The organism is Ahrensia sp. R2A130, from assembly GCF_000179775.1.
Classification (GTDB): domain Bacteria; phylum Pseudomonadota; class Alphaproteobacteria; order Rhizobiales; family Rhizobiaceae; genus Pseudahrensia.
In genome coordinates, this window is sequence record NZ_AEEB01000005.1 from 1 (window position 1) to 230,686 (window position 230,686).

The window sequence follows — 230,686 nt, forward strand, 5'->3', positions numbered from 1 at the left end:
CCCAGCAAGATCAGCGTTACCCACCGTGCCATCAGCAATCTCGTCAGTGCCAACCGCGCCGCTAGCGATCTCATCTGAATTGACCGAGTCAGTGCCCAGATCAGCTGCGTCGACGGTACCGTCGACGATATCGTCACCACCGGCAATCGGCGTGCCGTTGCCGTCCACTGGGCCTGTATTCGCAACGTCACCAGCAAATGCAGGCATCGTGAAAGCGCCCATAGATGCTGTGCTGAGAGCAAAAGCGCTGGCCCCCGCGATCAATAGCTTTTTGATTTTAAGATCGTGCATGTCTTGTTCTCCAGTTATTCTGACTGTGATTTTTCTTCGGGAGCGCCCAGCAGGACGACAGCCACGCAGAAACAGATTGTTTGCTTTCCCAGAACTCAGTGGATCACTTCAGCAATAATTCGCAAGCAATAGATCAAAATAATATCAAAAAACCCAAAATCTCAAATATTAATGTTGCATTCCAGAAACATCGCCATTCACATTCAGAATTGTAAGAATAAACAGATATGCGTTTTTTATAAATGTATATAATAATATACGTAATTTAAAAATATATATGAATTTTTTTATTATATTATATTTTATATTCGAGGACATGTATTTTGCTATTGCGAACACAATATTTGGTGCGCCAGAAAGCCATCAGCGACATCGGGCCGATTGGTGGACACAAGACATGGCACAAAACAACAGTGAGACATTGACCAGCTTGGTGGAACGAGTGGTCCCCGAAGGTGCACAATTCACGCCCGAAAAATTTCAAGAACTGGAAGACGCACTACAAGGTGCAGTTGCACGCTCATGCGATGCCGCCGGTTTGGAGCCGGCCCTTCGCGATCAGCGCATCGCGTCCCTTAAGGCATTACTGGAAACAAAACGGCCAGTGACTGATATTGATGCAGAGTGTGAGACAACGGCCTCAAACACTACCGCGGACTTCCTGTTCGCACCGGAAATACATCGCGGCGGACAGCCGGTTCAGGCACCAACGCATGACGCTCCACCTCTGACCGTAGACACCACAGCATACCGTAATCCCTCTGAAATTTCTGGCGGCGGTAAGGGCAAGACAGGGATTTGGTTAACGCTTGGCGCACTGGCGATTGGCTTAGCAGGTGCCGGTGGCTATTTTTACTATGATGAGCTGTCAGCGAACATAACTCCAGCACCTGCCCAACAGCAGGTGGCGCAGGTCTCGACGGCACCACCCAACAAAACAGCGAATGCAGAAACGCCATCCACGCCCGTACTGACCACTAACGAACGTGCCGTTTTACAAAAACGCTTTGCAACAATAGCCACAATTCAAAACACGTTAAAAACCCATGCTGAGCGGGTGAAGCGGTATCCCGCAACCGGAGGAAATTTTGTAGCAGCACCTCGTTTGTTGAAAACGCTGCAAACCCAAGGCACTGCATTGCCAGAACTCGATCTGAAGGTAGCGCAGGACTTGCGGTACAAATCTGATGGCAAGTCCTTCAAGCTAACTTACTTGGCAACAGGTGACTGCCATCAGGTCATGAAGGTTGCACCCGACCGGGTGGACCCCAAACGACGTTTTGGAGGGGACTGCTACTCATACGGCCGTTGGACACCGGGCGGTAAAAATTTCTAAAGAGCCCGCTTGTAGCAGGCATTCAAACTCGCCGCAGCTTACCGTTTGCAACCAGCCTTCAGTTAACGAAAACAACGATACGGCCACTATTGGGTGACGGATCCAGTGCTAGCCGTACGTTGGAATCTATGGAGAAATTCCCCAATTCAGACGTCATAATATCGCGTAATGCCGCCGTCTCAAGGGTCAACAATTCTGTCCTGATCTCATCTAATGGACGTGTGAATTTCACCGCCACTGCTTCTGCAACAGTGGAGGCTTCCAAGACTCTTTTGCGCTGTTCCAACAACTGGACGTATCCGCTGTTAAAATCCTCGACGCTACCCTCTTCACCCAAAACAATGGCTGGAGTTGCACATGATGCGAGGAGAGAGCGAAGTCTACGACGGCTGTTTTCTTCGGCATTCGCCTCATACTGCTGAACGAACCAAGACAGACATGCGACCCGCAATTTCGATGTCAGATTACCATCTTCTCGACCATGTTTGAGAGCTTCGCGCACGAACCAGTTTTTGTCTTGTCCGTAGCGAGAACCGATTTCGCGGATGGCTTCCCAAAACCCTGTTTCCAAACGAACGCCATAGCGCTGGCCCTCAACCGTCACGCCACGGAATTCGGGCTTCTCGTCACCCAAAAGATCAACAAACGTGGTGTCTGCCTCTTGGTCTTGCACTATGCTCATTCCAGTTTTCCAAACTTACACAAAAGATCGAATGAACGCATGTAATTGCAGTTCACTCTCATGCCCGGAGATATTTTAACGTATAAGTTGTTTTATACAACCCATGAGAGTATCTTACGAAGTGCGTAGATCGTAATGCCCAATGGTATCATCCAGCCTCTAACGACACCGGCTTTGCACAAGGTAAGCTGTTCAATCTTTTGATTCCAAAACAGCGCAGGCCAAACTGACCAAGATCATGCAGCAAGCAAAAACAGCAATAAGCTTGGCCGCAGGGCTCTGGTCTGGCGCTTTAGCCCTGACTATCATGATGCAGCCATGGGTTACGGACAATAATTCGGAGTTGGAGACACATCAGGCGGTCGGCGGCAGCATCAACGCCGATTCCATCGTCGTACCCTATCCGAATGCACACGGAACTCGCCCAGGGCAATCTGATCGGCATTTGCTGGTAGACATGACTGTAAATCTCGAAGACAGCAAAGATTGGCCGCTAGCTATATCACTAGATACTGTGCTTCGTGATTTTCTGTTGCACGTTGTTCAAGATGCACAGATGCAAAAGCAAATTGCGCCCGATCAACCACAGCTTTCCGCGATGATGAATGCTAAAGCCAGGTCGGAAAAATGGTGGCCACAAAACGCACTTATCTCAATCAAAAGGATAGAGATCGTCATTCCGCGATAACCAAATAAGTCTCGCTCAACTAAGAGCCACCGCTGGCTAACGCACGGCTTCCAGCTTTCGGACATTCAACTGGTCGATAAGGATACGAGTGCCGTCACTCAGGTGTGGCTTCAACGCAGCCATTAGGGCTTGTCGCAATGGTTCAGCTTCGATGGTGTCGCCATCCGTTATCTCAATCTGCCTGCCCATCACGATATGATAGGCTGAGTCCGTCAGTAAATTTGTAACGATATTGTCAGGAAGAGAAGAGGAATTTTGCGGAAAGAACAGCGCAATACGCAGAAACAAAATGGCATCCAAACGACCTGAGCGCAGAATTGGTATCGGCAGCAGAGGCGTCAAAATTGAACGAGACGCGAGATCACCACTAGTACCTGTTTGAGATTTCGCTGAGACACCAGAGAGCAACGTGTCCCCAAAGGTCATCATGCCGGTGACTGCTGCAGCGCAGCAGCAGCCCAATAGCGACGCGCGGATCAACTGGAAATTTTCCCGCAGAGCATCAAGAAGGGTCCGCCGTCAAAATCATTATACCCCAAACGCGCGGCCATAGCCGGTCGTTTGAGAACTTGGCTTGGGTCTGTTGCTGTATGTCGTATCCGATTGCTGCTCGCGCAGCGCATTTGTGACCATATCGGATACGGTGCGCGCCGCAGATAACTGGGCGGCAAGCGCACGCTCATTACGCTCCAACGAACGCTTCAATCCAACAATCTCCGCACGCGTTGGAACTGCTTGATCGTTACCAGAATTACCGTGGTCGTTGTGTCCCGTCGACAACCGATTGATTTCCAATAGCATACGGCTTTTGGCCAAGGTGGTGTCGGCCAAACCACCGGTCTCCCCGGCTTCGATCAACGCGCTCTCGGCATCGAGCAGGGCAACCAATCTGTCCACAACTGATAGTGCCAATTTGGGGGCAACGGGATCAATCAATGTTTCCACTGCTGTATTACTCATGAAGACGCACTGCTTCGAGCCTGTGCATCACGCACGACCTGCTCACCCAGACCCAGTAAATTTGATTGTGCGAGTTGCATCGCAATACCGCTGGAAAGCTGCGACCGCCACATGTCACCTGCCATGCCACCACCATACATGCTGTCACTTTTCGGAAGCATAGCTTCTACAAATGTGCCGAGAAATACAGCCTCGAATTCAACAGCCGTTTTATTGGCTTCAATGTTGCTCGCCGTCGGGGAAATAGCGAGCATCTCGACTTCGCTCTTCAGCTTCATCGTAAGCTGCGAATTCACGCCATCCAATGCTGGTGTGGGCAAATGATAATCCTCCTGAAAACCGGGAATTTCCGACTGCTGGCCGTCATCTTGTTCTGCAAACCTTGTGGGAGACTTGTTCTGAACTCAGGGCAGAATCGGCAGTTGAAAAAACGCATCCACGAAACGGCGTAACAGCTCCGGCAACGCTAGATACGCCAGCATCAATCCGCCCATGATGAGCACAGGCAGTGACACGAAAAAGATGGGAATCTGCGGCGTAAGCTTGTTCAACACACCGATCGCAGTGTTGAAAATCAAACCATAAACGAGGAAAGGTCCAGCCAGCCCCAGCACGATAAAGAATGCAGATGACAAGATGCGAGTGATGTTCACCAGCAGCATCTGCGGTTCCGGCACTGCGCCTTGCGGGAATATTTCATAGGAGCGATGCAGGGAAGCGATGACAGCGTGATGGAAGTCCATCTGGAACAACAACACCAGCGCAGAAAATGTGATCAGCGTCGTCAACGCAGCTTGGCTCTCACTGTCTTCGACGCCCTGGCCAAATAGGTTGTTGAAACCGATCACCATGCCGATGGATGTACCTGCAAATGACAACGCCAACATCATCATTCGAGCGGCCAAACCGATAAAGAGTCCCACCAAAGATTCAGCGAAAATCAAACGCAACAAACCGGACCCGTAGATGACAGCTTGCCCTTCGCCACCCCGTGCAAAAGCAATAGAAAGCGCGACGGCCAACGTGAGATAAATGCGCGCCGGACCGGGGATACGTCCACTCGAAAGCCCGGGCAAAACGATAAAACACCCACCTACACGGCAAAAAGTAGCGATCAAAATCGCGAATTCTCCAGTCGCTATCATACCGCCGGTTCAGGCATCGCGTTAGTCGCAGCTTCAGGCGGTGGCGCAGGCGCAACTGGCACTGCGCCAGACAATTCTGCGATGACGGAAATATCGAAACCACGCGCGATTTCGAGATTGGAAAGCACGGCCACATTAGGCTGCAACCGTTCAAGGATCATACGGACATAGGACCGCACCGCTGGTGGCGTGACCACGGCAAAACGCGTACCGGCATCAACATGGGTTTGCAAAACTGCATCGGCTTCACGGCCAAAGGCTTCCAGATTAGCCGGCGCCATATCGAAATCCATCACCTCACCTGCAGCGTTCTGCTTGCAAGCTTTCAGGAACGCACTTTCATACGCTGGTCCCAAGCGCACAACGGACAGTCGACCATCCTCGGCCAAATCCCCGCAAAGCTGCTGTGCGATCCGCATTCGAACGTGTTCAACAATACGCTCAGGCCGCTGAATGTGGGGTGCGATTTCAGAAACAGCTTCAAGCACTAGAGTAAGATTTCTGATCGACACCCGCTCCGCCAACAACAATCGCAAAACGGCTTGAAGTCCGGGATAGCTGATGTGGGTGGAACACAATTCATCGGCCAGTTTCCGATATTCCGGAGCAAGAGAATCGAACAACGTTCTTGTGTCTTTGTAAGACAGCAATTGTGCGAGATTATTGCCCACAACTTCCGAAAGATGCGTGAGAATGACTGAGACATTGTCCGCAGCAGGAAGTCCTAAAGCTTCCACTTCGCCCTCAAACCCTTCCGGTACCGAAAGAGCGCGAATACCGAAAGCTGGCTCAACGGTTTCGACGCCGGGAAGACTCGGCATTGCACCGTCACCCACCAAAGCCAGAACCTCACCCAGCCGCAATTCATGGCCCGCAGCAACCGTACCGTGAATGCGAATACGGTAAGCCTTGGGCGGCAGCGAGAGGTCTTCTTCCAATGCAACGTCGGGCACGACGAAGCCGTAGTGTTGAGCGAATTTTCGACGCATCTTCGTCATGCGTTGGGCGATGTCATCGCGCTGGTTCAACAGATGTGATGAAAGCTGGTGACCAAAAACCAGTTCGATGTCAGCACGTGCCAACGATTGAGCAACGGAGTTTTTCTGCTCTAACAGAACGTTCTCTTCCGCCATCATCGTTTCCATTTTCACAGTCTGCTTCTCTTCTTCCTGATTGCGCTTCACCACCACAGAGAAGAAGAAGGATGCCGCCGCCAGTGAAAGGAATGGCAACATTGGAAGACCGGGAGCAAGCGCCAAACAAGTGAGCAAAACGCCAACCACTTGAAGCGCCCGAGGGTGCGCGCCCAACTGACCGAACACCGCCTGATCTGCTGATCCGCGCGTGCCGCCCTTAGACACCAGAAGACCGGCAGCGAGTGAGATAATGAGAGCAGGAATCTGGCTGACCAAACCATCACCAACAGAAAGTTGGGTGAACACATCAGCCGCTTCCGCCAGCTCCATATTGTGGCGGGTCGTGCCAATGATAATGCCGCCAACAATATTGATCGCGGTAATGATGAGGCCAGCAACAGCGTCACCACGCACAAATTTTGAAGCACCATCCATAGAACCAAAAAACGAAGATTCTTCCTCCAATTCAGCACGGCGTTTCTGTGCCTGACGATCATCTATGATACCCGCTGAAAGGTCAGCATCAATTGACATTTGCTTGCCGGGAATAGCGTCCAACGTGAACCGCGCACCCACTTCTGCGATACGGGTGGACCCCTTTGTGATGACCACGAAATTCACCACCACAAGGATGAGGAACACCGTTAGGCCAATGACGAAATCTCCACCCATAACGAAACGCGAAAAGCCACCGATCACATAGCCAGCTGCATTGATACCTTCATGACCGTCAGCCAGAATCGAGCGCGTCGTGGCGATGTTCATGGACAGCCGCAACATAGTTGCGACCAGCAAAATCGTCGGGAAAGACGAAAAATCGAGAGGCCGTTCGATCCAGAGCGCAACCATCAAAATGATGATGGAAAGCGCGATGGATAGTGCCAAGCCGATATCAATGAGAAAGGTAGGGATCGGCAGAAACAGGATTGCCAGAATGAAGACGATACCACCTGCAAAAACGAGATCCCGCTTGCTGGCCGGAACGTCTGATGCCCCGCTATTATTGGATGATTCGATGCTCATGCATCGCTGTTAACAATCGAGGCTTGCCCAAGCCTTGAACAAAACCGCTAGAAGCCGCGTTCGATGGAGTCGAAGATCGTCGTCGTCAACGATCCCAACTGTGCACCCATGAATGTCGCCCCCAGAAGAAGCGCCAACATGATCGCCATGATCTTGGGAACAAAGGTCAACGTCACCTCCTGAACTTGAGTCAGCGCCTGCAACAAAGCGATGGCAATACCGACAACCATCGCGGCGGTAACAGCAGGAGCTGAAGCCACTATAATGGCCCAGATCGCTTGCTGCACCAGTTGAAGAGCATCGGCCTCATTCATGGGTACGCTGGGTCACGAGACTCCGGAAACCGCCGATAACGCCACGCGGCGACCATCATCCAAGACCAGCGATGCGGAACCGCTTTCGATAGCAACACTGTCCACCAACCCGGTCACGTCACCGGCAGTAACTGTGCGGCCAATCATGGTGCCAGCTTGGCCCAAAACATTTCCAGCCAGCAATGCATCAAGTTTGGTATTGGTCTGGATCGATTGTTCGACACCTGAGAATGTCGCCAGTTGTGCCACAAATTCCGAACTTTCCATCGGCTTCGTGGGGTCCTGATTTTCCAGTTCGGCAACCAATAATTTCAAAAAGGAATCATAGTCTACCTGTGCCTTTTGTGCAGCCTGTGCCGTGCCGGTAGATGTCGTTGATGTTGCTGAGATAGCGTCGATTGTGCTCATTGGTCAGGCTCCGGTTCAAACATCTTTCGAAGAATTTTGAGTGCCTCGTGGCGACGTCCACGCGAAACGAGACCATCGACACGATCAACGCCCTCATGGGTATCTAGGTCAGCGCAACGCTTGCGAATATCAGCTAGCTGACTTTCGTAATTGTGCACCCAAGATGTATCATTATGCGGCTCCATCATACGACACTGAACGAGATAATAGAGTTTTCGCAGCGGCGTGGTCGCTTGCTCAAACTGTATAACGTGGGCTTCCATAAGGAACTGCACATCGTTCAGAAATTCGAGTGACGTCTTCCGGTCGAACCGCAGCACGGCACCGTTCACATAGATTCGCTCGTTGGGCTTAAGCGTCAGGTGCAGGCTCAACGCAGGCCGTCCAGAATGATGCCAGACACTTCTACGATTTCGTCGATGGCCGTTTCGTCACCTTCGCGAATGCGACCAGTAGAACGCAAAATGGAAATACCAATCGAGATCAAGTTCGCGCGCAAAGTAGGTTCCAACCGGTTCTCTTCGCCACCCAGATCTTCAATGAAGGCGGTCCACAAACGGTTGGTAAAATAGACAGCTTCCACAGCCGCCTTCGACTGCGTGCCTTGCTCTTTGGCGAGCTTCAGCAGGTCGATGGACTGACGCAACAGCGCGCGCTCTCCAGCTCGGGCTGCCTTGCCCGAATTCGCGTTAGTTTCGGCATAGCCGAACTGACCCATGATCATACTCGATACTCCATTTGTCATGTTGTCGTTTGTCGTCATTATCTCGCTCCCTAGAGGAACCGCAGTAGGCTGAGGCCCTGTAAACGGCCCGTTAGTGCATAGGCAGTTTCAAGCTGCGTAACCTGCGCGTTGAACCGCGATGCAGCCTCGAAAGGATCAACCCTCACCATGTCTTCGCTCACAGTCTCCAGCCCAGCGCGGCGGGCATTGTCAGCAGCCGTCGCATTATCGATCTGACCGGTGGTCAGACCTATGCGGGTTTGCAGGACATTCGTATCTGCCAGACCTTGTGCGAGGATATCCGTCGAGGTGCGGGCCAACGCTGCCACAGAATCCGCGTTAAGATAGGGCGCGAGTTCGGCGGTCATCAGAGCTGCTGCCATCACACCACGCATCGCGCTTTCGTTAGCCGAGATCGAAATATCCACCGTGTCACCTGTGCCGGTGCGTAGCTTCACAGCCTCATCGCTCGCGCCAGACACAAGGCTGGTCCACGCAGTACCCGTAAGGCGGGGCTGCAGATCGTTCTGAAGAAAATCGACAACAAGGTCCGGCGCAAGGTTTTGAGACGCAGGGTCGCCAGGTGGAAAACCGAAACGCGCGGTGAAAGTGGCGACAATATCGGAGCGGATGGCAGACAAGTCACCAATAGGCGCAGAGCCAGAATCGATACCGGCAAACAAGTGATCCCCGCCAGCACTCGTGTTCATAGCGGAGCGAAAGCCTTGCAAAGTAGCCTCTGCAGTAGCCGCTATGAAGTTTCCATCGGTAACACCGCCAACAGCGGTAATCAGGGATTGTGAGAACTGCTCGCCCTGCTGTTTTATAGCCGTAAGCGCCGATTGCGTAACGGACAGACGTACGGTTGCCAGATCGTAAGCCTGAACCCGGGATTCCAAGACCTGAACCTCACCTTCAAGTCTTAGCCGTAAGCCATTTTGCTGGCCAAGTTCCAGCGCAGGATTAGCCATGCGGTTGGTGGCCGCTTCAGTTTGCGACTTTTCAATCTCAGCTTGGAGGCGGCGTATATCGCTAGCTGGGCCACCGACCAAAATGCGGGTCGATACGTGGGGCGTGGAATATATCGCGGTCATCTCAACTCCTAACGGATCGACGCGAGCAGCGTATCAAAGAGGCGATCCACCGTGGACACGATACGGGCAGACGCTTCATAGGCACGTTCGAGTTGCAGCAGCCGTGTCATTTCCTCATCAATGTTGACGCCACCTTCGTTCGACAGGTTTTCCGAAAGCCGGGTTGCCAGTGCTGATTTTTCATCCGCTGCACGACTGGCAGTCGATCTCGCACCATCAAGCCAACCAATCGACTGACTGGCGAATTGCGAGATGGTCAATGTACCAGAAATTTGTGTCGCCGACCCGATGGCTGCTGGCGTTTCAAGCGCATCAATGCGTTGGTTAAGCAAGTCGGAAAATGATGCGCCTCCTGAAGTGTTAGCGACAGTGGATGCACCATTGGCGCCACCGTCGCGCAACAGATTGGGGTTGGCTTCAAACGCCGGATCGATAGCGATACTTCTGGCCGTTCCAATGGCGGTTGCGCCGGGAACAGCGGGCGCACCGCTCCACGTGAACAAACCAACAGCAGGCGGCGCACCCCCACCACTCAAGTCGGTTTCGGCAAATTGGGAAATCAATTGACCAGCTATTGCATCAAGCTGCCGCTCCTGATCAGCCAGCGCACCATCTCGCAATTGCAGATAGCCCGAAAGGCTACCCCGCGCATCCGTATCAGAGCCTTGGGCAGCCGGAAGCGGCACACCGTCAACCAAAACACGGGACTGTTGACTTCCAACAGGCAACGATAGCGACACGGTGCGAGCCGTATCATCGAAGATCGTTGCGCCATTGGATGTGACCAACATGGTAGAACGATCACTTCGGGCAATTGATGTAACAGGCACGATCTGCGCGATTTGGCGAATGAGGTTGTCGCGCTCGTCCATCGCGTCCATGGCTTTTTCTGCCGTTAGAGACGTATCGTCATTGCCCGCAATAGCACGTTCGGTTGCCTTAAAACGCTGCAGCAAACCATTGAGCGAAGCCACGTCATCTTGCGCCAGACGGTCAATGGACAAACGAGCCTCGCCTACCGCCTGTTGCGCCCTATTAAGGCCTCGCACCAAGGTTCGAGCGGAATCAACTGCGGCACCACCAAGCGTCTCGTCACTGGGACGCGCTGCCCAAACCTGTAGGGAGTTCTGAAGGCGGGTGAGACCGGCAAGTGGTGAACTTTCGCCATCAATACCGTTGATTGCGATAGCCATACGATCAAGCTGACCGGCAATAACCTCTTGGCCAGCTGAACGCGACAATGCGTCAATCTGGGTGCGCGTTAGTTGCGCATCCAACTGTGCTCGCGATGTGATTGTCTGCGGTGCACGGTTTGCGCCTGCAATATTCGACAGCTCCCGCCGGACATAATTTGCATCATCTGACCGCGAGATATTTCGCGCGACGGTGGAGGTGCCACGCGAAATATTAAGAAGCGAATTTTGGGCGCTGCCAAGAGCTTGGGTGAGAGACATTTGCTGACCGACCTTACACCGCTACTAGCGACGCAGATTTACGATGACGTCCATCAGATCAGCACCTGTTTGGAAGACTTTGGAGTTGGCCGTGTAGCCGCGTTGGGCCCGGATCATATCGGTCAACTCATCAGCCAGTTCGACATTAGATTGTTCCAGAGCACCGGAGATCAGAACGCCATTCGAGCCGGTTCCCGCAAAGTCCACGCGAATGTCACCAGATTCCGTGTTCGCCAGAAAGACCGTGCCCGTGTCTGAATCCATGCGGTCAGGGCTGACAACTGCAGCCAGCGGAATGCGGTAAAGATCGCGCAACGAACCATCGCTGTAACGGGCAGACAGAACGCCTTCGCCATCAACGACAATACCTTCCATTGAAGCAGGCGGTGCACCATCAAGATCAGCAGTGACGATGGAATAGTCAGCCGCAAGTTGCGTCGTTCCAGCCAATGCCAAATCAACTGGACGCCCGTTCGGAACTGTAAATGTAAGCGTATCAGGCGAACCAGCAGCAAGTTGTCCGTTAGCTGGGTCAAACGTCAAAGTTGATGTGCCAAGCGCAGCGCTCGCATAGGGAAATCCACCTGTTGGGGATGCGGTAGAGGCATCGAATGCCGTCATTTCCCAGGTCAGCGGGCCAGTGGGTGTGCTGTAAATATCGATTACTTTTGCATCGCCCAGATTGTCATATGCAGTCAGTGACGTCTTGTGCGCGAAAGTCGATGCAGCGCTGTTATCCACTGGTGTATCACCAGTTACAGCCACGCTGTTGGCGGGCAGATTGGGAACGAAACGGCCGTTTTGCGTGGGCACCGCAGCCAGCGCTTGTTTGTCTACGGAAACTGGTTCCAGAGCGCTTATCGAACCGATGGAGGCGGGGAAATTGCCTTGATCATCGGCAGCAACGCCTTTTAGCCGTTGACCGCCAGCATTGACCAGGAACCCGCTTGCATCGGCAACGAACGACCCGGCACGGGTCAGCGAGTTTGAACCACCAGAGTCTTCTACAACGAAAAAGCCGTTTCCGTTGATCGCAATATCAGTAGACGACTGGGTGTAGGAAACGTTGCCTTGCTGCGAGATATGCTGGCGCGCATCCGTTAGTACGCCTCCTGATCCCAGACTGCTGTCAACGCCACTCGACGCGCCAGGCCGCACAAGTTGAGCAAACTCGGTCGAGTATTTCTTGTAGCCCGTGGTGTCCACGTTGGCGACGTTGTCAGCCACAGTGGACAGCCGGTTAGACTGCGCCTGCATGCCGGAAACCGAAGTTCGCATCATTCCATACAGGCTCATGGCATCTCTCCAACCAAACTTGAGGCACCGCAACACAAACTGCTACGGGCTATGAGTTCAGTATGGAAAAGCCACCTTGCGTCGGCCTTACGAAATCTGCGCTGATAAAAATCAGACCACCGTTTCCAGGACTGGATCCTTGAAGGGACCTTTTTCAGGCGTATCGCCCGTTTCAATATTAGGCGCATCAAGCGTGAGCCGATAGCCAAGGAAACGCTTGGAATCGATAGGATCGTAGCCAAGTCGTCCACGGAGTTTTTTCCGCAGTTTCGAGATGTGGCTTTCGATCACACACTCCTCAATGTCCGAATTAAAAATACCGTAGATGGCATTGTAAATCTGCGCCTTGCTGGCGCGTCGCTCCTCAATGGACACGAGATATTCCAGTATCCTCTGCTCGCGACGGGGCAACGGAAATGCTTCACCATCAACTTCCGGATCGCGGCCATCAGCAAAGACCTGAACACGGGTCAAGCTTGCCTCAACCGGTTCTGGTTTAGACCGTCGTGAAATGCAGGCAAGTCTCGCCAGTATCTCACGGGCGTGGACCGGTTTGCGAACGACATCATCAACGCCGCCATGGAAGAGAGCGAGAGTTCGCTCCAAAGCGGGCTGTTCCAGCAGCGCCAGAATTGGTTTTCCGAAAGCCACCCCTGCGGCAAGGGTCGATGGTTTGGCGCAGGCATTATCCGCATCGCTGCCATCACCAGTTATGATCGCGGCCGCATCAATTACAAAAGCAGAGATCGCCGCCGTGTCACGCTTGTCTGCGGTAGAAAACCAGTCGTTGAATTCGTCGGGACAAAAGCCGGTGGCCGCGACGCCTTCATGAGCGAACTGCGCAACATATGCCGCTGTCACCAAGTCACGTCTGTCGACCACAACGATCACTAAAACAATCTCCACGAATCAGAGATGTGATTACAAGCAATACAACCATTGATTGCAATATCGCTAGAGACAATTAATTAGACTTGGTCGTCGAACCCAAGATGGATCACACAAGAGTTTGGGAGCCAGATTGCGGCTCTCGGTTCAACTCAGACCCTGAACTAGATTGAACGACAGCTTCATCATAGCTGTTCGAGATCAACCGGGAGCGATCTCGACCTTCGTTTCGCTCACCGGAAAATCCTGAATTGGATCGTGATTGTTCGCCGACTTGATCGTTGCGCGACAGGTTTGCACCGGAACCATCATCACGCAATGAAAGGTCGAGCCGTATTTGCTCCACCGGCAAAGTGCGCAACACCTGTTTCAATGCGTTTTCATCGCTTTGAAGAGCAGCAAGGCCAGACGTCGTTTCGGCTACAATTCGTACCTCCACTACATCACCCACCTGACGCATAGTCATCGCAACCTGACCCAAATGGTGGGGCGCTAGTTGGATCGTGATTGCCGAACGGGTGCCGACAGTCTGGTTGGTAGAGACATCAGATACCTGCAAGACCGACATTGCTTTTGCGATCTGCTCCACAGGTCTAGGGGAATCAATGCCGGACGCCTGTGATGGAGCTGACATCATCTGCGCGACGGCGCTGCCTTCGTTGCCCAATTGCACCGCACTGCGTGCAATCATCTCAACCGGCTTGGCATCCACACGCGGGGGAACCGTCAAAAGACCGGGTTCCATGTCTCGGGCATTTGGCGCGGGTTGAACGGAAAGCGATGTCTCTACACTTAGCGCAAGATCAACTTCTATAACTTCCACAGTCGGGTCTGCTGAGGTTGACCGCATCAATATATCAGTATCGGGCTGCCGCTCTTGAGAAATTTTCAGCGAGATAAATGGATCGATTGGCGAGCCGGGCAACGACAATGCTGGGTGAGCCACAACATTCGCAGATGAAGTTTGTTCGTTATTTTCTGGACCCATCCCGATTGCAACTGCCATTTTGGAAACAGGCTGAGAGACCTTCGGCATTCCCTGTACATGAGAATTAACAACTGGCCTTCCATGCTCCGGCTTTGCCATGAGCTTTCCAAATGGAACAATCAAAGTTGCGTCTTTGGCAGCGTCTTTCCCGCTAGAGTTCGTCTCTGCAGTTGTACCAGCCCGCAGCGACGGGCTTTCGCCACTCGGCAATTTTTGCATTGGCTCACGCGGAACTGTGGCCTGATTACCTGCTGGTAATTTCTGCATCATGGTTTGGCTCCATCGCTCTCACTTAGCAGTGCATCGACTGCAGCAAGGGTTTCGTTGGCTAGGCCGACAACCGGCAAGCGGTCTGTTGTAGATTGTTTTTGCGTACCTGCCGCCCGCGAAACCGGCGAGACAATTGTATCGGCAATCGCCACCGCCACATCGACAAGTTTCTTGTCTTCGGCATTTAGAAAGCGTCGGTCCAGACTGACCAGAATCTTGCGTTGCTCCTTCACATCTTTACCGGCAAGCCGCGAGACGGCCTCCACAAAAAGAGACTGGGTACGACGTGCAACTTCCCCGACCTGCCCCTCGATATCCACCCGTTGCACCATCTTACGGGCAAGGCCATCCTGCCCTGCCAGTAGTGCCATTCGGGCGATGCGCACCTGCATTGGCGAGCGCAGATTTTCGGGCATAAGAGCCAAGACCGCATCTAGGTCGTCGCCATGTTCAGGAAATTCGACCGCAGCCTTTTGCAGCGCCTGTGCGAAGGAAGCCCGGTAAGGTGAGCCAATGAAGCGATAGGTGTATTGGCGCGCTGCCGCGTAAAATCGGGCTGCCATTTTCCCACGCAGGGCCAGTTGAAGCTTACGGCGCAGGGCCGCTTCTTCTAACAAAGTCCCGGGGGCAAGCTGCCCCACAATTGATAGAAGCACGATCCCAGCATCGGGTTCGGACTGTGCCAACAATTGCCCCTTAGCCAAGGCAACATAGGGAACGAGCGATACTGGCAGCGACGTCATTTCGATCTTCAGAAAGCGCCGCAGAGCGCGGACACGTCGCCCTCCAATGTTATCAGCAACAGCATGGGCGAGTGCGCGCAACGGCTCGTCATGATCAATAACCGCCAAAGCGCCCCGCGCTGTATCTGCAGCACCACCTGATAAGGCATATAAAATAAACGCGGTGTTGCGCTCTTCCAGCAGCGCATCCGGCGTTTTGACTTTCGCGAGTCCGGCAATGCTGGGCGCGATGAGTTCCAACAGATGCTTTTGTAGAGGCAGAGAAGCCGCGTCTCCTGTAGCGATGCGGTCCTGCACCGCGTGAAGCGTTCGCAGCATAGTAGTTGCTGGAAGCGGATCGCTAATCTCGATCTTGGGAGTCTCGCCTTTTGCAGGCGCAATTAAAAAGACGAGAAGCGTGAACGTAAAAATTACCCGCATCATCACACCGGCTCCAGCAACAGCTCAATGCGCCTGTTCGAGGCCGCATCTGGTTCGTCGACAAGTTTCAGACGACGGTCTGCAAAGCCAGAGATTTCAACGATACGCTTTTCACCGAACCCACCACGCAGAAGCATGTAGCGTGCAGAGTGAGCTCGGGCTGAGGACAAGGTCCAGTTGTCGCGCTCACCACCACGAAAAGGACGTGCATCCGTATGACCATGAATATGAAGTTTACCCGGACGCTCTGACAGCACTTGCGCAACAGCATCCATGGCTAACACGAGTCTGCCGGAAGGCACGGACGAGCCGGTTTCAAACATGGCAAAATCAAAATCATCCGTGATCGAAATCAACAGGCCATCCGGTGTCGGCGTAACATCAAGGCGAGGGCCATCATCAACCGCTTTAGCAACAGCAGCTTTGAGTTCTTTTAAAACATCGCTTGCACCGGCATCATCCGTTTCTTCTCTAGCGGCTTCGTCGTCCGCGCTTACTTCAGAAGTGATTTCTGGTTGAGGCTTTTCCTCTTCCGCTCTTATTGGCGTGATTTCATCTGTTGGAGTTTCGGGTTCTGGCTTCCAATAAACCGGCGAAAACGGATCGCGAATTGCGTCGCTTTCCTCGTCTCCCGCCATCCCCACTGCTGCAGTTTTTGCAGCCATATTCTCGCGTTCCGCGCTGGCGATTTCTTCAAGCTCCGAAAAAGGGTCTGCAATAAATTCAGCTTCCCGCTTACTGCCATCTGCACCAGCTCCTGAAGATGCCGGACCGCTGGTGCTGTCCTTATCTTCCGGCTGGGTATCGGTACCAGCCTCAGTTTCTTCTCCGGTTTCGATAGATGGACCTGCAGACTTCCAGATGCCTTTTTTGGAACGGTTACGATCCACCAGTTTCACCGGATTGAAATAGCTGGCGACCGACTTCTTAGTTTCTTCATTGGCTGCATTGATGAGCCAGAGAACAAGAAAAAGCGCCATCATAGCCGTCATAAAATCGGCAAATGCGATTTTCCACGCGCCGCCGTGATGACCGTCTTCGGCTATACGGTTACGCCGTACAATGATGATGGGTTGTTCGTTATCTGCGGTGTTCATCAGGCGGCTTCCCGCTTGGCCAACCGCTCTTCACCGGCCCGAACCCAACTGCGCAAAACCTCGGCCGCACGTTCGCTATCCTGATCGACAAGGGCTGCCAAACGATCCGCCGCAGAAGGTGGCGGCCCCATCGGACCAGCGAGGCGCGTGTTGTTAGAAGGCCCAGCTATAGCCCCCTCGCCTTCAACTGATTGAGGTGGAGAAAGCGCCGAAGCGGCAGCAGCAACGAGCGGCTTGATTGCAAAGCGCAAGACAAGAACCAACGCGATGAGAAAAGCCAACGCTTTCACCACCGAACCCAACTGAGCGGTGGCTTGCAGCAGCAATGGCGATGAAGTCGTTGCAGCAAGATCAGCAGCGGTTACGAACTCAACAGCGCTAACGTCAATCACATCGCCGCGCCCGGCATCAACACCAGCTGCGGCCTGAGTCGACGCTCGTAAGGCTTCAAGTCGTACGGCAGGTTCTGCGCCCAATGCGGAAGCGTTCACCACAACTGATGCGGTGAGTTTGGAAACCGAATAACCATTGCGAACTGAAGAAATACGTTTGGACGACATTTCATAATTTGTGGTCTCTTCGCGACGCTCGCTTTCACGATTGGAGCTTGGTCCAGCATTGGCCTGCGCCGGTTGCTCTTCAGGAATATCCTGCTCGACGGTCGTTGTCTGGCCACCCTGACTAGAGGTGTCAGTATCCTGCGTCCGCACAACCTTAATCGACCGCTCAACTCGGGATTCCGGATCGTAGATCGTTTCGCTGGTGGTACGTTGATCAGTGTCGAGTACGGCATGCACGGCCACGCGAAAGTTTGAAGCGCCAAGCTGTGGTGTCAGCACACGAGCGATGTTTTCCGACAGCCGGTTTTCCACCAAACGCTGCATACCCAAGGCACCATCAGCGGTTGAAGATGCAGGTTCATCGCCAGAGGCCAGCACCTGGCCGGACGAGTCCAGCACCGTCACATTGCCAACCGCCAATTGCGGAACTGCAGCGGCGACGAGATGGCGAACAGCCTTCGCGACACGATCAATATCGCGTCCATTGGATTGGATGAGAACGGAAGCGGAAGCTTGCCGGTTACGTGCTGAAAACGACGAACGATCTGGCTGAACGATATGAACGCGGGCGCCCTGAATACCTTCGATAGACCGCACCGAACGAGCGATCTCGCCCTCCAGTGCTCGTACCCGCGTCACCTCTTGCATGAATGAGGTAAGGCCAAGCGAACCCAGATTATCGAACAGTTCGTATCCCGAGCCTGAAGAACGCGGCAGCCCCCTTTCTGCCAGAATGGAACGGGCGCGCGCAGCTTGTCCCGCCTGCACCAGAACAGATGTCCCATCCGACGACACGTCATAACCAATGCCCGCTTCCGACAAGGCCGGACCGATGCGGTTGATGTCGTCACGCGCCAACCCGACGTAAAGCGTTTCGAATGTCGGTTGCGCCAAAAACCAGGCTGACAGTCCCACGGTTCCCATGGTGGCCATCGCAGCAATCGCCATAATAGCAAGGCGACGACCGCCGAGTTGTAGCAAGTTGGCCCAGATCCTGTTGGCAGCTTGTGACACGGTTTTGGTTCCGGACGTGTGGCGTTGATTCACCACTGTTTTAGCCACCCAAACTTGCGCGGACTTGGTGCTGCGCTGCGATCAACAGCAGTTTAAAAAGAAAAGGGCCAGCGGTTTCCCGCCAGCCCTTCGCTAGAGATCTTGATTGGAGATCGCTGGCCCTATCGGAAGAGCGACAGGATGGACTGCGCACCCTGATTGGCAATCGACAATGACTGGATGCCTAGCTGTTGCTGGGTCTGCAAAGCGGACAGGCGGGTGGATTCTGCCGTCATGTCTGCATCCACCAACGCGGAAACACCGCGGTCGATAGCGTCCATGAGATTACCGACAAAATCGTTCTGCATCTCAATACGCGAAGAGGTTGCACCAAGGTTCGCAGCAGCCGATGTCATTGAAGACACCGCAGCATCGACGCCGGAAATCATCGCATCAATGTCAGCGTCGGTGATTGTGGCCAATGAAATGTCGAGGTTGGCAACGGACACCTGATCCTTCGTACCAGCCACGGTTTCCGTGTCGATGTCGAAGTCCACATCGAGAAGACCATCACTTGCAGCATTTGCATTGAAGAGTGCGACATTCGTGACGTTCACCTCCAAAGTGCCAACGCTAACGCTACCGGACGCATCGCGGTTGAATGAAGAAACGATCTCTTTGGTCAGATCTGTATCGGTGACTGTATCGCTGTCGTGGTCAATGGAGAGCCAGTTTTCGCCGGAGAAGCTGGAAGAGGTCGCAATGGAGGTCAGCTGACCCTGTAGTTCTTTGAGTTCTGCCTGAATCTTCGATTTGTCGACGCCAGGCTCACGGGCCGCGACCAGTTTAGTTTTGATCTGGTCGACCACGTCGATGGCTGCATTCAGGCCAGTATAAGCGATGTCGGATTTTGCAGCACCCAGACCAAGCGCGTCCTGCACGGTGGACAGGGCTTTATTGTCCGAACGCATAGTTGTGGCGATAGACCAATATGCAGCGTTGTCCGAAGCATCTTGAACTTTGAGGCCGGTGGAAATGCGCGACTGCGTTGTCTCAAGAGCATTGTTGGTGGCCTGAAGTGTTTTCAAGGCGGTCATGGAGGCGGTGTTGGTGAGGATGGAGGACATTGTGTCATCACTTTCAAAACTAGGAACTGGGGACATACCGGCCCGTCCGGTTCACAAGGATGGCTTCATGCCAACGCCAAAGTTGTGACGAGCCCTTACGAGGTTGCACAACCTTAGATTGCAATTTCCTACCGAATAGTTAACGCCACCCAACCATAATTGCGGATGCAAACATCCGGCGATTGTTAACTATAGAGGTCAGGCAAAACTGCGCAGCAATGAGCCAACAAGCAGGTTCCAACCATCAATCAAGACAAAGAAAAGTATCTTGAACGGGAGAGCCACCACAGTGGGCGGCAGCATCATCATACCCATCGCCATGACGATGGTTGCAACGATCAGGTCAATGACAAGGAACGGCAGCAGGATCAGAAAGCCTATCTCAAAACCGCGCCGAATTTCCGATATCATGAAGGCTGGAACGAGTGCGGTGATCGCCACTTCATCAGCTGCTGCAGTTTCTGGAACCGCAACTCCATCTGCTACCGCGCGCTCATTTTGAAGGTCGGTAAACAGGGCTATATCCTCGCCCCGCACATTCGCCAGCATGAAGGTTCGAAATGGCTCGATAATCTGCGTCACGGCCTGCGCTTCCGTAATCTCACCACGCGACAACGGCCCTGCTCCCTTGTCCCATGCCGTCTGAAACGTTGCCGACATCACATGGAATGTCATGAACAGCGACAGCGAAATGAGAATGAGGTTGGCCGGTGTGCTTTGTAGGCCCAGCCCCATACGCAGAATGGAGAATGCGATTATAAAGCGGGTGAAGCTGGTGACCACAATCAAAATACCCGGTGCCAACGACAGCACCGTGACCAGCCCGAACAGTTGTATAATCTGACCCGAAACGCTGGGCGATCCGGTTGCTTCAGTTCCGCTACCCAGTAAGCGAGAAAGATCACCGAGAACATCTGGCGAAGTTTGCGCATATGCTGGCCCGGTCAAAACAAGGGCCAGCAGCAGCCCTGCAATCAAGAAGCCACGACTCTCTACAGCACGCCTCATTCCAACACCAAAGTGCGGAACAAAACCCGCTCCACCATCTCGCCGCCGCGGAATTTTGCTCGCTGGTCGATGGCATGGCGCAACGCGAGAAAACCGCTTGGCCCTTCCATCTGGTCGAGTCTAATCGTCCGCATCAAGGCGAACAGATCCTGTCCAATTTCTTCCGCTAATTTTGCATCAATGGCATCCACAGTGAGCAGCGAAAGCTCCAATCGCACCCAAACGTCTTTGGGGGCGGCAATGTTGGTGAGGATTGGTTGGAGGTCATGAACATGCAGCGTGGCAGGCTCCGGCTTTTCGCCTTTGGCCACAATTTCAGGTTCCACGGCGACCTTCTTCTGTCCCTGAAACCACAAACCACCAAAGCCCATACCGGCACCGATAGCAGTCACCATCACGAACATGATGATGGTCCCCAGCACGCCACCCTTTTTCTTTTCCGCAGCCACTTCACTCAAAACGGCAGCACTTTGTCTAACAGTCGCGCGCCATAAGGCGGCTTCTGCACTTCAGCAATTGGACCGCGACCACCATATGAGATGCGCGCTTCGGCGATACGCTCGGATTGAATGGTGTTGTTGGGACCAATATCCGATGGACGAATGATACCCGTGACTGTCAGGCGGCGCAGTTCGCGATTGACCCGCACTTCCTGCGATCCTTCGACGAGAAGATTACCATTGGGGTAGCGCTGGCGAATGATCGCAGCGACCGAAACACGTATGGTCTCGGCACGTACGGTTGCCCCATCCCCATCAAACCGCGTCTGGCTTTCCAAGCCTGCACTTCCACTGCCTGTACCTACGAGTGAACCGGCAGCGATGGTACCCTGTCCAGAAAGGGTGCGCCCAACCGTGCGCTGTCGTTCGGATTTGTTTTGCAAACTCGCCCGGTCATCAATCGAGACCAACACGGTCACGATGTCACCAGGGTCCAAAGCGATCCGGTCTGTGAACAAGCCGCTGCGGGCAGGACGGTAGAGGGAAGATCGTGTGGCGGATCCCGGCTGGCGAGCATAGGCGTGCTGCGCAACCGGATGTTCCACAGCGCTCATCGGTTTAGGCTGGTCCAGCTTGTCGATCTGCGCACAACCCGAAGCCAGCAACACCAAAATGAGAGCAAGCCTCATGATCTCTTGCCTGTTTTACTCTGGCCGGAAGCTGCTATCACCGCTGTCACAGCCGCAGCCTTTTTCGACTTCATCTCATTGAGGATGGTGCTTGCACCCTTCACTGGCATCTTCATCAGGATTGAGGCAACAAGGCTGTCATTCAGCCGCTCAAGCCTCACCGCAGCAGCGTCGGGCCGCATGTTGGTATAAATGTCCACGAGCGTTTGACTGGCCTGTGCCATGAAATCATCACGCCGCTTTACCCAGCTTTCGTATTCAGCCTGTCGCGCTTTCAATGCCTCGACGCTGACGGCAATTTTCTCACCAAGCTGCTCGAGTTCCTGTTGCTTGATCGAATAACGGCGCTCACGCGCTTCATCGATAATTCCGGCGCAAAACCGCTCAGCCTCGCTGGTAGCCAGCTTAGCCGTTGGAGTTTGCGCTGCCGCTGGCACAACGACGAGAACAGCACTTATTAAAAGTGCGACCCTCACTGGATCACCAACTCGGCTTGCAGCGCACCGGCAGTCTTGATCGCTTGAATAATCGCGATGGTCTGTTGCGGATCGACACCCAATTCGTTCAGACCTTGGATGAGAACATCAAGGCTGGTGCCTTCGATCTTGGACAAAGTACCATCGCGACTGGCGACCTCGATATCGGTGGCCGGTTCCACGGCAGTCACACCATCCGAGAACGCCTCCGGCTGCACGACAACAGGGCGTTCCGTAATGCGCACTGTCAACGCGCCATGGCTGACGGCAACGCGTGAAATACGAACTTCCGCGCCGATCACAACAGTGCCAGTGCGTTCATCTAAAACAACGCGTGCCGCACTTTGAGCTGCCACCGGCAAGTTCTCGATGGACGCTATGAACCGCGCCGAGGACACCGACTTCGGGCGGCTCAATTGAATGGTGCGCGCATCGCGTTCTCGAGCAGTCTTGTACCCGTATAGTGATGCGGTGTGCGCGTTGATGGTATCGGCCATGGCAACGGCGGTAGAAAAATCCGGGTTGCGGAGTTGAAGAATGTAATTTGTTTCATTCGAGAAGCTGGCGGGCAAGGCCTTCTCGACAATCGCGCCATTGGGAACGCGTCCCGTTGTCGGCACGCCTTGCGTCACCTTTTGCGCATCGCCCTCGGCTTGAAAGCCAGACACGATGACATTGCCCTGTGCGGCGGCATAAACTTCGCCATCACCCGCCTGCATCATCGTCATCACCAGCGTACCACCGCGCAGTGAAGTAGCGTCGCCAATAGAGGAAACGGTTGTGTCCAGTCTCGTGCCAGTCTCGACGAAAGCGGGAAGATTGGTGGTGACTATGACAGCAGCCACGTTCTTCGCCGAGACGCGGTCATCACCCGATGCAATGCCAAGACGGGTCAACATGGCCTGAAGAGACTGGCGCGTGAACGGCGCAGAGCGAAGGCCATCACCAGTTCCCTGCAGCCCGACAACCAAGCCGTAGCCAACAAGTTGATTGTCGCGGGTCACCTGCAATTTGGCGATGTCTTTTATGCGGGAAGCGCCGCGTACGAAAGCCGCTTGCGCTGCATTGTCCACACGCAAAGACGTGCCTGACTCACCAGCAAATGCAGGCCCAAAAATGCCAATCAGAAACGCGGCCATTAGCGCCGTGCTGGAAACAACAGGTAGCAAGCGAGTCACGATCCCAACTCCACCATACCCGGTGCTGTAATGACGGCTTGGTAAACCTTCGCATTGCCACGACTGCGCACAGCAATAGCTTTACCGACGGCACCCGATTGTAAGGCCTGTCCCTTTGTCTCGATTGTAAGGCCAGCCCGACGAAACGTCACACGAACGACCTCACCCACCTTCACCGCATGCGGGACGACAAGTGTTCTCGTCACGATGTATCGTCGCGCCAGAAGTGTAGCGGTGGCCACACGACCAATACCATCTTCCCAATTGCGCAAGACACCCTGTCGGCGTTCACGGCCCGCAGCGACTTCGACCAAGCGCAGATCGGACGCGGTGATCGTTTCGCCGGGATAGATGGTCCGCACAGGAACAAGCACTTGATCCTGTGCCAAGGCTCCCGACACCATCAACAAGGCGCAGCAGAGGAGAACGGACCGCATCATCAGCGCAAGTTACGCGACACGATGGAAGCCATGTCGTCAGCTGCCTGAATGACCTTCGAATTCATCTCGTAGCCGCGTTGGGCTGCGATGAGCTGGGTGATTTCCTTCACCGACTCCACGTTGGAGGATTCCAGATAGCCTTGCCGAATCGTGGCGTAACCGGGATCGCCCGGCGTACCCACTTGCGGTTCGCCGGACGCATCACTTTGGGCAAACAAGTTATCTCCCAATGGCGTCAGGCCTACATCATTTGCAAAAGTCGCCAGCGAAAGCTGACCGATTTCCTGCTGCTCAGCGGCACCACCAACGCGGGCAAACACAGCACCCGATGCGTTGATGAAAATATCGGTCGTGTTATCGGGAACCGTGATGCCCGGTTGCACCCGCAGACCGTCTTGCGTCACCAACTCACCGGCACCGTTTGTGTTGAATGCACCTGATCGCTGATAGACGGTTTCACCCGCAGCATTCTCGATCTGGAACCAGCCATTACCTGTAAGCGCAAGATCGAAGCGGTTGCCCGTTTGCGCAACTTGTCCTTGCAAATGCACGTTGCGAACGGACGCAGTTCGCACCCCCAAGCCGAAATGCGCGCCCTCGGGGACGTTGGCTGAATTGGCGCGATTGGGGATGCCGTTAAGACGTTCAGTATCGTAGATCAGGTCTGTAAATTCCACCCGCCCGCGCTTGAAGCCGGTCGTATTGATATTGGCAATATTGTGCGCAATCACATCGAGATTCTTCTGCTGCGCCTGCATGCCAGTGGCGGCGATAGATAAAGCTCTCATAAGAAAATTCCTTTCGGGTCAGATGGCCATGCGGGAAATATCGAGCCAGGCAGCCACGATCTTGTCGCGCACGACGACAGCGGCCTGCATGGAACGCTCTGCTTCCATCACTGCATCTGCCACCTGCCGGATACCGGTTTCACCAGTCATGCCTTGAGCGGCAATTGCTTCGGCGCCGTGTAAGCCGTTTGAAAGATTTTGCGCTTGAGAGCCCAACATCTCGGCAAACGATATGCCTGTCGGCGCGTTCGTGACTGGCGGTTTAGCTAGGGCTGTCGCAGCAGTCTGTCCGGCGCTGGAAGCTGCTGTTGCCGAAATTGGATCGATCATCACATCAGCCTCCACGCATCAGATCGATGGTGGCGGTCACCATGTCTTGCACCTGTTTCATGACTTGCAAGTTGGATTCGTAAGCACGGTTGGCGTCCCGCATGTCAGCCATTTCCACCAACACGTTGACGTTGGGCATCTTCACCATGCCCTTCGCATCTGCACCGGGGCTGGACGGGTCGAACTTGGCAGAAAAGCTGGACGGGTCGCGACCGATCTTATCGACATCGACCATCTGCGCGGCATTCGCCTGATCCAATGCCGAAGTGAATGTGATCGTTTTGCGTTGATAGGGCTCACCACCTGCCACCCGTGACGTCGATTGCGCGTTGGCAATGTTTTGCGAGACGACTTCAAGTCGCTGAGACTGGGCAGCAAGACCGGAGCTGGCGACCTTCATTGCGGCAGAAAGAGCATCCATAATCTAACCCCTGATCGATGTGAGATAGAGACGGTGGAAGCTTTTCACGATTGCCGTGTTCAGCCCGTGCTCGCGGCGCACCGCGCTGATTTCAGCCATCTCGCTTTCCAGCGAAATACCTGTGCTATCGCGTGCCACAACACCAATTTTTGCGTCACTGCCATCGGCTACCATGTGGCCTGCATGCGTCGTCGCCATGCCAACAGGCTTGGCGTCTGCACTCATCAAAGAGGCAAATGGCGCAACATCAGAACCACGAAAACCGGGCGTATCAGCATGAGCGATATTTGCGGCAACAACCTTCTGGCGCGCCTCAACCCAATTGGAATGCTGCTGTGCCAAGGAGAACAAATCGTTCGTTCGTGGCGAAGCCGATGAGGCCGAAAGAGGTGAAATCGTTTCCATAGATCATGGTTAACCCGCGCCACTTGCGCGAGCCTTGCGCTTTACGTCAGCTTCCAGAAGCAGTCTTTTCAAACACACGTCCACCGCGAGTGGTTACCGTATTGATGCCGACATGTTGAATGATGTCGCCATCAGGCAATCGCGTGCCGGGCGCAGCGATAATCATTCGTCCACTCACAGAGAGCAGGGCGCGCCCTTTGGCGGAAAACAGCAAGAGGCTTTCACCTTTTGGCCCTGCACCAATGGTGGTGTCGTCATTATCCAACGCATCGGAAACGGCGATGCTGCCCGTAACCGTTCTATCAATGCCCACATTGTTGGTAGCGATAGTCCGCTCACCTGCTGGCAAACGAAGTTGCGCGAGCCCTGCCCGTTCGCGATCCATCTTGCCGAGAGATTCAGCCACTTGATCAAGGCGCTCGAACTTCATCACAGGCGGACCGTAGCGCTGCGGTTGCGTCGCGGTATCGAATGCGAAGGTCATGCTAAGGCCAGCCAACGCAACCCCCGATGCCTTGAAGGCGATGTCACCCAGGGTGAATTTGAAGCGGTGCACCATCAGCGATTGCCGCCAAGAATCTGCATCATTTTTTCAAGCGCCGCGTCGGACTTCCGCACCATCGCTGCGACATTATCAAAGGTGCGATGGATGGTTATAAGGTTCGTCATCTCGCGCACCGGATCGACATTAGCCTGCTCGACATAGCCCTGCAGCACAGAAGGTGCATCGCCATCAACAAGCGCTACAGGCGCGCCTTGAGCAAGAATGCCAGATGTGCCAATGCGCACCGGGTCGGTGCCGGGGTCAAAAGCGTACAAACCTATTGCGCCGACCTGCTGGCCGTTTTGAACAATGGATCCGTCTGACCCGATGGTAGGCGGGCCAGCAGCGACATTCAACGCCAATGGCGCACCACCGGGATCGAGCACCTCATCGCCATTGACCGAACGAAGCTGGCCTTCCGCATCCATTTGAAAGCGCCCGTCACGGGTCATGATTTTGCCCGCTGCGCCCTGTAGTGCGAACCAGCCCTCCCCCTTGATAGCAACATCCAACCGCGCACCGGTCTCCACCAAAGTACCCGCTGTCGGTGACAACACACTTCGGCCGCGTGATGCGAATGATGTGGTCTGCGACTCATCTCCACCAGTGACTCGCTGTTCGATTTCTGCAAAACGCACATGCGTCGCGCGGAACCCTACCGTGCCGGAATTGGCGACATTATCGGCCAGCGTTCCCAACCGTCGCTCCAGCGCAAGCTGTGAGGACAAAGAGACGGACAGGCCGGTTTCAATTCCGGTTGTGGGCATAACAAAATCCCGTGCGGTGGTGACGTTTCGTTCACCATACGGCGTGCGCCTTGCGCCTGCCTTGCCACCGCTACTGGCCGCGCAAACAGCACCGCGAAAGCCCCGCACAAGCCAACACGGTCAAACTGGGTTCATCATCCTTCAGCCAACCGGAATTTGCTGCCTATGGGCATTATCATCGGCCTTATCATTACGCTGGGTTGCGTGCTTGGAGGCTACATGGCGATGGGCGGTAAGCTCATGGTGCTCGCCCAGCCGTGGGAATTTGTCATCATCGGCGGTGCTGCCATCGGCACATTCCTTATCGCCAACCCGATGCCGGTGGTAAAGGATACCGGTAAGGGTTTGGTCGAAGCATTAAAGGCCAAGGTTCCCGGCCCCGATGACTACCTTCAAATCCTAGGGCTTCTTCATGCGCTGTTGCGCGAGATGCGCACCAAACCGTCCAGCGAAGTCGAGGGCCATATCGATGCGCCGGAAGACAGTGAGATCTTCAAAAATTACCCAGTGGTTCTTGGCAACAAGGATCTGACTTTTTTCATCTGTGATTATTGCCGGCTGATCCTCGTCGGCAATGCCCGTTCCCACGAAGTGGAAGCGTTGATGGAAGAGGAAATTCACACCATCCGGCACGAGCGTATGGAAAGCGTTCACGCGCTCACTGTCATAGGCGATGGTCTTCCAGCGTTGGGCATCGTTGCGGCCGTTCTGGGCGTGGTGAAAGCGATGGGTGCGATTGATTCATCGCCGGAGATTCTCGGCGGCCTCATCGGCGCTGCACTTGTTGGTACCTTCGTTGGCATCTTCCTCTCTTACGCCGTCGTCGCGCCAATCGCCGGAAAATTGAAAGCTGTTCGCGAGGCTCATCTGCGCGTCTATTTTGTAGCCAAACAAACACTCATCGCATCGATGAACGGTGCCGTACCGCAGATTGCTTTGGAGTTCGGCCGCAAGGCAATTTCCGGTCATGACCGGCCAAGCATTGACCAGATGGAAGAACAGCTGGCTGGCGGTCCTGTGGCGGCAGCAGCATGAACCTTGTGGAACAAACTTTGGAAGACAGACTCCCAGCACGTCTGCGAGACCAGATGCTTGCAACGCGAAATGCCAACTCATCTAACGTAGAGGCAACAGATGACGTTCAGGCGGACAACACGGTCTTCAAGAACGCAGTGCGGGACATGGTTTCGGGGCGCGACGATAACCTGCTCGAGCTAGAGGAATTGGGGTGCCGCCTCGCAGTGACGTTGGAAGGTAGTGCCGCTGAGGAACGCCAGTCCTCGCAGCAGCTCATTCTAGCGACAGAACCTGATTGTGGTCTGACATTCACTCTCGATGCGACAGCGCAGGCGATATGTCTGGCGACATTGACGGGCACTAAAACTGTAGGCTCATCACACAATATCGACGGTCCACTCACCCGCGAGTTGATCATCGCAATTGCGAAATCAGTCGTCGGGGCTTTTGCGTTAGCAAGTAAGATCACTCTGCCGCAGTCTCCTGTCTGGAAATCTCAAGACACTGATAGCGCAAAGTCCGGCAGTCAGAGCGTCGTGCTGGGCATAGCAATTCCACAGAAACGAAGCGCCGCATTGCTCAAACAAGAGTTCGAAACCGTCCTCGGTCGCATCACATTGAACATCGATGCAAGACTGATGAAGGTTGAAACGCCAAGCGCGTTCATAGCTAAAGCAACGACACAAGACGCGGTGCTAACATCCGAGATCGATCTGCGTGTCACTGCAACGGCCCGCCGGATGTCGCTGCTTTCAATCGGCGAGTTGCAAGTGGGTGATGTCATCGGGCTGCCTGACGACAAACTGTCAGTGCGTGCATCCACCAAAGATGGTCCGTTGCTTGAAGGCACCATGGTTCAGGTCAACGGCCAAGACGTTTTCTGCATCGGCGACATTCTCGCCAGACCCAATTCAGCGCCCACTTCCGACAAGGAGACGCACCAATGACCAGCGAGCTAGATGGGCCTGCAGAAGAAGTAACGCAGACAACATCACCAGAGATCGAAGGCGCACCGGCAACACCACGCTACGATTTCGACAAGGTCGCAGACGCATTGGCGGATGTGTCACCAGCCGCCTCCAGATCACCTGTCAGTCCTAAGCGTGACGCGACAAATTCCCTTTGGTCGATCCCACTGGATGTCGATGTGGTCTTGGGTCATGCCCGCCTTCCCGTATCCGACCTGATGAACCTGAGCATCGGCGACACCCTGTCGCTTGATCGCCGCATCGGCGACCCGGTGGAGATCGTCGCCAATGGCACAACCATCGCTTGGGGCCAGCTCTGTGCTGTGGACGAGAGCGGTGAACGGTTTGGCGTGCGCCTCACCAAACTTTCCGGCGCGGCAAAAGCAGCACCATCGGCAAGGAAAGCATCGGCGGCTGAAACTTCGACCAACAAAAACACAGCAGAAAACGAAGCACCCGCATCTGATGTGAGCGATCAACGTGTCGCCTGACAAAACAACATCCAAACCCGTTACACCTGTGGTGCCGGAAGAAGTGGCAGCTCTGCTTGTTGCAATGGGGCGTGAACGCGCCGCGAAACTGCTGTCTCATTTCTCACCTGAGGAAACCCGGAGTCTTCGTAATGCAGGTGGTTCGATCCAGGATCTCCCGCAAGACCGCTTTGATGCTCTGGTGGATGAGATGGAAAACACATGGTTGGCAGGCGCAGGCATCGTGGACGCCAACCGTCGCTTTGCCGATCTGCTGGAGCCTGCTCCTGAGCCCGAACCAGAGACGGGAGAGATCCCGCAGCTGGAAGAGACCGTTGCTCCTCTGGATACATGGCAGGCATTGAGCACCATGAAACGCGATGATCTGGTAGCGTTTCTAAAGACTGAAAACCCCGGTGTGACAGCGTTCATTTTGCTCCAAATAGATTCAGCAATCGCTGCTGAAATTCTCGCTTCTCTTGATGATGAAAACCGTGACTTGATCGCTTCGGCAATGGTTGAACAAGCCGGACCTCCCGAACCTTTCAGAGAAATAGCTGCTGACTGGTTATCGACCACATTCGAACTAACGGGGACAGTCGAGAAGCAAGCCGGTGAACCCGGTCGCGTCGCTGATATCGTTAACCGTATGTCGGCAGAAAAGGGCGATGCGCTGCTCGCTTCACTGCGTGGCTCGACAGCTGCAGACCGCTTCGCGGAAGTCGAAACGCGCGTCTTCCGCTTCGGCGATATTGTACGCCTGTCACAAACTGCACGCGCCACAATTTTCGATAAATGCCCTGCTGACCGCACAGTACTGGCGCTTACAGGCGTAGAACCAGAAGTTCGCGAAGCCGCACTTTCATCCCTGGGTCAACGCGCACGTCGGATGATCGAAAGCGAGTTGGAAGGTGGCGCACCCATCAAACAGGAAGCTATAGATGATGCGCGACGGATGATCGCCGGTATGGTATTGTCGCTGGTTGCAGAAGGCGCAATCGAGCTCCCCAAGCAGGATGAGACCGAGGCGCAAAGCTAGGCCATGTCCGATGAAGATGATGGCTCAAAAAGCGAAGAGCCATCTGAGAAAAAAATCAAAGACGCGCTCGACAAGGGGCAGACTGCGGTGTCCCGAGAGGTGGCCATCGTCGCATCACTCATCGTGCTCACAGTTTTCGTTTCAACTTTTGCACGCGACATGGCGGTTGGTCTGTCCGACAAACTGGGCGGCCTTTGGGAACATGCGGGCACGATCAGAATTCTTTCAGGCAGCGACGCAGCAACCTTGAGCGGAAGCATAGCAGCTGAAGCTTCACTAGCACTGGCAGCATTTCTCATCATGGTCATTATAGGTGCGCTGATATCGGCATTCATTCAAGCAGAACCGCGCATGGTCGCAGACCGTATCACCCCAAAATACGAGCGCATCTCACCGGCAAAAGGCGCCAAACGGTTGTTCGGCCAACAGGGCCTATTCGACTTTGCAAAGCAGTTGGCGAAACTATCTGTCGCCACCACAGCCGTGGTCAGCGTGTTAGCAGGCGCACCAGAAAAAATGATGCAGGCCATGCCGCTGGGGCCTTATTACATCGGCGATACCGTCCGTGATTTACTGGGCGGAATGTTGACCGCCATTTTGCTCGCCATGGTGTTCGTAGCGGTCGTCGATGTGGTGTGGACACGCTTTTCCTGGCGCAAAGGTCTTCGTATGTCGCTGAAGGAAGTGAAAGACGAGGTGAAGCAATCCGATGGCGATCCGATCGTAAAAGCACGCCAGCAATCGGTCGCCCGCGACCGTGCCAGAAATCGCATGATGGAAGCCGTACCCAACGCGACACTTGTTGTGGCCAATCCCATCCACGTTGCGGTCGCGCTGCGTTATGATCCCACAAAGGACGTGGCACCGGTGGTAGTGGCAAAGGGGCAAGAACGCCTGTGCTGGCGCATTCGGGAGATCGCCGAAGAAGCTGGTGTGCCGGTGGTAGAAAACATCCCTGTCGCCCGCGGCCTGCACAAATCTGTACCGCTAGGCGCGTTGATTCCGGAAAGTTTCTACGTGGTGGTGGCAGAACTCATCAAACAGTTAGAAACCGCGCACCGCTCCTGAACGAACTCCCATATTACGAGGGCATGGGCCGTGCGTGAAACGCTATCATGAAGGTTGACACTTGGACGCGCCATGTGCCGCGCTACAGAATACACCACAACGTCTCGCCAGCACTCATTCTTCGGGTTAGACAACAGTCGATGATCAAAACCAATCGCCCCTTCCTGCTCGATATGCTGCGCGAATTGCGGCAGCCGCTGGCGACGCTTGCCTGCCTTCTGGTGGTCGTCAATCTGGCAATGACCACGGCAGCTGCCGCGCCCGGCACAGCATGGTCGAGCCTGTGTATTGGCACGACTGCAATAGCGCCCGATGGCGACACGAAACCCACGGCAACAACCTGCAAGCACTGTTGTCTGAGCGTCTGGTCAGGATTGATACCGCAAACGGCAAATGGTTTGACGGTCGCCTTTGGCAGCGCTCATATCTTGAAAGCTGCGAAAGCATTCGCGCTTCACCTACGACCAGCAACAAATCTCCACGGCCCTAGGGCTCCGCCTGCACTGATCTGAATTTACGCGAGTTTTTCGCACCAATTTCAGTTCACTCAGGAGACAGATATGTCCAAAACAACCTCGCGCCTCATCATCGCAGCCGCCGTCGTAGTGGCCGTTGCAGGCACCGCATATGCAGCCATGACGATGATGCACCACGACATGAGCCACGGCGATCACGACCAACTGCAAAACGCATCCATGAAAATGGGGGAAACGGTCAAGGTCGGCGACCTTGAAATTGTTGGCGCATGGACCCGCCAGACGCCACCCAATGCGAAGGTCGGCGGCGGCTATTTAACCGTTACAAACAACGGCACGACAGCAGACAGGCTAATTGGCGGTTCAGCTAATTTCGCAGGCCGCGTGGAGGTGCACGAAATGTCCGTGACCGACGGCATCATGAAAATGGCAGAGTTGAAAGACGGTCTCACCATCGAGCCCGGTGCAACTGTTCAGCTCAAACCCGGTAGCTTCCATCTCATGTTTATGGAAATGAAAGCGTCGCCGAAAGAAGGTGATACAGTTCCCGTCACCCTAACCTTCGCTAATGCCGGAGAGGTAACAGTTCAGATGCCTGTTGCCGCAATCGGCGCGGGCGCACCCGCTAACCATTCAGGCCACTGAAAACGTTACCTCAGCGAAATGTCATAATGCAGATCGTCCGTCACGTATCGGCTCGAACGGACCTCCACCACACGGTCCATGATATCGATGGCGCGGCGGTCGACCTGCAACAGGGGTGATCCCTGCGGAACATCCAAAGCTGCGGCGTCCGCAACATTTGCGGCTGCCGCCTTCAACCGTTCCCTCGCACCCACAACAGCGATACCGTAGGAGCGCTGGAACAAGGCATAGAGCGCGTTGGGCAATTCGCCCCGCTCGTGCAGGCCTGGAAACAGCGAGACCGGAAACACGATGGTCTCCCGCACGACAGGTTTGCCAGCCACCGCGCGCACCCGCACTAACTCATAAACCTTGTCGCCTGATGAGGTAAGCACAGCTCGTTCTGCCGCACGAATGTTTCGCTTTTTTATTTTCTCGGTCAGCAAATGCGGTTGCACCTGTGCGCCGTCCTCGTCCCGCAAACGAAAGAAATGAAACAGCGCACTTTCCGGTGTCGTGGTAGCAACGAACGTTCCCAAACCCTGCCGCCGTTGCAAAATGCCTTTGCTTTCCAGCAGCGAAAGACCCTTCCGCGCAGTGCCTTGGCTGACACCCAGTTCAACACCCAAATCTTTCTCACTCGGCAATATCGCGCCCGGCCCCAGTTCACCGCTGACCACACGGTTGGTGATGGCCTCGACGACCGATTGATAAAGAGGAGTGGCCAAACGAGATTCCTGAAACTTTTTTTTAGCGCTCAATCGACGCGACAAAGGGTTGCAACTACTCTTATATAAGAGTTATAGAACCATCACAACACTCAATCCTACTTCGTAACCGCTGGAGAAACCCCTTGAGCAATATTCCACAACTTCTGGTCCATGACCACGAGGACAATGTCGGCGTCGTCGTCGTCGAAGGCCTGACCGCTGGCACCGAAATGCTGTGCGTCGTCACCCACGACAACTCTTCCTTCAAACTCACCGCAAACGACGATGTGCCGATCGGCCACAAGATCGCGCTCAAGGACATCGCCGAAGGCGACACCGCCACCAAATATGGCGAAGATATCGGCAAGTTCGTCGGCGCTGTGAAAAAAGGCTGCCACGTCCACACGCAGAATCTGAAAACCAAACGCTGGTAAGAGGCATTCGCCTCCCGCTCTTTTAAAATTACGCAGCCTGATTGGCTGACAAGGAGACAACAATGTCCGATAAAATCATGGCCTACCGCCGCGACAATGGCCGCGTGGGCGTTCGCAACCACGTTATCATTCTGCCCGTGGACGATATTTCAAACGCTGCTTGTGAAGCCGTTTGCAACAACATCAAAGGCACTATGGCGATCCCACACGCCTATGGTCGTCTGCAGTTCGGTGAAGATCTTGACGTACATTTCCGCACCATCATCGGCACCGGCGCCAACCCGAACGTTGCCGCTGTCGTGGTAATCGGCATCGAGCCAGGCTGGACCGACAAGATCGTCAAAGGCATCGAAGCCACCGGCAAGCCCGTCTTCGGCATCTCCATCGAGCAGAAGGGTGATCTCGAAACCATCCGTCAGGCATCGTGGAAAGCGAAAGAGTTCGTCCACTACGCATCCGAGCTTCAGCGCGAAGAGTGTGATATGTCGGAACTGTGGGTTTCCACCAAATGCGGCGAGTCCGACACAACCACCGGCCTCGGCTCCTGCCCGACCGTCGGCAACATGTACGACAAGCTTCTGCCAAAAGGCATCACGGGTTTCTTCGGTGAAACATCAGAGATCACCGGTGCAGAACATATCTGCGTCAAGAAAGCGGCTAACGAAGAAGTCGGCCAGCGCTGGTACAAGATGTGGGAAGCCTATCAGAACGACGTCATCTTCGCCCACCAGACCGATGATCTGTCCGACAGCCAGCCCACCAAGGGCAACATCGAAGGCGGCCTGACCACCATCGAAGAAAAAGCCCTCGGCAACCTTGAGAAAATCGGTCGCACCAGCACCTATATCGACATTCTCGAGCCCGCCGAGGCGCCTGCCAAAGGCAACGGCCTCTACTTCATGGATTCATCGTCTGCCGCTGCAGAATGTGTGACACTGATGGCCGCCGGTGGCGCTGTCATTCATACGTTCCCAACAGGACAGGGCAACGTTGTTGGTAACCCAATCGTGCCGGTCATCAAGATCACTGCCAACCCGCGCACCGTTCGCACCATGTCCGAGCACGTGGACGTCGACGTGACGGGCATCCTGACCCGCGAAAAAACCATCGACGAAGCCGGTGATGACCTGATCGAAATGATCCGCCGCACCGCCAATGGTCGCAACACTGCAGCCGAAGCGCTGGGCCATCGCGAGTTCTCCATGACGAAGCTTTACCGCTCCGCATAAGAACTACTCCGAACTTCCAGACGCCCGGTTCTGCCCCAGCAGAGCCGGGCGTTTGCATGTCCGGTGTTGGCAAATCAGCACCAGCATCGCTATGCCAATCTCCATGACCATTACCGGACAAATTTCCAAACCAGACAAACTGCTGACCGCTGTGGTGGTGGCTATGGCCGTCGCTACATGGTTGGGCGTCGCGTTCTGGGCTGCAGGACTAAGCCGCGCCGCCGCAACCGATGCACTGCGTGACAACACGCGTAATTCACTCGCGCTGCAGGTTCAAACGCTTCAAGGCGTGTTGGAAAAGTACCGTTACCTACCCACCCTTTTGGCTCACCGCGGTGATGTGAAAGCGCTGTTTCCGCAGCGAGGCGAAACGGTCGATCAAAAAGCCGCACAAGCCTTCATGGTCGATACAGCCGGTCTTTCCGGTGCTGTTGATATTGGACTACTCAAGACGGATGGCACGATCCTGGGCTCACTCGATACCGTGCTAACGGCGCAAGACGCGTCGACTTTACAAAGCCTAACAGTCACGCCGGTGCAGGGCAGTTTGGGACGAACTTTGCTGCGCTATCGCGGCCGTCCTTACTACGCATTTTCCTACGGCGTTCGCGAAAACAATGTAGGGGCCGTTCAGGGTGTGGTTGCTGTTGTCGTGGATCTCGAAGGTCTCGTCGAAGCCTGGCAATTGGCGCTTGACCCGATCTTTCTTACCGCACCGGATGGTACGCTCATGGTCGGCAATGATCTAGCCGATGCGTCTTTCGAGGGCAGGTTGGATGCACCGATAGAGGTGTCGCGTTACCTTCCTCAAACCGGTTGGACACTGCACGTTCGGCGCTCCGATAAAACCGCGCAGGCGGCGTGGTGGCGCACATTCGGAGCCATCTCACTTGCGTCACTTTTGCTAGCAGTCATCGCATCAACCTTTTGGTGGCGACGACGGACCCAACAAGCCTTGAAACGGCAAGACAAGGCGCAAGCGCTGCGGCTGGAACGTAGGGTGCGGGACCGCACACGCGATCTGGCAGATGCCAACCACGCACTTCGTGCCGCGCAAGACGATTTGGTGGAAACCGCAAAACTGGCAGCACTAGGCCGGATGTCTGCCTCGCTCGCCCATGAATACAATCAGCCTCTGGCAGCAATCCGCGCCTACGCCGACAACGCTCTAAAACTATTGGAACGCGACCAACCGGCAGACGCCACAGAGGCACTGGAACGCATCGGCACGGTCACAAACCGAATGAGTGGCCTGTCGAAAGCCCTACGTTCTTTCGCACGATCACCCGGCCAGACTATCCGGGCCGTTCGGCTGACCGAAGTTGTGGAGGAGGTACGTCTTCTCATCGACCCCATTTCGCAAAAGACGAACGTGACGGTTAGCTGGCCTGGAGTGTCAAGCGACGTGACCGTAGCTGGTGGCACGGTTCGCTTGTCGCAGATTTTGGTCAACCTTCTGTCGAATGCAGTATCGGCAGCCGAAGAGCGGGTTACATTTACAATCGAATGTCTGGACGAGACCGTATCACTCACCGTTAGCGATGATGGATCAGGCGTCAGCGAAGAAGATGCTCCCTATGTGTTCGAACCATTCTTCACCACGCGCCCCGTTGGTGAGGGCCTCGGGCTAGGTCTGTCGATCGCCTACAATATCGCTCACGATTTCGGCGGAACCCTACGGTTGCTGGACAACGATCCGGGAGCAACATTCCAACTGGTATTGAAACGCCACGAAGCCAACGCAGTTTCCAACTCAGACGACGGGGTACTGCTTGATGCTTGAACCCACAGTTTGGCTGGTTGACGATGATGAAGACTTGCGCCCAGCACTCATCCAGTCGCTTCAACTGGCAGGATTTGACGTTCATGGTTTTAGCGACGGCGCGCAGCTACTCGATGCCCTAGCCGGGACAATACCAAGCGTGGTCGTCAGCGATATCCGGATGCCCAGAATGGATGGACTGGAGTTGCTGGAAGCCATCAAAGGCATCGAACCGCGCTTACCAATCATCCTCATGACAGGCCATGGAGATGTGGCACTTGCGGTAAAAGCCATGCAATCCGGTGCGTCCGATTTCGTTGAAAAACCCTTTGAGATGTCACGTCTCTGTAAGGCTATAGAAGCCGTTCTCGACGGACCCGAAGGAAAAGAAAAACAGCTCGCGCCCCTTCCACTTCTAGGACCATCACCTATAGCGACGGATTTACGCAAGCGTTTCGACACTTTGCAATGCGCTTGCGCAGGAGCTTTACTGATTGGGCCCACCGGAAGCGGACACACACATCTGTTGACGCACCTTCTGGCACCATTTGAGACAGATGCGCGACCGGTGATAACGGTCAACTGCGCCAACCTTTCGCCAGACATGGCAGAACTCGAACTTCTGGCAACCAATGGAGCCTTGGTTCGTGCACGTGACGGTGCACTAGTTCTTGAAAGCCTTTCGCTCATTCCCGACGCTGTTCGTACCGCCATCTTCCAGCACGCAACCCGACCTAATGCGCCGGTGCTGTTTGCAACTATTGCAGCAAGCTTCCGTATCGACGCGAACATGAACGGGGCATTTGCTGAGCGACAGCTGGAACTCCCCCCGCTTTCGCGAAGACGGGAGGATATAACAACCTTGTTTCTAGCGTTGGCGCGGCAGGCCAGCGACCGCTTTCGCAGGCCGTTGCCCAACATCGTTGCAGGCATGGAGGATTGGCTGGTCGCACAATCCTGGCAGGGGAATCTTGGAGAACTTCAAGCACTAGCCGAACGGTTCGTTCTGGGGTCTTGGTCCCTGCAGGATAACGCGCCGAATTCCCGTCTGTCGGAACGTGTCGCAGCACACGAGCGTGTGCTCATCGAAGCGGAGTTGGAACGGCAGGACGGAAGCATAAAGGCGACCTACGAGGCTCTCGGCCTCTCACGCAAAGGCCTCTACGACAAGATGAAGCGTTATGGAATTTCGACGGAAGAACGTGGGTAGAATTCTACCCACTGTTCGCCAAAAAATACTCAAGCGTATGATTTATATGGATAATTAATTCTTAGCACAGATCTTTTCCTTCTGCGACAATCTGGCCTGACCTGCAAAGCAGGCAATCGTGCCCAATGGCACCGCGAGAAACGTTCCCGGGAGGACAATCATGAAAAATCTCATCACCGCAGCAGCAGCTGCCGTACTTTTCGCCACCGCAGCACCCGCCGCTTATGCCGCTTGCGACGATGGCGAAGTGGTCATCAAATTCGCCCACGTCACCAACACCGACAAGCACCCGAAGGGCATTGCCGCATCACTTCTGGAAAAGCGAGTGAACGAAGAAATGCAGGGTAAAGCCTGCATGGAAGTATTCCCCAATTCCACGCTCTATAACGATAATGACGTGCTGGAAGCCATGTTGAACGGCGACGTGCAGCTTGCTGCTCCTTCGCTGTCGAAATTCGAGAAGTTCACCAAGAAATTCCGCATTTTCGATCTGCCGTTCCGCTTCAACGACATCGACGCTGTCGACCGGTTCCAGAACTCCGAAGGCGGTCAGGCTTTGCTCGACTCCATGAAACGTCGTGGCCTTCAGGGTCTTGGTTTCTGGCACAATGGCATGAAGCAGTTCTCCGCCAAGGTGCCATTGGTGAACCCGGAAGATGCCAAGGGCCTGAAATTCCGCGTCCAGCCCTCCGACGTTCTCGTCGCGCAGATGGAAGCGCTCGGCGCCAATCCGCAAAAAATGGCCTTTTCCGAAGTCTATGGCGCGTTGCAGAACGGCACCGTCGACGGCCAGGAAAACACATGGTCCAACATCTACGGCAAGAAGTTCTTCGAAGTTCAGGACGGCGTGACCGAATCCAACCACGGCATCATCGACTATCTGGTCGTGACATCGGATGAATGGTGGGCAGGCTTGGACGCTGACATCCGCGATCCGCTGGCAAAGATCCTCAAAGAAGTGACCGAAACCCGCAACGCGGAGTCCACCAAGGTCAACGAAGAGAACAAGCAGCTCATCATCCAGGCAGGCGGCACCGTTCGTCAGCTGACTGATGAGCAGCGCCAGAAATGGGTTGATGCCATGAAGCCCGTTTGGAAAAAATTCGAAGGCGATATCGGTTCCGACCTGATGGACGCAGCATCCGCCGCCAACGGCGCGGGCTAACGGGCACACCGCCAAAATGACGACATAACAGGCGGGCGGGTCGGAAACGGCCCGCCCGTTTTCTTAGCGCACCGAAAATGCGCTGAAGAAGACACGGGGAGGAATGAACATGACCGGCAACGAACCCGCGCGCAGGCGCAACTGGACCGATAGCGTGGAGGAAGGCTTCATCGCGCTGGTGATGTTCGCGATGGTTGCCATAACCTTCGCAGCCGTCGTTGCACGGGAGTCCGACGCAACGATTCTTTGGGCCTACGAAGCAACCAAAATTCTCTTTGCATGGTTGGTGCTCATCGGCGCGTCCTACACCGTAAAGGTGAACGCAAATCTGGGTGTCGATGTGCTGCTGACCATGATGTCGAGCCGCACCAAGCGCACGCTGGCATGGCTAGCAGTCGCCGTTTGCATCGCTTGGTCGCTCATCTTTGTTTGGGCGTCTTTCGAATACTGGTGGCCCTTCGTCACCAAGCGCGCTTGGTACGAAGTCGATGACATTCCCATGCCCGCGATACTCGGATGGATGTCCTATGTCTTCAACGAAGGCGAAGCCTACGAGAAGATGCCCCGCTTTATTCCCTACGCCGTGATGCCCATCGCATCGGTGCTGCTGCTCATTCGTTTTGTGCAGGCAGCTCTGATGGTGGCTCGTGGTCAGCGTGACCAAATCATCGTTTCCCATGAGGTCGAAGAGGAACTGGACGACCTGCAAACCAATCGTGTTCTGGCAGAAAAAGCCAAACAATCCACAAACAATGACGGGGAGCGCTAAACCATGGCTACTCTCTTTCTCTTCTGCATGGTCATCGGTTTTCTCGCCATCGGTGTGCCGATTGCCATTTCACTGGGCATGGCATCGATCACCTTCTTGATGATCTATTCCGACGCCTCGATGGCCTCCATCGCGCAGACCTATTTCAACGCAATGGACGAGCATTACACGCTCACCGCTATTCCCTTTTTCATTCTCGCTTCCGCATTCATGTCCACCGGCGGCGTAGCGCAACGCATCATCCGTTTTGCTATTTCGCTTGTGGGTCACTTCAAGGGCGGCCTCGCCATCGCCTCGGTTTTCGCCTGCATGTTGTTTGCAGCGCTATCAGGTTCATCACCCGCGACCGTGATCGCCATCGGCACCATCGTCATCGCTGGCATGGTGCAGGTCGGTTACACGAAGGACTTTGCAGCAGGCGTGATCTGTAACGCAGGTACGTTGGGCATCCTCATTCCGCCTTCCATCGTCATGGTGGTCTATGCGTCGTCGGTTGATGTGTCCGTGGGTCGTATGTTCCTGGCCGGTGTCATTCCCGGACTGCTGGCAGGCTTCATGTTGATGGTCGGCATCTACGTGGTTGCCCGCGTGAAGGATCTACCCTCGCAGCCCTTCGCAGGGTTTGCAGAAATCTTCGCAGCAGCCCGCGATGCCATGTGGGGCCTATTCCTCATCTTCATCATTCTGGGCGGCATTTATGGCGGCGTGTTCACACCGACAGAAGCTGCGGCTGTGTCAGTTGTTTATGCCTTCTTCGTCGCACAATTCGTTTATCGCGATATGGGCCCGTTGAAAGAGGTGAAGCTGGTCGAAGGCGAAGATCGTTCGGGCCGCAATGGATATTTCGCAGTCATCTACGCCCTCACCTTGTTCGGCTTTATCAAAGTGTTGGACAAGTTCTACGAAGAGAGCATCACCAACTTCGATACTCTTTGGACAGCCGTAATCGCGGCGATCGCAGGCTTAATCTACCTCGTCATTCGAGAAGGTGCAGCAGCACCGCTGGCGCTGGTAAAAGGCGTACCGGTGATGGGTCGGGCTCTGTGGCAAACAGGATCACGCCTACCACTCTCCTTCTTCCATGAAGACACGCGCCGCGTGTTGTTCGAAGCGGGCAAGCTAACTGTGACGCTGCTCTTCATCATCGCCAATGCGTTGGTGTTGAAACATGTGCTGACCGAGGAGCAAATCCCGCAGGCCATCGCCAACTCGATCATCGGCATGGGCTTTGGCCCGATCCTTTTCCTCGTGATGGTCAACATAATCCTATTGATCGGTGGCCAATTCATGGAGCCATCCGGCCTGTTGGTGATTGTAGCACCGCTGGTGTTCCCGATTGCCATGGAGTTGGGCATCGACCCGATCCATCTCGGCATCATCATGGTCGTGAACATGGAGATCGGAATGATTACGCCGCCGGTGGGGTTGAACCTCTTCGTCACGGCAGGCGTAGCAGGCATGTCCATGATGCAGGTGGTGAAAGCCGCCTTGCCGTGGGTCAGCATCCTGTTCGTGTTCCTGATCATGGTGACCTACATCCCGATCATCTCGACCTTCCTGCCAACTCTGTTGATGGGTCCAGAAATCATCACCAGATAAGCGTAGCGGGCCGTCGGCAAATGCTGACGGTCCGTTAATGCAGCCTTCGCAATTCAATCCAATTTCGAAGCCGCATCTTTAAGTCCGTCTGCGATGGTATCCGTGGAAAGCTTCTTCGTCCGGGCGGGCAAAGGGGATGGCCATGCGCCGGTTCATCACGACACTTTTCGCTGTTGCCACATTGGCTTTCGTCCAAGGCTGCACCTCTTCCGCACTCGACACCGCAAGCGATGATCTCGTCACCGGTTCGATCACAGCTGCCGTTCCGGTGGGTGATGAGGATGATCACATCTGGCTGGAAGATTGCCCGGAATGTGATTTCAACGAAATTCTGGCTGATGATCTACCGGACGTTTGAATTTCTCTCTCGTTTAGTGGCACAGCTGCGACACGAGTGGGCTCGCTGCAACTTGCATCTGGACAACCCACGAACACGGTGAAATTAAACGATTTAGAAAACGCCCGTCAAAACGGCGCTTCTTTTCGATCCATCACCGCGATTGTGACTTCAGCCATGCCATCTCTCGACGCCGCGCAACTGCAAGACGAAGTGCTTCGTCATCTGCATCTTTCCCTTGCCACCGACGAGGCCAACGCCTCAGACCGCGACTGGCGGTTGGCGCTTTCGTTGGCCATCCGCGATCAAGCCGTAAAGCCATGGCTGGAAAGCGAAAGTCGAGCGAAGGAAAGTGGTGCAAAGCGCGTCTATTACCTGTCCATGGAGTTCCTCATGGGTCGGTTGATAGAAGACCTCATCACCAACTTGCGGATTGAAGACGCAGCGCGCAACGCAATGGCTGCGCTCGGGCAGGACTACGATAGTCTGGTCAAACGCGAACCAGACGCAGCGCTCGGCAATGGTGGCCTCGGTCGTCTGGCCGCCTGTTTTCTCGACAGTCTATCGACGCTCGGCATCCCCGCTTTCGGTTACGGCATCCGCTATGAACACGGCCTGTTCGAACAAAGCTTCGAAGACGGTCGCCAGATGGAAGAGGCTGAAACTTGGCTGAAAGCCGGTGATGTTTGGGAAATCGAACGCCCTGAACGGCAGATTTCCATAGGATTTGGCGGAAAAGTGAAGGAAATTTCCGGAAAAACCACGTGGATTCCGGCAGAATCCGTACTCGCCGTTACTCATGATACACCGGTCGTCGGCTGGGAGGGCAACTGGACCAACACGCTTCGCCTCTGGGCTGCGCGCCCAGTCACGCCCTTCGATCTCGATGCGTTCAACAAGGGCAAATACAAAAAAGCCGCCAAGGCAGAAATGGACGCACGCAACATTTCGCGCGTTCTGTATCCCGATGACACCACCGACATCGGCAAAGAACTCCGCCTTAAACAGGAGTTCTTCTTCACCGCAGCGTCCCTGCGCGATCTGCTGCAGCGCCACCTCGATGAAGGCAATGATCTAACGTCCCTGCCCAACCACGTCGCGATCCAGTTGAACGACACTCACCCTGCCGTTGCCGGCCCCGAACTTGTTCGCCTGCTGGCAGATGAGCACGGCATGGCAATGGATGAAGCGATCACAACCGCGCGCGCTTGCCTCGCTTACACCAACCACACCCTGTTGCCAGAAGCGCTGGAGCGGTGGTCGGTCAAACTCTTCGGCAAGCTGCTGCCGCGCCATTTGCAAATCGTGAAGATCGTCGAAAAGAGCCACGCCGATTCAACCGGCAGCAAGATTAAAATCATCGAAGACAAGCACGTGAAGATGGGCGAATTGGCTGTCATCATGGCCCATAAGGTCAATGGCGTTTCCGCGCTGCACAGCGAGTTGGTGAAGGAAAATCTGTTCACCGATCTCCACGCCACTTATCCTGACCGTCTCGTCAACCAGACCAATGGCATCACCCCGCGACGCTGGCTTTACGAGTGCAACCCTCAGCTTCGCACTCTGATAAATGACACGATAGGCACCGCTTGGCCCGCCGATCTGGAGCAGTTGAAAGGTCTAGAAGCCCACGCCGACGACGACGCTTTCATCGCCCGCTTTGCAGAAGCCAAAGCCGCCAACAAGCAGCGCATGGCCGAGTGGATTAAACACCGCGACGGCATCACCATCGACCCTGCGATGATGTTCGATATCCAGATCAAGCGCCTGCACGAATACAAACGCCAGTTGATGAACCTGCTGGAGACCGTCGCGCTTTGGAACGACATATCCGACAACCCCACCGCAAACTGGACACCGCGCCTGAAAGTCTTCGGTGGTAAGGCGGCACCCGGATATGTGGTCGCCAAGGAGATCATCCATCTTATCAACGACGTGGCGGTGAAGCTGAACGCGGACCCGAAAACCCGCGACATGCTGCAGGTGCTGTACCCGGCCAATTACAACGTCACCATGGCCGAGATGATGATACCGGCCACCGACCTGTCGGAGCAAATCTCCACCGCAGGCAAGGAAGCATCGGGCACTGGCAACATGAAGTTCGCGCTCAACGGTGCCATGACCATCGGCACGCTGGACGGCGCAAACGTGGAAATACGTGAGCACGTTGGCGCAGAGAATTTCTACCTCTTCGGCCTCACCGCAGCCGAGGTTGAAGAACGCCGCAAGGTGAAGGACTTCGCCCAGAAGGCTATCGACGCCAGCCCGCGCCTCACCCGCGTTGTCGAGCAGATCGAAGCCGGTGTTTTTTCGCCCGGCGACAAGGACCGCTACACATCATTGATGGAGCGCCTTCGCACAGACGACTACTTCCTCGTCACCTGCGATTTCGATGATTATTTCAACGTTCAGAGAACCGTCGATGCAGATTATCGTAACAGCCGCGACTGGACCCGCAAGACCATCCTCAACACCGCGCGCATGGGCTGGTTCTCATCCGACCGTACGATTGCAGGCTACGCGAAAGACATCTGGAACGCCCGTTCGCTGACCAAGGGATGAAAACCACAATCTGCCCCATTGAACCGAAGCCCAGCCTGTGAGTTGATAGGCAAAACAAGGCTTTGGGAGGAGCACACATGGACACGGAATCGCAGCGGCTCGCGCAGCAGACGATGGCATTCGTATTGGCAGGGGGGCGCGGTAGCCGGTTGATGGATCTGACCGATAGACGCGCCAAGCCCGCTGTCTATTTCGGCGGCAAAACCCGCATCATCGATTTTCCACTGTCCAACGCCGTCAATTCCGGCATCAAGCGCCTTGGCGTGGCGACCCAATATAAGGCCCACTCGCTCATTCGCCACCTGCAACGCGGCTGGAGCTTCTTTCGTGCCGAGCGCAATGAAAGCCTCGATATTCTGCCGGCGTCGCAACAAATGGGTGAGGATAACTGGTACAAAGGCACCGCCGATGCCGTGTATCAAAACATCGATATTATCGAAGGCAACGGCTGCAAATACATCATCATTCTGGCCGGCGATCACATCTACAAGCAGGATTATTCCCTGATGATCCAGCACCACGTTCAATCCGGTGCGGATGTAACAGTTGGGTGTGTGGAAGTTCCCCGCGAAGAGGCTTCCGCCTTCGGCGTGATGCATGTCGATGAGAACGACACCATTGTCGAGTTCATGGAAAAACCGGCCGACCCGCCAGCCATGCCCGGTTACCCCGATCTCGCGCTGGCGTCCATGGGTATCTACGTCTTCGAGACGGAATACATGTTCACGCTGTTGAAGAAGGACGCCGCGACCGAAGGGTCCAGCAACGATTTCGGCAAGGATATCATTCCCGATATCGTGAAAAACGGCAAAGCCATCGCCCACCCCCTGTCGCGGTCTTGCGTGATGAGCGGCGAGGAAAAAGAATCCTACTGGCGCGATGTCGGCACGGTGGACGCCTTCTGGCAGGCCAATATCGATCTCACTGATTTTCAGCCAGAGCTCGACCTCTTTCAAAAAGACTGGCCGATCTGGACCTATTCCGAACTCGTGCCACCGGCAAAATTCATCCACAATGAAGAAGGTCGTCGCGGCTTTGCCGTCTCGTCTCTCGTGTCCGGCGGTTGCATTATTTCCGGTTCGGAACTGGAGCGTTGCTTACTCTACACAGGAGTGAAAACGAACTCCTATGCCAAATTACGCGGCGTCATCGCCATGCCCTATGTTACGATAGGGCGCAGCGCGCGGTTGATCAATGTTGTCATCGACAAAGGCGTAACGATTCCCGAAGGACTGGTGGTCGGCGAAGACGCGGAAGCCGACGCTTCACGGTTCTACCGCTCCGAAGGTGGCGTATGTCTCATCACCAAAAAGATGATCGACGCACTGCCGTCGTAAGGAACGTTTGAAGATGGATGTCCTCTACGTTGCCTCCGAGTGCGCGCCTTTCGTCAAGACCGGCGGCTTGGCGGATGTTATCGGCGCGGTGCCAAAAGCGCTCGCGCCACTGGGCGCGGACGTCAAAATTCTACTTCCCGCCTATCCTGCGCTATTGGCAATTTTGAATACCGGCGCGCTTGTTGCCAGCTATGATGATCTGTTCGATGGCCCAGCCAAACTGGTCAGTGTTCAAGCCGAAGGTCTCGACCTACTGCTGCTCGACGCACCACATCTCTACGACCGCGCCGGAAGCATTTATCTCGATGAGACAGGCCAGGATTGGCACGACAACCACTTGCGTTTCGGTGCGCTGTGTCGGGTAGCAACGGATATTGCCCGCGAAGGCGTGGCGGATTGGACACCGCAAATCACCCACGTCCATGACTGGCAGGCGGGCCTCGTTCCACTGCTGATCGAACTGGACGGAATGGCAAAGCCACCGGCCACCATCGTCACCGTTCACAACGTGGCCTTCCAAGGCCTGTTTCAGTGGGAAACGAAGAACCTGTTCAACATCCCCGACGAACACTTCACATCCGAAGGGGCTGAGTATTGGGGGCAGCTTGGTTTCCTGAAAGCTGGACTTGCATACGCCGATGCCATCACCACCGTCAGCCCAACCTACGCGCGTGAACTGCTGACACCGGAATTCGGGATGGGGCTGGAGGGCGTGTTTCAGGCAAGACAGGACGATCTGTCCGGCATCATCAACGGCATCGATCTCGATGCCTGGAACCCAAAGACCGATCCGCATCTTGCAAAAAGCTACACCGCCCGCAGCCTCGGCAGAAAAGACGATAACCGCGCCGTGTTGGCAGGCCGCTTTAGCTTGACGAAAAGCGACGGCCCATTGTTTTGCGTTGTCAGCCGCCTGACCGAACAAAAGGGTCTCGACCTGCTTCTGGAAGTCCTGCCGACGCTGGTGGAGAACGGCGCTCAACTCGCACTCCTCGGCTCCGGTGATCCCGACATGGAAGCCGCGTTCCGCGAAGCGCAGAAACAGCATAAAGGGCAGGTCGGCGTCATCATAGGATATGACGAAAACCTGTCCCATCTCATGCAGGGCGGCAGTGACGCAATTCTGGTGCCTTCCCGCTTCGAGCCATGCGGCCTTACGCAGCTCTACGGCCTGCGCTACGGCACCCTACCCGTCGTCGCCACCACCGGCGGCTTGGCCGATACTGTTACGGACGTTTCGCCTGAAACCATCAAGGCCAAAACCGCAACCGGCTTCCATTGCGAACCAGGCAACGCTGCCTCGCTTCGCCACGCCATCACCCGCACATGCGAAGCCTATGCCGACCGCGATCTTTGGCGCGTACTCCAGCGCAATGCCATGCGCCAGCCTGTTGGTTGGGACGGGTCCGCGCCAACCTATCTCGCGCTCTACAAGAAATTGCTCGAAGCCTGAGACCGCATATAGCGGCAGCTTCCCGCACCTGTCATAAGATCACGAGAAGCCAACAGCGATACGATTACACCATGACCCAATTCGATTTCGACCAGCCCATCGAACGCCGCGGCACCAGTTCCATGAAGTGGGACGCGCTGTCGTCGCGCTATAAAATGGACCCTGAAAACTCCATCGCCATGTGGGTGGCCGACATGGAATTTCGCGCGCCATCATGCGTACGCGAGCGGCTGCAAGGCATGATCGATCATGGGGTCTTCGGATATTATGGCGATGACAGCGGTTACCGCGCGTCGATCGTGAATTGGATGGACCGGCGCCATGGCTGGGCAGTCGATCCTGCCAATATCTACACCACCCACGGCGTTGTTCACGGGCTTTCCATGTGCCTTCAAGCGTTCACCGACCCAGGCGACGGCATCATTGTCTTCTCACCGGCCTATCACATGTTCGCCGGCATCATCCGCTCCAACCAGCGCGACCTCATCGAAAGCCCGCTGGCCGAACGGCAAGACGGTCGCTACGAAATGGACCTCGATACGCTTGAAGGACAGCTGACCGGCAAGGAGAAAATGGTCTTCTTCTGCTCGCCTCACAATCCCGGTGGCAGGGTGTGGGAGCGCTCCGAAATCGAAGCGCTGGCCAAATTTTGCGAGAAGCACGATCTGATTTTGGTCTCCGACGAAATCCACCACGACCTCATCATGCCCGGTCACAAACACCACATCACAGCGACTGTTGCGCCCGACATCGCGCACAAATTGGTGACGCTGTCTTCCGCCAGCAAGACATTCAATCTGGCCGGCGGTCATGTGGGACAGGCCGTCATCACAGACGAAAACCTGCGTGCAAAATTCGACAAGGTCAAAACTGCCGATGCTGTCGGACCGAATTCATTCGGCGTGGTCGTGACCCAAGCAGCTTATGAACTTGGCGAAGAATGGTTGGAGGCGTTGCTCGTCTATCTCGATGAAAATCGAAAACTGTTCGATGCAACGATTGCTGGAATTTCCGGCGCAAAATCCATGCCGCTGGAAGCCACTTACCTATCGTGGGCCGACTTTAGAAATTGCGACCATGATCGCGACGAAGTCATCCGTCGCGTTGAGAAGGAAGCCGGCATCGCCACCAATTACGGTGCGACCTTTGGTGAAGGTGGCGAAGGCCGCTTGCGCTTCAACATCGCATGCCCGCGAGCACAGCTCGAAGAAGCAATGGACCGCGTAAAAGCGGCCTTCGCATAAAACTCTAAATCGACTTGATCGCGCCACCATCGATTCGGATGCGCGAACCGGTGACGTAGGATGCGCGTTCAGACGCAAGAAACGTCACCACGTCTGCAAACTCTTCCGGCTTGCCGTAGCGGCCTGCCGGGATCGTCGCCCGCGACTTGCTCGCGACTTCCGCAACTGGCGTTTCGGTGCGTTTGGATGCAGCAGCGTCCAACTCGTCCACCCGTTCGGTGTGAATACGACCGGGCATGACCACGTTGACGGTGATGCCATCGCCCGCGACTTCATTCGCCAGCGTTTTCGACCAACCAACGACCGCAGCACGGATGCCGTTGGACAACGCCAGATTCGGGATCGGCTGCTCGACACCGGAAGACGTGATGGAGATGACACGGCCCCAGTTGCGCTCTTTCATCTTCGGCAACAGACGGTTCGTCATGTGAAACAGATTGGCCGCCATGGCTTCGAAATGAGAAACCCAGTCACTGCGACCGGCGGACTGCGCCGTGCCGGGAGGCGGGCCGCCACCGTTGTTGATGATGATGTCGACGCCCTCACCTTCCAACAGCATGTCGATAGTTGCATCGACTTGAGCAAGATCACCAAGATCGAGCTGTACAGCATGGACATTGTCCATATCCGCCGACCATGCTTCGATCTTGTCCACGCTGCGGGCAGCAGCAAAAACGGTGACCCCTTCAGCGGCCAAGCCCTTTGCGATAGCCTGACCGAGACCACGACTTGCCCCAAGCACCACAGCGCGTTTGCCGGAAATTTGCAGATCCATCAGTTCAACTCCTCAAGTCGTTTTTCCTGCCGCGCGATCAGATGATCGACTTCGGCGCGTGTGGCAGCAATCAACGATACGCCGGGTTTTCGCAATGCGTCATGGGCGATGATGCCACGCTTGGCCATGGTGTATTTGCGGATCGCGAGACCAAGCCCCGGCTGCTGCTCGAAACGCGCCAGCGGCAAGTAGGCATCGAAAATATCCTGCGCCCGATCCATGTCGCCGGCAGCATGGTGCTTCACCACCTCCACCATCATTTCGGGATAGGCAAAACCGGTCATGGCACCATCGGCACCACGCAACATTTCCTCCGGCAAGAACAGGCCACCATTGCCGCATAAAATGGAAATGCGCCGGTCGAGAACACCCTCGGCACGCAATGCGGAAATTTTCTCGAGTCCGGGCCAATCTTCGTGCTTCAGGCATACACAGGTCGGGATGGTGTTGAAGATACGAGCGATGACCTTGGGGGCAATCTGCACGCCAGTAACCAGCGGAAAATCCTGCAACACGAACGGCACATCGCCGATCAGTTCTGCCACCTGCGTATAGTAGGTGACGATAGCATCATCGGTCTTCAGCGAACCGGGCGGCGCGACCATCACACCGGCAGCACCCAGTTCCATCACCATTTCGGTAAGCGTAGCGATCTGCGCGAAGCCGGGGGCGGAGACTCCGACGACGACGGGCACCGGTCCCTTTGCATGGGCATTTACCCGCTCCAGAATTCGCGCCACCACATCGCGGGATTCTTCCACCGTCAGCTTGGGCGCTTCGCCCATCATGCCCAAGACGGTCAGGCCGGTGGCGCCTGCATCGAGATAGAAATCCACCATCCGATCACAGCTATCGAAGTCGATCGCGCCATCGGGCAGGAAAGGCGTGACGGCGATGACATAAACGCCAGCCGCCTCTTCGTTCAGACGTGTCATATCTTCTCCTCTATAGCGCGCGCTGCAAAGCGACACGGCCAATCGCCATGGCTGTCGCTGCCTGACAGGGCTCGACCACCGGGATGCCGAGTTCCTGTTCCAACCGGCCGCGATAGGCGGTCATTCCAGCGCATCCCAATATCAGCACGTCGGCTACGGCTTCATCCCGCAATTGCGTTCCGACCCTAATCAAACGCTCCCACGTTTGTTCCTCATCGGCCAGCGCAGCAACACCCAGTTCCAACGGTCGGTCGGCGGCCAGCCGGTCCATCACGCCCATGGCACCGACATATCGCATGTGGCGGGGGATGGATGCCGACAGAATAGAGATGATACCGAAGCGCTGCCCCATGGTCATGGCGGTCAGGATCGACGCTTCCGCGATGCCGATAACAGGGCGTGCTGATTGCTCACGCAGCGCCATAAGCCCGGGGTCGGAATAACAAGCCACCACGAAGGCAGAAGCCTTGTCTTCCAGCTTGGCGCAATGGGTCAGCATGGGCGCAACAACACCATCGACATGGGCTTGCGTTTCGATGCCCGGCGGTCCTTCAGACAATGTACGGCATTCGATCGGCACGGGGCTGGCAGCCCGCATCGGTTCCACCGCACGGTCGATACCATCGGTGACGTGCTGGCTGCTGTTAGGGTTCACCACGTAAATCGTCATCAGCCGCCCGCACATATTGGAGTAAATCGAAACAGCATCTTTCCAGCGTCCCGCATCACGATACAATCCCCCACAACGTATCAAAATTGAAGCGGCTACCCCATGACCGATCAACAGCTCGACACCATTATTCGCGGCGGCACCGTCGTCACATCTACAGGCACTAGGGTGGCCGATGTTGGAATTGCCGGCGGCCGTATATCAGCAATCGGCACGAACCTGGCTGACGCTGCAAATATCATAGATGCAACGGGCCTGCTCGTACTTCCCGGCGGGGTCGATACGCACTGCCATATCGAACAGGTGTCCGGTGCGGGGTTGATGAACGCGGATACGTTCGAAACCGCCGCGCGTTCGGCAGCATTTGGCGGCACCACCTGTACCGTGTCGTTCGCCGCCCAGCACCCCGGCAACCGTATGCGCGATGTCGTCGCGGACTATGAAGCGCTGGCGCAAAAAGGTGCTGTGATCGATCACGCGTTCCACATGATCGTGGCGGACACTTCCGGCGAGAACCTCAGCCACGACATCCCAGCGCTCATCGCGCAGGGCCACCGATCCATCAAAATCTTCACCACCTATGATAAAGTGCGGCAGGACGATCACGCTATTCTCGACATTCTCGCAGTCGCCAAGCGCGAAGGTGCGCTGGTGTGTTTCCATGCAGAAAATGACGGGCTGATCCGCCACATGACGGCGAAGTTGCTGGCAGAAGGCAAGACTGCGCCGAAGTATCACGCAGCATCCCACCCGCGAGAGGCGGAAATCGAAGCCATCGACCGCATGTGCCGCTTTGCAGAATTCACCGGTGCGCGGATCATGATCTTCCATGTCTCAACTCGAGAAGGGGTGGAGATCGTGCGCCGTGCGCGGCAACGGGGCGTGCCGGTGGAGGCGGAAACATGTCCGCACTATTTGTTCCAGACGGCCGATATTCTGGAGAGCGACAATCCCGCCCGCTTCATGTGTTCACCGCCGCAGCGCACCGAGGACGATCAGGAGGCGCTTTGGGAAGCCTTCGACGATGGCACGCTGCAACTCGTCACATCAGACCATGCGCCGTACCGCATGGATGAAAGTGGAAAGTTCGCCAACGGCACCGACTCGCCCTTCAACCGCATCGCAAATGGTATGCCCGGGCTGGAAGTACGCCTGCCGCTGATGTTCGATGCCATGGTCAGCAAGGGACGAAGCAGTTTGGAAGAGTTCGTGCAGCTCACCGCCAGCAATCCAGCCCGCGCTTTCGGAATGAGCGACAAGGGCGAAATCGCAGAAGGATACGACGCCGATATTGCACTGTGGGACCCGAAGGCCTCGCACACTTATGGCGCTGACGACCTACACGACAATGTCGGCTACAATCCGTGGGAAGGCACGACGGTGACTGGCCTGCCCGTCACGGTTCTGTCTCGCGGGGAGATGATCATCCAAGATGAACACTTGCTGGCGGAGGCAGGCAGAGGCAGACGCATTCCAATGAAAGCCTTTAGCTAATGGCTCCACGCGATACAGCGTGTTCGCGGTAAACCACATAAAGGCCTGCGCAAATCGTAATGCCAATGCCGATGGCAGCAATGCCGTTGGGAAGATCGCTGAACACCAAATAACCGAGAACCGTAGCCACCGGAATTTCGAGATATTGCATCGGAGCCAGCGTCGCCGACGGCGCAAAACGCAGCGACCATGTCATCAACAAATGCGCGATCGTACCCAACGCACCGATGGCGAGCAGCAGCGCGGTTTGCGTCCCGTCCGGCATCACCAGCAGGCTGCGCCAATCGAAAAAAATCGAGAATACAGCAAGGCCAACAAGCAACATCGGTATTGCCATGAAACCGCTGATCGTTTGCATGGAGATGGGATCGATCTCTTTGGCGATCTTACGGGTCACCAAAATGAACAGCGCAAAATCGACCGCAACGACCAAGGGCAGTAACGCAGGCAAACCGACCTCAGCAAAGCTGGGCTGGATGACCAGAAGTGTTCCGATGAAGCCACCAGCGCAGGCCACAAGCCGATGGACGCCCACCTCTTCATTCAAAACGAAACGCCCAAGAAGCAGCAGGATAAACGGCATGACGAATGCTATGGCGATGGCATCCGCAAGGGGCAGGTACCGCAGCGACAGGAACATCGCGCCCACTCCGATAATGTGCAGCAAGGTCCGCAACGCAGTCAGCTTGTAGAGGCGAGGCGACATACCGAACGTCCGTTCGGTAACCAGAACGACCGGCAGCAGAAATGCAGCCTGCAGCGCGAAGCGAACCAACAGCAACTGCAGAAGCGGTATCGCTGATCCGAGAATCTTCGCGATAGAATCCCCCATCGGAGCCAGCACACAAAACCCCAGCATGAGCAGCATTCCCAAAACGGGGCGATCTTGTGTCATGGCTAGAGAACCAAAGCGAAATCTTCATGTCACATAGACAAGGGATCGCACAGATGTGCAATTCCTACGCGAACCATCTCATCATATCTGTCCTGCAGGATGAGCTTGAACCCTGCGCGTACTAACGCCAGACTTGGCGTTCCCGAAGAAACGCGCGAACGCCATCCATGAACATTGCCTTCTGGCTACACCGCGCCGCGACCCGCTTTGGTGACCGAACAGCTCTCATGGACGGAGCAGAATCCGCTGGTGACTATCGTGAATTTGCCCAACGTGCAGCCAGTTTTTCAGCATGGTTAGGGAAGCAAGACATAGAGCCGGGGGATCGCATAGCAATATTTGCAATCAACTCGCTCGACTATCTCATCGCGCTTTTAGGCATTTGGTGGGCCGGTGCAGCGGCAGTTCCAATCAATGGAAAACTGCACCCGCAGGAGGCCAATTGGATCATCAAAGACTCCGGCGCAAGCATCGTGTTGGTATCTGGCGGTATGGATCATGAGATCGATCACGAACGCATCTTCGATGTCTCCAAAATCGACAAAAATGCGCCCATAATACTAACGCCGGTGTCACGTGAGCAACAGGATTTGGCTTGGCTGTTCTACACATCCGGCACGACTGGTCGGCCCAAAGGGGTGCGCATAACGCACGGCATGTTGGCCGCAATGTCCTTGGGTTATCCCGTCGACGTCGACGAGGTGAAAGCAACAGACATCGCATGTTACGCCGCCCCCATGAGCCATGGCGCTGGTCTCTATATTCCGGTCCATGTGTTGTTCGGTGCAGCCCATATGGTGCCAAAATCGGGCGGCTTTGATGCAACTGAAATACTGTCTCTTGCAGCGCAAGCGAAAGCCCAAAACCGTGACCTTCACATGTTCATGGCGCCCACCATGGTGCAGCGCTTTACCAACGCGGCAAAGCAGGCAGACGACCGGGCCGAGGGACTGCGCACCATCGTCTATGGCGGCGCACCCATGTACGCTGCCGACCTTGAAGCTGCGCTAGATTGGTTCGGACCAGTGCTGGTTCAGATCTACGGACAAGGCGAGTGCCCAATGGCAATCTCTTCTTTGTCTCGCGAAGAAATTGCAGACCGCAACCATCCCGACTGGTCGCGTCGAATCGCATCTGCAGGTCAGGAACAGGCCGCCGTAGAGGTGCGCATCGGTGATGCTGAGGGCAATCCGCTGCCTACAGGCGAGATCGGGGAAATCATGGTGCTTGGATCAACCGTCATGCCCGGCTACTGGAACCGTGATCCATTGCCAGACAGCTGGCTCTGGACCGGCGACCGTGGCGAGTTGAGCGCCGACGGGTATCTGACGCTGAAAGACCGCTCCAAAGACGTCATCATAACCGGCGGCTCCAACGTTTATCCCCGCGAGGTGGAAGAAGCTCTTCTCACACACCCAGCTGTGATTGAGGTATCGGTCGTTGGCAAACAATCGCGCGAATGGGGGGAAGAGGTCACAGCTTTTGTGGTGGCAAGTATGGACATTGATGCCTCAGCACTAGCCGCCCATTGTGACGCCTGTATCGCGAAATTCAAACGTCCAAAAGCATTCTACTTTGTCGGTGCGCTGCCAAAGAACAACTACGGCAAAGTGATGAAAGGCGATCTGCGGGAGCGGCTGAAAAAGATGAGTGACCCGCAGCGCGACTAAGATCGCGTATCAGCCTCACGGGCAGCACGTCGAAGGTTCTCGGTATAGACCTCACGCTCACCGTCTTCAGCAGGAAACCACTCGGCAAAGAAATTGCCTGTGAAAGGGCCGGAGTTCGTTTCAAGAAACGCCACTTCACCTTCAAGCGGAATGATCGTGTGCCAGACCGGTGTCCGCAGTCGCATCATGATTGCTGCATTTTTGCCCGCCGCATCCAAAATCACAGGCGGCAACAGATCGCCCTCATCCGTAAAGCGCATCACAGCAAAACGCCCGGACAACGCCATGAATGACTTGCCGGAGCGAAAGTTGATGTGGGGGTGGTCGCAGGATGTAGGCGGTAGCGCGATGATCATCTCGTGAAGAATATCATCAGCCCCGTGATGCAGGATCAAACGCGCCCGCCCATTGGGAGCAAGCTTGGCCGCAGTGCACACAGCAGCAACTGCCTGAGCAGTCACTGTTACGCCATCACCTTCACCGGTGAACACCGATGGATTGACGGTGGTGAAGCCCTCGATCATTTCGAGCGACCGGTCACGCCGTCTTCTTCAGCTCGTTCACCATCGTGTTCATCTGCGGGTAGAAGTCCGAGCCGCCACCCAACTCATCACCGAAGATGGTCTTGTAAATGCCACGAGCGCGTTCCCACTGATCGTCCGGCACGGTGCGGTAACGACCTAGAAAACGGGCCGCTTTCAGACGAACAACTTGGTAGAGGCGCGTGGCCTGAACATCGTCGCTGTAACCGCCAGCCTCAGCAGTTTCACGCAGCAGATCGACCGCATAGTCCGGTGCGAAATTGTTGAAGCAGAAGGCTGCCAGTTTCAGGCGCGCGATGGTGTTTTCATCGCCGGAGAACAACGCGTCGAGCTGGCTTTCCTTGATAATCCAAACGGCATCCGCATGAACAAGAATGCCATAACGGTGGTTCTCACCCGTCATCGGATCAGGCTTGCGGAACAGGCCGAGGCGCGGAAAGCCGAAACCTTCGTAGTCGAGGTTCAACAGCACGAAACCCTTGGACTGCAGGTATTGGTCGCTATCGGAAAACAGGCGTTGACCGTGAAAGCATGGCTGGAAGTTGGTGGATGACCGAACACCCAAAATGCCTTTTTCCAGCATTGTATCGAAACCCTCGATCACATCCTGCTCGGTGCCTTCCGTGTCGACTTTCAGGAAATCGGGAAAAAGACCAAGGCCGCCAAAAACCGCATCGCCGGTTTCCATGTCGATCTCGAGCGTTTTGTCGATTTCGGCTTGGCCCGGCTTCAGATGGCGAAAACATTCCGAGGTCAAGTCGGGCTTCAGGCAAGACGACAACCCACGGTGGCGGGTGAGATAGAACTCACGTTTGCCAGCTTCCCTGTCGAGCGCCTTTTCCTCCACATCATATTTGAACGATGCCGTCTGCTCGTAAATCTGGCGCAAACGCTCGGCTTCTTCCGGGTCCGGTTCGAACGCGATGTGGTGCACCGGCGCGTCGTAATTGTTCCAGGTCGGATGGATGCCATAGCGTGCGCCGATATCTGCGGCCACCGTCATATCGTTCAGTTTGGCCATGCAAGGCTCCTTAAATACGGCTGTCAGGCCATCGGCTTTTCGTCTTCCGTGCCATCGCGATAAGCGAGGTCCGGCAACGCTCGGTAGAAACGGCCACCAGCGGCCACAAAATCCTGCTGCCCACTGGCAATAGCGGTGGTGTAACGCCAAGCCAGCACACCGACATCACACGGCATTTCATTCTTCAACTGCGCACCGGTGAGAACTGGAATATCGCCATGGGTGGAGCGGATGACGTTGGTAAGCGGCGTATCATCAAAGACGGCATCGATAAGATCACCAAGTTCGAAATAATGGATCAACGCAGCGCAGCCGACAGAAGCGCCGAAAACAAGACCACGAGCGGTTTGCTCGCGTGACGCTTCCAACCGTTTGCGAATTTCAGCACCGGTGTCTGCGATCCGTTTGTTGAACGTGTCGAACATGCGGCCATCATAGAAACCGGCTTTTTCTTCTTCAACAATCAATTCAACGACGCTGGCATCAACCGAACGGGGACCACCCTTTTTCTGCGCAATGAAGCGGATCGAACCGCCCTTCGGCGCGATGCGTTCGGCACGGATCAACTCAAGACCAACAGCTTCGAAAAAGGTCTGCATCGGGCGTGTTGCAAAGTAGGAAACGTGCTCGTGATAGATGACGTCGAGCAACATGCGCTCGATCATATCCAGCCCGTATTGGGTCTCCACCACCACGATACCATCATCTGCCAGAACCGTTCTCATACCACCGAACAAGCTGTGCAGATCATCAATATTGGCGACAGTGTTGTTGGAAATAACAACATCTGCGCGACCGTGTTCAGCGGCAATCGTATCGGCAAGATCGGGAGTGAAGAAATCGCCGATTGTAGGAACACCTCGAGCGGTCGCATCGCGCGCAATTCGCTCGGCCGGGTCAATGCCCAAAACCTTGGACCCGCCGTGGTCCTTAGCAAGCTGCAAGAGCGACCCGTCATTGGAGCCAATGTCGATAACAAAGCTATCGTCCTTCAGGTCTCCACGCTCGACCAACTCACCCATGAAGCGGCCAAAATGCTCACGCAGGCCTAGTGAAATACCGGTTTCGTACTGGAAGTTACGATACTGGAATGCGGGATCGACAATTGTTGCGAGTTGCAGATGACCGCAGTCCTCACACTGCCAGCAATCGGCGGGTGCCACATCTTCCACCAATGTGCTTTGGCCGACATTGGGAGACGCCACGGGTAACGCGGCAAGAGGCACAACCTTGTTCATCCTGCCGCTGTGACAAAGGCGGCATGTGTCACGAAGTGTGTAAAATGATTGGCTCATAAATTCACGCAACCACTGAACGCCACATAGCGTCGATCAGCTTCATATCCTGCAAACAACTCAAAGGCTTATTGCTGGAATCGCTGCCATTTTCCAGACCCGCAACAAAGTTTTGAGCTTGTCTGGCGAAAGCCCAGTGCGTGTCACCCGTCACAACCTCAACCTCTTGCACTCCGTTGTGGTCGCGACATTCGATGCGTGCATACGCATTCACATTCAAGGGCGAGGGAATAATCAACGACAAGCGGCCATTGGCAAATGTCACATCAATCTGCTGATCCCAGACACCGGTCCAGACGTGTGCAACAACCAGATCGATAGGAACATCACCCACCGCAAACGATGCCCGCTGGGTGTTGGCGGGATCAGCAGAAAAGCGTTCCAACGCCAGATCTTCACCGAACAGAAAGCGCAACAGATTCACATCGTGGCTCATCACGTTGAGGCAATAGCGATATCCATCGCCTAGTTCGTCCGGCAACCACTCAGGCGTATCAGCAGCCTCCGGATAACGCACGGCACGACTGCCTTCGCGGCGGAAATGATCGGGCGGATTTACCCCGTAGCGGGCACAAAAATCACGCATGGCGACATGACGAACTTGGCCAAGACGTTGTGCGGTTGCCGGGTCTTGTAGCATTTCGCGAAACTGCTGAACGCCGGGATCGTGACGCTTCATGAACCCGATTGTCCACGATGCTCTAGCCTTATCAGCTACACCCGCAAGTGACTGCGCGGCATCCAAAGTAAGCGCCATCGGCTTTTCGGAAAGCACAGGTTTGCCCTTAGCCAGAGCCTCTCGGACTACCAGTTCCTGCGCCTTCAACGGTAGGCAGACTATGAGCGCATCGAAATCATCCGTATCCAACAGATCGTGGTAGTCGCTGTAGGATTTCTTGAAGCCATGCGCCCGCCCAACTTTTTCCAGTAAGCCTGGGTCAGGTTCTGCCAACGCTGTGAGACGAACATTCGACAGAGCTGCCAGCGGGCCGATATGGGCAAGCTGGGCAATGAAACCGCCGCCGATGATCGCAATGTCAGGCATGGCACCCTCGCTTATGATCCCAACCGACATGCAAGTTCGGATGTTACCCGTTTATCAAGGTAGTAAGTTGGGCCGCTTCGTTGGTGAACATCAAGCCGGGAAACGACAAATAAACGCTTTGCCTCAACATTCCGCTAGCGCCTTAAAGCTCCGCCGACGCACTCCAGTTGCCACACATCAAATAGGCATCTCCTGAACTGGCAGAAGGGAACACAACGTTGAGAACGAAGGCGGTCTGCGTCAGTTCAGCAACGCCCATACTGTTGGCGTTGGCATAACCCGCTTGCGGTCCCAGCAACTGCCATTTGCCCGACTGTATCGGGTTTCCTGAATTTGGCGCGTAATAGCTAACGGTGGGGGGAACGCGCATACGGCGTGGGAACGAAATTCGCTGCGAGGCAATATTTCCACCCGCATAACAGATGCCCATATGGTAGCCTATGGAGCCGCTATAGTCCTGCAACACCTGTCCTTCGCCAAGACTGGTGCAGAAGTACCGTACGCACAACGCAAACTCGATATCTGGATGCCGATCACAAGCCATCCGTGATTGTCCGCCTGCTACAAGGCTGACACGATCAAACAAGACGGCCCCGGACGGTGCAGACAGTTCAACTGATCCAGACACGCCCGGCGTCACACTGAAGGTCGAGAAACCGAAAGGTTGGTCTGGCTGAATGTCGGTTGTCGTTCCCTCAACGGTAACGCGCAAAACACCACCCGTCAGACCGGCAACACCAAAGACCAAACTATCGAAACCAGCCGGGAAGGTTTCAACCGGCTGAACGACAGAGCCAGATGCCAACTCAACGCGACCGGCACCATTGCGCAGAATTGTGCCGCCCGATGCATCACCCTTCCATCGATCGTAGCCAAATGTACCGCCCGCAAGCGCACCTCCACCGAAGGACCGCTGGTTGATCCGCATGTCGCTGTTAATCAGCATGTTGTCCGTGTGAGGCGCCGCTACAATAGTAGCTAACCCTGTCTCTCGATCCACAGTCAGTGCATTGGCCCAATCACCACCTGAAGACCGAACCTTTAGCGCCATATCATCGAGGCCTGTAAGACCAAGTTCGGCATCTGCCTGAAAACCGGTTTGCCAGATCATGCTAGCGGTGCTTGCCGTATCTTCGCGGTTGATCGCCATGCGGTGCGAGCCGTCCACATCGTGTGTGAACAATGAATTGTCTGAACCAACAGCAAGGCGAGTGGTCGTGCTTGCCGCAGCATTGAGACCAAGCTGTCCAGTCACACCGCCGCCGCCATTCCCGCTGCCACTGCCGGATACAAGGTCTTGCCAGCCATTCAATCCAAGAACAATCTGCACGCCTTCGTCAGCGACGTACACGGACCAACCCAGCTTTGGGGTAAGGAACGTAAAAGCCCCATCTTGAAAAACTGCCAGTTCACCACCGTGGCCTGCAAATTCACCTGCCGCTCCCGTGTCGGGCACCAACCAGCATTCACCACCGGCAGGCGTGGTAGGTGGCGAAGCAACGATTCTGCTCGCCACAGCAATTTGCGTTAGTGCATCCAACATTCGCAACGCCTCGTTATGCGTCACGTGCTTCTGGGCCTGGGCGGCGATAATATAGGGGAGTGAGAGAGTGTGTGTCGTTTCCATGTCGGCGTCTCCGGGAACAATCATTGCACCCAGATTAACCCGGTCTCAAATGGCGGGGATTGATTGCAGCCCCTTAATTTGAGGGGGCTGCCCGCAGGTTGCTGCGCCAGTGAAGTTCATGTAAATCTCAATCAATACATGCGTCTAGTTTGGTTGTATAAATAATTATTGCAACTTTTTGTATAATAACGTGAATAGCGTTAGTATCCCGCCAACAGTTCCTGTGTGAATAGAGCCATGAAAATTTTCGTTACCGGTGCATGTGGCTACAAAGGCACGGTGCTTGTGCCAAAACTGTTGGAGCAAGGCTACGAGGTCACCGCCTTCGACATCCAGTGGTTCGGCAACCAGTTGCGCGACCATCCGGCGCTGACCGTGGTGCAGGGCGACATCCGCAACGTGGAAGATTACGATCTGACAGGCCACGACGCCGTCATCCATCTGTCCTCAATCGCCAACGACCCCGCAGGCGATCTTAACCCGAAACTGACGTGGGAAGTGTCCTGCCTTGCCACCGCTTTGCTGGCCGACAAGTGCAAGCGCCATGGCATCGAGCGTTTTATCTATGCCTCCTCCGGTTCCGTTTACGGCATCAAGGACGAAGAGCATGTGACCGAGAACCTGGAGCTGGTTCCCATCACGGAATACAACAAGACCAAGATGTGCGGCGAACGCATTTTGCTGTCCTACAGCGACGACATGGTGGTGCAGATCGTGCGCCCGGCAACCGTGTGCGGGTTTTCACCCACGATGCGAAACGACGTGTCCGTAAACATCCTCACCATGCTCGCGCTGGAAAACGGCAAGATCACCGTCTTCGGCGGCGATCAGGTTCGGCCCAATGTCCATATCGACGACATCACCGATCTCTACATCTTCCTTTTGGAAAATCCCGAACATGACGGCATCTTCAATGCTGGTTTCGAGAACATCTCGATCATGGATATTGCGCGCAAGGTGCAAGAGCACGTGGATGCAGAAATCGTGGTCACACCGTCAAACGACCCTCGCTCCTATCGCGTCAATTCAGATCGCCTGCTCGCCACAGGTTTCCGTCCAAAGAAAACCGTCGATGATGCGATCAAGGAACTCGTCGGCCTGTATCGCCAAGGCGCGTGGACAAACGACGACAGCTTCCATCGCATGAAATTCATGGCATCTGATATCCTCGATCAGGATGCCGCGACATGAGTGAGCAAAAAGGCATGGAGGATGCAGGCGGGGGCGGGCGACCATATCTGTCTAACTCGCTCCCCCTTGCCTCCAATGACCATTTTACCGACTACGCAACACGAATGAACGAAGCCATGATGGGCTTTGACTGGACCCCCGTGTCTCAACTGACCAACGATCTGATGGATCTCGCTCGTGATGGGCGGCAGCTGTTTCTGTGCGGTAATGGCGGCAGCGCTGGCAACGCCAACCACTTGGCCAATGATTTTCTCTATGCTTGGTCGAAGAAAGCCGGGCGCGGCATCCGCGTCCAATCGCTAGCGGCCAATCCTGCGGTGATGGCATGTTTGGCAAACGATGTCGGTTTTGAGGAAGTTTTCGCCAACCAACTGCAGATTCTTGCCCGCGAAGGCGACGTACTTTTATGTTTCTCCGGCTCCGGTAATTCTCCCAATATCTTGCGGGTGCTGGAAGAAGCCAAAGCCATGGGCGTAAAAACCTATTCCGTACTGGCGTTCGATGGTGGCAAGGCCAAAGCCTTGTCCGATGTACCGATCCACCTGGAAATCGACGACATGCAGATAGGCGAAGATTTTCAGACCGTCATCGGCCATGCCATCGTGCAGTACATGTTCAAGCATCGCGACCTGCTCGGCCCCGATCCTGCGCGGGGAGCCTAGCCGTGACCGCATCGAAATTTCTCGTCCTCGGCTCTAATTCATTCTCCGGCGCATCCTTCGTGGATTACCTTGCCGAGCAAGGCCACGATGTCATGGCGACGTCACGCTCCAACGAGCCCCACGACGCCATGCTGCCCTACAAATGGCAGAAACATTCAAGTGACATTCGCTTCCAACGCATCGACATCAACAACGATCTCGACGCGCTCGATGCATTGATGAAGGCCGAGAAATTCACCCATGTCGTGAACTTCGCAGCCCAATCCATGGTGGGCCAAAGCTGGGACCATCCCGACGACTGGATGCGGACCAACGTGGTGTCCACCGTGCGCCTGCACGTGCTGCTGCGGAACCTCGATTTTCTCGACCGCTACGTCCACGTCACCACACCGGAAGTCTATGGCTCCACCGATGGCTGGGTGAAGGAGGACACGCCGTTCAACCCGTCCACCCCCTACGCCGTGTCCCGCGCCGCCGGTGATATGTCGCTGAAGACCTTCGTGGACACGTACGATATGCCCGCCGTCTCCACCCGCGCAGCCAATGTCTATGGCCCCGGCCAGCAGCTCTACCGCATCATTCCCCGCACCGTTTACGCCGCTATGACAGGTGAAAAGCTACGCCTCGATGGCGGCGGAAAATCGGTCCGTGTGTTCATTCACATGCGCGACGTGTCCGACGCCACGCTGAAGATCGCAATGGCTGGCACCAACGGCGACACCTACCACATCTCCGGCTACGAGCTGGTATCGATCCGCCAACTTGTCGAGATGGTGTTGGAAAAACTCGGCAAGAATTTCGATGAGTGTGTCGAACTCGGCCCTGAGCGCCCCGGCAAGGACACGGCCTACACTTTGGACAGTTTCAAACTTCGCACCGAACTCGGCTGGCAGGACCGTATCTCGCTATCGGATGGTATCGACGATGTCATCGAATGGGCGCAGCGCTTCCAAAGCGAGTTGCCGAACCTGCCCTCCACCTACATCCACAAGCCGTGAGGGTGGCACCATGAGCAGAACCGACCTGCAGAAAATCGCCGCCGAAATCCGTGGCCGCATTATCACCATGTGCGCAGCGTCGAAATCCGCGCATCTGGCCTCCAGCCTATCGGTGACGGACATCCTCACCGCCGCCTACTTCTCCGCCGCGAATATCGACCCGAACAACCCGAAAGATCCGGCCCGCGACCGCATCATCTTGTCCAAAGGTCACGCGGCTATGGCGCTCTATGCCACGCTGGCAAAACGCGGCTACTTCGACGCCGCCCTGCTCGACACTTACAATCAGGACGGCGCATTGCTGGCCGAACATCCACCGGCAAATCTGCTGGCTGGTGTGGAAGCCGCTACGGGTTCGCTCGGCCACGGCCTGCCCATCGGCGCGGGCATCGCGCTTGCCAACAAGATCAAAAAATCAGACCCGCACCGCACCATCGTCATCATGTCGGACGGCGAATGTAACGAAGGCTCCGTGTGGGAAGCCGCCATGTTCGCAGGCGGCAACGGTCTCGATAATCTCATGGTCTTTGTCGACTACAACAAATGGCAGGCCACCGCCCGCTCCAACGAAACGCTGGCACTGTCACCACTGCGCGAGAAATGGGAAGCCTTCGGCTGGGACGCCCATCAAGTTGATGGCCACAACCCGGATGCGCTCGCAGACCTGATGACAAACATGCCCAACGGCTCCGGCAAGCCGGTAGCCATCATCTGCGACACGGTGAAGGGCAAGGGCGTCGACTTCATGGAAGATGACAACAACTGGCATTACCGCGTGCCGAAGCACGAGGAGGTCGAGGAAGCCCACAAGCAGCTCGGTCTCATTGAGGGGGTGGCACAATGAGAAACGCCTTCGCCGACGAACTCACCAATCTCGCCAATGAAGACGACCGCATCGTCATGCTGTCCGGCGATATCGGCAACCGACTGTTCGATAAATTCAAGGACGCGCATAGCGACCGCTTCTACAACTGCGGCGTGGCGGAAGCGAACATGACGGGCATGGCAACCGGTCTCGCCATGAACGGCCTGCGCCCCGTCACCTACACGATCACGCCCTTCGTCACGACGCGGTGTCTTGAGCAAATCCGCACGGACATCTGCTACCACGATGTGCCGGTCACTATCGTCGCCGTGGGCGCAGGTCTTTCCTATGCGGGCCTTGGCCCGACCCACCATGCCTGCGAAGACATCGCTTTTTTACGCGCGTTACCCAACATGAAAGTGGTCTGCCCCGGAGACGCCAACGAGGTGCGCGCAGCACTCCGTGCATCCATGAAACAGGACAAGCCCGTCTATATTCGCATGGGAAAAAAGGGCGAGCGCGTCATCCATGATGGTGTTCCGGTCGACTTCGAAATCGGCAAGGCACTTACCATCCGACAAGGCGATGACGTCTGCCTGCTCTCCACCGGCAACATGCTGCCGGAGGCGATGGATGCCGCAGACGCACTCGCTGAAAAGGGCATCTCTGCGGCTGTCGTTTCCTTCCACACGGTCAAGCCATTGGACGAGGCCTTCTTGGCAAACGCCTTCGGAAAATACCGTAAGGTGATAACACTGGAAGAACATTCTCTCATCGGTGGCTTCGGCTCTGCAGTCGCAGAATGGGCTGTAGATAATGGTGCTGACACATCGCGAATGATCCGCGTAGGCGCGCCCGACGCCTTCTTCAAAAAGGGCGGCCATCAGGAATACGCCCGCGAACAATTGGGCCTTAATGCAACCGCTATCTGCAAGCGCGTTGCCGACAGCCTCGCCTAAACCAAAACGAACGCCCTCCCACTCCGAAAGACCGCTCCATGAAAACCAAGGCCGCACTCCTCATCCAGACCGGCCAGCCGCTGGAAGTCCATGAGATCGAAACACCGGAATTAAATCCCGGTCAGGTGCTGGTCGAGGTGGCGTTCTCCGGTGCATGCGGCACGCAGTTGATGGAAGTGGCGGGCGACAAGGGCGAAGACAAATGGGTGCCCCATTGCCTCGGTCACGAAGGCACCGGCACCGTGCTTGAGACCGGCTCCGCCGTCACCAAAGTGAAGGTCGGCGATCAGGTCGTCATGTCCTGGATCAAGGGTGAAGGTCAGGAAGCTGGCGGTGCGAAATACGATTGGGACGGCAAGACCGTGAACTCCGGCGGCGTTACCACATTCCAGAAACACGCTGTCGTTTCCGAAAACCGCCTCACACTTCTGCCTGAAGGCATGGCGATGGACGTCGCCGTGCTGCTCGGTTGCGCCGCCCCTACGGGCATGGGCGCGGTGTTCAACGTGTTGGACGTGAGCGCGGGCGACTCGGTCGCCGTGTTCGGCACCGGCGGCATCGGCCTCAACGCCATAATGGCCGCCGCCATGGCAGGTGCAACACCCGTGATCGGCGTGGACTTGCGTGAAAGCCGCCGCGAGTTAGCGCTCGCCTTCGGCGCAACCCACACCGTGAACCCGGAAGACTGTGATGTGGCCGAGCAGATCAAAGCGATCTCAACGGGCGGCGTCGATCTCGCTGTGGAAGCCACCGGCGTTCCCGGCGTGATGGTGGATGCGGTGCAGATCACGAAACAACAAGGTGGACGCGCCGTCGTGATCGGCAATGCTAAACACGATGCAGAGGTGAAGTTCTCACCGTCGATCTTCAATTCCGGTCGCAGCCTGATGGGCACATGGGGTGGCGACTCCAAGCCCGACCGCGACTACGCGAAATACGCGAAGCTGATCGCAGCCAGCCCCTATCCCGTGCGCGATCTGCTCTCGAAGCCCTACTCGCTGGACCAGATCAACGAAGCGCTGGACGATCTTCGCACCGGCAAGATCGGTCGCCCGCTCATCGATATGAGCCTGTAGAATCTGATGCGGATCGGCATCGACTTCGACAACACGATTGCCAATTACGATGGCGTTTTCCACGCCGCCGCGCTGGAAGCGGGACTGATACCAAGCGGCGTAGCAACGTCGAAGGATGCGGTGCGAGACCACATGAACGCCAATGGCAGCAAAGACGAGTTCACCAAGCTGCAGGGCCACGTTTACGGCGCGCGTATGGATCTTGCCCGTGTTCATGATGGCTTTGCGGATTTCGTCGCGCGAACACTGAACAACGGTCATGAACTGTTCATCGTCAGCCATAAAACCCGCCACCCGATGCTCGGTCCTAACCACGACATGCACACGGCAGCGCGTGGGTTCCTCGAAACCAATAGTCTCGTTGGGAAAGATATGATCGCACCGGAAGACATCTATTTCGAAGAAACGAAAGACGCCAAGAGCGACCGCGCTAAAGCGTTGGGCGTCGCCATGTTCATCGACGACCTGCCTGCCGTTCTCGCCATGCCACAGTATAAAAGCATGGACCGTGTGCTGTTCGACCCTGCCGGAACCCATGAAGGAAAAACCGATCTACCAGGCCGTCGCGTTTCCCGTTGGAACGACATTCACCCGCTGTGAGCGAACAAACCGACCCCGAACCGGCTGACGACTTGGCTCACAGCCTTGCTGCTAGTGCGGGTCTTTCCGCACCTGTTTCGCAAGTTCGGCTGGCAGGTGGTCGCAACAACCGTGTTCACCTCGTCAACCACCAAGGCGGTACGAAAACCATCCTCAAACGCTACCACCACGACCCCGCCGATAAGCGGGACAGGTTGGCGGCGGAGTGGGACTATCTCACCACGCTGCAGCCTTTGAACTTAGGAAAAACGCTCGATCCGCTTGCCGATAATAAAGACGCCCACGCAGCGCTCTACACATTCATTGAAGGACGCAAGCCTGCACGGGATGAGATCGATGAAGCACTTGTCGATCAGGCGGCGCAGTTCATTGTGGACACCAATCGCACGCCGGTTCTTGCCGATACCCGCAGCGCATCTGAAGCCTGTTTCACGCTGAACGAGCATATTGCCTCGGTTGATCGCCGTGTGGCCCGCTTGGCGGCGATCGACCCGGAAGCACCTCTCGCCGATCAAGCAAAAGCCATAGCAAATGACGAGATCGTTCCGGCATGGACGCGCATCCGCAGAGCTATCACCGAAGGCTCGAAAGCCGGCGACAAAACGATCACATCGCAAATTCTATCGCCATCAGACTTCGGCTTCCACAACAGCCTCATCGACGAAACGGGCTGCGCCACCTTCATCGACTTCGAATATGCTGGACGTGACGACGCCTCAAAGCTGATCTGCGACTTCTTCTGCCAGCCGGAAATTCCTGTTTCGCTCGACCACTACCCCCGCTTTCGCGACATTATCTTAAACGCCATCAACGCAGCGGATGCAGACCGCGCGCGCTGCGATGTTCTGCTGCCCGCCTATCGCATCAAGTGGCTGTGCATTATGATGAACGAGTTCCTGACCACCGGCGCACGCCGCCGCGAATTTGCCGAGGATACCGCGCGTGAAACCCGTGCCGCCCGCCAACTTGCAACGATCAACAAAGCTCTTTCCGCCCTTCAAAACTGACAGCAGACCGAGGACCACTCAATGGCCATCCGCGAATTCGTCTCTATGAACCACAAGGCCACCGAGCGCGACTACGTCGCCCGCGTGACCGAACGCGATAAGGCCGAAGTCGCCGACCTCGCCCTGCAGTGGGATTACGACTACTGGGACGGCTCTCGCCAAACCGGCTTTGGCGGCTACAGCTACGATGGTCGCTGGCGCAAGGTCGCCGACAAGATGTCAGAAACCTACGGCCTGAAGGCAGGCATGCGCGTTCTCGATGTAGGTTCCGGCAAGGGGTTTTTGCTGCACGATCTGGCAGAAAGCGTACCGGGTCTGGAAGTTCACGGTTTAGAAATTTCCAAATACGGCATCGAGCACACGATGGAGAGCGTGAAGGATAAAGTCGTTTACGGCCACGCCAAGGAACTGCCGTTTCCGGACGATCATTTCGATCTCGTCATCTCCATCAACACGTTGCACAACCTCTACAATTACGAGCTGTTTGCAGCCTTCCGCGAGATCGAACGGGTCTCGAAAGGCCAAAGCTATATCTGCGTCGAGGCCTATCGCAACGAGCGCGAAAAAATGAATCTGCTATATTGGCAACTCACCTGCCGCGCCTTCCACACACCGGAAGAATGGGCATGGATTTACGAGCAGACAGGCTATTCCGGTGACCACGAATACATCTATTTCGAGTAACGGTGCTTGGTGGGTCTGTTGCAGACAGCCACAAACTGGTAGCAAAATCCATGAGCAGCACCACCGCAACCACCACCGAAAATGTTGCCTATGCGACCCTTCGAAACCCGCGTCCGACGCCCGATGATGATCTGAAACGATGCTGGCAGGACCGCCATATCTGGGGTCTGCTGGCGCTCAACGATATTCGCGCCCAATACCGTCATTCGACTCTGGGAACTCTGTGGATCACAGCATCAACGGCTGTGTTTGCGATCACCATCGGCGTCATTTACGGCCAGTTTTTCGGCACAGAAATTTCAAAGTACCTGCCCTACTTCGCCATCGGATTCATCATCTGGACCTACCTGTCCGGCGCGGTGAACGAGGCGACGCGCACACTGATCGGCCAATCGAGCCTGATCCAAACATCGCGCTTGCCGCTGATCTTTCATGTGCTTCGGATGCTCGCCAAAAACACAATTGTATTTGCTCACAACGCTGTGGTGTTGTTCGCTATATGGCTCTGGTTCCGGTGGGACATCGGGCTGGAAGCGCTCTGGGCAATCCCGGGATTTGTGATGCTTTTCCTCACCATGTTCGGCCTCAGCCTTACGCTCGCGATCGTGTGCGTGCGTTACCGCGATATTCCACCTCTGGTGCAAGCGGTCACCCAGTTCGTCTTCTTCGCCAGCCCCATAATCTGGTATGCGGAACAGGTGAAGGTCGCGCAGGCAATGGTGTGGCTAAACCCGGTCACGCATTTTCTGGCCGTTGTGCGCGACCCGCTTCTCGGCAAACCTGTAGACGTCGGATCATTGGCAGCTGCAACTGCAATCACAGTCGTCTCGCTCGTCATCGCCATATTTATCTACCGTCGTTACCGCGACCGCGTCTCGTTCTGGGTGTAGAACTATGGCACGCATCTTAGCCCAAAACGTATCCCTTGATATTCCCGTTCCTACCGGTCGCAACTGGTCGCTACGTTCGCAAGCCATGCAACATCTGCCTGTGGTCGGCGGCCATATCCGCAAGAAATCCGGCGGCATCGCCGTGGTACGTGCACTGGAAAACGTTTCTCTTGATCTCCAAGACGGTGATCGTCTGGCGGTGATCGGCCATAACGGGGCAGGCAAGACGACACTTCTGCGCGTGTTGGGTGGTCTCCTGTCACCCACAGCAGGCAAAGTCCGAATTGCAGGCAGCCTCATGCCCATGTTCGATTTAGCCTCCGGCTTCGATGAAGAATCCACCGGCTACGAAAACATCCACCTGCGCGGTCTGGTCGAAGGCCTAACCCGCAAGGAGATTGAACGTCGCACACCCGCCATCGTCGAGTTCAGCGAGTTGGGCGATTATCTCGACATGCCACTGCGCACATATTCATCGGGAATGCGGCTGCGCCTGATGTTCTCAATCGCGACCGCCGTTGCTGGCGACATCATCTTGATGGATGAATGGATTTCCGTCGGCGATCAGGCTTTCCAGATGAAGGCTCAAGAGCGGTTGGTCGAGATCACCAGAAACGCAGGCATCCTCGTCATAGCGTCGCATAGTCGACCGACACTTCGCAGCACTTGCAACAAAGCACTTTGGCTTGAAGTCGGGCAGGTAAAAGACTTTGGTGATTTTGATGATGTAGTGGCTCACGAAGAACGTGCGTCCGGCTCTCGCGAATGATCGTAAATGACCTCATCATCGTGGCGGCGATAGCTTGTTGATCTTTGCACACGCGCGTCTCACGACACGTTCACAACTGGCTCAAACCTTCCCAGTCTGACCATCATCAACAGCCATCCGCGCTAACCACCAGCCTTGTTGAAACTCTGGTTCCGGAACTTTTCCAGCGATGCGACACGTTTTGCAAAATCTGTCTTTTGCTGGACTATAGAGTTGCATCGTCGCATATCTCATCAACCTTGATTAGGCCTTCAAACTGAAGCTCTGCAAGGCCGGCAACTGCCAGATACTGGGGATAGACAATTGGATTTGATCACGGCCTATCCCGTCGCTGTCGGTTCGGCAATTGCCACATACACATTGTTGATCGCGATGTGCTGGCCAAGATGGATGGCGTTTGGAACTGGCCGAAAATGGCATGGCGCATCTGTTCGCGCCTTCATCGCACACCCTGTAAAACCTACTCAGCATTACCTGCCTGGGTTCGATTTCATGCGCGGGTTCGCAGCGATGCTCGTCGCAGCGGGGCATCTTTGGCACTTCAATTATTACGCTACCTATCCAGCACAATTGACAGTACCTCAATTGGGTTACGCGGCTAAAGGCGTGCCGATGTTTGTGATGCTCAGCGGGTTTTTGATTTACCGTTCAGTGCTGGGCATCAAAAATATTTCATCGTTAAAGACATATTTCTGGCGCCGATTATTCAGGATCTATCCTGCTTATCTCGTTTCAGTAGCCCTCACCGTTTTCATGGGTCAATTGGACGGCAGCCGTTTCGCCATGGACAGCGTATCATTTTTCTTCTCGGAGCTGTTTGCAATGCGTGCGCTTGGTGCGTCGGGCTTCGCCAATCCAGTGACATGGAGCCTCTATGTCGAAATGATTTTCTACATATTGCTTCCCGCTTTCGTTGCTTTGGTGGGTCGGCGTTGCATGGTACCTGCTGCCATCATTGGCGGTCTGGTTTTCATTCTTGGCGACGGCGGCGTTTCCCGGGAAGTATCTTTGTGGAAATTTTTCTTCTTCGGAATTCTGGTGTCCGAACTGGCACTTCGTGATCGTGAAAAAGTAGATGCAGGGGAAGCAGGCATATTCCACCAATATATATTAATTGGAATGTTACTTTTGGGAACGATCTGGCTCTGGTTCGATTTGCGTGGTCCCGTCTTCGATATCTTTGGCAATGTTCTGGAACCCCTTAAGGACGGCGCAAATTACACAATCGGGCTGGGAGTAGCTTATTCCCTGATCATGCTGAGCCTAGCCCGGCTTCCACAAGTCGGAAGAATTCTGGACATTTTCTTCCTGCGCTACCTTGGCGTCATTTCTTATTCTGTCTTCCTCATTCACCCATTTTATATGGTCGCAAATTTTCCCGGTCTGGACCTCATCAATTTTCAATCCCAAGTTGAAATGTGGAAGGAGTGGCCAACTATGCCGTCATGGTTCTTCTTTTTCGTCTATCTGACTGGCCTTCTCATCTGGTCGACCATGGTGTTTCTGCTTGTCGAAAAGCCTGCATTGAAGTGGGGGAACATATGGATCAAACGACGCGCTCCCATTTGGGCGAGAGAGAATATTGGTGGGATACAGATCAAAGAGCCCGCCAAAGCTAAAGTAGCGATAGAACCTTCAACAAACGGCCCTCCAGAAAGGCCCGCATTTTGATCGATGTCTGATGGCTCCTTCAAACAGTTGATCGACGGTATTGCAGCTTGGGAAGAGCGATCTTCCGATGCAGAATTTCCTCCCTGCTCGCCCGCTCTATTTCTAGACCGCGACGGAGTGTTGATGGAGGAAGCGCATTTCCCAAAATGCGCGGCAGATGTACGCCTGACACAGGGTGCAGGTGAGGCGGTGGCACTGGTGAATCAGGCCGACATTCCCGTGGTGCTGGTCACCAATCAATCAGGTATCGGGCGGGGCTATTTCGATTGGGATGCCTTTGTCGAGGTTCAGAACGAATTGCTACGGCAACTTGCCCTGCACGGTGCTCACCTCGATTTCATCATGGCCTGCGGATATTATGGCAAAGGGGTAGCGCCATTTGATGTGGACAATCACCCATGGCGCAAACCAGCGCCTGGAATGCTGCTGCGTGCCAGTGAAACCTTGTCGATCGATCTTGTCTCATCCCACATCATTGGTGATCGCATGTCCGATCTAAGTGCGGGCCGGGCTGCAGGTCTGAAATCAGGCACAATTGTTCGCACCGGCCACGGGGCGGCAATTACAAACGCACTAACGGCGGATGATATGAAGGATTGGCACGACAAAGGTTTCGATCTTGGTATCGAAGACACAATGGCCAAAGCCATCCATCAGTGGCTGGAAAACCGCTAGGCAATAATCAGCTTTGTAAGCCGAACCAACGTGCCACTTGCAAACGAGCCGAAGCCAGCCTCACACCACTGTTTCGTCTTGCGCGCAAAAGCGTGACGACCGGTAGCGGATAAAGGCGCAGAAATATCCACGCCAGTTGTGCTTTTGTCGAAATGGCCAAAAAACGCAGCACGGCTCTGTCTAGTCCGGTTAATGCACCCAACCGAACAAGATCATCCGCCGGTACGCCATTGCTTTGCAGTTTCAAATGATGCCGAACGAGACTGAAACGAAGCCTTCGATCATGCAGGGTTGCGTATCCCGGAAACGCTGTCTCAACATCGCTTTGTGAGAGCACGGTCTTCGCACGCTTGGAGATGCGAAGACCGTGCTCGATACTTTGAGATGTAGCTGCCGAATAAGTCTCTTCAGTGCTCGTCCACAGCCCAAACAAGTCGTTATGGAAGAAAAATCCATGTTTCACCGCAAGCTTGCGCACCAGATAAGCATCGCAAAACGAGCCAAGAGAAGGATCGAAACCACCGGCGTTGATGAGTACAGACAGACGATAAATGGCGGTGGTATTCAGCACCCAATTGTCCGAGCGGCGCAGTTCGCGCACCACATCATCAGGGCTGAGATAACCGGTTGGCGGCGGCGTATATGGCCGCAGTCCGATGACTGCTCCATCCTGATCTATCAGTGCAACACAGGCACTGGCAAAGGCTGCGTTCTCGTTTTGGGCCAGCAGCTGTAACAAAGTATTTGCCCAGCCAGGCAAAACGCAGTCATCCGCCCCTAAAAACGACACAAAACCTGTCCGAACCTCAGCAAGACCTGTGTTCAACGCAGCCACAACGCCGCGGTTCTCACCGTGTTCAATCAGGCGAACACGAGAATCGTTTGCAGCAATACCACGCACGATTTCCAGATCGTCATCTTCCGAACCATCATCAACGATCACGACTTCTATCGCGCAGCGATCTGAAGCCTGTGCCAATGCACTTGCAACCGCTCGTGCCAGAACGAGGGTGTGACCATAGTGAGGAACAACGACGGTCAGTGAAGCAGGGTTCATGAACTACAAACCATCACGTCTAATATCTGTAAAGTTTGATCCGTGATGTTCGTCACTGCTTCGCACCCGTCTGCAATAATTTTGGCTACATACAATTTCGGACATAAACGCGTCCGCATTGCGGTCTATCGAGGGATAGCTGCTTAGAGCGAATTTAAAGGGCCAACTATGCCAATTACCGCTGCAGAACAATATCTTATCGAGTTGATCAACCGGGCGCGCCTCGATCCACAGGCTGAGGCTGACCGAAATGTCGATCTGGCTGGGGACATCAACAGGTTCAACACCGGCACCGACCTTGGCAATCATAGCCGTGCACCACTCGCAATGAACAACGCACTCAGTAACGCAGCAGCTGATCACTCGCAGCACATGATTGCAGTTGACGCGTTCGCTCACAGCGGCATCGGCGACGGGAACCCTCAATCACGGGCAAACGATGCAGGTTACGATCCGACAGACAACACCCCGTATGTCGGCGAGAACATTTCACGACGTGGCAGCAGCGGAAATATCGATCTCGACAACGCGATCGACAGCCACCACAACGGTCTCGTCAAAAGTTTCGGGCATTGGAACAATATGCTCCGCGACAATTATCGCGAGATTGGTGTTGGTCAGGAAGCAGGCCAATACACGAGCGGCGGGCGCACGTGGAACGGTTCGCATCTGACGGAGAAATTCGGCTCAGACTTCTCCTCCACATTCCTCACCGGCGTTTTCTACAATGACGCGGACGAGAACAATTTCTACGGCATCGGCGAGGCCATTGGCGGTCAATTCATCTCGGTCGCCGGACGTGGTGATGTGGCTGCAGCTGCAGGTGGCTATGATATAACAATCACAGGTTTGTCCGATTGGCAGACGGTGTCTTATGCCAATATGAATGTAAGCGTTCAGCTCCAAGGCGTTAATGTAAAACTGGACATCGTCAACCTAAGCGAAGTCCACACATCAACAAATATTGTGGTGCAATCTGGCGTCGCAGAAGTGCACCTACTTGGTCGTGAAGATCTGTCGGTAACCGGCGGTAATGCCGCCGAATACATTTATGGGAATTCAGGTGCCAACACGATCAACGGTGCAGGAGGCACCGACGTCATGGCAGGCGGGAAAGGTAACGATGTCTATACCGTCGATCATTCCTCCGACAAAGTGATCGAAAAGGCAGGTGAGGGTTACGACAACGTCTATTCCTCTGTCGATTATATCCTAGACCCGGATCAGGAGGTCGAAAGCGTTATCCTTACCGAGAATGCGGTGACATTGCGTGGCGATAACAGCGACAACCAGCTTTTTGGAAATGGATTGACCAATGTTATCGATGGGCGCGGTGGCACAGACTACATGCTGGGTCTCGGCGGTGCCGACATATTTCAAATCGGGCCTGAAAACGGTGCCGTCGACATCATCGGTGATTTTTCAAAAGCCGAAGGTGACCGTATTGCCTTTGCGGGTTTTAACGCTGCCACCACCACTGTCCATCAAGTATCGGTGGTCAGTTTTGAAGTTCGCGATGCCTCTAATGGACTTGTGCAACAATTTCAGTTGTTCGACGCCTACGCTGCGCCGACCTATAGCGGCGGAGCGCTGATTGAAGGCACGGACTACTACTTCGGCTAGTTTATGAGGCCTGTTACTGCGCCTTTGGGTGTTGGAAATTCCCGGTGGGCAGCTGCCAAACTTTCGGGATTACCGATATCGCGGTGATAGCCGGTGGTTTCGACCATTTGAATACGGCCCATAAAGTGTGGAATTACATCGGTGGAGAAATCAACAAAAGATCGCCCCAACGAAGCGGCATAGTTCGCCACTTCAGGCTCAACGATATAAACCGCCGCATTGGCCAGATTGCCCGGCGGTTGAGCCACTTTTTCATGCATCGCCAGCACACGGCTTTCTGCGTCAGTCTCTAAAATTCCGCACGACGACGGATCATCCGTACGAAACGCCAGCATGGTCATGGCAATATCGGGCTCACGGTTTTCGTGACGTTTTTGCATTTGCGGTAGATCGAAGGTCGTCAGATTATCACCGTGGGCCAGCAAAAAAGCGCCATCTCCCAATAGGCGACGCGCAGCAATCATCGTACCAGCTGTGCCGAGCAATTCTTCTTCATAGAGCAGTTCAATCCGGTCGCGGTAGGGTGATGATGCTACGTGATCCACCACCGTGTCGGCGAAATAGTGGGTGTTCACAACAATGCGTTCAACATCAGCGTCTGCAAGCAGATCGAACCATATGTCGATCAAAGGCCGCCCATGGATCGGCACAAGACACTTGGGAATGGTGTCAGTGATCGGCCTTAGGCGGGTGCCAAGACCGGCGGCAAGAAGGAGCGCGCGCATTGGCTCACTTATCCGATGCGTAATTGGCGTGTTTAATTTCGCGCTGCATGTCTTTCCAGGTCAACGGCGTATTACCGATGCGCGAAGCCTGACAAGCGGCTGCCAACGACCCCAGATATGCCGCTTCCCAAATGCTCATGCCAACCCGTAGCGCCATGGCCGTAATGGTGAACAGGCAATCGCCCGCACCCGATACGTCGCGTGGATCGGTGGTGAAGGCGGGTAAACGGTCCGTGCCTTTGTCACCATGAGATTTGGAATAAATCAGCAGGCCTTCTGCGCCCAGTGTGATGATGACGTTACGCGCATCCGCTTTGTCCTGAAGCTTCTGCACGAGGCTAGCGAGCCCGGATTCTGAATCCCCAAGCGCGAGCCTTGCTTCGCGTTCGGTTGGGGTGATCAGGTCCATATGCTGGAAACGCGAAATATCCGACATCTGCGATGATGCCTGACTGTCAGCACCAACAAACACGCCACGTTTGCGCGCTTCAGCAATCACCGGATCGATAACTGACTGCGGCAAGCAACCATAATTGAAATCGGAAAACAGCAGGACATCAACATCGTCCAACCGCGAGATAATCGCGTCCACCATGCGTTGAGCCAGCTTCACATCCACGGCATGTTGGCGAAGATGGCTGACCCGAAGCAGCGTCTTACCGTGGGCGCGAAACCGTTGCTTCAGTGTGGTCGGGCGCGTGGTATCGGTAATGAACATCGCCCGGACATCAAATTCATCAAGCTTCGCTTTTGCCTTTGCTGAGGTCTCGTCCCCGCCGGTTACAGTTATGAATTCTACATCCGCTCCCAGCTTGCGCGCGTGACCAGCCACAATGCCTGCACCACCAAGAAACAAATGACTATCGATAGGTGTGACAACAATCGTCGGATCTTCCTGAGACATGCCCAACGGATCACAGTCGATATATTCGTCCATTATGACATCGCCAACGACCAGCATCCGAAGATCGCGAAACTCCTTCAACCGTTTGCCAAGGGTCACCGGATCCATGTCGTGACGTTCAGGATAATTCTTTGGCAATTCAATTGCCGAATGCATGCGCCCCGCGTACTCGCGCTTCAACAGTTGGACTGAGGAAAACCGCACCTCGCCGGACGCGAATAAAAGCTTGCCCCCGTAGCCATCAACAATGGCTTGTTCATCGTTTTCATCGTCGAGATGTTCACGCCCTTTAATAACGAAATCCGGCTTCAGGACAGATATGAAATCGGCAGCCTCACATGGCAGCTTCACAACCTCGTCCACCATTGCAATGGCATGCAGGCCCTCATAACGAAGATCCATAGGCACGGTTACGCCGGGTGTATCATCGTGCTGCAGACCGACCACCAGCCTGTCGGCGGTCTCTGATGCAAAACGCAGCAGCCGCAAATGGCCGGGGTGTATAATATTGAAATTGCCGGAAACGAAAGCAATCGTCTCGCCGCCATTTCCAGTTGCATCAAAGCTGGTGCGTATGGCCTTTACCAGATCATACAACTTCTCCTGCGCCTCGGGGTTATCACCCATAGGGTCGTCCTCATTCAACATGCGGAACCGTTACTCGTAACGATCCGCCGTCCAGCCCCTTGCTCACTCTTTTAGCGGTAAGTCACTCAATATCCCAACCTTTGGCCAGACTAAATTGAAATGCCAGTTAATGTGTTGTGACTTATCATCTTTGCGGCTGCAGAAAATTCCGCCAAAGCTGCATCTTGGACACCCGTGTTGAATTCTTGCAAAAGATATAACAAGCGTTGAGCGCGACAGCGTGAATAAGAATTTGCCACCGAAGGACCCGCTTCATGATCAAAGCGAAGCAAAGTCCCCGCAGACTACAAACCGGTGACACGCCACCTGCTGTCAGAACTCACAAGTTCCTAGAAGGCATCATAAAGCTACGCCGTGAAGTCGAGCGAACCCTGCCCGACAGAAAGTTACGTAGGGGGCGCTTAAAAGCGCTGCTGCACACGATCACAAGTCCGGTCGTACAACTGGGAAAAGCGCTGCGGCCTGTCGTCTCCACATTTTTTGCTATTCCAAGTTTGCGGAAATCTCTCATTGCTGGTCGCAATCTAGCGGCTGTCGCAGTTGTAAAACCACTGCGTGTTTGCAGTGCATTTGCAGTAAATACGCTCAAGCGCTTCAGTCGGCGTTACCGAAGCAGCATACGTGAATGGATCGGCAAGGCCATCGATCGCTTTGATGACGGCGAACCATCACAGTTCCAGATGACGATTTTCGATATTCTGGCTCACGTGGCGAAAGCGCGTGTTCCGCTTGTGTCACGAGCTGCACTGGGCACCATCCACGTCGCGGTTATGACTTTGACCGGGGCACGACTTGCAGCTGGCAATCTCGATGAAGCGCTGAGGTTGGCACGGGTGCTGAACCTAGCCTTTCGCCCCTATATCCGCCGCCGGCAATTGCCCACCGCCTATGTTTATTTTCAGGTGCTGTTTTACTGCCGTCAATATGCCCGCATGGCGCGGGAAGTTCCCGGCAAAGAAACCATCACGCACCACTATCTCAACCACTGCATAGGCGTGGCGCATCTTTATTGTTGGCATCCGGAACGAGCCGACTTCTATCTGCGGCAGGCGATAAGCATTAACAGTGGCTCATATCCCGACCACCGCATGCTTGGCCGTGCACGTTTGTTGACGGGTGAATTGTCCAAAGCAGCACGACACTTAAGTCGGTCGGTAGATTTCGCACCCAGCACCGTAATGGCTCATCAAAACTACGCCGGGCGCTACGACACCAACACCTATCAGCCACTCGACTGGGAATTGCGCCGGTCGGGCCCGATGCTGATCTACGACAATTACGGACAGTTGGCGGAAGATTTTTTCCTGCTTGGCAATTTCGAAGCATCCTTCCGCTGCTATCAGGCAATGCTGAACTTTCAAAAGCGCTGGAGACGCAAACACCGGTTGCCACAAACGCTGAAAGCTAAACTCGCAGCCAAATATAGTGATTTCGATCCCGACCAGCCCACACGCCTTCTGCCCTACGAGTGGGTCACCCAGTTTGGCCATATCGGCCTGCTGGATATTTACACCAAGATGATGCGCCTCGGACGTTACCCGCAAGGCAACCACGTTCTTCTCGCACCTGCCGATAAGGTGGCCAACGAAGAACTGCTGGCCCTGTGGGGCGAACACTTCACCATCGTGCGCGACGAGACGCTCGTGAACGAGTTGTTCCCGTGGCAACGCGTCATCGGCGATAACTTCATGGCCATTTTGGATGAAAATGGCGACGTCGAACCGTGGACGCTCGCAGGTGCCAAGGCGCAGGTGGAATGGGCAAAACACAAGCGCGCACCGATCCTGACACTCAGCAAGGAAGCACGCAGCGAAGGTGAGAGAACTCTCGCCGAAATGAAGTTGCCGAAAGGCGCGTGGTATGTTGGCTTGCACGTGCGAGAAGGCGGTTTCTACACAGAGTCCAAAGGTTCAATTTCCACCCACCGCAATTCGCGGGTGGAAGACTATTTCTCTTCCATCAAAGCCATCACCGATGCTGGCGGTATCGTCATCAGGCTCGGCGACAAATCAATGACGAAACTGCCAAAGATGGCAGGAGTGATCGACTACGCGCACTCACCGCATAAGTCACAATCGATGGATATTTTCCTCGCGGCCACCTGCCGCTTCGTCATCGGCACCACCTCTGGCCTCACCACAGTTTGCCTCGGTTTTGATACGCCTATGGTGCTGGTGAATTGCATTTCCAACGACTGGCAGCTGTGGTCCGGCAACACAGATTTCATCATCAAGAAAGTGCGCGACACCACCACAGGCAGAATGCTGCCCTTCGCCGAAACCTATCGGCAACCGATGCAGGGTTACCTCATCAACAACCTGGTTATGCAGCGAAAGGGCTACGAAATTCTGCCCAACACGGAAGGCGAGATCGAAGCTGCGGTGCGTGATAAGCTGGACATCATTTTGAGCGGCAAGCGCACATCAACCCGCAATCCACTTCTCAAAGAATGGCGCGCAGCGATGGAGGACAATTCGGCAATGTTCGGCGCCGCAACGCCATGCCTGTCATTTCTTGAGGCCAACCGCGAATTGTTGACGCCGGCAGCAGAGGTCCGGCCGGTTAAACAGGAAGAGAAGATCGGCCCTATTCGCTTCGACACAGCACCCCGCAAGGAAATCGTTCCCTATCGTTTGATGGCAGATCCGCAATGGTTGCCCATCCACGCAAAGGCCAAACCAGCACTGCGCGCCACCACTCCGAAACTGACAAGACAGCGGCCTTCAAGAAAACAAAGCAACTTGTCAGCACGTTGGCAAAAAAACTAGAGCACGACACGTTCTCCAGTATCGGCAGACCACTGAATGGCTTCGATCACCGCAAACGTAGCAAGGCCTTCTGCACCGGAAACGAGAGGCTTTTCATCACCGCGAATAACGGCTGCAAACTGTGCCATCTGCGCGACAAGCGGATCGGCGGACCCACGTGGATGCTGGGTGGCAGAGATTGGATTCCACCAACTGTTGCCGCCCTCATGCTTCCACAGTTTCAAGTCGGGAACCGATAGCGAGCCTTCCGTACCACCCAGCCGGTAACAGCTTTCCTGCGTCACAGGATAAATGGGGTACTCGCCGGAGGTATGTTCCCAACTCCACGGCGAAGCGATGCCATCAGCCACCGAAAGGGTGCCGACCGCACCGTTTGCAAACCGCAACAAAGCGCCTGCCAGTTCTTCATTCTCGCCGCCGCGACGTGACGGCAGAGCTTCGGCATGAACCGAGGTGATCTCGCCGACGAGGTAACGCAGTAGATCGACATCGTGGACCAGATTGACCGAAATCGGCCCTGCTCCTTTTTGCGTACGCCACGGCGCTTCTGCAAAATAATCATCGGGCTTGTGGAACCAGCACTGGGCGTGGACAGCGCGGATATCTCCCAGCACTCCGCTGTCCACCAGTTCCCGCGCTTTTGCGATGAGCGGGTTGTGGCGACGGTGATGGCCGACGACCAGCGGCACATCTTTTTTGGCAGCGTGTTCCACCAGTCGAGACGCCTCCTCGACAGACACGCCTATCGGTTTCTCGATCAATGTCGGCAGCCCGAAATTTACACACGCCGTAGCCTGCTCGACATGTTGCGGCGTTGGCGTCGCAAGGATGATACCGTCGAGACCACCTGCAGCCAGACAGTCTTCCAGATCACCGAAATGCGCCGCCCGCAAAGCATTGGCATCCTCGGCAGAGCCGGGTGCAACGTCGATGACAGCTGCAAGCTCCACGCCTTCCAACTGGGTGATGGCCTGCGCGTGGCGTTTCCCCACCAGACCGAGACCGGCAATGGCCAAACGAATGGACTTCATGTTTCGATTTTCCAGCTTCGATAGTTCAACCTGATTTCGCAGGAACATGAACCCCGTCGGCTTGCGCTATGCAAGGTGTCGCGGCACAAACCCGACTATCGAAACTTAGACACCGCTCAACAGGTCATCCGCCATGTCTTCTCGCATCGTCATTCTCAACGGCCCAAACCTCAACCTGCTGGGCCTGCGCCAGCCAGAAATTTACGGTCATGACACGCTGGACGATGTTGCACGCAACTGCTCGGACCTTGCATCAAAACACGGTCTGGAAACCGAACTGTTCCAAACCAACCACGAAGGCGAATTGGTGGAAATGATCCACGCTGCCCGTAATGATGCAGCGGGCATTATCATCAACCCGGGCGCGTTCAGCCACACATCCATCGCAGTGCTGGATGCGCTGATGGCATTCGATGGGCCGGTGCTGGAGGTTCACATTTCCAACATCCACAAACGCGAAACCTTCCGCCATCACTCCTACGTGTCCGGTCGCGCAGAAGGCGTGATCGCAGGCTTCGGGGTGCAAGGGTACGAGTTGGCCGTGCAACGCATGACGACTTTGTTGAAGACCTAGTCACAGATCGCCGAGCAATCATAAGGCGGCGAAGAGCCGCCCGGCCATAGCTGCGCCGCGCCCGCGCAGCGAAGGGCGAAGCCCGACAGCGTGAGCGGACAAATAGCGAGCGCAAACAAATTTACCTCGGCATCACGCTGATCATCGGCCCAAGCGACCGCCAGCTTTCCTGACGAACGCCCGGCGCGCGGACGCCAGAAACCGAACCATCGAGAAACAGCGCGTTCGGCGTTTTCAGGTTTTCACGGAACAACTGGCCGAACTGCCAGAACGTCACTGCTCCCCGCGAGATCGCGAAATGCACCACCGCGCCATCGGCTGAAACCCCAACGCCGTTCCTAATTTTACGGCTGTCAGAATTCTTCAGAAAGCGCGGGTGCAATTTGCCGTCGATCACCAACATCGGCCCGGACTGGGTAGCGAAGTCGACCTTTCGCTTCGCTTTCACGAAAGCCTTGGTTTCGCTCACCCCCACCGTATCGCCGTCCAGCCAGAACACACCGTTGGGCAGCAAATGGAAATTACCCCAACCGCCCTTGGTGGAAATGGCTTTGGTCTCGCGCCCCTGTTCCACATGCAGCCCGACTGCACCGAGGTCACTGTGATACATGCCGCCGTTCATCACCATCAACGGCGGTACTGGAAGGCTCTCCTCTAACCGCCGCAAGATGCCGTAGGGCTGGCCAGCACCGTCTTCCAGATGAACGGCGAGACGGGTTTTTGCGGTGTCGTAGCTGCACACGGTGAAGCGTTCCCCGCCGTGTTCGACCGCCCGACAGCCCTCGCCAGCGCCGCAAGTGCCCAATATCGCGCAGAACATCGAGATCAAAATTTGCCAAAGCACAGCCGCTTACCCTTCTCAATTCTTGACGGTTCGCCCGCGCGGTCGCATATCACCAACAACGCGCATCGTAATGCGTAAGATAGCGATTCAACGGGGGCCGAACCATGGCACGCACACTCTACGACAAGATCTGGGACGATCATCTGGTTCATGAAGCCGAGGACGGCACGGCGCTGCTCTATATCGACCGTCATCTGGTCCACGAAGTGACGTCGCCCCAGGCCTTCGAAGGCCTGCGAATGACCAACCGCAAGGTGCACGCACCGGGCAAGACGCTGGCCGTGGTGGACCACAACGTGCCCACGACCGACCGCTCGCAGGGCATCGCCAACGAAGAGTCCCGCATTCAGGTGGAAGCGCTGGCCAAGAACGCAGCGGAATTCGGTGTCGAATATTATTCCGAGACCGACAAGCGCCAGGGCATCGTCCACATCATCGGCCCTGAGCAGGGCTTTACCCTGCCCGGCATGACGATTGTTTGCGGCGACAGCCACACCTCGACCCACGGCGCATTCGGCGCGCTGGCCCACGGTATAGGCACGTCGGAGGTCGAGCACGTTCTCGCCACGCAAACGCTGATCCAGAAAAAAGCCAAGAATATGAAGGTCGAAGTCACCGGCGGCGAGGGCGGCAAGCTCCCCGACGGCGTGACAGCAAAAGACATCATCCTCGCCATCATCGGTGAAATCGGCACCGCTGGCGGCACCGGCTACGTCATAGAATTCTGCGGCACGGCCATCGAAGCCTTGTCGATGGAAGGCCGAATGACCGTCTGCAACATGACCATCGAAGGCGGCGCGCGCGCTGGCCTTATCGCGCCGGACCAGAAAACTTTCGACTACATCGAAGGCAAACCCAAGGCCCCCACCGGCAAGGCGTGGGACATGGCGCTGGATTATTGGAAAACGCTGTTCACCGAAGACGACGCCCATTTCGACAAAGTCGTCACGCTGGACGCCCGCGATCTGACACCCATCGTGTCTTGGGGTTCGTCGCCGGAAGACGTGGTGGCCGTGACCGGCGAAGTGCCTGACCCCGCCCTCATCGAAGACGAAAACAAGCGCGCCTCCAAACAGCGTGCGCTCGACTATATGGGCCTCACCCCCGGCACCAAGATCACCGACATCACGCTGGACCGCGTGTGGATCGGCTCCTGCACCAACGGTCGTATCGAAGATTTGCGCGAAGTCGCCAAAATCCTCGACGGCAAAAAGATCGCAGACACCGTCTCCGCCATGATCGTTCCCGGTTCCGGCCTCGTGAAGGAACAGGCGGAAGCGGAAGGGTTGCACACGATCTTCCTTGCAGCCGGTGCCGAGTGGCGCGAGCCGGGCTGCTCCATGTGTCTGGCCATGAACGACGACCGGTTGAAGCCGGAAGAGCGCTGCGCCTCCACATCCAACCGCAACTTCGAAGGCCGCCAAGGCTTCAAAGGCCGCACTCACCTCGTCTCGCCAGCCATGGCGGCAGCAGCCGGTGTTGCCGGTCACTTCGTGGACGTGCGCGACCTTTAAGATATCTCTGCGACATTAAGTTTGCGGGTGTGAGTAGGCGATAACTTGCCAGTGGAAATTTGAATGGCGGTGGAGTTGCTCCATCGCCATTTTGTTTCCGTTCAAAGCAATCCAGCAAATGGCAGGATCATTTTATCAATGTCACAAATCCCACGTTAACGCTTGCATCACTTGAAACCTGTATGTCTGCAGGGGTATCGCGCCCGCGATACAGAGCGAAACGAGGGCGAATATGTCGGAGCAAACGCTGCTGCAGCTTTTGCAGCCAATGACCTATGCCATCATGGCGGCAGGTTTCTGCAGCATCTATCTCTATTCCCGTGAGCTGCGCTCGGCCAAGTTCTGGGCCCTGTCCTACATGTTCGGCTCGATCGCTTTCCTGCTCGACTTCTCATTCATTGTGAACATGACTCACCTGTCCTCGTGGACGGCCAATATGTTTTACTTTCTTGCTTCCAGCATGTTTGTGATCGGTCATTTCGTACGTCTGAAACGTCCGGTTCCGATCAAGACAATAACTGCGCTGGGTGCAGGCATCGTCATCTCCATGATTATGTTCCGCCACGTAATGCCTGATACGGCAACGCGCACGATAGCAATGAACCTGTTCAACGCCCTCATCTTCATGTTACCAATTTCGGCACTACTGCGCCCTAACGAAAAGCGCCCGAAAATTCCGTTGGTGGATAAAGTCGCAGGCGTGGTGCTGGTTTTCTTCGTCGCAACCTTCTTCGTCCGTATCGGATTGCTGGCGTCCGGCACAATCGATCAAAACCTTACCGACAGCGGCTACGTAACCTCGTGGATGGCATCGTCGTTCCGCATTGTCACCACCTTCTGTGCCATCGGTTCAGCTGTTGCTCTTTACGTCATGTTGGGCATCGACATGACAGCGCGCCTACAGCGACGGACACAAATAGATTCGATGACCACACTGTTGAACAAACACACCTTCGAGATTCAGGCGAACCTGCTTATATCCCCAGGCAGATCGGCTGAGGGACGCGGCCACAGCCTCGTAGTTTGCGACATCGACAACTTCAAAGCCATCAACGACACACTCGGTCATGCAGCAGGAGATGTTGTTATCGCCTGGATTGGCCGAATTTTGGGCAACACAGTTCGCACATCGGATCTGGCAGGACGTGTGGGCGGCGAAGAATTTGCGCTGCTTCTACGCGATTGTAATGAGCAAGACGCAGCAGCGGTCGCAGAAGCCCTGCGGGATGTGGTTTCAAGCCACGCTATGGATATCGAAGGCCGGAAAATCGCGGTCACAGCAAGCTTCGGTGTAGCCCACGCACATTTCTCGGAGAGCTTTCCAGAACTGTTCGACCGGGCCGACAAGCAGCTTTACCGCGCCAAAGAAAATGGCCGCAACTGCGTCTGCGTCGCTCCGCAAGACTATTCTCGTGCACAACGACAAACGGAAAACATTGTCCGGCCATCAGAATTTCAGCGTCCGCCAGTAGCCCGCGCCGGATAAATCATCCAGCTACAAGGTATCTCTGTGCGAATTAGCGCACTACTGCTCGCCCAGCTTCATGTCCGGCGAATAGTCCTTACCCTTCACCTTTTTCACCACAGCCTGCGCACAAACGGTTTTGCCGGTGGTGGTGTCGAACGTCATGGTCGGTGAACCGTGCAGCGTCCAACCCTTGGCAATCGCCAGCGACACCTTGTGGCAAAAAGCGGAATCATCACCGCCGGTAAGCAATCTGTAGAGTTTCATGGCATCGTCCCGCGTTGACGTTTGGCTTGGCCGTTTGGATTGCCTGCTGTAACAAGGCGGCAACCGCGTGGCCATGGTTGCCGTGCACCAAATGTAAGAGGCGCATTTCATGGAAAAATTCGACACACTCACCGGCGTTGCAGCACCGTTGCCGATCATCAATATCGACACCGATATGATCATCCCCAAAGACTATCTGAAAACAATCAAACGCACCGGTTTGGCAGAAGGCCTGTTCGCCGAAATGCGGTTGAACGAAGATGGTTCGGAGAAGCCCGAATTTGTGCTGAACAAGCCCGCTTACCGCGAGGCGCAAATTCTGGTGGCCGGCGATAATTTCGGCTGCGGATCATCACGCGAACATGCGCCGTGGGCGCTGCTGGACCGTGGCATCCGCTGCATCATCTCGACGTCGTTTGCAGACATTTTCTACAACAACTGTTTCAAAAATGGCGTTTTGCCGGTGGTCGTCTCCGAAGACGATCTTGAAAAACTGATGGACGACGCCTCGCGTGGCGCAAACGCTGTGCTGACCGTGGATCTGGAAACCCAATCCATCACCGGCCCGGATGGCGGCACGATCACCTTCGACATCGACGCCCACAAGAAGCACTGCATGTTGAACGGTCTCGACGATATCGGCCTGACCCTGGAAAAGGCCGACAACATCGTGACCTACGAAAGCAAGCTCGAAGCCAACCGCCCTTGGGTGTAATTGGGTATAATTTAGACGTCTTTCCCTCTGGCAGCGTGGAAATCCATCCGCGCGGCCAAGGCAAAATCGCGCTGCGACAGGCCTTTGATATCGTGGCTGGTCAACGTCACATCAACGGTGCGGTAGTTGTTGGACCAATCGGGATGATGGTCCAGCTTCTCAGCCTCGATGGCGCAAGCGGCCATGAAGGCGAAGGCGCTGGCAAAACTGTCGAAGCGAAAGCTACGATGAATTGCACGGCCATCATCAGCAAGCGTCCAGCCGCTCAACGAGCTTAGAACTTCTGCCACGGCAGCTTCATCAAGACTGTCATCCGGTCGTGCCATGGTGTCCGTTCTCCGGTTACTTCAACCCAGCGGCCACACTTCTTCGGGCACATATGGTCCGCCGCCTGTGGAGTCGCCCGCGGAATAGAGCACGAAGCGCGCAGGCTCCCAAGGCTGGATCACGGTGCCGCCTGCACGTGACAGATATGCTACAACCTGTGGCGGCTGAACGTCACCGGAAAAACGGCCAAGCGTGATGTGCGGCACGAATTGCCGCCCCTCAGCCTTCAACCCCACCCGCTGCATCACCACCTCGTGGCTGCGCTGCAGGGCAACCAGCCCCACATCAGCTTTCACAGACACATGAACGGAGCGCGGTTTTTCCCCGCCGAAGGCGGAAAGCTCACCCGGCACGATGGTGGGTTTCGCCCAGCTTTTCAAACGGACACGATCATCCAACGCTTCGACGATCCGGTCGGCATCTGCATCGGACACATCACCGATGAACCGCAACGTGATGTGCAGATCGGACGGCTCGATCCAACGCGCACCCTTCAGGCCGGATTGCAGCAACGCGATATGCTGGCGAGCGAGTGGCGGAACCTCGATGCCGGTGAAAAGACGCGGCATTCAGCTCCCTTCCCCGATTTCATCCTCTTCACCATCATTTTCATCGGTGACCAACTCGGCCGGCATGATGACGGTCACACGTCCGGCAGCAAGGTCGACGTCCGGAACGTTGGCATGGGTGAAATCCACCATGACGGACCCGGCCCCGCCTGTAATTTCCAGCACGCTACCCGCGCCAAAGTCCGGAGCATCCTTTACCGTACCAATCTGCAAGCCCTCACCATCAACCACCACCATGCCGATCAGATCGGTGACATAAAATTCGTCTTCATCTTCCACAGGTGGCAGGCGGTGGCGTTCGATGAACAGTTCGGTACCGTTCTCTGCCTCCGCCTCTTCGCGCGTGTTCACGCCTTCGAACTTCACGATCAACACGCCCTTGCCCGGCCGCATCCGCTTCACCTTGAAGCGTCTCCCATCGGCGGTCCGCAGCGCGCCATAGTCGTCCAGCGCTTCGGGATTATCCGTAAACGCCTTCACGCGCAGTTCCCCCTTGATGCCCTGCGGCCGCCCGATCTGGGCAAGGAGAATAAGGGAAGACGGATCGGTCATATGCGGTGGGCCTTTTTGAAGTTACCGGTCATTCAAAAGCAAAACGGGGCAGCTTTCGCCACCCCGTTCGTTAGTCACGCAAAAAGCGAAACGCGCCTATTCAGCAGGCTTATCGTCGCTGGACACGGCATCGGCAACAGCTTCAACGGCGTCGCTGGCAGCATCAGCTACGGTTTCAGCAGCGTCGGTAACGGCCTCGGTTGCAGCAGCTGCAGCAGCGGCTGCGGCTTCTTTTGCTTCTTCAGCAGCGGCCTTGGCGGCCTCGATGGCATCCTCTTCCTTCTGCTTCTTCTCGGCCACGCGCTCTTCGGCTTTCTTGCCGGGCTTTGCTTTGTTGGGGTTGTTGCGGGCATCGCGCTTTTTGATACCGGCAGCATCAAGGAAACGGGCAACACGGTCGGTCGGTAATGCGCCGTGGTCGAGCCAATGCTGAATGCGCTCGGCATCCATGGTCACGCGCTCTGGCGAATCTTTGGCGAGCAGCGGGTTATAGGTGCCCAATTTTTCGATGAAACGGCCATCGCGTGGGGAGCGCGTGTCGGCAGCAACGATACGGTAGAACGGGCGCTTTTTGGAGCCGCCACGGGCGAGACGAATTTTGGTAGCCATAGTATTTTCTTTCGTTTGGGAAAATTATGTCCGCGTTATCCGCGGGCTTGTTCGTGGTGTTGAATGACTTCGCGAATGACGAATTCGAGAAATTTTTCGGCAAAGTCGGGATCGAGATCCGCGTCTTTTGCCAGTGATCGCAGCCGCTCTATCTGCCGCGCTTCGCGGTCAGGGTCGGACGGTGGAAAATCGTTTTCAGCCTTCAGATGGCCCACAGCCTTGGTCACACGAAAACGCTCCGCCAGCGTGTGAATGAGCACCGTGTCGAAATTATCGATCGACTTGCGATAGGCTTCGAGCTGTTCTTGTCCGGACATAGTGACGTTCATGCCGTGCGCTCCAGAAATTTTTCGGCAGGCTGATGACGCCAGATGTCAGCGGTAAAATCGGTCACCTGCACATCGCGTGCTTCCAAAATCGCATGCATTTTGCGGGCCACACTTTGGGACGCGGTGTTCTTGCTATCGATCAAGCTGATCGCGGTTTTCCAACCGACAGATTGGTATGCGAACCGCAGTGACGCCTGTACGGCTTCCGGTGCGTAACCTTGCCCCCAAACGCGGGGGGCGAGGCTGTAGCCGATCTCGTTGTCCGGCCAGCCATCAGGTCGCCACATGCCGCACCAGCCGATGCAGTCGCCCTCTTCCTTGCGCTCGACCGCGAAAAAGCCGAATCCGCGCAACTGCCAGTGGCCAATGAATGTGCACACCGCACGAAACGGTTGCCACGATGGCGCAACGCCACCGATGAAGCCTGCTGCCTGCCGGTTCGTCATGATTTCGGAAACGGCACCGACATCATCTTCCGTCCAATCGCGCAGGATGAGACGTTCGGTTTCGATGATAGGAACAAGAGCGCTCACTTCTTCTTACCCCCGAACGGGTTTCCGCCGCCGAGGCCGGGGAGTTTGGGCATTCCGCCCATTCCACCACCGAGACCGCCCATTCCGCGCGCCATATCTTCCAGCGCTTTCGGGTCCATCTGGGGTGCGCCGCCGCCCATACCACGCATGGTGTCGCTCATATCTGCTCCGGGTGCCCCCATTCCGGGCATACCCATGGCACCCGCCATCTTGCCCATCAGGCCAGCGCCGCCCTTGCCGGACATCTTCTTCATCATGTCGGCCATCTGGCGGTGCATTTTCAGCAGCTGGTTGACCTCCTGCACGGAAGAACCGGAACCGGCGGCGATGCGCTTTTTGCGGCTGGCGTTCAGCAGCTTGGGCAGTTTGCGTTCCTTGCGCGTCATGGACGAGATGATCGCCTGCTGACGCTTGAACACGCTGTCGTCGATCCCGGCCTGCTCGATCTGCTTGGCCATCTTGCCGATGCCGGGCATCATTTTCATGATCGAACCCATGCCGCCCATTTTCGACATCTGACCCAACTGCTGGGACAGGTCGTCCATGTCGAAGAGGCCTTTTTGCATCTTCTTCGCCATGGCGGCGGCTTGTTCGGCGTCGATGGTTTCGGACGCTTTTTCGACGAGCGAAACGATATCGCCCATGCCGAGAATACGGTCGGCGATACGCTTGGGATAGAAATCCTCCAGCGCGTCCATTTTCTCGCCGGTGCCCAACAGCTTGATGGGCTTGCCGGTGACGGCGCGCATTGAAAGGGCAGCACCGCCACGGCCATCGCCGTCGATACGGGTAAGCACGAGGCCGGTGATACCGACGCGGGTGTCGAAATTCTGTGCGAGATTGACCGCGTCCTGACCGGTGAGCGAATCCGCCACCAGCAAAATTTCATGCGGGTTAGCGGCAGAACGAATGTCCGCCATCTCGGCCATCAACGGCTCATCGATGGAGGTGCGACCGGCGGTGTCGAGAATGACGACATCGTAGCCGCCCAGCTTACCGGCCTGCATCGCGCGATTGGCGATGGCGACGGGTTCTTGCCCTTCGACGATGGGCAACGTGTCGACTTCGGTCTGTACACCAAGTTGGCGAAGTTGCTCTTGGGCAGCCGGACGGCGTGTGTCGAGCGAGGCCATCAAGACCTTCTTGCGGTCCCGCGTTTTCAACCGCAGCGCAATCTTGCCGGACGTCGTGGTCTTACCGGAACCCTGAAGACCCACCATCATGATGCCGACGGGCGACGGTGCATTCAGGTCGATACGCTCGTCTTCGGTGCCGAGCATGGCGACCAATTCATCATGGACGATCTTGACGACCATCTGGCCCGGCGTGACCGATTTGACGACGGAGGCACCGACGGCCTTCTCGCGCACCTTCTCGGTGAACTCGCGGACAACTTCCAGCGCCACATCGGCTTCGATCAGCGCGCGGCGGATTTCACGAAGCGCGGACGCCACATCCTTTTCAGACAGCGCACCGCGACGGGTGAGGCCATCGAAAATACCGGAAAGGCGGGTTTGTAGGGAATCGAACATGGTGTTTCCTGAGCGGCCTTTCGCGGTTGGTCTCTTAATCTAAGTGGCACCAAGGCGGAGCCGGTCAATGAACAAGCTCCCAAACGCAAATCGCACCCACGGGCGCATCGCGCTGGCGGGTGGTGACCTCCGGCAAGTCTCTATCGAGAGGGCCGGTCGGCGGATTGCGGGCAGAACCTGTCCGTGTGTGAGGCGCTTTCACCGCGAACAGAGCAAAATGTCAAGCTTGCGGTAACCCGCGTTTGGTACCGTCGAGGCAGGATTTCACGAACATCGACCACAGGAGAGTGAGGCTATGCTGAGATGGACGATATCGGTTATGATGCTGTCGAGCTTTCTGCTCGTGGCATCAAGTTTAGCTGGTTATACGAATGTCAGCGCTATCGCCATGTTTCTTATCAAAGCGATGAGCTATCTCATGCCGGTCGCGCTTGTTTTCTTTATATTAGGAAGCTTCTTTCGCCTCATACGCGGGCAGACCTGAAAGCAGGCAATTCCCAAGGCGAAGCGAACTGCAAATCAGCGTCGTGCAACCCCGTCCATATGAGCGCATTGTCAGACTGTCTGGAACGCAGTTTGCGGGAATTCTAAATGGTCAAATACATTCTCATTCTTCTCGTCGTGGCGGCCATCGCGGGCCTGCTGGGCTACAGCCGTGTCGCAGGCGTTGCGCTCACCGGCGCGAAATTGCTCGGTGGGCTGCTGGTTCTCGGCATCTTGCTGCTGATCTTGCTCATCACGCTCTTCGGCGGTTAGCCCGTGGCGTTGAACGAATAGGTTAGAGCGACCAATAAGTGATGTCAGCCCGCAGGGTCATTGGGTCAATCTGCGATTTTACATCGATGAACACACCACCAGTTACGATCATCGCGCTGATGGCGTCGCCATCGAGATCTTTGTAAGCGGCATGGGTGACGGCCCAAACGCAGCAATTCAGATCGCGCATGTCTGCCATATCGGCAGCGGAGAATTTCGCCTTTGGCGGGCGCGCCATCAGGCTTTCCATAAAGGGGTCGTGGGCAAGCGGCTCGATGGCAAAGTCATTCAGTTCGTCGATGATCGCTATGGCCTTGGAGTTTCGGAAATCCGGCACGTTTTCCTTGAACGACAGGCCTAGAATTCCAACTCTGGCTTTTCTTACCGGCTGGTCGGCCTTGGCTAACAGCTTCACGATTTTCTGCGTCAGATGGTAGGGAATGGAGTCGTTGATCGCACGACCGGCCAGAATAAGTTCCGGCTTGTAGCCCACCTCTTCCGCCTTCGACGTGAGATAATAGGGGTCCACCCCGATGCAATGACCGCCGACAAGGCCAGGGGTGTAGCGGTTGAAATTCCACTTGGTCGCCGCTGTTTCGATAACGTCGTGAGAACGGATTCCAAGCTTGTCGCAAAGCAGGGCCATCTCGTTCATCAGCGCGATGTTGACGTCACGCTGGGTGTTTTCAAGCACCTTCGCCGCTTCCGCGACCGCGATGGAGGCAGCGCGGTGGGTGCCAGCTTCGACAACGGTGTCATAGAGCGCCTGCACCGCATCCAGCGTTTCTTCGTCCTGCGCGGCTACCACTTTCACGACGTTCTGCAAGTTGCCCGTGGCATCGCCCGGGTTAATGCGTTCGGGTGAATAACCGATGCGGAAATCGCTATAGGCTTTGAGGCCTGAACCTTCTTCCAACAGCGGCACGCAATCGGCTTCCGTGGCGCTGGGGTAAACAGTGGATTCAAAGATCACCACCTGCCCCGCATGAAGCCGTGGCGCGATGGTGCGGCAGGCAGAAAACAACGGTTCCAGATCAGGGCGATTGGCGTGGCTGATCGGCGTTGGCACCGTGACGATGATGAAGTCGAGGCCGCGCAGCGCATCGGCATCGGTGGTCAGGCGCAGCGTGTCGTGGCGCGTTTCTTCCGCCGACAATTCACCCGTGTCATCGATACCGCCCTGCAAGCGTTCGATGCGCCGCGTGTCGATATCGTAACCGGTGACCGACAGGCCTTTACCCGCCAGCGCAGCGGCCAGCGGCATGCCGACATATCCAAGGCCAATAATGCCAATGGTAGAAGATGTGGAGAACATATGCGCTTCCTGCCGGTTGCGGCTTATACGCCGCGCTTAAACTTCACCTAAGCCTTCGTGAGCAACCTCACAACATCTGTTGCGAATGCCATGACGCAGCAGCTAGCCGAGTTGCAGTCCATCATCAAAAGACAGTGTGACACCCGGGGCCATCGCCACGAAATTCGGATTTTCGAATGGCCGGGGCGTTTCTCGCTGGCGGTCATTATAGATCAATGCGGTTCCATCCGGTCCCAACACCTGCCCTCCGGCAGCGCGCAGGATGGCGTCACCCGCTGCCGTGTCCCATTCCATCGTGGGCGAGAAGCGCGGATAAACATCGCAGCGCCCTTCCGCCAACCAGCAGAATTTCAACGACGAGCCAACAGCAGCTCTTTCCACTGCACCAAGCTGTGAAATCCAGTTTTCGGTGGTAGCATTACCATGAGCGCGGCTGACGGCGACCCGCAGCGTTTCGGTTTGCTTACTCGACCGCACGACCATCTGCTCTTCACCGGTTGTCGAATGCTCTTGGCGGCGATTGATCACCCTCGTCAAAAGACGCGAACCGGAACCGTACCAAAGCATTCCATGGGCAGGAGCTGCCACGCATCCAGCCATCGGAACGCCATCGAGGATAAGGGCAATGTTGACCGTGAAATCATCAAACCCATCGACGAATTCCCGCGTGCCATCAAGCGGATCAACCAGAAAGAAAATGCCGTCTGACGTATCGGGGCGTTGGCCCGCAGCCATAGCCTCTTCGGCAATCACCGGAATATCGGGAAAGGCCGTTGCCAGACCGTTGAGCACAATCGCTTCCGCTCGCGTATCGGCCAGCGTGACCGGAGAGTCATCGCCCTTGGCCTCCACCTGAAAACAGGTCTCGCGCACATCCATAATCACATGGCCAGCGTCCGCGCAGAGCTGAGGCAGAACATCGTAAAGGCGGGATTCGTCAATCATCGCACCGTTTTTCGTCTGGCTTCGAGCATGAAGCAAGCCACCAGTGCCATACCCAGCGAACTGAGCCACCACCCCTGAAACAGAGAGCTCGATACCGAACTGTAGGTAACAGAGGCAGCAAATATAAAGGTTAGCGCAACCCGCAATTCACCACGGTTGCGGTCTATCGCGGCGCCCAGACACCATAGGAAAACCGAAGTCAGCACAGCTCCTATCAGGCCAAGCTCGGTCCAGATTTCCAAAGCCGCACTGTGTGGGCTGGTGGCCACCCGCGGATAGCCCCGTTGGGATGCAACTTCTGTGGCACGGCCCGTCATCCCGACATAGCGCGCTGCACCGGCGCCCCAGCCAATAAATGGCCTCTCGCGGATGATGGATTCGTAACCGACCCAGAGAGCGATACGATGAACCGCATTGGCAGACGGCAAGCTGGAAAGCGCCTTACTTACACGAGCGTTATCGAGCCCTTTGACCGCAAACGGCATAGCGATGGTCATAACGATACAAACGACCGCGACCACTCGTCCGGTCATCGGCAACAGTAACGCCACCAGCGCGACCAGGACACCAACAAACAAGGCCAGTTGCGCAGCTTGGCCTTGGCTAAGCGAAATCGCAGCTAAAGAAAGCACGGCCACTAGCACCGCGACAAAGGCCCAAAACGTACCGTGACGCGCAGCCAGCGCAACAGCAGGCAACATGAGTGTCAGAAACAGTCCCGTGCGGTTCAAATCCCACAGTTCTGCCGACACATCAAAGTGGTCATGAAGTTGTGTGAACGACAACATTTCCAAGATCATGAATGCCGCGCAAATGGCGATGCCAAACAGAACCATAAACGAAGGTGAAGCGATTGTGGTGCGCGCTATTTGCAAAGGCAGAAAAACTATCGCCAGCAACATCAAGATGACCCCCGCACCGTCGCGAAGCGCAAAGCTGGGGTCCGGTGACCATAGCAGCGAGATGGTCCACCAAATCAGCACCATACCTAAAGAGATAATGACAGGTCTGGCATCCATCGCCTGCCATTCACCATGCCATGACGACCGGCCCTTCGTCACAATATGCATGAGAACAATACAAACAAATGCCGCCCCGACAGCAGCGGAAGCCCCGCGCGTTGCCATGATTTGAATGGCCGGAAAAATGACAAACAAAATTATCGCGGCCGTGTCACGACCAATCCGCAGAGGCCAGTAATCGCGAGACCAATCAACCATGGGAAGCGCTGTTGTTAAGCGTCGAAGTGGTGGCCTGCTCATAGACATCCGCCATGTCGCGCACGATGGACGGTGTGTCCACCGCCATTTCAGACACCATGGCCGCAGCGGAAGCGCCCATGGCACGGGTTGCTCGCGGATCGGTGATGGCATCTTCCAGCGCCTCGACCAGATGAACGCTATCAGCTTCGCTCAACAGCCATCCTGTTTTGCCGGGCCGCACGATTTGAGCAATGACCGGTTGATCGCTGGCAACCAACGCACAACCGCATGCGGCTGCTTCCAGCAATGAACGGGGGAAACCTTCTCTCAACCGTGTGGGAAGAACAACGACATCGTGTTGCCGCAACAGATCACCCATCCCGTTGATCGGCGTGGCGCCGCGCCAGTCAATGTCTCCTCTCCGGGCAGCGCTCTCAATCACGCTAATCTCCATGGCATCGCTATCGCCTTCATATCGCAGGCCGGTAAGGGTGAATGTGGCTTTGCTCTCCAACCGCTGCGCTGCCTCAATGTAAACATCGACGCCTTTCGTAGCGATCATCCGACTGGCCATCAAAACACGTAACTTTCCTTCGTAGGTTTCAGTTGGCGGATAGAACAGGTCGGGATCGATCCCAGCACCTTGCAAGGTGCGCGACCGTGTAACACAGGCAAATCCCAGCGTGATGGCATGCTGACGATCGCCTTCGTTTTCAAATGTAGTCCACGGTGAGCAGGCTTTTGCGATACGCCGCAACAGAGTCGAGACGATTGACCTGCGCGCCTTGGCCCATACAGCGCTGGACGGTTCGAAGATTTTGCCCATTCCGGCAAATGTCAGCACCAGTGCAGGCTTTCGCCGCATGATCATCGTGGCAAAACCCACCAACAGAACAGCTTTGACCGTGAAGGCGTGAACGATGTCAGGGCGTTCCGTTCGAACGGCATCAAGGATGATCCGTAGACAGGCTAAATCCCACATCGGGCTGGCGCGGTGGCGGGCAAACGGCAGCTCTCGTAACTTTATCCGCGGGTCGATCTCAGGCGCACCATGGGGTGCATCACCGGAAAGCAGCGTGACACGCCAACCACGGTCCAGCCATGCCACCGCCAACGCGTGGCGATGAATGGCAAAATAACTCAGATCGTTGACGACAAACATCACATGCATATCAGGCAGGTAGCACGAGGCTGTGCCGTGCCGAAAGCGAGGTCTTCGCTTCCGACCTTGCCTGCAGCCGACCTTTGCCGCAAATCCGTCTTTGAGAAAACGGCGCAGAGGACGGCCATGCACGACATCGAAACCATCGTCATCGGCGCCGGTGCCGTTGGCCTCGCCGTAGCGCGGTCGCTGGCCATGTCGGGCCGAGAGGTGATGCTGTTAGAACGGCACGCCCATTACGGACAGGAAACTTCAGCCCGTAATTCGGAAGTCATCCATGCGGGCATCTATTACCCGCAGGGTTCGCTAAAGGCGCAGCTCTGTGTGCGGGGTCGCGATATGCTCTACGATTTCGCCGCTGCCAATGGCGTCGAGACAAAGCAGCTCGGCAAGCTTGTGGTCGCAAATGGACCGCAAGAAGACGCTCGGTTGGATGAAATCGCAGCCCATGCCAACGCTTGCGGCGTCACCAATCTACGGCGGGTCGTGCCTGATGAGATTGCAGATATGGAGCCCGACCTTCAGGCCGACACCGCATTACTTTCACCCTCCACCGGCATCATGGATTCCCATGGCCTGATGACCGTATTGCTAGGCGAAGCGGAAGAACATGGCGCGATGCTGGTGACGCGCAGCGCGGTGGAGCGCATCGAACGGTTGAACGACGGTTTCGCCATTCACACCGGCCCCAACGATCCAGCGCGTATCACGGCAAAGGAAGTGGTTTGTTCCATGGGCTTGGATGGCGACACCGTCTTCAATCGCTCTTTCGAAGGGCGTGATGATTGGCGCAAGAAACTGCGCTATGCCAAGGGAAACTACTACCGTCTTTCGGGCCGCGCACCGTTTTCAAGGCTCATCTATCCCGTACCACAACCCGGCGGTCTCGGCGTTCATCTAACTCTAGACCTTGCAGGACAAGCACGTTTCGGACCGGATGTGGAATGGGTTGATGATCTCGCCTACGAGGTCGATCCTGCCCGCGCCGATGTTTTCTACGAAGCCATACGTCGCTACTGGCCTGCGCTTCCCGATGGTGCATTGGAACCTGACTACAGCGGCATCCGCCCAAAGCTGTCCGGCCCCGGCGAACCAAACGCAGATTTCGAAGTGTGGGGCGAAGAGCGCCACAGCATGGCAGGCTTCACTGTACTGGCAGGCATCGAGTCGCCGGGCCTGACGTCATGTCTGGCGATTGGGGAATATGTGGCTGAGCGGATGGCAAGCGCGAAATAGAACCTAACCCTCAACCCATGCCCCAACCGGAGCAAACAGCGACCGCCGCCCCTTCGGCACCCCGTGAAGCGAAGGCGCAGAGCGTCGACAGCGTGAACGCAAATCAAGTTCTTTCGATCCCCAGAATCAGAATTTTCACAGTGCGCATCAGTACAAGAAAATCGAGCCAGGGCGACATCATCTTGATGTAGTAGAAATCGAATTCCAGCTTCACGCCGGTCGCTTCCAGTTCCGTCACATGGCCGGAATTAATCTGAGCCCAACCGGTAACGCCCGGCCTAACAACGTGACGGTAGGCGTAGAAGGGAATGCGGCGCTGGTATTCGTCGGACAGGAATGCAGCCTCCGGTCGCGGCCCGACCCAGGACATATCGCCCTTCAAGATGTTCCAGATTTGCGGCAATTCATCGAGGCGATGGCGGCGCAGGAAACGTCCGAACGGTGTCACGCGTGGGTCGTTGAAACGGGTCAGCAACGCAGCGATTTGCTCCTGCGAGGTTTGCAATGCGTTCTGGTCTTCCGTCTTCATGGTACGTAATTTGTAAAACGTGAAACGTTTGCCACGCAGCCCGCGTCTTTTCTGGCGGTAGATGATCGGTCGCCCCTGAACGATGAGCATAATGAGTGCGAGCGGCACAAGAACCGTAGCAAAAAGTGGCACAAGCAACAGCGCCATCACCCAATCCAGCGCGGGCTTCATCCGCAGATAGAACTGTTCCGGTCGCAGCGAGCCAAATTCGTTTTCCGACAAATATTCAATCGACACCCGGCCGGTGAGCCTCTCAAAGGCCCGTTTCGTATGAAAGACCGACACCCCATCAAGAACCAGTCGGGCGACACACTCTAGCGTGTGGTCGTCATGAGGGTGACGAAGATCCATCACCAGCGGCCCCATATCGGGGCTATAATCATCTATCCGGTAAATTTCATTCCATTCAATCTGATGGATCGAAGCGAAGTCGGGAATTCGCCCGCCCTTCAAGATAACCATGGCAAGGCGGCTATGCGTGCGCCTCACCCGGTCCATAGCCACGAACCAAATCAAGCTGGTCAAATAACTCGTAACGAGAAAAACGGTTGAGTAGTCACTGCGCAACAACCCTGCCACGCCCAACACCAAGCCGAAGGAAATGGTGAAACCAGCAACCAAATGTGAGCCAGCCTTCACATCGGGGAAGCGAAAGAGCTTGCGTTGGAACTGATAGCCTAGAACAACGGCGATGGCCGCCAGGGTGGACGACGATGTGAAGGTCGCTTCGTCCCAGACCTGTGTTGATTGAAGCAGGAACACCAGCGCCGGAACCACAAGCGCCAGACCCAACCCGATAAAAAATTGCGTGTTTGTACGCTGGAACCATGGCCGTTTGGTTCGAGAAGCCATGGGGTTAGCGAAAGCTGGAAGGCATTCTTCGGAATGTTTTTCTGGTGCTTCTGGGTCCGGCAGGGGTCTTTTCATGCCTATCAATCGATCCGTTGCGACCAATTCTTGGCCAGTCGTTTCGTCTGCCCCGAATATTCATTGATCACGTGATCAGATTTTCAATTAAACCCGAAGCGCAACCCCTTACAACCATATCAGAAATTCACGGGAAACAGATACCCTCTATGACTTCACCAATTGCTAACCAACATTGCAGGCATTTGAAGCGAAAAGCATTCTATTCATTAACCAAACCGGATTGCCGTGATAGGTTTGCCACCAATGTGCCGGACGATTTCAGATCGCCGGTCATCATAACGTGAGGCAGCGATCTATATCGTACGCTAAGATAGACCCGATGAACGAGATCGTTCATACCAATCCGGCTGCGCGAATAGCTACGCGCCTGACGATTTTAAGCCGGTCAAAGGACCGGAAAATAGGCCGCCAGGCCACCGACGCGACAGGAACCTGAACGACTTTGCGCCGCACGATTACCTCATATCCAACATCGTGGCTCACCACAGGGTCACTTGCGCTTGCCCTATCGGCAGGCGCGGTTGCGCAGGCGCAGGCAGCATCCGTGTTTGGTATTTGTATTCCCGGCACGACCTGCGAGTCTGTCGAGGACGATCAGGCATCCGGTTTTATCGATCCAAAACGCTACGACGTGGAGTTCATTTTTGAACCGCTGGACGGTCGTGAGGTCGATAGTGATGTGAAGGCGGCACTCAAAAGCGCATCAGGTCTTTATTCGGGTCGAGAACAGCCGGTGGCGGGTTCAGCAGGCCTAATAAGCCGCGCCAAGGGTGATTACCGCAGCATTCTGGCGGGCATGTACAACAACGCACTTTATGGCGGCGAAATTTCAATTCTCGTCAACGGTATATCGGCTGCAGAAATCGAGGCTGGTCGCAGCCTGCCGGAACGCTCGCAGGTCACCATCCGCGTCACGCCCGGTCCGACCTATCGGTTCGGCAAGGCCGATGTGCAAAACGCGGCCCCGCCAACAAACGATGAGTCCGACGTCACGAAATCATTCGCGGATATCAATTTTACAGCCGGTGCCCGCGCCAAGGCAGGCACCGTGCGCAATGCCGGTAGACTGGCCGTGGAGCAATGGAAACAGCAGGGCCACGCATTGGCCCGCGTTGAAGGCCAAGAGGCGGTCGCCGTCCACCCCGACCAGCAGTTGAACGTTACCTTACGCATGGATCCGGGTCCGGTTGCCTATTACGACGCCGTAGACGTTTCCGGTACCAAAGACATGGACCCGGAATTCGTGGCCTATATGACCGGCCTCAAACCGGGTGAAGAATACGATCCCGATGATCTGGAGCGCGCGCGCAAGCGGCTTGACCGTCTCGGTGTGTTTTCAACCCGCAAATTCGAACTTGGCAAAAGCCTCGGCTCCAATGGTCTGTTGCCGGTATCGCTCACAGTGGCCGAACGCAAAAAACGCCGCATCGGTGTGGGTGCAACGCTGTCCTCCATCGACGGCATCGGCGTCGAAACCTACTGGCTGCACCGCAACCTGTTCGGCAAGGCGGAACGGCTGAGACTGGATGCAAGCATCGGCGGCGTGGGTGGCGGTATCGGTGAGACGGCAACAGTCGATCCCGAGGAGTTCGACTACAATCTAGCGGCAACCTTCACCAAACCCGGCGTCTTCACACCGGACACCGATCTGGTGACCAACGTCTTCGCCAAGCGCGATTTCAACGAGACCTTCACAGAAACCTCGACTGGCGGCTCGGTGAAGCTAACAAACTATGTCACGGATAGTCTCACGGTCGGCGTCGGCATGTTCGGCGAATACGGTAAGTTCGAAGACGCATTCGGCACGAGAAACTTTGCCACCACCGGCCTGTTGGGCGAATTACTGTTCGACAACCGCCGCGACAAGCTCGACCCCAAACAGGGTTTCTACGTCGAACTGGACGCAAAGCCCTTCTACGAGGCGGAATTCGGCAATGCCGGTGGCCGCTTCACAGCAGAAGGCCGCACCTATTTTGGCTTTGGCGAAGAAAAGAAAACCGTGTTGGCCGTTCGCGGCAAAGTCGGCACGCTGCTCGGCCCACCCATATCCGAAACCCCGCCGGACCTGCTGTTCCTTGCAGGCGGTGGCGCATCCGTTCGCGGCTATGGCTTTAAAACCATCGGCATAACCGCCGCCAATGGGCAAACCGCCGGTGGACGTTCTTTGCTTGAAGGCAGTGTCGAACTGCGCCAGCGCTTTGGTGGAAATTTTGGCGCGGTGGCCTTTGTCGATGTCGGCACCGTCGGCAGCGACTCCTTCTCCGGTTTTGATGAAGATCTGCAAGTTGGTGTGGGCCTCGGCGTGCGCTACTATACCGGCCTCGGCCCAATTCGCCTCGACGTTGCCATTCCGCTTGATCCGGGTAGCGACGACGCAGGCTTCGCGATCTATGCCGGTATAGGGCAGGCGTTCTAATGGCTAAGTCCCCCACCATAATTGTTCTTGCTTCACTCGGTTTCGGTGCCGTAGCAGGGCTAGCGTTTGCCGCCATGGGCCCCCAAGCGCGGGCTCCACAAATTCAAACGCAGCAGCTTCAGGCCACGCCAGTTCAAGCAGCACAACCTCTGCAAGCAGAAGCGCAGCAGACCAAAGAGATTCAAGTCGCACAGAACGTTGCGGCTGAAACCGCTGAAGTCACCGAAGATAAGGGCACTTTCGTTCGCTACGTCGAAGACACGCTGTCCTCAGACAATATGAAAATCTCGCTCAACGGGCTGGAAGGCACGCTGTCGAGCGATGTGCAACTCACCTCCATCACCATCGCTGATAAAGAAGGCGTTTGGCTCACCATTGAGCAGCCACGGCTGATCTGGAACCGCTCCGCGTTGCTGCGTGGTCGCGTGGAGATCGAAAGTCTGACAGCAGCCAAAATAAATCTGCCGCGCACCCCGGCGCCGGATGAAAGCCTGCCCGACGTTGAGGCCGCACCTTTCCAACTTCCGGAACTGCCGGTCTCCGTCACCATCGAAAAACTCGAAATCGCCGAGGTGGTATTCGGTGAACCCGTCTTCGGCCTTGCCGCCACCACAAGCGTAGCTGGCAACATTCGTCTCGCCGACGGTTCGCTTGAAGCTGATCTGGCCATTGCCCGCCTTGATGGTCCCGGCGGGCAGCTTGGCCTTAAAGCCAACTACGCCAACGAGGCGCAGCAACTTGCCCTCGATGTTACATTGTCAGAACCGCAGGACGGTATCGTCGCCAGCCTGATGAACCTGCCCGGCAAGCCGCCGGTGCAGTTCGTGGTCAAGGGCGAAGGTCCACTTTCCGATCTCGATGTCGATCTCGCCTTCGATGTCGACCAACGCCGCATTCTCACTGGCAAGCTGGCCATCGACACCGCAGATGGTGGCCGCATCATCCGGGCCGACCTCAACGGCCCTATCGCCTCCATCATGCCGGAGCGTAGCCGCTCTTTCTTTGGTCTTGAAACCAGCCTTGATGCCACGGCCATCCTGCGCGATGCCGGAGGGGTCGAACTGCGCGATCTGCGCATCACCGGTGGTGAGTTGGACGTATCCGGCAGCGCCCGCACCATCGCAAGCGGTGCGCTGGAAGCTTTGAACCTGGCTATCAAACTCGTTCCAAATGGCACCGATCGCGTCGCTATTCCCGGCGCCGAAGGCGTGTCGATCGGACTGGGTAATCTCGACGTTACTTACGACGCCGCCAACCGCGACGGTTTCGCTGCCCGCCTGACCGGCGAGCGGTTGAAGGCCAACGACATGGATGTGGCCGACATCATGCTGGAAACCGGCGGCACGGTGACCAACCTGGCCAATGCTGCACAACGTGCCATCCAGTTTCAGCTGAACAGCAAGCTGTCCGGCATCGCGACTCCTGATCCCGCGCTTCAGGAAGCAGTGGGCACGGCAATAATGCTGAACGGTCGCGGTTCCAAACAGGGCAACGCACCACTTCGCATTTCCAACATGACTGTTGATGGTGAAACCTTCGATGTGACCGCTGACGGCCAGCTGGATGGCGCAACATTCGACGGTACCATCGACCTGATGGCAAACCGTTTGGCAGCCTTTGCAGCAATTGCAGGCCGTGAACTTGCAGGCCAGGCAGATCTTACCGCTACCGGCAAAATCGAAGGCGCATCTGGCGGGTTCAACTTGAGGCTCGACGGCACCACCACCGACCTGTCGCTTGGCATCGAAGCGGCCGATAAGCTGTTGGCTGGCGAAACCACGCTCGCAGGCCGCGCCGCCCGCAACGAGACCGGCATTACATTCGACGGATTGCGCGTTGCCAACCGCAGGTTTGAAACAACATTGGACGGTCGCTTTTCCGGCGAGAGTGCCAATCTAAAAGCCCGCGCCTTGCTGCGCGATCTGGCCGATATTTCAACAGCCGGTCGCGGCGAAGTGGAACTCACGGCATCGGTCGATGGTGAGCAGGCTCCATTTGCGGTGCAGGCGCAACTCGCCATGCCGCGCGGCAATCTTCAGGGCCGCACAGTTGAAAATCTTGCTCTAGGCTTCGGCGGCACCGCCAGCCCGGAAGCCGTCAAAGGCGAGCTGGACGCATCGGGCACGCTGGCAAGCCAGCCCGTCACGCTTGACGGAATGATTGATGCAACCTTCGGTGATGATGGCGCAATTCGCGTCGATGGCCTCGATGCCAAGGTCGGTGAAACCCGTCTCACCGGCGATATTTTGCGCCGTGCCAATGGACTGATCGACGGCGCAGTCGCGGTGAACAGCACCGATATTGGCGACGTTGCAGCGCTGGCTCTGACCAAAGCGTCCGGCTCGGTGAACGGCAACGTAAAACTTGAAAGTGCTGCAGGAAAACAAAACGCCACCGCAGACATCAAGGCCAGCAACGTCATGGTCGATACCATTCGCGTAGGCTCTGCCGAGGTGGACGCCATCATCGAAGACCTGTTTGGCAAGCCCAATATCAACGCCAAGATTGATGGTCGCAACATCCGCGCCGGCGGCACCGACATCACCAGCGTTGCAGGCGACGTCTCCACGCAAGGCGACACCACAGACTTCGATCTGGAAGCGCGTCTGGCCCAAAACGATGCCGTCATCGCCACAACCGGTTCCGCTCTGCGCGAAGGCGCCAACACCACAGTGCGTCTCGAAAAGCTTACCGTCGATTCCAATATCACCGATGCCCGCCTTTCAGCCCCCACCACCATTCGCATTGCCGGAAGCAATGTGAAGCTGGATGGCGCTTTGTTGAATGTCGGTGGCGGCACGGTTCGCGTCACGGGTTCAGCAGGAGATAGCCTCGACCTGAACATCGGCCTCGATAACCTGCCCCTGAACATCGCCAATGCAGTTAGCCCGCAAACCCGCGCAGGCGGCACTCTATCCGGCACGGCTACGGTGAAGGGCAAACCGGCAGCACCCAATGTGAACTTCGATCTGCGCGGAAATGGCGTCACCGCAGGCGCGGTTGCCGATGCCGGTGTTGATCCAATCGACGTTTCCGCATCCGGCACCTTTGATGGCAAAGCCGTCAATCTTGCGTCGCTTCGCGCAACCAACCCGCAAGGTCTTTCCATAAACGGCAACGGCAACATTCCGCTTTCCGGTCCGGGCCTTGGCCTGCGCGTTGAAGGGACTGCCCCGCTATCAGTGGTGCAGGGTCAACTTGCTTCGCGCGGCGCATCCATCGACGGCACCATCCGCTTCGACGTGACGGCCAGAGGGTCGCTTCAGAACCCGCAGCCATCAGGCGTCATATCACTACAAAACGCAACGCTCACCGACCCTGTGTCGAACCTGAAACTGACGTCGATCAACCTCATCGCCGGTATCGACGGCCAGCAGGTTACGATCCGCACCGGCTCGGCCAACCTGTCTGCCGGTGGTTCGGTCAATATTTCAGGCTCCGTTGGCCTGAATGGTGATCTGCCCGCCAATCTTGCCATTCAGTTGAACAACGCCCGATACACCGATGGCGCGACCTTCGACACCAGCGCCGCTGGTCGCCTTACTGTGACCGGTGCGTTGCTGGCCGATCCGCTGCTGGCTGGCACCGTCAACCTTGGTAAAACCGAAATCACCGTGCCCGAAAATATCGGCGGCGGTGGCGAATTGCTGGAAGTCACCCACGTGTCTCCACCGGCTCGTGTTCAGCGCGCCTTGGCTAAAATCGAACGCGCCAAGCCGCCACGCACACCAAGTTCGCGACCCAGCGTTTTGCGCCTCGATGTAACGGTGAACGCGCCGAACCAGATTTTCGTGCGCGGGCGCGGTCTTGATGCAGAACTCGGCGGTCGCATTCGCGTCACGGGTCCAGTCACCAACGTGCAGCCTGTTGGTCGTTTCGAATTGCGCCGTGGTCGCCTTTCCATTCTTGGCCAACGCATCGATTTGAACGAAGGCGAAATTACGCTGACCGGCGATCTCGACCCGCGTCTGCGACTTGTCGCGCAGACCAGCACTGACGACGTGACCGCTTTCATCACCCTATCTGGTCGCGTGTCGGATCTTGATGTCACCTTCACCTCCGATCCCGAACTGCCGCAAGATGAAGTTCTGGCCCGCATCATTTTCGGGCGCGGCCTTGCTGACCTGTCGCCGGTACAAATTGTGCGCCTTGCTTCAATCGCGGCGGAACTCACCGGCGGCAACAGCCCCGGACTGGTGGACGGCATCCGTTCCGGCACCGGCCTTGACGATCTTGATGTGGTGCAGGACGAAGATGGCAATGCAGCCGTGAAGGCCGGTAAATATGTCTCCGACAATGTCTATCTTGGCGTTGAAGCGGGCCAGAATTCCAAGGCCACCATTAATCTCGACATCACCAAGGATGTAACGGCACGAGGCTCCGTCGCCGCCGATGGCGAAACCTCGCTGGGCATTTTCCTCGAACGCGACTACTAAATTTCAATCTAAGGTTGCATCACGAACCTTAGATTCATCTTTCGTTGCAATGATGGGGCATCCGGGCGGAAAAACCGGAGCCTATCACCATGAACCCCCTCGCCCGTTTTGCCGCTACCGGCCTCCTTGCCGTGACAGCTTCACTGTCAATTTCTACCGCGATGGCCGAGGAGCACTCCCCCTCATTTCCAGATCGCCCGATACTTCTATCCGTCTCTTATGGTCCGGGTGGCGCTACCGATTATCAGGCCCGAATCGTTACAATCATGGCAGCACAAGACGAGATGTTGGGGCAGCCCATCGCCATCATCAACAAACCCGGTGCCGGTGGACGCAAGGGCTGGAACTGGTTCGCCACACAGGCCAAGACCGACGGTTACACCTGGGCCGCTTATAACGTGCCACATTTTATCGCCCAGTCGATCCGCGGCGGCGTGCGCTATGCGCCAGGTAGTTTTGAACCTATTGCCAACTGGGGTGCGGACCCCGCTGTCTTCGTAGTGAAAACATCTTCGCAGTTTCAATCCATGGACGACGTCATCGCCTTTGCGCGCGCCAATCCGGGTCAGCTTTCCACTTCCGGTGCCGGGCTGCTGGTCGGCCATCACATCGCAGCTCTCCAAATCGAGAAATCCTGCCGGTGTCGTCTTGCGTACCGGCCCGCCAGCGGTGGGGGTGTCGCGGCACTGGATGCGGTGAGCGATGGTAAGGTTATGGCAGGCATCAACAATATGTCGGACGCAATTCGCGCTGAAAATGAAGGCGAGGTTCGTATTTTAGCCATCGCCGACATCGAGCGTCACTCCTTCCTTCCTAACGTACCAACACTGCGGGAGACCGGCCTCGACGTAGACAACACCTCCGTGAACTATCGCGGCATCATGGTGCCCAAAGGCACGCCCGATGAGGTAATTGAAGAATTGGCTGCAGCGGTACCGAACATGTTCGCCCATCCCAAAGTAGAAAAACTGATGAAAAATGGTGGTGCGCCCATGCAGATTCTGGGCCGCGAAGAGGTACAGGAGTTGTGGACCGCACGCGAAAAGGTGCTACGCAGACTCTTCGCCAAAGTGCTTTAACATCAGGAGTGGCAGCGGAGATCTACTTGACTCTCCCCCACGCTGCTTTATACGCACGCGCGGAACTGCACGCCCGAATTCGGGTTGTAGCTCCACTCCACCCAACCAGCAGACTGGCAAAAAGGTGCGAGGCGTTCAGCGCAGCCAATTGGCTCGTTTTTCGATCTACGCACGGCTTGAACATAAGGAAAAACAAATGTTCGCAGTCATCAAGACAGGCGGGAAGCAGTATTCTGTCTCCGCCGACGACCAAATCCGGGTCGAAACCATCGCAGGCGAAGCCGGCGACATGGTAGAAATCAACGAAGTTCTCATGGTCGGCAACACCGTCGGCACCCCATTCGTGGAAGGTGCTCTCGTCACTGCCGAGATCGTCGAACAGGGCCGCGCCCGCAAGGTCATCGCTTTCAAGAAGCGTCGTCGCCAGAATTCGCGCCGCACCATCGGTCATCGCCAGCATTTCACCACGCTGCAGATCTCCGAGATCCTGACCGACGGTAAAAAGCCATCGAAAAAATCCGACGGTTCCGCGCAGAAACGTGCCGCAGACGTTCGCGCATCCCGCGATGCCCGCAACGGCAATGGCGTGGTTGCAGCTGATGCAGCACCTGCCGCGAAGGCTGAAAAGCCCGCTGCCAAAAAGGCAGAGCCGAAAGCAGAAGCCAAACCGGCCAAAGCTGAGAAGAAGGCCGAGAAGCCCGCAGCCGATAACGGCACCGCAAAAGAACGTCCGGCTGATGCTGGTCCGCTCTTCACGGCACCTGCCGGTGGCGAAAAAGACAAGCTGACAGACATCAAGGGCATCGGCCCCGTGGCTGAAAAGCAGCTCAACGAGCAGGGCATCATGACGTTTGCTCAAATCGCTGCCTTGACCGCTGATGAAATCCAGACTGTCGATGACTACATGCCGTTCAGCACAGCGCAGATCACCGATTGGCAGGAACAGGCGAAAGCAAAAGCGTAAGCTTTTCGCCAACAACCAATTTACTGGCGGACCGGTGATCACCTTCACCACCGCAAGCAGGAGAGACAGATATGGCTCATAAAAAAGCAGGCGGTTCATCCCGCAACGGCCGCGACAGTGCCGGCCGTCGCCTTGGCATCAAAAAATTCGGCGGCGAAGCCGTTGTTCCAGGCAACATCATTGCCCGCCAGCGTGGCACCAAATGGCACCCAGGCGACAATGTCGGCATGGGCAAAGATCACACGATCTTCTCGCTCATCGAAGGTAAGGTGACGTTCGCCCATAAAGCCAACAACCGCACCTACGTTTCGGTCGCTCCCCTTCAGGAAGCTGCTGAATAAGCCACTCGGCTAAATTACGAATTCCAGCGGGGCGCAGGGTGGCAACATCCTGCGCCCCGTTTGCGTTACGATATGAGTTCTGCGCTTCGCCATCCTACCATCCGGCAGACATGCGGGGATGGTCTGCACTGTCCAACAGCACGCTCGGTTGAACCCAAACGCCTGTTGGTGCGTATATTGTTCAGGACCACACGCAGGACATCTCCCATGCCAGCATCCATGACCAAATTCGCCATCCGCCTGTTAGCCGCCTTTGCGCTGCTGTTTGCCACCGCAGCTTCCGCGAAAGAGACCTTCAAGTTCGAGGAATACTTCCTCGGCAAGACCGTCGCATACGGCAAGTTCTCCGCCATCAACGGCGTCAAACGCACCTTCAAGGTCGACCTGCGCGGCACGTGGAACGGCAAGACGCTGAAGCTGATCGAAGACTTCGCCTATGATGACGGCGTCAACGAGCGCAAAATCTGGTATTTCACCAAGATCGGCCCGGGCCGCTACATCGGCAAACGCGATGATGTCGAAGGCGTGGCCAATGTCCGCATTCGCGGCAACACCGCCCGCTATAGCTACAAACTTTATCTCGACGCCAAGAACCGCAGCAATCTCGTGCGCCTGCGCGACAAGATGGTGTTGCTGCCCGACGGCACGGTTCGCAACACGGCCACGGTGTTCAAAGGTATTCTGCCGGTCGGTCGCGTGGTGGTGAATTTCGCCCGCGCAAAAGACGCCCATAAGCTGAAGCGGCCTTAGCCACGACTCGATTGTCATCCACGAGCGGAACTTAGATTGCGGTCGAGCAAAAACATCGACCCGTCTTCCGACGTCCGAGCATGGGGCAAGGCGGCGAAAATCCGCCCGGCGCTAATTGCGCCGCGCCCGCGCAGCGAAGGCCACTCGTGGCCGACAGCGTGAGCGCAAAGATGAGCCAGCGGAGCAAAGGAATCTGCCGTTAGCCTGTAGTGTCAGGCGAAATATGGCTTACGCCTTCGCCCCGCTCGATCCTGCTGCGAGATGCTTTCCAGCACCATTCCCGCCCCCTCCCCGAACACGAAAACCCAAGGGTTTCCGAAGGCCTTGACTGCGGCCCGCCATTGCTGACTTTCGACGCCCGATCCCAAGCTGTTGTGGCAGCCTTCGCCGGATGCGGCATGGATGCTCCGCCCGCTTTCTAAATTCTGCCGAACGTTACTCGGTCAGCGACGGAAAGATCGCCACCCCACAGTCATCAGGTCGGTCCGGACGACCGGCTCACGCGGGGTGAAGCGGACAGGGTAACGCGGTAAAACACGGTGGGGAGAGATTTTCTTGGCGCGGGCCACCCCATCCGGTAAGGGACGTGCTGCATCAGCAACGCTATCCGACACCCGCAACCGAAAGCGCGGTCCCATGAAATTTCTCGACCAAGCCAAAATCTACATTCGCTCCGGTGCAGGCGGGGCAGGTTCGGTGTCGTTTCACCGTGAAAAACATGTCGAGTTCGGCGGCCCCGATGGCGGCAATGGCGGCCACGGCGGCGATGTGTGGGCGGAAGCCGTCACCAACCTCAACACGCTGATCGACTATCGCTACCAGCAGCATTTCCGCGCCAAGGTTGGTGTGCACGGCATGGGCCGCAACCGCCATGGTGCGCGCGGCGGAGACGTGACGCTGAAAGTGCCGGTGGGCACGCAGATTTATGAAGAAGACAACGAAACGCTGATCTGCGATCTGACCGTAGAGGGTGAACGCTTTTTGCTGGCCAAGGGCGGCAATGGCGGCTTCGGTAACGCACATTTCAAGACCTCCACCAATCAGGCTCCGCGCAACGCCAACCCCGGACAGGAAGCTGACGAACGCACCTTATGGTTGCGCCTGAAACTGATCGCCGATGCCGGTATCGTCGGCCTGCCCAATGCGGGCAAGTCCACCTTCCTCGCCACGGTGAGCGCGGCCAAACCAAAAATCGCAGACTATCCCTTCACCACGCTTCATCCGAATTTGGGTGTGGCACGCATCGACGCCCGCACATTGGTGATCGCAGATATTCCCGGCCTCATCGAAGGTGCGTCCGAAGGTGTCGGCATTGGTGACCGTTTCCTCGGTCATGTGGAACGCACCCGCGTGCTGCTGCATCTTGTTTCCGCGCAGGAAGACGATGTGGCCCTAGCCTACCGCACCGTGCGAACGGAGTTGGAAGCCTACGCAGAAGACCTCGCCACCAAACCCCAGGTGCTTGCCCTGTCGCAGACCGACAGCGTAGACGCTGAAACGCTGGCTGAAAAATCAGCCGCGTTGAAAGCCGAAGCCAAGCAGAAGCCGTTGCACCTATCCTCTGCCACCCATTCCGGCCTCGACGAAGTTCTGCGCGCCATGATGGAGCACATCGAAGAAGCCCGCGCTGCCGAAGACCCCGAAGAGGTGGACCAGCGCTGGCAGACCAGCCGCCTCGACACGGCGCGCGGCGACGACAATCTCACCAACGACTGACCGATGAAACATCCTCGTCGCCATCCAAGCAGAGTCGTCATCAAGGTCGGGTCCGCCCTGCTGGTGGATAGCGGCGGAAAATTGCGCGAAGGCTGGCTGGCAACGCTGGCCGCCGATATCGCGCAATTGCGAAAAGACGGCGCACAGGTTCTGCTCGTATCTTCAGGTGCCATCGCGCTGGGCCGCGCCATCCTCGGCCTGCCTGCAGCCGCTTTGAAATTGGACGAAAGCCAAGCCGCCGCCGCCGTGGGGCAGATCGAACTGGGCCGCGCATGGAGCCAGGCACTTGCCGCTCACAACCTCGTGGCGGGCCAAATTCTGCTCACCCTGCGCGATACGGAAGGCGCACAATCGCGCCGTTCCTACCTCAACGCCCGCGACACGCTCGAGCGATTGCTCACCTTCGGCGCGGTGCCGGTGGTGAACGAAAACGACACCATCGCCACCAGCGAAATCCGCTACGGCGACAACGATCGCCTCGCCGCCCGCGTCGCCACCATGGTGGAGGCGGATCGTCTTATTTTGTTGTCGGACATCGACGGCCTCTACACCGCCCCTCCGGCGGATAATCCTAGCGCGACCCTTATTCCGGTGGTCAACACCATCACGCCAGAGATCGAAGCCATAGCAGGCTCCGCAGGGTCGGCCCTGTCGCGCGGCGGCATGAAAACCAAGGTCGAAGCCGCCCGTATCGCGGTTCAGGCAGGCACCGAAATGGTCATCGCATCGGGCAAACGCGACCACCCGATTGCCGCGATTGCCAATGGCAAAGCCCACACGCTGTTTCAGGCGCAACGCAACGGCGGCCACACATCAGCGCGCAAAACCTGGATCGCGGGTCAGCTGGAAACCACAGGCTCGGTGACGCTCGACGCCGGTGCAGCGCGCGCATTACGCAAGGGCAACAGCCTGTTGCCAGCAGGCGTTACGGCAGTCGGCGGCGACTTCCAGCGCGGTGATGCCATCTCGATACACGGCAGCGATGGCGCAGTTCTAGGTCGCGGCCTCGCCGGCTACAGCGCCACAGAAACCCGCCTCATCGCAGGGGCGCGTTCCGAAGACATCGAAGAGCGCCTAGGCTACGCGGGACGCCCCGCGCTGGTGCATCGTGATGATATGGCTTTGGTCGCATCCGGCAGCTAACTTGACGCCCGCCCGACCATCCCGCACATCACGGCCATGTTGGAGAAAAACACACCCACCGCAGCTGAAATCGCAGCGCTGATGCAGGACATGGGCCGCAACGCCCAGACCGCCTCACGCGCGTTGGCCACGGCCACCGCAGAGCGCAAACACGCAGCGCTGGTTGGAGCGTCGGAAGCGATCCGCAACAACATCCAAACCATTCTCGATGCCAACGCCATCGACATGGAAAACGGCCGCGAGGCTGGCCTGTCCGGCCCTATGCTCGACCGGTTGAACCTGACCACCGACCGCATTCGCGCCATGGCCGATGGGGTGGATGCCATCGCCGCGCTGAAAGACCCGGTCGGCGAAGAGATCGCCCGTTGGCAGCGCCCGAACGGTCTCGATATTTCCCGCATCCGCACACCGCTGGGCGTGATCGGCGTGATTTATGAAAGCCGCCCGAATGTGACTGCCGACGCCGGTGCGCTGTGCCTGAAGGCGGGTAATGCGGTCATTTTGCGCGGCGGGTCCGACAGCGCGAATTCCTCCGCTGCCATCCACGCCTGCATGGCCAAGGGGCTGGCGCAGGCGGGCTTGCCGGAGGATTGTGTGCAGCTCGTGCCAACCACCGACCGCGCCGCCGTTGGCGAAATGCTGGCCGGCCTGAACGGCACCGTGGACGTGATCGTGCCGCGTGGTGGCCGCAGCCTCGTGGAGCGTGTGCAGCGCGACGCCCGTGTGCCCGTCTTCGCGCATCTTGAAGGCCTCGTGCATGTTTATGTCGATGCCACCGCCGACCTTGATATGGCGGTGAACATCCTCGTCGATGCCAAGCTGCGCCGCACCTCCATTTGCGGTGCGGCAGAAACGCTGCTGATCGACGCAAACGATGTGGACCGTTTGGCCAAACCGCTCATCAAGGCGCTGCAGGCGAAGGGCTGCGCCATCCGTGGAGACGAGAAAATCACGGGAATGTTCAAAGGTGTCGAACCGGCGAATGAAGACGACTGGTCAACGGAATATCTCGACGCCGTCATCACCGCTGGATTGGTGGATGGCATTGGTGGCGCGATCGACCACATCAACAAATGGTCGTCCAACCACACCGATTGCATCATCGCAGAAGACACGAACGCCGTAACGCGCTTCTTCAACGAAATCGACAGCGCCATTTTGCTGCACAACGCCTCCACCCAATTTGCCGATGGTGGCGAATTCGGCATGGGCGCAGAGATCGGCATTGCCACCGGCAAGATGCACGCGCGCGGCCCTGTGGGCGTAGAGCAGCTGACCTCGTTCAAATATGTGGTGCGCGGCAGCGGCCAAATTCGCGGCTGAACCTGCTTGGAAGACCTCGCCCATCGCTATCGCCGCATGCCCATGGTGGAATCCGGCATGCGCGTCGGCCTGTTCGGCGGCTCGTTCAATCCGCCCCACGCGGGCCACGTTCACGTATGCGAGCAGGCCATGCGCCGCTGCGAACTCGACGCCGTGTGGTGGTTGGTAACGCCCGGCAACCCGCTGAAGGACACCCGAGAACTCGCACCGCTGACAGAACGGGTGGCGGAGTGCGAAGCCATCACCCCCGACCCGCGCATGAAAATCACGGCGTGCGAAATCGACATGCCCACCCGCTATACGGCGGACACGTTGCGCCAGATCGTGGCGCGTAACAGAGACGTGGATTTCGTATGGATCATGGGCGCGGATAATCTCGGCCAATTTCACCAATGGGACCGCTGGCGCGACATCGCAGCGCTGATGCCATTTGTTGTGGTGGACCGCCCCGGCTCGACTCTGGCGCTGCACAGCGCCAAAGCCGCGCAAGTTCTGCGCCCCTACCGCTTCGACGAAGCCGACGCCTCCACCCTGCCCGGCACCCCCGCCCCCGCATGGACGTTTCTGCATGGCCCCAGAAATTCACTGTCATCAACACAATTGCGGCAAGCCGCTAAGCGCCATCGCTAATTCGGTGCTCTTCGGCAACAGTCGCTCACAGGGCGTGAATGCGTTTTCTTGCCAGCCTTGCGGTTTGGCGGTTAACCTCCCATGTGAAGATCACGGCGCTCGGCGGATAAGCTTGTGCGGGCCACTATCTAGAAACCAATGAATTAAGGAACGTCACCTGAACGCTTCGACCAACGTCGCCTCCAAAGTGAAAACACCCGCCTTGGACATCATCCTCACGAGCCTGGACGATTCCAAGGCCGAGGAAGTGACCACTATCGACATCACCGGAAAATCCGCTGTGGCCGACCATATGGTCGTCGCAAACGGCCGCGTGCACCGCCACGTCAACGCTATCACCGACCGGTTGCTGCGCGACCTGAAGGATGCCGGCCACGGCACACCGAAGGTCGAGGGCGTGCCCGCCAACGACTGGGTGCTGGTGGATACCGGCGATGTGATCGTTCACGTGTTCCGCCCCGAAGTGCGCGAGTTCTACAATCTCGAGAAACTGTGGAACGCCATCGCCAGAGGCGAAGGTGAAGCCGAGGGTTCAGGCATCGCAGATATAGATGTAAGCAAAGACGCCAATTAGGCGCAGCCTGTGAAACTAATTATTGCCTGCGTGGGTAAGCTGAAACGAGGCCCCGAACTCGATCTCGTACAACGCTACGAAAAGCGCCTGTCCGGCTCCGGTAAGGCGCAAGGCATAACCGGCATCCGCACAGCGGAACTGCCCGAAAGCCGCGCTGGCGACGGCCCCACCCGCAAGCGGCAAGAGGCAGACGCCATCCGCACAGCTTTAGGCGACGGCACGCCCTTCATCTCATTCGACGAGCGCGGCAAGCCACTGGACTCCAGAGCCTTTGCCAAACTGATCGGTGATGCGGCAGACAACGGCACCGCCCAACTCGGCCTCGTGATAGGTGGTCCGGACGGGCTGGACGAAAGCCTGCGCCAAGAAGCACACCGCGTCGTCTCCTTCGGTGCGCTGACCATCCCCCACCAGATCGTGCGGGCGCTGGTGATGGAGCAGGTATACCGGGCCAGCACGATATTAGCGGGGCATCCGTATCATCGGGATTGAGGGTTCAGCGCGATCACCAAGGTCTGCTATGCGGACACAATAGATTTTAAAGGATGTCGCAGAATGAATATTCACAAAGCAGCAGGGTTTTGTCTGATTGGGACTGGGCTGTTCGCTGTTGTTGGATTTTTGCTGCATCCTCATGAATCAACATCAAGCAATCAAATTGCGTGGTTGATAGGTCATAGTCTTATTTTCATCGGTCTGGTTTTGAACCTGTTGGGTTTAGCTTGGATAGTCGTTGCTGAAAGTGAGCGACTGGGGGTTGGCGGCTGGGTTGGTTTCGCCCTGTCGGCTCTCGGGTTGAGCATGTACATTGGGAAGCTCTATTGGTCGGGATTGCTCTATCCGCTCGTCCTCGAGGCTAATCCCGACTTAATTTCAAGCGTTGGATTAAGTCCTGGTTCCTCGCCAAATTCATTTACGATCAAGTCTGCCTTCTTTGCCGGAGCAATCTCATTCGCTGTAGGGCATCTGATATTGGGCATAACAATGCTGCGGTCGCAGAGATTTCAATCCAAACCAGTTTGGTGGTTGATGTCAGGCGCGTTCATGGTTGGGGTTTGGCCTTTGATGCCGGATATTGTGCAAATGTTGAGCGTAGGTGTCTCGGCGGTTTATGCCATCGGAGTGATTTGGCTGGGCTCAACATTGGTCCGAAGATGAAGTCGCAATCTTTGCACTAAATATTGCCGAGCTATGCCGTTGTGATCTTCAAGCAGCCCCTCGCATCCCACCCACATAGTTAATCGACCCTTAACGCCGAAATCGCTACACTTCCGCTCATGCGCGTCACTCTCACATCGCTGATTCTGGCAACGACCCTCACGGTCGTCCCTGCCCACGCCCAAACGCCGACGCAGAAGAAGCTCGAGACGAAACTCACCCGCGAGCAACAGCTTCAGCAGGTGCAGCAACAGCTCGAACAGGCAAAACTGCGCCGGGAAGCATTGGCGCAGGAGATCGAGGATCTCGGGCGCGATGAAGGTTCGATCAACCGCGCGCTGGTGGAGGCGGCCAATCGTAGTCAAGACCTTGAAGTGCAGGTCGACCGCGCCGAGCGGGAACTTTCCGCACTGGAACGCACCCGTGAACAGTTGAACAAGTCACTTGCCGGTCAACGACAGGTCTTGGCCAAGGTGCTCGGTGCGTTGCAGCGCATGGGCCGCAAGCCACCGCCTGCGCTTCTCGTCCACCCAGATGATGCGCTATCCTCCGTGCGCGGTGCGATCCTGATGGGTTCCGTCGTTCCGCCCCTGCGCGCCAAAGCCTCGGTCCTCTCCGCCCAGTTAGAAACGCTAGCACGCACCACCCGCCAGATCGCCGAGCAAAAACAGGCCGTCACCGCATCGCTCAACGCATTGGGCGAAGACGAACAACGCCTTAACGCGCTGCTGGATCGCAAGCAGGAGCTTTCCGGAAAAACAACGGTAGAGCTCATGTCAGAGCAGCGCCGCGCCACCGAGCTAGCCTCCAAAGCGAAGTCGCTCGCGGGTCTCATCGGGTCATTGGAAAGCCAGATTGATTCGGCAGCTGATGCTGCAGCCCAGGCCCGCGCCGCAGATGAAGCCCGCGCAAGAGCCGAAAATGAACGATTGGCCGCTGCTCGCGCGAAATTGAAGGATGGTCTCGATGTCGCAGCACTTCGCCCCCGCGCTATCGACCCTGACGCCAAGCTGCCCGTGCTCACCGCAGACCCAACCCGAAAATCCCCGGCCATTCCCTTCTCCAAAGCTGCCGGACAAGTGCTGAGACCGGTTGCAGGCCCAACATTGCTGCGTTTCGGCGACAGGCTCCCTTCCGGCACGTCAGCCCGTAATATTGCCATCACAACTCGTCCAAACGCCCGTGTTCGCGCCCCTGCGGACAGTTGGGTGGTCTATTCCGGCCCGTTCCGCAGCTACGGCCAGCTTCTTATTTTGAACGCAGGCGAGACCTATCATCTCATTATTGCCGGATTGGCCGAGACCAATGTGCGCACCGGACAGTTCGTTTTAGCAGGCGAACCGGTGGGCCGAATGGGCATGACTGCAAACCCTGGTCTCGCGCAATTAACCGGTCAGGTGAACGATAGCTCTGCCGCTTCCCAAGACCCCGTGGTCACGGTAGAGTTGAGACGAGACGGAACGCCGATCGATCCATCGCCATGGCTGGTGAAGGAAAGATTGCAACAGACCATCGGCACCATAGGTCAATCGGACCAACAGGTTGCCCCAGAGGATACGAGAAATGATTCGTAGAGTTTCTATGTTGATGGCCGGTGTTGCCATCGGTGCAACAAGCCTTCTTGCAGTCCAGACGGGCCTCGGCTTCCAGAGTTCGGCAGATGCTGCCGGTTCGGAAACCTATAAACAGCTCGATATTTTCGGCGATGTGTTTGAACGCATTCGTTCACAATATGTGACCGAACCCAAAGAAGAAGAGCTGATCAAAAGCGCCATCAACGGCATGTTGAAGGACCTCGACCCACATTCCGGTTATCTCGACCTGCGGGAAAGCCGCTCCATGCAGACCCAGACCAAGGGTGAGTTTGGCGGCCTCGGCATCGAAGTGACGATGGAAGACGAGCTGATCAAAGTGATCGCGCCCATCGATGATACCCCTGCTGCAAAAGCCGGCGTGTTGTCCGGCGACCTCGTGTCCCAGATTGACGGCGTGAACGTGCGCGGCCTGTCGCTGCAAGAGGGCGTCGATAAGATGCGCGGCCTCATCAACACGCCCATCGTGCTGACCATCCTGCGCAAGGGTGCCGACAAGCCGATGAAGATCACCATCGTGCGCGACAAGATTGTACTCAAATCGGTGAAATCCCGCGTCATCGACGGCGATGTTGGCTATCTCGACGTGAACGGCTTTACCGAACAGACGCTTAAGGGTCTGAAGGAAGCTATCGCGAAAATCCGCGAAGAGGTGAAGGATGAAGACCTTAAAGGTTACGTCGTAGACCTTCGTCTCAACCCGGGCGGTCTGCTTGGTCAGGCGATTGGCGTATCCGACAGTTTCCTGAACCGTGGCGAAATCGTTTCCACCCGTGGCCGCGCCAAGGGCGACGTTCAGCGCAACAATGCAACTCCGGGCGATCTTACACGCGGCAAGCCGGTGATAGTGCTCATCAACGGCGGCTCAGCCTCCGCTTCGGAAATCGTTGCAGGGGCACTGCAGGACCATCGCCGTGCCACCGTCATTGGTACCCGCTCCTTCGGTAAGGGTTCCGTTCAGACCATCATCCCGCTGGGCAACGACAAAGGCGCGCTGCGTATCACCACGGCGCTCTACTACACGCCATCTGGCTGCTCCATTCAGGGCAAGGGCATCGACCCCGATATCATTATCGATCAGCCCCTTCCGGTTGAACTTCAGGGGCGCGTCGAGGCCCGCGGCGAAAGCAACTTGCGCAATTCCATTGAGGGTGAAAGCCAGGACGATAGCGGCTCCGGCTCCTTCGCCTATGTCCCACCGGACCCGAAGGATGACCTTCAGCTCAACCACGCACTCGATCTGCTGCGTGGCATCAAGAAGGATGCGTCTTTCCCACCGGCCACCGATGAAGTGCTTAACAGCAAGGACTGCAAACGCGTCTAGTCTCAAGCTGTCTGTTCTGTCATTGATAGGCGTATGAGGCAGCAATGTTGAACGCCAAAACGGCAGATGAGAACCGTAGACCGGCATGAGTGACCTTCATAAACCGATCGGCGTTGACCCCAAATCCAAGTCGGGCGGCATAGGTGCCGTTCCGGTTTCGATTTGGCTTATGGTTGCCGCACTAATTTTGGTCGGCAGTTTCACATGGCTGTACCTTGAAGGTCGTGATGACGGATCGCAGGTTGTGGCTGTCAACGAAGCCGGACAAACTTCCCAGACAACTGCACCCGCACCAGCCACCGACCAATCTACACCATCCGATAATGGCGGGGATGATGTTCCTGTCGAACCAAAATTCGATGCTGACGGCAACATCATCATTGATCTGTCCAAAACGAAGCGGCTTTCTCCGTTGGAACCGCTTCCTGATGAGCCAGATGGCACTTCGACGCCAGCCAAACCGCAGATCGCCTTTCAGCCGCGTCAGAACCCTGCCATCCAGTCGGCCCGCCGCAATCCATGGATGCCGGTACCGGACAATCTGGAGCCGAGCGAATTCGGTCGTCTTCCGAAAGTTTCCGGCGACGGTACCCGACCGCTCGATATTCATTCCGCGTCCAGCGGTGCCGTTGGTGCCAACCGCATCGCATTAGTGCTAGGCGGCCTCGGTTTGAGCCAGACCGGCACGCAAGAGGCCATCAAACGCTTGCCTGAAGGCATCACGCTGGCATTCTCCCCGCAGGGCAACTCCTTGCAACGCTGGATGCAAGCTGCCCGCCGTGAAGGCCACGAAGTGGCGCTGCAACTGCCCATGGAGCCTCTCGGATACCCGACAGTGAACCCCGGTCCGCAGACGCTGAACAGCAAGGTGAGCAAGGGCGCGAACCTGAAAAGCCTGCGTTGGTCGCTGGGACGCATGACCAACTATCCCGTCGTCATCAATTATCTGGGCGCAGGAATGCTCTCCAACCGCCCTGCCCTTGAACCAATTCTACAGGAATTGAGAGCGCGGGGATTGGGCATCGTCGATGACGGGACTGTGCAGTCAAGCAATCTCGTCACCTATGCCAACGAAATGCGCCTCCCCAACGCCAAGGCATCCATCATTATAGACCGTGTGCGCGATGCAGACCGTATCCGCGCGCAATTGCAGACGCTCGAAGCCGTTGCACGCCAGCAGGGCAACGTAATCGCCACGGCCACAGCGTTTCCACAGACGGTGGAAATCGTCGAGGAGTGGGCCAAGACACTCAATCAACGCGGTATCCTGCTGGTGCCGCTGTCCAATCTCGTGCGCGACTATTCCCGTTGACGAAACCGATCACCGCACCTGATCTGCCGTATCGTCCCTGCGTCGGCGTCGTGGTGTTCAACAACGTAGGCAAAGTGTGGGCAGGTAGACGCTCGCCTACCAACAACACCGAATATTCAGGCTCTCCCAAGCTTTGGCAGTTCCCACAGGGCGGCATTGATGACGGCGAAGACCCTCGTGCAGCCGGATTGCGAGAGCTCTATGAAGAGACGGGCATGGAAACGGTGACGCTGCTGGAAGAGCTTCCAGACTGGTTGCATTACGATCTTCCCGCAGACCTGATTGGTATTGGCCTAAAGGGAAAGTTTCGTGGTCAGAAGCAGCGCTGGTTCGCCTATCGCTTTGAGGGTGATGACGAGGAAATCCAGATCGCTCCGCCGCCAGATGGACACGCACAGGAATTCGATGAATGGGCGTGGCGTGATCTAGCCGAAATGCCGGATCTGATCGTTGAGTTCAAACGCGAGATTTATCTGGAGCTGGCAAAACGGCTGTCATCATACGCTAAGGCCGCTGTCTAACAACCAACGTTACAGGCCAGCTGCCTCCTGCATCATTTCAATGACGCAGAGCATAGTGCTTGTGATCTTATTGGGGATAGATTGGCAGCAACATCTGATAATCGATCTGGCTACAAAAGTAGTGCCTACAGATGCGTTTCTTCGAAATGCGTCAGCTGGTCGAGATAGGACTGGTGATCCGCTTTGCGGTTCTCGTCTTTCTCAGCGTTCATCGCTTCTTCGGCAGCTTTACGCTGACCTGCCATCATTTCGCTGGTCAGCTCGCCGCGTGGGATAGCGAACTCGGCCAACACGGTTACGGCGTCAGGCGTGATGTCGGCGAAGCCGCCTTTGACGAAATATTCGGTCTCATCGCCATCAGCCATTTTCACCGACACGAGACCGGGGCGCAGGCTAGTCATCACTGGCGCATGGTTGCTCAAGACGCCCATGTCGCCTTCAACGGCGGGCACAGTAACGATTTCAGCTGCGCCCGACAGCATGAGCTTTTCGGGAGAAACGAGTTCGAATGTGAACGTATCGGCCATGTCGCGTCTTCCTGAGAGGCTTTAGTTATCGAGCGACGACCCGTTTGCCGTCGCTCCTTATTGTCGTTTGAACCAGAAGCCTAAGCGGCTTCGGCAGCCATTTTCTGAGCCTTCTCGATAGCTTCATCCATGTTGCCAACCATGTAGAAGGCACCTTCTGGCAGGTGATCGTACTCACCGGCGACCAGACCCTGGAAACCTTTGATGGTGTCTTCCAGATCGACCAGCTTACCCGGCGAACCGGTGAAGACTTCAGCCACGAAGAATGGCTGTGACAGGAAGCGCTCGATTTTACGGGCGCGGGCCACGGCAATTTTGTCTTCTTCGGAAAGCTCGTCCATGCCGAGAATAGCGATGATGTCCTGAAGCGCTTTGTAACGCTGCAGCACTTCCTGCACTTCACGGGCAACCGCATAGTGCTCGTCGCCGATGACCAGCGGGTCCAACATGCGTGATGTGGAATCCAACGGGTCAACCGCGGGGTAGATCCCCTTTTCAGCGATCGAGCGGTTCAAAACCGTGGTCGCGTCCAAGTGAGCAAACGATGTAGCCGGGGCAGGGTCGGTCAAGTCATCTGCGGGCACGTAAATAGCCTGCACCGATGTGATCGAGCCTTTGGTCGTGGTCGTGATGCGCTCCTGCATGGAACCCATGTCGGTGGCCAGCGTGGGCTGGTAGCCCACAGCAGACGGGATACGACCGAGAAGCGCGGACACTTCCGAACCGGCTTGCGTAAAGCGGAAGATGTTGTCCACGAAGAACAACACGTCTTGGCCTTTGTCGCGGAAGTCTTCCGCAATGGTCAGACCGGACAATGCAACGCGGGCACGGGCTCCGGGAGGCTCGTTCATCTGGCCGTACACGAGCGCAGCTTTGGAGCCTGTCGTTGAGCCATTATTTTCGTTTGGATCGACGTTCACGTTGGATTCGATCATTTCCCAGTAAAGGTCGTTACCTTCACGTGTACGCTCGCCGACACCAGCGAAGACGGAGTAGCCGCCGTGCGCTTTCGCGACGTTGTTGATCAATTCCATGATGAGAACGGTTTTGCCCACACCGGCGCCGCCGAACAGGCCGATCTTGCCGCCTTTTGCGTAAGGCGCGAGAAGGTCGACAACCTTGATGCCCGTAACGAGAATCTCAGAGTTTGTGGACTGCTCGATATAGGGTGGCGCTTCAGCGTGAATGGCGCGGGTTTCAGTTGCCGTGATCGGGCCAACTTCATCCACCGGCTCGCCGATGACGTTGATGATGCGACCAAGCATTTCTTCGCCAACAGGAACCATAATTGGGGAGCCGGTGTCGCTAACGGCTTGGCCGCGAACAAGACCTTCGGTCGCGTCCATCGCGATGGTGCGAACTGTGTTTTCACCAAGGTGCTGGGCGACTTCGAGAACCAGACGGTTGCCGTTATTGTCGGTTTCCAGCGCGTTCAGGATGGGCGGCAATTCACTATCGAAGTGAACGTCGACAACGGCGCCGATGACCTGTGAAATCTGGCCTTTGGCACCGGATGCCATGGCAGCTTTCTTCGGTGCGGCTTTTTTGGCCGGTGCCTTCTTGGCTGCAGGCTTCTTAGCCGCTGCCTTTGCAGGTGTTTTGGGTGTCGCTGCTTTAGCCATGGGTCGTACCCTTCTCTCTCATGCTTCCTTCGGGCGGGCTGTTGGCCGTTCCGGGAAATTCGTCTGCGGCTCACACCGCGTATCTGTTACCGCGCTTTCGCGCTTTGTCTTTTACAGCGCTTCAGCGCCGGCAATGATTTCGATCAGCTCGGTGGTGATCTTGGCCTGACGCTGGCGGTTGAAGGTCAATGTCAGCTTATCGATCATCTCACCGGCGTTTCGTGTGGCGTTGTCCATGGCCGACATGCGGGCACCCTGCTCGGAAGCTGAGTTTTCCAGCAATGCGCGGAAAATCTGGACGGCCACATTGCGCGGCAGAAGATCGTCAAGAATTTTGGTCTCGTCCGGCTCGTAATCGTAGATCGTGCCGCCGGCCTCTGCATCCGCATCCATTTCCGGAATCTGCGGCGGAATGATCTGCTGCGCGGTCGGGATTTGTGAAATCACCGATTTGAACTCGCTGTAGAACAATGTCGCGACGTCAAAACGATCATCAGCGAACATATCGAGCACGGTTTTGGCGATGTCAGCGGCGTTTTCGTAGCCGACATGCTTCACTTCGCGGAGGTCGACAGTCTTCATCATGATATCGGAAAATTCCGACTTCAGGACGTCAGCACCTTTTTTACCCACGGGCAGGATCTGAACCTGTTTGCCGCTAGCGATAAGCTCACGAGCTTTAAGGCGAGCCAAACGTGCGATAGACGAGTTGAAGCCACCGCACAGACCACGTTCAGCGGTGCAGACGATCAGCAAATGCTGTTTGTCGGAACCGGTACCGGCCAACAATTTTGGAGCGCCAGCGCTATCACCCACCGCGTTAGCGATGTTCGCCATGACGGCATCCATGCGCTGCGAATAGGGGCGCGCTGCTTCGGCCGCGCTTTGGGCACGACGAAGTTTGGCGGCCGCCACCATCTGCATGGCTTTGGTGATTTTCTGGGTCGCCTTGACCGAAGCAATTCGGTTTCGGAGGTCCTTAAGAGACGCCATCGAGGCCCCTGCGGTTTGATTGGTTCAGGATTGAGCGGGCGACTTTAGCGTCGCCCGATCCACTCTTATTCAAAGCCTTTAGCGAAAGCATCGATTGCTGACTTCAGACGCGCTGTCATGTCGTCGCTCAGCGCTTTCTTATCGGCAATTTCGCTCATCAGATCGGCATGGTCGGTGTGCATGGACTGCAACAGACCGGTCTCGAACGCGCCAACCCGGTTAACCGGCAGCTTGTCGAGGTAGCCGTTCACACCAGCAAAAAGAACAGCAACCTGCTCTTCCATCTGCAGCGGCGAGAACTGAGCTTGCTTCAGCAATTCCGTCAGACGCGCACCACGGTTCAGCAAGCGCTGGGTGGAAGCATCAAGGTCGGAACCGAACTGGGCAAATGCTGCCATCTCACGATACTGGGCAAGTTCACCCTTGATCGAACCAGCAACCTGTTTCATCGCCTTGAACTGTGCAGCAGAACCCACGCGGGAAACCGACAGACCGACGTTCACAGCAGGACGGATGCCCTGGAAGAAGAGATCGGTTTCAAGGAAGATCTGGCCGTCGGTGATCGAGATCACGTTGGTCGGAATAAACGCGGACACGTCGTTACCCTGCGTTTCGATCACCGGTAGAGCGGTGAGCGAGCCGTTGCCGGCCTTGTCGCCCAGCTTGGCGGAACGCTCAAGCAGACGGGAGTGCAGGTAGAAAACGTCGCCGGGATAAGCTTCACGTCCGGGCGGACGACGAAGCAGGAGCGACATCTGACGGTAGGACACAGCCTGCTTGGACAGATCGTCGTAGCCGATCAGAGCGTGCATGCCGTTGTCGCGGAAATACTCACCCATCGCACAACCGGTAAACGGTGCCAGATACTGCATGGGAGCAGGATCAGATGCGGTAGCCGCAACAACGATGGAATATTCCAGCGCGCCGCGCTCTTCGAGAATTTTCACGAACTGGGCAACGGTGGAACGCTTCTGACCAACCGCGACATAGACGCAGTACAGTTTCTCGCCTTCATCCTTGCCTTTGTGGGCAGGCGCCTGGTTCAGGAACGTGTCCAGAATGATAGCGGTCTTACCGGTCTGACGGTCACCAATGATGAGTTCGCGCTGGCCACGGCCAACGGGGATGAGCGCATCAACGGCTTTCAGGCCGGTCGCCATGGGCTCGTGTACGGATTTACGCGGGATAATACCCGGCGCTTTCACATCCACACGGGCACGTTGCTTGGACTTGATGGGGCCTTTGCCGTCAATCGGGTTACCGAGACCATCGACCACACGGCCGAGGAGCTCTTTACCAACCGGCACGTCCACAATGGAGCCGGTACGTTTAACGGTATCGCCTTCCTTGATGGAACGGTCATTGCCGAAGATCACGACGCCGACATTGTCGGTTTCCAGGTTCAGGGCCATGCCCTGAATACCGCCGGGAAATTCGACCATCTCACCGGCCTGGACCTGATCGAGGCCATAGACACGGGCGATGCCGTCACCGACGGACAACACCTGTCCGACTTCGGAGACTTCTGCCTCCTGTCCGAAATTTTTAATCTGGTCTTTCAGTATCGCGGTAATTTCCGCAGCACGAATGTCCATCTAGCCGACCTCTTTAAGTGCGAGCTTCAGGGAAGAGAGTTTGGTCTTCAGCGATGTGTCGATCTGGCGTGAGCCGATTTTCACGATCATACCACCGAGCAGTGATTGGTCTTCGGTGACGTCGAGCGCCACGTCCTTGCCGACGATGCCTTTCAGCACCGCAGCCAATTCTTTGTTCTGTACTGCCGTCAGCGCATGGGCGACGGTAACTTCAGCAGCGACTTCGCCGCGATGTTCAGCCAGCTTCATGCGGAATGAGCGGATCATGTCCGGCACGGCAAACAGGCGGCGGTTGTTCGCAACGACCTGTGTGAAATTCGCGACCAGTCCGGAAATCTTCGCTTTCGACAAAACCTTGCCCAAAGCCGCGTTCTGCTGGTCGGCGGAAAAGACCGGCGAACGAACGAGACGCATCAGGTCTTCGGAACCCTTCAACATCTCGTCGAGACGGTTCATGTCTTTTTCAACGGCTGGAAGTTTCTTCTCGGAAACGGCGAGATCCAGCAACGCAGAGGCGTAGCGTTCTGCCACTCCGGATACGGGGCCGGATGCTGTCGAGCCGTCTTGAGCCAAGGTGATTATTTCTCACTATTGGGCCGGTTGACCTTGGCATCATACGATACCGCAGTTCCGGTTGGTCCGGTTGAACACACAGCCACCATGAATGATGACAGCCGCATGCAGCGCACCCGTAGATGCGCGAAGCGCGCTCCACCTAACATGGAGAAATTCGAGTCGCAACCGCGTGATACGCCCCTTTGTTGCCCCTTTCGACTAAGGCACAACATTAGTCTTCGTTATGGGATGAGCTGAAGGGCATAAGCGATGGGAAATACCGCACTTGCGATCTCGAACAGCGTCGCAACGACGCAATGTATGTTGAATGTGCGGTCAGCGGCAAAAGAGATGATTCGCCCCAGCACGCAAAAGGCAAATGCTATGCCCAGCGCGAGATAAACCAATGGCTGCGCCAGCAAGATGGAAGCCAACCCCAAACCGGCCCACATGCCGCCGAACGGCCCGCGAATTTCCGACACGCCATTGTTGGTGTTTTCGCGCGGTGCCAGCCCCAACACATGCATGAACCGGCGTGGAATGAGCATTAAAGCCATCCCGATCAGGAATGTCGCAAGGCCGGTGAGGAAGGCGAGCCATTCGCCGGTGGACAGTGGCCAGGCAAATTCGATCATTTTCTTATCCCAAAAGTTGCAGCGCCGCACGGTTCAGGCGACAAATCCCTCTTTCGCATTGCCTGAACGCAAGGCCAAGACCCACACTATGAACGAGACGCCAACAGTGGAAATGCTCCGCACAGAAGAAATGCGGCTGACGCAGACGTTCGAGTCGGAGATTGCGCAACTTCTAAAAGAACCCTTCCACGGTGTCTTCGGCAGCCGCACGTTTTTCCAGAACCGCCATTACATCCGCTTCACGGCGCATATCGATGGCATTTTGATCGGTCATCTAGCGCTGGGCCTGCGCGCCGTAACACTTGGGGACAATTTGCTCGACGTGATCGGCATTGCGGAAGTCGGGATTGATATGGCGTTTCGCGGCCAGGGCATCGGGCGAAGACTGGTGATGGCCGCACTGGAAGAGGGGCGACAATCCCCCGCAAGTTTCGCGCTGCTGTTCGGGGATACGAACATCTACGGTGGCATGGGCTTTGCCAAAGCCAGCAATCCCGTCACCTCCACGAGCTTCGAAGCTGCCCGCACCGGCAAAACGATCACCGAGACCGAACACCCTCTGATGGTCTGTCAGCTGGGCGACAGCGTTTGGAACAATGACCTGCCGCTTGATCTCGCGGGTTTTCGGTTCTAGCCGAACAAAAGCCGGTCAACCCACCCCAGATTGCCGCTCACGTAAAGCGCGGGCAGCGTTGCCAGTATCGCATCGCCCGTAGCCGCCAGCACGTTTTCACGCGAACGCACACCGTCCAAAACGAAAGCCAGGACCCGCCCGAGACACGCGAAGCCGAAGGCCAGTGTCAAAATGATGTAAGGCCGCGGCGTCGATAGAATGATGTACAGCGCGACGCCGACATAAAAGCCGCCCAGTGGCCCTCGCAATTCCGAAAGCCCAAACGCTCGACCCGGCGTCAGGGACAGGCCAGTCCAAGCCATGATGCGGCGCGGGTCCAGCAGCGTGACCAGTCCACCGGCGAGTGCGATCAAGGCAACGCCCATGACGGCCCATTCGGCCAGTGACGCGGGCAATGCTGTGTTCAGGTCCATGGGTATGCCTTTCTATATTGTCATGGTGACATGCACCAAGGCATCGGCGGGGTCACCCGTTTGATAGCCCCTGCGGCATCATGGAGCCGCCTTCCAATCGTCACTCGCAATCCCTACAATCATGGCAACACATGTCATGGCGCAACGCTGCGCCGATAACGGGAGATACCCATGCAGGAACTAGCCAACATCATCGCCGCCAAAGTCGGCATCGACCCAGCACTTGCTGAAAAAGCCGTGGGCATGATGCTCGGCCTCATGCAGCGCACCGCCGACGACGGACCGGTTGCCGAAATGATTAAAGCCATTCCCGGCGGTCCGGAAATGGTCGCCCAGTTCGGCGGCGCAGAAGCTGCCGGTGATGCAGCAGCGTCCGGTGGTGGCGGCCTGATGGGCTCCATCATGGGCGCTGTATCTTCCATGACAGGCGGCGGCGATACAGGCGGCGTCATGGCGATGGGCCAGCAGCTCATGGCCGAAGGTCTCGAAATGGGCCAGATCAAAGACATCGCAACCGAAACATTGTCCTACGCCGAACAGCACGCCGGTGCTGAGACGGTGCAGAAGGTGAAAGACTCCATTCCGGGTCTTGGCGCGTTTCTCTAGGCCACGCCGCACCCAGCAAATTCAGAAGCCGCTTCGGGAAACCGGAGCGGCTTTTCTTTTACAGCCCTCAAAAGAGAAACCTATGCCCTTCCTCATCACAGCCACCGACCACCCGAACAAGAACGCTGAACGCGAAGAGGTCCGGCAGGCGCATCGCGATTATCTCGCATCCTTCGGCAAACGCCTTCTGGCTTCCGGCGCGTTGCTGGATGAGAACGGCGAGAACATCATCGGCGGATCATCGCTGTTCGATACGGACGACCGCGAGGAAGCGCTGCTGTTTGAATCCGAAGACCCCTACGCGCAGGCAGGAATACGAGCCGATGTGAAAATCACACAATGGCGTCTGCGCTGGTGGGTCGGCGAGTTCGATGCCGACGGGCACAGCCCTTCCAAAAAATAGAAAGTCGGGTTCCTAGAAATTCAGTCGTCGCAAAACATCGACCCGCCCTACGGCGTCCGAGTGATCAACAGGCGGCGCAGAGCCGCCCGGGGCTAATGCCCCGCACCCGCGCAGCGAAGGCCCCTTGGGGCCGACAGCGTGAGCGCAACAAGGTGTCGCCGCTTTGGCAAAGCCAAAGCGCAAGCGACCCCGTAAAAAATGAGCCAGCGGAGCAAAGGAATCTGCCGTTAGCCTGTAGTTTCAGGCGAAAAGGCATACGCCTTCGCCCCGCTCGATCCTGCTGCGGATGTGTCTCAACACCATTCCCGTCACCTCCCCGAAGACAGGATGTAAACACCCCGCCGACCTTGCCTTCGGCCCGCCATTGCTGACGTTCGACGTCCGGTCCCGAAGCTGTTGTGGCAGCCCTGCCGATGCGACATAGAGCTCCGCCCGCTTGCGTCCGTTAAGCGCGCGCGACGGAAGGATCGCTCTCACGCAGTCATCAGGTCGGTCCGGACGACCGGCTCATGCGCGAGAGAAAGAGCAGTATGCGGTGAGCACGGAGGGCGGGGAGAGAAAATTTGCCTGAACTCGATTTCGCGCGCGGCAACTACCAATCTGCATTGCTTCCGAAAAATTAGAGTTGCGCGGGAATCGGGTGGTTGTAGCAAGTTAAGTCCGCTTGGATGGGCGTCCCGAAAGGACTTCTACATGCTTCAGACATCAATCGCCCTCATCTTGTTTCTATTCCCGCTCGCCTACAGCCCAGGTCCGGGAAATCTCTTTTTTGCGGCAAACGGGGCACGGTTCGGATTTCGCTCAACATTGCCCATGAACGTCGGTTACCATGCAGCAACATGGGTGGTGACAGCCGCAATCGGCTTCGGCTTCATTGCCGCTGTCGAGCGCTTTCCTGAAGTCTTTGTTATTTTGAAAACGGCCGGCGCTTTCTACGTGCTTTGGCTCGCATGGAAGTTGTTCCGGGCAGGGACAATCGAAGATCACGGGGTAGCGAAACCTGCAACGTTCACTGATGGGGTGATACTGCTTTTGCTCAACCCCAAGGCCTACGTGATTATCACACTCATGTTTACGCAGTTCCTTGATCAGGCGGAAAGCGGATGGGTCTTCATGGTGCTTCTGATCACAACGGTATTTACCATCAACAACCTGATTGCCTTCTCCGTTTGGGCGCTGGTCGGTGAGAAAATCGCTGGGCTTTTTAGAACTCCCGATAGTGCCAACAAACTTAACATGGTTTTCGGTGCAATTTTGGCTGCGGTTGCGGTTTGGATGTTCCTATCCTGAGGTTCCGACTACGGACCTGAAGTATGACCGCCGAAAAACGCAATCCGTTTTGGAACCGCGTCGGGTCTTTTGCAAAACCTAAAAGCAACGGATGTCGAAATTTCTGGCGCGGATATTAGCACTCGCATGCCCACAGCATTAGGGCGAACAAGAGCAAAGCTTCACAAGAAGCTTTGTGGATCCACATCCACTTGCACTCTTATATTTCCGCGCTCCTTTGGCCCCTTCGCCAGCCAGTCGCGGATATAGGTTTGCACGTCTAACGCACGGGGCGCGTGGACGAGCAAGCGCCAACGCCAGCGGCCCCGCACCTGCGCGATGGGGGCTTCTGCGGGGCCGAGCAGAAAGACATCTTCCATGAAGGGCGCGGCGAGTTTCAGGTCCATGGCGTGACGCTCGGTCTCGCGTTTGTCGGTGCCTGAAATGATAAGCGACACGAGGCGGGCGAAAGGCGGCAGACCAGCAGATTTCCGCAGCGCGATCTCGCGCTCGTAAAACGCCTCGCGGTCGCCGGAGACGATGGCTTTGATCACGGGATGGTCGGGCGCATAAGTCTGCAACAGACCTTTCGATTCACCGCCAGCGCGACCCGCACGACCGGTCACCTGTGATAGCAGTTGGAACGTGCGTTCGGCAGCGCGCGGATCACCATTGGCGAGGCCGAGATCGGCGTCCACCACACCCACCACGGTCATCTTCGGGAAGTTGTGGCCCTTGGCGACCAGCTGCGTGCCGATGACGATATCGGCCTGCCCGTCGGCAATCGCCTCCAGCTCCAGCCGCAGGCGCGACACGCCACCCAGCATATCCGACGACAACACGATGATACGCGCTTCGGGGAAAATCGCGTCCACCTCCTCCGCCAGCCGCTCCACGCCAGGACCACAGGCGACGAGATGATCCAGCGTGCCGCAGTTCGTGCAGGCTTCGGGCGTCGGTTCACTGTGGCCGCAGTGGTGGCATTGAAGTTGTCCGCGAAAGCGGTGCTCCACCAACCACGCCGAACAGTTGCGACACTCGAAACGGAACCCGCAAACGCGGCACAACGTCAGCGGCGCGTAACCGCGACGGTTGAGGAACAGCAGCGACTGCTCGCCCCGCGCGGTGGACTGCCGCATTTCCTCTTCCAGAACCGGCGAGACGAACCGCCCGCGCGGCGGCGGGTTTTCGCGCATGTCGATGGTGGAGAGTTTCGGCAGCACCGCAGCGCCATGGCGACGGTCCAAACGCAGGCGGATGTAACGACCGGTATCGGCGTTCACCCGCGTTTCCACCGATGGCGTGGCAGAGGCCAAGACACAAGCGAAGCCACCGAGCCGCGCCCGCACCACCGCCATATCGCGGGCGGAATAGAAGACGCGGTCTTCCTGTTTATAAGCCTGATCGTGCTCCTCATCGACCACCACGAGGCCCAACTCGGCAAAAGGCAGGAACAATGCCGACCGCGCACCGACGACCACCCGTACCGTGCCCTCAGCAACTTGCCTCCAAATCTTCTCGCGCTGGCGCGGCGTGATGCCGGAATGCCATGGCGCAGGCGGTGCGCCGAAACGGGCTTCAAACCGGTCGAGAAAAGTTGCGGTAAGCGCGATTTCCGGAAGCAGCACCAACACCTGTTTGCCAGCGTTCAGCGCGGCGGCGATGGCTTCAAAATACACCTCGGTCTTGCCCGATCCGGTGATGCCGTCGATCAGATGGGTGGAGTATTCATCCGCCTTCACGGCTTCCACCAGCGCATCGGCAGCTTCTTGCTGATCTTCGTTCAGCGGTTTGCCGGCTTGCTTTGGCATAGGCGGTGGAACGATGGGCTGGGGCGGAATATCGCGCGGCGCAAACGTGCCAGCCTTTACCAATCCGTCCACCACGGAAGACGATGTACCCGCCGCATTGGCAAGGCCGGATTTCGTCCAGAGCTGTTTGGTATCCGCTTCGATCAACCCCCGCACCCGTCCGCGCGCATCACTCATGCGGTCCGGCCAATCGCCGGTAAAGGCAATGCCTGGCATCGGCTGTTCAGGATCTAGCGCAGCGGGTGTTCGCAGCAGGCTCTTCAACACCATACCCGGCGGCGCGATTGTGTAATGTGCAATCCAGTCCACAAAACGGCGCATGTCTTCCGGCACCGGCGGGCAATCGAATTTTGTTTCGATGGCGCGTAGCTTTTTTGGATCGACTCCGTTGTCGCCAACGGGTGCATCCCACACGACACTCGCCACTTTGCGCGGGCCAAGCGGCACCTGAACGTAATCTCCCGGCTGCACGTCCATACCCGCAGGCACCGCATAGCTGTAGGGCCGGTCCGCCGGGATCGGCAGCAGCACATAAGCCGTGCGAAGCGGCGCGGCTTCCAGCGGATCACCCAACAGGTCTTTGGCGGTGGCGTCGGTCAATCGGCAATCTCTGTTGGCGGTTACGGTTTCCACTGCGCTTGCGGCAGTCTATGGAAGAGAAAATTCCCCGCCCGATACGGGCGATCCTTCTTCTTGCCCCGATATGGGCGATCCTTGCCGGAGATACCAACATGAAGTTCTTCATCGACACCGCAGACGTGGACGACATCCGCTACTGGAACGAAACCGGCCTGCTGGACGGCGTGACAACGAACCCGTCGCTGATCCTCAAATCCGGTCGCGACATCAAAGAAGTGTTGGCCGAAATCTGCGAGATGGTCGAAGGCGACGTGTCCGGCGAAGTTGCCGCCACCGATTACGACACGATGCTGACAGAAGGCCGCAAACTGGCCGAGATCGCCGACAACATCGTCATCAAACTGCCCACAACCATGGACGGCGTGCGTGCCTGCAAGGTGCTAACGGATGATGGTTTCAAGACAAACATGACGCTGTGCTTCTCCGCCACACAGGCGCTGATGTGCGCCAAGGTCGGCGCGACCTATGTGTCCCCCTTCATCGGCCGCGTGGACGATATGGGCGTCGATGGCATGGAGTTGATCGAGGACATCCGCACGATTTTCGACAATTACGGCTACGAGACGGAAATTCTGGCCGCCTCAATTCGCACCATGAACCACGTCAAAGATTGCGCGATTGCCGGTGCCGATGTGGCGACCATCCCGCCAAGCACTATCGAAAAACTCATTCGGCATCCGCTGACCGACAAGGGTCTGGAAGCGTTTCTGGCTGACTGGGAAAAGACCGGCCAGACGATCTAAACTTCACTGGCTAAACCTCACCGCCTGCCCGCTTCGACCAACATTTATTCGAAGCGGGCATCGCGGGATTCTCGGATTTCCTGTTTTACCGCGATCAGATTTTCGGCAAGCAAGCGGAAGTCATCGCCCAAGGGTGAAGCGCGCCGCCAATGGAGATGAATTTCGTGTTCGGCTTCCGGGTGGTCGATCCGCCGGACAAGGAATTCAGGATCGCGCACAGCTTCTGCAAGTGCATAAAGTGATGGCAACACGGCAACGCCTGCCCCCATCACCGCCATTTGGCGCACGGCGTCCAGACTTGCGCCTTGATAGTCGCGGCTGACGAAAGCTCCTGCTTTTTGGGCCAGCCGCTCGACGATTTCAGCCAGACTGAATTCCGGACTAACCGCCAACAACGGCCTGCCCGAAAGATCGGAAAGTTGCACCGGCCCCCGTTGCGCCGATAGCGGGTCATCGCTTGCAGCGCATATCCACAAGGCTTCTGAAAATAACGGTATGCTGGCTACATCCGGTTCATTGGTGCGCGTGCCGATCACAGCATCGATCCGCCCGTCCTGAAGCTGGGTGAGCAGTTGCACGGTCGCTGCCTCTCGCACAACAAGGCGCAGATCGGGATAGAGCCGGTGAAGCCTGCGGTTTGCGATGGGCATGAAATAGGCCCCCACCGACGGCAGCACCCCAATAGACAGCCGGTCCCCGAACAGGCCGATAGAACCACGGGCAATAGCACGGAATTCCCGCCCGTCCTGCAAAATGGCGCGCCCTTTGGGCAGCAGCTTCCGACCCAGCGGCGTAAGCGTGACCCTACGGGACGTGCGCTCGAACAACCTCGCGCCTAGCTCATCTTCCATCGTTGCCAACTGTTTCGACAAGCTGGGCTGCGTGACGCCCAGATTGTCAGCAGCCACACCGAAAGCGCCATATTCGGCGACGGCAACAAAATACTCGATCTGGCGCAGGCTTGGGCGCATCAACAGGTCTTTTCAATCAATGCCTTAAGGCTATCAATAACTGGATTTCTTTTCATTGGTTATATCAATTCACCACAACCATCTTCTTGGCAAGGGCAGAGACACAGGTTGACGCCCCTCAGATAACCCAACCGCCTGAACCAGGAGAATTGATATGATCAAAACTGTTGCACTGTCCGCCGCTCTCGCAATCGCTGCCACCACTGGCCTCGCCCATGCAGATTCCGCTGCATTGACGAAAGAGAAAGTCACAGCACTGCAAATGGCATGGGGTGAGGGTATCGTGAAAATCGGCTCGGTCCACACCAAGGGCGGCGACTACAAGGCTGCCGCGAAAGAGCACATCGAGCAGTTCTACGCCTATGGCGAGAGCGAAGTTTTGTTCAAGCCGACACTGGCCAGCGAAGACCAGTTCCGCGGCACCTTCGATGAGGCGATGTCCTACTTCGTCGGCGGCAGCAATGCTGAAGACGGCGGCTTTGCCATCGCGCCCTACACTAATGTGCGCTGGGAAAATGAAGGCACGGTCATCAACGGCGAAACCGCGATGTCCATGGGCAACTACTTCTTCACCACGAAAGCCGGTGACGAAGTGAAGGTCGAATACACATTCGGCTTCGAGCAGATGGACGATGGCGACACAAAAATCGTGCTGCACCACTCCTCAATCCCGTTCTCGCCTGCCTCGTAAAACGCAAACAAGACTGAACAGCGAAGGGGTCGGGCTGAAAAGCCCGGCCCTTTTTTTGTGGGCTTGTTACATTTGTTTTGAAACGGCAAAGCTTTGAGCGCGTTGAGTAGTGATTACAGCGCTCTACCGGAACGATGAGATGCAAACTCGAATGGCCCAGACTCCGACCCTCACCGCGCCTGCAGTGTCGGTGCGGTCGCTCTCGCAATACATTTCCATCTTGTTCGTGCTGCTCGCAATTCTTTGTTTTTCTGTACCGGGGGCCTTTGCGCAAGACACTCAAGAGCCGGCAGATGCTGCACCGATCACGGCCGCTCCGCCTGCCGACCAGGACCGGCAAATTGAAACCCGGTTGACGGGCATATTCAGCGAGATCGACGGTCTGGCCGACGTTGCAATTACACTGAACGAAGGCGTCGTGCGGCTGGGCGGTACGGTTGCCAATGAAACAGCAGCAGAACGTGCGCTGGATCTCGCCAGACGTGTCGAAGGGGTGGTCGCGGTCGAAGACGAAATGGACCGCACCCGAAGTGTCGAAGACAATCTCAATCCGGTGCTCGAACGAACGGAAGGTGCGATCAGCGACGCCGTGAAGGCATGGCCGCTCTATGCAATTGCGCTCATCGCATTTCTTCTGGTGGCACTGCTGGGGCATCTGCTTGGGTCGGCCAAGCGGCTATGGGGTGCTATCGCCCCCAATCCGTTCGTTGCTCAACTGATCGGCCAATCCGTCCGCATTGCCGGTATCATTGCGGGTGTTCTGCTGGCGCTCAATTTGCTGGATGCGATGGCGCTTTTCGGCGCGGCTGCCGGTAGCGCTGGCCTCATAGGGCTCGCGGTCGGTTTCGCCTTGAAGGATACGATCGAGAACTACGTAGCGAGCGTGATGCTGAGCCTTCGTCAGCCCTTCAGGGCCGATGATCATGTGGTCATCAATTCACATGAAGGCATCGTTGTTCGGCTGACGTCACGAGCAACAATTCTAATGACGCTGGACGGCAATCATCTGCGCATCCCCAACGCGGAAGTCTTCAAGGGGACGATCCTGAACTACACATTGAACCCTCAAAGACGGCTCTCCTTCAAGCTCGGCGTCGATGCGGCGGATGACCCTATTGAGGCTTCAGCGGCAGGTTTGAAGGCCATGCGGTCATTGAAGTTCCTGCTGGATGAACCGAAACCATCTGCAGCGGTGGAGGAAGTCGGGGACTCCAACATTCTCATTCAGTTCTCCGGTTGGATCGACCAGAACGAGGCTGACTTTTTGAAGTCACGCAGCGCCGCCATCAATGTTGTAAAGACGGTTATCGAGAATGAAGGCTTCACCCTGCCCGAACCGATCTATCGCGTGAGGCTGGAAGGAATGCCCGTAAATCTCACCGATCAGAAAGTGGAAAGTGGGCTGGCGGCACCGAAGTCTCAGGCTACGAAAACGTCTAAGAAGGCTTTGAAGCCAGTGCCGGACAATGTCGATGTTTCGCCTGATGACGATGTTCGCCAGCAGGTGGCGAAAGAGCGGAAGGTTGCGGGCAATCAGGATTTGCTGAGTAACGAACGCCCGACCGAATGAGCAGTTGAAACGTTCGAAATGGCGACTGGCGCGGTTGCATGTAAACGCTGACGTCGTGCCTCTATCTTCATAACTCGCGCTGCATCAGCACCGTATCCAGCCAGCGATCATGCTTGCGCCCGATACTGCGCAATCTGCCTGCCGAGCGGAAACCCAGTTTAGCGTGGAGGCGGATGCTCGCCATTTTATCAGGGGCATCGCTGGCGGCTTCGCAGGCGATGACCGCGATTATTTGACGGTATTTTCGGTCCTTGCAGGCTTCTATCAGAGCGGTGAGGAGGGCGCGGCCTGTGCCGGTGCCTTGCTGGCTTGGGGAAACATAAACCGTGTCTTCTACCGTAGCGCCATAGGCGGGGCGGGGGCGATAGGCTGATGCATAGGCATAGCCGGTGATCTCGTTGCCTTCGCGCGCGATGAGGATGGGGTAACCTGCCTCCTGCAAGCCCGACAAGCGACGGTTCATTTCTTCTTCATCCGGCACATCCAGCTCGAAGCTGGCGATGCCGTTCTCGACCCAGTGGCCATAAATGGCCGTGATTGCTGCGACCTCGGAAGGGTCGCCGGTAAAAGCCGTTATCGTCATGCCTGCAGTCCCCATACAGTCCACGTTGCAAGTTTCGCGAAGCTGTTACGCCTACAGGATTCCAGCAGAATGCGTTCGAGGCAAACGAAAAAGGGCGCCACGATTGCTCGCGACGCCCTTCAATGTCTCGGCCATGTGGCCTGCGCGACTACTCGCGGTTGCCCATGAAGGACAGCAGGAACATGAACATATTGACGAAGTTCAGGTAGAGGCTGAGGGCACCCATGATGGAAGCCTTGGCCATCATCTCACCATTGTGAGCGACTGAATCGTACATGTGCTTCAGGCGCTGCGTGTCATAGGCGGTGAGACCAGCGAAGATCAGAACACCGATGGCGCTGATGGCAAAGCCGAGTGCCGAAGACTGCAGGAAGATGTTCACGACCATCGCGAGGATGAGACCGATCAGGCCCATCATCAGGAATGAACCCATGCCGGACAGCACGCGTTTGGTGGTGTAGCCGTAAAGCGACAAACCGGCGAAAGCTGCAGACGTCACGAAGAATGTCTGCGTGATGGAGCCGAGCGAATAGACCATGAAGATCCAGGAGATCGACGCGCCCATGACAGCGGCAAATGCGTAGAACACGCCCATTGCAGCCGTTTTTGACAGTTTGTTTATGCCGAAGGAAATAACCAGCACGAAGGCCAGCGGTGCCAGCATAAGAACCCATTTGAGCGGGCTGTTATAGACAGCGTTGGCAACAGCCGGATTGGACTGTGCCCAGGTTGCCAGACCGATGGCGGAAAGGCCAGTTACGGCAAGAGCGGTCGCCATGTAGTTGTAGATGCCCAGCATGTAGCTGCGCAGACCCTCGTCGTACTGGACGTCGGTGCCTGCTGCAGGGGCTGCGCCCGGCATAGTGCGGGTGCGATATTCTTCGCGGTAGTCAGCCATGTGATCCCTCATGAGATAAGGCGGCGCAGAAATCCTTGCCGCAGCTGATGAAACATTGAGACGGGTGCTGAACGCACTTCGCCTGTGGGTGTAATATGCGGTGGTCTGACGGCGACTTCAAGGCCAACAGGTGTGACGCGACCCCGCATAATGATAGTTTTTCTCTATCGATCGTTAACGCTTTTCCAGTCGTTGCCGTTTCCGACCTCTACAATTCCCGCAACACCGGCGCCGCTTTCTGTCCCAAGACACGCCATGTGCCCACCAAACCGAAGCCCACGGTGAACACGAGCGCGGCCACCACCGTGCCGATGGCAACAGATGGCAGCAGCGTGAACGTGAAGCCCATAATGCCGTCAATCACGAACCACGACGCCAAACCACCCGCCAATAGCGCGAAAATCGCGGTGGCGAGGCCAAGCAGGGAATATTCCGTCACGAACGCAGAGATCAGCACTTTGCGCGTTGCCCCCAGCGTTTTCAGCACCACCGCATCGTGAGTGCGCGCGCGGTTGCCCGCTGCCAACGCTCCGGCCAACACGAGGATAGATGCAGCCAACGCCAAAAGGGCAGCAGCACGGATGGCAGTGGCAAGCTGTTCGATCAGCCCGTTAACCGTCGACAACGCATCGCGCACACGCACCGTTGTCACGGTTGGAAATGCCGTAGTGACCTCGCGCAAAATGTCTCCGTCGCGGGCGGTCTGCACAGCGGTTGCTTCGCCTTCCAGCGTTTCGGACGGGTCCACCTGCAACGTCGCCAGATAGGCATGGGGTGCACCGGCAAATGTGTTGGGCGAGAAAACCATCACGAAGTTCATGGAGAACGAGCGCCACTCCACGTTGCGAAGGTTGGCGACAGTCGCGGTGATATCGCGGCCCAATACATTGATCGTCAGCTTGTCGCCAACGGACACGCCAACTTCATCGGCCTCTTCGGCAGCGAAGGACACGAGGTTTTCGCCACTATGGTCCGCAGCCCACCACTCGCCCTCCGAAACAGATGCGTTTTCCGGCTTCACAGGCGAGTAAGTGACGCCACGATCACCCCGCAGCACCCATTCACCACCTTCTTTCACCTGAATTTCGGCAGCCGGCACATCGTTGATCGACACGATCCGACCGCGCAGCATAGGCGTCTGCTGAACAACACCATTGGGCGCAACCTCCTCCAGTTTCGCCACAAACGGTTCCACCTCGTTGGACTGGACATCAACGAAGAAGAAGTCGGGTGCCTGTTTGGGGATATTGGCTGAAATTTGATTGCGAAGATTGCCGTCGATCAGCGCCAAGGCCACCAACAGGGCAAGACCAAGACCCAGTGACATGACGACAGAAGGTGTGAGCGCACCGGGCCGATGGATATTGCCGATGGCCAATCGCAGCGGCGTGGACCGCACCTGCGGCATGCGCTTTGCAATCCACTGAATGCCCATAGCAACCACGCGCAACAGCACGAAGGACACGGCAATGCCGCCGATAAACGTCCACGCGATACGGCGGTCGCCCGCCTGCCAGACAGCCAGCCCAACGAGAGCGGCCACAACGATGGCCGTGGCGACAACATAGACAGAACGCGGCCAAGGCGCGTTGTCCCGCGCAGCATTACGAAAAAGTGCAATGGCCGGAATGTCCCGTGCCTGACCCAGCGGCCAAAGCGCGAAGGCAAGCGCGGTGAGCAGGCCGTAGGCAATCGCAGACAGCAGTGCGCCGGGATAGAACACTTGCGCCGATGCCACGGGCAACACATCCGCCAGCGCCCATTTGGCCACCGGCGGCGCTAACGCACCCAATAATAAACCGATGGCGATACCCAGCAAGGCCAGCGCCAGAATCTGCATCAGATATACAGCGAAGACGAACCATGCCGGAGCGCCAAGGCTCTTGAATGTCGCGATGACGCCACCCTTGGTATCGAGATAAGCGCGGACAGCATTGGCCACGCCAACACCGCCAACGATAAGTGCGGTGAGGCCCACCAGCGTGAGAAACTGCGAAAAGCGCGTGACGTTTCTTGTCAGCGCAGGCGCGGCATTGTCGCGCCCGCGAACCCGCCAGCCGGCTTCGGGGAACTCGGCTTTCGCCGCTTCGGAAGTGGCCGCAACGTTCTCTTGAGTGGCGTCGGCAAGCGCCAGACGGGTGGTCCATGATACGAGGCTGCCGGGTTGCACCAGCTCGGTGCGGTCAAGGACTTCACGGCTGATGATAACGCGGGGGCCAAGCAGAAAATTATCCGACACGCGGTCGGGTTCGGTGACGATAGTACCAGTGATTTCCACAGTCTCAGCACCAATTGAAATGCTATCGCCCACTTCGATCTGCAGCCGCGACAGAAGCACAGGGTCAACAACCGCGCCGCGCGCGAGAGCGTCTGCAGGTTCAGCAACAAAGCTGCCGGTGAGCGGCCATGTGTTGTTAACGGCTTTCAACTCCACCAGCGATTGATCGGAGCCGTCCGGTTTACGGGCCATGGCGCGCATGGTGGCGGCCGTAGAGGTTTCACCCTGTGCCGTTACCCACGCCCGTTCAGCTTGGGTCAATTCCCGCTGCTGCGTTTTGAAGGATAGATCGCCACCCAGAAGCGTCCGACCTTCCTGCGCGATGCCTTGCGTGATGGACAGCGCCACAGCATTGACGCCGGAAATGGCCGCAACACCCAGTGCGATGCAGGCGAGAAAGACGTAAAATCCAGTTAGCCCACCGCGCAGTTCGCGCAGGGCAAACCGTAGGGCCAATGGGAGAGAGGCAGCGTTTTGCGCGCTTTCCGGGCGAACGCTGGTTGCTGTACTTGAGGTAACGTCAGCGACACTCTCCCCGATAGTCATTGCGCTGCCACCAAGGCAGCGCCTGCATCTTCGATCTCGCCTTGGCGTACGCGCACCATATCATCGCAGCGTTCGGCCAGTTTCGGATCATGCGTCACCAACACCAACGTGGTGCCGCGCTCACGTTGTTTGGTGAACAGAAGATCGGCGATCTGCGTTCCGGTTTCACCGTCGAGGTTGCCGGTGGGCTCGTCCGCCACCAGAATTTTCGGGTCCGGTGCAAGCGCACGGGCCATTGCAACGCGCTGCTGTTCACCGCCGGACATCTGCGAGGGATAATGCGTCAGCCGCTCGCCAAGGCCCACCGCTTTCATTTCCGCTTCAGCCTTGTCAAAGGCATCCGCGATGCCCGCCAGTTCCAGCGGCACAGCCACATTTTCCAGCGCTGTCATATTGGGAATAAGATGGAACGACTGGAACACGATGCCGATATTGCGCCCGCGAAACGCTGCCAAACCATCTTCATCGAGATCGGAAAAATCCTCGCCCGCCAGCTTCACACAGCCTTTATCGACCCGCTCCAAACCAGCCATCACCATCAGTAATGTCGATTTGCCGGAACCGGACGGTCCCACCACACCGACGGAGCGACCCGCAGGCACAGCCAACGAAATACCCCGCAAGACGTGGACCCGAGATGCGCCCTCGCCAAGCGTCAGGTGAACATCATCGAGCTCGATTGCCGGAGAAGAAGAGAGTGCAGTGTCGTGGTGGGGCGCAGACATAGATAATCCATCCTCGGTTCGGCCCGCAGTTCAGGGAGGGTTTGCGGAGCGACGTATCGGCACCATATGGAGCGGATGATGCCGATTTCAAACAGACGAATCGTCGCCGTTTGTCGCAAAGTGGCTGACGGAGCGGTCGAACACCCGTTCAAACCATGTTCAGGTGGCATCCGTATAAGAACATGATGGAGGACTTTCAGATGACCAGAACCATGTTGACCAGACGCACCATGCTTGCATTTGCAGGTGCGGTTTCGCTCACGCTGTCAGGCCTTGCCCACGCTCAGGAAGACGTGCCGACGATCGTCGGCTTCGGCGATAGCCTGATGGCTGGCTACCAACTGCCAGCAACCGATGGCTTTGTACCGAAGCTGCAGGCTGTGCTGGACGCGAAAGGCCTGCCTGCGAAAATCGTCTCTGCTGGCGTATCGGGTGACACCACAAGTGCGGGCCTGTCGCGGCTGGACTGGTCGGTTCCTGAAGGCACGGATGCTGTCATTTTGGAACTCGGTGCCAACGACGCCCTACGCGGCTTGCCGCTGGCCAAAACGCGCGCGAATCTCGACACAATGATTTCACGTCTTCGCGAACGCGGCATCGAAGTGCTGCTGGTGGGCATGCTCGCGCCGCCAAATATGGGCAAAGAATACGGCGACGAATTCAGCACGATCTTCACCGATCTGGCAGCGAAATACGAACTGCCGCTCTACCCGTTCTTCCTCGATGGCGTGATGGCAGTGCCCGGTACGCAGCTGGACGATGGCATGCACCCCAACGTGCGTGGCGTAGAAATCATGGTCGCCGGCATTCTGCCAAAGGTCGAAGAGCTGATCGAAAAATTACGGCCCACGCCGTAGGGCACGACGGCAACAAAAAACCCGCCCTCGTTTCCGAGAGCGGGTCATCAACTGCCCTGCCCGGGCGGTCGAACTATTGAGCCGTAGCCTAGTGGCGGTGGCGGCGTGTGTGGCGATGACGATGGCAGAAGTGACGGCCATGGCAATGACGGTGACGATACACGCGGCGGCGATTGTTGTGGCTGTGACGACGCGAATGGCGATGGCTGTGGCAATGGCGGCGACCGTGGCAGTGACGGCGCGAGCGGTTGTGGCGATGGCGGTAACCACGACGGTGAACGTCGATCACCAAACCCGATGCGCCGGAATTGATGGCGCCGGACGACACCTGCCCTGCAGGCATTGCCTGTGCGGGTAGCGAAACGAACCAGGCGGAAATGCCGAACACCGCTGCTGCAATAAATTTCGTGAGTTTCATGGGTATGGTCCTCCCCGTCCATGGCGCTCCGACTGGACGTCGATGAGCTTGGAGAACACCATAGCGGCAACCTGTCGCAATGTGTGTGCGAATGTTCACATAGCGGTGAACACCTTAGCAGATGCCTTCACGCAGGTATCGGCGCACCATCCCATGCAAACACCTTGCCGGTGTCGCTGGAAGACAATCCATCGAGAACATCCAGCATCGCACCCGCCGCAAAGTCCGGCGTGAACAATTTGCCGTCAGCCACATTGCGCTGGAACGGCTCCGACAGGCCGGTATCCACCGTGCCGGGATGCAGGCCGACCACGATACCCTCCGGCCAGCGGCGGGCGTGTTCGATGGAGGCTGTTTTCAACATCTGGTTCAGCGCGGCCTTGGCCGAGCGGTATGAATACCAACCGCCGATACCATTATCGGAGATCGACCCCACACGTGCCGACAGCGCGGCAAAGACCGATTTTTCATCGCGGCTCATGGCGGGCAGCAACGCCTTCATCATCAAGGCCGGTCCGAACGTGTTCACGTGAAACACGCGGTGCATGTCATCAGAGTTCAAAGCGCGCATGGCCTTTTCTGGGCCAAGATCATCGCCTGCATGGAGAAGACCCGTCGCGATGATGACGAGATCCAAGTCCTCGCTCTTCATCGCCGTGCCCAGCGCATCAATGGTTTCCGGCTTGTCGTAGTCCGCCACGTGGGATGTCACACGTGAATCATCCGTAGGCGAGGCGCCGGAACGCGAACAGCAATGCAGCCGCTCCAACCCGTCCCGCGCCAAAAGCCGTTCGACAAAAGCCGCGCCAATGCCGCCGGTCGCTCCCATGACAAGAGCCGTCTTCACGCTTGCATCACCCATTCCATCACCCACCTATCATTCATCGCGTCACGCTAACTAAACACGCGCGTGATGAAGTGGCTGCATGCCCTTTGCGCGGCGGTTGGACGCTACCCTTCCATCCGCACGAGCAAATCTTTCGCATCGATCTGGTCGCCGCGCTTCACCAGCACTTCGGCGACCACACCATCGGCTTCTGCATGGAGCGCGGTTTCCATCTTCATGGCTTCGATGGACAGCAGCACGTCCCCGGCCGCGACTTCGGCTCCCGCTTCCACCATGATGGTGGAGACGACACCCGGCATCGGCGCGCCGACTTGCGATGAGTTACCGGCTTCCGCTTTCGGGCGGGCAACGGCAGCAGAACCACCATGGATACGGTCCGGCACCCGGGCACGGCGGGGTTGGCCGTTCAGCTCGAAGAACACCGTGACCATGCCCTGATCGTCCATCTCGCCCATGGCGAGGCAGCGGATGAGCAACAGCTTGCCCTGTTCGATTTCAACACGGATTTCGTCACCCGCCTTCATGCCGTAAAAATAGTTCGGCGTCGGCAAGGCGCTGGTGGGTCCAAAGGCCTGCTGCGCCAGCGCATAGTCCACGAACACTTTGGGGTACATGAGATAAGACGCGAAATGCTGGTCGGAGACCTCGCGGCTGATCAGCTCTTCGACCTCTTTGCGGAGTGCATCGAAGTCGGCGTCCGGCAACACATCGCCCACACGACCGGCCAGCGGTTTCTCGCCTTTCAACACCTTGGCCTGCAATGCAGCCGGCCAACCGTCTGCGGGACGGGACAGTTCGCCCTTCATAAGCGACACAACGGATTCCGGGAACGAGATTTCCTTGTCCGGGTCCAACACTTCCGCGACGGTCAAATCCTGGCTGACCATCATCAGCGCCATATCGCCGACAACCTTGGATGACGGCGTCACCTTGACGATATCGCCGAACATTTCGTTCACCGCCGCATAGGTGTGGGCGACTTCGGTCCAGCGGCTCTCCAGCCCCATGGAGCGGGCCTGCTCCTTCAGGTTGGTGTATTGGCCGCCCGGCATTTCGTGCAGATAAACCTCGGAGGCAGGCGCCTTCACGTCGCTTTCGAACGCCGCATATTGCGCGCGCGCCTGTTCCCAGTAGAGCGAGATTTCGCGAATGGCATCGATGTCCACATCCGGTGCGCGCTCGTTGCCGGACAAAGCTTCCACGATGGAACCGAGGCAAGGCTGCGACGTACCGCCGGACAAGGCGTCCATTGCGGCATCTACGGCATCAACGCCTGCATCGACAGCAGCAAGTACGGTGGCCGCAGACAGGCCAGATGTGTCGTGGGTGTGGAAGTGAATCGGCAGTTTGGTTTCGTCACGCAGCGCTTCGAAAAGCACTTTGGCACCGGCGGGCTTCAACAGACCGGCCATGTCCTTCACGCAGATGATATGGCAACCGGCCTCTTCCAGCTCACGCGCCATAGTGAGGTAATAGTCGAGATCATATTTGCCCTTGCGCGGGGCCATCACGTCACCGGTGTAGCAGATCGCGCCTTCGCACAGCTTGCCGGATTCCAGCACCGCGTCGATGGAAACGCGCATGTTGTCGACCCAGTTCAGACAGTCGAACACGCGGAAAAGATCGACCCCACCGTTGGCCGCTTCCTTGATAAAACGGCGCACCGTGTTGTCGGGATAGCCCGTGTAGCCCACACCGTTGGAGCCACGCACCAGCGCCTGCAACAACAGGTTCGGCGCGCCTTCGCGGATTTTGTCGAGGCGCTCCCACGGGTCTTCGGTGAGGAAGCGCATCGCCACATCGAAGGTCGCACCGCCCCAACATTCCAGCGACAGCAGGTTGGGTAAAGCCTTGCCGTAAGCATCTGCTACCGGCGCGATGTCGGCGGTTCGCATGCGGGTGGCGAGAAGCGACTGGTGGCCATCGCGCATGGTCGTGTCGGTGAGCAGCACCTTGGGATGGTCGCGCATCCATTTGGAAAACGCTTCCGGTCCGTCCGCTTCCAACCGTTGTCGCGTGCCGTCCACGATGGGTTTGTCGTACCACGGCACAACAGGCTTTGCGGCTGCAGGGTTTGGCTTGGCACGGTCCCGCGCTTCGGGATGGCCGTTGACGGAAACGTCCGCCACATAGTTAAGCAAACGGGTCGCACGGTCGCGGCGTTTGACCTTCTCGAACAGCTCCGGCGTCGTGTCGATGAACTTCGTCGTGTAGGTGTTATCGGCAAATTTCGGGTGGGTGATGATGTTTTCAAGGAACGTCAGGTTGGTCGCCACGCCGCGAATACGGAACTCGCGCAGCGCGCGGTGCATGCGCGCAATCGTTTCCTGATAGGTCGGCGCCCAAGCCGTGACCTTCTCCAAAAGCGGATCGTAAAAGCGGGTGATGACCGCGCCGGAATAGGCTGTACCGCCATCGAGGCGGATGCCGAAACCGGTGGCACCGCGATAGGCAGTGATGCGGCCGTAATCGGGAATGAAATTCGTCTCAGGGTCTTCCGTGGTGATGCGGCACTGCAGGGCATGGCCGTTCAAATGAATATCACCCTGCTCAGGAACGCCGCTTTCGGGCGTGCCAATTTTGTGACCGTCCACCAGATGGATCTGCGCCTTGATGATGTCGATGCCGGTCACTTCTTCCGTGACCGTGTGCTCCACCTGCACGCGGGGGTTCACCTCGATGAAGAAGAATTCCTCGCTGTCGATATCCATCAGGAATTCGATGGTGCCTGCACCGAGATAATTCGTTTCGTTGGCGATCTGCAGAGCGTAACCGCAAAGCTCATCGCGCTTTTCCTGAGAAAGATATGGTGCAGGCGCGCGCTCGACAACTTTCTGGTTACGGCGCTGCACGGAGCAATCACGTTCGAACAGATGCACCGCCGTGCCCTGCCCGTCGCCCAGCACCTGAACTTCTACATGGCGGGCGCGCTCCACGAGGCGCTCCAGATAAACCTCGTCCTTACCGAAGGCTGCTGCCGCTTCACGCCGCGCTTCAAGCACTTCGTTTTCGAGTTCGTCTTCGGAACGGATGGTCCGCATGCCGCGACCGCCGCCGCCCCATGAGGCTTTCAGCATGATCGGGTAGCCAACCTCGTCGGCCATCTTGCGGATGGTTTTGGCATAGCCGTCGCTTCCTGCATCCGGCAGCGGTGGCGAGGCTGGCACGACAGGCACACCGGCTTCCACGGCCAAATTGCGCGCTGCAACCTTGTTGCCCAAACGGCGCATCGTGTCCGCCTTGGGGCCGATGAAGGTCAGACCAGCTTCGGCGCAGGCATCCACGAATTCAGGTGATTCCGACAGCAGCCCGTAGCCGGGGTGGATCGCATCCGCACCGGACAGTTTGGCCACGCGAATGATTTCCTCGATTGAGAGATAACTCTCGATTGGACCCATGGGCTTTTTCAAATGCGGCCCGGTGCCGATCTGATAGGCTTCATCTGCCTTGAACCGGTGCAGCGCCAGCTTGTCTTCTTCCGCCCATATAGCGACCGTTTTCAGCCCCAGTTCATTGGCTGCCCGAAACACGCGAATGGCGATTTCAGAACGGTTGGCGACAAGAATCTTTGTGATGGGCATGTGTGGCATCCGGCAAGGAAATGGGTCTGCCCCCTGTCCTAACCCGCAAGCCTATGGAGGGCTAGAGGAACCCGCGCATAGCTGCCCTGCTGGCTGCTGAAAAATGGGGGCGGCAAGCAAAGCGCTTGTTAACGCTGCCTGTTGGGGAGCTGGAAAGGAGTATCGGCGATACTGCTCTACAAAATACACACCAGAAGAACGACCCATGCGCACGCCACAATATGCATCCCGACTGATCTACATGTTCAGCGCAACCGCCATGGCGATTTTCGTGGTCTGCGGCTTTTTGTTGTTGGGCGCTGCCGGTTCGATTGCCGATGACGTGCATGACCGCGATGTGAAGCGGCTTGTGTCCAACGCGGTGCAGCAGCAAATTCGCATTGTCGCGCGCGACCAATCACAGGTGTCCAATTGGGCCGATACCAACGATGCCTTCGGCGAAACCATAAACATGGAATTCGTCACAGAAAATATGTCGGGCTGGCTGTATCCCGATTTTCAGATCAAACGCACGATCATTCTGGGGCCGGAAGGTGAGACCCGCCTGAACATCGATCAGACCCGCACCACCGAGCCGGATAAAGCCGCCACAACGATTGCTGCTGTGCAGGATCTCATCGGCAGCGCGCGGCAGCTATGGATGGAACGCCGCGAGCCTGAAGGTAACGGCTATACTGTGCCTGAAGATGCCACCCGCAGAGGGGCAGAACTTTACGCTGCAGATATTCGTATGGTTGACGGACAAGTTTCCGTTGTCGTGGCGCAAGGCCTCGTGCCCGATGACGGGCGGGTCATGTCTGCCGATAATCCACACATCATGGTAACGGTCAGACACCTGACGCCAGCAATTTTCGACGCCATGAGCGAGGCTATGGGCATCGAGCAATTTGCACTTGTGAGAAACACTTCCAAGGTTGGTGAAGGCCTCAAGCAGCTGCCCGTGGGGAGTTCCAATGTGATCGCCCGTTGGCAGGCTTCACCTCCTTCCACCACAATCTGGCGCAGCTCGTTGCCCTTGATTGGCGTCATTCTTCTTATCGTCAGTTCAGCGCTTGGCTTTCTGTCCTACCGCCACAGCAAAACAATTTCGGCTCTGCAACGCAGCGAAGATGAAAACCGCTTTCTTGCCTTGCACGACGCGCTGACCGGCTTGCCCAACAGGTTGCAGTTTGACCGTTCGCTGGAAGGGGTAATTTCCAGCGGCGGGATAGGCAGATGCGCCATTTTATGCATCGATCTCGACCGCTTCAAAGCCGTCAACGACACGTTTGGCCATCAGGCAGGCGACGCGGTTCTGGCCGAAGTCGCAAATCGCATTACGCAAGTGGTAGGCGATACCGGCATGGCCGCGCGATTGGGCGGCGATGAGTTCATGGTGTTGCTTCATGATGGGGCAGACGATGCATCGGTGGTGGAAACCAGCCAGACCATCATCGATAGCGTCAGCCGCGAGATCATGTTCCCCGGTGGTTCCGCCTTCATCGGCGCAAGCATTGGCGTGGCGCATTGGCCGGACGATACGTCAACAGCAAAGTCGATCATTCGCAGTGCCGACGAGGCGCTTTATCAGGCGAAAGAAAGCGGACGGGGCCGCGTCTGTCTTTCGACAAACGACGCGCCCCTCGCGCCTGTTCTGGTCAACGAGAAAGTCGAGCGCGCTGCCGCTTAGACACCATCGCAAGTGCGGCGCACGTAGCGGGCAAAAACCCAGCCGGACGTGTTGGACGCATCATCATAGATATAGAGCCAGTTGCCGCGACGGCGGTCGATGCCCACCGTGTTGCCGTTGAACGTCTGCCCGATCATCCGTGACGAGCTTGTCGGGCGTGCGCGAATGGCTAGGAAGCCCGTACCCTTGTTCAGATTATAAGTGCGCGACAGGCCGCCAACTGTACCGGAGCAATCCCCAGCATGAGCCGGACCAATGGACAAAGATGCCAGCACCAGAACCGAAACCACGCCCAGAAGGCGAATGGATGCAAATGAAATCATAACAAAAATTCCCCCGAGATATGAGCATGGCGACACGGCCATCTTCCCGAAGAAGATCGCAGCATTCAGCCACCACGACTGTGCAGTTTCGCACAGCCTGCGGACAACCCCTTGAGACAACAGACGGAACCGCTGCTGCGCCTGCTGCGTTTGCAGCTTTTAGAGAACTAAATTTTCAAGGTCCGTAACCGCCATGGAACCCATTAAAATTCTGCTGGAGCAGCTGCGCGAGATGGCCCGGGGGGCCATTGAGCTGCTGCCGCAGATTGTTGTCGCAATCGTTGTCATTATTTTGACTTGGGCTGCGGTAAAGTTGGCGAAGTACATTTTGGGCAAAACGCTGGAACGCACAAATTTGCGGCGCAGCCTGAAGGATCTTTTTGCGCTTCTTGCTTCGATCCTGATCTGGGTTTTAGGCTTGATGATCGCAGCCGTCGTCGTCTTTCCCGGCCTCACGCCTGCCAGCATTCTTGCCGGTCTTGGTATCGGTTCCGTGGCCATCGGTTTTGCCTTCAAGGATGTGTTCGAGAATTTTCTCGCCGGTATCATCATCCTGTTTCGCAAGGACATGCGGATTGGCGACTACATCGAATGCGAAGGATTGAAGGGCCGCGTTACTGATATTTCGATCCGTGAAAGCAAGATCATGCGCACGGATGGTGAGCTGGTGATCGTGCCGAATTCGATCCTGTTCAAGAACCCTGTGACGATCCTCACCTACAATGACATCCGCCGTGTCACCGTTATGTGCGGGGTGGGCTATGGTGAAGATGTTGACGCGTCCCGTACAGTCATCAAACAGGCTGTCGAAGGTTGCGACAGCGTTATCACCGACGATAAACCCATTCAGATCTTCGCACAGGAGTTTGGCGACTCCTCCATCAATTTCGAGGTGACGTGGTGGACCGAGTCCAAACCTGTCGATGTCCGTCAGTCACGCGATGAAGTCATCGCTGCAGTGAAACGCGCACTGGATGATGCCGGTATCGAAATACCGTTCCCCTACCGCACGCTTACCTTCAGCGAGCCGTTGCCGGTGAAGCAGATCGAAAGTGATGAAGCCTAGGCAGGCTTCATCACATCTTCTGGCAGATGGATGGTCATGCCCTTGCGAATCCACCTGTCGGTTTCGCGGTCGATGTAGTTCGGAAAGTGCGAGGACAGAACCTCGTTCTTCCGCGCGATGGCCATTTCCACGATGTCCGGCTTTCCTTTTTCAGCCCATTCCTTGGGTGAGAAGCGATTGGCGAGATCGGGATAGACGTAGTCCTTCTGCATCCGGTCAAGCGTTTGGCCGTGGCCGAGATAGTGGCCCGGGCCACCAACGCACACATCGCGCATGGCAGAAATGGACAGAGTGTCTTCATCCACCTCGATACCGCGCACGCAGCGCAGCGCTTGGCCCAGCGCATCGTTATCGAGAAAGAGTGACTCCAGACAAAAACCCATGAGCGAACCGTGCATACCGGCAGCTTCATAAATCATATTGGTACCCGCCATACCGGCCAGCGCGTAGGCGATACCCTTTTCCCAACCGGCCTGAATGTCCGGCATTTTCGAGTCGCACATGCCCGCTGCGGTTCCACCTGGAAGATCATAAAAAATCGCCATCTGCCCGCAGGCTGCCGACAGCAGTGCCTGCTCGCCGGAACCACCGGACATGGCACCCGTGCGAAGGTCGGAAACGAAAGGCCATGTGCCGAAGATGGCCGGATGGCCCGGCGCGAGGCCGTTGACATAGACCAGTCCCGCCAACACTTCCGCCACCGCCTGCACCACGGCTCCAGCGATTGCGGCGGGCGCGGTGGCCCCTGCCTGACCGGCGGACAGAAGCAGAACGGGCATCCCACCCTTTACGCATTCTTCCAGCACGTCGCAGGCATCGGCCGCAAAACGCAGGGGCGGCACGACGAAACAGTTGGAGTTCGACACGAAAGGCCGCGCACGGAATGCAGCTTCCCCACCGGCAATCTTGTACAGCATCTCCAGCGCCTTCGGCACCACGCCGGGGAGCGTGAACGACGTGCCGATATGTTTCGATGTGCCCGACACACAGGCATAAAGCGTGTTGAGGTCCAGCTCGTCTGGGTCCACCACATCACGCGCCACCATGGGCCGCTGGAAGAAGTGGATATTGTCCAACGTGTCGACGATGCGAGCCGCGTCGTAGATGTCCTTCAGATAGCTTTCGCGATATTCGTTGCGCTCCACATCCACGATGTGAACGGCAGCGCCCGCCGTACCGAAATGCACCTTGTTGCCGTTCGGATGCAGGTCGTGTTTCTCATCGCGCCCGTGCACTGCAAAGCTGCGATTGGCGTTGGCCACAGTGTCCATCACCACCTTTCGCGGGAAACGCAGGCGACCGTCTTCGCCCATGATAGCGCCGAGACTTTCGCAGGCTTCGATACAGGTGGGTGTGGCTTGGGACAGGCCGATATTTTCCAGCACATCGAGCACGGCCTCGTGGACCTGTTCCACCTGCGCCGGTGAAAACGGCTGGTAGGTGCCACCGTTCATGCCGGGGCGAATAGGCCTGATATCTTCAGTGAGTGGCGCGGCCCGCATGTCGCGGCGGGCCTGTCGTCCACCGGCACGCCCAGCACGACGGGGTTGCGGTGGTGTCGCCGCCATTTCATCAACAAGCGCCATAGAACTGTCCTCCCAAACAGGCCGGTACGAACGCTAACGATCCGGCGATTTCAGGAGCCTGCGCCGCAATTTCAAATTAGGCCAGTCCTAATTCGGACAGAAAGGGTCGTAACGGGAATACGTTTCCCGCAGTAACGCCTCACGCGCTGCCCATTTTTAACAGCGCGTTGATTTCTTCTTCGCTCACCGTTCTGGCGAGCCCCGTAAAATCGCCATCGGCAATCATCTGGCGGCCGATATCGAGCGCTGTGCGCTGCATGGCGCTGCCCAATCCGCCGCCGATGGAAATGCGGGCGGCCCCTGCTTTTGCGAAGTCATCGCGGGAGAATTTGACCAGCGGACCAGAGGCCAACGCGTTCACCGGCGCTTCGACGCTGGAACACAACAGCGCCAGATCTTCCATCGTTCCCGGCACCGGCACGTAAACGCAATGAGCGCCCACTTCGATAAAAGCCTGACAGCGACGGATAGCCTCTTCCAAATCATAAGCGCCGATCATAACTCCATCGGCGCGGGCGCATATGGTGAAATCCACATCCATCGCTTCGGCGACTTCCACTGCCGCCGCGATGCGGGCAACTGCGATATCGAAATCATAGGACGGTTTGCCGGGTTCGAAGGTCGTGTCTTCCAGCGCGCAGCCGGCCAGACCGATCTCACCGGCCAGTTCCACGGTTTCCGCCACACCATCGGGATCATCCGCATAACCGTTTTCGAGATCGGCACTGACGGGCAGATCGACAGCACGCACCATGTCTTCACAATGGTCCAGCATCTGATCCCGCGTCAGATTGATCCCATCAGCCAGCCCTTGCGTGAACGCATAGCCGGACGACGTGGTGGCGATGGCATCAGCACCGATAGCAGCGAGCATCCGCGCTTCGCCCACCGAAGATGCGTTGGGCAGAACGAAAGGCTCGCCAGGACGGTGCATTTCGCGAAAGAGTTTGGCCTTATCGTCGTGGTCCATGTGGTGCTCCTAAAGGCGATGTGGGTGGTCGACGGACGGCGTTGTCAGAAACGCGCTATGTCATTGGACGCACTCAACCTCACACCGCCACCATTGTCATCCCCGCGCGAGCGGAGATGACAATGGTATTTGTGGTTACACCTTCACCCGCTCGCTCTTCGGGTCATACATCGGCTTCAAACTCGCCTCTGCTGCAAACCGCTCGCCCGCGATCTCGATTTCGTAGCTGGACCCCAGCATCTCGTCCGGCTTCTCACTCTTGCAGGGCACATAGCCCATCCCGATAGCACCACCCACCGTGTGGCCGTAATTGGCAGACGTGACGTATGACACGATCTCGCCGTCACGGATTATCGGCTCGTTGTGGTAGAGAAGCGGCAGCGGGTCTTTCAACTTGAACTGCGTCATCCGCATTTCCAGCCCTTGCTCGCGCTTCTTCAGCACTGCATCACGACCGATGAAATTCTCTTTCGCGGTCTTCACAGCAAAGCCGAGACCGGCCTCTACAACATGATCTTCTTCGGTGATGTCATGGCCGAAATGGCGATAGCCTTTTTCGATGCGCAGCGAATCCATCATGTGCATGCCGCACAATTTCAGGTCCATATCGGCACCAGCATTCATAAGAGTTTCGAAGGCGTGAGCGCACATGTCGGTGGGCATGTAGAGTTCCCAGCCGAGTTCGCCCACATAGGTGACGCGGTGGGCGCGCGCCGTGCCCATGCCGAGTTCGATCTCGTGGGCTTGCCCGAACGGATGGTTGTCGTTGCTCCAATCGTGGTGGGACACTTTTTCCAGCAACGTCCGCGCGTTCGGCCCCATGACGGCCAGCACGCCTTCTGCCGCAGTCATGTCGACAATGGCGACCGCTTCATCTTCCAGATGACGGCGCATCCATGAAAGCTCGCGCGGCACGGTGGCTGCTGGTGTGACGACGATATATTCTTGTTCGCTCAATCGTGTGACGGTGACATCGGCTTCGATGCCGCCGCGTTCGTTCAGGAATTGGGTGTAAACAATCTTGCCCGTAGGAACGGCAACATCATTCCCGCAAACGCGGTTGAGAAACTTCTCCGCATCGCGCCCGATGACGCGAATTTTGCCGAAGGACGACATGTCGTACATGCCGACATTGTTTCGCACCGCTTCATGTTCGCGTTTGGAGTTTTCAAACCAGTTCTGGCGGCCCCAGCTGTATTCGTACTCGCGCTCCTGCCCTTCGTCGGCAAACCAGTTGGCGCGTTCCCAACCGGCAACCTCGCCGAACACTGCGCCCTGCGCTTTGAGGTGCTCATGGAACGGTGTGCGTCGCACGCCCCGTGCCGTCGCCATCTGCCGGAAAGGGAAATGGTCGGCGTAAAGCAGACCGAGGGACTCCTTCGCCCGCTCGAACAGATAGGTCTTGTTGTTCTGGAACGGCTGCATACGGCGGATGTCCACGTCGCCGATATCGAACGGCGGATGGCCGTGTTCCATCCAGTGCGCCAGCGCCATACCGGCACCGCCCGACGATTGAATGCCGATGGAGTTGAAGCCCGCGCAAACCCAGAAGCCGTGACACTCCGGCGCTTCGCCAAGATGATAGGCATCGTCCGGCGTGAAACTTTCCGGCCCGTTGAAGAACGTGTGAATGCCGGTTTCGCCCAGCATCGGCATCCGGTTGACCGCGTTTTCCAGAATGGGTTCGAAGTGGTCGAAATCTTCCGGCAGCTGGTCGAAGCAGAAGTCGTCAGGAATGCCTTTCTGCTGGCCGTAATAGTCGCCCTTCAACGTCGAGGCCCACGGCTTGGACACCGGTTCGAACGCGCCCAGCAACATCTTGCCCGCATCTTCTTTGTAGTAGGCGCATTCATCCGGCACACGCAGCACCGGCAGGCGGGTCAGGCCTTCGATGGCTTCGGTGACGATGTAGAAATGTTCACAAGCGTGAAGCGGAACGGAAACGCCCGCCATACGGCCCAGTTCATGCGCCCACATGCCGCCGCAATTCACCACGACATCGGCTTCGATATGGCCCGCTTCATCGGAGCCATCACGGGACCATGACACGCCGGTGACGCGCTGGCCGTTGCCGCTTGCATCCTTGTGAATTTCGGTGACCTTCACACCCTCGATCACCTGCGCCCCATTCATCTTGGCACCCTTGGCCAGCGCCAGCGCGATGTTGGCGGGATCGCCCTGCCCGTCGAGCGGCAAATAGACCGCACCCGTCACATCATCCGTGTTGAGATGCGGGTAACGCTCCTTCACATCGGCTGCGGAAATTTCCTCCACATCGACGCCAAAGGCACGGGCCATTGAGGCCTGCCGCAAGATTTCCTGCTTTCGCTCGTCGGTCAGCGCTACGGTAATGGAGCCGCAGCGACGGAAGCCGGTGGCAACACCCGTTTCTTCTTCCAGCGTGCCGTAAAGTTCCTGGCTGTATTTCGCCAGCCGCGTCATGTTCTTGGTCGCGCGAAGCTGCGCGATGAGACCCGCCGCGTGCCACGTCGTGCCGCTGGTCAGCTGTTTGCGCTCCAGCAGAACAACGTCTTTCCAGCCCAGTTTGGCGAGGTGATAGGCGACGGAACAACCGGCAACACCACCGCCGATAATGACGGCGCGGGCTTTCGTAGGAACGGGCTTCGACATCACAGGTCTCCGGAAATCGTGTGGCCCGCAGCACGCAACTGTTTGGCCAGTTCGGCGATATGCGCGGGGCCGACTTCGCAGCAGCCGCCGATAATCGTTGCGCCCTGCTCCACCCAACCCATGGCGTGGCTGGCATAGGAAACAGGATCGAGATCGGTGCGTTTGCCCATACCGTCGACGGTTCCGCCAAGCGCAAGGTCCGCGCCTGCATTGGTGAAGCCGTTGGCCCAGCCGCCGAAGGGCAGACCGGTTGCGACAAGAATTGGCATAGCCTGCGTCACCGCTTCCGGCCAGGAACAGTTGATGGCCACCGCAGCCGCACCCTCTTCCTTTGCAATATGCGCGGCTTCTTCAACGCTTTCACCAGACCGCAAAAGCGAGCCGTTGGCATCCATTGCCGTCATGCCGCACCACACGGGAACACCGGCTTCGGCACAGGCGCGCACAGCAGCGCGGGTTTCACGAATGCCACCCAGTGTTTCGCAGATGAAGACATCAACATGGTCCTTCTGCTGCGCCACGATCTGGCGATAGGTCGCCAAACACGTACCTTCATCAGGCGCATTTTCGGGATGGTAGGAGCCAAAAAGCGGAGGCAGGCAACCGCCGATCTTCACATCGTCATGGTCGCCTTTGGCAGCCATCGCCAACTCTATCGCCTTTGCCTGCAACGGCTCGAACAATGAGGCATCAGCATCCCGCGCCAAACGTTCCGGCGTAGCGCTATAGCTGTTCAACGTCAGCACCTTTGCACCGGCCTCGATATATTCGCGGTGAACCGCTTCCACGATTTCCGGCTCGTCCAGCATCACGCGGGCAGACCATAGGGGAGACGGCGGATTGGCAGAGCGGGCGATGAGTTCCTGCCCCATGCCGCCGTCAAGAAGGACAATATTGGTCATGGATAAATCTCCGAAAATTTCGCTTTGTAGAGTGCGATCATTTCATCTTCGGTCGCACCATCATCATAAGGTGGTGTGGTGGTCATGCGCAGACTGTCGATCTGGATCAGAACGACCGCATTGATACGTTCAACGAGGCTTGGAAAGGCTGCTTCCCATTTCGGAAGCAAGTCGCCAAACGCGTCATCGCCTCGCTTCACCACATCGACATGTCCATTGATCGCCACGCCTTTGCGTTTCCAGATATCAATGAAATTCACGGCTATTGAGTCATTGCGCTCCAAAGCCGCCATCGTTCTGGGTGAGCGGATTTCTGCGAAGGCAATGACCTCGTCACTCAGAATGAGGAACGTGCCTTTTGGTGACAGATTCGGCTTCTGGCCTGCCGTCACAGTTGCAACGAAACCGAGGGGAAATTGCTCAATGATTCCTCGTGCGACTCTAGGTATTTTCACGCGCGTATCCGTTCGTTGCTCGGGTCCCAAAGTGGTTCGTCGGCTTGTACGGTGGCGGCGTAGCGCTTGCCGTACATTTCAACTTCGAGCTCGGTTCCCGGCGTTGTGAGGTCGCTTTGGACGACGCCCAGAGCGATGGACTTGTTGATGCGATGGCCCCAGCCGCCGGATGTGGTTTCACCGACGACTTGGTCGCCGTTCCAGATGGTCGACATGTAAGGCGCATCGAAGTCACCAGCGTCCACGGTCATGGTGACGAATCCCTTTTTCACGCCCTGCTGCTTTTCGGTTTCCATCGCAGCCTTGCCGACGAAATCTTCCTTCTGCCAGCGCACGAAACGGTCCATGCCGCCTTCAAGAATTGTGTAATCGGTGGACAGATCGCCCTTCCAGGTGCGGTAACCTTTTTCCAAACGCAACGAGTCCAGCGCGAACATGCCGAACGGTTTGGCGCCGGCACCGAGAACCGCATCGTAGAGAGCCGGAATATCGCCAAAGGCTGCATGAATTTCCCAACCGAGTTCACCAGCAAAGGACACGCGGGCCAGCGCACAATCCACACCGGCGATTTTCGCTTTCTGATGGGTCAACCAACCGGCATCCAGATCAGCCTCATCGGCGATAGACGACAGCACATCGCGTGACGTCGGACCTGTGACGAGCAGCACGGCGAATTCGGTGCTGTGATTGGTCAGCGCGATGGAACCGTCTTCGGGCAACGCTTTCTTCAACCATTCGAAGTCGTGCCATTCGGCCACCGCGGCGGTCATCAGTGTGAAATCGTCTTCACCGTGGCGGATGACCGACATCTCGGTGACGATGCGGCCTTTGTAATCGGCGAAGTAGCCGAGGTTCAAACGACCGACCTTGGGAATGCCACCGGTGATCTGCTGGCGCAACCAATCGGCAGCGCCATCGCCCTTGAGATTGTAGCGGGAAAAACCAGGCATATCGAGCACGCCGCAGGCATCGCGCACCGCTTCGCATTCTTCTTTCACACGGGGCAGCCATGGGCCGGAACGTTCCCATGTGTGAGTGGATTCTTCCGACGTATCGTCACCGTCTTTGGCAAACCAGTTGGCGCGCTCCCAGCCGTTATAAGCGCCCATCTGGCCGCCCAGTTCGAGCAGCTTGTCGTGAACGGCGGACAGCTTCTTATCGCGTCCGGCAGGCCATTCGTGATGGGGAAAATGCATGGCGTATTCGTGGCCATAGGTCTCCATGGCTTTGGCCAGCGTGTAGTCGTGATCGGCATAACCGGTGTAGCGGCGCGGATCGACGGCCCACATGTCCCACTCCGGCGCGCCGTTGACAATCCATTCCGACAGCACCTTGCCCGCACCACCACCTTGCGCGATGCCGAAGGTAAACGAGTGCGCCTCGAACGCATTCTTCACACCGGGCATCGGGCCGATCAGCGGCAGGCCATCCGGTGCATAGGGAATGGGGCCGTTGATGTTCCGCTCGACGCCCTGGGTGCCGAGGATCGGCACACGCGCCATGGCGTCTTCGATGTAGAACTCCAGGCGCTCAAGGTCGTCCGGGTAAAGCTGGAAGGAAAAATCCTCAGGCATAGGGTCATCCGGCGTGACCCAATGGGCCTTACAATTGCGCTCATAGGGGCCGAGGTTGAGGCCCGCTTTATCTTGCCGCAGGTAATAGGAAATATCGACATCACGCAGCAGTGGCACTTTGCGGCCCTGTTCGTTGGTCCACGCTTCCAGTTCCGGAATTTGACCGGTGAGGAAATACTGGTGGCTCATCACCACCATGGGCACGGTGCGCCCGCCGAAGGGCTTGAACCATTCACCGACACGCTGGGCATAATAACCGGCAGCGTTGACGACATACTCGCAGGTGATATCGCCCTTTTCAGTGTGAACGGTCCATTCTGCGTTGGAGTTGGCGTCGCCGTTTTTTGAAACACCCGTCGCAGGGCAGAAGCGAACGATCTTCTGGCCCATATCACGGGCCCCCTTGGCCAGCGCCTGTGTCAGCTGCGCAGGGTCGATATCACCGTCGAGCGGATCATACATGCCGCCTTCGAGATCATGGACCTCCATAAACGGGTGGTGCTCCTGCAGTTCTTCCGGCGTGCAGATATCAACGTTCAAACCCTGATAGCGCGCCATGCCCGCCACCCGCTCAAACTCCTGCATCCGCTCTTTACTATGCGCCAACCGGATGGAGCCGGTGACGTGATAATTCATGGGGTAATCGACCTCTTCGCCAAGCCCGCGATAGAGCTCCAGCCCGTATCGCTGCATGTTCAGCACGGCCCATGAGTTGGAGAAGTTCGGGCAGTTGCCCGCAGCGTGCCAAGTGGAGCCTGCTGTCAGCTCGTTCTTTTCCAGCAGCACACAATCGGTCCAGCCAAGTTTGGCGAGATGGTAGAGTGCCGAGACGCCCACTGCGCCACCACCGATGATGACCACACGGGCATGGGCGGGCAGTTTGGAATTCGGCTCTTTGGTGGCTTCCTCAGACATAATCGGCTCTCTCTTCTTCTAATAAACAGGTGGGCTGACGACCCAGACGGCGACGGTTGTCGTCTCGCCCCGGTTGGCCCAGCGATAAGGTTTGTGATCGAAGCGGAACGAGTCCCCCGTTTCCAGATGAAAATGCGTCCCGTCGATCCACAGATCGAGCTCACCTTCGACGATGAAACCGGACTCCTCGGTTTCCCGCAGCACCGGTTTTTCCATTTCTGCCCCAGCTGCAAATTCGCAGCGCAGCATCTCGTATTGGCCACCAAGGTCCGGTGATAAAAGCTCTTCCACAAGCCCGCCCTCGCGGCTGCCCAATTGGCGGCGATAGTCGGCACGCATGACGGTACCACGTTCCGCCTCGTTCAGAGGTTCGGTTGCAAAAAACCAGCTGATGGGAACGTCGAAGGCCGCTGCCAGCGCACGCAGATCGTCGATGGAAGGAGAAGATAGGCCACGCTCGATCTGGCTGATAAAGCCCACGGACCGCCCGATACGAAGCGCCAGTTCTGCCAGTGTTAGTGAGCGGGATTTGCGAAGCTGACGAATTTCATTGCCGAGTGCCATGGCATCCGACGCATTCAGGTCAGCAAGATTTTCTGCAGCAGTGGCCACGCGTAGCCTCCCGCCACGATGTTAATCGTGCGAGATAAATTCAGCTGCGTGAAAAAATCAAGCAAAATTTCACGACAGGTTTAATCCGCGACATTCTCTTCCAACTTCGCCAACGCCTCGCGCGCCTGCTCACGGTGTTCATCGGTTAGATGCGAGCTGATGAGGCCGAAGGCTGTGGTCAGCACTGCGATGTCATCGGTCAGGCCAACGATGGCGAGAAAGTCCGGCAGAAAGTCGAACGGCATGATGAAATATGCCAGCGCTGCCAATAGCGTGCCGCGCACCCGCAACGGCACTTTCGGGTCCATGGCACAATAATATGCAGCCGCCAGATGTTCTGCGAAGGGAAGTCGCGCGGCAAAGCGTTGGAACTTGGGCCAGAAATCCCGACGCACTTTATCCTCGCGGCGATTTTGCTCCTGCTCTGGTACCGGTGCCAGCACGTCGCTCACCTGCGCGTCATCCAATGTTTTCTTCGCCATGTCCAAATCTCCCTGTTGTCCTTGATATGGGAAGCGCCAGCGGCTCTCGCAAGAAAGCCCACTTGCCGCTAAGGTTCCGCGAAGCACGACACCCGTCCGGAACCTCTCCATGAAACTCGACGACACCATCACCGCAATCGTCACCGGCGGGGCATCCGGGCTAGGTGAAACCACCGCCCGCCGCCTTGCATCCCACGGCGTGAAAGTGACGATCTTTGATCTGAACGAAGAAAGAGGCGCAGCGGTTGCCGCAGACATCGGCGGACGGTTCGAAAGCGTCGATGTGACCGATATCGAATCCGTCGAAACAGGGTTTACCGCTGCCCGCGCAGCCCACGGCCCGGCACGCATTCTGGTGAACTGCGCGGGCATAGCGCCGCCCATGAAAACCGTATCCCGCCACCGCGAGACGGGTGATGTGCGGATGCACGATCTGGCGCTCTTTGCTAAAATCATCGCCATCAACCTCACCGGCACGTTCAACTGCATCGCTTACGCCGCTGCCGAGATGGTGGATTGCGAACCGCTGAATGCGGACGGCGAAAAAGGTTTGATCATAAACACCGCATCGGTCGCTGCCGAAGACGGACAGATCGGACAGGTGGCTTATGCGGCTTCCAAGGGCGGCGTAAAATCACTCACCCTGCCGGTAGCGCGCGACCTTGCCCGCGAAGGCGTGCGGGTGAACACGATTTTGCCCGGCCTGTTCCACACACCATTATTCGACGCATTACCGCCCGCTGCGGTGGAAAGCCTGTCGGCTTCGGTGCCCTTCCCGTCGCGCCTCGGTTTGCCTGATGAATACGCTGCGCTCGCCATTCACATGGCAGAAAACGCAATGCTGAACGCAGCCACCATACGCCTCGATGGCGCAATCAGGCTGGCCCCCAAATAAGGAACTTTCAATGATCTGGATCGCACTCGTCTTCGCCATCATTGCGGGCTTTGCCCATTGGCGTGGCTACCCGAAACCCGCCTTGGTCGCTGCAGGCATGGCAGCACTCACAGCGCTTATCTCCACCATCACTCTTTTCGTGGCGTGACGCCTCGCGTGAACCACATTTCATGTCGAGACGTTACTGCAATAACCCGCCAATGACACAGATCGACAGACCGACATCATGAACAGACGTAAATTTCTCTATTGGCTGGGGGGTGTCCCACTTGTGGGCGCTGCTCTCGGCGCAGGAAGCATCGCCGTGGCTCGCAGCAAAAATCCGTATTATTCCGGACCCGTATCCGATCATTTCGACGGCACCGTTTTTTTTAACCCTGAAGGACAGGAGCCGAAAGGGTTCGTGGAACTGCTGAAGTGGCAGTTGAACGGCGAGAAGAAGAAATGGCCGTCATCCTACCCATCCCCATACAACGACACGCCACCTGCCAAGGTGGAAGGGTCAGATCTGCGTGTCTCGTTCGTCGGCCATGCCACGACATTGATCCAGACCGGCGGACTGAACATCCTCACCGACCCAGTCTGGTCGGAACGTTGTTCCCCCGTGTCATGGGCCGGACCGAAGCGTGTGAACGCACCGGGTATCGATTTCGACAAGCTGCCGAAGATCGACATCGTGCTGCTGTCCCACAACCATTACGACCATCTCGACCAGCGCACGCTGGACAAGCTCCAGGCAGCGCATGACCCATGGATCATCACACCGCTGGGCAATGACACGATCATTCGTGGCAACAACGAGAACATTCGCTGCACGGCACACGATTGGGGCGATGTGGTGGAACTGCCCAACGGCCACAAACTGACACTGGAGCCAGCACACCACTGGTCCGCCCGCGGCATGGCCGATAGGCGCAACGCGCTGTGGGCGGCTTTCGTGATCGAAGGTCCGGCGGGCAAAATCTACCATATCGGCGACACCGGCTTTCACAACGGCACGAACTACAAAACGGCGCGTGAAAAATACGGCGCGTTCCGTCTCGCCATCCTGCCCTTCGGCGCATACGAACCGCGCAACTTCATGAAAGGGCAGCACCAGAATCCCGATGAAGCCGTGCAAGGCCATAAGCTCTGCAACGCGGCCCACACTCTCGGCCATCACTGGGGCACATTCCAGCTGACCGACGAGAGTATCGAAGACCAGCTGACCCATCTCGATGAAGCACGCAAAAAGCATGGCGTCAGCGAAGACGCGTTCCGCGCCCTGCAACCCGGCGAGTTCTGGGATGTGCCGAAAACGATCGCCTGATGCCGTCACCTGAAGATGAGGCGCGATCACCGGACCACTTCCAAAACGCGCTGAGCTTCTCCATATAACGGCGCATGAACACGCCCGTCTCCTTTTCAAAAATGAACGGCATCGGTAACCGCATCGTGGTGGCCGATCTGCGGGGGCGTGCGGATGTGGTGACGGAGGAGGCCGCGCGGGCGCTGGGGCATGATCCCGATACCGGTTTCGACCAGCTGATGGCGATCCATGACGCCGGCGATGAAAACCGTGACGCGACCATCCGCATCTACAACACAGACGGCTCACGTGCAGGCGCTTGCGGCAACGGCACCCGCTGCGTGGTGGACTGGCTGCATCAACGCGGCGGCGGCAATGATTTTCGTTTCGCCGTGGACGGGCAACCATTGTCGGCCAAACGTCTGGAAGACGGACGCATATCGGTGAACATGGGCGTTCCGCGTTTCGACTGGACGCAAATCCCGCTGTCGGAAGAATTCGCCGACACATCCGGCATCGAGTTGGAAGTCGGCCCGCTGGGCGCACCGCTTTTGCACACCCCAGCGGTCGCCAATATCGGCAATCCGCACTGCGTGTTCTTTGCCGAAAACGACCCCGATACCTACGCGCTCGACAAGTTCGGCCCCATGCTGGAACATCACATGCTGTTCCCCGACCGCGCCAACATTTCCATCGCGCAGGTAACGTCACCCACCACCATGAAGTTGCGAACATGGGAACGCGGTGCAGGTCTCACGTTGGCCTGTGGTTCTGCCGCCTGCGCTGCCGTGGTGTGCGCCGTGCGCCGCGAATTGACGGAGCGTCACGTCACAGTCTCGCTCCCCGGCGGTGATCTCGATATCGAATGGCGCGACGACAATTTCATCATCATGACAGGCACCGCCACCCACGAATTCGACGGCACCTTCGACCCTGCAACCGGAGGGTGGGAGCGGGCATGATTGATAAGAAAGATGGACTGGACGTCGTCAATTTCGGCTGCCGCCTTAACACATACGAAGCTGCCGTCATGGAACGTGAAGCGCGTGCTGCAGGCCTTGCAGAACTCGACGGCGGAGCAGTTGTCATCAACACCTGCGCGGTGACGCAATCCGCCGTGGCAGACGCCCGCCACGCCATACGCAAAGCGCGGCGCGAACGGCCCGATGCCCGCATCATCGTATCCGGCTGCGCGGCGCAAACGGAAGCAGCGACTTTCGAGCAGATGGACGAAGTGGATCTCGTTCTCGGCAACGAGGAAAAGCTGCACGCCAACTCCTACCGCGCTCTACCGGATTTCGGCGTGAACCAGTTCGAAAAGGTGCGTGTCGCCGATATTTTCGATGTGCAGGAAGCCGCCTCCCACATGGTGGACGCCATCGACGGGCGCAGCCGCGCTTTCGTGCAGGTGCAGAACGGCTGCGACCACCGCTGCACATTTTGCATCATCCCCTACGGCCGCGGAAATTCACGCTCCGTCCCCGCCGGTGGCGTGGTCGAGCAAGTGAAGCGCCTCGTGGGCAACGGCTATAAAGAAGCCGTGCTCACCGGCGTCGATCTCACCTCATGGGGCTGTGATCTGCCGGGCGCGCCAAAGCTCGGACGATTGGTGCAGGCGATATTGAAACAAGTGCCGGACCTCACCCGTCTGCGGCTGTCTTCGATCGACTCCATCGAGGTGGATGAGCCGTTGATGGAGGCGCTCGGCTCCGAGCAACGGTTGATGCCGCACCTGCATCTTTCGCTGCAATCCGGCGACGACATGATTTTGAAGCGCATGAAACGCCGCCACCTGCGCGACGACACAATTCGTTTTTGTGAAGATGTGCGCGCGGTGCGCCCCGACGTGATGTTCGGGGCCGATATCATCGCGGGCTTCCCCACAGAGACGGATGCGATGTTCGACAACTCCATGCGTATTGTTGATGAGGCCGGCCTGACTCATCTCCACGTCTTCCCCTACAGCCCCCGCACCGGCACGCCTGCTGCTAAAATGCCACCGGTGGATGGTGCGACGATCAAACGCCGCGCAAAGGCGCTGCGCGAAAAAGGCAGCGAGCGCATGAACGCCTATCTCGCCAGCCGCGTCGGCACGACGGCGCAGGTCCTGATGGAAACCGGTAGCATTGGCCGCACGGAACAATTCACGCCGGTTTCGGTTGATGGTGGCGAGGCGCTGGACGCTGGCACCTTGCTTGATCTTCAACTGACAGGCCACGATGGTACTCGTCTTTCCGGCACACCGCTTCGCGCAGCCGCGTGAACCACTTCTCGACAGGATACCCCAGATGAACGAGGCAAAAGCCTGATGGCCGAGAAGAAAGAAGGCCTGTTCAAAAAACTGTTTCGCTTTGGCCGCAAGAAAGAAGAAACACCCGTCGCACCACCCGAACTGGAAGTGCGCGAAGATGATGTGACCGAAAACACCGCGCTCGCCGAACCCGGCGCGCCGGACCCTTCCGTCCATATGGAAGCCGCCGCCAACCCGATTGCCGATGCGGAAGCCGGTGCAGGCGCAAGCGATGATACGCCGGGCATCGTGCCACTGGACGACGTGCCTCCCCCACCGCCTGCTGAAGAAATCGATACCGTCGCCATCGCGGAAAAGGCCGCAAGCGAAGCTGAGGCACGTCGTGCAGAAGCAGATGAATTGGCAGCCAAAGCCGAAGCAGAACTCGCTGCGTTGCCAGAGCCAGAGCCAGAGCCAGAGCCAGAGCCAGAGCCAGAGCCAGAGCCAGAGCCAGAGCCAGAGCCAGAGCCAGAGCCAGAGCCAGAGCCAGAGCCAGAGCCAGAGCCAGAGCCAGAGCCAGAGCCAGAGCCAGAGCCAGAGCCAGAGCCAGAGCCAGAGCCAGAGCCAGAGAAACCTGTCGCGCCCGCGGCCGATGTCGAGGCGGGACCTGCAAAGTCCACCACTTTCGACGGCGTATTCGATGCGCCGGGCGAGACCAACGTGGACTTTCACGAAGACACGCCCGCGCCGCTTTCTGATATGTCGGAGCCGCCTCTGACGGAAACCGAGGCAGAGGAACACGAGTTCCATCTGCCCGATGAAGACCCCGAAGAACCACTGCCCATGCCGGTGGTTTACGAGCGCGAAGATGAGCAGCCCGAACCGGAGCCGGAGTCCGAACAAGACAGTACATGGTTCGCGCGTATGCGGTCGGGCCTGTCACGCTCGTCCAACCAACTCACCAGCAACGTCGCCGCCGTCTTCACCAAGAAGAAACTGGATGAGGAGACCCTCGAGCAACTCGAAGATGTGCTGTTGCAAGCTGACCTCGGTGTGGAAACCGCCGTCGCCATCACCGATGCGCTGGCCGATCAACGCATGGGCAAGGACATCACCGATCTTGAAGTGCGCGAGTTCATGGCAGCGGAAATCGAGAAAACCCTCGACCCTGTTGCCGCCGAATTGGAGCTCGATCTCGAACACACGCCCCACGTCATTCTTGTGGTCGGCGTCAATGGTTCGGGCAAGACCACGACCATCGGCAAGCTGTCGCAAAAACTCTACGACGCAGGTTTTTCGACCCTGCTTGTCGCTGGCGATACGTTCCGCGCAGCTGCTATTGAGCAGCTGAAAATATGGGGTGACCGTACGCAGTCCCCCGTTGCCTTCCGTGACCTTGGCGCAGACAGCGCGGGCCTTGCCTATGACGCCTACGCCAAAGCCTTGGACGAAGGCCAGGACGTGATGTTGATGGACACCGCCGGTCGGTTGCAAAACAAGACCGAGCTGATGGACGAGCTTCGCAAAATCATCCGCGTGTTGAAGAAGCAAGACCCAACCGCCCCCCACACAGTCTTGCTGACGCTAGACGCCACCACCGGTCAGAACGCGCTAAGCCAAGTCGAAATCTTCAAAGAAGTCGCGGGCGTGAACGGCCTTGTGATGACCAAGCTCGACGGCACCGCGCGCGGCGGTATCATGGTCTCACTCGCCGCCAAGCATAAGCTGCCCGTCTATTTCATCGGCGTTGGCGAACAGGTGGACGATCTGGAGCCCTTCGAGGCCCGAGATTTCGCCCGCTCAATCGCAGGGCTGGAGCCTGAACCGCGCGACTAATTTTGAAATTGCAAAATTGACGCGGGTAAAGGATACGTCATCCAGTGAGCATCTGCTCAAAAACGGGGGCTGACCATGAAATCACGCACGAAAGCTGTAGTCATCGGCGGCGGTATCGCCGGTTGTTCGACGCTCTATCATCTCACACAGGAAGGCTGGACAGATGTGGTTCTGGTGGAGCGTGACGAGCTGACCTCCGGCACCACCTGGCACTCCGCCGCGCAGGTGACGAATTTCGGCATGAACCAGACCATGGTCGGCCTGAAGAGCCACTCCATCGCGCTGTATAAAGAGTTGTCCGAAGACCCCGATTACCCCATCAACTACCACCACGCCGATGGCGGCATTCGCCTCGCCAACAAAGAAGAGCAGATGCAGGGCTATCGCCACTTCGCCTCAATGGCGCGTGGCATGGATGTCCATTTCGAGGTGTTGGATGCGGAAGAATGTGCCCGTCGCCATCCGTTAATTTCCACCGACAATCTTATCGGCGGATTGTGGGACCCTTCCGACGGCGACATCGATCCGGCACAGCTTTGTCAGGCGCTGGCCCGCCGCGCCCGCAAGGCCGGTGCCGAAGTCTATCGCCACACACCGGTGACGGGTCTGACCCAGCACAAGGACGACACCTGGACGGTCCACACCACCAAGGGCGATATCGATTGCGACGTGGTGGTGAATGCGGGCGGCTACCGCGTAAATGAAGTGGGCGCGATGATGGGTGTGCACCACCCCGTCGCCTCCATGGAACACCAGTATTTCCTCACAGAGGAGATCCCGGAAATCCGTGATGCCGACAAGCGCATGCCGCTGCTGCGTTGCCCGATCTCCGACTACTATTGCCGGCAGGAAAAGAACGGATTGCTGCTCGGTTTCTATGAACAAGACTGCCGCACCTGGGGCATGGACGGCATCGACCCTGCCTTCACCAACGCGCTCTGCCCGGACGATCTCGACCGCGTGACGGATGTGTTGGAGGGTGCCTTCGAACGCATGCCTGCGCTGATGGAAGCGGGCATCCACACGGTCATCAACGGCCCGATCACCTACACCATCGACGGCGCGCCGCTGGTCGGCCCCATCCCCGGCAAGCGCAACGCATTCTGCATCATCGGCCTGCGCGCAGGGTTGGGTGAAGGCGGCGGCCACGGCTGGTTGCTGGCTCAACAGATCGTCCATGGCGAAGCGCAGTACGACACGTGGTGCATCGACCCGCGTCGCTTCGGCGACCACACGAATGTCGAGATCACCGCACTAAAAGCCATTGAAGATTACCAGAACGAATTCCGCTTCCATTACCCCCACGAACACCGCCCCGCCGGTCGCCACGCCAAGACGACTGCGCTGACGCCTGTTTGGGAACAAATGGGCGCAGAGTTCACCGTGGTCGATGGTTGGGAGCGCGTGGATTACATCAAACCCTCACCCGACTTTCACCCCAGCCACAGCTTCCATTTCGATGAAGCTTTCGACGTGGTTGCCGCTGAAGTGAACAACGTCGCCACCAACGTCGGCATCGCAGAGGTGAACGGTTTCAACCGCATCGAGATTACCGGCGCAGACCGTCACACGTTCCTCGATCGCATGATGTGCGGAGCGGTGACCAAGCGTGATGGCCGCGTGGGGCTGGGCTATCTGCTGAACCATCACGGCATGGTGAAAGCGGAAGCCACCATCGCCAATCTAGCCGCAAGCGACCGTGGCCCTGAACGAGTCTGGTATGGCTCCGCTGCCGCCTCCACCCGCCACGACATGGACTGGCTACGCCTCAACCTGCGTGACGACAAAGACGTGCAGCTTCGTAGCCTCACGAACGACCATACCATTCTCGTCATCGCCGGCCCTAACGCCCGCAAGGTGCTCTCCGCCTGCGCCCGTGGTGATTGGTCGAAAGATGCGTTCCCTTGGCTGTCGGTGCGGGAGTGCTTCATCGGCTACGCGCCCGCCGTCGTCATGGGTGTAAGCTTCTCCGGCGAGTTGGCCTACGAAATTCATATTCCCAACGCATCGCTCTATGCGGCATGGAAAGCATTGCAGGCAGCGGGCGAGCCCTTCGGCATGAAACCATTCGGCGCCCGCGCGGTGGATTCCATGCGAATGGAAAAAGGCTTCCTGCACTGGAAAGCCGATCTGCTGACGGAATTCGATCCATTCGAGACGAGCCTCGACAGGTTCATTCGCCCCGACAAAGGCGATTTCATCGGACGCGATGCACTGCACGAGCAGATGAAGAACGGACTGCGCAAGAAGCTGGTCTCAATGGAAGTCGACTGCACCCATGCCCCTGCGCACGGTGGTGCATCGGTGATGGCGGATGGGAAAATCGTCGGCACAGTCACCTCGGGCGACTGGGGCCACCGCACAGGCAAGAACCTCGCTTACGCATTTATCGACCCAAGCCATTCCGGCATCGGCACGAAACTGACCATGGATTTGTTGGGCGATGAGATTGCGGCAACAGTTATAGAAGCCGGACCATACGACCCAAGCTACGAACGCATGCGCGCCTAATAGTCCAGCGCGGCAATTCTGGGCAACCCACCATAAAGCCGGTCGGCCTTGCGCTGTTTCCGGCTTTCCAATTCGGCTTCGATTTCCGACAACAGACGTTGGCTGCTGGCGCGGTTGCGCCCACGCGAAACAGCACGGCGTGCTCTTGCCCGGTTGGCCAACAATTCGCGGAACGTGAGATGCGAAAGGCTGCTGGTGATGGCAAGCGGCTCACTCATGACAGACCAGCTCTCGCAGCATCGTCTTTTGCAAGAGCCGCACCAGCTGCTTCCAACTCTTCCGCCGACATAACATCGGATACCTTGGCACATTCCGCTTCCGCACCCGGATGCCCCATGCGTTTCGCGCGACGAAACCAGATCAAGGCCTTGGTGAAATCGACCGGCACGTCGTGGCCACCGGCATGGACCATGCCAAGATTGAAAGCGGCCAGCTTCTCGCCCAATCCTGCCGCGCGTTCCCACATGGCATAACCCGCCCGCACATCGCGTTCTCCACCTTCGCCCCGCGCCAGCAGAATGCCGAGGTTCAGTAGCGCGGTGGGCTCATCCTGCTTGGCAGCTTCCGCATAAAAGTGCCGCGCATAGACCAGATCAACATCACCGCCCCGACCCGTATGCAGCAAAAAGCCGAGATTGAACTGGGCATGCGCCAAGCCCGCTTGTGCGGCTTTGCCATACAGTTTGCGCGCGGTCGTGTAATCTTGCGCCACATGCTGGCCATGCTCGTAGAGCGCACCGAGCTGATTGGCCGCCACCGCGCTGCCTGCCATCGCCGCTTCCTGCAGCAAAGGAATGGCAACCTTGAAACGGTTATCGGCAAGGGCAGCCATAGCGTCTTTGGTGATTCGGTCTGCGTCTTTTTCCATACCTTCGTTTAGCGGTTGAGGGGGTGGGTTTGGCAAATCAAAACAAGCACGATTGCAGTGCGGCAACGGCCCGCATAGGAAGGTGCCATGCAGATTTCCGCTCACGATATCGCCGTCGCCCGTGGCGAAGACACCATCATAGATGACCTGTCATTTGTCGTATCCACCGGCGAAGCGTTGGTGGTGACCGGTGAGAACGGAGCAGGAAAATCCACACTGTTGCGGGCCATTGCGGGTTTCCTGCCGTTACAGTCCGGAACGCTGCAGATCACCGACCCCGATCCAGATTTCGCGGACACCCCTTTGCGTGAGTTGTGCCACCACCTCGGCCCGGACAACGCCATGAAGCCCGCGCAAACCGTGGAGCAGAACCTGACCTTCTGGCAGAATTTTTGCGGCAACCCGCATCTCGATATCATCGAAGCGTTGGAGTTCGTAGGCTTGGATGGTTTGCAGGACGTACCCTTCGGCCACCTGTCCACCGGCCAGCGCCGCCGCATCGCCATCGCGCGGTTACTGGTGAGCTTTCGTCCCGTCTGGCTGCTGGATGAACCAACCTCGGGCCTGGACGCACAATCACAAGGCCAATTCGCAGCACTCATGCGCGTGCATCTCGAAGACGATGGCATCATCATCGCAGCCACCCACATGCCGCTTGGGTTGGACAACACCACCGAACTGAAACTCACCCCATGATCGCGCTGCTTAAACGCGATCTGTCACTTTCACTCGGCCAAGGCGGAAATGGCGCAACGGTGCTGCTTTTCTACCTCGCCGTGGTCGTCGCAATGCCGTTTGCCATCGGGCCGGACAAGCAATTGCTGTCCACGGTGGGCGGCGCGACCCTGTGGATCGGCGCACTGCTCGCCAGCCTGCTCGGTCTCGACCGGATGTTCCGTGACGATGCCGAGGACGGTTCGCTCGATCAGATGTTGCTCGCCCCCGTACCACTGGCCGCGCAAGTGTTTGCCAAGGCACTGGCGCATTGGCTGACGACGGGCCTACCGGTCACGCTGGCTGCTCCCGTATTTGCACTGTTCCTTTCTATGGAAACCGACGCATGGCTCGCCTCGATGGCAACATTGGCTGTGGGAACACCTGCTCTTTCCTTCATCGGCGCAGCGGGCGCGGCGCTAACGGTGACGTTAGCGCGCGGCGGTTTGCTGCTCGCCGTTCTGGTTTTGCCGCTTTGCCTGCCCGTTCTCATCTTCGGCGTCGGCGCGGTGCGGGCAGCTGTGACGGAACCGGATCCGTTCCTACCACCGTTCTTACTGGTGGCCGCTCTCTCGCTTTTCTTCGCCGCAATCGGCCCACTCGCAGCCGCCTACACGCTGCGACAAACCGAACTGTGATCGACGATCATGTTGATTAAGGCAGACGAGGTTTCTAGGACACGGCCATGAGCGTTTCGACAGATACATCCACAGCCCCCCAACGACGTCCCGGTCTTGCGGCATTGGCGAACCCGACGCGGTTCCTCGCCTTCACGAAGATCGTGCTGCCGTGGCTTGCGGCTGTGACAGTGATAGCGTTGGCAGTCGGACTTTATATGTCCTTCAACGTGCCGGACGATTACCAGCAGGGCCGGACGGTCCGCATCATGTTCGTACACGTGCCTTCCGTCTGGATGGCGATGGCCGCTTATATGACCATGGTCTCCGGCGCGCTCGGCGTGTTGGTCTGGCGGCATCCCCTGGCAGACGTGGCTGCGCGGGCGGCTGCCCCCATCGGCGCGACATTCACATTTCTCGGCCTCGCCACCGGCTCCATCTGGGGTCGCCCCATGTGGGGCACCTGGTGGGAATGGGACGCGCGGCTAACCTCGTTTCTCATCCTGCTCATCATCTATCTCGGCCTCATCGCCCTGTGGAACGCCATCGAGGAGCCCGCCCGTTCGGCCCGCATAGCGGCGGTGGCAATCCTCATCGGCGCGATCAATATCCCGATCATCCGCTTTTCGGTAGAATGGTTCACGACGCTGCATCAGGGGCCGAGCGTCATCCGCGAAGGTGGCCCATCGCTGGCACCGCAATTCCTCTATCCGCTGCTGACCATGGGCTTCGCATTTCTGCTGTTGTTCCTGATGCTACACCTGTGGGCCATGCGAAACGAAATCATGCGCCGCCAAATCAGAACGCTGCAGCGCAAAGCAGCCCGTTCCGCGAGAGGTTAGATTATGATCGAAGCACTCTTCGGCGCAAAGTATTTTGGCTTTATCGCGGGCGCTTATGGCGTCGTAATACTGGCACTCGTGCTGCTGACCATGTCAATCTGGCTAACCTCCCGCCGCCGCCGCGCGCAATTGGCGAAACTGGAAGAGGCCGGTCTGCGCCGCGCTTCGAAGGCTGCCTGATGCCCAATCCAAAAATTGACAAACAAGCCACCAAACGCACCCGTCTCTGGATGATGATCCCGCTCGCCATCTTCGGCGGTCTGGTGGGCATATTCGCCGTGCAGCTTTTGTCGGGTCGTGACTCCGGCGAACTTCCATCGGCACTCATCGGTAAAACAGCGCCCAGCTTCGATCTGCCCGCACTGCCCGGTTTGATGAATGACGGTCAGCCCGTGCCAGCCCTCGCCTCCACTGACCTACCAGGTGATCTGCGGTTGGTGAATATCTTTGCAAGCTGGTGCGCGCCCTGCCGTGCCGAACACCCGGTGCTCATGGCACTGGCCGAGCGCTACGAGGTCGATATCGTCGGCATCAACTACAAAGACAAAGACCCCAACGCGCTCAAATTCCTGAACGAGCTGGGCAACCCCTACAGCCGCGTCGGCACCGACCAGCCGGGTCGCACGGCAATTGAATGGGGTTTCTACGGAATACCGGAAACATTTCTGGTCGATGCCAAAGGCGTGGTCCGCCACAAAATCGTCGGCCCAATCGACGCGAAGAAATTTGAACTGCTTCAGGCGAAGATTACGGAGTTGAAGGGGAACTAGCCTTCCTCCTTCTCCTCCGTCGAATGCTTCATCAGCATCGGCGTTTGGCTCAGCACGAAGAGGAATGTCAGGCCGGTCATTCCCCAGAATTTGAAGCCGACCCAAAAACCTTCGGAAAAATTGCGCCAGACTATTTCGTTCACCACAGCGAGGAACAGAAAGAAAAAGCCCCAGCGCTTGGTCAGGATCATCCAACCTTCATCGTCGATGGCAAAGGCCATGCCCATTACGGTTTTCAAGAAGCTCTTGCCGAAAGCCAGCCCCACCAGCAGCACCACGCCGAACAGCGTGTTGATGATAGTCGGCTTCATCTTGATGAATGTGTCGTCGGCAAACCACAACGTCAGCCCGCCGAAGATTGTCACCACCACCAGCGTAACGATGGGCATCGCAGGAACGGATTTCGTCAGCCACAACGATCCGGCAATGGATAGAGCCGTCGCCACCATAATGACGGCGGTTGCCAGCATGATGGGCTGTTCGAAGATTCCGGTGAGCCCGAACCATTCGACAAATCGTGCGCCCTGCGTGTAGGCGATGACGAAACACGCCACCGGCCCAAGCTCGAGCAACATTTTGAGGGCGGGTGAAACCTTGGTGTCTTCAGTTTCCTGAATTGGCATGTCGACCTTTCGGAAGAAGTTGTTCGTGGGCGAACCGCCCGTAAAGTCGATATGGACGCTTGGGGCGGCAATATCTATACCAAGGGCAACCGGCAAAGGAGCCCGCACACATGACCGCATCTCTAGACAGCTTTTCCGCGAAAAAGACCCTCGACGTCAACGGCAAGCCCTACACCTATTTTAGCCTCATCGAAGCCGAAAAGAACGGCCTCAAAGGCATTTCGAAACTGCCCTACTCGCTGAAGGTGCTGTTGGAAAACCTGTTGCGCTTCGAAGATGGCCGCTCGGTCACGAAAGCAGACATCGAAGCTGTTGCCGCCTGGATCGACAACAAAGGTTCCGCTGGAACCGAGATCGCCTACCGCCCGGCCCGCGTATTGATGCAGGACTTCACCGGCGTTCCCGCCGTGGTTGACCTCGCCGCCATGCGCGATGCGACCCACAATCTCGGCGGCAACACCGACGCCATCAACCCGCAGGTGCCGGTCGATCTCGTGATCGACCACTCGGTGATGGTGGATTATTTCGGCGGCGAGAACGCATTCGAGAAAAACGTCGAGCGCGAATACGAGCGCAACGGCGAACGCTACACCTTCCTAAAATGGGGCCAGCAAGCGTTCAAAAACTTTCGCGTGGTTCCTCCGGGAACCGGCATCTGCCACCAAGTTAACCTCGAATATCTCGCCCAGACCGTCTGGACCCGTGAGGAAACTGACGGTTCCACACTAGCCTACCCTGACACGCTGGTGGGAACCGATTCCCACACCACCATGGTCAACGGCCTGTCCGTGCTCGGTTGGGGTGTTGGCGGCATCGAAGCGGAAGCGGCCATGCTCGGCCAGCCCGTTACCATGCTCATCCCCGAAGTCATAGGCTTCCGTCTCGAAGGCCAGATGGCAGAAGGCATCACAGCGACCGACCTCGTTCTGGTCATCGTGCAGATGCTTCGTGAAAAAGGTGTTGTCGGTAAATTCGTCGAATTCTTCGGCCCAGGTCTCGACCACCTGACGCTGGAAGATCAGGCGACTATCGCCAACATGGCACCGGAATACGGCGCGACTTGCGGCTTTTTCCCTGTCGACAAAGACACCGTGAACTACCTGAAATCCACCGGCCGCGATGCCGACCGCGTGGCCTTGGCCGAACAGTATTCCAAGGCGCAGGGCATGTGGCGCGACACATCGAGCGAAGACCCTGTCTTCACCGACACACTGACGCTTGATCTGAAAACCGTCGTCCCATCCATCTCCGGCCCCAAACGTCCGCAGGACCGTGTGGCGCTGGACGTGGCGCCGGAAAGTTTTGCAAAGGCCATCATCGACATTCGTGGTGGCGAAGACCGCCGTCAGGCACCCGCCAAGGACCGTGCAGAAGGCCGCTGGATCGCCGAAGGCGGTGCACAGGTGAATGAAGATCCGATGCCAGCAGGCACGATGGGCTACCCCGTCGAAGGTCAGAACTTCCATCTTGGCGATGGCGACGTTGTCGTTGCTGCCATCACGTCGTGCACCAACACGTCGAACCCATCCGTGCTGATCGCTGCAGGCCTCGTTGCCCGCAACGCCCGCGCAAAGGGTCTGACCGTGAAGCCATGGGTAAAAACCTCGCTCGCCCCCGGTTCGCAAGTTGTCACAGACTATCTCGACAAGGCCGGTCTTTCCGAAGAGCTGGATGCCATGGGCTTCAACCTCGTCGGCTACGGCTGCACCACCTGCATCGGTAACTCCGGCCCGTTGGCCGAAGAAATCTCGGAAGCCATCCACAAGAACGATCTGGTCGCCACATCGGTGCTGTCGGGCAACCGCAACTTCGAAGGGCGTATCTCACCGGACGTGCGGGCAAACTACCTCGCCTCGCCACCATTGGTCGTCGCCTACGCGATTGCAGGCACGATGCACGTGAATGTCGCCAAGGATTCGCTCGGCAAAGACCAAGACGGCAACGATGTGTTCTTGAAAGACATCTGGCCATCTTCTGCCGAAATTTCTGAAATCATGCGTGAAGTCGTGACCGAAGAAATGTTCCGCAGCCGCTACGGCGACGTCTTCAAGGGCGATGAAAAATGGCGCGGCATCAATGCCGGTGAAGGCGACACATACGGTTGGGAATCCTCTTCCACCTACGTGCAGAACCCGCCTTACTTCGACGGCATGTCGATGGAGCCGGAAGCGATCGAGGATATCGAAGGCGCCCGCGTGCTTTCGCTGTTCCACGATTCCATCACCACCGACCACATCTCCCCCGCCGGTGCCATCAAGGGCGAAAGCCCCGCTGGTGATTATCTGCGCGGCCATCAGGTGCGTCCGGTGGAGTTCAACTCCTACGGTGCCCGCCGCGGCAACCATGACGTGATGATGCGTGGCACCTTCGCCAACATCCGCATCCGCAACCAGATGCTGGACAATGTAGAAGGCGGCTATTCCGTCCACTACCCGTCCGGCGAACAGGGCGCGATGTACGATGTGGCCATGCGTTATGCAGACGAGAACGTGCCGCTGGTGATCTTCGCCGGCAAGGAATACGGCTCCGGCTCTTCCCGCGACTGGGCAGCCAAAGGCACCCGCCTGCTGGGCGTGCGCGCCGTGATCGTGGAAAGCTTCGAGCGCATCCACCGTTCCAACCTCGTTGGCATGGGCGTGTTGCCGCTGGTCTTCACCAATGGCGACACATGGGAAGGTCTCGGCCTGACGGGCAAAGAGAAGGTCACCATTCGTGGCCTTGACGATCTGTCGCCGCGCCAGACCATGAAAGCCGATATCGAAATGGCGGACGGTTCGACCAAAACCATCGAACTGCTGTCGCGCATCGATACCGAGGACGAGTTGGATTACTTCCGCAACGGCGGCATTCTCCACTACGTGCTGCGCAACCTGAACCGCGAAGCCAAAGCTGCATAGCGGCAGAACAATCAAAGCTGCGTAACAGCCGCGCTTCATACCTGAATACAAACCCCCGCGATGGTCTGCCGTCGCGGGGTTTTTCGTTTCACGGCCTCGTTCACCGCGCTTCCCGCGAAAGTGAGTTGCGTGTGACAGCCCTGTTCGGCCATTTTGAAGTGGAAGAAGCCGCAACCGTTCGTCTGCAGTCCCCGCATGATGAATGTCGGCCACGGCAGGCCCGAAAGTCGAACGTCATGAAACTGCACATTCCATCCCTGTCGCGCCGCACTGCGCTGGCATTCGCCCTATTGGCAGGCGCAACAGCCATGCAGGTTCTGCCCACCGACAAAGCAATGGCGGCTGATGCCACACAACCTTCCGCCGTGTTCGAACTGTTCACATCACAGGGCTGTTCGTCCTGCCCACCTGCCGACAAGCTGCTGGGCGAATATGTGAAGGACGGCGATGTGCTCGCGCTGTCGTTCCATGTCGATTACTGGAATTATCTCGGCTGGGGGGACACATTTTCCAAAGCGGAATTTACCGAACGTCAGAAACTCTACGCAGCTTCTCTAGGCCGCAACGGCATCTACACACCGCAGGTCATCATCAATGGCCGCGACCATGCCGTGGGTTCCCGCAAGGGTGAGATCGAAGCCACCCGAGCTTCGCAGGAGCGCGGCAAGTCATCGGCATTGACCACGAAACTAACCGTCACCCGTGGTGGCGATAGCATCGAGGTTTCCAGCGAAGCAGGTACAGAAGATGCCACTTTGTGGGTCGTCTATTTCGATCGCGAAAAACAGGTGAAAATCGGACGTGGCGAAAACCGTGGCCGAACCATCACCTACCACAACGTGGTGGGCGATATGGCCATGGCCGGCATGATGAAAAGCGGTGCGCTCAACGTGCAACTGCCTTTGGCCAGTATGAAGCAAAAGGGCTACGATGGCTGCGCCTTCATTTTGCAAAAGGTCACAGCCAACGGCACGCCCGGCGCGATTATCGGCGCGGCCGTAATGAACGACCTGAACGGCTAGTTTTCGAAAGAGCGATCCCAAAGGAAAACCGGCCTCCGCACCTGAATGGTCCGCCGGCCCGGGCAGGGGGAATGGCGGAGGCAAGTACGAAGACCGGTCTTCTGCCGCATCGTTACCCATCCCCAGGGGAAGGGAATGAAAACGTTTCTCGACGAACGACAAGTCCACCGAAAACCCGGCCGGGTATGAAGCCTGAAACGCTTGGGTAGGGAGACCGGCCACCCGGGCAGGGGCAATGGGCGATGGCGGGTCAGGCGCGTCTGCAGGCATTACCGGGGCAACGAGAGAGAAGCTGACCCCGCAATGCGGCGCGAAAACGGACTCAAAGTGGCGCGATTGTGATCACATTGTCGGGAGCGATCAAACACTGCGACAGTTTTGAAACATTCGGTGTGCTGTTCCAAAACTGCACAAAATTCGCCCATCGTTTATCCAGCTAATCCGACTGCTGCCAACGACGGATTGAAATTGCCAGCCCTCGGGCTTGAAACCGTCACGCGTGAGCCTCACAGTTTCATCCAACGCAACAAATGCCAGCCCAAATGGTCTATCAAACCTTGAGCAACAGCCGATCTGAACAAAAAGCCGATCTGATTTCACTGGCAGCCCGCAAGCCGCTGGCGAGTTCCGGCACGGCCAACACTTGGGTGGCCTCGACCGGCAACCCCGGAAAACCATCGCAAATCAGCTTCGACCGGCAGGAACTGACCGCAATTCTGCGTATCTACGGCTTTAAGGTCGCCGATGGTGACTGGCGCGACTACGCCATCGATCATCTGAAAGACCGAGCGGTTTTTTCCGTCTATCGCCGCGCCAGCGAAGCACCGCTTTACCGTATCGAGAAAAACCCGGCGCTTGCGCGCAAGCAAGGCGCTTACAGTATCGTCAGCAGCGACGGGCAAGTGCTCAAACGCGGGCATGACATAGTGCAAGTGCTCAAGCTGTTTGAAAAACAGTTGAAGCTGGTGGAGTGATCATTATGCAGATGGCCCCGCGGCTTCTTCTCGGCATCGCCCTTGCACTGTTTTTGGCCTGCCTATTCATGGACGGCTTTTATACAGCCACCGCAAACCCGCGCGACTGGTCACCGGGTTGGGGCGCTTTGACGGCGGGCTGGATGAGCGGAGCTTTGGCCTGGTGGGCAAACCCTGTGCTACTAGCCAGCTGGCTTGGATTTCCCTTCTCGAAAATAGTGTCCGCAATTTTGGCATTGGGAAGTTTAGCTCTCGCGCTTTCATTCTTCGGAACCGAAAGTGTGATGGTCAATTCTGCAGGCACTGTTGCTGCGGTGACGGGCATTGGCCCGGGCTACTGGGTCTGGCTTGCCAGCATGGTGGTCACGATACTTGCCGCACTCGCTGGATTGGCATCTCGCGGTGGAAAAACCACGATGAAAACATGAGCTTTCACGCCTCCATCATCACGCTCTATCCCGACATGTTCCCCGGCCATCTGGGTGCATCACTGGCTGGCCGTGCTTTGGAGCGCGGCGACTGGTCGTGCGATCCTGTGCAATTGCGCGATTTCGCCACCGATAAACATAGCAATGTGGATGACACACCTGCCGGTGGCGGCGCAGGTATGGTGCTGCGGGCAGACGTTTTGGGCGCGGCCATCGACGCCACATCTCCCCCACAGGACACCCGCCCCCGCTTGCTGATGAGCCCGCGCGGCAAACCGCTGACACAGGCGCGGGTTCGACAACTGGCGGATGGCCCCGGCGCGGTGATCGTGTGCGGACGTTTCGAAGGCGTCGATCAGCGGGTCATCGACAGCCGCAACCTCGAAGAAGTCTCAATCGGAGACTACATCTTGTCCGGTGGTGAACCCGCAGCGCTTATCCTTCTGGACGCCATCATCCGCCTCTTGCCCGGCGTGATGGGCAACGCAGAATCAGGCACGCATGAAAGCTTCGAAGACGGCCTTCTCGAGCACCCCCACTTCACCCGCCCTGCCGAGGTGGAAGGCGTTGCCATCCCCGACGTGCTGCGCGGCGGCAACCACAAAGCCATCAACGCATGGCGACGCGAACAGGCAGAACGGCTAACGGCAGAGCGACGGCCTGACCTTCTTCGTGCAAAACCTCTCGACAAATGATGGATTCGTGCTAGAGCACCCTCGATTTCGTACTTCACGAAATGATCGGTGAACTCGCCCACGGTTTTTAGGCTTCTGTCTTCAACCGTTTCCGACAAGGCAGCCTTCTTTGAAGGCTTTTGACCTTGCGGGATGCGGCGCTCTGGCTGGCACAATCAAAAAAGCCGTTGATCGGTGACCGGAGACAACTTCGGCGCGAAGCGGTGAAAAAACAGGAAGACGACCATGAACATTATCGAACAGCTTGAGGCCGAGCAGGCAGCAAGCATCGACGCAAAGCGCAAGCTCCCGACATTCTCACCGGGCGACACCGTCCGTGTGATGGTCCGCGTGACTGAGGGCACCCGCACCCGTGTGCAGGCCTATGAAGGCGTCTGCATCGCGCGCAAAGGCGCTGGCATCAACGAGAGCTTCACCGTTCGCAAAATCTCCTACGGCGAAGGCGTGGAACGTGTGTTCCCGATGTACTCGCCACTGGTGGAAGACGTTGAAATCGTTCGCCGCGGTAAGGTGCGGCGCGCCAAACTGTATTATCTGCGTGGCCGTCGCGGTAAATCCGCACGCATCGTGGAAAACACAGGCACCCGTTCGCGCAAGCTGAACGAAGCAGAACGCGCAGCATTCCTGGCCGAAAAAGAGCGTCTGGAGGCCGAGAAGGTCGCAGCAGCTCAGCAGCTTGCTGCAGAAAAAGCCGCTGAAGATGCAGCAGCCGCAAAAGCTGCAGAAGCAGAAGGCGCTTCCGAATAAGACGACGCTTGATCGGGCAAAAGACGGCGAAGAGCCGTTCGGGATGCAATCATCCCGCCCCCGTGGAGCGCAGGGCGAAGCCCGATAGCGTGAACACAAATTGAAAAGCCGCTTGGGATAACCTGAGCGGCTTTTTTATTTCACCACTTAGAACGTGACGTTCGCGCCTTTGATATCGATCACCCTATCATTACGAATAAGGCGAACTTCGCCACGATAGGTACCACTTTCGGGCTTGCCGCGACGGCCGGTATAGGTGGTCCATGTCGCTTTGGGCGCGGGCATCGGCTTGCCCTTGCTTTCCACCAGCACATTACCATCCGGTCCCTTGAGGACCAGATCGATGCGGTCACCCTTTTTCAGATTGATGAGATTGGCGAAGAACAGCAGCGGGCCATCAGTACTGATGGTCGGCACGGTGTCGCGAATCACATCTACACCTTTGACGGCGGCGGACGAAAAACCGGTCTTGATAACGGCGGATGAGGCAGCAACCACCTGAGTGCGGGCCGCAGCGTCCCACAAAGTCGCGCTGGTGCTGGCATTGGGGTTGCAGTTGCGGCCCACGCTGGCACCCGTGATCGGGTCCACCACACCTTTGCCGCGCCGCACGGTAACGTGGATATGGGGAAAGGCCGTCATGCCCGACAGGCCCATACGCCCCACCACTTGCCCGCGCCCGACGCGCTCACCCTTTTTCACGGTCACGCTGCCCTTGGCGAAATGGCACATTTGCGTCGTCCATGCATTGCCGTGATCGATGACGAGGCCGTTGCCGCATTCGCGCCCCTTCACCACAGCACGGCCTTCACCGTCAACGATCAACGCTTCATCCATATCGTTGCGAAAGCCCAGCACAGTGCCGGACGCCATGGCCTTGATGTCGATACCTTTCTTCATCTCCGCGATGGTGGCCACACGAATGTCTGTCCCCTTATGGGTATCGAAGGTCGCTGCGCCGCAGAACGGGTCCACGCGGGCGGGGCCGGTATCGATATCAACCAGATTCTGCACCCAACAGGTGCGCCCCATCTCGCAATCCAGCGGCATGGACAAACTGGGTGCACCCGCCGTCTGGGCAAATGCGGGCAATGAAATGCCCATGAATGCGACAGCAAAAGCGGCGGATATCCGCATATAATGAAAGGCCATGAAAACGATCTCCAAGCTGGAACTTGAACCAAACTGGCCTTGGTTCTAAGCCAACACCAGTTCACACGATGCTAAGAGCCCGACAAACCATGGCCAACCGTAAACTCTTCCTCCTTCCCGGCGACGGGATCGGTCCCGAAGCCTTCGACGAAGTTCGCAAGATCCTCGACTACATGAATGACGAAGAAGGCGCAGGCTTTGAAACTGACGAGGGTCTTGTCGGTGGTGCAGCTTATGACTCGCACGGCGAGAGCATCTCTGATGCTGATATGGAAAAAGCCATGGCGGCAGACGCCGTATTGTTTGGCGCGGTTGGCGGGCCGAAATGGGATGACGTGCCTTACGACCAGCGCCCCGAAGCCGGCCTGTTGCGCCTGCGTAAAGACATGCAGCTTTTCGCAAACCTGCGCCCGGCCATCTGTTACCCCGCACTCGCCAATTCTTCATCGCTCAAAAAAGAGCTGGTGGAAGGCCTCGACATTCTCATCCTTCGCGAGTTGACCGGCGGCGTGTATTTCGGCGATCCGAAGACCATCACCGATCTCGGTAACGGCCAGAAGCGCGCTATCGATACGCAGGTTTACGACACCTACGAAATCGAGCGCATCTCCGCGATGGCCTTCGAACTCGCCCGCACCCGTTCCAACCGCGTGTGTTCGATGGAAAAACGCAACGTCATGAAATCCGGCGTGTTGTGGAACGAGGTTGTCACCGAAACCCACAAGCGCGGTTTTGAGGACGTAGAACTGTCCCACATGCTGGCAGACGCTGGCGGCATGCAGCTTGTGCGCGCGCCGAAACAGTTCGACGTTATCGTCACCGACAACCTGTTCGGCGACATGCTTTCCGACGTTGCAGCAATGCTCACCGGATCGCTCGGCATGTTGCCATCCGCTTCACTTGGTGCGCCCGATGGCGTCACTGGCAAACGCAAGGCCATGTACGAGCCGGTACACGGTTCCGCACCGGATATTGCCGGACAAGGCATCGCCAATCCAATCGCGATGATCGCGTCACTGGCCATGTGCCTGCGCTATTCGTTCGAAATGATTGCAGAAGCCGACCGTCTCGAAGCTGCAATCGCCAAAGTGCTCGACGATGGCCTTCGCACCGGCGACATCATGTCCGACGGTATGCAGCAGGTGGGCACAACGGAAATGGGCGCTGCCGTACTTGAGGCCTATAAAGCCGCAGCCGCTTAGCGCGAACAAACCTCGACAGCAGACTGGTGGCACACCATATGAAAGGCATGAAACATGTTGTCTCAGCCTTTCTCGCCGCGCTTTTAATGGCAACCGTACCATCCGGCCCCGCGGTCGCTGCTGATCCTTTGGCGGATCTGCAGTGGAAGAACCGCATTCTGTTGATGTTCGCAAAATCACGCAGCGATGCATCGCTGGACAAACAGGTGGATGTTCTGCGCGAAGTGCGCCCGGAATTACGCGAACGCGATCTGATCGTACTGCGGACCGCAGGCAACGAAGAAACCCGCGCCGCCATAGGCTACACCAGCCTGAACAACGGCGCTGCCCGCCAGCTACGCCAGCGTTTCAAGCCGGAATCCAGCCGTTTGACCATCATTCTGGTCGGCAAGGACGGGCAGGAGAAACAACGCTGGAACCGCGTCGTTGAACCGGAAGAGATATTCAAGATCATCGACGCCATGCCCATGCGCCAACAGGAAGCCGGTGAAAGCGAGACGGACAGCTAGTCCGCCACCCGCAACAACACCTTGCCCTTCACATCGCGGCTGGCGATTTTATCCAGCGCTTTTGCTGCCTCTTCCATCGGGAAGACGCTGTCCACGTGAGGTTTGAGCGAACCGTCAGCCAACCAGCCGAGCAAATCTGAAATGTTATCCGCATTGTCCTGCGGTTGACGTGCGGTGAACGTGCCCCAGAACACACCTCGCAGATCGGCACCTTTTAGCAGCGGCAGGTTGAGCGGAATTTTCGGGATCGGGCCTGATGCAAATCCGACAACCAGAAAGCGTCCTTCCCAGGCGATAGCGCGGAATGCGGCTTCTGAAAAATCGCCACCAACCGGATCGTAGATCACGTCGCAACCCTTACCGCCGGTCAGCTTTTTCAACCGGTCCTTCAGGTCTTCATCGGTGTAGTTTACCACCTCATCCGCACCGCATTCGCGGCAGAATTCCAGTTTCTCGTTGGTGGATGCGCAGGCGATGACATTGGCACCCATGATTTTGCCGAGTTCCACAGCCGCCTGACCAACCCCGCCGGATGCACCTAGCACGGCAAGCGTTTCGCCCGACTTCAAATCAGCCCGCTGCTTCAACGCATGGTATGACGTGCCGTAGGTGACCATGATGCAAGCGGCGTCTTCATCGCTTACGCCGTCAGGAATTTTCGACAGGACGTTGGTGGGCGCAGTGATGAACTCCCGCGCCGTGCCTGTTGGAAGATAGCCGCACACACGCTCGCCCGGTGCGAAACCATCAACGCCCTCGCCAACTGCTTCCACGACGCCAGCCATTTCAGCAGCAATGGAGAACGGGCGCGGTGGGCGGAACTGGTATTTGTCTTCGATGATGAGGCAGTCGAAAAAATTCAGCGCCGCAATTTTTACCTTCACCAGCACCTCACCCTTTTTGGGTTCAGGCTTTGCAATCTCTTCGACCACGAGGGTGGACGGCCCACCGGGCTCCTTCGACAGAACGGCTTTCATGGTGATTTTCCTTCAGGTGAAAGAGCGACAGTTTGGTTCATCCTCGCGTATCGCATGACAGCGCAACTTTCCATAAGGTGGAGGCATGTTCGCACGCACTCTGCTCATCCTGTTCCTTTTCGTTGCGCCTATATCAGCTGCCTTCGCCGATAGCGCGAAGGACACGGATTTTCTGCGTACGCTCTACGAAAAAACACTTTTTGACGAAGGCGATTTCGCGCCATCCTTCCTGCGCGTCATCGATGCCCGTGCTGTGCGGCTGGCCGTAAAGAGCATGCGTGGAAAATATGGGCCGCTGATCGAGGTTAGCGGGAGCGGCACGCGGTTCACCATCGCCACCGAAAGCCACACCATCCCCATCATCATGCGCCGCGATCCGGAAGGGCAGATCGTGCAGTTATCCATGCGAACGCCCAGCCTGCGGGTGGTGGATATACAGGCACTGCTGGAACGCTTTGATGCGATGCCCGGCACGACGTCTGCGATCATCACCCGTAATGGTAAAATGGAACATGAGTTGAGGCCCGACCAAAAACTCGGTGTTGGCTCGGCCTTCAAGATCGCTGTTCTGAGCGAACTCAAGAATGACATCGCATCGGGAAAGCGCACATGGGCCGACACCGTTGCGCTGAAGGAGACCGACCGCTCACTTCCAACCGGCACATTGCAAACTTGGCCAGTGGGTGCGCCGCTGACGCTTTACAGTCTTGCAGCTTTGATGATTTCGACCTCCGACAACACGGCCACAGATATGCTAATCGATGTGGTGGGCCGTGGCCGCGTGGCAACGGCACTCGATCTGGAAGTGATGCTCAAAACCCGCGACTTCTTCCAGCTCAAAGCCAACCCGCTGGAGGCCAATGCGTGGCGCAACAACGACACCGCCCGTCGCCGCCAACAGCTTGAGGTTCTGGCCACCTTGCCCCTTCCTCCAGTGGAGGCCGTGCAGACACCGCGCAATCCTGATGTCGAGTGGGCGGTTTCAACACGCCATCTTTGTGCGCTGATGGAGGAATTGGGCGAAGACCCCATCGCTGCTATCGAACCCGGCTTCGCGGACCCGAAGTTCTGGGACAGCGTGACCTATAAGGGTGGCAGCACAACCGGCGTGTTGAACCTCACCCACCGCGTCACCAAAGGTGATGAAGCGTGGTGCGTGTCCTTGACGTGGAACGGCGATGGTGGCCAAAGCCCAACCACAATAAACGAGATCGCCGCGAGCCTGTTGGCCGCTCTGCATGACAAAATTCGTACCGAGGCAAGAGATCAAAAGTGAAATCGCTCCTATGAAATCGCGCGGCTATTTCGGCATAGGGGCGGAAGGTATTTCCAAACCGATGAATTTCGGCAATCTGGCCCGCACTGCTCATGGCTTCGGCGCGTCTTTTGTTTTCACACTCGCGCCCGGCAAACGCATCAACCACGCACCTGCCGATACCACGAACAGTCACGACCATATGCCTTGGTACACCTATTCAGGCATCGACACGATGCAGCTGCCGGATGATTGCCGCCTTGTGGGCGTGGAACTGACGGACGATGCCATCGCTCTACCGAGCTTCCGTCACCCGCTTCGCGCAGCGTATCTTCTTGGGCCGGAGAACGGATCGCTGTCACCGGACGCTATGGAAAAATGCGAATTCATCATCAAAATCCCCACCGCATTTTGCCTCAACGTCGCCACAGCCGGTGCCGTCATTATGTATGACAGGATGCAATCGCTTGGCCGCTTTGCAGAACGCCCCGTGCGCGCTGGCGGACCCGTATCCACCCACACCGCGCCGATGGCGACCCACTTGCCCGCCCATGTTCACGGGCAGTCGCGCTACGAGGCCGGGCGGAAACTTCCGCGAGAAAAAGGTCGTGTGAAAAAGGGGCCGCATCCCAAGCGTTACAAGAAAGCAGAAGGTGAGGAATAGCGGTTGTTCTCAAAACGGCCTAATTCATTGGTCATGGATTGTTGATTAACCATCCGCCTTCAGCCTTTTGAAAGGCCAAGGGGCCATGGTTAAGGGCAGATGACAATGTTCCGCAACATTGAACCGACCGCGCAAACGGAACGTTCACCAAGGAACGCACAAGCAATTTAACGGGTAGATGATGGCACACTTCATGATGAAAACGGCAATCGCGGCGGCAACCATTTCCCTTATGGCGGGCAGCGCATTGGCGCAAACGCCCAAGCCGATCAAGCAGCACAAGGCGTGGGGCGCATACAGCTACAACGACCAGAAGGCGGGCAAAATTTGCTACGTGCTGTCGATTCCCACGGTCAAAGAACCAAGCGACCGCGACCACGGCGACGTGTTCTTTTTGATCAGCCAGAAGCCGAACAACGCGGCCAAATTCGAGCCGCAGGTCGAAGTCGGTTATAAGCTGAAAGAGAAAACACCGGTCACCGTCACGGTCGACGGCAAGGACTTCAAAATGTTCTCGCGCGGCAACAATGCCTGGCTCGAAGACGTGTCCACCGAGCCCGAACTCGTGGCTGCCATGCAGAAGGGCCGCTCAATGAAAGTGTCCGGCCAGTCCGCCCGTGGCACACAGACCACATACACTTATTCGCTGTCCGGCGTGTCGGCAGCTCTTAAAGAAGTCGCTGGCTGCAAATAAGCACCACAGCTTCTGCCTTGCGCCTCAACTCCTTGCGAGTCTTGAAGCGCAGGGCCATATAGCGGCCCATGGCCCTATCTTTAGACCTCACCCAAGATGACACCCGCGCGGCCTTGGCCGCGCAGGCAATTACGCGCGCGGATGAAAAACCATCGCTGATCGGCATGGATCGTGCGGACATGGCAGCCGCTTTGATCGAAGCCGGTATCCCGCAAAAGCAGGCCCGTATGCGGGCCTCCCAATTGTGGCAGTGGATCTATTGGTACGGCCACACGGACTTTGCTGCGATGACCAACATCGCCAAAGACCTGCGCGCTAAACTGGCTGACAACTTCACGCTGGAACGCCCCGAACTGGTGGAAGAATTGATCTCCACCGACGGGACACGCAAATGGCTGTTCCGCTTTCCGGCCCGTGGCGCCGGTGCTCCGGTGGAAGTCGAGACCGTTTACATTCCCGAATCCGACCGTGGTACGCTGTGCATTTCCAGCCAGGTCGGCTGCACGCTCACCTGCACCTTCTGCCACACCGGAACGCAAAAGCTGGTGCGGAACCTGACGGCTGAAGAAATCCTGATGCAGTTGATGGTCGCTCGCGACAGGCTTGGCGATTTTCCGGACAAGCCTCCGGTGAAGGCTGCTGCCAAAAACGAAGAAGAGGCTTTTATTCCAGACGGCGATCGCAAGGTTTCCAACATCGTGATGATGGGCATGGGCGAGCCGCTTTATAATTTCGAACACGTGAAGAAGGCGCTGTTGATCGCGTCCGACAATGAAGGTCTATCGCTTTCCAAACGCCGCATCACGCTATCGACCTCCGGCGTGGTGCCGGGCATCGAGCGCACCGGCGACGAGATAGGCTGCGGCCTCGCCATTTCGCTTCACGCCACGAATGACGAGTTGCGCGACGTGCTGGTGCCGATCAACAAAAAATACCCAATTGCCAAATTGCTGGATGCCTGCCGCAACTATCCCGGCGCTTCGAACTCCAAACGCATCACCTTCGAATATGTGATGTTGGACGGCGTGAATGACTCCCTTGCCGACGCCAAAGAACTGGTGCGTTTGCTCAAAGGCATTCCCGCCAAGATCAACCTTATCCCGTTCAACCCGTGGCCCGGTTCGCAATATGAATGCTCGTCTTGGGAAAAGATCGAGGCATTCGCCGAATTCGTGAACGCCAACGGCTACGCATCCCCCGTCCGCACCCCGCGCGGCCGCGATATTTTTGCCGCATGCGGTCAGTTGAAGTCGGAAAGCGAGCGCATGCGAAAGAAAGATCGTGAGACGGCAGAATTTGCCGCCCGCGCCGAAGCGCTCGTTCAACCCGCTGCCGAGTAATCCATCATGGTGCGCCTGACGCTGGCATTTTTGCGCGTTTGCGTGCTGCTGTTCTCATTTGCGGTCGCCACATTCGCCGCCAGCGCATTTCTCACCTTCGCGCTTTTTCTCGGCGGTGACACCTATTGGCTGGGTGACGATGTCGCGTTGATGGGCTCGGTCCTGTTCACCTTCACTGCATGGTGGATCGCCGTACAAACAACTTTCATGCCGTTCGCCGGGTTGGCTTTGCTGTTTGAATTCACCAGCTGGCGCTCTTTCCTTGCCCACACCGCAGCCGGTGGCGCGGCGGCACTTTGGTCGGCGCGCATGGTGGAACTGGTACAAGACGGAAAAGTCGTTCTGCCCTATGCCGACCGCGATGTCTGGCTGGCAGTGCTCGCTGCGGGTTTTGTTGGCGGCGCGACCCATTGGCTGATCGCAGGGCATCGATCCGGCATGTGGCTTGGGCCGGACAAACCCGACCGCGAAATAGGTTAGGCAACTTCCCGCTGCCTGTCGCGCAACGTGTCACGGACGGAACCCCACAGCAGGCCAAAGGATTGGAATCCTTCTTCAGTCACCTTGTCCGTATCGAGAGCGTGAACCACCGTTTCCAGAACTTCCGCCAACTCGTCGCTCAGCGCTTTCAACTCAGCCACATCATTCGTTTCACGTGTGCGGCGCGCGATGTCGAGTAGCTGGTCGTTATAGGTATCAGCACGGTTCTTTGCCCGCCCTGCCATACTGCGCCGAAGCGCAAGACTGGCAGAAAACAACATGGCGAAGATCGTCACAATCAACGCCATCGGCTCAGCGTTTTCCTGCAGGAAAGACGGTTCATCGCGATCATAAAAACTGGCCGCACCCTCGTGCAAGCCAAGGCTCACCAGTCCGGCATCACGCGGGTTAGAAATCGACGATGACAGCGGCATTCTGATGAGAAGATCGAGCCGGTTGGAGAAGATGATATTGACCAATTCCCGAACGGCTTCCTCGTCTACCCAGTCACCGGCAACAAGCAAACGGTTGAGACCCGGCACGACGATATCGCCCTTTGGTAATGGCAACGCGCCATCAAAAGCACCCTTCACGACAGTCTCGGCATTTAAATAAGGCCGCTTCAGCTTCATCGCATCGGCCTGATCGATAGGTACGAAATTCAGCGCGATATTCCGCAAACCCGCTTCACCGACCAGCGACAACAAGAAAGGATCGCGCAAAGACGAGACGACAAAAATTGCATCAACCCGCCCTGCAAGAAACTCGACCTCGGCGCGTTCGGTATCCACAGCTACTGTTTTCAATCGCTCAGGTGGCACCTTGTAATGATCCACCACCGACCAGAACGCACGATTGGCTGCAGAACCAGAGGGTGGGATTGCAATCCGCATTTCAGGCAAATCCACCACAGCACGAGGCTGCACGCCGGCAGCGTCAAGCATGGCCTGTTGCCCGGCAGGAAGGGTGGCCTGGCGGTCCGGTTTGCGGGTAACCAACAGGAAATAATCGACGAACAGGTTCGCCACCAATTTGATATCGGCATAGGCGGGGGTGTTGGATTCAATAGTCGCCAGATCGACCCGCCGACGATTGATAGCGGAGATTGAATTGGAAGACGTGGTGCCTGGCATCACCTTCAACCGAACGATGTCGCTGTGACGCTCCACCACTTCGGAAATTTCGCTCATCAAAACGTAAGCGTCACTGCCCCGCGCACCTGCGAGAACACGAAGCTCGGTTGGCGCAACGTCGCGCTCAAAGACATACCAGTAACCTGCACAGGCAATTGCGATGATGAGACCGAAGATCGGTATCCAAATTCGTCTCATCACCCGCCCCCGTTACGACAGTGCTCAACCGTTTCAGCGCTAGCCCTTTTTCACCTTGGCATCACGCGCCGCCAGTGTCCGCAAACGCAGGGCATTCAGCTGGATGAAACCATGGGCGTCCTGCTGGTCGTAGGCACCTTCATCATCTTCGAAGGTCACGAGCTCTTCGCTGTAAAGCGAGGTGGGGCTTTCGCGACCCAACACGATGACATTGCCCTTATACAGGCGCAGACGAACCTCACCTTCAACATGGGTCTGCGAGGCATCAATAGCTGCTTGCAACATCTCGCGCTCCGGCGAAAACCAGAAACCGTTATAGATGAGCTCTGCGTAGCGCGGCATCAGCTCGTCTTTCAGATGGCCCGCACCACGGTCCAGCGTGATGGATTCAATCGCACGGTGAGCGGTCAGCAGAATTGTGCCGCCCGGTGTTTCGTAAACACCACGTGATTTCATGCCGACAAAGCGGTTTTCAACGAGATCGAGACGACCGATACCATTGTCATGACCAAGCTTGTTCAGCGCCGTCAACAGCACCGCAGGCGACATGGCTTTGCCATCGATGGAAACGGGGTCGCCTTTTTCAAAACCGATGGTGATGTCGGTGGCTTTATCCGGTGCGTCCTGCGGATCAATGGTTCGCATGTAAACATATTCGGGCGAGTCGACCGCAGGGTCTTCCAGCACTTTACCCTCAGATGACGAGTGCAAAAGGTTGGCATCAACCGAGAACGGCGCTTCGCCGCGCTTGTCTTTGGCGACCTGAATCTGATGCTCTTCAGCAAATTCGATGAGATCGGTGCGGGACTTCAAATCCCATTCACGCCACGGCGCGATCACTTTAATATCAGGGTCGAGTGCATAGGCTGCCAACTCAAAACGCACCTGATCGTTGCCCTTGCCGGTTGCCCCGTGGGCAATAGCGTCGGCACCGGTTTCGCGGGCGATCTCGATCAATCGCTTGGAAATCAGCGGACGGGCAATTGATGTGCCCAGCAGATAGACGCCTTCATAAACCGCGTTGGCGCGAAACATCGGGAAGACGAAATCACGGATGAATTCCTCGCGCACATCTTCGATATAAATTTCAGTGATGCCGAGATTTTCAGCCTTTCGCTTGGCTTCTTCGAGTTCCTTGCCGCCTTCGATTTCCGACTGGCCAAGATCAGCCGTGAACGTCACGACCTCCGCGCCATACTCGGTCTGAAGCCACTTGAGAATAATGGAAGTGTCGAGGCCGCCGGAATAGGCAAGAACCACCTTCTTCACGTCACCTTTTTTGATTTTGGCCATATCGGATAACCCGTGTCTCGCTGTCGTTTGTCCTGCTCTAACGGGAATTTCAGCGCAGCGAAACACCGACTTTGGCTTCGGCTTTCAGGCGCGCGCATTCCACGCGGCCAACCGCTCATGAAGCTGCCAGCGATGCAGCGCCCAATTGATCGCCAAAATACAGGTCACAGCCACCGCCCCGCCCATCACCACATCAGAAAAATAGTGCTTTCCGAAGGTGACACGCAGCATCGAAATCGTGCTGGCAAAAATAATGATCACCACCGCTGCCGATAGGTGCCAACGACGCGGCAGAAGCGCGAGACCCATCAACCCCCAATAAGCGAAGGTCGCCTCGCCGGACGGGAAGGAGCAATTGTCAGCGCATTGCGAAGACCATGTTCCGGGCAGCACGAAGTCCCATTCACCACCAAACTGAACCGTATCTTCGGGGCGTGGCCGACCCCAATTGCCTTTTAACAGCACATTGGTCACCAGCACCGGACCCAGCAATGCAGAGCTGAGGCCGAGCAGTGGCACGAAGAATTCCGACCCACGGGCCTTACGTCGCAACCGCCAAATCAGCAGCGCGAGAAACACGAACACCAAAGCGTAGGGCAGCGCGATACCTGCCTCACGCACAGATAAAGCCAGCCCGTCGAGTCGCCAAGGAAAAGGCGTGCAGTTCCATTCGGGATTTTCAGGACAGATGGACGAGTCGGAAAACATTTCCGTTAGCGCCACATCCCAACCGGAAATTTGGCGGAGCAGCAGCAACAGAATGAACAAAAAACATACAGATACCAGCGCAGCGCCGCCGGGGTGATCCAGCGCAAAACGCGGCAGGTTTCCCGGTTGCGCGAGGGAACCGAAGCGCCCGCCAAATGACGCACGGCCAGCAGCAGCACTGGTGTTACTCGTCCGTTTTCGCATTTTGGTCCACACCCGGTTCAATACAGTGTGCTTTATAGCGCGATGGAGAAAGCTGCCAGCCCACAGGTCCGTTTACGGTGCTGGTGCAAAACCTGATGCAGGATTAAGACTGCTGCACTTAACTCGCTCCGAACCGCATCTCATGCCTGTCATTCCCGAACTTTCGATCATTCTCGCATTCACTGGTGCGGCCTTGCTACTGGCAATCACACCGGGACCAGACATGACATTGTTCCTTGGGCGCACCATCGCCTATGGCCGTGCGGCAGGATTGGCGAGCCTAACGGGAGCCGCCACCGGCACGGTGGTTCATACCATCCTCGTGGTCGCGGGTATTTCAGCTTTGCTCGTCGCATCGCCCACAGGCTTCTGGATGTTGAAAATCGTCGGCGCGCTTTATCTCGCGTGGCTTGCTATCGACGCGATCCGCAACGGCTCCACCCTGCGGCTCGACCCAGACAGCGTGGAGAAGAAAACAGACCGGCGCGGCGACGTGGTTCCAGCATTCCTTTTTGGCATCGGCATCAATTTGCTAAACCCCAAGATCGTGCTGTTCTACATGACGTTCCTGCCGCAATTCGTCTCGATCAACGATCCCGACGCCCAAGGCAAGATGCTCTTTCTCGGCCTCTTCTTCCCCCTCATCACATGGCCGTTTCTGGCCCTGATGATTTTAGGCGCCGAGCGCGTCGCCCATACACTTACCAAACGCCCCGCAGTAGCACGGGGCATCGACTGGTTATTCGCCAGTGTGTTCGGATTTTTCGCGGTAAAGATATTGCTGGCCGAGGGAAAGTAGCTAGCAGCCCTTCGCCTCAAACTGCGCCTTGGTCATGTATTGCGGCGCAGGCAGGTACTTACCCATGCTCTTGGCCTCTAGACCCGGACCGGGAATGGCTTGCACCGATTGGGTGAAACCCTCAGACGGCAACATGTTGCGCAGCAGCAGCGTGGTGAGACCCGTGTTGCCGGCACCATCACCCGCATCACCCCAGTCGAGCCAAGCTATACCGCAATCGCCGTTCGCATTTGCGGGGCGATTGGCAGCTTTGGAGATAACGATTTTATAGCGGCGTTTCTCGTCCAGTGGAATTTCGGCGTCATAGACGCAATCGGAAAAGCGCGTGGTGACGAGAGACTCGTTGGAACATAGCGACCAATAACGCAGGTCATAAGGTTCCCCGCTTCCTGCCATACGACCGATGGTCGGCGTGCGGGGCATTTCGGCTTCCAGCACGACCACTTCGCCAAACTTATCGTTCAGGTTCAGCGACACATATTGATTGTCGATGTTAGCGAAGAAGCCGGAGGATTTCGGGATGAGACCGACCCGCGCTGCCGTGTAGGCAACCTCTTGCAGAGGCGGCGAGATGAGAGAAAGGATCGAAAGGCGCGGATCCCAAAACACACGCCATTCTTCTTTTTTCGTATCGAGGTAATTCTTCGCCACAGATGGTTTCTTCAGAAGCTCGTCGAATTGCTCCTTATCGACCACCGGGGCGAAAATGGTGCGGGCGGGATCGTCTAGTGCAGGGGTGGACAGGGCCGCGCAAGCTGCTTCTCCGCTTACCCGCGTTCCATCAGCTTTCACCAACGTCACCTTGGGCAAGCCGGCACCGCCGCTTTCATCACCGGGAGTTTCCGGAATGTAATGGCGCAGCAGAATTGGTGAGCGGTTCACATCGTCTGCCGGGCCTAGATATAGCGTGTTGGCAGCTGGTTCAGACGGTACTTTTCCGCCCAGAATCCGCAATGTGTAGGAACGGTCGCCCTCGCCTTCGATTGTGGGTTCGGCAAACGGATTTTGTGATCCAGCATCCGGGGTGATGTCACGATCGGTGACCACATGATACGGCGCGGATTTTTTGTCGTAGCTGTTGAGCGACATATAACGCGCCTGCGGAAAGCGGCCCGCAATTTCAACGAAAGCGCCCTTGTCGAGATCCGGTATTGTGATGGTCAGCGGCCAATAGACGGCACCCTCATCCGGGTATGCCACGTTGAACGCGCCGGAATAGACCGGCCCCATCCAGAAGCAATCATGCTGCCCGGGCTTTTCTGCACCTTGCATCGGCAACGGCCGCATCTTCAGTTCGACCGGCTTTTCGCGACCCTCGGTCAGCTTGCCGAGCAGTGCCTTGATATCGTGCTTCAACGTTGGTGCGGTGGCATCCTGTGCAACTGCGAAACCGCTGCCCAGAATTGTGGCAGATGCAAATGCGGCAAGCGCGACACTGACATGCCCCGTGCAAAAACTATGACGTGACATGTATTATATCCCTGCAAGCGCGCTCGGAAGCGGCACGCGAAAACCCATCAGAACGGATGATGCCGACAAGGCATCATCGCGTCCATTACATTTCAGCGTTCTTTGTGTTGAGCCGGATTATTAAGCTTGCTTGTTCTGCCGGTTCTCAATCAGCTCTTCTACCACTGCAGGATCAGCCAATGTGGAGGTGTCTCCCAATGAACCAAAATCGTCTTCAGCGATCTTGCGCAAAATGCGGCGCATGATTTTGCCGGAACGGGTTTTCGGCAGGCCGGGCGCCCACTGGATGGCATCCGGAGATGCGATGGGGCCGATTTCCTTGCGAACGTGATTGCGAAGTTCCTTGCGAAGCTCTTCGCTCGGTTCAGCGCCGCCCATCAGCGTGACGTAGCAGTATATGCCTTGCCCCTTAATATCGTGGGGAAAGCCGACGACAGCAGCCTCCGCCACCGCGTCATGCAGCACCAGCGCGGACTCGACTTCAGCCGTGCCCATGCGGTGGCCGGACACGTTGATGACGTCGTCCACGCGACCGGTGATCCAGTAGTAGCCGTCCTCGTCGCGGCGGCAGCCGTCGCCCGTAAAATACTTGCCTTTGTAGGTGGAGAAATAGGTCTGCACGAAACGCTCGTGATCGCCATAGACCGATCGCATCTGGCCCGGCCATGAATGGGTGATGCACAGATTGCCGTCGGTTGCACCTTCCAGCACAGCCCCTTCATTGTCGACGAGCTGCGGCTGCACGCCGAAGAAAGGCAACGTCGCGGAACCGGGTTTCAGCGCCGTTGCGCCGGGCAGCGGCGTGATCATGTGACCGCCGGTTTCCGTCTGCCACCATGTATCGACGATGGGGCAGCGCTCGTCGCCGACCACCTTGTGATACCATTCCCACGCTTCGGGATTGATGGGCTCGCCCACCGTACCAAGCAGGCGCAAAGATTTGCGGCTCGTGGAGGTGACAGGATCATTGCCCGCCTGCATGAGCGCACGGATGGCTGTGGGGGCGGTATAGAAAGTGGCGACGTCGTGCTTGTCGCAAACGTCCCAGAAGCGAGACATGGTGGGGTAGTTCGGTACGCCCTCGAACATCAACGTCGTCGCGCCGTTGGCGAGTGGGCCATAGACGATGTAGCTGTGGCCGGTCACCCAACCCACATCAGCCGTGCACCAATAGACCTCGCCATCGCGGTAATCGAACACATATTGGTGCGTCATCGCAGCCCAGATGAGGTAGCCGCCCGTGGTGTGCAGCACGCCCTTTGGCTGGCCCGTCGATCCCGACGTGTAGAGAATGAAAAGCGGGTCTTCTGCATTCATCGGCTCCGGCGCGCAGTCGTCGGACACAGAAGCGATAGCTTCGTGATACCAAACGTCACGACCCTCAGCCCATTCGATAGCGCCACCGGTGCGTTTGACCACTAAGACCTTGTCGACATGACCACCCTGCGTGGCGGCGATCTGGATGGAGGCATCAACATTAGCCTTGAGCGGAACTTTCTTACCGCCACGCAGACCTTCATCAGCGGTGATGATGAACGTGCTTTCGCAATCAACGATACGCTGCGCCAGCGCGTCCGGTGAGAAGCCGCCGAAGACGATGGAGTGCACCGCGCCGACGCGGGTACAGGCCAACATGGCGTAGGCCGCTTCCGGTATCATCGGCATATAGATGGTGACACGGTCGCCCTTTTTAACGCCATTGGCCCTCATCGCATTGGCGAGGCGACAGACGTGACCGTGGAGTTCGCGGTAGGTGATCTTGGCGTCTTCGGAAGGGTCGTCACCTTCCCAGATGATCGCGGTCTGGTCGCCTCGGGCTTCCAAATGGCGGTCGATGCAATTGGCGGAGACGTTCAACACGCCGTCTTCGAACCATTTGATCGAGACATCGGGGTAAGCGTAGGTCCAGTTGCCCGCCTTGGTGGGAGGTGTCATCCAGTCGAGGCGCTTGCTTTCGCCCATCCAGAATGTATCGGGGTCGGAGACGCTTTGCGCGTACATTTTCTTGTAGCCCGCCTCATTGATATGGGCGGATGCGGCCAGCTCTTCGGGCACGGCATAGATTTTGTCTGACATGATGTGGGTTCCTCCAGTCCTAGACCGGCACCGCGTGTGGCCTGCGGATGTGCCGATCATTCGACGGTCACAGACCCTCCAGCCCGCAACCATCTTCCTCCAATGGGGCAAAACCTATCGTGGGGCGGATGCAGCGTCCATATAGACTTCCGCCGTGTTGGTGGCAGTCACGATTAACGCTGTAACAAAGCGAAACGAAGCGTGAAGTTGCAGCGCACAAGGTTGCCACAATCTGCGAACATTAGACCGTCAGCACACCACTGCGGGAGTGACGTGGTGCTGACCGTAACATCTGACGGTGTCAGGTTCGTCTGCGCGATGATTGATCGAACCCCACCGCTTCCACCAAGGCCGAACACAATATGACGACTTTTCTGACCGCGACACGCGCAGGCGTGCTCGCATTGCTTTGTCTCGTTCTCACCGCATGCAACCAGACAGCAGTATCCGGCTACGATCCCAAACCTTCAAAATCGGTCACCGATCAACGCAAGGCCAAGATTGAGGCTTCACGCAAACGCGCCAAAGCAGCAACGGCGAAACGCAAAGCCACTTTTCTCGCCAAGCGCGAGGCCGCACGCGAAAAAGCGCGCAGCCGAAATTCAGCAAAGTCTTCATCTTCGCGCAAAAAAGTCGCCAAGAAGGGCAAGCGGAAAACCGTCCGCAAGACCGCACGGAAATCTACCAAACGTGCCAACCGCAAGGTTGCCAAAGTTCAGCGCAAGGTCGGCAAAACATCTGTTTCAAAAAAGAAGCGCGTTAAACAAAAGACCGCAGCCTTCGTCGGTGGACGCTCAAAGGGCATCACCAAAAACGCACCTTGGGGCTGCGTGCCCGGACGTCTGAAGCGGGTGCTGGATCAGGTGTCACAAAAATATGGCCGCGTCATCGTCAATTCGACCAACCGTTCGCGCAGCCGTAACCGCATGGTGGGTGGTAAGAAACGCTCCTACCATATTGGGTGCCGGGCCGTGGATTTCCGCGTGGCGGGAAGCAATAAAGGGTTGTCCCGTTTTCTGCGCAACCACCCGTCTGTCGGCGGCTTCAAGCGCTACGCCGCTGGCTTCTACCACATCGACACAGGCCCCCGCCGCACTTGGTAATCGCAGTGGCGGCTCAGGCCGCCATGAACCACCCAAGCACAGCGCCCTGAACGAGCAGCACGACCAGATAATGGCCTGCATCCAGCAAAGTCAGAGACCATGGTCGCATCTGAAATCGGTGGGTGACGACCAACGGAACAGCGGAGAAACCTGTCCACACCAACAAGCCATTAAACATACCATCGGCTATGCCGCCTTGTGGCGAGATGTGAGTGATCACGCCAGACAACACGACCGCCATCACGAAATGGGCAATAACGGCGATGATGTAGAGCACGGGACTCGCCCCTGCGTTCACCTGCTCTTCGGTGATACCGGCGGCTTTCATCCAAGACTGTGCCCAACCGCCATACCAGCCGGCACCAACCAGCATGGTGGCAAAGGTGGCACAAATCACGCCGATCCATGGAATTGAATCCAACATTGATATTCCCTCCCTTTAGAGCGTGACCTTCAGACCACGCCTTCCAAGTCTACGGCTTGGCGGGTGTTTTACGAAATATTCCCAACGTCATAGCTTCCGAACGTATCAAAAGAATGCGGCGGATGATCGTCCGTTAACCGCGTTTCCTCACGCATTTTAAGCACTCTGATGGGCATATGTTCATCATGTTTCGTCGTGTCGCCATCCTCCTCATTCTCGCTTTCACCCTGTCGGGCTGCGCTTCGACACCGGGCCTGTACAAGCTGTTCGGCAAGGGCGAGGTGAAATACCAGAAGACTTCATGGTGTCTGCCATGGAAGTTGAAGCGCGTGCTGCGTCGCGTGGCCCATAATTATGGTGACGTGATCGTCTTCTCGACATGGCGTTCGCCTTGGCACAACTATCGCGTTGGCGGGGCCAGCGGCAGCTATCACAAGAAGTGCAAGGCCGTTGATTTCAAAGTGCGTGGTGCGAATATGTCCGAGGTCTATCGCTATGTGAAACGCCAGCGCGGCGTCGGGGGGCATAAACTTTACCCAGCATCACGCGGTGGGCATATCCACATCGATACCGGTCCTCGCCGGACTTGGAGATAAGCGGACGCTAGTCTCGGCTGCCTTCTAGCCACTCGACACGAGAAACATCCGCCAGCCGACACTGCCGAACCAGTTCAGCTTCCAGCCGCGCCATACGCCCGGCACCTGCTTTCACCTTCGGCTCCCACCACAGTTTTTTGATTTCCAGCGCGTCGTGGGCGCGAACAGCGCGCATGTCGATGCGGCCCACCACACGGTCGCCCTCCAACAACGGAAACACATAGTAACCCCAGATGCGCTTCTCGGCTGGCACATAAATTTCAATGCGGTAGTCGAAACAGAACAACCACGCGAGACGCTTGCGGTCGCGGATCACCGGATCGAACGGCGACAGCGCACGGATGCGGGTCGGCAATGGCGGAAGCTGCGCGATCACTGAGGCAATATCAGCGCGCGCATGAAGCGGACGGGAATGCCCGTTCACCGCCTCCACAGTCACGTCGATAACACGGTTGGTGCTCTGGGCATCGAGCCAGGCCTTCGCTTCGGCAATCGAGACGAGATCGAAATAGCGGGCGATATCCCCAGCCGTGCCGAAACCCAACCGGTCGAGCGCGGCGGAACAAGCACAGTCGATGAACTCATCTTCGCTAACGCGCGCATCGAGGTGGTCAGGCTTGATGCAGTTCTTCGGCAGGTCATAGACCTTCTGAAAACCCTCCCGCCGGGTGATGTCCAGCTCGCCGATGCGCCACAGATATTCCAGCGCGGCTTTGCCATCGTGCCACTGCCACATCTCGCGGTCGGCAGCGCGCTGACCATCCGCCTGTTCCAAATCGCGGGAGCGCAATGGCCCCTGTTCGGTGATCCGTTTCAGCAGCGGCTCACAATGGGTGGAAAAGCCCTCGCCCTGCCAGCGGTTGAACCGCGACTCCAGCCGTGCGCCGTGACGCACAAATTTGTGCCGCCAATAACGGTAGAATTTCGCAGGAATCACGGATGAATCATGCGTCCAGTTTTCAAACAGCCCACGCTTTTTTTCATAGAGTCGGGCCAGATCTTTGGGCCGATAAGTCTGGTTGCGGGCAAACAGCGTCATGTGCTGCGCCCGCTCCACCCAGCGTATCGAATCAAGCTGAACGAAACCAAGCCGGTCGATAAGGTCGGCAAGACCATCAGGCCCAAACGCACGATCCGGCCTGTCCGCCAGCCCTTGCAGGGCCAGCACGACATGGCGGGCGGTGGCATTGTCGAGATGGTACGTCATGGCACCATGTGGCGTTGGAAATCGGGTGGCGGCAAGGGGGCATGTCCATCAAATTGCAGGAAGATCGATAATGGAGAAGAACAATGACCCTCACCTTCCAAGGCATGACCACCACCCGCGCCAACGACCTATGGACAGGCGGAACCGACGACCACGACAACCCTCCGGAACGACAAGTATCGGACGGCAACGGCAACCCATGCCGCCACTGCCTGCAGATGATCGAGGAAGGCGAAGAATTCCTCGTCTTCTCCCTACGCCCCTTCGCCAGCCGCCAACCCTACGCCGAACAAGGCCCGGTCTTTCTCCACGCCGAACCCTGCCCCGCATACGCCACTTCCAAAGTTCCGGCCGTTTTATACGACAGCCCCAACTATATCTTGCGCGGCTACGGCAATGACGAGCGCATCGTTTACGGATCAGGCGCTGTGAGGCCGCAGACGGCGATCGAAATACGGGCAGGTAAGCTGTTGAGAGATGATAAAATCACCTTCGTCGACGTATGATCAGCCAGCAACAACTGCTGGCAAGCCCGGATCACGAAAGACGGATAACAACGCTGCCACATCGTTGTGATTTGCGGCGCTCACCACGCTGCGGCACAAGGCGGTCATGACCCGCTTCGCCTTTTTCCTCGCAGCCGCTTTTAGCCTCATCATACCGTCGCCCGCATCTGCAGAAACCGAATGCGGTGGCGACGTGATGTGCGAGTTCGAAGATCGTGGGTATTACGTTCGCGCGCCTGATGGTTGGGACGGCAAGACCACACTGCCCGTGCTGCTGCATTTCCACGGCTGGGGGCGACAGGGAAAGCTGATCGTCAATCACAGCCGCATCGCAGGCGCGACACGCGACCGTGGCGTTTTACTGGTGGCACCCAACGGGCGCGGCCGCAGCTGGAATTTCTGGCGGGCCGAAACCGAAGATGTGGGCTTTGCAAACCGGGTGTTGGCAGATGTCGCCAAGCGCTTCCCCATTGACAACCGCCTCTACGTTTCCGGCTACAGCTATGGCAGCGCGATGGCCTGGCGCTATACCTGCGAGAGCGGTGAGAAAGTAACAGCGTTACTTGCAATCTCCGGTACTTTACGTGGGCCGGAAGACTGCACCGCCCCTGTCCAAATTCGCCACGTTCACGGCACGACCGACACCGTGATGGACTACCCGTTTGGTCCTGACCGTGCGGTGGAAGGTGCGGTTGCACTTTGGCTCGACCGTAATGGATGCGGCCCAAAAGCCGACGAGATCGAACCGTGGCAGGCAGTGAAAATCCTGTCCTTCGACCGGCATATCTGGAACACCTGTTCCAGCGGAAAGCCCGTCGTGCTGGACGTTCATCCGGGCGGGCATTTCATCCCACGCTACTGGATTGCGGCACAACTGGACCAGCTGATGAAAAACGCACCGCTTCCGCAAACCCAACTGCCCTGATGGACTTGGGATTTGCCGAATTGCCGCACCCGCGATCACCACTTGCAATATTCCGGTTTCGCACTCATCCTCCCCTTCATGTTCAACGAAACGAAAGGAGGTGATCCTATGTCGAGTGGTTTCACAAATTCGAATGGGTCTTTGTTCACGAGCTTTACCGCGGAGCAGCCTCTGCGCTGACTGACGTGAACCGGACGGAACGACGTGTGTTTGTTGTTTCTGGCTCTGCCCAATGCGGCAAGACCCATCCGGACTTAGAAGACACGAGAAGGGGTTCGCAGCGATGTGAGCCCTTTTTCTTTGGCGAATTGTAAAGCCTAGCGCGCAGCCAGTTTCTCGCCACACCAACTTGTTCTCTTACCGCCGGAATAAGACCGCACCAGCTTTTCGCGCAGCAGCAATTCCTGCACATCACGTCCATCACTTGTGACAAGCCGCGCCAGCACACGGCCATAATATTTCCCGCCGGACACATCGCGAAGCTGCGCCTTACCGGAAGCGAGTAAAACACTCAGCCGCTCCCGGGCGGCCTTCGCCATTTGCAACTCATCATCGCAGCGCGCCCGCAATTCCGGTGCATCGATATTTCGAAGGCGTATGGAGACGCGAACATCGTGGCCGGGCCAGACATGAGCCACCACATCGACAGAATCGCCGTCACGCACCTTGATGATCGTCACATCGACCGGCCCCACGAACATTTCGCGTGCACCCGCATGTGACGCATATGCGGCGAGTGCCAGTGTCAAAATTATGCGCAGGAGTGCGGGCATGGTGGAACTACGGATGATGCGGTTTGATTCGCATTCATCTTAGCCAATAAGAGATAATAATCCTATATTATTGGAGGATTATTTTCCGATATCTAGAAATCAGACGTGATGCCTTTGTTTTCCCAATCACCATAGCGCGTCGGCTCTGGCCCTTTGCGACCATCAATCTCACGGGCAAGCTCCAGCTCTTTTTCGGCAGCACGGCGGGCTTCGGCTTCTTCTAACGCCCGTTTGGCGGCAGCGGGAAGGTCACGTTTCGCTTCGGTCTCGTTCATATCGTCGTTCATTTCCAAAACCTTTGTCGAAGCGGCACTTGAAACCATAGTGCTGCGCCATCGTTTCCTTGCAAGACCTATGCGTGACACCCACCTGTCGCAAGAGTATTGAAACGGACGATCTGTCGCCCCGCCCAACCAGTGATGGCCCAGAATTCGGGAGAGCCTGCCATGAACCTCGTCAAAACCACGATGCTGCTCACCGTGATGACCATGCTGTTCATGGGCGTGGGCTACATGATCGGCGGACAGGCCGGCATGTTTATCGCGCTGGTGATCGCCGCCGGTACCAATGTCTTCGCGTGGTGGAACTCAGGCAACATGGTGCTGCGGATGCACAATGCGCTGGAGGTCGATGAGACCACCGCGCCCGAGCTTGTGCAGATGGTGGAGCAACTTTCGCAAAACGCGGGTATTCCCACACCCCGCACCTTTATTCTGGAAACCGACCAGCCCAACGCTTTTGCCACCGGCCGCTCGCCGGAACATGGCGCGGTGGCCGTCAGCCGTGGGTTGATGGATCGGTTGACCAGCGAAGAAGTGGCAGCCGTGGTCGCCCACGAACTCGCCCATATCCGCTCCCGCGACACGCTCATTATGACCATCACTGCAACGTTTGCCGGTGCCATCGGAATGCTGGTGAATTTCGGTTTCTTCTTTCGCGGCTCCGGCGGCAACAACAACCCGTTCGGCATGGTCGGTATGCTGGCTGCGATGGTGCTGGCCCCGCTGGCAGCCGGTATCGTGCAAATGGCCGTGTCCCGCACCCGCGAATACGAGGCGGATAAAGACGGCGCTGAAATTTGCGGCAACCCGCTATGGCTTGCCGGTGCGTTGCGGAAAATCGAGGCCTATGCGAAGGGCGTGGTCAACATGCCGGCTGAACGCGCCAAGGGAACCGCCCACATGTTCATCATCAACCCGCTGAACGGAATGAGCATGGACGGCCTGTTCTCCACCCACCCTGCCACGGCCAACCGCATTGCCGCGCTGGAACAGATGGATCACGCATGGCGGGCGGAACACCACGCCGAACAATTGGCAGCAGAACGCGTAGCCAACGCCCCGCGTCCCGAACTTTTCGGTCGCGATGCGGGCGAGATGCGTGTGCCGGACCGCCATGCGGGACCGTGGGGCGAGACAGGAACCGAGACCATCATCAATGATGCCTCCGTGAGAAAAGGCCCTTGGGGTTAGGTTGAAGAGTTGAACGATACCAAACAGCGCCATCAGCGCCGCAAACCGTCACTGAAAAATAGCGCGCCGAAGGACAAACCCGGCCTTGCGGCACGTCAGGTTGCCACCACGCTACTGACCCGCATCGTCGATGATGGTCGCGGTCTCGACGGTCTTCTCGATACCCGCCACGGACCCGCAGCCCTGCGCGACATGCCGGAGGCAGATCGTCTTTTGGTCCGCGCCATCGTCACCACCGCGTTGCGCCATCGCGGCGAAATCGAACATGCGCTCGACCGCTGTATGGACCGGAAACCACCGAAAAACGCACGGCAGCTCATCCACGCGCTGCATGTCGCAGCAGCGCAAATCCTGTTCATGGAAGTTCCAGATAGCGCCGCCGTTGATCTGGCAGTTACCGCGCTTTCATCAGACCAACGTTCCACCCGCTTTTCAGGCCTCGCCAACGCCGTACTGCGCCGCATGGGCCGCGAGAAAGACACGCTGTTCGAAGCCATGAGCGATGAAGCCCGCGCGGTCATCAACATGCCCCCATGGCTTAGAAAACGCACACGAAAAAGCTACGGCAAAGAGCGGTTGGCCAGCATCGCCATGCGCCACATGCAGGAACCGGTGATCGATATTTGCGTGCGCGAAAACCCTGAGGAATGGGCCGAAAAGCTGGGCGGTGTTCACCTGTTCGGCAACGCCGTCCGTGTCATGCGTGAAGGCGCAATCCACACATGGCCCGGCTATGACGATGGCGGCTGGTGGGTTCAGGATGCTGCAGCCCAACTGCCCGCGCAGCTGATGGGCGACATTGACGGCAAGCGCGTGCTCGACCTTTGTGCCGCCCCCGGCGGCAAGACCGCGCAATTGGCAGCCGCTGGCGCAAGCGTCACCGCGCTGGAACTCAACGCATCACGGCTCCACCGCCTTAAGGGCAACATGGAACGGTTGAAGCTGGACGTGGAAACCATAGAGGGCGATCTCTTTGAGTACGAACCCGCCGAACTGTTCGACGCGGTTCTGCTGGACGCGCCATGCTCTTCACTCGGTACGATACGCCGCCACCCCGATGTGCAATGGGCAAAGTCTCAAGCCATCGTCGAAGAGCTTGCCGATCTGCAAAAGCGCATGTGCGAACACGCGGCCACTTTCATCAAACCTGGCGGCACACTCATTTTCGCCAACTGCTCACTCGACCGCGCCGAAGGTGAAGATGTGGTGGCTGCCATCACCAAAGGCGCAGCACCGCTGGAGCTGTCGCCGCTTACACCTGACGACCTGTTTGGTCTTGACGATTTCATCACGGGCCAGGGCACCGTCCGCACCCATCCGGGCCAGTTGAACGACGTGCCACCGCCCACTAGTGCCGATGTGGACCCAGCCAGATACGGCGGTTTGGACGGCTTTTTTGCCGCGAGATTTATCCGAACGGCCTGACAGTTCGCGCGAAACTTTAAGCTGCGGCATTTGCAGCCGCCCTTGCCTGCCGTAAGATTCAAACATCAGGGATTCGCCGCCGTTAAGGGCGTCAATCGCGTGAAGCGGGAAAGAGGCTACCTTGTCGTTTTTCGAAAGCATAGCGACCGGTCGTCTGGTGACGCGCGAAATATTGCGGCGCACTTTGCGCAGCATAAGGTCCGGCCCTCTTTACAGCTGGCGCATTGCGGGCCCGATGCCGGAGGGGCTAACACTCGCCCCTCAAAACCTGCTGGCCGCAGACGCGCAAAAAGCCATCGCTTTCTACGAAGGTGATTACAACTTTGCAGGTCGTCTGGTGGTCACCGATGGTGGCACACCTTTCATGATCCAGCCCGATGGCGAGGGGCAAGACCTCGCATCCGGCAGCGACCAGCCCAGCCCGGAATGGTTTGACGAACTTCACAGGTTCCGTTGGCTGCGCCATCTGGACAAAGCCGATACGGACCTTGCCCGCGCGCACGCGGCAGCTTTGGTCGCTGACTGGATCGACATTTGGGGCAGTCGGCTGGACAGCCGCGCATGGCGCACCGACGAGGTGGCATACCGGCTGATCGCATGGCTCGACCACTCCCCGCTGTTGGTCACCAACACCAGCGTCGATGCATACCAGAACCTGCTGCGGATGATGGGACGGCATTTCCGTTTCCTGCAAAGAAATGGTGCCACGGCCCGCGAAGGTTTTCCGCGCCTATTATGCGCCATCGCGCAGGTGTATGGTTCGCTGTGCCTTAAGGGCATGCGCAAGACGCTCAACAGTTCCATGCGCGAGCTGGACCGTGAAATCGAACGGCAGATCCTGTCCCCCTCTGCACCGATGTTGCGCAAACCGCTTGGGGTTAAAGAGGCGCTTACAGTGCTTCTTCCTCTTCATCAGGCATTTCAACAACAAGGGTTGGAACCGTCCCCCGCCTTTGAAAAAGCACGCGATGCCATGCTGAATGCGTTGCGCTTTTTCCGACATTCCGACGGGTCACTGGCACGCTTCAACGGCACCGGAGATACGGAACGTGCGCAACTGGCCAATCTATTGCGCCACCACGTTCCCCATAGCGATTCCGATCGACCACCATCTCAAATCCCCGGTGGCTTCCACCGGTTGGAGAAAAACGGGACGGTGGTCATCATGGATGCAGGAAAGCCGAATTCCATGTGCGGTGACGGTTGGGCAATGGCAGGCACATTGGCTTTCGAAATGTCTAGCGGGGATTCCCGCTTCGTCGTCAATTGCGGGGCACCGGATTACGACAACGAGCGCTACACACCCTTTGCACGCGCTACCGCCGCCCACAGCACTGCGGTCGTTGCCGACAAGTCATCCAGCATCTTTGCCAATGACGCACAGTTGCACTCCTATCTACCCTCTCCCATCATCCGCACACCACGCACAGTGGATGTTACGAGGCATGATGATGATGGTGTGCAGTTAGAGGCCCACCATGATGGTTACGTTCCAAGATTTGGCATCATTCATAACCGCCAATTGCGCTTGGCCGATGATGGCCAAACTCTGGAGGGCACAGACCGCTTCGACACTGTTGGTGCATCGGGCGATCCGGCACCTGTAGCGATCCGCTTTCATTTGCCCACCGCGATCAAGGCATCTCACCTTTCGTCGGGCCACTCCATTCTTATCGCTGACACAGCGGGCGGCGCATGGACGTTCAGTTGTGTCGATGCTGATATGAAGATTGAGGAAAGCATCCAGTTTTCCGGCAAACAAGGTCCACGTAAATCAAGCCAGATCGTGATCGCACTGAAAGACGGCCGTGACCGCGAAATCCGTTGGCTGCTTGAACGCCGTGCCGTGCGCGAAAAACGCTCTAACCGACGCGGTGATATCAGCCTGGAAGTGGCAACCGGTGATCTTCTGGACAGTCTCAATACCTCCGACGATAGCTCGGCTAAATCGACCGCTTCAACGGAGGGTTCCAGCTGAATGAGCTGCGTTCTCCTTACCCGACCTTTGGCGCAACAGGCTGGCACCCGACAGAAGCTTGAGGCGATGGGCCATGATGTGATCGCAGAACCCATGCTGGTTCTCGAACATCTCGACACGCCGCTTCCGCAGAAAGAAATTGCAGGAATCCTGCTCACCAGCGCCAATGCCGTTCCTGCGGTAGCCAATGCAATCACGAATACCGCCTGTCGCATTCTGGCCACCGGCCAAGCCACCGCAGACGCTGCCCGCAAAGCTAAGTTTAACGATGTACACCACGTCAATGGAAATGCCGCAGACCTAGCTAATGCGGTCAACGAAGGCGCGATTACATTTCCCGACGGCCCCTTATTGGCCCCTCGCGCACAAAACGTTGCCCGCGATCTGGCAGAGCTTGTGGAGCGGGAAACCATCCCATGGACAGTTTACCGCATGACGCCATCAGTGGAATTTTCTCCATATACGCGAACGGCACTATTGGACGGTCGGGTTGATCATGTGTTGCTGACGTCACCGCTGATATCCAGCACATTTGCGCGGCTTTTCAGTCAAATGCCGCAAGGAACAACCGTTCCCGCAATGCTTGCCATGTCATCTGAAATCCGTGCGGCACTTCCCGATGAACTAACCGCCGTCACCCGCGTTTCCCAACAGTGCAACGAAGCCAGCCTGCTGAGTTTGCTCATGCAAGAAGATCATTGAGGCAATAAGACCGGAGCAGACGATAAGGATCGCCGCAAAAAGGACGGCAATCAAAAGCTTGCCATGACGTGGCCTGCCAATCCATTCTATAAGCTCGGTTATAATGTGCGGACACGTGGCCTCTAAACCCGGCCACAGATGTGCGGTCCCGAAGGAAAAGCGAAAACCACATGAAGAAACCCGCCAAAGCCGGAAGCGCTTCCAAATCGACAAAGCGCAAACCCGTGACCATCGACCTTGAAGCGAAAACGGTCGCTCAGCCTGAAGGCTCCAAAGAAGAGACAAAGTCTGCGCCAGCTTCACGCAGCCGCAGTTCCGTACCGAAAGCCAGCTCTTCTGCCCGCAGTGCGCCTGCGAAAAACGCAACCAAGGTTGATGCGGTAAAAGATGCTGCCGCTGACAAGATCGCTGATAAAACCAGCGCCCCCGCAAGTGCGACAAAAACTTCGACAGACAGCAAGCCCACCAACACACCCGACAAGGCTGCGCCGAAAGATACGAAACCCGCACCTTCAAAGGCCGCAAACAACAATGACGGCAAAGGCGGCGCAGGCTTCGGCTCAATGCTGGTCGCCGCTTGCTTAGGTGGCGGCATCGCCCTTGGTGGCGCGTGGTTGTTGCAGCCTTCAAGCACCACCGATGAAGCCAGTTACGCATCGACGCAGGCGCTGGACAGCACCCGCAGTGAATTGACCGGCGAGATCGCTTCTCTGCGCGAAGAATTGACCGCTGCTCAAGCAACGGCTTCGGCAGGAACCGGCGAACAGGCAGTAGGCGCAGACACCAGTGCGTTAGAAAGCCGGATTGCCGCGCTTGAAGAACGACCTGCACCAACGGGTGACGGGTCAGCACCCACTCCTATCGACACGTCTGTTACAGATGCCATCAGCGAACGCATTACCGCGCTCGAAACGGCATTGGCGGAAACCAGCTCAACACTGTCACAGGTTCAAACCGCAGTCTCTTCAGGTGAAGCTGGCGAAAATGCCGGTCTTACCAACCTGACGGAACGGGTCGCAGCCTTAGACGAGCAGGTCGCCAGCATCGCGCAAGCCCCTGCGGCGGATACCGCAGGACAAGAGGCAATCGCAGCCCTTCAAGCGGTTCTGCCCGCATTGCAGGGTTCGGTGCAAGAAACCTCGGCACAGCTCACCAGCAGCATGGAAACAACGTCTTCTACGCTGGAGGAATTGCGTGGTCAAATCTCAACCGTGCAGGAAAGCCTGTCAGGTCAGGAGGAACTTGCTTCCACCGTAGCCTCACTCGACGAAACGCTGACTGCGCTCTCCACAAGGATGGATGAAGTTGCAAGCACGGTAGATGGCCGCGTTTCCACACTGGCTGAATTGAAGGAGCGTGTTGCGGCCGAAAACGGGCTGGACCGCAAGGCGGCACAGGCAGTCGCTGCAGCCGCACTGAAAAGCGATATTGATCGCGGCCGACCGTTTGCAGCAGCATTGGCCAATCTAAAAGCCGTGTCGTCCGATACAACAGCACTCGAACCGCTGACGGCTTATGCCGACAAAGGGGTGCCGACCATCGCCCAGCTTCGTCAACAGTTCGAATCATCGGTTTCCGGTGCAATCGTCACAGCTATTTCGCCCAAGCCACCTGAAGACATCCGCTCCCGTCTGATGCAGGGCGTGAAAAGTCTGGTGAAATCAGATCAAACCGCTGGAGCGACAGATGGTCCGCTGGCCAGCGTGAATGCGATTTCCACCGCCATGTCCGCCAACGATTCAGCAGCCGCACAAGCTGCGTGGCAACAGCTTCCTGAAGCTGGCCAGCAAGCATCAAGCGATTGGCACGATGATTTGTCAGCCCGCACCACTGCGGACACACTGATCGCGAAAACCGTATCCGCCTATCTTCTCGACACTGCATCGCAGTAGAACCGGCAGCACTTACGCCGCCTTTTGATTAAGCCAACTGGAGCATCTTCATATGCTACGCCTCGCAGTCTTCTTTCTTATCCTGTTCGCCATCGCAGCGGGCTTTGCATGGTTTGCCGATAATCCCGGCACCATAACCCTGCAATGGCCGTGGCTGAACGGCGGCGAGCCGCTGGCGGTCGATCTACTGGTGGCAATCGTTGTGCTGGCAGTGGTGTTGTTTGCAGCCATCGTGTTGTGGTCGATCATTGCAGCCATTCTCACATCGCCAAAAACTTTCGGTCGTTGGCGTGAAGGCCGCCGCCGCGACAAAGGCTATGAAGCCCTGTCACGCGGTTTGGTGGCTGCAAATGCGGGCAACGCGCCACTGGCACGTCGCTTAACTAAAGAGTGCTCCAAACACCTTGATGACGAGCCTCTCGTCGCCCTCCTCGACGCGCAGACTGCGCTATTGGAAGACGATCATGATTGCGCCCGTCGTTGCTACACCACCATGCTGGAGAAAGACGAAACCCGTCTCCTCGGCCTGCGCGGTCTCTATCTTGAAGCGGAAAAAGAAGGCGAGGGCGAAGCTGCTGGCCACTTTGCCCGCGAAGCTGTCAAAGCCAACCCGGGCACACCATGGGCCACGCAAGCCATGCTGCGCAGCCAGACAGCCACCAAAAATTGGGAAGAGGCGCTCAAGACGCTCGATCTCAACCGCTCCGCCGGCGTGTACGATAAAGACGCCTATAACGGCAGAAAAGCCGCGATCCTCACGGCACTTGCTATGGATGAGGAAGATGCCTCACCGGAAAAAGCGCGCAGCCACGCGCTGGCCGCTCACAAACTGGCACCAACGCTTGCGCCAGCCGCCGTCGTTGCTGCCCGCATGTCTGTGCGCCTGAACGATATGCGCAAAGCCGCCAAGGTTCTGGAGACCAGCTGGAAAGCCGAACCGCACCCGGAAATCGCAGACGCCTATATCCATCTGCGCAATGGCGACTCGGTGCTCGATCGCCTCAAACGAGCGCAGACGTTGGACGGCAAACGCTCCAACAGCATCGACGGCCAACTGGCCATCGCACAGGTGGCTATTGATGCAGGCGAGTATGAAACAGCCCGCGACGCGCTGGAGGCAGCCTTCCGCATCACACCAACAGAACGTGCCTGCCTGCTGATGGCAGACCTTGAAGAAGCGCAAAACGAGGACATGGGCCGCGTGCGCGAATGGCTTTCCCGTGCCGTCCACGCACCGCGCGACAAAGCCTGGGTCGCAGATGGTGTAGCCGCCGAAGAATGGATGCCCGCATCCCCAGTAACCGGCGAGATCAACGCCTTCGAATGGAAACAACCTGTCGAGCAGTTGGCGCTGTCCGACAAGACGGTCGACTACGCGACGCTGTTGGAATCCGGCCGTAACAATGATGGTGATGATAGCGGCATGAAGACAATCTCACCGAAGAAAGTGGTCACTGTCACCGCAGCTGCAGCCACCGCAGCTGTTGTAACCGGTTCTGATGGAGCGGAAGACGCAGCAACCGGCACAACGTCTGCAACCGAGCATGATCTGAAAGACGTCGAGGTGGAGGCATCGTCCACCAAAAGCACCCTCGATCAAGAAATAGAAGATGCAGTGATCATCGAGAAGACAGCAGAAACTGAAGACGCTGGTTCAAACGCGACGCATGAGGTCAAGGTAGTAAGCACCGATAGCGACGCAACCGAAACGCCTGAAGCTACTCCAACACCCTCCCCAAAACCGTCCGTGGTGAAGATTGATGGCGTTGGCTCGGTCACTGACGAAATCGTCGATGAAGATGGTGACGGCATACCTGACGACGTTGCGGTAGTTCCTGTCGCAGCCAATGACGCCGAGAAGGTGAAGGCAAAACTGGCAGAGACAAGCGATGAGAAAATCGAGGTCGTTACCTTGGACAGGCGCGAAGATGACAAAGTGAATAGCAAGGCGGAGTCACCCTACAAGCAGCGCAATCTCGACGAGGACAATGACGGAAAAATTGACCGTCACCCGGATGATCCGGGAATCGACGAGACCGACACTCCGCCCAAACGCGGGCTTTTCGGCAGAGGTTAACGCTCAGTTCCGTTGCCGAATCAAAAAGGCCCCGCCGGTTTCCGCCAGCGGGACCTTTTTCGTTTCAGCCATGTCGTTCCTTAAGCAGCAGCGGCACGCTCTTTCAGCAGACCGCGATTCACCAGCAACTCGGCGATCTGCACGGTGTTGAGCGCTGCACCTTTACGCAGGTTGTCTGAAACCACCCACATGTTGATGCCATTATCGACGGTGGAATCATCGCGGATGCGCGAGATGTAAGTCGCGTCTTCGCCCGCCGCTTCGTAAGGCGTGACGTAGCCGCCATCTTCGCGCTTATCGATCACGAGACAGCCTGGCGCCTCGCGCAAAATATTGCGCGCTTCATCAGCCGACAGCTCTTCTTCAAATTCGATGTTCACCGATTCCGAATGGGACACGAAGACCGGCACACGCACACAGGTCGCGGTGAGCTTGATCTTGGGATCGAGCATCTTCTTGGTCTCGGCCATCATCTTCCACTCTTCCTTCGTATCGCCGGAGTCCATGAAAGCATCGATATGGGGAATGAGGTTGAACGCGATGCGCTTGGTGAATTCTTTCGCCTCGATAGGGTCGGCCACGAACACTGCGCGGGTCTGCTCGAACAGCTCTTCCATCTTCGCTTTGCCACCGCCAGAGACCGATTGGTAGGTGGAGACGACGACGCGCTTGATACGCGCACGATCGTGCAGAGGCTTCAGCGCCACCACCAGCTGCGCGGTGGAGCAGTTCGGGTTGGCGATGATGTTCTTCTTGGAGAAACCGGTGATCGCATCCGCGTTCACTTCCGGCACGATCAACGGCACATCGGGGTCGTAGCGGAATGCCGATGAGTTATCGATCACGACGCAGCCCTGCTTGCCGATCTTCGGAGACCATTCCTGTGATGTAGAACCACCGGCGGACATGATGGCGATGTCGGTGTTGGAGAAATCGTAGTTGTCGAGGGTCTTCACCTTCAGCACTTTGTCGCCGAAGGAGACTTCGGTGCCCTGGCTGCGGCGGGAAGCCAACGCCACCACCTTGTCGGCAGGAAACTGCCGCTCGGCCAGAATGGACAGCACTTCGCGGCCCACATTACCCGTGGCACCAACAACTGCGATTGTGTAACCCATGATCGTTCTCCTTGCTCTCCTAGAACGCGACTGCGCGTTGCCCTCTCCATCCCGGGAGAGCGCGGGAGGGAAGGGTTAAAGGGTGGTCTTGGTTTTGACGGCCTTTGTGATCATGGGCGGGTGTTTAAGGGGCCTACCGGAAATGTCAAAGCAAAACTGGAATTTGGCTTTTATTGCGCGTGCGATCGCAGTTGCAGCAGCCATGACCTTGGCCGTGCCGGTTGGCGCTGTCACCATCGGACCCATGAGTGAAACGCAAATTAGGGCGGCTCTCGTGGGCAAGATTTTCGAGGGCGAATATCCCTCCGGTGCAGCGTGGCGCGAAAGTTTCGATGTTTCCGGTAACACGATCTATCAGGAAGGTGGCCAAACCGATCTCGGCACCATGACATTCCAGGGCAACGTCATCTGCTTCGATTACGGCGACCCAACCCGCAGCGGTGGATGTTTCAACGTCTGGCAGCGCGGCGCAAACTGCTTCGATTTCTACTCCACCGGCAACATCGCCACCCGCCTGCAACGCGACCGCGGGACAGCATGGGACGCCCGCGCTTGGGAAGAGGGAAAGACACGGGACTGTACCGCTGATCTCATCGGCTAGAGCGCACCTTCAAGAAACTCTAAACCAATCGCCATACCGCCCATACGGGTGACGTTGTTGTGGCCGGCACCTTCGATAAGTTGGAACCGTGCCGTCAATGGCGCAGCCAAGTGAAGTCGTTTGCCCGCTTCCAGCGGAACAACACTGTCATGATCGCCGTGCATGATGAGAATGGGCGCTTCGACATTTCCGATAACGGCATCGGATTGAAACGGATGCTGCAACAGATACGACACCGGCAACCACCAGAACTGTTGTTGCGCCATAGACAGGACCGAGTCGAACGGAGACTCCAGCACCAGCGCAGCCACTGACCTCTGGTCAGCCAGCTGCACGGCAACGGCTGCACCAAGAGAGTGGCCCCAAACTGCAATGGGTTCATCGTTGGCCTGGCGCAGCAAATCGTAAATCAGCACGGCATCTTCCACGAGCGCAGTCTGCGATGGCATGCCTGTGCTTCCGGCGTAGCCACGGTATTCGGCCAGTAGGACACCGTACTCCTCATCAGCCAGCGCTTTGCCATGCCCGATCATCCGGCTGGCTGTGCTGCCGTTGCCATGAAACACGATGATCGTAGGCTCACCGTCTTCCGCCGGATGATGGTAGGCGTTTAGACGTTCACCGTCCGCTGTCGTAATGGGAAACAGTTCGAAGCCGGAAACCGAAACTGCAGGGCCGACTTCCAGAGGAGCCGGAAAAATCATTCTGTCTTGCATCAACCAAAGAAGGCCCAAGAAACCTAGATAGAAGGTCGCGGCGAACGTAAGGCTCGTCCGGATGAAACGACCCATCACTTAGGCCGGATAATCCCGAACACCGAAAATCGCACTACCAACACGCACATGGGTTGCACCGAATTGAACTGCGACCTGGTAATCGCCCGACATGCCCATGGACAATCCGTTCACGTCCGCCTCGTCGGCCAACTTCCGCAGCAATTCGAAATGCGGACCGGGGTTTTCATCAGCCGGTGGAATGCACATCAGGCCTTCGATCTCCAGCCCATGCTCATCACGGCAGCGTTGCACGAAAGCCACCGCCTCTTTCGGGGCGATACCGGCCTTCTGCGGCTCTTCACCGGTGTTCACCTGAACGAAAAGTTTTGGCGTCTTACCCTGCTTCTTCATCTCACCAGCCAGTGCCTTGGCAATCTTCTCTCGGTCGACCGTATGAATGACGTCAAACAATTCGACAGCATCGGCCGACTTGTTGGATTGCAGTGGCCCGATGAGATGCAGTTCCACGTCCGAAAATTCAGCCCGCAATTCAGGCCATTTGCCCTGGCTTTCCTGCACGCGGTTTTCACCGAACACGCGGTGGCCCGCCTCCAGCGCGGGGCAGATAGCGTCGGCGTCGAAGGTTTTCGACACCGCGATCAACGTCACATCTTCGCCTCGGCGCTCGACCTTCCGGCACGCCACATCGACGGCTTCAAGCACTTGATCAATTTGCTTTCGCATCGCGCAAACACCCTCTCGGTTGACGGCTGGTGGCATTCGGGCCATCCCCCGTATTGCACAGATGATAAACCATTTCCGTGCAACTATTTCCGCACCCCTCACATGAAGACAAGCATCATGGCAAGCGAGCGCTATTCACCCGCAGACGTCGAACACAAATGGCAGGCCCGCTGGGACGACGCCAAGCTGTTCGAGGCCAAAAGCGAACCGGACCCGGACGCACAGACCTATTACGTGCTGGAGATGTTCCCCTACCCATCCGGTCGCATCCATATGGGCCACGTTCGCAACTACGCGATGGGCGATGTAATCGCGCGCTACAAACGCGCCAAGGGTTTCGAAGTGCTGCACCCCATGGGTTGGGATGCTTTCGGCATGCCTGCAGAAAACGCGGCGATGCAGAACAAGACCCACCCCAAGGGCTGGACCTACGATAACATCGCGTCGATGCGCTCGCAGTTGAAATCGCTCGGCCTGTCGCTGGACTGGTCCCGCGAATTCGCCACCTGTGACCCTGAATATTACGCGCAGCAGCAGTCCTTGTTCCTCGACTTCCTCGATGCCGATCTGGTGACGCGCAAGAACGCCCGCGTGAACTGGGACCCTGTGGACATGACCGTGCTCGCCAACGAACAGGTGATCGACGGCAAGGGCTGGCGCTCCGGTGCAGAGGTCGAACAGCGCGACCTGACGCAATGGTTCTTCAAGATCTCCGACTATTCCGAAGACCTGCTCGACAGCCTCGACACGCTCGACGGCTGGCCCGCCCGGGTGAAGCTGATGCAGGCCAACTGGATCGGTCGCTCACGCGGTCTCGAAATGACCTTCGAGTTGACCGAGCCCGCTGGCGATCACACCGGCATCGAGATCTACACCACTCGCCCCGACACATTGGCCGGTGCCAGCTTCATCGCGCTTGCGCCGGAACATCCACTGGCCGTGCAACTTGCTGCCGATAGTCCAGCACTCGCCAAATTCTCCGTGGATGTTCGCAAGTCCGGTACGAGCGCAGAAGAATTGGAGACCGCCGAGAAGCAGGGCTTCGACACAGGGATTCACGTGAAACATCCGCTTTATGAAGGCGAGACGCTTCCCGTCTATGTGGCGAACTTCGTGTTGATGGACTACGGCACCGGTGCGATCTTCGCCTGTCCGGCCCACGACCAGCGCGATCTCGACTTCGCCCGCAAATACGGCCTGCCCGTCATCGACACGTTCTTTGCGCCGGACAATCACACCCCGGTCGCCAACGCCGCCTTCGTGCCGCCAAAAACAGAGATGGTGGATTGGGTGAACCAGCCCGCCGGTATCGAAAAGGCCACCGGCGAAGACGCTGTGGAGCAGACGATCGACTGGGCGGAAAAGAAAAGCCTCGGCACCGCCAAGACGCAGTTTCGCCTGCGCGACTGGGGCATTTCCCGCCAGCGCTATTGGGGTTGCCCGATCCCTGTCGTCCATTGCGAGACCTGTGGCGTCGTGCCTGAAAAGAAAGAGAATCTACCGGTCGAGCTACCCGACGACGTCACCTTCGACATTCCCGGCAACCCGCTGGACCGCCACCCAACATGGCGCAACACGACCTGCCCGTCTTGTGGTGGCGCGGCTCTGCGTGAAACGGACACGATGGACACCTTCGTGGACTCATCGTGGTACTACGCCCGCTTTGCGGACCCCACCGCCAGCACGCCGACCAATGTTACGGCCACGAATTGCTGGCTGCCTGTAGATCAATATATCGGCGGCATCGAACACGCGATTTTGCACCTGCTCTATTCCCGCTTCTTCGCCCGCGCGATGCAGAAGACAGGCCACCTCGCCGTTGCCGAACCCTTCAAAGGCTTGTTCACGCAAGGCATGGTCGTCCACGAAACCTATAAGGCAGCCGATGGCAGCTGGGTAGTTCCCCTAGATGTGACCACTAATAACGTGAACGGTAAGCAAGTAGCCAACACGTCCTTTGAGGCCATAGGTTTAGACAGCTCTAGTCTCAGCAATAAAGACAAAGAATTGTGGGTGGTGAAAACAGAAGACCATGATCATGACCGCATTAGAGTAAACGTCGGTCCAATCGAGAAGATGTCGAAGTCCAAGCGCAACACCGTGGACCCCGACGAAATCATCGCCACTTATGGCGCGGACACCGCCCGCTGGTTCGTGCTGTCCGACTCACCACCGGACCGCGATGTGATCTGGACAGATGCTGGCGTTCAGGGCGCCCACCGTTTCGTTCAACGCCTCTGGCGTCTGGTGCATCGCGTGGCGGAAGGCGCTGATCGCCCCGGCACTGACGACGCATCACTCACGCTTCGCAAGATCACCCACAAAACGCTCGCCAACGTGGACACGATGATTCCTGCATTGCGCAACAACGCGGCGGTCGCTCAGATCTACACGCTGGTGAACGCGCTGGAAAAAGCTGTCGATGATAACTCCGTCTCAAGCCAAGCACTGGGTGAAGGCATAACCATCACGCTGCAAATGATCGCGCCGATGATGCCCCACCTTGCCGAAGAGTGCTGGGTAGCGCTGGGCCACGACACGATGGTTGGCGATACGCCATGGCCTGACTTCGATGCCGATCTGTTGGCCGAAGACACCGTCACTCTGCCCGTGCAAATCAACGGTAAGAAACGCGGTGATGTCGAACTCCCCGCAGACGCATCCAAGGAAGATGCCGAAGCGACTGTGCTCGCTCTCGACTTTGTGCAGAGCGCATTGTCTGGTAAGCCTCCACGCAAGGTCGTTGTGGTGCCTGGAAGGATCGTCAATGTGGTCGTTTAAGCGCTCTCGCGCACCGGTGGGTTTTACCGCCTTGTTGGCAGTTTTGCTCGTCGCCGGTTGCACGGTAGAGCCGTTGCGCGGCGCACGCACAACCGTTGGTTCCGGAATTGTCTCCGATAATCTGTTGGCAACATCGGTCGCCGAGGTAAACACCCGCGTGGCGCAGCAGGTGCGTAACGAGCTTCTTTTCGCGCTGCATGGCGGCAACAACAATGTGCCACCGCGCTATCAGGTAAAACTGGGCGTCACGGCCACAGCATCTGCTTTGTCCATCCAGTCCAGCAGTCTCGCGCCAACATCAGCGCGTGTCGTTGTAAGCGCATCATACACGGCGACGGAAATCGCGACCAACCGCGTCGTCGCCCAGGGCAACCGCCGCACCTTTGCAGCCTATGACCGCACCACCCAGAGCTTCGCCAACGAGCGGGCGGAGCGTGATGCCGAGAACCGCGCAGCGAAAGAGGTTGCCGAGCAGATCCGCCTAGCCCTCGGTCAACAACTGTCCGGTAGCTGATCTTGGGCGGCGCATATTTATGGCGCAACTGAAGGCATCAGAGGCTGATCGCCGGATTGCGGCAATGGAGAAATCCGGTCCCGATCACGCGCTCTACCTCATTTATGGGCCGGACCATGGCCTGGCTTTTGAGCGCGCAAGCCGCATAGCAAAATCCAGCGGCGCGGATATGGAAGACGCCTTTGCCACCGTGCGTCTGGACGCTGATGACGCGGCATCGGACCCGTCACGATTGGCCGACGAGGCCCACACCGTGTCTATGTTTGGCGGTAAACGCCTGATCTGGGTGCGCGGCACCACGCGTAAGAACCTTTTGAAGGCTGTTGAGCCGCTCCTCGCCCTCCCCCCTGAAGACGCAGTCGTCATTATCGAGACCGGCGACTTGAAGAAAACCGCTGCATTGCGGAGCCGAATCGAAAAGTCGCCCCACGCCCTTGCCGTTCCCTGTTACGCAGATGGCGGTGCGGCGGTCTCTCAATTGGTAGCCGACATGGTTCAACAGGCTGGTAAAACCATAGACCGTGAAACAGCGCGCGCCTTGGTCGATCTATTGGGCGGCGACCGTCTGGCGTCTCGGGGCGAGATTGACAAGTTGCTGCTCTACACGGGGGAAGACCGTGAGATTACCATGGACCATGTGTCCACTATCGTAGGTGACGCAGCATCTCTCGCCATTGATAGCGTGGTCGATGCGGCGGCCACCGGCGATATGGCCAAGATGGAAAAGACAACAAAGCGATTGCTGGCCCAAGGCACCGCGCCATTTCTCATCATCAACGCCTGCCTGCGCCATTTCCAAATGCTGCACATGGCACGTGCACGGATGGCCTCTTCGCGTCAGGATGCTGGCAGTATCATCGGCGGCTTACGCCCCCCAATCAACTTTCAGCGGAAAGATGCCGTCGTCCGCGCGCTGCGGCTGTGGTCCGGGCCCGATCTTGAGAAGACGTCCCGTCGGCTGGATGCGGTCTTGCTGGAGTGCCGCAGCAATGCTGCGCTTGAACAGCCCCTGCTTATGACCATGTTGCTTGCGATCACACGCCAAGCACAGCGGCTATCGCGTTTGAACTAAATCACTTTGAGCGCGTCAGCCTAAGCTCCAGTTCATCCAGCTGTTCCAACGACTTATAGTCGATGACCAAACGTCCTTTGCCGCTGGCACGGTGTGTCAGCTTCACGTTCATACCCAGTGCATCGGATAAGGTACGCTCCAAAGCGCGGGAATTAGCATCGTCGTATCGCGGATTAGTTTCCTTAGGAGTTGCAGACGATACCGGCTGCGAATCGTTAGCATCGGCAACAATCTGCTCGACTTGGCGAACCGACAGTCCGTCTTTCACTATTCGCTGTGCAATTTCTTCAGGATTATCCAGCGTTATCAATGCTCTAGCATGACCTGCGCTCAACGCGCCTTCCACCAGCAATGCACGCACAGGGGCAGTAAGCTTCAACAAGCGCAACGTGTTGGCCACGTGGCTGCGGCTTTTACCGATGGTCTGGGCAAGATCGTTTTGCGTGTAGCTGTGGTCATCCATCAACTGCTCATAGCCCTGCGCCTCTTCAACCGGATTAAGATCGGCACGCTGCACGTTTTCAATAATGGCCAGTTCAAGCGCTTGCCGGTCATCAACATCGCGAACAACGATCGGCACGCTGTGCAAACCAGCGCGTTGCGAAGCTCTCCAACGGCGTTCACCGGCGATGAGCTCGTAATCATGATCCGGATCGCCAGACGTGTGACGAACCAACAGGGGTTGCAGGAGACCATGCTCTTTGAGTGATCGGGACAAATCGTCCAGATCAGATTCAGAAAATGTGCGGCGCGGGTTGTTGGGATTGGCCCGAATTTTCTCAATAGCAACGTGCGTGTCAGCCATCACAGGCGCAGCGGGTGCTTCACTAGTTACCGAGCCGGCCTGATTGGACGCTGGCGAATCCATATCGCCAATAAGGGCTGCAAGCCCGCGGCCAAGCCTTGGTTTTGGTTCTTGAGCCATTGGAAGCCCTTTCCTGTTTCGGGTGCTAGGCTTCGGCCCGGCGCTTGTTGTGCAGTTTTTCGCGCTGGATAACCTGCGACGCGAGCTTCAAATAGGCCTGACTACCGGCACACTTCATATCGTAAAGCAGTACCGGTTTCCCGAACGAGGGCGCTTCGGAAACCCGCACGTTACGTGGAATGACAGTGTCATAGACGAGATCGCCCATGTTTTCGCGCACATCTTCCATCACCTGCTTCGCCAAGCCATTTCGCTTGTCATACATGGTGAGAACAATACCTTGGATCGAGAGCTGATTGTTTAGCGTTTGCCGCACCTGGTCGACGGTAGATAGCAATTGACTGAGACCCTCCAACGCGAAGAACTCCGTCTGCAACGGCACCAGAACACCGTTGGCAGCCGCCAAAGCGTTGAGCGTCAACAGGTTCAATGATGGCGGGCAATCAATCAGAATATATGTGAAGTCAGGGTTGCGACCCAGATGGCCTGCCACAGCTTTTTTCAGCCGGAACATCCGATCAGTGGCACCTGCGATTTCTGTTTCCACGCCAAGCAAATCCAGCGTAGCCGGAACGATGGAGAGCTGAGGTACAGCCGTGGGTTGTACGGCTTGCTTCAGCGTCGCACTACCGTCCATGAGGTCGTAAGCCGAGATGTCGCGTTCATCACGGCCGATGCCCAAACCCGTGCTTGCATTGCCCTGCGGGTCAAGGTCGATGAGCAAGACCTCTTCGCCGATCGCGGCCAAGGCGGTGGCCAGATTGATAGCGGTCGTGGTTTTGCCCACTCCGCCCTTCTGGTTTGCCAAGGCAATCACCCGCGGCCTGATATCTGAATTGATGCTCATATCTATGGTCTTTCAGCGATCATCTCGCCCTGCGCTCGGTTTGTGAGCGCACGGGATAGCAAGGTCATCCATCCCGCAGAGCGGGGAAATTGTCGAGTGTTTCTGAGGTGTTTAATGGCTAAATTCGGTAATTTCGACGAGAACACTGCCGTCGCCACTGCGACTATCATGGACAGCATAAGAGAAATTGTGGCTTGCCTCAGCTTGAGTGATCTCCGCTTTATGCTCTCTCCCCTTGGGAAAGATTGCCCGCGTTGGTGCACCCCAAAGCGGCGCAGACATGGTTAACAATTCGCTAAGACTTGATAGCGCTCGCGCAGTGATCCAGTCAGGCGCTGGCATTGTAGTTGAAACGACCTCAACCCTCTCGTTGTGAACCGTCACGGTCATACCCGTTTTAGCAAGACCTATATCACGAAGCACAGCCCGCAGAAACGCAGCTTTCTTGCCGTTGCTTTCCACCAAATGCACATTGGTCAGCGGACCGTCTACATTCATAATCGCCAGCACCAGACCCGGAAAGCCCGCGCCGCTGCCGAAGTCCACAAGGCTTGTACCGCCGGTAATCAGAGGCGCGATCTGCATACTGTCCAAAAAATGACGTTGCCAAGCATCAGGAATGGTAGAAGGCGAAACAAGATTGATCTGTTTTTGCCATTTCACCAACAGGTCATGATAAACCTGCAACCGCTCCGCTGTTTCACGTGAAACACCACTGAGGATTTCTTGAGTTCCCAAAGCCAATGACATCACGACACCTTCCTGGCCTGTTCGAAGCGCCTGACAGCCGCCAGAAGCAATGTGGTCGCCGCAGGGGTCATGCCATCAATTCTAGACGCCTGCCCAATAGATGAAGGCCGAACGCTCACAAGTTTCGATCGTGCTTCGTTCGACATTCCGCCAATCGCCGCAAAATCGAACTGGTCTGGGATCGACAACGCTTCATCTCGCAGAACGGCATCAATGTCGCGTTTCTGTCGCGCCATATAGACCGCGTACCCCGCTTCAATCTCTACCTGTTCAGCGATTGCAGGATCTAGGCTTGCAAGTTCAGGCCAGATATTACTCAAAATCTCCATCGAGACTTCACTATAGGCCAACAGATCGGTGGCATCCCGCCGTACACCATCCTGAGTGATCTTAAGACCGTGCGCAGTAGCTTCAGACGGGGTTAGCGATACAGAACCACAGAGGTTACGGGCTGCATCAAGCTCGGTTAGCTTGCTGGTGAATGTTGCCTGGCGCGTCGCGGAACATATACCGAGTTCAATAGCTTTCGGCGTCAGCCTCTGATCCGCATTATCAGCGCGCAAGCTCAATCGATACTCCGCCCGCGATGTGAACATGCGGTACGGTTCACTAACACCGCGCGTAACCAGATCATCCAACATCACGCCGATATAAGATTCGCTGCGGCTGAAATGAACAGGCTCCATACCAGCAACCTGTCGCGCCGCATTAAGACCAGCTACAAGGCCTTGAGCACCGGCTTCCTCGTATCCAGTGGTACCATTGATCTGTCCCGCAAGATAAAGGCCCTGCATTGCGCGGATTTCCAGGCTCGGACGTAGAGCGCGAGGATCAACATAATCGTATTCGATAGCATAGCCCGGTTGCAGAATTTTCGCCTGCTCCAGACCTGGAATAGTCGCGATGAATTCCGATTGAACCTCTTCAGGCAAAGATGTCGAGATTCCATTGGGATAGACCGTATGATCGTCTAAACCCTCTGGTTCCAAGAAAATTTGATGGCCATCACGTTCGCCGAATTTGACGATTTTATCTTCCACAGAAGGACAGTATCGCGGCCCTACACCGCCAATTTGGCCAGAATACATCGCCGAACGGTGAACGTTGTCGCGAATTATCGCGTGGGTAGCGGGCGTCGTTCTGGTGATGCCGCAGGCGACCTGTGGTACAATTATTCTATCCGTAAGAGTCGAGAATGGGACCGGCGGATCATCAGCTTCTTGCATCTCCAACGACGCCCAATCGATTGTGCGCCCATCTAGACGCGCCGGTGTGCCTGTTTTCAAACGCCCTAATGGCAATTCCAAAGAGCGAAGTCGGTTTGCCAAAGCGATGGAAGGTTTCTCACCCATTCGGCCTGCGGGCACTGTCTTTTCGCCAATATGAATAAGGCCGTTCAGGAATGTGCCTGTGGTGAGCACAACCGCACCGCATCGTATAAACGTTCCGTCTGCCAGTTGAACTCCTGATACTCGTCCATCTGAATACGGAACAATATCAATAACTTCACCTTCTATAATCGCAAGATTATTCTGCGAGGCCGTTTCATCGGCCATAGCGATTTTGTAGAGTTTCCGATCAGATTGCGTGCGTGGGCCACGAACAGCAGGACCTTTGCGCCGGTTTAGCATTCGAAACTGAATACCGGATGCATCAGCGACGCGACCCATCAAACCGTCTAAAGCATCAATTTCGCGGACCAAGTGTCCCTTGCCCAATCCACCAATGGCAGGATTGCAGGACATCGTGCCAATTCCATCAGCGGAAAGCGTTACAAGCGCTGTCTTCGCACCCATCCGAGCACTAGCACTGGCCGCTTCCGTACCGGCATGGCCACCGCCTATGACAACAACATCAAAAGATTTCTCATCTGTCATTCGAGTTTCCATCTGTTTCACGTGAAACACAGGCTGTGGGATTAGTGGTGCTGCAATGTTTCACGTGAATCATTTACCGACACAAAATTCGGAGAAAATAACATCGAGTAAATCTTCAACATCGGTGCGACCGGTTATACGCGCCAGTGCCTCACTGGCAACTCGTAGGTATTCACACCGTATGATGTCATCAGTTTGTCTATTCAGCGCCTCATTCAATTGAGCCACGCAATCCAACAAAGCCGCCCTATGCCGGGCTCGAGAGAGGCTAACATGTTCTCTCTGCGCAACCGCATGATTAAGCCGTTGCCATAGAAGATCCAACAATGGTTGCAGAGCATCATCTGACATCACCGAGAACGACAAACCATCCACATTTTCTAGATCAGCTTTTGAGCGAACAATCATGGCGTTGGAAGGCACTGTTTCCGGCGAGACCAATAGGTCAGTACTCGGTTGTAACCATAGAACAAGATCCGCTGCATCCGCCGTCTTTTCAGCACGACGGATCCCTTCTTGTTCTACACGGTTCTCGGTATTTCTCATTCCGGCGGTATCAAAGAGGCGGACCATGTGGCCACCCAAATCAATAACGGTCTCCAAAACATCACGAGTAGTACCCGCTTCATCGTCGACGATGGCAATATCCCGTTTCGCTAAAGCATTGAGAAGACTGGATTTCCCTGCGTTAGGAGGACCAATGAGAGCAACACGGAACCCGTCGCGAATGATTTCTCCGCTCCTATTGTCGTCAAGATGATTATCAATCGCAGTTCTTATCGCAGCAACCTCATTCCATAGCTCTGCAGCAGCTTCATCAGGCACATCGCCCTCGTCAGAGAAGTCGATGCTCGCTTCGAAGAACGCACGAACCCGGATCAAATCTTTCCGCCACCCCTCGTAAAGTTCGCGCAATCCGCCCTGCATTTGTTCCAAAGCAAGCAGACGCTGTGACTCGGTTTGGGCCACGATAAGGTCAGAGAGCCCTTCAGCTTGGGTCAGATCCAGCTTGCCATTTGCAAATGCACGGCGGGAAAACTCTCCAGGCTCCGCAGGGCGCAAATCGTCGAATGTCACCAACTCGGTGAGGACAGCATCAACGGTGGCACACCCACCATGACAATGAAGCTCAGCACAATCCTCACCAGTGAAACTCGCTGGTTCCGGGAATGTTAGGACCAGAGCTTCGTCCAAGACTCGGCCATCATCGCTCGACAGGCGGCACAACGTGGCTTTCCTTGGTTGCAGTGACCTACCGGTGAGCGCTTTCACGGTTGTAAGTGCACCGGGCCCAGACAGACGAATGACCGCCACCCCGCTGGGCAACGAACCGGAAGACAGAGCGAAAATCGTATCCATGACAACCCAACCTTCCTTCAAAGGCCAGATCGAGTCCGAATCCTTTCGGATGTGACTCGATAAAACCTAGGTGTTCATGGAATCGAAAAATTCCGCGTTGTTCTTCGTCTGCTTCAATTTATCGATCAGAAACTCGATGGCATCCGTATTACCCATAGAGGACAGGATACGGCGAAGCACAAAGATCTTCTGGAGATCAGCTTTCTCGATAAGCAGATCCTCCTTACGCGTACCGGACTTGAGAATGTCCATGGCAGGATATGTGCGCTTGTCAGCAACCTTACGGTCCAGAACGATTTCCGAGTTACCCGTCCCTTTGAATTCTTCAAAAATCACTTCGTCCATGCGGCTACCGGTATCGATCAGAGCAGTTGCTATGATCGTCAACGACCCGCCTTCTTCGATGTTACGGGCAGCACCGAAGAACCGTTTTGGACGTTGCAGCGCATTAGCATCCACACCGCCGGTCAAAACTTTGCCGGATGAGGGAACGGTCGTGTTGTAGGCGCGACCCAAACGGGTGATTGAGTCCAGTAGGATCACAACATCACGACCGTGTTCAGCGAGACGCTTGGCCTTTTCAATAACCATTTCAGCTACTTGCACGTGACGCGTGGCCGGTTCGTCGAAGGTCGAGGAGATCACCTCTCCCTTCACTGACCGCTGCATATCGGTCACCTCTTCAGGACGTTCATCAATCAAAAGCACCAGAAGATAGGATTCAGGATGGTTAGCCGAGATTGATTTTGCGACATTCTGCAACAACACAGTCTTACCCGTACGTGGCGGCGCGACGATCAGACCGCGCTGGCCCTTACCAATGGGAGCTACGAGGTCGATGACACGACCGGAAAGGTCTTTCGCTTCCGGATCATCGATTTCCATCACGTAGCGCTCTTCCGGATAGAGCGGTGTGAGGTTGTCGAAATGAACCTTATGTTTCACTTTTTCAGGCTCGTCGAAATTGATCGAGTTCACCATCAGAAGTGCAAAGTAGCGCTCGCCTTCTTGCGGGCTACGGATCGGGCCTTCCACGGTATCACCGGTCCGCAGCGCAAATTTCTTCAACTGCGATGGGGAAACATAGATGTCATCGGGACCTGGTAGATAGTTCGCGCCGGGAGAACGGAGGAACGCAAAACCGTCTTGCAGAACCTCAACGACACCTTGACCAATGATCTCGACGTCGCGTTCCGCAAGCTGTTTGAGAATGGCGAACATCAACTCCTGCTTACGCAGGGTCGATGCGTTCACGACTTCCATTTCCTCGGCAAAGGATAGCAGATCCTTCGGAGTCTTTTCCTTTAGATCGGAAAGCTTCATCTGGTCCATAATCTCGGCTCACAGCAATATCCAGCGCAGCGAACAGCGCATGAATGGTCATGGGAAAAGGCCGGCCGGTGGATCACCGGGATGAAACGGAAAACCCCGCGTCACCATGCTGTTGAAAGGTGGGAACCATCTCCGCGATGCGGTTCAGGCGGTCAGCACTTCCAGCTCTTGCGTGACAGATAGTCCGCTTGCGGTGATTCCACAAGCGCCAAACATGGGTGGCGCAATGAAGGAGCTAGAATGGTTTCACGACCACCATGATAACAACCACGATCATCAAAACTGCCGGAACTTCGTTCATGATGCGATAATGCTTCTGCGACCGCTCATTGCGGTCTTCGGCAAAGGCTTTCACATCCCCGGCATAACGGAAATGAATGACGGTCATCGCCAGCACGCAAGCAAGTTTCACCCACAACCAGGGTTCGCCCCAATAGCCGTAGGAACTTGCCACCCAGATACCGAAAATCCAGGTCGCCAACATGGATGGTGTCCCGATCGCTTTGATAAGCCGCCGTTCCATCACTTTGAACGTTTCAGATTTGTCCGACCCTGCTTCCGCCTCGCAGTGGTAGATGAACAGCCGGGGCAGATAGAGCAGCGCCGCCATCCATGCGATCACCGAAATGATGTGCAGGCTTTTTATCCATAGGGCGAGATCGTCAAACATAGTTGCGGCTCCTGAACTTTAGCCGCGTACGCGGGCGATCATCTGCTCGACATGGGCGATTTCTGTCAGCGGCGTAATGCCGTGACCAAGATTAAAGACCAATGGGCCATCACTGAGATTTTCCAGAATGGCATCGACACCTTCATCAAGAGCAGAGCCACCGGCAATCAGACGATTGGGATCGAGATTACCCTGAACGGGCGTCTTTTTCTGAAGCTCTTTGGCGAAGCTGAACGGGATGGTCCAATCAAGGCCCAGCATATCGATACCGGTCTGCGCAGCGTAATCTGCATAGAAAGCGCCCACACCTTTAGGAAAACCGATAATCTTGGCATCCGGCACTTCAGCACGAACTTTTGCGATCACCGCTTTCACAGGCTCAACGCACCAAAGCTGGAACTGCGCTTCATCGAGCACGGAAGCCCAACTGTCAAAAATCTGGACTGCATCAGCACCGGCTTTCAGTTGCGCGACCAGGTAAGCGGCAGACGCTTCCACCAACACATCCATCATCTTTGCAAAGGCTTCAGGATGATTGAGCGAGAATTGGCGGGCAGGGCCTTGATCGGGCGTTCCGTGACCGGCAATCATATAGGTCGCAACCGTCCATGGCGCACCACAGAAGCCCAGCAGCGTCGTTTCAGAGGGCAGTTGCGAACGAAGCCCCTTAACCGTCTCCAAAACCGGCGCCAAGTGCTCCAACGTGCCTTCCGGGGTCAAACGATCGATGTGAGCGAGATCAACCGGCTTGAGGATTGGCCCACGGCCTTCCTCAAAGCGCACATCCATCCCAAGCGCATCAGGAATGACGAGAATATCGGAAAACAGGATCGCTGCGTCAAAACCAAACCGGCGGATCGGCTGTAGCGTCACCTCGATGGCAAGTTCAGGATTATAACAAAGATCGAGAAAACCACCGGCCTGTTTCCGCGTGGCTTTATATTCCGGCAGATACCTTCCCGCCTGGCGCATCATCCAGATGGGAGGTCGCTCCAGCGTTTCACCTGCCATTACCCGCATTACCGCGCGTTCATGTTTCTCGACCATGCTCTGCAATTCCCCTCGCTTACCCTTTCCCTGCCTTTCAGCCTGACGGCTGGCACGATGAAAGACCTGTAAATGCTGCGTTCCAGCATTGGGTCTTCAACAGGTTTTGGATGTCACTGTAATATGATTCTTATTTGACTCTGTGGATTGTGGGAGTTGTCTGTTTCCCACAACTGTCCAACTCACTGGACGTTCGTTGTGTCGGACGTAAACGGTTTTCTCCACCTGTGCAAAGCATCGGGGAAAAAGTGCTGGTAGGCCGTCTTTCGTGGGCTTTCCCCTCGAAGCCCCGGTATTCATATTCACGGCGCTATTGTGGATATCGCCAATCTGTCCCCACGCCTGTGAACAGGTGAACAAAGCCTTAACCTCTGTCCAATTTGGGGACGGATTTTCAGCCAACGGGCATGAATTGCCCCTGATCCTCCAGCTTTCCCTTTTGTCCACCGTCGTCCACAGTTTGCCGATAGTCGGGACAACGAATGGCAGACACCACATGGCGTTACGAAATTGGATACCAGGACGGTCGAAACGGGTTGAGCCGAAAGCATTCTTCCATCTCCATCTTATCTCGGACTCCACCGGCGAAACATTGACCACCGCCGCCCGTGCAGCCGCCGCGCAATACCCCAACTGGCAGGCGGTGGAGCACGTCACCCCGCTGGTGCGAAACGAGGAACAGTTGGACGAAGCGCTCGCCGGTCTCGACGATCAGCCCGGCCTCGTTCTCTACACCATGATCGATGAAGCGTTGGAGACCCGCCTTGTAGAACGGTGCAAGTCGCTTGCAGTTCCCGCGCTCAATCTGCTGGCACCCGTCATCGGCATGTTCGATGCTTTTCTCGGTGACACGAGGACCGGTACTTCCGGCGCGCAACATGTGTTGGACGAAACTTATTTTTCCCGCCTCGACGGTATCCGCTACGCCATGGCGCATGATGACGGAAATCTGCCAGATGATCTCGACAGTGCTGACGTCATTCTCATCGGTATCAGCCGCACGTCGAAAACACCGACTTCGATTTATCTTGGCCAGCGCGGCGTCCGCTGCGTGAACATTCCCATGGTGCCGGGTATGGAATTGCCGGAGCAGATTACCCGGTTGAAAAAGGCAAAAGTCGTGGCGCTGGTCGCTTCCGTGGAGCGCATTTTGCAAGTGCGCGAAAACCGGCTTCGTGCCTATGACCGCGATACCGAAGGCGACATTTATGTCGACCGCGCATCCATTCAGGAAGAACTCGCCTGGACGCGGCGGCTGTGCCAATCCAACGGCTGGCCGATGATCGACGTGTCACGCCGGTCGGTCGAAGAAACATCGGCGGCTATTCTCTCACTTTTATCAGCAAACAAGTGAACCGCCTTCCAGCGAACGGGTTGGCTCTTTAATAAGGGCGCAAATCACGCCTGCTAATCTTATTCGGAGCCGTTTTTTCATGGCCGATATTGTCCTTGCCTCCCGTTCCATTCATCGCGCAAAAATATTGGCTGATGCTGGTGTCGAAACCCGCCAAGTCCCGTCCACACTGGATGAACGCGCTATCGAAGCGCCGCTTGATGAAGCTGATGTGCTGCCGGAGGATCGGGCTGAAATTCTGGCCGAGGCCAAGGCCGTCGATGTGTCGGAGCGCGAACCCGGCGCGCTGGTCATCGGCTGCGACCAAATTCTGTCGCTCGACGGTGAGGTGATGCACAAGCCGGCGAATATGGAAGAAGCCCGCCGCCGTCTGCTCGCCCTTTCTGGCAAAACCCATATGCTGCATTCTGCTGTGGTGCTTGCCCGCGATGGCGAAACGGTCTGGCGGCACGTCACCCCCTGCGCCATGACAATGCGCGAATTGGACCCCGCCTTTATCGGTCGACATCTGGCGGCCGCGGGCAAAGCGGTTTTGTCCAGCGTCGGCGCTTATCAGATCGAAAGTCTCGGCGCGCAGCTGTTCGACGAGATCGAAGGCGATCTTTTCTCGATAGTTGGACTGCCCCTGCTGCCCCTTCTTGCAACGCTACGTCGGGAGGGCGCGATTGATGGCTGAAACCAAAAGAGCCTTCGTCATCGGTCATCCGATAAGCCACTCACGATCACCTCTAGTTCACGGCATGTGGCTCCAGCATCATGCACTCGAAGGCACCTATATTGCGCACGACGTATCGCCGGAAAATCTGCTCGCGTTCTTCAATCGCATTCGCGCCGGTGAATTTGTCGGCGGCAACATTACGCTGCCTCATAAGGAAACTGCGCTAGAACTGGTGGATGAGGTGGACGACACAGCCCGCCGCCTCGGTGCGATCAACACGGTGTGGATGGAAGGCGACCGTCTGCTCGGCACCAACACCGACGGCGAAGGTTTCCTGGCCAATCTCGACGACCGTCACCCCGGCTGGGACGCACCTGCAAGATTGCGCGCTGGCGCTCTAGTGCTGGGCGCTGGTGGTGCCTCACGGGCCATAGTCATGGGTTTGGCCGACCGTGGATTCCAGCGGGTTACGGTTGCGAATCGAACTGTCGCGCGTGGAGAGGCCATTGCCGAAGAATTCGGCGGGCCTTGTGACACTATATCGATCGATGAGGCGTCCAAAGGTGGCGATTATGGCCTCATCGTCAACACGACATCCCTCGGTATGGGGGGCGAAGGCATGCCCATCGACCCGGCTCTTTTCCCGCGCAGCACGTTGGTGACAGACGCCGTTTACACGCCGCTGATGACGCCACTTCTGCTGGCCGCGAAAGCTGCTGGCCAACCCACGGTCGACGGTCTTGGCATGTTGCTCTATCAGGCCGTTCCCGGTTTCGAGCGCTGGTTCGGCATTCGCCCCACCGTCACCAACCGGATTCGCGAAACCGTCCTGGCCACGATGAAATGACCGAGGCGACAAGCGCATCGACACCGATCTTTGCTGGCCTCACCGGTTCCATAGGCATGGGCAAATCCACCACCGCACAAATGTTCCGTGATGCTGGAATTCCGGTCTATGACGCCGACGCAACCGTGCACGACCTCTACGCTGGCGAAGCGGTCGCCCCCATGGAAGCTGCCTTTCCCGGCGTTACAATCGATGGCGC

Annotated in this window: 226 protein-coding genes (1 of these 226 cut by a window edge); 116 read left to right on the forward strand and 110 right to left on the reverse strand. The window is 57.0% G+C overall.

The genetic code is table 11. The annotated features are described in order from the left end of the window. The coding region (locus R2A130_RS06265; protein WP_009464139.1) for a hypothetical protein at positions 1-291 on the reverse strand (291 nt) is incomplete at its 3' end. 277 nt (positions 292-568) lie between these two features. Between R2A130_RS06265 and R2A130_RS06270 the strand changes: the two genes are divergently transcribed. Beyond that, positions 569-1,627: a hypothetical protein gene (locus tag R2A130_RS06270; protein ID WP_009464140.1), complete on the forward strand. Its 1,059-nt coding sequence runs from the start codon at positions 569-571 to the stop codon at positions 1,625-1,627. A gap of 58 nt (positions 1,628-1,685) precedes the next feature. Here the strand turns inward: R2A130_RS06270 and R2A130_RS06275 are convergent, their stop codons facing one another. After that, complete coding sequence (locus R2A130_RS06275) at positions 1,686-2,309, reverse strand: ribbon-helix-helix domain-containing protein (protein WP_009464141.1); 624 nt, start codon at positions 2,307-2,309, stop codon at positions 1,686-1,688. A 238-nt stretch (positions 2,310-2,547) separates the two neighbouring features. On the opposite strand from R2A130_RS06275, the gene R2A130_RS06280 reads away from it, so the two are divergent. Beyond that, on the forward strand, positions 2,548-2,997 hold the full coding sequence (locus R2A130_RS06280; RefSeq protein WP_040305270.1) for a hypothetical protein: 450 nt from the start codon (positions 2,548-2,550) through the stop codon (positions 2,995-2,997). 36 nt (positions 2,998-3,033) lie between these two features. On the opposite strand, the gene R2A130_RS06285 is transcribed toward R2A130_RS06280, so the two are convergent. The 30 genes from R2A130_RS06285 to flgF form a co-directional block, all read right to left on the reverse strand. Continuing rightward, positions 3,034-3,477, reverse strand: coding sequence for a hypothetical protein (locus tag R2A130_RS06285; protein WP_009464143.1), 444 nt, complete (start codon positions 3,475-3,477; stop codon positions 3,034-3,036). A 48-nt stretch (positions 3,478-3,525) separates the two neighbouring features. After that, a complete protein-coding gene (locus R2A130_RS06290; RefSeq protein ID WP_009464144.1) occupies positions 3,526-3,957 on the reverse strand; it encodes a hypothetical protein in 432 nt (143 codons plus the stop codon). Further along, on the reverse strand, positions 3,954-4,277 hold the full coding sequence (locus tag R2A130_RS06295) for a rod-binding protein (protein ID WP_009464145.1): 324 nt from the start codon (positions 4,275-4,277) through the stop codon (positions 3,954-3,956). The genes R2A130_RS06290 and R2A130_RS06295 overlap by 4 nt, the downstream gene beginning before the upstream one ends. Positions 4,278-4,361: 84 nt before the next feature. Then, positions 4,362-5,102: a flagellar biosynthetic protein FliR gene (locus R2A130_RS06300; RefSeq protein WP_040305273.1), complete on the reverse strand. Its 741-nt coding sequence runs from the start codon at positions 5,100-5,102 to the stop codon at positions 4,362-4,364. Beyond that, complete coding sequence (flhA, locus tag R2A130_RS06305; RefSeq protein WP_009464147.1) at positions 5,099-7,261, reverse strand: flagellar biosynthesis protein FlhA; 2,163 nt, start codon at positions 7,259-7,261, stop codon at positions 5,099-5,101. Before flhA ends, R2A130_RS06300 begins: the two co-directional genes overlap by 4 nt. Before the next feature lie 47 nt (positions 7,262-7,308). Continuing rightward, a complete protein-coding gene (gene fliQ, locus R2A130_RS06310) occupies positions 7,309-7,575 on the reverse strand; it encodes a flagellar biosynthesis protein FliQ (protein WP_009464148.1) in 267 nt (88 codons plus the stop codon). Between the two features lie 12 nt (positions 7,576-7,587). Next, the gene (gene flgD, locus R2A130_RS06315; protein ID WP_009464149.1) at positions 7,588-7,983 is read right to left on the reverse strand and encodes a flagellar hook assembly protein FlgD; all 396 of its coding nucleotides are present in this window, start codon (positions 7,981-7,983) and stop codon (positions 7,588-7,590) included. Continuing rightward, positions 7,980-8,357: a flagellar biosynthesis repressor FlbT gene (locus R2A130_RS06320; RefSeq protein ID WP_009464150.1), complete on the reverse strand. Its 378-nt coding sequence runs from the start codon at positions 8,355-8,357 to the stop codon at positions 7,980-7,982. The genes flgD and R2A130_RS06320 overlap by 4 nt, the downstream gene beginning before the upstream one ends. After that, positions 8,354-8,746 carry a flagellar biosynthesis regulator FlaF gene (gene flaF, locus R2A130_RS06325; RefSeq protein WP_050786079.1) on the reverse strand — a complete coding sequence of 131 codons (393 nt, stop codon included), beginning with the start codon at positions 8,744-8,746 and terminating at the stop codon, positions 8,354-8,356. Before flaF ends, R2A130_RS06320 begins: the two co-directional genes overlap by 4 nt. 11 nt (positions 8,747-8,757) lie before the next feature. Further along, a complete protein-coding gene (locus tag R2A130_RS06330; protein WP_009464152.1) occupies positions 8,758-9,801 on the reverse strand; it encodes a flagellar hook-associated family protein in 1,044 nt (347 codons plus the stop codon). A gap of 8 nt (positions 9,802-9,809) precedes the next feature. Then, positions 9,810-11,255 carry a flagellar hook-associated protein FlgK gene (gene flgK, locus R2A130_RS06335; RefSeq protein WP_009464153.1) on the reverse strand — a complete coding sequence of 482 codons (1,446 nt, stop codon included), beginning with the start codon at positions 11,253-11,255 and terminating at the stop codon, positions 9,810-9,812. Positions 11,256-11,279: 24 nt separating this feature from the next. Next, entirely contained in the window at positions 11,280-12,551 is a 1,272-nt protein-coding gene (locus tag R2A130_RS06340) for a flagellar hook protein FlgE (protein ID WP_009464154.1), read from the reverse strand. A gap of 111 nt (positions 12,552-12,662) precedes the next feature. Further along, on the reverse strand, positions 12,663-13,442 hold the full coding sequence (locus tag R2A130_RS06345) for a response regulator transcription factor (protein WP_009464155.1): 780 nt from the start codon (positions 13,440-13,442) through the stop codon (positions 12,663-12,665). 106 nt (positions 13,443-13,548) lie between these two features. Next, entirely contained in the window at positions 13,549-14,289 is a 741-nt protein-coding gene (locus R2A130_RS18660) for a flagellar hook-length control protein FliK (RefSeq protein ID WP_198008652.1), read from the reverse strand. Positions 14,290-14,693: 404 nt separating this feature from the next. After that, positions 14,694-15,863, reverse strand: coding sequence for a chemotaxis protein (locus tag R2A130_RS06355; protein WP_009464157.1), 1,170 nt, complete (start codon positions 15,861-15,863; stop codon positions 14,694-14,696). Beyond that, on the reverse strand, positions 15,863-16,957 hold the full coding sequence (locus tag R2A130_RS06360) for a flagellar motor protein MotB (protein WP_009464158.1): 1,095 nt from the start codon (positions 16,955-16,957) through the stop codon (positions 15,863-15,865). The genes R2A130_RS06355 and R2A130_RS06360 overlap by 1 nt, the downstream gene beginning before the upstream one ends. Next, entirely contained in the window at positions 16,957-18,531 is a 1,575-nt protein-coding gene (fliF, locus tag R2A130_RS06365) for a flagellar basal-body MS-ring/collar protein FliF (protein WP_040305328.1), read from the reverse strand. The genes R2A130_RS06360 and fliF overlap by 1 nt, the downstream gene beginning before the upstream one ends. 161 nt (positions 18,532-18,692) lie before the next feature. Further along, positions 18,693-19,637 carry a flagellin gene (locus R2A130_RS06370; protein ID WP_009464160.1) on the reverse strand — a complete coding sequence of 315 codons (945 nt, stop codon included), beginning with the start codon at positions 19,635-19,637 and terminating at the stop codon, positions 18,693-18,695. Between the two features lie 198 nt (positions 19,638-19,835). Beyond that, positions 19,836-20,645: a flagellar type III secretion system pore protein FliP gene (fliP, locus tag R2A130_RS06375; RefSeq protein ID WP_040305277.1), complete on the reverse strand. Its 810-nt coding sequence runs from the start codon at positions 20,643-20,645 to the stop codon at positions 19,836-19,838. Continuing rightward, complete coding sequence (locus R2A130_RS06380) at positions 20,642-21,067, reverse strand: flagellar basal body-associated FliL family protein (protein ID WP_156798424.1); 426 nt, start codon at positions 21,065-21,067, stop codon at positions 20,642-20,644. The genes fliP and R2A130_RS06380 overlap by 4 nt, the downstream gene beginning before the upstream one ends. A gap of 32 nt (positions 21,068-21,099) precedes the next feature. Beyond that, complete coding sequence (locus R2A130_RS06385) at positions 21,100-21,774, reverse strand: flagellar basal body L-ring protein FlgH (RefSeq protein ID WP_009464163.1); 675 nt, start codon at positions 21,772-21,774, stop codon at positions 21,100-21,102. Further along, a complete protein-coding gene (locus tag R2A130_RS06390; protein WP_009464164.1) occupies positions 21,771-22,250 on the reverse strand; it encodes a MotE family protein in 480 nt (159 codons plus the stop codon). Before R2A130_RS06390 ends, R2A130_RS06385 begins: the two co-directional genes overlap by 4 nt. Next, the gene (locus R2A130_RS06395) at positions 22,247-23,419 is read right to left on the reverse strand and encodes a flagellar basal body P-ring protein FlgI (protein ID WP_009464165.1); all 1,173 of its coding nucleotides are present in this window, start codon (positions 23,417-23,419) and stop codon (positions 22,247-22,249) included. The genes R2A130_RS06390 and R2A130_RS06395 overlap by 4 nt, the downstream gene beginning before the upstream one ends. 5 nt (positions 23,420-23,424) lie before the next feature. Continuing rightward, entirely contained in the window at positions 23,425-23,817 is a 393-nt protein-coding gene (gene flgA, locus R2A130_RS06400; protein ID WP_198008653.1) for a flagellar basal body P-ring formation chaperone FlgA, read from the reverse strand. Positions 23,818-23,867: 50 nt separating this feature from the next. Next, on the reverse strand, positions 23,868-24,656 hold the full coding sequence (gene flgG, locus R2A130_RS06405) for a flagellar basal-body rod protein FlgG (protein ID WP_009464167.1): 789 nt from the start codon (positions 24,654-24,656) through the stop codon (positions 23,868-23,870). A gap of 18 nt (positions 24,657-24,674) precedes the next feature. After that, positions 24,675-24,986 carry a flagellar hook-basal body complex protein FliE gene (locus R2A130_RS06410; RefSeq protein ID WP_009464168.1) on the reverse strand — a complete coding sequence of 104 codons (312 nt, stop codon included), beginning with the start codon at positions 24,984-24,986 and terminating at the stop codon, positions 24,675-24,677. A 4-nt stretch (positions 24,987-24,990) separates the two neighbouring features. Further along, complete coding sequence (flgC, locus tag R2A130_RS06415) at positions 24,991-25,407, reverse strand: flagellar basal body rod protein FlgC (protein ID WP_009464183.1); 417 nt, start codon at positions 25,405-25,407, stop codon at positions 24,991-24,993. A gap of 3 nt (positions 25,408-25,410) precedes the next feature. Next, on the reverse strand, positions 25,411-25,749 hold the full coding sequence (locus R2A130_RS06420) for a flagellar basal body protein (protein WP_156798425.1): 339 nt from the start codon (positions 25,747-25,749) through the stop codon (positions 25,411-25,413). A gap of 109 nt (positions 25,750-25,858) precedes the next feature. Next, positions 25,859-26,296: a hypothetical protein gene (locus R2A130_RS06425; RefSeq protein ID WP_198008654.1), complete on the reverse strand. Its 438-nt coding sequence runs from the start codon at positions 26,294-26,296 to the stop codon at positions 25,859-25,861. Between the two features lie 74 nt (positions 26,297-26,370). Beyond that, positions 26,371-27,123: a flagellar basal-body rod protein FlgF gene (gene flgF / locus R2A130_RS06430; protein WP_009464186.1), complete on the reverse strand. Its 753-nt coding sequence runs from the start codon at positions 27,121-27,123 to the stop codon at positions 26,371-26,373. Between the two features lie 165 nt (positions 27,124-27,288). Between flgF and motA the strand changes: the two genes are divergently transcribed. The 7 genes from motA to R2A130_RS06465 all read left to right on the forward strand — a co-directional run bounded on the left by motA (position 27,289) and on the right by R2A130_RS06465 (position 32,806). Beyond that, positions 27,289-28,158 carry a flagellar motor stator protein MotA gene (motA, locus tag R2A130_RS06435; protein WP_009464187.1) on the forward strand — a complete coding sequence of 290 codons (870 nt, stop codon included), beginning with the start codon at positions 27,289-27,291 and terminating at the stop codon, positions 28,156-28,158. A gap of 17 nt (positions 28,159-28,175) precedes the next feature. After that, a complete protein-coding gene (locus tag R2A130_RS06440; protein WP_156798426.1) occupies positions 28,176-29,087 on the forward strand; it encodes a FliM/FliN family flagellar motor switch protein in 912 nt (303 codons plus the stop codon). Continuing rightward, positions 29,084-29,599, forward strand: coding sequence for a FliM/FliN family flagellar motor switch protein (locus R2A130_RS17500; RefSeq protein WP_009464191.1), 516 nt, complete (start codon positions 29,084-29,086; stop codon positions 29,597-29,599). The genes R2A130_RS06440 and R2A130_RS17500 overlap by 4 nt, the downstream gene beginning before the upstream one ends. Continuing rightward, positions 29,589-30,617: a FliG C-terminal domain-containing protein gene (locus R2A130_RS06450; RefSeq protein WP_009464192.1), complete on the forward strand. Its 1,029-nt coding sequence runs from the start codon at positions 29,589-29,591 to the stop codon at positions 30,615-30,617. The genes R2A130_RS17500 and R2A130_RS06450 overlap by 11 nt, the downstream gene beginning before the upstream one ends. Before the next feature lie 3 nt (positions 30,618-30,620). After that, positions 30,621-31,685 (forward strand): flagellar biosynthesis protein FlhB, encoded by a 1,065-nt coding sequence (locus R2A130_RS06455; RefSeq protein ID WP_009464194.1) that lies wholly within the window; start codon positions 30,621-30,623, stop codon positions 31,683-31,685. A 140-nt stretch (positions 31,686-31,825) separates the two neighbouring features. Continuing rightward, a complete protein-coding gene (locus tag R2A130_RS06460) occupies positions 31,826-32,197 on the forward strand; it encodes a hypothetical protein (RefSeq protein WP_009464196.1) in 372 nt (123 codons plus the stop codon). Between the two features lie 48 nt (positions 32,198-32,245). Beyond that, positions 32,246-32,806, forward strand: coding sequence for a copper chaperone PCu(A)C (locus tag R2A130_RS06465; protein ID WP_009464198.1), 561 nt, complete (start codon positions 32,246-32,248; stop codon positions 32,804-32,806). Positions 32,807-32,811: 5 nt separating this feature from the next. Here R2A130_RS06465 and R2A130_RS06470 read toward each other — a convergent pair whose 3' ends face one another. Next, a complete protein-coding gene (locus R2A130_RS06470; RefSeq protein WP_009464200.1) occupies positions 32,812-33,513 on the reverse strand; it encodes a GntR family transcriptional regulator in 702 nt (233 codons plus the stop codon). Between the two features lie 125 nt (positions 33,514-33,638). On the opposite strand from R2A130_RS06470, the gene R2A130_RS06475 reads away from it, so the two are divergent. From R2A130_RS06475 to R2A130_RS06530, 12 genes are all read left to right on the forward strand, one after another. After that, on the forward strand, positions 33,639-33,929 hold the full coding sequence (locus R2A130_RS06475) for a UxaA family hydrolase (protein ID WP_009464201.1): 291 nt from the start codon (positions 33,639-33,641) through the stop codon (positions 33,927-33,929). Between the two features lie 62 nt (positions 33,930-33,991). Continuing rightward, on the forward strand, positions 33,992-35,158 hold the full coding sequence (locus R2A130_RS06480) for a UxaA family hydrolase (RefSeq protein ID WP_009464202.1): 1,167 nt from the start codon (positions 33,992-33,994) through the stop codon (positions 35,156-35,158). A 103-nt stretch (positions 35,159-35,261) separates the two neighbouring features. Next, positions 35,262-36,941, forward strand: coding sequence for a sensor histidine kinase (locus R2A130_RS06485; RefSeq protein ID WP_198008655.1), 1,680 nt, complete (start codon positions 35,262-35,264; stop codon positions 36,939-36,941). Next, positions 36,934-38,130, forward strand: a complete 1,197-nt coding sequence (locus R2A130_RS06490) for a sigma-54 dependent transcriptional regulator (RefSeq protein WP_009464206.1) — start codon at positions 36,934-36,936, stop codon at positions 38,128-38,130. Before R2A130_RS06485 ends, R2A130_RS06490 begins: the two co-directional genes overlap by 8 nt. Before the next feature lie 160 nt (positions 38,131-38,290). After that, entirely contained in the window at positions 38,291-39,295 is a 1,005-nt protein-coding gene (locus R2A130_RS06495) for a TRAP transporter substrate-binding protein (protein ID WP_009464207.1), read from the forward strand. A 109-nt stretch (positions 39,296-39,404) separates the two neighbouring features. Continuing rightward, entirely contained in the window at positions 39,405-40,064 is a 660-nt protein-coding gene (locus tag R2A130_RS06500) for a TRAP transporter small permease (protein ID WP_009464208.1), read from the forward strand. A gap of 3 nt (positions 40,065-40,067) precedes the next feature. Continuing rightward, entirely contained in the window at positions 40,068-41,663 is a 1,596-nt protein-coding gene (locus R2A130_RS06505) for a TRAP transporter large permease (RefSeq protein WP_009464209.1), read from the forward strand. Between the two features lie 142 nt (positions 41,664-41,805). Further along, on the forward strand, positions 41,806-42,021 hold the full coding sequence (locus R2A130_RS06510; RefSeq protein WP_156798427.1) for a hypothetical protein: 216 nt from the start codon (positions 41,806-41,808) through the stop codon (positions 42,019-42,021). A gap of 156 nt (positions 42,022-42,177) precedes the next feature. Continuing rightward, positions 42,178-44,562, forward strand: coding sequence for a glycogen/starch/alpha-glucan phosphorylase (locus R2A130_RS06515; RefSeq protein WP_040305340.1), 2,385 nt, complete (start codon positions 42,178-42,180; stop codon positions 44,560-44,562). A 77-nt stretch (positions 44,563-44,639) separates the two neighbouring features. Continuing rightward, entirely contained in the window at positions 44,640-45,899 is a 1,260-nt protein-coding gene (gene glgC / locus R2A130_RS06520) for a glucose-1-phosphate adenylyltransferase (protein WP_009464212.1), read from the forward strand. A gap of 13 nt (positions 45,900-45,912) precedes the next feature. Beyond that, the gene (glgA, locus tag R2A130_RS06525) at positions 45,913-47,352 is read left to right on the forward strand and encodes a glycogen synthase GlgA (protein ID WP_009464213.1); all 1,440 of its coding nucleotides are present in this window, start codon (positions 45,913-45,915) and stop codon (positions 47,350-47,352) included. A gap of 71 nt (positions 47,353-47,423) precedes the next feature. After that, a complete protein-coding gene (locus R2A130_RS06530) occupies positions 47,424-48,596 on the forward strand; it encodes a MalY/PatB family protein (protein WP_009464214.1) in 1,173 nt (390 codons plus the stop codon). Between the two features lie 4 nt (positions 48,597-48,600). Here the strand turns inward: R2A130_RS06530 and R2A130_RS06535 are convergent, their stop codons facing one another. From R2A130_RS06535 to R2A130_RS06545, 3 genes are read right to left on the reverse strand one after another with little or no spacing between them, the layout of a single operon-like run. Further along, complete coding sequence (locus R2A130_RS06535) at positions 48,601-49,371, reverse strand: SDR family oxidoreductase (RefSeq protein ID WP_009464215.1); 771 nt, start codon at positions 49,369-49,371, stop codon at positions 48,601-48,603. Further along, complete coding sequence (locus R2A130_RS06540) at positions 49,371-50,306, reverse strand: dihydrodipicolinate synthase family protein (protein WP_009464216.1); 936 nt, start codon at positions 50,304-50,306, stop codon at positions 49,371-49,373. Before R2A130_RS06540 ends, R2A130_RS06535 begins: the two co-directional genes overlap by 1 nt. Positions 50,307-50,316: 10 nt before the next feature. Beyond that, positions 50,317-50,976 carry an aspartate/glutamate racemase family protein gene (locus tag R2A130_RS06545; protein WP_040305342.1) on the reverse strand — a complete coding sequence of 220 codons (660 nt, stop codon included), beginning with the start codon at positions 50,974-50,976 and terminating at the stop codon, positions 50,317-50,319. 102 nt (positions 50,977-51,078) lie between these two features. Here R2A130_RS06545 and hydA point away from each other — a divergent pair, with 102 nt between their 5' ends. Further along, positions 51,079-52,470, forward strand: a complete 1,392-nt coding sequence (gene hydA / locus R2A130_RS06550; protein ID WP_009464218.1) for a dihydropyrimidinase — start codon at positions 51,079-51,081, stop codon at positions 52,468-52,470. Here the strand turns inward: hydA and R2A130_RS06555 are convergent. Continuing rightward, complete coding sequence (locus R2A130_RS06555) at positions 52,463-53,365, reverse strand: DMT family transporter (protein WP_009464219.1); 903 nt, start codon at positions 53,363-53,365, stop codon at positions 52,463-52,465. The genes hydA and R2A130_RS06555 overlap by 8 nt on opposite strands. A gap of 167 nt (positions 53,366-53,532) precedes the next feature. Between R2A130_RS06555 and R2A130_RS06560 the strand changes: the two genes are divergently transcribed. Next, positions 53,533-55,035 carry a class I adenylate-forming enzyme family protein gene (locus tag R2A130_RS06560; RefSeq protein WP_009464220.1) on the forward strand — a complete coding sequence of 501 codons (1,503 nt, stop codon included), beginning with the start codon at positions 53,533-53,535 and terminating at the stop codon, positions 55,033-55,035. Here the strand turns inward: R2A130_RS06560 and R2A130_RS06565 are convergent. From R2A130_RS06565 to R2A130_RS17505, 5 genes are all read right to left on the reverse strand, one after another. After that, complete coding sequence (locus R2A130_RS06565) at positions 55,032-55,559, reverse strand: WbuC family cupin fold metalloprotein (RefSeq protein WP_009464221.1); 528 nt, start codon at positions 55,557-55,559, stop codon at positions 55,032-55,034. The two genes, R2A130_RS06560 and R2A130_RS06565, sit on opposite strands and share 4 nt — an antisense overlap. A gap of 13 nt (positions 55,560-55,572) precedes the next feature. Then, positions 55,573-56,598, reverse strand: coding sequence for an FkbM family methyltransferase (locus R2A130_RS06570; protein ID WP_009464222.1), 1,026 nt, complete (start codon positions 56,596-56,598; stop codon positions 55,573-55,575). Between the two features lie 23 nt (positions 56,599-56,621). Beyond that, complete coding sequence (locus tag R2A130_RS06575; RefSeq protein ID WP_156798428.1) at positions 56,622-57,893, reverse strand: class I SAM-dependent methyltransferase; 1,272 nt, start codon at positions 57,891-57,893, stop codon at positions 56,622-56,624. A gap of 4 nt (positions 57,894-57,897) precedes the next feature. Beyond that, positions 57,898-58,938, reverse strand: a complete 1,041-nt coding sequence (locus R2A130_RS06580; protein ID WP_009464224.1) for a Gfo/Idh/MocA family protein — start codon at positions 58,936-58,938, stop codon at positions 57,898-57,900. A gap of 142 nt (positions 58,939-59,080) precedes the next feature. Beyond that, on the reverse strand, positions 59,081-60,565 hold the full coding sequence (locus tag R2A130_RS17505; RefSeq protein ID WP_009464225.1) for a DUF2793 domain-containing protein: 1,485 nt from the start codon (positions 60,563-60,565) through the stop codon (positions 59,081-59,083). Between the two features lie 237 nt (positions 60,566-60,802). Between R2A130_RS17505 and R2A130_RS06590 the strand changes: the two genes are divergently transcribed. The 13 genes from R2A130_RS06590 to R2A130_RS06650 all read left to right on the forward strand — a co-directional run bounded on the left by R2A130_RS06590 (position 60,803) and on the right by R2A130_RS06650 (position 72,552). Next, a complete protein-coding gene (locus R2A130_RS06590) occupies positions 60,803-61,756 on the forward strand; it encodes an NAD(P)-dependent oxidoreductase (protein WP_009464226.1) in 954 nt (317 codons plus the stop codon). Beyond that, entirely contained in the window at positions 61,753-62,418 is a 666-nt protein-coding gene (locus R2A130_RS06595) for an SIS domain-containing protein (RefSeq protein ID WP_009464227.1), read from the forward strand. The genes R2A130_RS06590 and R2A130_RS06595 overlap by 4 nt, the downstream gene beginning before the upstream one ends. Positions 62,419-62,420: 2 nt before the next feature. Continuing rightward, on the forward strand, positions 62,421-63,416 hold the full coding sequence (locus tag R2A130_RS06600) for a GDP-mannose 4,6-dehydratase (protein ID WP_009464228.1): 996 nt from the start codon (positions 62,421-62,423) through the stop codon (positions 63,414-63,416). Positions 63,417-63,426: 10 nt separating this feature from the next. Further along, positions 63,427-64,260 (forward strand): transketolase, encoded by an 834-nt coding sequence (locus R2A130_RS06605; protein ID WP_009464229.1) that lies wholly within the window; start codon positions 63,427-63,429, stop codon positions 64,258-64,260. Further along, on the forward strand, positions 64,257-65,180 hold the full coding sequence (locus tag R2A130_RS06610; protein WP_009464230.1) for a transketolase family protein: 924 nt from the start codon (positions 64,257-64,259) through the stop codon (positions 65,178-65,180). The genes R2A130_RS06605 and R2A130_RS06610 overlap by 4 nt, the downstream gene beginning before the upstream one ends. A 38-nt stretch (positions 65,181-65,218) precedes the next feature. Continuing rightward, positions 65,219-66,256 (forward strand): zinc-binding dehydrogenase, encoded by a 1,038-nt coding sequence (locus R2A130_RS06615; protein WP_009464231.1) that lies wholly within the window; start codon positions 65,219-65,221, stop codon positions 66,254-66,256. Positions 66,257-66,262: 6 nt separating this feature from the next. Then, the gene (locus tag R2A130_RS06620; RefSeq protein ID WP_009464232.1) at positions 66,263-66,856 is read left to right on the forward strand and encodes a hypothetical protein; all 594 of its coding nucleotides are present in this window, start codon (positions 66,263-66,265) and stop codon (positions 66,854-66,856) included. Then, the gene (locus R2A130_RS06625) at positions 66,853-67,863 is read left to right on the forward strand and encodes a phosphotransferase (protein ID WP_009464233.1); all 1,011 of its coding nucleotides are present in this window, start codon (positions 66,853-66,855) and stop codon (positions 67,861-67,863) included. Before R2A130_RS06620 ends, R2A130_RS06625 begins: the two co-directional genes overlap by 4 nt. 21 nt (positions 67,864-67,884) lie before the next feature. Beyond that, positions 67,885-68,547, forward strand: a complete 663-nt coding sequence (locus R2A130_RS06630; protein WP_009464234.1) for a class I SAM-dependent methyltransferase — start codon at positions 67,885-67,887, stop codon at positions 68,545-68,547. Positions 68,548-68,597: 50 nt separating this feature from the next. Continuing rightward, positions 68,598-69,437, forward strand: a complete 840-nt coding sequence (locus R2A130_RS06635) for an ABC transporter permease (protein ID WP_040305294.1) — start codon at positions 68,598-68,600, stop codon at positions 69,435-69,437. 4 nt (positions 69,438-69,441) lie between these two features. Next, complete coding sequence (locus R2A130_RS06640; RefSeq protein ID WP_009464236.1) at positions 69,442-70,206, forward strand: ABC transporter ATP-binding protein; 765 nt, start codon at positions 69,442-69,444, stop codon at positions 70,204-70,206. 303 nt (positions 70,207-70,509) lie between these two features. Then, positions 70,510-71,877 (forward strand): acyltransferase, encoded by a 1,368-nt coding sequence (locus tag R2A130_RS06645; RefSeq protein WP_040305296.1) that lies wholly within the window; start codon positions 70,510-70,512, stop codon positions 71,875-71,877. 3 nt (positions 71,878-71,880) lie between these two features. Next, on the forward strand, positions 71,881-72,552 hold the full coding sequence (locus R2A130_RS06650; protein WP_009464238.1) for an HAD-IIIA family hydrolase: 672 nt from the start codon (positions 71,881-71,883) through the stop codon (positions 72,550-72,552). Positions 72,553-72,559: 7 nt separating this feature from the next. On the opposite strand, the gene R2A130_RS17510 is transcribed toward R2A130_RS06650, so the two are convergent. After that, positions 72,560-73,609 carry a glycosyltransferase family 2 protein gene (locus R2A130_RS17510; RefSeq protein ID WP_009464239.1) on the reverse strand — a complete coding sequence of 350 codons (1,050 nt, stop codon included), beginning with the start codon at positions 73,607-73,609 and terminating at the stop codon, positions 72,560-72,562. Between the two features lie 168 nt (positions 73,610-73,777). On the opposite strand from R2A130_RS17510, the gene R2A130_RS06665 reads away from it, so the two are divergent. Then, positions 73,778-75,232, forward strand: coding sequence for a CAP domain-containing protein (locus R2A130_RS06665; protein WP_009464240.1), 1,455 nt, complete (start codon positions 73,778-73,780; stop codon positions 75,230-75,232). Here the strand turns inward: R2A130_RS06665 and R2A130_RS06670 are convergent. Together R2A130_RS06670 and R2A130_RS06675 are read right to left on the reverse strand one after the other, a co-directional pair. Next, a complete protein-coding gene (locus R2A130_RS06670) occupies positions 75,229-75,957 on the reverse strand; it encodes a nucleotidyltransferase family protein (protein WP_009464241.1) in 729 nt (242 codons plus the stop codon). The two genes, R2A130_RS06665 and R2A130_RS06670, sit on opposite strands and share 4 nt — an antisense overlap. 4 nt (positions 75,958-75,961) lie before the next feature. Further along, a complete protein-coding gene (locus tag R2A130_RS06675) occupies positions 75,962-77,488 on the reverse strand; it encodes a PfkB family carbohydrate kinase (RefSeq protein WP_009464242.1) in 1,527 nt (508 codons plus the stop codon). Between the two features lie 275 nt (positions 77,489-77,763). Here R2A130_RS06675 and R2A130_RS06680 point away from each other — a divergent pair, with 275 nt between their 5' ends. Then, a complete protein-coding gene (locus tag R2A130_RS06680) occupies positions 77,764-80,277 on the forward strand; it encodes a TIGR04372 family glycosyltransferase (protein WP_009464244.1) in 2,514 nt (837 codons plus the stop codon). Here the strand turns inward: R2A130_RS06680 and R2A130_RS06685 are convergent. Beyond that, positions 80,274-81,308, reverse strand: coding sequence for a Gfo/Idh/MocA family protein (locus R2A130_RS06685; RefSeq protein WP_040305298.1), 1,035 nt, complete (start codon positions 81,306-81,308; stop codon positions 80,274-80,276). The genes R2A130_RS06680 and R2A130_RS06685 overlap by 4 nt on opposite strands. Before the next feature lie 133 nt (positions 81,309-81,441). Here R2A130_RS06685 and aroQ point away from each other — a divergent pair, with 133 nt between their 5' ends. Next, a complete protein-coding gene (gene aroQ / locus R2A130_RS06690) occupies positions 81,442-81,882 on the forward strand; it encodes a type II 3-dehydroquinate dehydratase (protein WP_009464246.1) in 441 nt (146 codons plus the stop codon). Positions 81,883-82,003: 121 nt separating this feature from the next. On the opposite strand, the gene R2A130_RS06695 is transcribed toward aroQ, so the two are convergent. Further along, entirely contained in the window at positions 82,004-82,726 is a 723-nt protein-coding gene (locus R2A130_RS06695; RefSeq protein ID WP_009464248.1) for a phosphodiester glycosidase family protein, read from the reverse strand. A gap of 104 nt (positions 82,727-82,830) precedes the next feature. Between R2A130_RS06695 and leuC the strand changes: the two genes are divergently transcribed. Together leuC and R2A130_RS17515 are read left to right on the forward strand one after the other, a co-directional pair. Then, entirely contained in the window at positions 82,831-84,240 is a 1,410-nt protein-coding gene (gene leuC, locus R2A130_RS06700) for a 3-isopropylmalate dehydratase large subunit (RefSeq protein WP_009464249.1), read from the forward strand. A 232-nt stretch (positions 84,241-84,472) separates the two neighbouring features. Continuing rightward, positions 84,473-85,726, forward strand: a complete 1,254-nt coding sequence (locus R2A130_RS17515) for a GGDEF domain-containing protein (RefSeq protein ID WP_009464250.1) — start codon at positions 84,473-84,475, stop codon at positions 85,724-85,726. A 39-nt stretch (positions 85,727-85,765) separates the two neighbouring features. Here the strand turns inward: R2A130_RS17515 and R2A130_RS06710 are convergent, their stop codons facing one another. After that, positions 85,766-85,972, reverse strand: a complete 207-nt coding sequence (locus R2A130_RS06710; RefSeq protein ID WP_009464251.1) for a DUF1737 domain-containing protein — start codon at positions 85,970-85,972, stop codon at positions 85,766-85,768. A gap of 109 nt (positions 85,973-86,081) precedes the next feature. On the opposite strand from R2A130_RS06710, the gene leuD reads away from it, so the two are divergent. After that, complete coding sequence (gene leuD / locus R2A130_RS06715; RefSeq protein ID WP_009464252.1) at positions 86,082-86,687, forward strand: 3-isopropylmalate dehydratase small subunit; 606 nt, start codon at positions 86,082-86,084, stop codon at positions 86,685-86,687. A gap of 11 nt (positions 86,688-86,698) precedes the next feature. On the opposite strand, the gene R2A130_RS06720 is transcribed toward leuD, so the two are convergent. The 7 genes from R2A130_RS06720 to ffh form a co-directional block, all read right to left on the reverse strand. Further along, the gene (locus R2A130_RS06720; RefSeq protein ID WP_009464253.1) at positions 86,699-87,013 is read right to left on the reverse strand and encodes a 4a-hydroxytetrahydrobiopterin dehydratase; all 315 of its coding nucleotides are present in this window, start codon (positions 87,011-87,013) and stop codon (positions 86,699-86,701) included. Positions 87,014-87,034: 21 nt separating this feature from the next. Further along, positions 87,035-87,583, reverse strand: coding sequence for an RNA 2',3'-cyclic phosphodiesterase (gene thpR / locus R2A130_RS06725; RefSeq protein ID WP_009464254.1), 549 nt, complete (start codon positions 87,581-87,583; stop codon positions 87,035-87,037). Then, positions 87,584-88,135, reverse strand: a complete 552-nt coding sequence (rimM, locus tag R2A130_RS06730) for a ribosome maturation factor RimM (RefSeq protein WP_009464255.1) — start codon at positions 88,133-88,135, stop codon at positions 87,584-87,586. Positions 88,136-88,231: 96 nt separating this feature from the next. Further along, positions 88,232-88,744, reverse strand: a complete 513-nt coding sequence (gene rpsP / locus R2A130_RS06735) for a 30S ribosomal protein S16 (protein WP_009464256.1) — start codon at positions 88,742-88,744, stop codon at positions 88,232-88,234. Positions 88,745-88,779: 35 nt separating this feature from the next. Beyond that, on the reverse strand, positions 88,780-89,073 hold the full coding sequence (locus R2A130_RS06740; protein WP_009464257.1) for a chorismate mutase: 294 nt from the start codon (positions 89,071-89,073) through the stop codon (positions 88,780-88,782). Continuing rightward, positions 89,070-89,606 carry a GNAT family N-acetyltransferase gene (locus R2A130_RS06745; protein ID WP_009464258.1) on the reverse strand — a complete coding sequence of 179 codons (537 nt, stop codon included), beginning with the start codon at positions 89,604-89,606 and terminating at the stop codon, positions 89,070-89,072. Before R2A130_RS06745 ends, R2A130_RS06740 begins: the two co-directional genes overlap by 4 nt. Further along, entirely contained in the window at positions 89,603-91,138 is a 1,536-nt protein-coding gene (gene ffh / locus R2A130_RS06750) for a signal recognition particle protein (protein ID WP_009464259.1), read from the reverse strand. Before ffh ends, R2A130_RS06745 begins: the two co-directional genes overlap by 4 nt. A 303-nt stretch (positions 91,139-91,441) precedes the next feature. On the opposite strand from ffh, the gene R2A130_RS18410 reads away from it, so the two are divergent. Continuing rightward, positions 91,442-91,729, forward strand: a complete 288-nt coding sequence (locus R2A130_RS18410; RefSeq protein ID WP_156798429.1) for a hypothetical protein — start codon at positions 91,442-91,444, stop codon at positions 91,727-91,729. Then, entirely contained in the window at positions 91,730-91,894 is a 165-nt protein-coding gene (locus R2A130_RS18020; protein ID WP_009464262.1) for a DUF1328 family protein, read from the forward strand. It begins immediately after the preceding gene. Between the two features lie 22 nt (positions 91,895-91,916). Here the strand turns inward: R2A130_RS18020 and R2A130_RS06765 are convergent, their stop codons facing one another. The 4 genes from R2A130_RS06765 to R2A130_RS06780 all read right to left on the reverse strand — a co-directional run bounded on the left by R2A130_RS06765 (position 91,917) and on the right by R2A130_RS06780 (position 96,518). Next, entirely contained in the window at positions 91,917-93,209 is a 1,293-nt protein-coding gene (locus R2A130_RS06765) for a nucleotide sugar dehydrogenase (protein WP_009464263.1), read from the reverse strand. A 102-nt stretch (positions 93,210-93,311) separates the two neighbouring features. Then, positions 93,312-94,154, reverse strand: a complete 843-nt coding sequence (gene cysQ, locus R2A130_RS06770; protein WP_009464264.1) for a 3'(2'),5'-bisphosphate nucleotidase CysQ — start codon at positions 94,152-94,154, stop codon at positions 93,312-93,314. Continuing rightward, positions 94,151-95,311 (reverse strand): O-antigen ligase, encoded by a 1,161-nt coding sequence (locus tag R2A130_RS06775; protein ID WP_198008656.1) that lies wholly within the window; start codon positions 95,309-95,311, stop codon positions 94,151-94,153. Before R2A130_RS06775 ends, cysQ begins: the two co-directional genes overlap by 4 nt. A 55-nt stretch (positions 95,312-95,366) precedes the next feature. Then, positions 95,367-96,518, reverse strand: coding sequence for a glycosyltransferase (locus tag R2A130_RS06780; protein WP_198008657.1), 1,152 nt, complete (start codon positions 96,516-96,518; stop codon positions 95,367-95,369). 126 nt (positions 96,519-96,644) lie between these two features. On the opposite strand from R2A130_RS06780, the gene R2A130_RS06785 reads away from it, so the two are divergent. Next, positions 96,645-97,754 (forward strand): NAD(P)/FAD-dependent oxidoreductase, encoded by a 1,110-nt coding sequence (locus tag R2A130_RS06785; RefSeq protein WP_009464267.1) that lies wholly within the window; start codon positions 96,645-96,647, stop codon positions 97,752-97,754. A gap of 103 nt (positions 97,755-97,857) precedes the next feature. Here the strand turns inward: R2A130_RS06785 and R2A130_RS06790 are convergent, their stop codons facing one another. Then, on the reverse strand, positions 97,858-99,210 hold the full coding sequence (locus tag R2A130_RS06790) for a sugar transferase (protein ID WP_009464268.1): 1,353 nt from the start codon (positions 99,208-99,210) through the stop codon (positions 97,858-97,860). 445 nt (positions 99,211-99,655) lie between these two features. On the opposite strand from R2A130_RS06790, the gene R2A130_RS06795 reads away from it, so the two are divergent. From R2A130_RS06795 to R2A130_RS06880, 17 genes are all read left to right on the forward strand, one after another. Then, on the forward strand, positions 99,656-101,629 hold the full coding sequence (locus R2A130_RS06795) for an autotransporter assembly complex family protein (protein WP_009464270.1): 1,974 nt from the start codon (positions 99,656-99,658) through the stop codon (positions 101,627-101,629). Beyond that, a complete protein-coding gene (locus tag R2A130_RS06800) occupies positions 101,629-106,065 on the forward strand; it encodes a translocation/assembly module TamB domain-containing protein (RefSeq protein ID WP_009464271.1) in 4,437 nt (1,478 codons plus the stop codon). The genes R2A130_RS06795 and R2A130_RS06800 overlap by 1 nt, the downstream gene beginning before the upstream one ends. Positions 106,066-106,154: 89 nt before the next feature. After that, positions 106,155-107,144 (forward strand): tripartite tricarboxylate transporter substrate binding protein, encoded by a 990-nt coding sequence (locus R2A130_RS06805; protein ID WP_009464272.1) that lies wholly within the window; start codon positions 106,155-106,157, stop codon positions 107,142-107,144. A gap of 196 nt (positions 107,145-107,340) precedes the next feature. Continuing rightward, entirely contained in the window at positions 107,341-108,108 is a 768-nt protein-coding gene (rplU, locus tag R2A130_RS06810) for a 50S ribosomal protein L21 (protein ID WP_009464274.1), read from the forward strand. 71 nt (positions 108,109-108,179) lie between these two features. Next, on the forward strand, positions 108,180-108,449 hold the full coding sequence (gene rpmA / locus R2A130_RS06815) for a 50S ribosomal protein L27 (protein WP_009464275.1): 270 nt from the start codon (positions 108,180-108,182) through the stop codon (positions 108,447-108,449). Positions 108,450-108,656: 207 nt separating this feature from the next. Next, entirely contained in the window at positions 108,657-109,199 is a 543-nt protein-coding gene (locus tag R2A130_RS06820) for a DUF3833 family protein (protein WP_009464276.1), read from the forward strand. 636 nt (positions 109,200-109,835) lie between these two features. Further along, complete coding sequence (gene obgE / locus R2A130_RS06830; protein ID WP_040305367.1) at positions 109,836-110,915, forward strand: GTPase ObgE; 1,080 nt, start codon at positions 109,836-109,838, stop codon at positions 110,913-110,915. Between the two features lie 3 nt (positions 110,916-110,918). Next, positions 110,919-112,058: a glutamate 5-kinase gene (proB, locus tag R2A130_RS06835; protein ID WP_009464278.1), complete on the forward strand. Its 1,140-nt coding sequence runs from the start codon at positions 110,919-110,921 to the stop codon at positions 112,056-112,058. Between the two features lie 36 nt (positions 112,059-112,094). Beyond that, on the forward strand, positions 112,095-113,381 hold the full coding sequence (locus R2A130_RS06840; RefSeq protein ID WP_009464279.1) for a glutamate-5-semialdehyde dehydrogenase: 1,287 nt from the start codon (positions 112,095-112,097) through the stop codon (positions 113,379-113,381). Positions 113,382-113,417: 36 nt separating this feature from the next. Then, a complete protein-coding gene (locus R2A130_RS06845; RefSeq protein ID WP_040305369.1) occupies positions 113,418-114,011 on the forward strand; it encodes a nicotinate-nucleotide adenylyltransferase in 594 nt (197 codons plus the stop codon). A gap of 202 nt (positions 114,012-114,213) precedes the next feature. After that, complete coding sequence (gene rsfS / locus R2A130_RS06850) at positions 114,214-114,585, forward strand: ribosome silencing factor (RefSeq protein WP_009464281.1); 372 nt, start codon at positions 114,214-114,216, stop codon at positions 114,583-114,585. 9 nt (positions 114,586-114,594) lie between these two features. Continuing rightward, positions 114,595-115,077: a 23S rRNA (pseudouridine(1915)-N(3))-methyltransferase RlmH gene (gene rlmH / locus R2A130_RS06855; RefSeq protein WP_009464282.1), complete on the forward strand. Its 483-nt coding sequence runs from the start codon at positions 114,595-114,597 to the stop codon at positions 115,075-115,077. Between the two features lie 63 nt (positions 115,078-115,140). Beyond that, complete coding sequence (locus R2A130_RS06860) at positions 115,141-115,743, forward strand: hypothetical protein (protein WP_009464283.1); 603 nt, start codon at positions 115,141-115,143, stop codon at positions 115,741-115,743. A 119-nt stretch (positions 115,744-115,862) separates the two neighbouring features. Beyond that, positions 115,863-117,317: a murein hydrolase activator EnvC gene (locus R2A130_RS06865; RefSeq protein WP_009464284.1), complete on the forward strand. Its 1,455-nt coding sequence runs from the start codon at positions 115,863-115,865 to the stop codon at positions 117,315-117,317. Beyond that, positions 117,307-118,659 (forward strand): S41 family peptidase, encoded by a 1,353-nt coding sequence (locus R2A130_RS06870; RefSeq protein ID WP_009464285.1) that lies wholly within the window; start codon positions 117,307-117,309, stop codon positions 118,657-118,659. Before R2A130_RS06865 ends, R2A130_RS06870 begins: the two co-directional genes overlap by 11 nt. Positions 118,660-118,744: 85 nt before the next feature. Then, a complete protein-coding gene (locus R2A130_RS17520; protein WP_009464286.1) occupies positions 118,745-119,971 on the forward strand; it encodes a divergent polysaccharide deacetylase family protein in 1,227 nt (408 codons plus the stop codon). Further along, a complete protein-coding gene (locus R2A130_RS06880; protein ID WP_009464287.1) occupies positions 119,968-120,492 on the forward strand; it encodes an RNA pyrophosphohydrolase in 525 nt (174 codons plus the stop codon). The genes R2A130_RS17520 and R2A130_RS06880 overlap by 4 nt, the downstream gene beginning before the upstream one ends. Positions 120,493-120,617: 125 nt before the next feature. On the opposite strand, the gene R2A130_RS06885 is transcribed toward R2A130_RS06880, so the two are convergent. From R2A130_RS06885 to R2A130_RS18415, 6 genes are all read right to left on the reverse strand, one after another. Then, entirely contained in the window at positions 120,618-121,019 is a 402-nt protein-coding gene (locus R2A130_RS06885) for a F0F1 ATP synthase subunit epsilon (protein ID WP_009464288.1), read from the reverse strand. Between the two features lie 80 nt (positions 121,020-121,099). Then, complete coding sequence (gene atpD, locus R2A130_RS06890; protein ID WP_009464289.1) at positions 121,100-122,641, reverse strand: F0F1 ATP synthase subunit beta; 1,542 nt, start codon at positions 122,639-122,641, stop codon at positions 121,100-121,102. Between the two features lie 111 nt (positions 122,642-122,752). Further along, positions 122,753-123,634, reverse strand: a complete 882-nt coding sequence (locus R2A130_RS06895) for a F0F1 ATP synthase subunit gamma (protein WP_009464290.1) — start codon at positions 123,632-123,634, stop codon at positions 122,753-122,755. A gap of 65 nt (positions 123,635-123,699) precedes the next feature. Then, positions 123,700-125,229, reverse strand: coding sequence for a F0F1 ATP synthase subunit alpha (atpA, locus tag R2A130_RS06900; RefSeq protein ID WP_009464291.1), 1,530 nt, complete (start codon positions 125,227-125,229; stop codon positions 123,700-123,702). Continuing rightward, positions 125,230-125,802 carry a F0F1 ATP synthase subunit delta gene (locus tag R2A130_RS06905; protein ID WP_009464292.1) on the reverse strand — a complete coding sequence of 191 codons (573 nt, stop codon included), beginning with the start codon at positions 125,800-125,802 and terminating at the stop codon, positions 125,230-125,232. 224 nt (positions 125,803-126,026) lie between these two features. Continuing rightward, positions 126,027-126,419 (reverse strand): DUF4345 family protein, encoded by a 393-nt coding sequence (locus tag R2A130_RS18415; RefSeq protein ID WP_009464293.1) that lies wholly within the window; start codon positions 126,417-126,419, stop codon positions 126,027-126,029. Between the two features lie 88 nt (positions 126,420-126,507). Here R2A130_RS18415 and R2A130_RS06915 point away from each other — a divergent pair, with 88 nt between their 5' ends. Then, positions 126,508-127,053: a GNAT family N-acetyltransferase gene (locus tag R2A130_RS06915; RefSeq protein ID WP_198008658.1), complete on the forward strand. Its 546-nt coding sequence runs from the start codon at positions 126,508-126,510 to the stop codon at positions 127,051-127,053. Here the strand turns inward: R2A130_RS06915 and R2A130_RS06920 are convergent. After that, positions 127,050-127,466 (reverse strand): DUF4345 family protein, encoded by a 417-nt coding sequence (locus tag R2A130_RS06920; protein WP_009464295.1) that lies wholly within the window; start codon positions 127,464-127,466, stop codon positions 127,050-127,052. The genes R2A130_RS06915 and R2A130_RS06920 overlap by 4 nt on opposite strands. 171 nt (positions 127,467-127,637) lie before the next feature. On the opposite strand from R2A130_RS06920, the gene R2A130_RS06925 reads away from it, so the two are divergent. From R2A130_RS06925 to R2A130_RS06935, 3 genes are all read left to right on the forward strand, one after another. Next, a complete protein-coding gene (locus tag R2A130_RS06925) occupies positions 127,638-128,072 on the forward strand; it encodes a hypothetical protein (protein WP_009464296.1) in 435 nt (144 codons plus the stop codon). Positions 128,073-128,154: 82 nt separating this feature from the next. Then, positions 128,155-128,475, forward strand: coding sequence for a YciI family protein (locus R2A130_RS06930; protein WP_009464297.1), 321 nt, complete (start codon positions 128,155-128,157; stop codon positions 128,473-128,475). A gap of 693 nt (positions 128,476-129,168) precedes the next feature. Then, positions 129,169-129,765, forward strand: a complete 597-nt coding sequence (locus tag R2A130_RS06935; RefSeq protein ID WP_009464298.1) for a LysE family translocator — start codon at positions 129,169-129,171, stop codon at positions 129,763-129,765. A gap of 161 nt (positions 129,766-129,926) precedes the next feature. Here R2A130_RS06935 and R2A130_RS06940 read toward each other — a convergent pair whose 3' ends face one another. After that, positions 129,927-132,155, reverse strand: coding sequence for a primosomal protein N' (locus tag R2A130_RS06940; protein WP_371179388.1), 2,229 nt, complete (start codon positions 132,153-132,155; stop codon positions 129,927-129,929). A gap of 131 nt (positions 132,156-132,286) precedes the next feature. Here R2A130_RS06940 and fsa point away from each other — a divergent pair, with 131 nt between their 5' ends. Further along, positions 132,287-132,937, forward strand: a complete 651-nt coding sequence (gene fsa, locus R2A130_RS06945; protein WP_040305306.1) for a fructose-6-phosphate aldolase — start codon at positions 132,287-132,289, stop codon at positions 132,935-132,937. A 44-nt stretch (positions 132,938-132,981) separates the two neighbouring features. Here the strand turns inward: fsa and R2A130_RS06950 are convergent, their stop codons facing one another. After that, positions 132,982-133,908 carry a LysR family transcriptional regulator gene (locus R2A130_RS06950; RefSeq protein ID WP_009464301.1) on the reverse strand — a complete coding sequence of 309 codons (927 nt, stop codon included), beginning with the start codon at positions 133,906-133,908 and terminating at the stop codon, positions 132,982-132,984. A gap of 154 nt (positions 133,909-134,062) precedes the next feature. Here R2A130_RS06950 and R2A130_RS06955 point away from each other — a divergent pair, with 154 nt between their 5' ends. Both R2A130_RS06955 and R2A130_RS06960 read left to right on the forward strand, forming a co-directional pair. Then, the gene (locus R2A130_RS06955; RefSeq protein ID WP_009464302.1) at positions 134,063-134,599 is read left to right on the forward strand and encodes a hypothetical protein; all 537 of its coding nucleotides are present in this window, start codon (positions 134,063-134,065) and stop codon (positions 134,597-134,599) included. 151 nt (positions 134,600-134,750) lie between these two features. Next, positions 134,751-136,169, forward strand: coding sequence for a mechanosensitive ion channel domain-containing protein (locus tag R2A130_RS06960; protein WP_198008659.1), 1,419 nt, complete (start codon positions 134,751-134,753; stop codon positions 136,167-136,169). A 67-nt stretch (positions 136,170-136,236) separates the two neighbouring features. Here R2A130_RS06960 and R2A130_RS06965 read toward each other — a convergent pair whose 3' ends face one another. The 4 genes from R2A130_RS06965 to R2A130_RS06980 form a co-directional block, all read right to left on the reverse strand. After that, positions 136,237-136,752 carry a GNAT family N-acetyltransferase gene (locus tag R2A130_RS06965; RefSeq protein WP_009464304.1) on the reverse strand — a complete coding sequence of 172 codons (516 nt, stop codon included), beginning with the start codon at positions 136,750-136,752 and terminating at the stop codon, positions 136,237-136,239. A 148-nt stretch (positions 136,753-136,900) separates the two neighbouring features. Beyond that, positions 136,901-137,650 carry a Bax inhibitor-1/YccA family protein gene (locus R2A130_RS06970; RefSeq protein ID WP_009464305.1) on the reverse strand — a complete coding sequence of 250 codons (750 nt, stop codon included), beginning with the start codon at positions 137,648-137,650 and terminating at the stop codon, positions 136,901-136,903. A 208-nt stretch (positions 137,651-137,858) separates the two neighbouring features. After that, a complete protein-coding gene (locus R2A130_RS06975) occupies positions 137,859-140,474 on the reverse strand; it encodes an ABC transporter permease (RefSeq protein ID WP_009464306.1) in 2,616 nt (871 codons plus the stop codon). Further along, positions 140,471-141,199, reverse strand: a complete 729-nt coding sequence (locus R2A130_RS06980) for an ABC transporter ATP-binding protein (RefSeq protein WP_009464307.1) — start codon at positions 141,197-141,199, stop codon at positions 140,471-140,473. Before R2A130_RS06980 ends, R2A130_RS06975 begins: the two co-directional genes overlap by 4 nt. Positions 141,200-141,399: 200 nt before the next feature. Here R2A130_RS06980 and R2A130_RS06985 point away from each other — a divergent pair, with 200 nt between their 5' ends. After that, the gene (locus R2A130_RS06985; protein WP_009464309.1) at positions 141,400-142,056 is read left to right on the forward strand and encodes an arylesterase; all 657 of its coding nucleotides are present in this window, start codon (positions 141,400-141,402) and stop codon (positions 142,054-142,056) included. A gap of 88 nt (positions 142,057-142,144) precedes the next feature. Here the strand turns inward: R2A130_RS06985 and R2A130_RS06990 are convergent, their stop codons facing one another. The 3 genes from R2A130_RS06990 to pyc form a co-directional block, all read right to left on the reverse strand. After that, positions 142,145-142,474 (reverse strand): hypothetical protein, encoded by a 330-nt coding sequence (locus R2A130_RS06990; RefSeq protein ID WP_009464310.1) that lies wholly within the window; start codon positions 142,472-142,474, stop codon positions 142,145-142,147. A 127-nt stretch (positions 142,475-142,601) separates the two neighbouring features. Beyond that, on the reverse strand, positions 142,602-143,336 hold the full coding sequence (locus R2A130_RS06995) for an SDR family NAD(P)-dependent oxidoreductase (RefSeq protein ID WP_040305309.1): 735 nt from the start codon (positions 143,334-143,336) through the stop codon (positions 142,602-142,604). A gap of 89 nt (positions 143,337-143,425) precedes the next feature. Beyond that, entirely contained in the window at positions 143,426-146,902 is a 3,477-nt protein-coding gene (gene pyc / locus R2A130_RS07000; RefSeq protein WP_009464312.1) for a pyruvate carboxylase, read from the reverse strand. A gap of 205 nt (positions 146,903-147,107) precedes the next feature. Between pyc and R2A130_RS17525 the strand changes: the two genes are divergently transcribed. Continuing rightward, the gene (locus R2A130_RS17525) at positions 147,108-148,571 is read left to right on the forward strand and encodes a diguanylate cyclase domain-containing protein (RefSeq protein WP_009464313.1); all 1,464 of its coding nucleotides are present in this window, start codon (positions 147,108-147,110) and stop codon (positions 148,569-148,571) included. On the opposite strand, the gene R2A130_RS07010 is transcribed toward R2A130_RS17525, so the two are convergent. Continuing rightward, entirely contained in the window at positions 148,568-148,894 is a 327-nt protein-coding gene (locus R2A130_RS07010) for an SH3 domain-containing protein (RefSeq protein ID WP_009464314.1), read from the reverse strand. The two genes, R2A130_RS17525 and R2A130_RS07010, sit on opposite strands and share 4 nt — an antisense overlap. A gap of 193 nt (positions 148,895-149,087) precedes the next feature. Here R2A130_RS07010 and R2A130_RS07015 point away from each other — a divergent pair, with 193 nt between their 5' ends. Further along, positions 149,088-149,960: a mechanosensitive ion channel family protein gene (locus R2A130_RS07015; protein ID WP_009464315.1), complete on the forward strand. Its 873-nt coding sequence runs from the start codon at positions 149,088-149,090 to the stop codon at positions 149,958-149,960. On the opposite strand, the gene R2A130_RS07020 is transcribed toward R2A130_RS07015, so the two are convergent. The 8 genes from R2A130_RS07020 to R2A130_RS07055 all read right to left on the reverse strand — a co-directional run bounded on the left by R2A130_RS07020 (position 149,957) and on the right by R2A130_RS07055 (position 160,072). Beyond that, positions 149,957-151,546, reverse strand: a complete 1,590-nt coding sequence (locus R2A130_RS07020) for a trimethylamine methyltransferase family protein (protein ID WP_009464317.1) — start codon at positions 151,544-151,546, stop codon at positions 149,957-149,959. The genes R2A130_RS07015 and R2A130_RS07020 overlap by 4 nt on opposite strands. 139 nt (positions 151,547-151,685) lie before the next feature. Further along, on the reverse strand, positions 151,686-152,516 hold the full coding sequence (locus R2A130_RS07025) for an isocitrate lyase/phosphoenolpyruvate mutase family protein (RefSeq protein WP_009464318.1): 831 nt from the start codon (positions 152,514-152,516) through the stop codon (positions 151,686-151,688). Positions 152,517-152,651: 135 nt separating this feature from the next. Next, the gene (locus R2A130_RS07030; RefSeq protein WP_009464322.1) at positions 152,652-155,147 is read right to left on the reverse strand and encodes an FAD-dependent oxidoreductase; all 2,496 of its coding nucleotides are present in this window, start codon (positions 155,145-155,147) and stop codon (positions 152,652-152,654) included. Continuing rightward, entirely contained in the window at positions 155,147-156,049 is a 903-nt protein-coding gene (locus R2A130_RS07035) for a homocysteine S-methyltransferase family protein (RefSeq protein ID WP_009464324.1), read from the reverse strand. Before R2A130_RS07035 ends, R2A130_RS07030 begins: the two co-directional genes overlap by 1 nt. Further along, entirely contained in the window at positions 156,046-156,504 is a 459-nt protein-coding gene (locus R2A130_RS07040; RefSeq protein WP_211098031.1) for a pyridoxamine 5'-phosphate oxidase family protein, read from the reverse strand. The genes R2A130_RS07035 and R2A130_RS07040 overlap by 4 nt, the downstream gene beginning before the upstream one ends. Further along, entirely contained in the window at positions 156,501-158,993 is a 2,493-nt protein-coding gene (locus R2A130_RS07045; RefSeq protein ID WP_009464328.1) for an FAD-dependent oxidoreductase, read from the reverse strand. The genes R2A130_RS07040 and R2A130_RS07045 overlap by 4 nt, the downstream gene beginning before the upstream one ends. 18 nt (positions 158,994-159,011) lie before the next feature. Then, positions 159,012-159,605: a helix-turn-helix domain-containing protein gene (locus R2A130_RS07050; protein WP_009464330.1), complete on the reverse strand. Its 594-nt coding sequence runs from the start codon at positions 159,603-159,605 to the stop codon at positions 159,012-159,014. 80 nt (positions 159,606-159,685) lie between these two features. Further along, positions 159,686-160,072, reverse strand: a complete 387-nt coding sequence (locus tag R2A130_RS07055) for a YkvA family protein (protein WP_040305389.1) — start codon at positions 160,070-160,072, stop codon at positions 159,686-159,688. Positions 160,073-160,196: 124 nt separating this feature from the next. Between R2A130_RS07055 and R2A130_RS07060 the strand changes: the two genes are divergently transcribed. From R2A130_RS07060 to R2A130_RS07085, 7 genes are all read left to right on the forward strand, one after another. Further along, positions 160,197-160,982 carry an SDR family NAD(P)-dependent oxidoreductase gene (locus R2A130_RS07060; protein ID WP_009464332.1) on the forward strand — a complete coding sequence of 262 codons (786 nt, stop codon included), beginning with the start codon at positions 160,197-160,199 and terminating at the stop codon, positions 160,980-160,982. Between the two features lie 10 nt (positions 160,983-160,992). Next, entirely contained in the window at positions 160,993-161,130 is a 138-nt protein-coding gene (locus R2A130_RS18420) for a hypothetical protein (protein ID WP_009464333.1), read from the forward strand. A 78-nt stretch (positions 161,131-161,208) separates the two neighbouring features. Beyond that, on the forward strand, positions 161,209-162,291 hold the full coding sequence (locus R2A130_RS07065) for an MBL fold metallo-hydrolase (RefSeq protein WP_040305311.1): 1,083 nt from the start codon (positions 161,209-161,211) through the stop codon (positions 162,289-162,291). Between the two features lie 74 nt (positions 162,292-162,365). Further along, entirely contained in the window at positions 162,366-163,232 is an 867-nt protein-coding gene (dapF, locus tag R2A130_RS07070) for a diaminopimelate epimerase (protein ID WP_009464335.1), read from the forward strand. Continuing rightward, a complete protein-coding gene (gene mtaB, locus R2A130_RS07075; protein WP_009464336.1) occupies positions 163,229-164,533 on the forward strand; it encodes a tRNA (N(6)-L-threonylcarbamoyladenosine(37)-C(2))-methylthiotransferase MtaB in 1,305 nt (434 codons plus the stop codon). The genes dapF and mtaB overlap by 4 nt, the downstream gene beginning before the upstream one ends. Before the next feature lie 45 nt (positions 164,534-164,578). After that, positions 164,579-166,336, forward strand: a complete 1,758-nt coding sequence (gene ftsY, locus R2A130_RS07080) for a signal recognition particle-docking protein FtsY (protein ID WP_009464337.1) — start codon at positions 164,579-164,581, stop codon at positions 166,334-166,336. A 75-nt stretch (positions 166,337-166,411) separates the two neighbouring features. Further along, complete coding sequence (locus R2A130_RS07085; protein WP_009464338.1) at positions 166,412-168,847, forward strand: FAD-dependent oxidoreductase; 2,436 nt, start codon at positions 166,412-166,414, stop codon at positions 168,845-168,847. Here R2A130_RS07085 and R2A130_RS07090 read toward each other — a convergent pair. Continuing rightward, complete coding sequence (locus R2A130_RS07090; RefSeq protein ID WP_009464339.1) at positions 168,844-169,065, reverse strand: hypothetical protein; 222 nt, start codon at positions 169,063-169,065, stop codon at positions 168,844-168,846. The two genes, R2A130_RS07085 and R2A130_RS07090, sit on opposite strands and share 4 nt — an antisense overlap. Further along, positions 169,062-169,715, reverse strand: a complete 654-nt coding sequence (locus R2A130_RS07095; RefSeq protein ID WP_009464340.1) for a tetratricopeptide repeat protein — start codon at positions 169,713-169,715, stop codon at positions 169,062-169,064. The genes R2A130_RS07090 and R2A130_RS07095 overlap by 4 nt, the downstream gene beginning before the upstream one ends. An 87-nt stretch (positions 169,716-169,802) precedes the next feature. Here R2A130_RS07095 and ccmA point away from each other — a divergent pair, with 87 nt between their 5' ends. The 5 genes from ccmA to R2A130_RS07115 are packed head-to-tail and all read left to right on the forward strand — an operon-like array spanning position 169,803 to position 172,658. After that, positions 169,803-170,411, forward strand: coding sequence for a heme ABC exporter ATP-binding protein CcmA (gene ccmA, locus R2A130_RS07100; RefSeq protein WP_009464341.1), 609 nt, complete (start codon positions 169,803-169,805; stop codon positions 170,409-170,411). After that, positions 170,408-171,067, forward strand: coding sequence for a heme exporter protein CcmB (gene ccmB, locus R2A130_RS07105; protein ID WP_009464342.1), 660 nt, complete (start codon positions 170,408-170,410; stop codon positions 171,065-171,067). Before ccmA ends, ccmB begins: the two co-directional genes overlap by 4 nt. Positions 171,068-171,114: 47 nt before the next feature. Continuing rightward, the gene (gene ccmC, locus R2A130_RS07110; RefSeq protein ID WP_009464343.1) at positions 171,115-171,888 is read left to right on the forward strand and encodes a heme ABC transporter permease CcmC; all 774 of its coding nucleotides are present in this window, start codon (positions 171,115-171,117) and stop codon (positions 171,886-171,888) included. Between the two features lie 3 nt (positions 171,889-171,891). Beyond that, positions 171,892-172,068 (forward strand): heme exporter protein CcmD, encoded by a 177-nt coding sequence (ccmD, locus tag R2A130_RS18030; protein WP_009464344.1) that lies wholly within the window; start codon positions 171,892-171,894, stop codon positions 172,066-172,068. Then, positions 172,068-172,658 (forward strand): DsbE family thiol:disulfide interchange protein, encoded by a 591-nt coding sequence (locus R2A130_RS07115; protein WP_009464345.1) that lies wholly within the window; start codon positions 172,068-172,070, stop codon positions 172,656-172,658. The genes ccmD and R2A130_RS07115 overlap by 1 nt, the downstream gene beginning before the upstream one ends. Here R2A130_RS07115 and R2A130_RS07120 read toward each other — a convergent pair. Beyond that, the gene (locus R2A130_RS07120; RefSeq protein WP_009464346.1) at positions 172,655-173,281 is read right to left on the reverse strand and encodes a septation protein A; all 627 of its coding nucleotides are present in this window, start codon (positions 173,279-173,281) and stop codon (positions 172,655-172,657) included. The two genes, R2A130_RS07115 and R2A130_RS07120, sit on opposite strands and share 4 nt — an antisense overlap. A gap of 110 nt (positions 173,282-173,391) precedes the next feature. On the opposite strand from R2A130_RS07120, the gene acnA reads away from it, so the two are divergent. The 6 genes from acnA (at position 173,392) to rplS (ending at position 180,044) form a co-directional block, all read left to right on the forward strand. After that, positions 173,392-176,178 carry an aconitate hydratase AcnA gene (acnA, locus tag R2A130_RS07125; protein ID WP_009464347.1) on the forward strand — a complete coding sequence of 929 codons (2,787 nt, stop codon included), beginning with the start codon at positions 173,392-173,394 and terminating at the stop codon, positions 176,176-176,178. Between the two features lie 236 nt (positions 176,179-176,414). After that, a complete protein-coding gene (locus tag R2A130_RS07130) occupies positions 176,415-177,200 on the forward strand; it encodes a thioredoxin family protein (RefSeq protein WP_040305393.1) in 786 nt (261 codons plus the stop codon). Between the two features lie 542 nt (positions 177,201-177,742). After that, positions 177,743-178,174 carry a DUF2794 domain-containing protein gene (locus R2A130_RS07135; RefSeq protein WP_009464350.1) on the forward strand — a complete coding sequence of 144 codons (432 nt, stop codon included), beginning with the start codon at positions 177,743-177,745 and terminating at the stop codon, positions 178,172-178,174. A gap of 5 nt (positions 178,175-178,179) precedes the next feature. Then, positions 178,180-178,602: a hypothetical protein gene (locus tag R2A130_RS07140; protein ID WP_009464351.1), complete on the forward strand. Its 423-nt coding sequence runs from the start codon at positions 178,180-178,182 to the stop codon at positions 178,600-178,602. Continuing rightward, the gene (gene trmD, locus R2A130_RS07145; RefSeq protein WP_009464352.1) at positions 178,599-179,297 is read left to right on the forward strand and encodes a tRNA (guanosine(37)-N1)-methyltransferase TrmD; all 699 of its coding nucleotides are present in this window, start codon (positions 178,599-178,601) and stop codon (positions 179,295-179,297) included. Before R2A130_RS07140 ends, trmD begins: the two co-directional genes overlap by 4 nt. Before the next feature lie 225 nt (positions 179,298-179,522). Beyond that, the gene (gene rplS, locus R2A130_RS07150; protein ID WP_009464354.1) at positions 179,523-180,044 is read left to right on the forward strand and encodes a 50S ribosomal protein L19; all 522 of its coding nucleotides are present in this window, start codon (positions 179,523-179,525) and stop codon (positions 180,042-180,044) included. Between the two features lie 147 nt (positions 180,045-180,191). Here rplS and R2A130_RS07155 read toward each other — a convergent pair whose 3' ends face one another. Further along, positions 180,192-181,196 carry a M23 family metallopeptidase gene (locus R2A130_RS07155; protein WP_009464356.1) on the reverse strand — a complete coding sequence of 335 codons (1,005 nt, stop codon included), beginning with the start codon at positions 181,194-181,196 and terminating at the stop codon, positions 180,192-180,194. Between the two features lie 89 nt (positions 181,197-181,285). On the opposite strand from R2A130_RS07155, the gene leuB reads away from it, so the two are divergent. Continuing rightward, positions 181,286-182,398: a 3-isopropylmalate dehydrogenase gene (gene leuB, locus R2A130_RS07160; protein WP_009464357.1), complete on the forward strand. Its 1,113-nt coding sequence runs from the start codon at positions 181,286-181,288 to the stop codon at positions 182,396-182,398. A 38-nt stretch (positions 182,399-182,436) separates the two neighbouring features. Continuing rightward, positions 182,437-182,907 (forward strand): DUF4174 domain-containing protein, encoded by a 471-nt coding sequence (locus R2A130_RS07165; RefSeq protein WP_009464358.1) that lies wholly within the window; start codon positions 182,437-182,439, stop codon positions 182,905-182,907. Here R2A130_RS07165 and R2A130_RS07170 read toward each other — a convergent pair. Next, on the reverse strand, positions 182,904-183,884 hold the full coding sequence (locus R2A130_RS07170; RefSeq protein WP_009464359.1) for an NADPH:quinone oxidoreductase family protein: 981 nt from the start codon (positions 183,882-183,884) through the stop codon (positions 182,904-182,906). The genes R2A130_RS07165 and R2A130_RS07170 overlap by 4 nt on opposite strands. An 85-nt stretch (positions 183,885-183,969) precedes the next feature. On the opposite strand from R2A130_RS07170, the gene R2A130_RS07175 reads away from it, so the two are divergent. The 5 genes from R2A130_RS07175 to R2A130_RS07195 all read left to right on the forward strand — a co-directional run bounded on the left by R2A130_RS07175 (position 183,970) and on the right by R2A130_RS07195 (position 188,317). After that, positions 183,970-185,160, forward strand: a complete 1,191-nt coding sequence (locus R2A130_RS07175; RefSeq protein ID WP_009464360.1) for a serine hydrolase — start codon at positions 183,970-183,972, stop codon at positions 185,158-185,160. A 10-nt stretch (positions 185,161-185,170) separates the two neighbouring features. Then, positions 185,171-185,803 carry an RNA methyltransferase gene (locus tag R2A130_RS07180; RefSeq protein WP_009464361.1) on the forward strand — a complete coding sequence of 211 codons (633 nt, stop codon included), beginning with the start codon at positions 185,171-185,173 and terminating at the stop codon, positions 185,801-185,803. 193 nt (positions 185,804-185,996) lie between these two features. Then, entirely contained in the window at positions 185,997-186,497 is a 501-nt protein-coding gene (locus R2A130_RS07185; RefSeq protein WP_009464362.1) for an invasion associated locus B family protein, read from the forward strand. A gap of 68 nt (positions 186,498-186,565) precedes the next feature. Further along, the gene (rlmN, locus tag R2A130_RS07190) at positions 186,566-187,837 is read left to right on the forward strand and encodes a 23S rRNA (adenine(2503)-C(2))-methyltransferase RlmN (protein WP_009464363.1); all 1,272 of its coding nucleotides are present in this window, start codon (positions 186,566-186,568) and stop codon (positions 187,835-187,837) included. A 6-nt stretch (positions 187,838-187,843) separates the two neighbouring features. Then, positions 187,844-188,317, forward strand: coding sequence for a hypothetical protein (locus R2A130_RS07195; RefSeq protein ID WP_009464364.1), 474 nt, complete (start codon positions 187,844-187,846; stop codon positions 188,315-188,317). On the opposite strand, the gene R2A130_RS07200 is transcribed toward R2A130_RS07195, so the two are convergent. The 3 genes from R2A130_RS07200 to R2A130_RS17530 all read right to left on the reverse strand — a co-directional run bounded on the left by R2A130_RS07200 (position 188,314) and on the right by R2A130_RS17530 (position 191,853). Beyond that, a complete protein-coding gene (locus R2A130_RS07200) occupies positions 188,314-189,648 on the reverse strand; it encodes a TAXI family TRAP transporter solute-binding subunit (protein ID WP_009464365.1) in 1,335 nt (444 codons plus the stop codon). The genes R2A130_RS07195 and R2A130_RS07200 overlap by 4 nt on opposite strands. Before the next feature lie 39 nt (positions 189,649-189,687). Further along, positions 189,688-190,941, reverse strand: a complete 1,254-nt coding sequence (locus R2A130_RS07205) for an argininosuccinate synthase (RefSeq protein ID WP_009464366.1) — start codon at positions 190,939-190,941, stop codon at positions 189,688-189,690. An 84-nt stretch (positions 190,942-191,025) separates the two neighbouring features. Continuing rightward, complete coding sequence (locus R2A130_RS17530) at positions 191,026-191,853, reverse strand: phosphatase PAP2 family protein (protein ID WP_009464367.1); 828 nt, start codon at positions 191,851-191,853, stop codon at positions 191,026-191,028. Positions 191,854-191,995: 142 nt separating this feature from the next. Here R2A130_RS17530 and R2A130_RS07215 point away from each other — a divergent pair, with 142 nt between their 5' ends. After that, the gene (locus tag R2A130_RS07215; protein ID WP_009464368.1) at positions 191,996-192,652 is read left to right on the forward strand and encodes a LysE family translocator; all 657 of its coding nucleotides are present in this window, start codon (positions 191,996-191,998) and stop codon (positions 192,650-192,652) included. Here R2A130_RS07215 and R2A130_RS07220 read toward each other — a convergent pair whose 3' ends face one another. Continuing rightward, entirely contained in the window at positions 192,653-194,122 is a 1,470-nt protein-coding gene (locus tag R2A130_RS07220; RefSeq protein WP_009464369.1) for a hypothetical protein, read from the reverse strand. 120 nt (positions 194,123-194,242) lie between these two features. Further along, on the reverse strand, positions 194,243-196,198 hold the full coding sequence (gene acs / locus R2A130_RS07225) for an acetate--CoA ligase (RefSeq protein WP_009464370.1): 1,956 nt from the start codon (positions 196,196-196,198) through the stop codon (positions 194,243-194,245). 362 nt (positions 196,199-196,560) lie between these two features. Between acs and R2A130_RS17535 the strand changes: the two genes are divergently transcribed. After that, a complete protein-coding gene (locus R2A130_RS17535) occupies positions 196,561-197,301 on the forward strand; it encodes a D-Ala-D-Ala carboxypeptidase family metallohydrolase (RefSeq protein ID WP_009464372.1) in 741 nt (246 codons plus the stop codon). Positions 197,302-197,314: 13 nt separating this feature from the next. Here R2A130_RS17535 and R2A130_RS07235 read toward each other — a convergent pair whose 3' ends face one another. Further along, a complete protein-coding gene (locus R2A130_RS07235; protein WP_009464373.1) occupies positions 197,315-197,725 on the reverse strand; it encodes a DUF1761 domain-containing protein in 411 nt (136 codons plus the stop codon). Between the two features lie 185 nt (positions 197,726-197,910). Between R2A130_RS07235 and R2A130_RS07240 the strand changes: the two genes are divergently transcribed. Beyond that, on the forward strand, positions 197,911-198,321 hold the full coding sequence (locus R2A130_RS07240) for a D-Ala-D-Ala carboxypeptidase family metallohydrolase (protein WP_040305404.1): 411 nt from the start codon (positions 197,911-197,913) through the stop codon (positions 198,319-198,321). Positions 198,322-198,328: 7 nt separating this feature from the next. On the opposite strand, the gene R2A130_RS07245 is transcribed toward R2A130_RS07240, so the two are convergent. Beyond that, the gene (locus R2A130_RS07245) at positions 198,329-199,528 is read right to left on the reverse strand and encodes a winged helix-turn-helix domain-containing protein (protein ID WP_009464375.1); all 1,200 of its coding nucleotides are present in this window, start codon (positions 199,526-199,528) and stop codon (positions 198,329-198,331) included. A gap of 83 nt (positions 199,529-199,611) precedes the next feature. On the opposite strand from R2A130_RS07245, the gene R2A130_RS07250 reads away from it, so the two are divergent. Both R2A130_RS07250 and R2A130_RS07255 read left to right on the forward strand, forming a co-directional pair. Then, positions 199,612-200,034, forward strand: coding sequence for a DUF1203 domain-containing protein (locus tag R2A130_RS07250; RefSeq protein WP_009464376.1), 423 nt, complete (start codon positions 199,612-199,614; stop codon positions 200,032-200,034). A 106-nt stretch (positions 200,035-200,140) separates the two neighbouring features. Next, a complete protein-coding gene (locus R2A130_RS07255; RefSeq protein WP_009464378.1) occupies positions 200,141-200,959 on the forward strand; it encodes a PHB depolymerase family esterase in 819 nt (272 codons plus the stop codon). A 317-nt stretch (positions 200,960-201,276) separates the two neighbouring features. Here the strand turns inward: R2A130_RS07255 and R2A130_RS07260 are convergent, their stop codons facing one another. Both R2A130_RS07260 and R2A130_RS07265 read right to left on the reverse strand, forming a co-directional pair. After that, on the reverse strand, positions 201,277-201,732 hold the full coding sequence (locus R2A130_RS07260) for a thermonuclease family protein (RefSeq protein WP_040305318.1): 456 nt from the start codon (positions 201,730-201,732) through the stop codon (positions 201,277-201,279). Between the two features lie 92 nt (positions 201,733-201,824). Beyond that, positions 201,825-202,019 carry a DUF1674 domain-containing protein gene (locus R2A130_RS07265; RefSeq protein WP_040305406.1) on the reverse strand — a complete coding sequence of 65 codons (195 nt, stop codon included), beginning with the start codon at positions 202,017-202,019 and terminating at the stop codon, positions 201,825-201,827. Between the two features lie 159 nt (positions 202,020-202,178). Here R2A130_RS07265 and htpX point away from each other — a divergent pair, with 159 nt between their 5' ends. From htpX to R2A130_RS07295, 6 genes are all read left to right on the forward strand, one after another. Beyond that, a complete protein-coding gene (gene htpX / locus R2A130_RS07270; protein ID WP_009464381.1) occupies positions 202,179-203,204 on the forward strand; it encodes a zinc metalloprotease HtpX in 1,026 nt (341 codons plus the stop codon). 9 nt (positions 203,205-203,213) lie between these two features. Next, positions 203,214-204,629, forward strand: coding sequence for an RsmB/NOP family class I SAM-dependent RNA methyltransferase (locus R2A130_RS07275; RefSeq protein WP_009464382.1), 1,416 nt, complete (start codon positions 203,214-203,216; stop codon positions 204,627-204,629). Between the two features lie 121 nt (positions 204,630-204,750). Beyond that, entirely contained in the window at positions 204,751-206,607 is a 1,857-nt protein-coding gene (locus R2A130_RS07280) for a heparinase II/III family protein (protein ID WP_009464383.1), read from the forward strand. After that, positions 206,608-207,309, forward strand: a complete 702-nt coding sequence (locus R2A130_RS07285; protein ID WP_009464384.1) for a uroporphyrinogen-III synthase — start codon at positions 206,608-206,610, stop codon at positions 207,307-207,309. It begins immediately after the preceding gene. Between the two features lie 170 nt (positions 207,310-207,479). Then, entirely contained in the window at positions 207,480-209,201 is a 1,722-nt protein-coding gene (locus tag R2A130_RS07290) for a COG4223 family protein (RefSeq protein ID WP_009464385.1), read from the forward strand. A gap of 52 nt (positions 209,202-209,253) precedes the next feature. Next, positions 209,254-211,278: a heme biosynthesis protein HemY gene (locus R2A130_RS07295; RefSeq protein ID WP_009464386.1), complete on the forward strand. Its 2,025-nt coding sequence runs from the start codon at positions 209,254-209,256 to the stop codon at positions 211,276-211,278. An 80-nt stretch (positions 211,279-211,358) separates the two neighbouring features. Here the strand turns inward: R2A130_RS07295 and R2A130_RS07300 are convergent, their stop codons facing one another. Then, a complete protein-coding gene (locus R2A130_RS07300) occupies positions 211,359-212,393 on the reverse strand; it encodes an aspartate-semialdehyde dehydrogenase (RefSeq protein ID WP_009464387.1) in 1,035 nt (344 codons plus the stop codon). A 163-nt stretch (positions 212,394-212,556) separates the two neighbouring features. On the opposite strand from R2A130_RS07300, the gene R2A130_RS07305 reads away from it, so the two are divergent. Next, positions 212,557-212,994 (forward strand): hypothetical protein, encoded by a 438-nt coding sequence (locus tag R2A130_RS07305; protein ID WP_198008661.1) that lies wholly within the window; start codon positions 212,557-212,559, stop codon positions 212,992-212,994. On the opposite strand, the gene R2A130_RS07310 is transcribed toward R2A130_RS07305, so the two are convergent. Together R2A130_RS07310 and R2A130_RS07315 are read right to left on the reverse strand one after the other, a co-directional pair. Then, the gene (locus R2A130_RS07310; protein ID WP_198008662.1) at positions 212,991-213,698 is read right to left on the reverse strand and encodes an alpha/beta hydrolase; all 708 of its coding nucleotides are present in this window, start codon (positions 213,696-213,698) and stop codon (positions 212,991-212,993) included. The two genes, R2A130_RS07305 and R2A130_RS07310, sit on opposite strands and share 4 nt — an antisense overlap. A gap of 90 nt (positions 213,699-213,788) precedes the next feature. Next, a complete protein-coding gene (locus R2A130_RS07315; protein WP_371179389.1) occupies positions 213,789-214,499 on the reverse strand; it encodes a YggS family pyridoxal phosphate-dependent enzyme in 711 nt (236 codons plus the stop codon). Positions 214,500-214,571: 72 nt separating this feature from the next. On the opposite strand from R2A130_RS07315, the gene leuS reads away from it, so the two are divergent. From leuS to holA, 3 genes are read left to right on the forward strand one after another with little or no spacing between them, the layout of a single operon-like run. Beyond that, complete coding sequence (gene leuS / locus R2A130_RS07320; RefSeq protein ID WP_009464392.1) at positions 214,572-217,235, forward strand: leucine--tRNA ligase; 2,664 nt, start codon at positions 214,572-214,574, stop codon at positions 217,233-217,235. Then, positions 217,222-217,749 (forward strand): LPS assembly lipoprotein LptE, encoded by a 528-nt coding sequence (gene lptE / locus R2A130_RS07325; RefSeq protein ID WP_009464393.1) that lies wholly within the window; start codon positions 217,222-217,224, stop codon positions 217,747-217,749. Before leuS ends, lptE begins: the two co-directional genes overlap by 14 nt. A gap of 19 nt (positions 217,750-217,768) precedes the next feature. Continuing rightward, positions 217,769-218,821 (forward strand): DNA polymerase III subunit delta, encoded by a 1,053-nt coding sequence (gene holA / locus R2A130_RS07330; protein WP_009464394.1) that lies wholly within the window; start codon positions 217,769-217,771, stop codon positions 218,819-218,821. Between the two features lies 1 nt (position 218,822). On the opposite strand, the gene R2A130_RS07335 is transcribed toward holA, so the two are convergent. The 8 genes from R2A130_RS07335 to hemE all read right to left on the reverse strand — a co-directional run bounded on the left by R2A130_RS07335 (position 218,823) and on the right by hemE (position 227,628). After that, positions 218,823-219,746 carry a ParB/RepB/Spo0J family partition protein gene (locus R2A130_RS07335; RefSeq protein WP_009464395.1) on the reverse strand — a complete coding sequence of 308 codons (924 nt, stop codon included), beginning with the start codon at positions 219,744-219,746 and terminating at the stop codon, positions 218,823-218,825. A 25-nt stretch (positions 219,747-219,771) separates the two neighbouring features. Next, positions 219,772-220,593: a ParA family protein gene (locus R2A130_RS07340; protein ID WP_009464396.1), complete on the reverse strand. Its 822-nt coding sequence runs from the start codon at positions 220,591-220,593 to the stop codon at positions 219,772-219,774. A gap of 111 nt (positions 220,594-220,704) precedes the next feature. Next, the gene (gene rsmG / locus R2A130_RS07345) at positions 220,705-221,343 is read right to left on the reverse strand and encodes a 16S rRNA (guanine(527)-N(7))-methyltransferase RsmG (protein ID WP_009464397.1); all 639 of its coding nucleotides are present in this window, start codon (positions 221,341-221,343) and stop codon (positions 220,705-220,707) included. After that, on the reverse strand, positions 221,343-223,220 hold the full coding sequence (mnmG, locus tag R2A130_RS07350; protein WP_009464398.1) for a tRNA uridine-5-carboxymethylaminomethyl(34) synthesis enzyme MnmG: 1,878 nt from the start codon (positions 223,218-223,220) through the stop codon (positions 221,343-221,345). The genes rsmG and mnmG overlap by 1 nt, the downstream gene beginning before the upstream one ends. A 69-nt stretch (positions 223,221-223,289) precedes the next feature. Then, positions 223,290-224,579: a tRNA uridine-5-carboxymethylaminomethyl(34) synthesis GTPase MnmE gene (mnmE, locus tag R2A130_RS07355; RefSeq protein ID WP_009464399.1), complete on the reverse strand. Its 1,290-nt coding sequence runs from the start codon at positions 224,577-224,579 to the stop codon at positions 223,290-223,292. A gap of 66 nt (positions 224,580-224,645) precedes the next feature. Further along, complete coding sequence (gene rho / locus R2A130_RS07360) at positions 224,646-225,911, reverse strand: transcription termination factor Rho (RefSeq protein WP_009464400.1); 1,266 nt, start codon at positions 225,909-225,911, stop codon at positions 224,646-224,648. Between the two features lie 235 nt (positions 225,912-226,146). Next, positions 226,147-226,581, reverse strand: coding sequence for a protoporphyrinogen oxidase HemJ (gene hemJ / locus R2A130_RS07365; protein ID WP_009464401.1), 435 nt, complete (start codon positions 226,579-226,581; stop codon positions 226,147-226,149). Between the two features lie 18 nt (positions 226,582-226,599). Continuing rightward, complete coding sequence (hemE, locus tag R2A130_RS07370) at positions 226,600-227,628, reverse strand: uroporphyrinogen decarboxylase (protein ID WP_009464402.1); 1,029 nt, start codon at positions 227,626-227,628, stop codon at positions 226,600-226,602. 496 nt (positions 227,629-228,124) lie between these two features. Here hemE and R2A130_RS07375 point away from each other — a divergent pair, with 496 nt between their 5' ends. From R2A130_RS07375 to coaE, 4 genes are all read left to right on the forward strand, one after another. Then, positions 228,125-228,982 (forward strand): pyruvate, water dikinase regulatory protein, encoded by an 858-nt coding sequence (locus R2A130_RS07375; RefSeq protein WP_009464403.1) that lies wholly within the window; start codon positions 228,125-228,127, stop codon positions 228,980-228,982. Between the two features lie 79 nt (positions 228,983-229,061). After that, complete coding sequence (locus R2A130_RS07380) at positions 229,062-229,658, forward strand: Maf-like protein (RefSeq protein WP_009464404.1); 597 nt, start codon at positions 229,062-229,064, stop codon at positions 229,656-229,658. Then, on the forward strand, positions 229,651-230,487 hold the full coding sequence (locus R2A130_RS07385; protein WP_009464405.1) for a shikimate dehydrogenase: 837 nt from the start codon (positions 229,651-229,653) through the stop codon (positions 230,485-230,487). Before R2A130_RS07380 ends, R2A130_RS07385 begins: the two co-directional genes overlap by 8 nt. Continuing rightward, positions 230,484-230,686: the 5' portion of a dephospho-CoA kinase gene (gene coaE / locus R2A130_RS07390; RefSeq protein WP_009464406.1), read on the forward strand. It continues 421 nt past the right edge of the window; 203 of the gene's 624 nt are visible here — the first part of the coding sequence; its start codon is at positions 230,484-230,486; its stop codon lies beyond the right edge, outside the window. The genes R2A130_RS07385 and coaE overlap by 4 nt, the downstream gene beginning before the upstream one ends.

Coding starts and splice junctions, on each gene's coding strand:
- R2A130_RS07135 (WP_009464350.1), top strand. CDS start 177,743: ATGGTCTATCAAACCTTGAGCAACAGCCGATCTGAACAAAAAGCCGAT.
- R2A130_RS06790 (WP_009464268.1), bottom strand. CDS start 99,210: ATGAAAAGACCCCTGCCGGACCCAGAAGCACCAGAAAAACATTCCGAA.
- R2A130_RS06805 (WP_009464272.1), top strand. CDS start 106,155: ATGAACCCCCTCGCCCGTTTTGCCGCTACCGGCCTCCTTGCCGTGACA.
- R2A130_RS06960 (WP_198008659.1), top strand. CDS start 134,751: ATGGCCCAGACTCCGACCCTCACCGCGCCTGCAGTGTCGGTGCGGTCG.
- mtaB (WP_009464336.1), top strand. CDS start 163,229: ATGATTGATAAGAAAGATGGACTGGACGTCGTCAATTTCGGCTGCCGC.
- R2A130_RS06955 (WP_009464302.1), top strand. CDS start 134,063: ATGATCAAAACTGTTGCACTGTCCGCCGCTCTCGCAATCGCTGCCACC.
- R2A130_RS17520 (WP_009464286.1), top strand. CDS start 118,745: ATGAGTGACCTTCATAAACCGATCGGCGTTGACCCCAAATCCAAGTCG.
- R2A130_RS06915 (WP_198008658.1), top strand. CDS start 126,508: ATGAACGAGACGCCAACAGTGGAAATGCTCCGCACAGAAGAAATGCGG.
- R2A130_RS06895 (WP_009464290.1), bottom strand. CDS start 123,634: ATGGCGTCTCTTAAGGACCTCCGAAACCGAATTGCTTCGGTCAAGGCG.
- R2A130_RS07010 (WP_009464314.1), bottom strand. CDS start 148,894: ATGATTTCATTTGCATCCATTCGCCTTCTGGGCGTGGTTTCGGTTCTG.
- R2A130_RS06535 (WP_009464215.1), bottom strand. CDS start 49,371: ATGGATCTGCAAATTTCCGGCAAACGCGCTGTGGTGCTTGGGGCAAGT.
- rlmN (WP_009464363.1), top strand. CDS start 186,566: ATGGCCCTATCTTTAGACCTCACCCAAGATGACACCCGCGCGGCCTTG.
- R2A130_RS06865 (WP_009464284.1), top strand. CDS start 115,863: ATGCGCGTCACTCTCACATCGCTGATTCTGGCAACGACCCTCACGGTC.
- holA (WP_009464394.1), top strand. CDS start 217,769: ATGGCGCAACTGAAGGCATCAGAGGCTGATCGCCGGATTGCGGCAATG.
- R2A130_RS07155 (WP_009464356.1), bottom strand. CDS start 181,196: ATGGCCTTTCATTATATGCGGATATCCGCCGCTTTTGCTGTCGCATTC.
- R2A130_RS06580 (WP_009464224.1), bottom strand. CDS start 58,938: ATGCCTGACATTGCGATCATCGGCGGCGGTTTCATTGCCCAGCTTGCC.
- rplS (WP_009464354.1), top strand. CDS start 179,523: ATGAACATTATCGAACAGCTTGAGGCCGAGCAGGCAGCAAGCATCGAC.
- R2A130_RS06930 (WP_009464297.1), top strand. CDS start 128,155: ATGCCCTTCCTCATCACAGCCACCGACCACCCGAACAAGAACGCTGAA.
- R2A130_RS06480 (WP_009464202.1), top strand. CDS start 33,992: ATGTCCGATAAAATCATGGCCTACCGCCGCGACAATGGCCGCGTGGGC.
- fliQ (WP_009464148.1), bottom strand. CDS start 7,575: ATGAATGAGGCCGATGCTCTTCAACTGGTGCAGCAAGCGATCTGGGCC.
- R2A130_RS06455 (WP_009464194.1), top strand. CDS start 30,621: ATGTCCGATGAAGATGATGGCTCAAAAAGCGAAGAGCCATCTGAGAAA.
- R2A130_RS06635 (WP_040305294.1), top strand. CDS start 68,598: ATGAGCAGCACCACCGCAACCACCACCGAAAATGTTGCCTATGCGACC.
- ccmB (WP_009464342.1), top strand. CDS start 170,408: ATGATCGCGCTGCTTAAACGCGATCTGTCACTTTCACTCGGCCAAGGC.
- R2A130_RS06935 (WP_009464298.1), top strand. CDS start 129,169: ATGCTTCAGACATCAATCGCCCTCATCTTGTTTCTATTCCCGCTCGCC.
- R2A130_RS06615 (WP_009464231.1), top strand. CDS start 65,219: ATGAAAACCAAGGCCGCACTCCTCATCCAGACCGGCCAGCCGCTGGAA.
- glgC (WP_009464212.1), top strand. CDS start 44,640: ATGGACACGGAATCGCAGCGGCTCGCGCAGCAGACGATGGCATTCGTA.
- R2A130_RS07085 (WP_009464338.1), top strand. CDS start 166,412: ATGAAATCACGCACGAAAGCTGTAGTCATCGGCGGCGGTATCGCCGGT.
- flgK (WP_009464153.1), bottom strand. CDS start 11,255: ATGTCTCTCACCCAAGCTCTTGGCAGCGCCCAAAATTCGCTTCTTAAT.
- R2A130_RS06840 (WP_009464279.1), top strand. CDS start 112,095: ATGTTGGAGAAAAACACACCCACCGCAGCTGAAATCGCAGCGCTGATG.
- R2A130_RS06275 (WP_009464141.1), bottom strand. CDS start 2,309: ATGAGCATAGTGCAAGACCAAGAGGCAGACACCACGTTTGTTGATCTT.
- R2A130_RS06465 (WP_009464198.1), top strand. CDS start 32,246: ATGTCCAAAACAACCTCGCGCCTCATCATCGCAGCCGCCGTCGTAGTG.
- R2A130_RS06425 (WP_198008654.1), bottom strand. CDS start 26,296: ATGACCTTCGCATTCGATACCGCGACGCAACCGCAGCGCTACGGTCCG.
- leuC (WP_009464249.1), top strand. CDS start 82,831: ATGGCACGCACACTCTACGACAAGATCTGGGACGATCATCTGGTTCAT.
- R2A130_RS18415 (WP_009464293.1), bottom strand. CDS start 126,419: ATGATCGAATTTGCCTGGCCACTGTCCACCGGCGAATGGCTCGCCTTC.
- R2A130_RS07235 (WP_009464373.1), bottom strand. CDS start 197,725: ATGTTGGATTCAATTCCATGGATCGGCGTGATTTGTGCCACCTTTGCC.
- R2A130_RS07200 (WP_009464365.1), bottom strand. CDS start 189,648: ATGAGACGAATTTGGATACCGATCTTCGGTCTCATCATCGCAATTGCC.
- flhA (WP_009464147.1), bottom strand. CDS start 7,261: ATGAGCATCGAATCATCCAATAATAGCGGGGCATCAGACGTTCCGGCC.
- R2A130_RS17530 (WP_009464367.1), bottom strand. CDS start 191,853: ATGCGAAAACGGACGAGTAACACCAGTGCTGCTGCTGGCCGTGCGTCA.
- R2A130_RS07090 (WP_009464339.1), bottom strand. CDS start 169,065: ATGAGTGAGCCGCTTGCCATCACCAGCAGCCTTTCGCATCTCACGTTC.
- R2A130_RS06740 (WP_009464257.1), bottom strand. CDS start 89,073: ATGAACGTCACTATGTCCGGACAAGAACAGCTCGAAGCCTATCGCAAG.
- rplU (WP_009464274.1), top strand. CDS start 107,341: ATGTTCGCAGTCATCAAGACAGGCGGGAAGCAGTATTCTGTCTCCGCC.
- flgD (WP_009464149.1), bottom strand. CDS start 7,983: ATGAGCACAATCGACGCTATCTCAGCAACATCAACGACATCTACCGGC.
- R2A130_RS06665 (WP_009464240.1), top strand. CDS start 73,778: ATGCCAATTACCGCTGCAGAACAATATCTTATCGAGTTGATCAACCGG.
- R2A130_RS06495 (WP_009464207.1), top strand. CDS start 38,291: ATGAAAAATCTCATCACCGCAGCAGCAGCTGCCGTACTTTTCGCCACC.
- R2A130_RS06570 (WP_009464222.1), bottom strand. CDS start 56,598: ATGGCCAAACTGAACGATATGACGGTGGCCGCAGATATCGGCGCACGC.
- R2A130_RS18020 (WP_009464262.1), top strand. CDS start 91,730: ATGGTCAAATACATTCTCATTCTTCTCGTCGTGGCGGCCATCGCGGGC.
- R2A130_RS07170 (WP_009464359.1), bottom strand. CDS start 183,884: ATGAAAGCCGTTCTGTCGAAGGAGCCCGGTGGGCCGTCCACCCTCGTG.
- R2A130_RS06555 (WP_009464219.1), bottom strand. CDS start 53,365: ATGACACAAGATCGCCCCGTTTTGGGAATGCTGCTCATGCTGGGGTTT.
- R2A130_RS06950 (WP_009464301.1), bottom strand. CDS start 133,908: ATGCGCCCAAGCCTGCGCCAGATCGAGTATTTTGTTGCCGTCGCCGAA.
- R2A130_RS07015 (WP_009464315.1), top strand. CDS start 149,088: ATGGAACCCATTAAAATTCTGCTGGAGCAGCTGCGCGAGATGGCCCGG.
- atpA (WP_009464291.1), bottom strand. CDS start 125,229: ATGGACATTCGTGCTGCGGAAATTACCGCGATACTGAAAGACCAGATT.
- flaF (WP_050786079.1), bottom strand. CDS start 8,746: ATGACGACAAACGACAACATGACAAATGGAGTATCGAGTATGATCATG.
- R2A130_RS06595 (WP_009464227.1), top strand. CDS start 61,753: ATGAGTGAGCAAAAAGGCATGGAGGATGCAGGCGGGGGCGGGCGACCA.
- rpmA (WP_009464275.1), top strand. CDS start 108,180: ATGGCTCATAAAAAAGCAGGCGGTTCATCCCGCAACGGCCGCGACAGT.
- mnmG (WP_009464398.1), bottom strand. CDS start 223,220: ATGACAGATGAGAAATCTTTTGATGTTGTTGTCATAGGCGGTGGCCAT.
- R2A130_RS07295 (WP_009464386.1), top strand. CDS start 209,254: ATGCTACGCCTCGCAGTCTTCTTTCTTATCCTGTTCGCCATCGCAGCG.
- R2A130_RS06680 (WP_009464244.1), top strand. CDS start 77,764: ATGATCAAAGCGAAGCAAAGTCCCCGCAGACTACAAACCGGTGACACG.
- R2A130_RS07245 (WP_009464375.1), bottom strand. CDS start 199,528: ATGACGTACCATCTCGACAATGCCACCGCCCGCCATGTCGTGCTGGCC.
- leuB (WP_009464357.1), top strand. CDS start 181,286: ATGGCCAACCGTAAACTCTTCCTCCTTCCCGGCGACGGGATCGGTCCC.
- R2A130_RS06990 (WP_009464310.1), bottom strand. CDS start 142,474: ATGAAACTCACGAAATTTATTGCAGCAGCGGTGTTCGGCATTTCCGCC.
- R2A130_RS07130 (WP_040305393.1), top strand. CDS start 176,415: ATGAAACTGCACATTCCATCCCTGTCGCGCCGCACTGCGCTGGCATTC.
- R2A130_RS06610 (WP_009464230.1), top strand. CDS start 64,257: ATGAGAAACGCCTTCGCCGACGAACTCACCAATCTCGCCAATGAAGAC.
- R2A130_RS17505 (WP_009464225.1), bottom strand. CDS start 60,565: ATGGAAACGACACACACTCTCTCACTCCCCTATATTATCGCCGCCCAG.
- R2A130_RS06780 (WP_198008657.1), bottom strand. CDS start 96,518: ATGTTTGTCGTCAACGATCTGAGTTATTTTGCCATTCATCGCCACGCG.
- R2A130_RS06720 (WP_009464253.1), bottom strand. CDS start 87,013: ATGGCACGACCGGATGACAGTCTTGATGAAGCTGCCGTGGCAGAAGTT.
- R2A130_RS07250 (WP_009464376.1), top strand. CDS start 199,612: ATGACCCTCACCTTCCAAGGCATGACCACCACCCGCGCCAACGACCTA.
- R2A130_RS06980 (WP_009464307.1), bottom strand. CDS start 141,199: ATGTCTGCGCCCCACCACGACACTGCACTCTCTTCTTCTCCGGCAATC.
- R2A130_RS06765 (WP_009464263.1), bottom strand. CDS start 93,209: ATGTTCTCCACATCTTCTACCATTGGCATTATTGGCCTTGGATATGTC.
- R2A130_RS07045 (WP_009464328.1), bottom strand. CDS start 158,993: ATGTCTGAGGAAGCCACCAAAGAGCCGAATTCCAAACTGCCCGCCCAT.
- R2A130_RS06410 (WP_009464168.1), bottom strand. CDS start 24,986: ATGATCGATCCAATTTCGGCAACAGCAGCTTCCAGCGCCGGACAGACT.
- R2A130_RS06560 (WP_009464220.1), top strand. CDS start 53,533: ATGAACATTGCCTTCTGGCTACACCGCGCCGCGACCCGCTTTGGTGAC.
- lptE (WP_009464393.1), top strand. CDS start 217,222: ATGTGGTCGTTTAAGCGCTCTCGCGCACCGGTGGGTTTTACCGCCTTG.
- R2A130_RS07140 (WP_009464351.1), top strand. CDS start 178,180: ATGCAGATGGCCCCGCGGCTTCTTCTCGGCATCGCCCTTGCACTGTTT.
- R2A130_RS06845 (WP_040305369.1), top strand. CDS start 113,418: ATGCCCATGGTGGAATCCGGCATGCGCGTCGGCCTGTTCGGCGGCTCG.
- aroQ (WP_009464246.1), top strand. CDS start 81,442: ATGTCTTCTCGCATCGTCATTCTCAACGGCCCAAACCTCAACCTGCTG.
- R2A130_RS06820 (WP_009464276.1), top strand. CDS start 108,657: ATGCCAGCATCCATGACCAAATTCGCCATCCGCCTGTTAGCCGCCTTT.
- R2A130_RS07095 (WP_009464340.1), bottom strand. CDS start 169,715: ATGGAAAAAGACGCAGACCGAATCACCAAAGACGCTATGGCTGCCCTT.
- R2A130_RS06985 (WP_009464309.1), top strand. CDS start 141,400: ATGACCAGAACCATGTTGACCAGACGCACCATGCTTGCATTTGCAGGT.
- R2A130_RS07340 (WP_009464396.1), bottom strand. CDS start 220,593: ATGAGCATCAATTCAGATATCAGGCCGCGGGTGATTGCCTTGGCAAAC.
- R2A130_RS06650 (WP_009464238.1), top strand. CDS start 71,881: ATGTCTGATGGCTCCTTCAAACAGTTGATCGACGGTATTGCAGCTTGG.
- R2A130_RS06340 (WP_009464154.1), bottom strand. CDS start 12,551: ATGAGCCTGTATGGAATGATGCGAACTTCGGTTTCCGGCATGCAGGCG.
- R2A130_RS07300 (WP_009464387.1), bottom strand. CDS start 212,393: ATGGGTTACACAATCGCAGTTGTTGGTGCCACGGGTAATGTGGGCCGC.
- rimM (WP_009464255.1), bottom strand. CDS start 88,135: ATGACCGATCCGTCTTCCCTTATTCTCCTTGCCCAGATCGGGCGGCCG.
- R2A130_RS17500 (WP_009464191.1), top strand. CDS start 29,084: ATGACCAGCGAGCTAGATGGGCCTGCAGAAGAAGTAACGCAGACAACA.
- ccmA (WP_009464341.1), top strand. CDS start 169,803: ATGCAGATTTCCGCTCACGATATCGCCGTCGCCCGTGGCGAAGACACC.
- thpR (WP_009464254.1), bottom strand. CDS start 87,583: ATGCCGCGTCTTTTCACCGGCATCGAGGTTCCGCCACTCGCTCGCCAG.
- pyc (WP_009464312.1), bottom strand. CDS start 146,902: ATGCCCATCACAAAGATTCTTGTCGCCAACCGTTCTGAAATCGCCATT.
- R2A130_RS07215 (WP_009464368.1), top strand. CDS start 191,996: ATGCCTGTCATTCCCGAACTTTCGATCATTCTCGCATTCACTGGTGCG.
- htpX (WP_009464381.1), top strand. CDS start 202,179: ATGAACCTCGTCAAAACCACGATGCTGCTCACCGTGATGACCATGCTG.
- R2A130_RS07375 (WP_009464403.1), top strand. CDS start 228,125: ATGGCGTTACGAAATTGGATACCAGGACGGTCGAAACGGGTTGAGCCG.
- R2A130_RS06385 (WP_009464163.1), bottom strand. CDS start 21,774: ATGAGGCTTGCTCTCATTTTGGTGTTGCTGGCTTCGGGTTGTGCGCAG.
- R2A130_RS06965 (WP_009464304.1), bottom strand. CDS start 136,752: ATGACGATAACGGCTTTTACCGGCGACCCTTCCGAGGTCGCAGCAATC.
- R2A130_RS06860 (WP_009464283.1), top strand. CDS start 115,141: ATGAATATTCACAAAGCAGCAGGGTTTTGTCTGATTGGGACTGGGCTG.
- R2A130_RS06710 (WP_009464251.1), bottom strand. CDS start 85,972: ATGAAACTCTACAGATTGCTTACCGGCGGTGATGATTCCGCTTTTTGC.
- glgA (WP_009464213.1), top strand. CDS start 45,913: ATGGATGTCCTCTACGTTGCCTCCGAGTGCGCGCCTTTCGTCAAGACC.
- R2A130_RS06590 (WP_009464226.1), top strand. CDS start 60,803: ATGAAAATTTTCGTTACCGGTGCATGTGGCTACAAAGGCACGGTGCTT.
- R2A130_RS06800 (WP_009464271.1), top strand. CDS start 101,629: ATGGCTAAGTCCCCCACCATAATTGTTCTTGCTTCACTCGGTTTCGGT.
- R2A130_RS07310 (WP_198008662.1), bottom strand. CDS start 213,698: ATGATTTTTCCGGCTCCTCTGGAAGTCGGCCCTGCAGTTTCGGTTTCC.
- R2A130_RS06640 (WP_009464236.1), top strand. CDS start 69,442: ATGGCACGCATCTTAGCCCAAAACGTATCCCTTGATATTCCCGTTCCT.
- R2A130_RS06925 (WP_009464296.1), top strand. CDS start 127,638: ATGCAGGAACTAGCCAACATCATCGCCGCCAAAGTCGGCATCGACCCA.
- hemE (WP_009464402.1), bottom strand. CDS start 227,628: ATGGTCGAGAAACATGAACGCGCGGTAATGCGGGTAATGGCAGGTGAA.
- acs (WP_009464370.1), bottom strand. CDS start 196,198: ATGTCAGACAAAATCTATGCCGTGCCCGAAGAGCTGGCCGCATCCGCC.
- rsmG (WP_009464397.1), bottom strand. CDS start 221,343: ATGTCATTGGCTTTGGGAACTCAAGAAATCCTCAGTGGTGTTTCACGT.
- R2A130_RS07165 (WP_009464358.1), top strand. CDS start 182,437: ATGAAAGGCATGAAACATGTTGTCTCAGCCTTTCTCGCCGCGCTTTTA.
- R2A130_RS06330 (WP_009464152.1), bottom strand. CDS start 9,801: ATGACCGCGATATATTCCACGCCCCACGTATCGACCCGCATTTTGGTC.
- R2A130_RS06505 (WP_009464209.1), top strand. CDS start 40,068: ATGGCTACTCTCTTTCTCTTCTGCATGGTCATCGGTTTTCTCGCCATC.
- ccmD (WP_009464344.1), top strand. CDS start 171,892: ATGATCGAAGCACTCTTCGGCGCAAAGTATTTTGGCTTTATCGCGGGC.
- R2A130_RS06870 (WP_009464285.1), top strand. CDS start 117,307: ATGATTCGTAGAGTTTCTATGTTGATGGCCGGTGTTGCCATCGGTGCA.
- R2A130_RS07385 (WP_009464405.1), top strand. CDS start 229,651: ATGGCTGAAACCAAAAGAGCCTTCGTCATCGGTCATCCGATAAGCCAC.
- R2A130_RS06670 (WP_009464241.1), bottom strand. CDS start 75,957: ATGCGCGCGCTCCTTCTTGCCGCCGGTCTTGGCACCCGCCTAAGGCCG.
- flgG (WP_009464167.1), bottom strand. CDS start 24,656: ATGAGAGCTTTATCTATCGCCGCCACTGGCATGCAGGCGCAGCAGAAG.
- R2A130_RS06685 (WP_040305298.1), bottom strand. CDS start 81,308: ATGAAGTCCATTCGTTTGGCCATTGCCGGTCTCGGTCTGGTGGGGAAA.
- R2A130_RS06485 (WP_198008655.1), top strand. CDS start 35,262: ATGACCATTACCGGACAAATTTCCAAACCAGACAAACTGCTGACCGCT.
- R2A130_RS06270 (WP_009464140.1), top strand. CDS start 569: ATGAATTTTTTTATTATATTATATTTTATATTCGAGGACATGTATTTT.
- R2A130_RS07290 (WP_009464385.1), top strand. CDS start 207,480: ATGAAGAAACCCGCCAAAGCCGGAAGCGCTTCCAAATCGACAAAGCGC.
- rho (WP_009464400.1), bottom strand. CDS start 225,911: ATGGACCAGATGAAGCTTTCCGATCTAAAGGAAAAGACTCCGAAGGAT.
- R2A130_RS06885 (WP_009464288.1), bottom strand. CDS start 121,019: ATGGCCGATACGTTCACATTCGAACTCGTTTCTCCCGAAAAGCTCATG.
- ccmC (WP_009464343.1), top strand. CDS start 171,115: ATGAGCGTTTCGACAGATACATCCACAGCCCCCCAACGACGTCCCGGT.
- leuS (WP_009464392.1), top strand. CDS start 214,572: ATGGCAAGCGAGCGCTATTCACCCGCAGACGTCGAACACAAATGGCAG.
- R2A130_RS07265 (WP_040305406.1), bottom strand. CDS start 202,019: ATGAACGACGATATGAACGAGACCGAAGCGAAACGTGACCTTCCCGCT.
- R2A130_RS07335 (WP_009464395.1), bottom strand. CDS start 219,746: ATGGCTCAAGAACCAAAACCAAGGCTTGGCCGCGGGCTTGCAGCCCTT.
- R2A130_RS06540 (WP_009464216.1), bottom strand. CDS start 50,306: ATGACACGTCTGAACGAAGAGGCGGCTGGCGTTTATGTCATCGCCGTC.
- R2A130_RS06785 (WP_009464267.1), top strand. CDS start 96,645: ATGCACGACATCGAAACCATCGTCATCGGCGCCGGTGCCGTTGGCCTC.
- R2A130_RS07025 (WP_009464318.1), bottom strand. CDS start 152,516: ATGGACCACGACGATAAGGCCAAACTCTTTCGCGAAATGCACCGTCCT.
- flgF (WP_009464186.1), bottom strand. CDS start 27,123: ATGCCCACAACCGGAATTGAAACCGGCCTGTCCGTCTCTTTGTCCTCA.
- R2A130_RS17510 (WP_009464239.1), bottom strand. CDS start 73,609: ATGAACCCTGCTTCACTGACCGTCGTTGTTCCTCACTATGGTCACACC.
- flgC (WP_009464183.1), bottom strand. CDS start 25,407: ATGGATGCTCTTTCTGCCGCAATGAAGGTCGCCAGCTCCGGTCTTGCT.
- leuD (WP_009464252.1), top strand. CDS start 86,082: ATGGAAAAATTCGACACACTCACCGGCGTTGCAGCACCGTTGCCGATC.
- R2A130_RS06300 (WP_040305273.1), bottom strand. CDS start 5,102: ATGATAGCGACTGGAGAATTCGCGATTTTGATCGCTACTTTTTGCCGT.
- trmD (WP_009464352.1), top strand. CDS start 178,599: ATGAGCTTTCACGCCTCCATCATCACGCTCTATCCCGACATGTTCCCC.
- R2A130_RS07120 (WP_009464346.1), bottom strand. CDS start 173,281: ATGCCAATTCAGGAAACTGAAGACACCAAGGTTTCACCCGCCCTCAAA.
- R2A130_RS06975 (WP_009464306.1), bottom strand. CDS start 140,474: ATGACTATCGGGGAGAGTGTCGCTGACGTTACCTCAAGTACAGCAACC.
- dapF (WP_009464335.1), top strand. CDS start 162,366: ATGAACACGCCCGTCTCCTTTTCAAAAATGAACGGCATCGGTAACCGC.
- R2A130_RS17515 (WP_009464250.1), top strand. CDS start 84,473: ATGTCGGAGCAAACGCTGCTGCAGCTTTTGCAGCCAATGACCTATGCC.
- R2A130_RS06970 (WP_009464305.1), bottom strand. CDS start 137,650: ATGGCTGACTACCGCGAAGAATATCGCACCCGCACTATGCCGGGCGCA.
- R2A130_RS06575 (WP_156798428.1), bottom strand. CDS start 57,893: ATGAGCCAATCATTTTACACACTTCGTGACACATGCCGCCTTTGTCAC.
- R2A130_RS06280 (WP_040305270.1), top strand. CDS start 2,548: ATGCAGCAAGCAAAAACAGCAATAAGCTTGGCCGCAGGGCTCTGGTCT.
- R2A130_RS07115 (WP_009464345.1), top strand. CDS start 172,068: ATGCCCAATCCAAAAATTGACAAACAAGCCACCAAACGCACCCGTCTC.
- R2A130_RS06360 (WP_009464158.1), bottom strand. CDS start 16,957: ATGAACACCGCAGATAACGAACAACCCATCATCATTGTACGGCGTAAC.
- R2A130_RS07315 (WP_371179389.1), bottom strand. CDS start 214,499: ATGGCCCGAATGCCACCAGCCGTCAACCGAGAGGGTGTTTGCGCGATG.
- R2A130_RS06530 (WP_009464214.1), top strand. CDS start 47,424: ATGACCCAATTCGATTTCGACCAGCCCATCGAACGCCGCGGCACCAGT.
- obgE (WP_040305367.1), top strand. CDS start 109,836: ATGAAATTTCTCGACCAAGCCAAAATCTACATTCGCTCCGGTGCAGGC.
- ftsY (WP_009464337.1), top strand. CDS start 164,579: ATGGCCGAGAAGAAAGAAGGCCTGTTCAAAAAACTGTTTCGCTTTGGC.
- R2A130_RS07285 (WP_009464384.1), top strand. CDS start 206,608: ATGAGCTGCGTTCTCCTTACCCGACCTTTGGCGCAACAGGCTGGCACC.
- motA (WP_009464187.1), top strand. CDS start 27,289: ATGGGCATTATCATCGGCCTTATCATTACGCTGGGTTGCGTGCTTGGA.
- R2A130_RS06355 (WP_009464157.1), bottom strand. CDS start 15,863: ATGATGCGGGTAATTTTTACGTTCACGCTTCTCGTCTTTTTAATTGCG.
- R2A130_RS18410 (WP_156798429.1), top strand. CDS start 91,442: ATGGACGATATCGGTTATGATGCTGTCGAGCTTTCTGCTCGTGGCATC.
- R2A130_RS06545 (WP_040305342.1), bottom strand. CDS start 50,976: ATGACGATTTACGTGGTGAACCCTAACAGCAGCCAGCACGTCACCGAT.
- atpD (WP_009464289.1), bottom strand. CDS start 122,641: ATGGCTAAAGCAGCGACACCCAAAACACCTGCAAAGGCAGCGGCTAAG.
- R2A130_RS06565 (WP_009464221.1), bottom strand. CDS start 55,559: ATGATCGAGGGCTTCACCACCGTCAATCCATCGGTGTTCACCGGTGAA.
- R2A130_RS06605 (WP_009464229.1), top strand. CDS start 63,427: ATGAGCAGAACCGACCTGCAGAAAATCGCCGCCGAAATCCGTGGCCGC.
- R2A130_RS07175 (WP_009464360.1), top strand. CDS start 183,970: ATGTTCGCACGCACTCTGCTCATCCTGTTCCTTTTCGTTGCGCCTATA.
- R2A130_RS06290 (WP_009464144.1), bottom strand. CDS start 3,957: ATGAGTAATACAGCAGTGGAAACATTGATTGATCCCGTTGCCCCCAAA.
- R2A130_RS06620 (WP_009464232.1), top strand. CDS start 66,263: ATGCGGATCGGCATCGACTTCGACAACACGATTGCCAATTACGATGGC.
- hydA (WP_009464218.1), top strand. CDS start 51,079: ATGACCGATCAACAGCTCGACACCATTATTCGCGGCGGCACCGTCGTC.
- R2A130_RS18420 (WP_009464333.1), top strand. CDS start 160,993: ATGATCTGGATCGCACTCGTCTTCGCCATCATTGCGGGCTTTGCCCAT.
- R2A130_RS06370 (WP_009464160.1), bottom strand. CDS start 19,637: ATGTCCTCCATCCTCACCAACACCGCCTCCATGACCGCCTTGAAAACA.
- R2A130_RS07380 (WP_009464404.1), top strand. CDS start 229,062: ATGGCCGATATTGTCCTTGCCTCCCGTTCCATTCATCGCGCAAAAATA.
- R2A130_RS06500 (WP_009464208.1), top strand. CDS start 39,405: ATGACCGGCAACGAACCCGCGCGCAGGCGCAACTGGACCGATAGCGTG.
- cysQ (WP_009464264.1), bottom strand. CDS start 94,154: ATGATTGACGAATCCCGCCTTTACGATGTTCTGCCTCAGCTCTGCGCG.
- R2A130_RS07185 (WP_009464362.1), top strand. CDS start 185,997: ATGATGAAAACGGCAATCGCGGCGGCAACCATTTCCCTTATGGCGGGC.
- R2A130_RS18660 (WP_198008652.1), bottom strand. CDS start 14,289: ATGCGGTCAACCTCAGCAGACCCGACTGTGGAAGTTATAGAAGTTGAT.
- R2A130_RS07220 (WP_009464369.1), bottom strand. CDS start 194,122: ATGTCACGTCATAGTTTTTGCACGGGGCATGTCAGTGTCGCGCTTGCC.
- R2A130_RS06460 (WP_009464196.1), top strand. CDS start 31,826: ATGATCAAAACCAATCGCCCCTTCCTGCTCGATATGCTGCGCGAATTG.
- R2A130_RS07030 (WP_009464322.1), bottom strand. CDS start 155,147: ATGTCGAAGCCCGTTCCTACGAAAGCCCGCGCCGTCATTATCGGCGGT.
- hemJ (WP_009464401.1), bottom strand. CDS start 226,581: ATGTTTGACGATCTCGCCCTATGGATAAAAAGCCTGCACATCATTTCG.
- R2A130_RS07205 (WP_009464366.1), bottom strand. CDS start 190,941: ATGGCCAAAATCAAAAAAGGTGACGTGAAGAAGGTGGTTCTTGCCTAT.
- R2A130_RS07020 (WP_009464317.1), bottom strand. CDS start 151,546: ATGGCGCTTGTTGATGAAATGGCGGCGACACCACCGCAACCCCGTCGT.
- R2A130_RS07255 (WP_009464378.1), top strand. CDS start 200,141: ATGACCCGCTTCGCCTTTTTCCTCGCAGCCGCTTTTAGCCTCATCATA.
- R2A130_RS06630 (WP_009464234.1), top strand. CDS start 67,885: ATGGCCATCCGCGAATTCGTCTCTATGAACCACAAGGCCACCGAGCGC.
- R2A130_RS06920 (WP_009464295.1), bottom strand. CDS start 127,466: ATGGACCTGAACACAGCATTGCCCGCGTCACTGGCCGAATGGGCCGTC.
- R2A130_RS06515 (WP_040305340.1), top strand. CDS start 42,178: ATGCCATCTCTCGACGCCGCGCAACTGCAAGACGAAGTGCTTCGTCAT.
- R2A130_RS07240 (WP_040305404.1), top strand. CDS start 197,911: ATGTTTCGTCGTGTCGCCATCCTCCTCATTCTCGCTTTCACCCTGTCG.
- fliP (WP_040305277.1), bottom strand. CDS start 20,645: ATGAGGCGTGCTGTAGAGAGTCGTGGCTTCTTGATTGCAGGGCTGCTG.
- fsa (WP_040305306.1), top strand. CDS start 132,287: ATGAAGTTCTTCATCGACACCGCAGACGTGGACGACATCCGCTACTGG.
- mnmE (WP_009464399.1), bottom strand. CDS start 224,579: ATGGATACGATTTTCGCTCTGTCTTCCGGTTCGTTGCCCAGCGGGGTG.
- R2A130_RS06490 (WP_009464206.1), top strand. CDS start 36,934: ATGCTTGAACCCACAGTTTGGCTGGTTGACGATGATGAAGACTTGCGC.
- R2A130_RS07035 (WP_009464324.1), bottom strand. CDS start 156,049: ATGACCAATATTGTCCTTCTTGACGGCGGCATGGGGCAGGAACTCATC.
- R2A130_RS07180 (WP_009464361.1), top strand. CDS start 185,171: ATGAAATCGCGCGGCTATTTCGGCATAGGGGCGGAAGGTATTTCCAAA.
- R2A130_RS06510 (WP_156798427.1), top strand. CDS start 41,806: ATGCGCCGGTTCATCACGACACTTTTCGCTGTTGCCACATTGGCTTTC.
- R2A130_RS06675 (WP_009464242.1), bottom strand. CDS start 77,488: ATGGGTGATAACCCCGAGGCGCAGGAGAAGTTGTATGATCTGGTAAAG.
- R2A130_RS06995 (WP_040305309.1), bottom strand. CDS start 143,336: ATGGGTGATGCAAGCGTGAAGACGGCTCTTGTCATGGGAGCGACCGGC.
- rpsP (WP_009464256.1), bottom strand. CDS start 88,744: ATGGCTACCAAAATTCGTCTCGCCCGTGGCGGCTCCAAAAAGCGCCCG.
- acnA (WP_009464347.1), top strand. CDS start 173,392: ATGACCGCATCTCTAGACAGCTTTTCCGCGAAAAAGACCCTCGACGTC.
- ffh (WP_009464259.1), bottom strand. CDS start 91,138: ATGTTCGATTCCCTACAAACCCGCCTTTCCGGTATTTTCGATGGCCTC.
- R2A130_RS17525 (WP_009464313.1), top strand. CDS start 147,108: ATGCGCACGCCACAATATGCATCCCGACTGATCTACATGTTCAGCGCA.
- R2A130_RS07060 (WP_009464332.1), top strand. CDS start 160,197: ATGAAACTCGACGACACCATCACCGCAATCGTCACCGGCGGGGCATCC.
- R2A130_RS07195 (WP_009464364.1), top strand. CDS start 187,844: ATGGTGCGCCTGACGCTGGCATTTTTGCGCGTTTGCGTGCTGCTGTTC.
- R2A130_RS07260 (WP_040305318.1), bottom strand. CDS start 201,732: ATGCCCGCACTCCTGCGCATAATTTTGACACTGGCACTCGCCGCATAT.
- R2A130_RS17535 (WP_009464372.1), top strand. CDS start 196,561: ATGACGACTTTTCTGACCGCGACACGCGCAGGCGTGCTCGCATTGCTT.
- R2A130_RS07065 (WP_040305311.1), top strand. CDS start 161,209: ATGAACAGACGTAAATTTCTCTATTGGCTGGGGGGTGTCCCACTTGTG.
- proB (WP_009464278.1), top strand. CDS start 110,919: ATGAAACATCCTCGTCGCCATCCAAGCAGAGTCGTCATCAAGGTCGGG.